At 73.8% G+C, this 230,686-nt stretch carries 185 protein-coding genes, 1 tRNA gene and 3 rRNA genes (2 of these 189 only partly in view); 56 read left to right on the top strand and 133 right to left on the bottom strand.

Features of this window, described 5'->3' with window-relative positions; genetic code table 11:
* From B8281_RS09790 to B8281_RS09780, 3 genes are all read left to right on the top strand, one after another.
* Positions 1-1,027, top strand: the 3' portion of a protein-coding gene (locus B8281_RS09790) for a deoxyribodipyrimidine photo-lyase (protein WP_034652238.1). Its footprint begins 353 nt before the window's first position; 1,027 of the gene's 1,380 nt are visible here — the last part of the coding sequence; its start codon lies beyond the left edge, outside the window; its stop codon occupies positions 1,025-1,027.
* Between the two features lie 112 nt (positions 1,028-1,139).
* Positions 1,140-1,508, top strand: coding sequence for a helix-turn-helix transcriptional regulator (locus B8281_RS09785; RefSeq protein WP_043654229.1), 369 nt, complete (start codon positions 1,140-1,142; stop codon positions 1,506-1,508).
* The gene (locus B8281_RS09780) at positions 1,505-1,993 is read left to right on the top strand and encodes an SRPBCC family protein (RefSeq protein ID WP_085387610.1); all 489 of its coding nucleotides are present in this window, start codon (positions 1,505-1,507) and stop codon (positions 1,991-1,993) included. The genes B8281_RS09785 and B8281_RS09780 overlap by 4 nt, the downstream gene beginning before the upstream one ends.
* Positions 1,994-2,242: 249 nt before the next feature.
* Here B8281_RS09780 and allB read toward each other — a convergent pair whose 3' ends face one another.
* The 9 genes from allB to B8281_RS09735 form a co-directional block, all read right to left on the bottom strand.
* Positions 2,243-3,622 (bottom strand): allantoinase AllB, encoded by a 1,380-nt coding sequence (gene allB / locus B8281_RS09775; protein WP_085387609.1) that lies wholly within the window; start codon positions 3,620-3,622, stop codon positions 2,243-2,245.
* Positions 3,623-3,649: 27 nt separating this feature from the next.
* Positions 3,650-5,425, bottom strand: a complete 1,776-nt coding sequence (gene gcl, locus B8281_RS09770) for a glyoxylate carboligase (protein WP_021481125.1) — start codon at positions 5,423-5,425, stop codon at positions 3,650-3,652.
* Positions 5,426-5,469: 44 nt separating this feature from the next.
* Positions 5,470-6,354, bottom strand: a complete 885-nt coding sequence (locus B8281_RS09765) for a 2-hydroxy-3-oxopropionate reductase (protein ID WP_085387608.1) — start codon at positions 6,352-6,354, stop codon at positions 5,470-5,472.
* An 85-nt stretch (positions 6,355-6,439) separates the two neighbouring features.
* Positions 6,440-7,246: a hydroxypyruvate isomerase family protein gene (locus B8281_RS09760; RefSeq protein ID WP_034652231.1), complete on the bottom strand. Its 807-nt coding sequence runs from the start codon at positions 7,244-7,246 to the stop codon at positions 6,440-6,442.
* A gap of 618 nt (positions 7,247-7,864) precedes the next feature.
* A complete protein-coding gene (locus B8281_RS09755; RefSeq protein WP_232322528.1) occupies positions 7,865-8,440 on the bottom strand; it encodes an Ltp family lipoprotein in 576 nt (191 codons plus the stop codon).
* A 436-nt stretch (positions 8,441-8,876) separates the two neighbouring features.
* On the bottom strand, positions 8,877-9,707 hold the full coding sequence (locus B8281_RS09750; RefSeq protein ID WP_021481128.1) for a bifunctional allantoicase/(S)-ureidoglycine aminohydrolase: 831 nt from the start codon (positions 9,705-9,707) through the stop codon (positions 8,877-8,879).
* Positions 9,708-9,785: 78 nt separating this feature from the next.
* On the bottom strand, positions 9,786-11,135 hold the full coding sequence (locus B8281_RS09745; protein WP_085387607.1) for an aldolase/citrate lyase family protein: 1,350 nt from the start codon (positions 11,133-11,135) through the stop codon (positions 9,786-9,788).
* The gene (gene aceB, locus B8281_RS09740; protein ID WP_085387606.1) at positions 11,135-12,781 is read right to left on the bottom strand and encodes a malate synthase A; all 1,647 of its coding nucleotides are present in this window, start codon (positions 12,779-12,781) and stop codon (positions 11,135-11,137) included. The genes B8281_RS09745 and aceB overlap by 1 nt, the downstream gene beginning before the upstream one ends.
* A 44-nt stretch (positions 12,782-12,825) precedes the next feature.
* A complete protein-coding gene (locus B8281_RS09735) occupies positions 12,826-14,322 on the bottom strand; it encodes an NAD-dependent malic enzyme (RefSeq protein ID WP_085387605.1) in 1,497 nt (498 codons plus the stop codon).
* Positions 14,323-14,451: 129 nt separating this feature from the next.
* Here B8281_RS09735 and B8281_RS09730 point away from each other — a divergent pair, with 129 nt between their 5' ends.
* Positions 14,452-15,264, top strand: coding sequence for an IclR family transcriptional regulator (locus tag B8281_RS09730; protein ID WP_085387604.1), 813 nt, complete (start codon positions 14,452-14,454; stop codon positions 15,262-15,264).
* A 69-nt stretch (positions 15,265-15,333) separates the two neighbouring features.
* Here the strand turns inward: B8281_RS09730 and pucL are convergent, their stop codons facing one another.
* Genes pucL through uraD form a run of 3 tightly spaced genes read right to left on the bottom strand, consistent with a single transcriptional unit; the run spans position 15,334 to position 17,136 of the window.
* Positions 15,334-16,272 carry a factor-independent urate hydroxylase gene (pucL, locus tag B8281_RS09725; protein ID WP_051028101.1) on the bottom strand — a complete coding sequence of 313 codons (939 nt, stop codon included), beginning with the start codon at positions 16,270-16,272 and terminating at the stop codon, positions 15,334-15,336.
* A gap of 1 nt (position 16,273) precedes the next feature.
* Entirely contained in the window at positions 16,274-16,642 is a 369-nt protein-coding gene (uraH, locus tag B8281_RS09720; RefSeq protein WP_021480424.1) for a hydroxyisourate hydrolase, read from the bottom strand.
* Positions 16,639-17,136 (bottom strand): 2-oxo-4-hydroxy-4-carboxy-5-ureidoimidazoline decarboxylase, encoded by a 498-nt coding sequence (uraD, locus tag B8281_RS09715; RefSeq protein WP_085387603.1) that lies wholly within the window; start codon positions 17,134-17,136, stop codon positions 16,639-16,641. The genes uraH and uraD overlap by 4 nt, the downstream gene beginning before the upstream one ends.
* Positions 17,137-17,331: 195 nt before the next feature.
* Between uraD and B8281_RS09710 the strand changes: the two genes are divergently transcribed.
* On the top strand, positions 17,332-18,210 hold the full coding sequence (locus tag B8281_RS09710) for a serine hydrolase (RefSeq protein ID WP_170982161.1): 879 nt from the start codon (positions 17,332-17,334) through the stop codon (positions 18,208-18,210).
* A 101-nt stretch (positions 18,211-18,311) separates the two neighbouring features.
* Here B8281_RS09710 and B8281_RS09705 read toward each other — a convergent pair whose 3' ends face one another.
* From B8281_RS09705 to B8281_RS09665, 9 genes are all read right to left on the bottom strand, one after another.
* Positions 18,312-18,917, bottom strand: coding sequence for a GNAT family N-acetyltransferase (locus tag B8281_RS09705; protein WP_034652222.1), 606 nt, complete (start codon positions 18,915-18,917; stop codon positions 18,312-18,314).
* 5 nt (positions 18,918-18,922) lie between these two features.
* Positions 18,923-20,428: an Asp-tRNA(Asn)/Glu-tRNA(Gln) amidotransferase subunit GatB gene (gatB, locus tag B8281_RS09700; protein WP_021480421.1), complete on the bottom strand. Its 1,506-nt coding sequence runs from the start codon at positions 20,426-20,428 to the stop codon at positions 18,923-18,925.
* Entirely contained in the window at positions 20,425-21,963 is a 1,539-nt protein-coding gene (gene gatA / locus B8281_RS09695) for an Asp-tRNA(Asn)/Glu-tRNA(Gln) amidotransferase subunit GatA (RefSeq protein ID WP_085387601.1), read from the bottom strand. Before gatA ends, gatB begins: the two co-directional genes overlap by 4 nt.
* 1 nt (position 21,964) lies before the next feature.
* A complete protein-coding gene (gene gatC / locus B8281_RS09690) occupies positions 21,965-22,261 on the bottom strand; it encodes an Asp-tRNA(Asn)/Glu-tRNA(Gln) amidotransferase subunit GatC (protein WP_021480419.1) in 297 nt (98 codons plus the stop codon).
* 333 nt (positions 22,262-22,594) lie between these two features.
* Positions 22,595-22,711: ribosomal RNA gene (gene rrf / locus B8281_RS09685) — 5S ribosomal RNA — on the bottom strand.
* 97 nt (positions 22,712-22,808) lie between these two features.
* Positions 22,809-25,915, bottom strand: a 23S ribosomal RNA gene (locus B8281_RS09680).
* Positions 25,916-26,384: 469 nt separating this feature from the next.
* Positions 26,385-27,905: ribosomal RNA gene (locus B8281_RS09675) — 16S ribosomal RNA — on the bottom strand.
* The 16S, 23S and 5S rRNA genes sit together here, the layout of an rRNA operon.
* Positions 27,906-28,515: 610 nt before the next feature.
* Positions 28,516-30,201: a 5-oxoprolinase/urea amidolyase family protein gene (locus tag B8281_RS09670; protein ID WP_232322527.1), complete on the bottom strand. Its 1,686-nt coding sequence runs from the start codon at positions 30,199-30,201 to the stop codon at positions 28,516-28,518.
* Positions 30,198-30,998, bottom strand: coding sequence for a LamB/YcsF family protein (locus B8281_RS09665; RefSeq protein WP_085387600.1), 801 nt, complete (start codon positions 30,996-30,998; stop codon positions 30,198-30,200). Before B8281_RS09665 ends, B8281_RS09670 begins: the two co-directional genes overlap by 4 nt.
* Positions 30,999-31,123: 125 nt before the next feature.
* Here B8281_RS09665 and B8281_RS09660 point away from each other — a divergent pair, with 125 nt between their 5' ends.
* Complete coding sequence (locus B8281_RS09660) at positions 31,124-31,774, top strand: N-acetyltransferase (protein WP_085387599.1); 651 nt, start codon at positions 31,124-31,126, stop codon at positions 31,772-31,774.
* Positions 31,775-31,886: 112 nt separating this feature from the next.
* Here the strand turns inward: B8281_RS09660 and B8281_RS09655 are convergent, their stop codons facing one another.
* The 15 genes from B8281_RS09655 to B8281_RS09585 form a co-directional block, all read right to left on the bottom strand.
* On the bottom strand, positions 31,887-32,774 hold the full coding sequence (locus tag B8281_RS09655) for a hypothetical protein (RefSeq protein WP_157446610.1): 888 nt from the start codon (positions 32,772-32,774) through the stop codon (positions 31,887-31,889).
* A gap of 107 nt (positions 32,775-32,881) precedes the next feature.
* Positions 32,882-38,380 carry a ThuA domain-containing protein gene (locus B8281_RS09650; protein ID WP_198163043.1) on the bottom strand — a complete coding sequence of 1,833 codons (5,499 nt, stop codon included), beginning with the start codon at positions 38,378-38,380 and terminating at the stop codon, positions 32,882-32,884.
* A gap of 189 nt (positions 38,381-38,569) precedes the next feature.
* Positions 38,570-39,514, bottom strand: coding sequence for a sugar phosphate isomerase/epimerase family protein (locus B8281_RS09645; RefSeq protein ID WP_369824885.1), 945 nt, complete (start codon positions 39,512-39,514; stop codon positions 38,570-38,572).
* Between the two features lie 185 nt (positions 39,515-39,699).
* Positions 39,700-40,923 (bottom strand): substrate-binding domain-containing protein, encoded by a 1,224-nt coding sequence (locus tag B8281_RS09640; RefSeq protein ID WP_076406053.1) that lies wholly within the window; start codon positions 40,921-40,923, stop codon positions 39,700-39,702.
* 148 nt (positions 40,924-41,071) lie between these two features.
* Positions 41,072-42,154: an ABC transporter permease gene (locus tag B8281_RS09635; protein ID WP_085387596.1), complete on the bottom strand. Its 1,083-nt coding sequence runs from the start codon at positions 42,152-42,154 to the stop codon at positions 41,072-41,074.
* Positions 42,151-43,197 carry an ABC transporter permease gene (locus B8281_RS09630; RefSeq protein WP_085387595.1) on the bottom strand — a complete coding sequence of 349 codons (1,047 nt, stop codon included), beginning with the start codon at positions 43,195-43,197 and terminating at the stop codon, positions 42,151-42,153. Before B8281_RS09630 ends, B8281_RS09635 begins: the two co-directional genes overlap by 4 nt.
* A complete protein-coding gene (locus B8281_RS09625) occupies positions 43,194-44,852 on the bottom strand; it encodes a sugar ABC transporter ATP-binding protein (protein ID WP_085387594.1) in 1,659 nt (552 codons plus the stop codon). The genes B8281_RS09630 and B8281_RS09625 overlap by 4 nt, the downstream gene beginning before the upstream one ends.
* Positions 44,849-46,096 (bottom strand): Gfo/Idh/MocA family protein, encoded by a 1,248-nt coding sequence (locus tag B8281_RS09620; protein ID WP_085387593.1) that lies wholly within the window; start codon positions 46,094-46,096, stop codon positions 44,849-44,851. Before B8281_RS09620 ends, B8281_RS09625 begins: the two co-directional genes overlap by 4 nt.
* Before the next feature lie 224 nt (positions 46,097-46,320).
* Positions 46,321-47,322: a sugar phosphate isomerase/epimerase gene (locus B8281_RS09615; protein ID WP_021483379.1), complete on the bottom strand. Its 1,002-nt coding sequence runs from the start codon at positions 47,320-47,322 to the stop codon at positions 46,321-46,323.
* 40 nt (positions 47,323-47,362) lie between these two features.
* Positions 47,363-48,160 carry a hypothetical protein gene (locus tag B8281_RS09610; protein ID WP_144722670.1) on the bottom strand — a complete coding sequence of 266 codons (798 nt, stop codon included), beginning with the start codon at positions 48,158-48,160 and terminating at the stop codon, positions 47,363-47,365.
* Between the two features lie 256 nt (positions 48,161-48,416).
* Positions 48,417-53,402 carry a ThuA domain-containing protein gene (locus tag B8281_RS09605; protein ID WP_085387591.1) on the bottom strand — a complete coding sequence of 1,662 codons (4,986 nt, stop codon included), beginning with the start codon at positions 53,400-53,402 and terminating at the stop codon, positions 48,417-48,419.
* Positions 53,403-53,653: 251 nt separating this feature from the next.
* On the bottom strand, positions 53,654-54,826 hold the full coding sequence (locus tag B8281_RS09600) for a Gfo/Idh/MocA family protein (protein WP_021479936.1): 1,173 nt from the start codon (positions 54,824-54,826) through the stop codon (positions 53,654-53,656).
* A gap of 119 nt (positions 54,827-54,945) precedes the next feature.
* Positions 54,946-56,013 carry a substrate-binding domain-containing protein gene (locus tag B8281_RS09595; RefSeq protein WP_021479937.1) on the bottom strand — a complete coding sequence of 356 codons (1,068 nt, stop codon included), beginning with the start codon at positions 56,011-56,013 and terminating at the stop codon, positions 54,946-54,948.
* A 117-nt stretch (positions 56,014-56,130) separates the two neighbouring features.
* The gene (locus tag B8281_RS09590) at positions 56,131-57,171 is read right to left on the bottom strand and encodes an ABC transporter permease (protein ID WP_021479938.1); all 1,041 of its coding nucleotides are present in this window, start codon (positions 57,169-57,171) and stop codon (positions 56,131-56,133) included.
* Positions 57,168-58,688: a sugar ABC transporter ATP-binding protein gene (locus B8281_RS09585; RefSeq protein WP_043655207.1), complete on the bottom strand. Its 1,521-nt coding sequence runs from the start codon at positions 58,686-58,688 to the stop codon at positions 57,168-57,170. The genes B8281_RS09590 and B8281_RS09585 overlap by 4 nt, the downstream gene beginning before the upstream one ends.
* Before the next feature lie 408 nt (positions 58,689-59,096).
* Here B8281_RS09585 and B8281_RS09580 point away from each other — a divergent pair, with 408 nt between their 5' ends.
* The 3 genes from B8281_RS09580 to B8281_RS09565 all read left to right on the top strand — a co-directional run bounded on the left by B8281_RS09580 (position 59,097) and on the right by B8281_RS09565 (position 61,922).
* Entirely contained in the window at positions 59,097-60,278 is a 1,182-nt protein-coding gene (locus B8281_RS09580; protein WP_034655387.1) for an ROK family protein, read from the top strand.
* 69 nt (positions 60,279-60,347) lie between these two features.
* The gene (locus B8281_RS09575) at positions 60,348-61,013 is read left to right on the top strand and encodes a ThuA domain-containing protein (RefSeq protein ID WP_021483712.1); all 666 of its coding nucleotides are present in this window, start codon (positions 60,348-60,350) and stop codon (positions 61,011-61,013) included.
* 192 nt (positions 61,014-61,205) lie between these two features.
* Positions 61,206-61,922: a dihydrodipicolinate synthase family protein gene (locus B8281_RS09565; RefSeq protein ID WP_085387589.1), complete on the top strand. Its 717-nt coding sequence runs from the start codon at positions 61,206-61,208 to the stop codon at positions 61,920-61,922.
* Between the two features lie 4 nt (positions 61,923-61,926).
* Here the strand turns inward: B8281_RS09565 and B8281_RS09560 are convergent, their stop codons facing one another.
* The 3 genes from B8281_RS09560 to B8281_RS09550 all read right to left on the bottom strand — a co-directional run bounded on the left by B8281_RS09560 (position 61,927) and on the right by B8281_RS09550 (position 66,158).
* A complete protein-coding gene (locus B8281_RS09560) occupies positions 61,927-63,033 on the bottom strand; it encodes a hypothetical protein (RefSeq protein WP_085951337.1) in 1,107 nt (368 codons plus the stop codon).
* A gap of 34 nt (positions 63,034-63,067) precedes the next feature.
* On the bottom strand, positions 63,068-65,515 hold the full coding sequence (ligA, locus tag B8281_RS09555) for an NAD-dependent DNA ligase LigA (RefSeq protein ID WP_085387588.1): 2,448 nt from the start codon (positions 65,513-65,515) through the stop codon (positions 63,068-63,070).
* Positions 65,516-65,576: 61 nt separating this feature from the next.
* Positions 65,577-66,158, bottom strand: a complete 582-nt coding sequence (locus B8281_RS09550) for a M15 family metallopeptidase (RefSeq protein ID WP_081896044.1) — start codon at positions 66,156-66,158, stop codon at positions 65,577-65,579.
* A gap of 195 nt (positions 66,159-66,353) precedes the next feature.
* Here B8281_RS09550 and B8281_RS09545 point away from each other — a divergent pair, with 195 nt between their 5' ends.
* Both B8281_RS09545 and B8281_RS09540 read left to right on the top strand, forming a co-directional pair.
* Positions 66,354-67,577, top strand: coding sequence for a sensor histidine kinase (locus B8281_RS09545; RefSeq protein WP_085387587.1), 1,224 nt, complete (start codon positions 66,354-66,356; stop codon positions 67,575-67,577).
* A complete protein-coding gene (locus B8281_RS09540) occupies positions 67,574-68,299 on the top strand; it encodes a response regulator transcription factor (protein WP_031315413.1) in 726 nt (241 codons plus the stop codon). The genes B8281_RS09545 and B8281_RS09540 overlap by 4 nt, the downstream gene beginning before the upstream one ends.
* A 7-nt stretch (positions 68,300-68,306) precedes the next feature.
* Here B8281_RS09540 and B8281_RS09535 read toward each other — a convergent pair whose 3' ends face one another.
* From B8281_RS09535 to adhE, 3 genes are all read right to left on the bottom strand, one after another.
* Positions 68,307-68,696 (bottom strand): hypothetical protein, encoded by a 390-nt coding sequence (locus tag B8281_RS09535; RefSeq protein WP_128957449.1) that lies wholly within the window; start codon positions 68,694-68,696, stop codon positions 68,307-68,309.
* A 64-nt stretch (positions 68,697-68,760) separates the two neighbouring features.
* Entirely contained in the window at positions 68,761-68,982 is a 222-nt protein-coding gene (locus B8281_RS09530; protein WP_031315411.1) for a helix-turn-helix domain-containing protein, read from the bottom strand.
* Positions 68,983-69,198: 216 nt separating this feature from the next.
* The gene (adhE, locus tag B8281_RS09525; RefSeq protein ID WP_085387585.1) at positions 69,199-71,943 is read right to left on the bottom strand and encodes a bifunctional acetaldehyde-CoA/alcohol dehydrogenase; all 2,745 of its coding nucleotides are present in this window, start codon (positions 71,941-71,943) and stop codon (positions 69,199-69,201) included.
* A gap of 206 nt (positions 71,944-72,149) precedes the next feature.
* Here adhE and B8281_RS09520 point away from each other — a divergent pair, with 206 nt between their 5' ends.
* Positions 72,150-74,372, top strand: coding sequence for a prolyl oligopeptidase family protein (locus B8281_RS09520; protein ID WP_043656201.1), 2,223 nt, complete (start codon positions 72,150-72,152; stop codon positions 74,370-74,372).
* Positions 74,373-74,465: 93 nt separating this feature from the next.
* On the opposite strand, the gene B8281_RS09515 is transcribed toward B8281_RS09520, so the two are convergent.
* The 3 genes from B8281_RS09515 to B8281_RS09505 all read right to left on the bottom strand — a co-directional run bounded on the left by B8281_RS09515 (position 74,466) and on the right by B8281_RS09505 (position 78,949).
* Positions 74,466-76,943, bottom strand: coding sequence for a glycoside hydrolase family 65 protein (locus tag B8281_RS09515; protein WP_043656207.1), 2,478 nt, complete (start codon positions 76,941-76,943; stop codon positions 74,466-74,468).
* Entirely contained in the window at positions 76,940-77,728 is a 789-nt protein-coding gene (locus tag B8281_RS09510) for an HAD family phosphatase (RefSeq protein WP_085387584.1), read from the bottom strand. The genes B8281_RS09515 and B8281_RS09510 overlap by 4 nt, the downstream gene beginning before the upstream one ends.
* A gap of 168 nt (positions 77,729-77,896) precedes the next feature.
* On the bottom strand, positions 77,897-78,949 hold the full coding sequence (locus B8281_RS09505; RefSeq protein WP_085387583.1) for a hypothetical protein: 1,053 nt from the start codon (positions 78,947-78,949) through the stop codon (positions 77,897-77,899).
* 158 nt (positions 78,950-79,107) lie between these two features.
* On the opposite strand from B8281_RS09505, the gene B8281_RS09500 reads away from it, so the two are divergent.
* Positions 79,108-79,536 carry an ester cyclase gene (locus tag B8281_RS09500; protein ID WP_085387582.1) on the top strand — a complete coding sequence of 143 codons (429 nt, stop codon included), beginning with the start codon at positions 79,108-79,110 and terminating at the stop codon, positions 79,534-79,536.
* Here B8281_RS09500 and mnmA read toward each other — a convergent pair.
* Complete coding sequence (gene mnmA, locus B8281_RS09495; RefSeq protein ID WP_085387581.1) at positions 79,509-80,696, bottom strand: tRNA 2-thiouridine(34) synthase MnmA; 1,188 nt, start codon at positions 80,694-80,696, stop codon at positions 79,509-79,511. The two genes, B8281_RS09500 and mnmA, sit on opposite strands and share 28 nt — an antisense overlap.
* On the bottom strand, positions 80,693-81,925 hold the full coding sequence (locus B8281_RS09490; protein ID WP_085388703.1) for a cysteine desulfurase family protein: 1,233 nt from the start codon (positions 81,923-81,925) through the stop codon (positions 80,693-80,695). The genes mnmA and B8281_RS09490 overlap by 4 nt, the downstream gene beginning before the upstream one ends.
* Positions 81,926-82,215: 290 nt before the next feature.
* Between B8281_RS09490 and B8281_RS09485 the strand changes: the two genes are divergently transcribed.
* A complete protein-coding gene (locus B8281_RS09485; RefSeq protein ID WP_085387580.1) occupies positions 82,216-83,262 on the top strand; it encodes an aminoglycoside phosphotransferase family protein in 1,047 nt (348 codons plus the stop codon).
* Between the two features lie 60 nt (positions 83,263-83,322).
* On the opposite strand, the gene B8281_RS09480 is transcribed toward B8281_RS09485, so the two are convergent.
* From B8281_RS09480 to B8281_RS09470, 3 genes are all read right to left on the bottom strand, one after another.
* On the bottom strand, positions 83,323-85,455 hold the full coding sequence (locus tag B8281_RS09480) for a PhoX family phosphatase (protein WP_085387579.1): 2,133 nt from the start codon (positions 85,453-85,455) through the stop codon (positions 83,323-83,325).
* A gap of 126 nt (positions 85,456-85,581) precedes the next feature.
* Complete coding sequence (locus tag B8281_RS09475) at positions 85,582-86,589, bottom strand: electron transfer flavoprotein subunit alpha/FixB family protein (RefSeq protein WP_085387578.1); 1,008 nt, start codon at positions 86,587-86,589, stop codon at positions 85,582-85,584.
* Positions 86,590-86,602: 13 nt separating this feature from the next.
* Entirely contained in the window at positions 86,603-87,418 is an 816-nt protein-coding gene (locus B8281_RS09470) for an electron transfer flavoprotein subunit beta/FixA family protein (RefSeq protein WP_034655378.1), read from the bottom strand.
* 112 nt (positions 87,419-87,530) lie between these two features.
* Here B8281_RS09470 and glgX point away from each other — a divergent pair, with 112 nt between their 5' ends.
* The 4 genes from glgX to B8281_RS09450 all read left to right on the top strand — a co-directional run bounded on the left by glgX (position 87,531) and on the right by B8281_RS09450 (position 93,033).
* Positions 87,531-89,798, top strand: a complete 2,268-nt coding sequence (gene glgX / locus B8281_RS09465; RefSeq protein ID WP_369824884.1) for a glycogen debranching protein GlgX — start codon at positions 87,531-87,533, stop codon at positions 89,796-89,798.
* On the top strand, positions 89,720-90,007 hold the full coding sequence (locus B8281_RS09460) for a hypothetical protein (protein ID WP_085387576.1): 288 nt from the start codon (positions 89,720-89,722) through the stop codon (positions 90,005-90,007). The genes glgX and B8281_RS09460 overlap by 79 nt, the downstream gene beginning before the upstream one ends.
* A 75-nt stretch (positions 90,008-90,082) precedes the next feature.
* Positions 90,083-91,837 (top strand): FAD-binding dehydrogenase, encoded by a 1,755-nt coding sequence (locus tag B8281_RS09455; RefSeq protein WP_085387575.1) that lies wholly within the window; start codon positions 90,083-90,085, stop codon positions 91,835-91,837.
* A gap of 20 nt (positions 91,838-91,857) precedes the next feature.
* A complete protein-coding gene (locus B8281_RS09450; protein ID WP_085387574.1) occupies positions 91,858-93,033 on the top strand; it encodes a hypothetical protein in 1,176 nt (391 codons plus the stop codon).
* Between the two features lie 86 nt (positions 93,034-93,119).
* On the opposite strand, the gene B8281_RS09445 is transcribed toward B8281_RS09450, so the two are convergent.
* Positions 93,120-94,031, bottom strand: coding sequence for a DUF559 domain-containing protein (locus B8281_RS09445; protein WP_186381280.1), 912 nt, complete (start codon positions 94,029-94,031; stop codon positions 93,120-93,122).
* Positions 94,032-94,505: 474 nt separating this feature from the next.
* A complete protein-coding gene (gene glgP, locus B8281_RS09440; protein ID WP_085387572.1) occupies positions 94,506-97,109 on the bottom strand; it encodes an alpha-glucan family phosphorylase in 2,604 nt (867 codons plus the stop codon).
* Positions 97,110-97,272: 163 nt separating this feature from the next.
* Between glgP and B8281_RS09435 the strand changes: the two genes are divergently transcribed.
* From B8281_RS09435 to glgB, 4 genes are all read left to right on the top strand, one after another.
* Positions 97,273-99,402: a maltotransferase domain-containing protein gene (locus tag B8281_RS09435; RefSeq protein ID WP_369824958.1), complete on the top strand. Its 2,130-nt coding sequence runs from the start codon at positions 97,273-97,275 to the stop codon at positions 99,400-99,402.
* 59 nt (positions 99,403-99,461) lie between these two features.
* A complete protein-coding gene (treS, locus tag B8281_RS09430; RefSeq protein WP_369824957.1) occupies positions 99,462-101,204 on the top strand; it encodes a maltose alpha-D-glucosyltransferase in 1,743 nt (580 codons plus the stop codon).
* 131 nt (positions 101,205-101,335) lie between these two features.
* The gene (locus tag B8281_RS09425; protein WP_085387570.1) at positions 101,336-102,835 is read left to right on the top strand and encodes a hypothetical protein; all 1,500 of its coding nucleotides are present in this window, start codon (positions 101,336-101,338) and stop codon (positions 102,833-102,835) included.
* 84 nt (positions 102,836-102,919) lie between these two features.
* Positions 102,920-105,151 carry a 1,4-alpha-glucan branching protein GlgB gene (gene glgB / locus B8281_RS09420; protein ID WP_085387569.1) on the top strand — a complete coding sequence of 744 codons (2,232 nt, stop codon included), beginning with the start codon at positions 102,920-102,922 and terminating at the stop codon, positions 105,149-105,151.
* Positions 105,152-105,478: 327 nt separating this feature from the next.
* On the opposite strand, the gene B8281_RS09415 is transcribed toward glgB, so the two are convergent.
* The 3 genes from B8281_RS09415 to B8281_RS09405 are packed head-to-tail and all read right to left on the bottom strand — an operon-like array spanning position 105,479 to position 108,701.
* Positions 105,479-106,429 carry a tetratricopeptide repeat protein gene (locus B8281_RS09415; protein WP_034653561.1) on the bottom strand — a complete coding sequence of 317 codons (951 nt, stop codon included), beginning with the start codon at positions 106,427-106,429 and terminating at the stop codon, positions 105,479-105,481.
* A gap of 20 nt (positions 106,430-106,449) precedes the next feature.
* Positions 106,450-107,487, bottom strand: a complete 1,038-nt coding sequence (locus B8281_RS09410) for a hypothetical protein (RefSeq protein ID WP_085387568.1) — start codon at positions 107,485-107,487, stop codon at positions 106,450-106,452.
* Complete coding sequence (locus B8281_RS09405) at positions 107,484-108,701, bottom strand: hypothetical protein (protein ID WP_043653203.1); 1,218 nt, start codon at positions 108,699-108,701, stop codon at positions 107,484-107,486. The genes B8281_RS09410 and B8281_RS09405 overlap by 4 nt, the downstream gene beginning before the upstream one ends.
* A gap of 364 nt (positions 108,702-109,065) precedes the next feature.
* Here B8281_RS09405 and B8281_RS09400 point away from each other — a divergent pair, with 364 nt between their 5' ends.
* Both B8281_RS09400 and B8281_RS09395 read left to right on the top strand, forming a co-directional pair.
* The gene (locus B8281_RS09400) at positions 109,066-110,559 is read left to right on the top strand and encodes a hypothetical protein (RefSeq protein ID WP_085387567.1); all 1,494 of its coding nucleotides are present in this window, start codon (positions 109,066-109,068) and stop codon (positions 110,557-110,559) included.
* 4 nt (positions 110,560-110,563) lie between these two features.
* Entirely contained in the window at positions 110,564-111,013 is a 450-nt protein-coding gene (locus B8281_RS09395; protein WP_085387566.1) for a hypothetical protein, read from the top strand.
* A 15-nt stretch (positions 111,014-111,028) separates the two neighbouring features.
* On the opposite strand, the gene B8281_RS09390 is transcribed toward B8281_RS09395, so the two are convergent.
* The 3 genes from B8281_RS09390 to B8281_RS09380 are packed head-to-tail and all read right to left on the bottom strand — an operon-like array spanning position 111,029 to position 113,048.
* Positions 111,029-111,817 (bottom strand): alpha/beta fold hydrolase, encoded by a 789-nt coding sequence (locus B8281_RS09390; RefSeq protein WP_085387565.1) that lies wholly within the window; start codon positions 111,815-111,817, stop codon positions 111,029-111,031.
* Between the two features lie 54 nt (positions 111,818-111,871).
* Positions 111,872-112,723, bottom strand: coding sequence for an alpha/beta hydrolase (locus B8281_RS09385; RefSeq protein WP_021483594.1), 852 nt, complete (start codon positions 112,721-112,723; stop codon positions 111,872-111,874).
* Between the two features lie 19 nt (positions 112,724-112,742).
* Complete coding sequence (locus B8281_RS09380; RefSeq protein WP_034653528.1) at positions 112,743-113,048, bottom strand: hypothetical protein; 306 nt, start codon at positions 113,046-113,048, stop codon at positions 112,743-112,745.
* Between the two features lie 196 nt (positions 113,049-113,244).
* On the opposite strand from B8281_RS09380, the gene B8281_RS09375 reads away from it, so the two are divergent.
* Both B8281_RS09375 and B8281_RS09370 read left to right on the top strand, forming a co-directional pair.
* Positions 113,245-114,216, top strand: coding sequence for an FKBP-type peptidyl-prolyl cis-trans isomerase (locus B8281_RS09375; protein ID WP_085387564.1), 972 nt, complete (start codon positions 113,245-113,247; stop codon positions 114,214-114,216).
* A 100-nt stretch (positions 114,217-114,316) separates the two neighbouring features.
* Positions 114,317-114,874 carry a phosphoribosyltransferase gene (locus tag B8281_RS09370; RefSeq protein WP_085387563.1) on the top strand — a complete coding sequence of 186 codons (558 nt, stop codon included), beginning with the start codon at positions 114,317-114,319 and terminating at the stop codon, positions 114,872-114,874.
* On the opposite strand, the gene B8281_RS09365 is transcribed toward B8281_RS09370, so the two are convergent.
* From B8281_RS09365 to argS, 37 genes are all read right to left on the bottom strand, one after another.
* Positions 114,813-115,763 carry a fructosamine kinase family protein gene (locus B8281_RS09365; RefSeq protein WP_232322746.1) on the bottom strand — a complete coding sequence of 317 codons (951 nt, stop codon included), beginning with the start codon at positions 115,761-115,763 and terminating at the stop codon, positions 114,813-114,815. The two genes, B8281_RS09370 and B8281_RS09365, sit on opposite strands and share 62 nt — an antisense overlap.
* Positions 115,764-115,844: 81 nt before the next feature.
* The gene (gene nrdF / locus B8281_RS09360) at positions 115,845-116,825 is read right to left on the bottom strand and encodes a class 1b ribonucleoside-diphosphate reductase subunit beta (protein ID WP_021480852.1); all 981 of its coding nucleotides are present in this window, start codon (positions 116,823-116,825) and stop codon (positions 115,845-115,847) included.
* A 138-nt stretch (positions 116,826-116,963) separates the two neighbouring features.
* The gene (nrdE, locus tag B8281_RS09355; RefSeq protein ID WP_076406009.1) at positions 116,964-119,150 is read right to left on the bottom strand and encodes a class 1b ribonucleoside-diphosphate reductase subunit alpha; all 2,187 of its coding nucleotides are present in this window, start codon (positions 119,148-119,150) and stop codon (positions 116,964-116,966) included.
* Positions 119,120-119,551: a class Ib ribonucleoside-diphosphate reductase assembly flavoprotein NrdI gene (gene nrdI, locus B8281_RS09350; protein WP_043653197.1), complete on the bottom strand. Its 432-nt coding sequence runs from the start codon at positions 119,549-119,551 to the stop codon at positions 119,120-119,122. The genes nrdE and nrdI overlap by 31 nt, the downstream gene beginning before the upstream one ends.
* A gap of 82 nt (positions 119,552-119,633) precedes the next feature.
* Positions 119,634-119,879 carry a glutaredoxin-like protein NrdH gene (nrdH, locus tag B8281_RS09345; protein ID WP_021480849.1) on the bottom strand — a complete coding sequence of 82 codons (246 nt, stop codon included), beginning with the start codon at positions 119,877-119,879 and terminating at the stop codon, positions 119,634-119,636.
* Positions 119,880-120,521: 642 nt separating this feature from the next.
* On the bottom strand, positions 120,522-122,012 hold the full coding sequence (locus tag B8281_RS09340; protein ID WP_051027856.1) for a GH1 family beta-glucosidase: 1,491 nt from the start codon (positions 122,010-122,012) through the stop codon (positions 120,522-120,524).
* A 129-nt stretch (positions 122,013-122,141) separates the two neighbouring features.
* A complete protein-coding gene (yicI, locus tag B8281_RS09335; RefSeq protein WP_085387562.1) occupies positions 122,142-124,439 on the bottom strand; it encodes an alpha-xylosidase in 2,298 nt (765 codons plus the stop codon).
* 57 nt (positions 124,440-124,496) lie between these two features.
* On the bottom strand, positions 124,497-125,420 hold the full coding sequence (locus B8281_RS09330; protein WP_085387561.1) for a carbohydrate ABC transporter permease: 924 nt from the start codon (positions 125,418-125,420) through the stop codon (positions 124,497-124,499).
* Positions 125,420-126,409 (bottom strand): carbohydrate ABC transporter permease, encoded by a 990-nt coding sequence (locus B8281_RS09325; RefSeq protein ID WP_081895893.1) that lies wholly within the window; start codon positions 126,407-126,409, stop codon positions 125,420-125,422. The genes B8281_RS09330 and B8281_RS09325 overlap by 1 nt, the downstream gene beginning before the upstream one ends.
* A gap of 101 nt (positions 126,410-126,510) precedes the next feature.
* Positions 126,511-127,812: an ABC transporter substrate-binding protein gene (locus tag B8281_RS09320; RefSeq protein WP_034653513.1), complete on the bottom strand. Its 1,302-nt coding sequence runs from the start codon at positions 127,810-127,812 to the stop codon at positions 126,511-126,513.
* Between the two features lie 70 nt (positions 127,813-127,882).
* On the bottom strand, positions 127,883-128,926 hold the full coding sequence (locus B8281_RS09315) for a LacI family DNA-binding transcriptional regulator (RefSeq protein ID WP_198163189.1): 1,044 nt from the start codon (positions 128,924-128,926) through the stop codon (positions 127,883-127,885).
* 255 nt (positions 128,927-129,181) lie between these two features.
* The gene (locus B8281_RS09310) at positions 129,182-130,462 is read right to left on the bottom strand and encodes an N-acetylglucosamine-6-phosphate deacetylase (RefSeq protein WP_085387559.1); all 1,281 of its coding nucleotides are present in this window, start codon (positions 130,460-130,462) and stop codon (positions 129,182-129,184) included.
* A gap of 48 nt (positions 130,463-130,510) precedes the next feature.
* The gene (locus B8281_RS09305; protein WP_085387558.1) at positions 130,511-131,032 is read right to left on the bottom strand and encodes a DUF1990 family protein; all 522 of its coding nucleotides are present in this window, start codon (positions 131,030-131,032) and stop codon (positions 130,511-130,513) included.
* Positions 131,029-132,015, bottom strand: coding sequence for a YndJ family transporter (locus B8281_RS09300; RefSeq protein ID WP_085387557.1), 987 nt, complete (start codon positions 132,013-132,015; stop codon positions 131,029-131,031). Before B8281_RS09300 ends, B8281_RS09305 begins: the two co-directional genes overlap by 4 nt.
* Entirely contained in the window at positions 132,012-132,701 is a 690-nt protein-coding gene (locus tag B8281_RS09295) for a TetR/AcrR family transcriptional regulator (protein ID WP_085387556.1), read from the bottom strand. Before B8281_RS09295 ends, B8281_RS09300 begins: the two co-directional genes overlap by 4 nt.
* 220 nt (positions 132,702-132,921) lie before the next feature.
* Positions 132,922-133,617, bottom strand: a complete 696-nt coding sequence (gene nucS / locus B8281_RS09290; RefSeq protein WP_021480889.1) for an endonuclease NucS — start codon at positions 133,615-133,617, stop codon at positions 132,922-132,924.
* 64 nt (positions 133,618-133,681) lie between these two features.
* Complete coding sequence (locus B8281_RS09285) at positions 133,682-134,098, bottom strand: DUF2550 domain-containing protein (RefSeq protein ID WP_034653511.1); 417 nt, start codon at positions 134,096-134,098, stop codon at positions 133,682-133,684.
* 13 nt (positions 134,099-134,111) lie between these two features.
* Complete coding sequence (locus B8281_RS09280) at positions 134,112-134,378, bottom strand: F0F1 ATP synthase subunit epsilon (protein ID WP_021480887.1); 267 nt, start codon at positions 134,376-134,378, stop codon at positions 134,112-134,114.
* A gap of 132 nt (positions 134,379-134,510) precedes the next feature.
* On the bottom strand, positions 134,511-135,992 hold the full coding sequence (gene atpD / locus B8281_RS09275) for a F0F1 ATP synthase subunit beta (RefSeq protein WP_021480886.1): 1,482 nt from the start codon (positions 135,990-135,992) through the stop codon (positions 134,511-134,513).
* A 91-nt stretch (positions 135,993-136,083) separates the two neighbouring features.
* Positions 136,084-136,980 carry a F0F1 ATP synthase subunit gamma gene (locus B8281_RS09270; RefSeq protein WP_043655657.1) on the bottom strand — a complete coding sequence of 299 codons (897 nt, stop codon included), beginning with the start codon at positions 136,978-136,980 and terminating at the stop codon, positions 136,084-136,086.
* 2 nt (positions 136,981-136,982) lie between these two features.
* Positions 136,983-138,614 (bottom strand): F0F1 ATP synthase subunit alpha, encoded by a 1,632-nt coding sequence (gene atpA / locus B8281_RS09265; protein WP_034653508.1) that lies wholly within the window; start codon positions 138,612-138,614, stop codon positions 136,983-136,985.
* 109 nt (positions 138,615-138,723) lie between these two features.
* On the bottom strand, positions 138,724-139,539 hold the full coding sequence (locus B8281_RS09260) for a F0F1 ATP synthase subunit delta (protein ID WP_043655661.1): 816 nt from the start codon (positions 139,537-139,539) through the stop codon (positions 138,724-138,726).
* Positions 139,539-140,147 (bottom strand): F0F1 ATP synthase subunit B, encoded by a 609-nt coding sequence (locus tag B8281_RS09255; protein ID WP_034653505.1) that lies wholly within the window; start codon positions 140,145-140,147, stop codon positions 139,539-139,541. Before B8281_RS09255 ends, B8281_RS09260 begins: the two co-directional genes overlap by 1 nt.
* Positions 140,147-140,377 (bottom strand): ATP synthase F0 subunit C, encoded by a 231-nt coding sequence (locus tag B8281_RS09250; protein ID WP_021482769.1) that lies wholly within the window; start codon positions 140,375-140,377, stop codon positions 140,147-140,149. The genes B8281_RS09255 and B8281_RS09250 overlap by 1 nt, the downstream gene beginning before the upstream one ends.
* Positions 140,378-140,481: 104 nt before the next feature.
* The gene (atpB, locus tag B8281_RS09245; protein WP_021482770.1) at positions 140,482-141,276 is read right to left on the bottom strand and encodes a F0F1 ATP synthase subunit A; all 795 of its coding nucleotides are present in this window, start codon (positions 141,274-141,276) and stop codon (positions 140,482-140,484) included.
* 238 nt (positions 141,277-141,514) lie between these two features.
* Complete coding sequence (locus tag B8281_RS09240; RefSeq protein WP_232322745.1) at positions 141,515-142,066, bottom strand: hypothetical protein; 552 nt, start codon at positions 142,064-142,066, stop codon at positions 141,515-141,517.
* The gene (locus B8281_RS09235; protein ID WP_085387555.1) at positions 142,063-143,319 is read right to left on the bottom strand and encodes a glycosyltransferase family 4 protein; all 1,257 of its coding nucleotides are present in this window, start codon (positions 143,317-143,319) and stop codon (positions 142,063-142,065) included. The genes B8281_RS09240 and B8281_RS09235 overlap by 4 nt, the downstream gene beginning before the upstream one ends.
* The gene (locus B8281_RS09230) at positions 143,316-144,086 is read right to left on the bottom strand and encodes an L-threonylcarbamoyladenylate synthase (protein WP_085387554.1); all 771 of its coding nucleotides are present in this window, start codon (positions 144,084-144,086) and stop codon (positions 143,316-143,318) included. The genes B8281_RS09235 and B8281_RS09230 overlap by 4 nt, the downstream gene beginning before the upstream one ends.
* Positions 144,083-145,102, bottom strand: coding sequence for a peptide chain release factor N(5)-glutamine methyltransferase (gene prmC, locus B8281_RS09225; protein ID WP_085387553.1), 1,020 nt, complete (start codon positions 145,100-145,102; stop codon positions 144,083-144,085). Before prmC ends, B8281_RS09230 begins: the two co-directional genes overlap by 4 nt.
* 1 nt (position 145,103) lies before the next feature.
* Entirely contained in the window at positions 145,104-146,207 is a 1,104-nt protein-coding gene (gene prfA, locus B8281_RS09220) for a peptide chain release factor 1 (RefSeq protein ID WP_076405989.1), read from the bottom strand.
* A 202-nt stretch (positions 146,208-146,409) separates the two neighbouring features.
* Positions 146,410-146,628 (bottom strand): 50S ribosomal protein L31, encoded by a 219-nt coding sequence (gene rpmE, locus B8281_RS09215; protein ID WP_021483241.1) that lies wholly within the window; start codon positions 146,626-146,628, stop codon positions 146,410-146,412.
* A gap of 164 nt (positions 146,629-146,792) precedes the next feature.
* Positions 146,793-148,913: a transcription termination factor Rho gene (rho, locus tag B8281_RS09210; protein ID WP_085387552.1), complete on the bottom strand. Its 2,121-nt coding sequence runs from the start codon at positions 148,911-148,913 to the stop codon at positions 146,793-146,795.
* A gap of 249 nt (positions 148,914-149,162) precedes the next feature.
* Entirely contained in the window at positions 149,163-150,092 is a 930-nt protein-coding gene (gene thrB / locus B8281_RS09205; protein ID WP_043658744.1) for a homoserine kinase, read from the bottom strand.
* On the bottom strand, positions 150,092-151,195 hold the full coding sequence (thrC, locus tag B8281_RS09200) for a threonine synthase (protein ID WP_085388701.1): 1,104 nt from the start codon (positions 151,193-151,195) through the stop codon (positions 150,092-150,094). Before thrC ends, thrB begins: the two co-directional genes overlap by 1 nt.
* An 11-nt stretch (positions 151,196-151,206) precedes the next feature.
* Positions 151,207-152,547 (bottom strand): homoserine dehydrogenase, encoded by a 1,341-nt coding sequence (locus B8281_RS09195; RefSeq protein ID WP_157446609.1) that lies wholly within the window; start codon positions 152,545-152,547, stop codon positions 151,207-151,209.
* A 162-nt stretch (positions 152,548-152,709) separates the two neighbouring features.
* The gene (gene lysA / locus B8281_RS09190) at positions 152,710-154,098 is read right to left on the bottom strand and encodes a diaminopimelate decarboxylase (protein ID WP_085387551.1); all 1,389 of its coding nucleotides are present in this window, start codon (positions 154,096-154,098) and stop codon (positions 152,710-152,712) included.
* Entirely contained in the window at positions 154,095-155,780 is a 1,686-nt protein-coding gene (gene argS / locus B8281_RS09185) for an arginine--tRNA ligase (RefSeq protein WP_085387550.1), read from the bottom strand. The genes lysA and argS overlap by 4 nt, the downstream gene beginning before the upstream one ends.
* A 228-nt stretch (positions 155,781-156,008) precedes the next feature.
* On the opposite strand from argS, the gene B8281_RS09180 reads away from it, so the two are divergent.
* Both B8281_RS09180 and B8281_RS09175 read left to right on the top strand, forming a co-directional pair.
* A tRNA-Arg gene (locus B8281_RS09180) sits at positions 156,009-156,081 on the top strand.
* A 112-nt stretch (positions 156,082-156,193) separates the two neighbouring features.
* Positions 156,194-156,826: a CYTH domain-containing protein gene (locus B8281_RS09175; RefSeq protein ID WP_034655122.1), complete on the top strand. Its 633-nt coding sequence runs from the start codon at positions 156,194-156,196 to the stop codon at positions 156,824-156,826.
* 39 nt (positions 156,827-156,865) lie between these two features.
* Here B8281_RS09175 and B8281_RS09170 read toward each other — a convergent pair whose 3' ends face one another.
* The 4 genes from B8281_RS09170 to B8281_RS09155 form a co-directional block, all read right to left on the bottom strand.
* A complete protein-coding gene (locus B8281_RS09170; RefSeq protein ID WP_085387549.1) occupies positions 156,866-157,429 on the bottom strand; it encodes a hypothetical protein in 564 nt (187 codons plus the stop codon).
* Positions 157,430-157,484: 55 nt separating this feature from the next.
* Positions 157,485-158,291, bottom strand: a complete 807-nt coding sequence (locus B8281_RS09165; RefSeq protein ID WP_085387548.1) for a D-alanyl-D-alanine carboxypeptidase family protein — start codon at positions 158,289-158,291, stop codon at positions 157,485-157,487.
* Positions 158,292-158,446: 155 nt separating this feature from the next.
* Positions 158,447-159,490, bottom strand: coding sequence for a hemolysin family protein (locus B8281_RS09160; protein WP_085387547.1), 1,044 nt, complete (start codon positions 159,488-159,490; stop codon positions 158,447-158,449).
* Entirely contained in the window at positions 159,487-160,863 is a 1,377-nt protein-coding gene (locus B8281_RS09155) for a hemolysin family protein (RefSeq protein ID WP_085388699.1), read from the bottom strand. The genes B8281_RS09160 and B8281_RS09155 overlap by 4 nt, the downstream gene beginning before the upstream one ends.
* A 186-nt stretch (positions 160,864-161,049) precedes the next feature.
* On the opposite strand from B8281_RS09155, the gene B8281_RS09150 reads away from it, so the two are divergent.
* The 3 genes from B8281_RS09150 (at position 161,050) to B8281_RS09140 (ending at position 167,272) form a co-directional block, all read left to right on the top strand.
* Entirely contained in the window at positions 161,050-161,856 is an 807-nt protein-coding gene (locus B8281_RS09150) for a response regulator transcription factor (protein ID WP_228075110.1), read from the top strand.
* Complete coding sequence (locus B8281_RS09145) at positions 161,853-163,049, top strand: cell wall metabolism sensor histidine kinase WalK (protein WP_081600254.1); 1,197 nt, start codon at positions 161,853-161,855, stop codon at positions 163,047-163,049. Before B8281_RS09150 ends, B8281_RS09145 begins: the two co-directional genes overlap by 4 nt.
* Positions 163,050-163,444: 395 nt before the next feature.
* On the top strand, positions 163,445-167,272 hold the full coding sequence (locus tag B8281_RS09140) for a multifunctional oxoglutarate decarboxylase/oxoglutarate dehydrogenase thiamine pyrophosphate-binding subunit/dihydrolipoyllysine-residue succinyltransferase subunit (RefSeq protein WP_232322744.1): 3,828 nt from the start codon (positions 163,445-163,447) through the stop codon (positions 167,270-167,272).
* Between the two features lie 186 nt (positions 167,273-167,458).
* On the opposite strand, the gene B8281_RS09135 is transcribed toward B8281_RS09140, so the two are convergent.
* Positions 167,459-168,454, bottom strand: a complete 996-nt coding sequence (locus B8281_RS09135) for an aldo/keto reductase (protein ID WP_043655897.1) — start codon at positions 168,452-168,454, stop codon at positions 167,459-167,461.
* Positions 168,455-168,562: 108 nt separating this feature from the next.
* Between B8281_RS09135 and B8281_RS09130 the strand changes: the two genes are divergently transcribed.
* Both B8281_RS09130 and B8281_RS09125 read left to right on the top strand, forming a co-directional pair.
* Positions 168,563-169,477, top strand: coding sequence for an aldose 1-epimerase family protein (locus B8281_RS09130; RefSeq protein ID WP_082774797.1), 915 nt, complete (start codon positions 168,563-168,565; stop codon positions 169,475-169,477).
* Between the two features lie 88 nt (positions 169,478-169,565).
* Positions 169,566-170,189, top strand: coding sequence for a GDSL-type esterase/lipase family protein (locus tag B8281_RS09125; RefSeq protein WP_031316757.1), 624 nt, complete (start codon positions 169,566-169,568; stop codon positions 170,187-170,189).
* A gap of 78 nt (positions 170,190-170,267) precedes the next feature.
* On the opposite strand, the gene B8281_RS09120 is transcribed toward B8281_RS09125, so the two are convergent.
* The 3 genes from B8281_RS09120 to B8281_RS09110 form a co-directional block, all read right to left on the bottom strand.
* A complete protein-coding gene (locus B8281_RS09120; RefSeq protein ID WP_061269170.1) occupies positions 170,268-171,071 on the bottom strand; it encodes a hypothetical protein in 804 nt (267 codons plus the stop codon).
* A 62-nt stretch (positions 171,072-171,133) separates the two neighbouring features.
* Positions 171,134-171,733: a PadR family transcriptional regulator gene (locus B8281_RS09115; protein ID WP_085388698.1), complete on the bottom strand. Its 600-nt coding sequence runs from the start codon at positions 171,731-171,733 to the stop codon at positions 171,134-171,136.
* On the bottom strand, positions 171,733-172,662 hold the full coding sequence (locus tag B8281_RS09110; RefSeq protein ID WP_085387545.1) for a DUF4097 family beta strand repeat-containing protein: 930 nt from the start codon (positions 172,660-172,662) through the stop codon (positions 171,733-171,735). The genes B8281_RS09115 and B8281_RS09110 overlap by 1 nt, the downstream gene beginning before the upstream one ends.
* 229 nt (positions 172,663-172,891) lie before the next feature.
* Between B8281_RS09110 and B8281_RS20110 the strand changes: the two genes are divergently transcribed.
* Entirely contained in the window at positions 172,892-172,966 is a 75-nt protein-coding gene (locus B8281_RS20110) for a 50S ribosomal protein bL37 (RefSeq protein ID WP_099052597.1), read from the top strand.
* Between the two features lie 110 nt (positions 172,967-173,076).
* On the opposite strand, the gene rsrA is transcribed toward B8281_RS20110, so the two are convergent.
* Together rsrA and B8281_RS09095 are read right to left on the bottom strand one after the other, a co-directional pair.
* The gene (gene rsrA, locus B8281_RS09100; RefSeq protein WP_021483111.1) at positions 173,077-173,412 is read right to left on the bottom strand and encodes a mycothiol system anti-sigma-R factor; all 336 of its coding nucleotides are present in this window, start codon (positions 173,410-173,412) and stop codon (positions 173,077-173,079) included.
* Positions 173,409-174,137, bottom strand: coding sequence for a sigma-70 family RNA polymerase sigma factor (locus tag B8281_RS09095; RefSeq protein ID WP_051028241.1), 729 nt, complete (start codon positions 174,135-174,137; stop codon positions 173,409-173,411). Before B8281_RS09095 ends, rsrA begins: the two co-directional genes overlap by 4 nt.
* Positions 174,138-174,441: 304 nt before the next feature.
* On the opposite strand from B8281_RS09095, the gene B8281_RS09090 reads away from it, so the two are divergent.
* From B8281_RS09090 to hisN, 4 genes are all read left to right on the top strand, one after another.
* A complete protein-coding gene (locus B8281_RS09090; protein ID WP_085387543.1) occupies positions 174,442-175,068 on the top strand; it encodes a DoxX family membrane protein in 627 nt (208 codons plus the stop codon).
* Positions 175,069-175,167: 99 nt separating this feature from the next.
* Positions 175,168-176,517, top strand: coding sequence for a 3-phosphoshikimate 1-carboxyvinyltransferase (gene aroA / locus B8281_RS09085; RefSeq protein ID WP_085387542.1), 1,350 nt, complete (start codon positions 175,168-175,170; stop codon positions 176,515-176,517).
* Positions 176,517-177,584, top strand: a complete 1,068-nt coding sequence (rsgA, locus tag B8281_RS09080; RefSeq protein ID WP_034655119.1) for a ribosome small subunit-dependent GTPase A — start codon at positions 176,517-176,519, stop codon at positions 177,582-177,584. Before aroA ends, rsgA begins: the two co-directional genes overlap by 1 nt.
* Before the next feature lie 58 nt (positions 177,585-177,642).
* Entirely contained in the window at positions 177,643-178,437 is a 795-nt protein-coding gene (gene hisN, locus B8281_RS09075; RefSeq protein WP_021482063.1) for a histidinol-phosphatase, read from the top strand.
* Positions 178,438-178,495: 58 nt separating this feature from the next.
* Here the strand turns inward: hisN and B8281_RS09070 are convergent, their stop codons facing one another.
* Genes B8281_RS09070 through B8281_RS09060 form a run of 3 tightly spaced genes read right to left on the bottom strand, consistent with a single transcriptional unit; the run spans position 178,496 to position 181,105 of the window.
* Positions 178,496-179,026: a hypothetical protein gene (locus B8281_RS09070; RefSeq protein WP_085387541.1), complete on the bottom strand. Its 531-nt coding sequence runs from the start codon at positions 179,024-179,026 to the stop codon at positions 178,496-178,498.
* 4 nt (positions 179,027-179,030) lie between these two features.
* Positions 179,031-180,407: a hypothetical protein gene (locus tag B8281_RS09065; RefSeq protein ID WP_085387540.1), complete on the bottom strand. Its 1,377-nt coding sequence runs from the start codon at positions 180,405-180,407 to the stop codon at positions 179,031-179,033.
* On the bottom strand, positions 180,404-181,105 hold the full coding sequence (locus tag B8281_RS09060) for a hypothetical protein (protein WP_085387539.1): 702 nt from the start codon (positions 181,103-181,105) through the stop codon (positions 180,404-180,406). The genes B8281_RS09065 and B8281_RS09060 overlap by 4 nt, the downstream gene beginning before the upstream one ends.
* A 125-nt stretch (positions 181,106-181,230) precedes the next feature.
* Here B8281_RS09060 and B8281_RS09055 point away from each other — a divergent pair, with 125 nt between their 5' ends.
* On the top strand, positions 181,231-181,446 hold the full coding sequence (locus B8281_RS09055; protein WP_061269161.1) for a helix-turn-helix domain-containing protein: 216 nt from the start codon (positions 181,231-181,233) through the stop codon (positions 181,444-181,446).
* A gap of 92 nt (positions 181,447-181,538) precedes the next feature.
* Here the strand turns inward: B8281_RS09055 and B8281_RS09050 are convergent, their stop codons facing one another.
* The gene (locus B8281_RS09050; RefSeq protein ID WP_085388697.1) at positions 181,539-182,078 is read right to left on the bottom strand and encodes a hypothetical protein; all 540 of its coding nucleotides are present in this window, start codon (positions 182,076-182,078) and stop codon (positions 181,539-181,541) included.
* Between the two features lie 167 nt (positions 182,079-182,245).
* On the opposite strand from B8281_RS09050, the gene B8281_RS09045 reads away from it, so the two are divergent.
* Together B8281_RS09045 and B8281_RS09040 are read left to right on the top strand one after the other, a co-directional pair.
* Entirely contained in the window at positions 182,246-183,391 is a 1,146-nt protein-coding gene (locus B8281_RS09045; RefSeq protein ID WP_085387538.1) for a LysM peptidoglycan-binding domain-containing protein, read from the top strand.
* A 28-nt stretch (positions 183,392-183,419) separates the two neighbouring features.
* On the top strand, positions 183,420-184,010 hold the full coding sequence (locus B8281_RS09040) for an Rv3235 family protein (RefSeq protein WP_085387537.1): 591 nt from the start codon (positions 183,420-183,422) through the stop codon (positions 184,008-184,010).
* Positions 184,011-184,156: 146 nt separating this feature from the next.
* Here B8281_RS09040 and secA read toward each other — a convergent pair whose 3' ends face one another.
* The 7 genes from secA to mtrA form a co-directional block, all read right to left on the bottom strand.
* Positions 184,157-187,222, bottom strand: coding sequence for a preprotein translocase subunit SecA (gene secA, locus B8281_RS09035; protein ID WP_085387536.1), 3,066 nt, complete (start codon positions 187,220-187,222; stop codon positions 184,157-184,159).
* A 291-nt stretch (positions 187,223-187,513) separates the two neighbouring features.
* Positions 187,514-188,758, bottom strand: coding sequence for a winged helix-turn-helix domain-containing protein (locus tag B8281_RS09030; RefSeq protein ID WP_085388696.1), 1,245 nt, complete (start codon positions 188,756-188,758; stop codon positions 187,514-187,516).
* 321 nt (positions 188,759-189,079) lie between these two features.
* Positions 189,080-189,733: a ribosome hibernation-promoting factor, HPF/YfiA family gene (gene hpf, locus B8281_RS09025; RefSeq protein ID WP_043659309.1), complete on the bottom strand. Its 654-nt coding sequence runs from the start codon at positions 189,731-189,733 to the stop codon at positions 189,080-189,082.
* Between the two features lie 270 nt (positions 189,734-190,003).
* Positions 190,004-190,912: a ComF family protein gene (locus tag B8281_RS09020; protein ID WP_085387535.1), complete on the bottom strand. Its 909-nt coding sequence runs from the start codon at positions 190,910-190,912 to the stop codon at positions 190,004-190,006.
* Between the two features lie 145 nt (positions 190,913-191,057).
* Positions 191,058-192,818 carry an LpqB family beta-propeller domain-containing protein gene (locus B8281_RS09015; protein ID WP_085387534.1) on the bottom strand — a complete coding sequence of 587 codons (1,761 nt, stop codon included), beginning with the start codon at positions 192,816-192,818 and terminating at the stop codon, positions 191,058-191,060.
* On the bottom strand, positions 192,815-194,656 hold the full coding sequence (gene mtrB, locus B8281_RS09010) for an MtrAB system histidine kinase MtrB (RefSeq protein ID WP_319946716.1): 1,842 nt from the start codon (positions 194,654-194,656) through the stop codon (positions 192,815-192,817). The genes B8281_RS09015 and mtrB overlap by 4 nt, the downstream gene beginning before the upstream one ends.
* On the bottom strand, positions 194,653-195,336 hold the full coding sequence (mtrA, locus tag B8281_RS09005; RefSeq protein WP_034655451.1) for an MtrAB system response regulator MtrA: 684 nt from the start codon (positions 195,334-195,336) through the stop codon (positions 194,653-194,655). Before mtrA ends, mtrB begins: the two co-directional genes overlap by 4 nt.
* 204 nt (positions 195,337-195,540) lie before the next feature.
* Here mtrA and B8281_RS09000 point away from each other — a divergent pair, with 204 nt between their 5' ends.
* The 7 genes from B8281_RS09000 (at position 195,541) to B8281_RS08975 (ending at position 203,419) form a co-directional block, all read left to right on the top strand.
* Positions 195,541-196,944, top strand: a complete 1,404-nt coding sequence (locus B8281_RS09000) for a hypothetical protein (protein WP_085387533.1) — start codon at positions 195,541-195,543, stop codon at positions 196,942-196,944.
* Entirely contained in the window at positions 196,941-197,603 is a 663-nt protein-coding gene (locus tag B8281_RS08995) for a DUF4129 domain-containing protein (RefSeq protein ID WP_085387532.1), read from the top strand. Before B8281_RS09000 ends, B8281_RS08995 begins: the two co-directional genes overlap by 4 nt.
* Positions 197,600-198,868 carry a DUF4350 domain-containing protein gene (locus B8281_RS08990; RefSeq protein ID WP_232322743.1) on the top strand — a complete coding sequence of 423 codons (1,269 nt, stop codon included), beginning with the start codon at positions 197,600-197,602 and terminating at the stop codon, positions 198,866-198,868. The genes B8281_RS08995 and B8281_RS08990 overlap by 4 nt, the downstream gene beginning before the upstream one ends.
* Positions 198,865-200,040 (top strand): AAA family ATPase, encoded by a 1,176-nt coding sequence (locus tag B8281_RS08985; RefSeq protein WP_369824954.1) that lies wholly within the window; start codon positions 198,865-198,867, stop codon positions 200,038-200,040. Before B8281_RS08990 ends, B8281_RS08985 begins: the two co-directional genes overlap by 4 nt.
* Positions 200,041-200,050: 10 nt before the next feature.
* Entirely contained in the window at positions 200,051-201,343 is a 1,293-nt protein-coding gene (locus tag B8281_RS08980) for a DUF58 domain-containing protein (protein ID WP_085387531.1), read from the top strand.
* A 611-nt stretch (positions 201,344-201,954) separates the two neighbouring features.
* Entirely contained in the window at positions 201,955-202,077 is a 123-nt protein-coding gene (locus B8281_RS19970; protein WP_255179365.1) for a hypothetical protein, read from the top strand.
* A 7-nt stretch (positions 202,078-202,084) separates the two neighbouring features.
* On the top strand, positions 202,085-203,419 hold the full coding sequence (locus B8281_RS08975) for a winged helix DNA-binding domain-containing protein (RefSeq protein ID WP_085387530.1): 1,335 nt from the start codon (positions 202,085-202,087) through the stop codon (positions 203,417-203,419).
* 16 nt (positions 203,420-203,435) lie between these two features.
* On the opposite strand, the gene B8281_RS08970 is transcribed toward B8281_RS08975, so the two are convergent.
* Positions 203,436-204,425, bottom strand: a complete 990-nt coding sequence (locus tag B8281_RS08970; protein ID WP_085387529.1) for a stage II sporulation protein M — start codon at positions 204,423-204,425, stop codon at positions 203,436-203,438.
* A gap of 86 nt (positions 204,426-204,511) precedes the next feature.
* Here B8281_RS08970 and B8281_RS08965 point away from each other — a divergent pair, with 86 nt between their 5' ends.
* Positions 204,512-205,330 (top strand): RDD family protein, encoded by an 819-nt coding sequence (locus B8281_RS08965; RefSeq protein ID WP_074807620.1) that lies wholly within the window; start codon positions 204,512-204,514, stop codon positions 205,328-205,330.
* Here the strand turns inward: B8281_RS08965 and B8281_RS08960 are convergent.
* The 5 genes from B8281_RS08960 to ahcY form a co-directional block, all read right to left on the bottom strand.
* Complete coding sequence (locus B8281_RS08960; RefSeq protein ID WP_232322742.1) at positions 205,303-206,655, bottom strand: acyltransferase; 1,353 nt, start codon at positions 206,653-206,655, stop codon at positions 205,303-205,305. The two genes, B8281_RS08965 and B8281_RS08960, sit on opposite strands and share 28 nt — an antisense overlap.
* A 172-nt stretch (positions 206,656-206,827) precedes the next feature.
* A complete protein-coding gene (locus B8281_RS08955) occupies positions 206,828-207,487 on the bottom strand; it encodes a response regulator transcription factor (protein ID WP_034651737.1) in 660 nt (219 codons plus the stop codon).
* A gap of 115 nt (positions 207,488-207,602) precedes the next feature.
* On the bottom strand, positions 207,603-209,138 hold the full coding sequence (locus B8281_RS08950; protein WP_085387528.1) for a sensor domain-containing protein: 1,536 nt from the start codon (positions 209,136-209,138) through the stop codon (positions 207,603-207,605).
* An 82-nt stretch (positions 209,139-209,220) separates the two neighbouring features.
* Positions 209,221-209,829 (bottom strand): hypothetical protein, encoded by a 609-nt coding sequence (locus B8281_RS08945; protein ID WP_085387527.1) that lies wholly within the window; start codon positions 209,827-209,829, stop codon positions 209,221-209,223.
* A 40-nt stretch (positions 209,830-209,869) separates the two neighbouring features.
* Complete coding sequence (gene ahcY, locus B8281_RS08940) at positions 209,870-211,423, bottom strand: adenosylhomocysteinase (RefSeq protein ID WP_021483170.1); 1,554 nt, start codon at positions 211,421-211,423, stop codon at positions 209,870-209,872.
* A gap of 585 nt (positions 211,424-212,008) precedes the next feature.
* Here ahcY and B8281_RS08935 point away from each other — a divergent pair.
* The 3 genes from B8281_RS08935 (at position 212,009) to B8281_RS08925 (ending at position 215,270) form a co-directional block, all read left to right on the top strand.
* A complete protein-coding gene (locus B8281_RS08935) occupies positions 212,009-213,370 on the top strand; it encodes a glycine betaine/L-proline ABC transporter ATP-binding protein (protein WP_081895783.1) in 1,362 nt (453 codons plus the stop codon).
* On the top strand, positions 213,367-214,236 hold the full coding sequence (locus B8281_RS08930; protein ID WP_061267508.1) for a proline/glycine betaine ABC transporter permease: 870 nt from the start codon (positions 213,367-213,369) through the stop codon (positions 214,234-214,236). The genes B8281_RS08935 and B8281_RS08930 overlap by 4 nt, the downstream gene beginning before the upstream one ends.
* A gap of 98 nt (positions 214,237-214,334) precedes the next feature.
* Positions 214,335-215,270 (top strand): glycine betaine ABC transporter substrate-binding protein, encoded by a 936-nt coding sequence (locus tag B8281_RS08925; protein WP_034651706.1) that lies wholly within the window; start codon positions 214,335-214,337, stop codon positions 215,268-215,270.
* A gap of 160 nt (positions 215,271-215,430) precedes the next feature.
* On the opposite strand, the gene B8281_RS08920 is transcribed toward B8281_RS08925, so the two are convergent.
* Genes B8281_RS08920 through rfbB form a run of 3 tightly spaced genes read right to left on the bottom strand, consistent with a single transcriptional unit; the run spans position 215,431 to position 218,125 of the window.
* The gene (locus tag B8281_RS08920) at positions 215,431-215,619 is read right to left on the bottom strand and encodes a Trm112 family protein (RefSeq protein ID WP_034651710.1); all 189 of its coding nucleotides are present in this window, start codon (positions 215,617-215,619) and stop codon (positions 215,431-215,433) included.
* The gene (locus B8281_RS08915) at positions 215,616-217,073 is read right to left on the bottom strand and encodes a phosphomannomutase/phosphoglucomutase (protein ID WP_085387526.1); all 1,458 of its coding nucleotides are present in this window, start codon (positions 217,071-217,073) and stop codon (positions 215,616-215,618) included. The genes B8281_RS08920 and B8281_RS08915 overlap by 4 nt, the downstream gene beginning before the upstream one ends.
* Before the next feature lie 56 nt (positions 217,074-217,129).
* On the bottom strand, positions 217,130-218,125 hold the full coding sequence (gene rfbB, locus B8281_RS08910; RefSeq protein WP_034651713.1) for a dTDP-glucose 4,6-dehydratase: 996 nt from the start codon (positions 218,123-218,125) through the stop codon (positions 217,130-217,132).
* Positions 218,126-218,246: 121 nt separating this feature from the next.
* Between rfbB and rfbA the strand changes: the two genes are divergently transcribed.
* Positions 218,247-219,110: a glucose-1-phosphate thymidylyltransferase RfbA gene (gene rfbA / locus B8281_RS08905; protein WP_034651716.1), complete on the top strand. Its 864-nt coding sequence runs from the start codon at positions 218,247-218,249 to the stop codon at positions 219,108-219,110.
* Here the strand turns inward: rfbA and rfbD are convergent.
* Positions 219,083-219,952: a dTDP-4-dehydrorhamnose reductase gene (rfbD, locus tag B8281_RS08900; RefSeq protein WP_232322741.1), complete on the bottom strand. Its 870-nt coding sequence runs from the start codon at positions 219,950-219,952 to the stop codon at positions 219,083-219,085. The two genes, rfbA and rfbD, sit on opposite strands and share 28 nt — an antisense overlap.
* A gap of 68 nt (positions 219,953-220,020) precedes the next feature.
* Between rfbD and B8281_RS08895 the strand changes: the two genes are divergently transcribed.
* The gene (locus tag B8281_RS08895) at positions 220,021-220,638 is read left to right on the top strand and encodes a dTDP-4-dehydrorhamnose 3,5-epimerase family protein (protein WP_085387525.1); all 618 of its coding nucleotides are present in this window, start codon (positions 220,021-220,023) and stop codon (positions 220,636-220,638) included.
* Between the two features lies 1 nt (position 220,639).
* Here B8281_RS08895 and B8281_RS08890 read toward each other — a convergent pair whose 3' ends face one another.
* Positions 220,640-220,993, bottom strand: a complete 354-nt coding sequence (locus tag B8281_RS08890; protein ID WP_009863301.1) for a DUF3499 domain-containing protein — start codon at positions 220,991-220,993, stop codon at positions 220,640-220,642.
* A 146-nt stretch (positions 220,994-221,139) separates the two neighbouring features.
* Here B8281_RS08890 and B8281_RS20105 point away from each other — a divergent pair, with 146 nt between their 5' ends.
* A complete protein-coding gene (locus B8281_RS20105; RefSeq protein WP_085387524.1) occupies positions 221,140-221,718 on the top strand; it encodes a metallopeptidase family protein in 579 nt (192 codons plus the stop codon).
* A gap of 7 nt (positions 221,719-221,725) precedes the next feature.
* On the opposite strand, the gene B8281_RS08880 is transcribed toward B8281_RS20105, so the two are convergent.
* From B8281_RS08880 to B8281_RS08870, 3 genes are all read right to left on the bottom strand, one after another.
* Positions 221,726-223,471, bottom strand: a complete 1,746-nt coding sequence (locus tag B8281_RS08880) for a DUF5719 family protein (RefSeq protein WP_085387523.1) — start codon at positions 223,469-223,471, stop codon at positions 221,726-221,728.
* Positions 223,472-223,476: 5 nt separating this feature from the next.
* Positions 223,477-226,842, bottom strand: a complete 3,366-nt coding sequence (locus B8281_RS08875; protein ID WP_085387522.1) for a glycosyltransferase — start codon at positions 226,840-226,842, stop codon at positions 223,477-223,479.
* 132 nt (positions 226,843-226,974) lie between these two features.
* On the bottom strand, positions 226,975-227,304 hold the full coding sequence (locus tag B8281_RS08870; protein ID WP_021482334.1) for a WhiB family transcriptional regulator: 330 nt from the start codon (positions 227,302-227,304) through the stop codon (positions 226,975-226,977).
* Positions 227,305-227,482: 178 nt separating this feature from the next.
* Here B8281_RS08870 and B8281_RS08865 point away from each other — a divergent pair, with 178 nt between their 5' ends.
* Positions 227,483-228,280, top strand: coding sequence for a TIGR03089 family protein (locus B8281_RS08865; RefSeq protein WP_085387521.1), 798 nt, complete (start codon positions 227,483-227,485; stop codon positions 228,278-228,280).
* Positions 228,281-228,314: 34 nt separating this feature from the next.
* On the opposite strand, the gene B8281_RS08860 is transcribed toward B8281_RS08865, so the two are convergent.
* The 3 genes in view from B8281_RS08860 to B8281_RS08850 are tightly spaced (each overlapping or abutting the next) and all read right to left on the bottom strand, a layout consistent with a single transcriptional unit that may run on beyond the window.
* On the bottom strand, positions 228,315-229,037 hold the full coding sequence (locus B8281_RS08860; protein WP_034650565.1) for an ABC transporter ATP-binding protein: 723 nt from the start codon (positions 229,035-229,037) through the stop codon (positions 228,315-228,317).
* Positions 229,037-229,891 carry an ABC transporter permease gene (locus B8281_RS08855; RefSeq protein WP_034650568.1) on the bottom strand — a complete coding sequence of 285 codons (855 nt, stop codon included), beginning with the start codon at positions 229,889-229,891 and terminating at the stop codon, positions 229,037-229,039. The genes B8281_RS08860 and B8281_RS08855 overlap by 1 nt, the downstream gene beginning before the upstream one ends.
* Positions 229,888-230,686 carry the 3' portion of a glycosyltransferase gene (locus B8281_RS08850; RefSeq protein WP_034650571.1) on the bottom strand. 1,199 nt of this gene lie beyond the right edge of the window, so the window shows 799 of its 1,998 coding nt (coding positions 1,200-1,998); the start codon falls outside the window, past its right edge; its stop codon occupies positions 229,888-229,890. The genes B8281_RS08855 and B8281_RS08850 overlap by 4 nt, the downstream gene beginning before the upstream one ends.

The following is a 230,686-nucleotide window of genomic DNA, read 5'->3' as shown; positions in this document are numbered from 1 at the left end:
CGCGCACCTCGTGCGCACCGGCTCGCCCTACGCCGTCGCGCCGGGGCGCCTGCGCACGCGCACCGGGACCCCGTTCCAGGTCTTCACGCCGTTCCGCGACGCGTGGGTCGAGCACGGCTGGCGCGACCCGGCGCCGAGGCCGCGCGACGTGCCGTGGGCCACGCTCCGGTCGGACGGCGTCCCCGCCGACCCCGGTACCGACGCCCGGCTCCCCGCAGCGGGCGAGGCCGCGGCGCGACGGCGCTGGCGCGACTTCCTCGCGGACCACCTCGCGGGCTACGCGACCGAGCGCGACCGCCCGGACCGGCCCGCGACGTCGGGCATGTCGGTGCCGCTGAAGTGGGGCGAGCTGCACCCGCGCACGCTCCTCGCCGACGTGCGGAGCGCCCTGCACGACGGCTCCGCGCCGTCCGACGACGCGCTCGCCTACCGCTCCGAGCTCGCCTGGCGCGAGTTCCACGCGGACGTCCTGTTCCACCACCCGGGGGCCGCGCAGCGGTCGCTCCGGGACGTCGTGCCCGAGGACGCGTGGGCGGAGGGTGCCGCCGAGGACGCGTACCTCGCGGCGTGGGCCGAGGGCCGCACGGGCTACCCGCTCGTCGACGCCGGGATGCGCCAGCTCCTCGGCGAGGGGTGGATGCACAACCGCGTGCGGATGGTCGTGGCGTCGTTCCTCGTCAAGGACCTGCACGTGCGGTGGCAGCGCGGCGCGGAGCACTTCATGGCGCACCTCGCGGACGGCGACGTCTCGCAGAACCAGCTGAACTGGCAGTGGGTCGCCGGGACGGGCCGCGACGCCGCGCCGTACTTCCGCATTTTCAACCCCGTCACCCAGGCGAAGAAGTTCGACCCCGACGGCTCGTACGTGCGCCGGTGGGTGCCGGAGCTGCGGGAGGTCGAGGGCCGGGCGGTCCACGAGCCGTGGACGCTGCGCGAGCTGCCGGCCGGGTACCCCGAGCGGATCGTCGACCACGCCGTCGAGCGGAAGGTCTCGCTCGACGACTTCGAGCGGGCCCGGCGCGTCTGACGCCTCTTTCTCAACCAAAGGGTTGACGACTCTCCGAGTGCGGCGTAGCGTCGTTGTCAACCGATGAGTTGATGACCGGACGCCGCACCCCGGCGCCCCACGAGGAGGTCCCGTGACGGCCGACCCGCTCTCCCGCGTGTTCTCGGCGCTCGCCGATCCCACGCGCCGCGACATGGTGGCCCGGCTCGCGTCGGGAGACGCCAGCGTCGGCGAGCTCGCCCGGCCGTACGACATGTCCGTCCAGGCGGTGTCCAAGCACCTGCGCGTGCTCGAGGACTCCGGCCTGGTGACCCGCACGACGGACGCCCGGCGCGCCCCCGTGCACCTCGAGGCGGAGGTGCTGGACCTCATGACGAAGTGGATCGAGCGCTACCGGCGCGAGGCCGAGGACCGCTACCGCCGCCTCGACGACGTCCTGCGCGACCTGCCCGACCGACCGGGCACCACCGAGAACGACCCGACGACAGGAGCAGCACCATGACCACCACCGGCACCCACGAGACCGAGATCGTCGTCCCCACGGACCTCCCGATCGTCCGCATCGTGCGCGAGTTCGACGCGCCCGCGGCGAAGGTCTTCCGCGCCCACCTCGACCCGGAGCTCTTCGCGCGCTGGAACGGCCCGCGCTACCTCACCCAGCGCAACGAGCTCTGGGACGTGCGCACGGGCGGCGCGTACCGGTACGTCCAGGTCGACCCGGACGGCAACGAGTACGCGTTCTTCGGCAGCGTCCACGAGGTGCGCCCGGACGAGCTCATCGTCCAGACGTTCACGTTCGAGGGCTTCCCCGACGGCGTCTCGCTCGACCGCCTCGTGTTCGAGGACCTGCCCGACGGCCGCAGCCGGCTCACCGCGACGTCGCTCGTCGACTCGTTCGAGGGCCGCGACGGCTTCGTCGCGAGCGGCATGGAGGTCGGCGTGCGCGAGGGCTATGAGCAGCTCGACGAGCTCCTCGCGCAGTCCTGACCCCACGCCCTCCACCCCGCCGAGGTAGAGCCCTGGTCCGCCGAGGTAGAGCCCTGGTCCGCCGGGGTAGAGCCGTGGTCACGACCACGGCTCTACCCTGGGCGACCACGGCTCTACCTCGGCTGACCCGGGCTCTACCTCGCGCGCGACGAGGGGCGGCACCCACCAGCGGTGCCGCCCCTCGTCGTGCGCGGGTCAGGTGGTTCCCCGTGCCCGGCCCCCGCGGCCGGGCACGGGAGTCTCAGCCCCTCACGCGTCGCCGCGCGAGAGCAGGCGGCCCGTGGGGCGGTCGAGGGTGATCTCCTCGCCCCGCAGGTACGTCGCGACGACGGCGCCCGAGAGCGCGCGGTCGGCGTACGGCGTGATGGGGTTCTTGTGGTGCAGGGCCTTCGGGTCGACGACGAACGCCGTGTCCGGCTCGACCACCGCGAGGTCCGCGTCGAAGCCGAGCGCGATCGAGCCCTTGCGCCGCAGGCCCGCGACGGCCGCCGGGCGAGCCGACATCCACTCGACGACGCGCGCGAACGGCACGCCGCGCGTCCGCGCCTCGGTCCACACGATCGCGAGCCCGAGCTGGAGCGACGACACGCCGCCCCACGCCGTCCCGAAGTCGCCCGTGTCGAGCTCCTTGAGGTCGGGCGTGCTCGGCGAGTGGTCCGAGACGATGCAGTCGATCGTGCCGTCGAGCAGCCCCTCCCAGAGCAGCTCGCGGTTGTCGATCTCCCGGATGGGCGGGCAGCACTTGAACTGCGTCGCGCCGTCGGGGATCTCCTCGGCCGCGAGCGCCAGGTAGTGCGGGCACGTCTCGACCGTGAGGCGCACGCCCTCGCGCTTCGCGCTCCGGATCATCGGCAGCGCGTCCGAGCTCGACAGGTGCAGCACGTGCGCGCGCGCCCCGGTCCAGCGCGCCGCCTCGATCACCGCGGCGATCGCGACGTTCTCCGCGCCGCGCGGGCGCGACGCGAGGAACGTGTCGTAGTGGTCGCCGTGCGGGGTGGGCGCCCGCTCGATCGCGCGCGAGTCCTCGGCGTGCACGAGCATGAGCCCGTCGAAGTCGGCGAGCAGGCGCAGGTCGGCCTCCAGCTCGTCCGGCTCGAGGTACCCGAACTCCTCGACCCCCGAGTGCAGCAGGAAGCACTTGAACCCGAACACGCCCGCGTCCCACAGGGGCCGCAGCTCGTCCGCGTTGCCGGGCACGGCGCCGCCCCAGAACCCGACGTCGACGAACGCCTGGTCGCGCGCGACCTTCTGCTTGGTCTCGAGCGCCTCGACGTCGACCGTCGGGGGGATCGAGTTGAGCGGCATGTCGACGATCGTCGTCACCCCGCCCGCGGCGGCGGCCCGCGTCGCGGACGCGAACCCCTCCCACTCGGTGCGCCCCGGCTCGTTCACGTGCACGTGCGTGTCGACGAGCCCGGGGACCAGCACCTGGTGCGGCCCCAGCTCGACGACGCGCGCGCCGTCGAGCCCCGCGCCGAGCGGCTCGATCGCGCGGACCACTCCCCCGACGACACCTACCTCGCGCGGGTGCTCGCCACCGGCGACGAGCACGCGCTCGCCGCGCACGACGAGGTCGTACTCGTGCCCGCGACCGCTCACCTCACCCGTGCCCATCGCGCCCTCCGTCATGTCTCCTGCTCCCTGGGTGCGGCGTGCTCAGTCGAGCAGCGCGGTGGCGGTGGGGGCGTCCTCGGCCGAGATCGCGAGGTCCTCGAACTCGTTGACGCCCGTGATCTCGACGCCCATGGCGATGTTCGTGACGCGCTCGAGGATGACCTCGACCACGACCGGCACGCGGAACTCCGCCGCCATGGCCTGCGCCTTCGCGAACGCCTCGCCGAGCCCCTCGGGGTCGGTCACGCGGATCGCCTTGCAGCCCAGGCCCTCGGCCACCTTGACGTGGTCGACGCCGTAGCCGCCCAGCTCGGGCGAGTTGACGTTCTCGAACGAGAGCTGGACGTGGTAGTCCATGTCGAAGGCCCGCTGCGCCTGGCGGATCAGGCCCAGGTAGGAGTTGTTCACGACGACGTGCACGTACGGCAGGTTGAACTGCGCGCCGACCGCGAGCTCCTCGATCATGAACTGGAAGTCGTAGTCGCCCGAGAGCGCGACGACCGGCTCGTCCGGCACGGCCTTCGCGACACCGAGCGCCGCCGGCCCCGTCCAGCCGAGGGGCCCGGCCTGGCCCGCGTTGATCCAGTGCCGCGGCTTGTACACGTGGAGGAACTGCGCGCCGGCGATCTGCGAGAGCCCGATGGTCGTGACGTAGCGCGTCTCGGGGCCGAAGGCCTTGTTCATCTCCTCGTACACGCGCTGCGGCTTGATGGGGATCTCGGTGAAGTGCGTCTTGCGCTGCAGCGTCCGCTTGCGCTCGGCGCACTCGGCCGCCCAGCCCGCGTAGTCGCGCGCACGGCCGGCGTCGCGGCGCTCGCGCGCGACCTCGACGAACAGCTCGAGGGCCGCCTTCGCGTCCGACACGATGCCGTAGTCGGGCGCGAACACGCGACCGATCTGCGTCGGCTCGATGTCGACGTGGACGAACGTGCGGCCCGCGCGGTACGTGTCGAGGCCGCCCGTGTGGCGGTTGGCCCAGCGGTTGCCGATGCCGAGCACGAAGTCGGACGCGAGCAGGTTCGCGTTGCCGTAGCGGTGCGACGTCTGGAGACCGGCCATGCCGGCCATGAGCGCGTGGTCGTCCGGGATGACGCCCCAGCCCATGAGCGTCGGGATCACGGGGACGCCGAGCGTCTCGGCGAGCTCGACGAGCAGGTCCTCGCCGCCCGCGTTGACGATGCCGCCGCCCGCGACCAGCAGGGGACGCTCCGCCGCGAGCAGCAGGTCGATCGCCTTCTCGGCCTGGGCGCGCGTCGCCGTCGGGCGGTGCACGGGCAGCGGCTCGTAGGTCGCCGGGTCGAACTCGATCTCCGTGAGCTGCACGTCGATCGGCAGGTCGACGAGCACCGGGCCCGGGCGGCCCGAGCGCATGAGGTGGAACGCCTGCTGGAAGACCTGCGGCACCTGCCCGGCCTCGAGGACGGTCTTGGCCATCTTCGTCACCGGAGCGGCGATGCTCGCGATGTCGACGGCCTGGAAGTCCTCCTTGTCGAGCTTGGCGACCGGCGCCTGGCCCGTGATGCAGAGCATCGGGATCGAGTCGGCCCACGCGGCGTAGAGGCCGGTGATCATGTCGGTGCCCGCGGGGCCCGACGTGCCGATGCAGATGCCGATGTTCCCCGGCTTCGCGCGGGAGTAGCCGTCGGCCATGTGCGACGCGCCCTCGACGTGGCGGGCGAGCACGTGGTCGATGCCGCCGTGCGCGCGCATCGCGGAGTAGAAGGGGTTGATGGCGGCGCCGGGCAGGCCGAAGGCCTGGGTCGCGCCCTCGATCTCGAGGATCGCCACTGCGGCGTCCACCGCACGCATACGAGGCATGGTTTCTCTCCTTGCTGGAGGTGACGTCGTCGTCAGGGGGAAGGTCAGGAGCCGTCGCGGCCGGACAGGCGCTCGACGCCGCGGAACAGGCCGGAGTGGTCGAGGCCGCCGTCGCCGTTCGCGCGGGCGGAGGCCATGAGCTGGGCGACGAGGCCGCCGAGCGGCGCGACGACGCCCGCCTCGCGGGCCGCGGCGGTGACGATGCCGAGGTCCTTGTGGTGGAGCTCGATCCGGAAGCCGGGGCCGAAGTCGCGGTCGAGCATCTTGCGCGCCTTCTGGTTCAGCACCGCCGAGCCCGCGAGGCCGCCGCCCAGGACCTCGATCGCGGCATCGGTGTCGACGCCGTAGGCCTCGAGGAAGACGACCGCCTCGGCGAGAGCCTGGATGTTCGCGGCGACGATGAGCTGGTTCGCGGCCTTGACCGTCTGGCCGGAGCCGTTCGGGCCCACGTGCACGACCGTCTTGCCGACGACGTCGAGGAACGGCTTGGCTGCCTCGAAGTCCTCGGGCGTGCCGCCGACCATGATCGACAGCGCGGCGTTGATCGCGCCCGGCTCGCCGCCCGAGACGGGGGCGTCGACGATCCGCAGGCCCGCGTCCTTCGCCTGCTGCGCGAGCGCGACCGTGACGTCCGGGCGGATCGAGGAGAAGTCGACGACGAGCGCGCCGGGCTTCGCGTTCGCGAGGACGCCGTCGTCGCCGGTGAGCACCGCCTCCACGTCGGGCGAGTCCGGGACCATGATCGCGACGACGTCGGCGCCCGAGACCGCGTCGGCGACCGACCCGGCCGCGCGACCGCCCGCCTCGACGAGCGGCGCGGTCTTCTCGGGGCTCCGGTTGTAGCCCGCGACGTCGTGCCCGGCGTTCTGCAGGTGGACGGCCATGGGGCTGCCCATGATGCCGAGTCCGATGAAGGCGATGGAGGCCATGGTGTGCTCCTCTGGGTGGTTCAGGTCGGGGGTCGGGGCGGCCGACGGACGCCGGCACGCGGCCGGCGGACGGCCGGGGGTCGCGTCAGCGCTCGGCGGCGGGAAGCCACGCGAACGGGTCGGCGGCCGCGGTCTTGTACTCGAGGCCGATCCAGCCGTCGTAGCCGCCGGCGCGCAGGTCCTTGGTCCAGCGCTCGATCGGCAGGTCGCCCGTGCCGGGCTCACCGCGACCGGGCGCGTCCGCGACCTGCACGTGCGCGATGCGACCGCGGTAGGTCGACAGAGCCGCGTCGACGTCGTCGCCGTTCACGGCCAGGTGGTAGACGTCGAACAGGAGACCGAGGTTCGTCTCGCCGTGGTCGGCGGCGACCCGGTCGATGACGCGCACGGCGTCGGCCGCGGTCTTCAGGGGGTAGGCCGGCGCGCCGCTCACGGGCTCGACGAGCACCGTCCCGCCGATGCGCCCGACGGCCCGCGCCGCGAGCGCGAGGTTCTCGGCGCCGAGCTCGTCCTGCGCCTCGGGCGTCTCACCCTCCTGGCGGTTGCCGTAGAGCGCGTTGAACGCGCGGCAGCCGGTGCGCTCCCCGATCGCGGTGACGACGTCGAGGTTCGCGCGCAGGTCGGCCGAGCGCGCGGGCCACGATACGAGCCCGCGGTCGCCGCCGGGCATGTTCCCGGCGTCGAAGTTCAGGCCCGTGAGCTGCACGCCCGCCGTCTCGATCGCGCCGACGAACGCGTCCACCTCGTCGCGGGCGGGCGTGGGCGACGCGAACGGCCACCAGAACTCGACGCCCCGGAACCCCGCCGCCGCGGCGGCGGCCGGCCGCTCGAGCAGCGGCAGGTCCGTGAGCAGGATCGAGCAGTTGACGGTGTACGTCGGTGCGGGGCTCATCGTCGTCTCCCTGGGTCCGTCCGCGTCTCGCTGCGTTGCGATTCCATTCTGCGGAACTTTTCTTCTGCTGTATGGAAGTGTAGACACCGTTCGTGCAGAGCGTCAACCGTCGAAGAGGCCTCGGTGCGACGTCCAGGCAGTCTGCGTTTCCCGTAGCTGGTGCGATGGGAAGCCCGTCAGCGGAGTCTCACGAGGGCGCGCAAGGCTGAACCTCTCCCAGGCCTCGGGTGCAGACCCTGGCGACGACGGTGGCAGGAGAGGGCGACGAACTTGGGCTCGCGCGCTGCTCTCGTCCGCTCTCACACGACCCACGAAGGCGGGTCGTGCGACGGCTCCCGTCTCCGGCGTGCGCGCTCGAGTCGCGCTCGGCGACGTTCAGACGTCATGCATCATCGGGATGGCGAAGGCGAGACGCGCTGCCGCTCGGTCAGGAGGTCAGGGGCCGGTCGCGGTGCTCTTCGAGGAGTGGGCGGGCGTGGCCTTCATGGAGGCGCAGAACGCGAGGCTCGACGGAGGCGCAAACCTCGTCGCTACAGGGACGTCCGTCGCCAGGCGGGATCGACGTGCGGCCTGGTCCTCCACGACGCATGACGGCGACCGGTCGGGACCGGGCCTGACTCACAGTCCCGTGGTACTCACTCCGTACTCGGCTTGCTCCGGCGTGAATCCTTCGAAGAGCAACTGGTCGACGAGACCGGCTCGCGAGAACGACGTCAAGTCGAGGTAGCTCGCCGCGCTCTCGGCCGCCTCCGCGTTCCAGTCAACGCCGCCCTCGGCCTCGAGTCGAGCGATGGCGAACTCGGCGTCGGCCGTGCTGAAACCCTCGAACTCGAGCTGCCCGATGAGGCCCGAACGCGAGAACCCCGTCAGGTCGAGGTAGCTCACGGCCGACCGGTACGCATTCTGCTGCGCGACCGACCCGATCCTCGCCGCTTCGGCAGCGGCCGCCTCAGCAGCAGCCGCCTCGTCAGCGAGTCGCTGCTCCTCCGCCAGCCGCTCCTCCTCGGCTTCCGCCGCCGCCGCTGCTTCCTCCTCGGCGAGGCGCTCGGCCTCTGCCTGCTCGTCCGCAGCGATCTCGTCAGCCGACTTCTCGCCCTGATCGGCACCTTGCGTCGTCGCGACGACAACGGGATCTTCGCCTGCGCCGCCATTCCCGCCGACCAGCGCCGCGATGGCGACGATGAGCAGGACCACACCGCCTGCTCCCGTCAGGAGCTTGTGCCGCGCAATCCAGGACTTCCCCTGTGCCGCTCCCGCGGTCTCGTCACCGGCACCGACCTTGGGAAGCACCCCTCGGGGATCGGGAGAACCGGACTCGGTGTCTTCGACCCAGAACCTCCACCCCTGCGGCGCGGGTCCCCATGCGGGGTCAGGCGACCAGCCTGGCGGCGGTGACCACCCTGCAGGAGGCGGCGGCCAGTTGGGCGGGGAGTTGTAGCGCGGTGCCATGAACACTCCATTGGTTCACGTGATCCGTTGCCTTACACCCCACTGTGGCACCGCCGACAGGCCGAGAGACGTTCGGAGCCGGATGATCTTCGCGCCGCGGCGGGTGAAAACACCCGAAGCACGACGAGGGCCCGGCTCCGCGTGCGGAGCCGGGCCCTGGTCATGCCCTCGTCAGGTCTCGTCAGCGCCGACGGTCGAGCTTGACCTGCCGGTTCACGTCCTTGTAGAGCAGGTAGCGGAACGGCTTGGGGCCGCCCGCGTAGCAGGCCTGCGGGCAGAACGCGCGGAGCCACATGAAGTCGCCCTCCTGGACCTCGACCCAGTCGCCGTTGAGGCGGTAGACCGCCTTGCCCTCGAGCACGTAGAGCCCGTGCTCCATGATGTGCGTCTCCGCGAACGGGATGGACCCGCCGGGCTGGAACGTCACGATGTTGACGTGCATGTCGTGCGCGAGGTCGTCGGGGTCGACGAACCGCGTCGTCACCCACACGCCGTCCGTGTCCGGCATCGCGCGCGGCTCGACGTCCTGCTCGCGCGTGACGAACGACGTCGCGGTGTGGCCCGGGATCGGCTCGTACACCTTGCGGATCCACTGGAACGCGGCCTTCGCGTCCGACCGGTTGTGCAGCGCCCACCGCTCCCCCGCCGCCAGGTACGCGTACCCGCCCGGCTCGAGCACGTGCTCGACCCCGGCGAGCGTGAGCACGAGCGTGCCCTCGGTGACGAAGACGACGGACTGCACGGTCTCCTCGTCCTCGCCCTGGTCCGACCCGCCGCCGGGCGAGACCTCCATGACGTACTGCGCGAACGTCGTCGCGAAGCCCTCGATCGGCCGGGCGAGCACCCACAGCCGGGTCTTGTCCCAGCCGGGTAGGTTGCTCGTGACGATGTCGCGCAGCACGCCGCGCGGGATCACCGTGTACGCCTCGGTGACGATCGCGCGGTCGGTGAGCAGCTCGGTCTGGCCGGGCAGGCCACCCTGCGGGGTGTAGTAGGGGGTGGTCTGGGTCATGGGGTCACTCCTCGAAGGTCGTGGCCGTGCCGGTGGCGGTGCCACGGCGGCCGGCGGGAAGGATGGGAGGGCGGGCGCTCAGCCCGCGACGGGCTGCGGCGCGCGCCCGGAGACGCGGACCGCGTCGAGCCCGGGGCGGTCGAGGCCGGTCGCGGTGCGGACCTCGGTCTCGGTGAGCGCGCCGCAGTCGACGCCGCGTCCGAGGAACCAGGCCATCGCCTTGGCCGTCGCCGGCTCGTCGAGGACGCCCCCGGCGTCGGGCACGAACCCGACGTACGCCGCGAGGCGCGCGAGCGCCGACGCCGCGCCCTCGCGGTAGAACGCGTACGTCGCGGCGAACCGGCTCGGGAGCTGCGCGGGGTGCAGGTCCCAGCCCTGGTAGTACCCGCGCTCGAGCGAGCGGCGCACGAGCCGCCCGTGCAGCCGCCACGCCGCGTCGACGGCCTGGGGGTCGCCGACGGGCAGGACGTTCGTCGACCCGTCCGACAGGCGCACGCCCGTGCCCGCGACGGCGAGCTGCATGACCGACTTCGCGTGGTCGGCCGCGGGGTGCTCCATCGACTGGTACGCAGCGGCGATGCCGAGCGACGCCGAGTAGTCGTACGTGCCGTAGTGCAGCGCCGTGACACGACCCGGCGCGGCGTGCACGAGGCGGGCGACCGTCGCCGTGCCGTCGGCCGCGAGCAGCGCCTGCGGCGTCTCGACCTGGACCTCGAACCGCAGGGTGCCCGGCTCGAGGCCGTTCGCGTCCTCGACGTGCTCGCACGCGCGCGCCATCGCCTCGACCTGCTGCGGCGCGGTGACCTTGGCGAGCGTCACGACGAACCCGTCCGGCAGGGCGCGGGCCTCGCCGGCCGCGGCGCGACCCGCGACGAGCTCCGCGACGAACAGCGCGAGGGTGCGCACGCCGCGTCGGCGCGTCGCCTCCTCGAGGCACTTGATGCGGATGCCCGCGAACGGCGTCGCGGTGCCCTGCGCCTCGGCCCGGACGAGCTCGCGCGCCGCCGCGATCACCGCGGCGTCCTCCGCCGCGTCGCCGCGGTCGCCGAACCCGTCCTCGAAGTCGATCCGGAGGTCCTCGATCGCCTCGACCGCGAGCTTCGCGCTCACGCGCTCCGCGACGGCGTCCGCGAGGTCGCCCCCGGCTCCCTCCCCGACGCCCAGCAGGTCCACGAGGCGACGGACGCCGCCCGCGCCGTCGACCGCCTCGCGCGCCTGGGCCGCCCACTCCGGCGCGAGGCCCGCCGCGTACCGGTCGCCCGGCACGTAGACGGTGTGCACGGGCTGGCGCGAGCCGTCGTCGCCCGGGTAGCGGGCCGCGAGCTCCGCGTCCCAGGGCGCGAGCAGCCCGTCGAGCGACGCGTGCAGCGCCGCGACGCCCTCCTCGCTGAAGCCGCGGACCGAGCCCGCCTCGGGACCGGCCGGCATCAGGACGCGTCCTGCTCGTGCGCGACGACGTCCTCGTACGCGGGCAGCGTGAGGAAGTCGACGTAGTGCTCGTTGAGCGCGATGTCCTCGACGAGCGCCGCCGCCCGGTCGTACGGCCCGGCGTCGTAGGCCTCGTGCCCGACGTCGTCCCGCAGCCGCGCGGTCTCCTCGCGCAGGAGCGTGCGGACCAGGTCCGCGGTGACGGTCGTGCCCGCGCTCTCGCCCGCGGTGAACGACGCGCCCGAGCGCACCCACTGCCACACCTGCGAGCGCGAGATCTCCGCGGTCGCGGCGTCCTCCATGAGGTTGTGGATCGCGACCGCGCCGTTGCCCGCGAGCCACGCCGCGACGTAGGCGACGGACACGTAGAGGTTGTTGCGCAGCCCCGCCTCGGTGACGTCGCCCTGCGCGGACGCCACGTCGAGGAGCTGGTCGGCCGTGACGTGGACGTCGGGGCGCTGCCGGTCGAGCTGGTTGGGTCGCTCGCCGAGCACCCCGTCGAACACCTCGCGGCACACCGGCACGAGGTCCGGGTGCGCGACCCACGACCCGTCGAAGCCGTCGCCGGCCTCGCGCTGCTTGTCGGCACGCACCTTCTCGAACGCCTGGGCGGTGACCTCGGGCTCGCGGCGGTTCGGGATGACGGCCGCCATACCGCCCATCGCGAACGCGCCGCGCCGGTGGCACGTCTGCACCAGCAGCTCGGTGTACGCGCGCATGAACGGCGCGGTCATCGTGATGGACCCGCGGTCGGGCAGCGTGAACGACGGCCCGGAGTCGCGGAAGTACTTGATCACGGAGAACAGGTAGTCCCAGCGGCCCGCGTTGAGCCCGGACGCGTGGTCGCGCAGCTCGTAGAGGATCTCGTCCATCTCGAACGCGGCCGGGATCGTCTCGATGAGGACCGTCGCCCGGATCGTCCCGTGCGGGATGCCGAGCGCCTGCTCCGCGTGCGTGAAGACCTCGTCCCACAGGCGCGCCTCGAGGTGGGACTCCATCTTCGGCAGGTAGTAGTACGGCCCGGAGCCGCGCGCGACGAGCTCCGCGGCGTTGTGGAAGAAGTGCAGCCCGAAGTCCACGAGCGCGCCGACGGCGGGCGTCCCGTCCACGGTGAGGTGCACCTCGTCGAAGTGCCAGCCGCGGGGTCGCACGACCATGACGGCGAGCGGGTCGCCGTCGGTCTCCGGGCGCAGCGCGTACTGCTTGCCCTCGGGCGACGTGAACGCGAGCGTGCGGCGCGTCGCGTCGTGCAGGGCGACCTGGCCGCCGACGACGTTGCTCCAGTGCGGCGTCGACGCGTCCTCGAGGTCGGCGAGCCAGACCTTCGCGCCCGAGTTGAGGGCGTTGATCGCCATCTTGGGCGTCGGGGGGCCGGTGATCTCGACGCGGCGGTCCCGGAGGTCCGCGGGCGCGCCGGCGACCGTCCAGTCCCCCGCGCGCACGTCGGCGGTCTCGGGCAGGAAGTCGAGGCGACCCGTGCGGGCGACCTGCTCGCGCCGCGCGGCCCGGGCGGCGAGCAGCTCGTCGCGGCGGGCGCCGAACCGGCGCTGCAGGTCGGCGACGAAGTCGAGCGCGTCCGGCGTGAGAATCTCGTCGGACCGCTCGACGGCGGGTCCGTGGACGGCGACGGCCGTGGTGGTGGTCATGGTGGTGTCCTTTCTGCGGGGCGGGCCGGGCTGACGAGGGTGCGTCAGGACCGGGCTGCCGACCCGACGTGGTGGCCCGACGTGCTGCTCTCCTGAGCCTGGCCCGCGCGGTCGCGCTCCGCGACCTCGGCGACGGCGCGCGCGACGGCCGTGGAGACGGCCGGCTCGAAGACGCTCGGGACGATGTAGCTCGCGCTGAGCTCCTCGGGCGCGACGGCGTCGGCGATCGCGACGGCCGCGGCGCGCAGCATCTCGTCGGTGATCTCGCTCGCGCCGACGTCCAGCAGGCCGCGGAAGAGGCCCGGGAAGGCGAGCACGTTGTTGATCTGGTTCGGGTAGTCGCTCCGGCCCGTGGCGACGACCGTCGCGTGCTGCGCCGCGGCGATCGGGTCGACCTCCGGCGTGGGGTTCGCCAGCGCGAAGACGATCGCGTCGTCGGCCATGGTGGCCACGTCGTCGCCCGTGAGGATGTTCGGCCCGGAGACGCCGATGAAGACGTCGGCCCCGGCCAGGCCCTCGCGCAGCGAGCCCGTGAAGCCGTCGGGGTTGGTCGTCTCCGCCAGGCGGCGGCGGTACTCGTCGGTGAGGCTCGCGCCGGGGTGGATCGCGCCCTGGCGGTCGAACGCGACGATGTTGCCCGCGCCCTGGCCCTGGAGCAGCGCGATGATCGCGTTGCCCGCCGCGCCGACGCCGGAGACGACGACGCGCACGTCCTCGATGGCCTTGCCGACCACGCGCAGCGCGTTCGTCAGCGCCGCGAGCACGACGATCGCCGTGCCGTGCTGGTCGTCGTGGAACACGGGGATGTCGAGCTCCTCGCGCAGGCGGCGCTCGATCTCGAAGCAGCGGGGCGCCGAGATGTCCTCGAGGTTGATGCCGCCGTACACGGGCGCGATGGCCTTCACCGTGCGGATGATCTCCTCGGTGTCGGTCGTGTCGAGGCACACCGGCCACGCGTCGACGCCCGCGAACTGCTTGAACAGCGCGGCCTTGCCCTCCATGACGGGGAGGGCCGCGGCGGGACCGATGTCGCCCAGGCCGAGGACGGCGGTGCCGTCGGTCACGACCGCGACCGTGTTGCGCTTGACCGTCAGACGGCGCGCGTCCTCGGGCCGCTCCGCGATGGCGAGGCACACGCGCGCCACGCCCGGCGTGTAGGCGCGGGCCAGGTCGGCGCGGTGGCGCAGCGGCACCTTGGGGTTGACCTCGAGCTTGCCGCCGAGGTGCATGAGGAACGTCGCGTCGCTCACGTGCCGCACGGTGAGGCCGTCGAGCGCGCTCAGCGCGTCCCGGATCTGCTCCACGTGCGCGGCGTCGACGGTGTCGGCCGTGATGTCGACGACGAGGCGGTCGGCGCCCGACTCCGAGACGTCGACGCCCGTGATCGCCGCACCCGTCGCGCTCACGGCCGCGACGAGGTCGCTCGCCGTGCGGTGACCGCTGGGGGCCTCGACGCGCAGCGTGATGGAGTAGCTCGGGCTGGTCGCGGCGTTCTTCGCCGTCGCGGCCTGCGTCTCCGGGGCCTTCGTCTCGGACGTCATGTTCGTTCCTTCTTCTCGTATGCTGATGCGTGTCTTCCGTGATGCGGAAGGGAGCGCGGGAGGTTCCCGCACTGCTCAGGCGAGGTGCGCCCGCCGTCGGGCGGCACCTGGTGGACAGGAGATGGTGAGATGGCCGAGACCTCGGCGGCGACGGAGCCGACGGAGAGCGCCCCGGGCACGCGGCCGGCGAAGCCGGCCGGGGGCGTGCAGTCTGTGGACCGCGCGATCGACCTGCTCGAGCTGCTCGCCGACTTCGGCGGCGAGTCCGGCCTGAGCGAGCTCGCGCAGCACGCGGGGCTCCCCCTGCCCACGATCCACCGCCTGCTGCGCACGCTGCTCGCCCAGGGCTACGTGCGCCAGACGCCGTCGCGGCGGTACACCCTCGGCCCGCGCCTCATCCGGCTCGGCGAGTCGGCGGGCCGCCAGCTCGGCGCCGGCGCGCGCCCCTACCTGGAGCGCCTCGCCCACGACCTCGGCGAGTCGGCGAACCTCGCGATGATCGACCGCGACATGGCGGTCTACGTCGCCCAGGCGTCGTCGAGCCACTCGATGCGCATGTTCACCGAGGTCGGACGGCGCGTCTACACGCACTGCACGGGCGTCGGCAAGGCGGTCCTCGCCCAGCTCCCCGACCAGACGGTGCGCGAGATCATGGGCCGCGTCGGCATGCCGCCCGCGACGGACCAGTCGATCACCGACGTCGACGCGCTCCTCGCGGAGCTCGCCGCGACCCGCGAGCGCGGGTACGCGATCGACGACGGCGAGCAGGAGCTCGGCGTGCGCTGCTTCGCCGTCGCGGTGCCCGACGCCCCGACCCCCACCGCGCTGTCCGTCTCCGGGCCCGCGGCCCGCGTGACGTACGAGTTCGGCGAGCACGCGGTCCCGGTGCTGCACCGCGTCGCGAGCGAGCTCACGCGCGAGCTCATCACCGCGGCGCCCTGAGGCGGGCGCGCCCTGCCGGGCCGCGGGGGCTCCGCGGCCGGGCAGGGCGCGTCCGTCCGTCATGACGCCTCAGCAGAACCCGGTGACGGTCGCCCAGGCACGCGGCTCGGCCGGGACGTCCTCACGCAGGACGGTCGCCTCGATGAGGCCGTACGGGCGGTCGGCCGCGTAGAAGACCTCGTTCGGGTTGTCGAGGCCGAACGGCGCCAGGTCCACGAGGAAGTGGTGCTTGTTCGGCATCGAGAACTTGATCTCCGCGATCTCCGGGACGGCCTCCAGGACGGCCTTGCCCATCGCGAAGAGTGTCTGCTGGAGCGCGAGCGAGTGCGTCGTCGCGAACGCCTCGAGCTGGATCGCGCGGACCTTCGCGTACACCGCGTCGAAGTCGACGTCGGTGGTCGTGTAGCGCCAGCGCGAGGTGACCGACGTCGCGAGGATGCGGTCGTCCGTCTCGACGAGCGTCGTGTAGCGGTCGCGCGGGAACCCGTGGAACTCCGAGCCCGTCGACTTGAGGACGACGAGGTCCGTGAGGCCCGAGACGACGAAGACCTCGTCGCCGTCGCGCTGCACGACCGTGGTGCGCGTCTCCTGGTTGTTGCGGACGAACGCGTGGTCGTGCTCGCCGGCCGAGGTCTCGATGCGGTTCCAGGAGTACTGCTCGATCTCCCAGCGCCCGCCCTCGATCCACTCGAAGTCCTCGACGAAGTGCTGCCCGAGGCGGATGGCGAAGTCCTCGATCGCGCCGACGCCGTCACGGGCGAACGCGTAGATCGTGTTCTTCTGCGTGTCCGTCGCGACGCACCGGGAGTTGTCCCCCTCGCGGTGCGTGGCCTCCTGCCCGCCCCTCAGCTGTGAGGAGACGTTGACGTCCGTGATCTCGTGCCGGGGCGTGGAGCGGTCGACGCGCACGAGGCGCACCTCCGCCTTGCCCCACTGGTTGTCGCCCAGGACGATGGCCCCGCTGCTCTGCGTGGCCGCCGACTGCTCGGCAGTCGTGGTGGTGCTCATGTCAGCTCCCTCGATAGGTCGAGTAGGCGAACGGGCTGAGCAGGACGGGGACGTGGTAGTGCTGCTCAGCGCTCGCCACCCGGAAGACGATGACGACCTCCGGGTAGAAGGACACGGTGTCTCGCCGGTCGAAGTACTCGGCCGTGTCGAACACGAGCCGGTACGTACCGGGGACGAGGGTCTCGGGCCCAAGCTGGGGCACGCGACCGTCGTCGTTCGTGCGGGAGGACGCCACCAGGGACCAGCCCTGCCCCGTCGTCCCCTCCGCGATCTCCGGAGCCGCCTCCAGGCGGACGGTGATCCCCTCGGCGGGCCTACCGCTGGCCGCGTCGAGTACGTGCGTGGTGATGTGGCTGGCGTGGGTGCTCATGCCGTCAGCATTCCCTTCAGCCGCAGCGCGGCGATCTCGCGCAGGTTGCGGGCGGCGTTCGCCCGCTCGGTCTCGGCGTCGTTGCCCAGCCGCTCGGTGAGCTGCTCGAGGATCTCCTCGGCGCTGCGCCCGGCGGCCCGGACGAGGAACACGTGGCCGAACCGCTGCTCGTACGCGCGGTTCCCCTCGGCGAGCCGGCGCGTCACGTCGTCGTCGGAGGTGTCGACCCCGGCCTGCTCGGAGCGCGACATGCTCGCGTCCGCGGCCTCCCCCTCGGCACGCTCGCCGATCCGGGGGTGGCGCGCCAGCGCGGAGTCGACCTCGTCGTCCGTCCACGGGTCGGCGGTGGTGAGCGCCGCCTCGACGGCGTCCTCCACGGTCGCGTACGGGCGACCGGCCGCGACCTCCTCGGCCCAGCGGTCCACGTGGGCGCACGCGAGGAGCGCGTCCCGCGCCTCGTCCGGCGACCACCGGTTGAACTCGTCCAGCGTCATCGCTGCGTTCCCTCTCGACGACCGGGCCGGGCGGCTCGACCGCCCAACCTTCGGAGTGGATTCCACATCTCGGAAGTTTGTTTCCGTCTTATGAATGTACGTCGTGGGTCGGGTGATGTCAACCACGGTGCGGTCCGGCCGCGCGTCGGTAGTCCTGTCGTCCGCCGCGAGCCGGAGCCGCTACGTTCCTGCCCCATGATCGACGACCTCTGGACCGGCCGGCGCTGGGAGCGGCGGCTGCGCACCGCCGGCGTGCACGCGCTCGTCGTCGTGCACGCGGGGACCACCGAGCGCACGTGGTTCCGCCGCCACGACGGAGCGGACCGCCTCGCCAAGCTGAACTCGGTGACGAAGAGCGTCACCGGCATCCTCGCGGGCTTCGTCGACGTCGACCTGTCGTCCTCGGCGCTGGCGCACCTGCCGCACGTGCCGGTCGACGACGAGCGCAAGCGCGCCATCACCGTCGAGCACCTGCTGGGGATGACGTCGGGGCTCGAGTGGCCGGAGTTCGGCGTCTGGCGCGGCTCGGCCCCGCCGCTCACCGCGAGCAAGGACCTGCTGCGCGCCGTCGTGGAGCGGCCGCTGGTCGACGAGCCCGGACGCACGATGTGGTACTCCACGGGGTCCTCGCACCTGCTCGGTGCGGTGCTCCACCGGCGCACGGGTCGCAGCGTCGAGCAGCTGGCGGAGGAGCACCTCTTCCGCCCGTCGGGCATCCGCCGCTGGCGCTTCTACGCGGACCGGAACGGCTACAGCCACGCGGGCAACGGGCTGTGCCTCCTCCCGACCGACCTCGCGCGCCTCGGGACCGCCGTGCTGCGCGAGGAGGTCGCGCCGCTCGACTGGCTGCGCGAGTGCTGGCGCCCCCGCACCCGGACCTACCCCTGGATCGGCGCGTACGGCTGGCACTGGTGGGCCGACCCGGACCTCGGCATGGTCTTCGCCCTCGGCCTGGGCGGCCAGCTCCTGGCGCTCTTCCCCGACCAGGAGCTCGTCGTCGTCATGACCGGTGGCACCTCCTTCGAGGGCACGCAGGACGGCGTGGAGCTGCTGCGCCAGGCGTACCGCGCCTGACGGGCGCGTCCGCGCGGCGAGGAGCTGGTGCAGGACGGGACGACGAAGGGCCCGGCAGCGGATGCTGCCGGGCCCTTCGTGCGGTCGTGCCCGCGGACGGCTCAGGACGCGCCGAGGCCCGCCCGGAACTCGTCCTCGAGGATGCTCATGACCGTCGCGTCCGCCCACCCGTCGCCGTCGCGGTAGACGTCGCGCAGCCGACCCTCCTCGCGGAAGCCCAACGACTCGTAGAGCATCCGGGCGCGGGGGTTGATGCTCAGCACGTCGAGGCTCACGCGGTGCAGGCGCGGTCCCTCGTGCCGGACGCCGTCGACGTCCGTCGACCCGTCGAACGCGAACCGCAGCACCTCGAAGATTGCCTCGCGACCGTAGCCGCGCCCGCGGTAGTTCGGGAGCAGCGCGAGCCGCAGGTTCGCCGAGCGCGCGTGCTCGTCGAGGTCGTTGAGCACGATCTCGCCGATCAGCTCGTCGCTCACCGGCTGCCCGTCACGCACCGCGCCCGGCGTGATGGCCCAGTCGTACCGGCCGTCCCGGTCGCTGACGGTCGCCACCCACTCGTCGATCTGCTCGCGCGTGAAGGTCGCCGTCGTCCCCGTGAGCCGGTTGGCCTCCGGGTCCTGCAACGACTCCCACATGCGGTCCGCGTCCCGCGCCTCGATCGGGCGCAGACGCACCATCTCTCCCAGGACGACCGGTCCGCGCGTCACGGCGGTCAGCCGATCCGCTCGAGGACGAGCTCGCGCACGCGGCCCGCGTCCGCCTGGCCGCGGGTCGCCTTCATCACGGCACCGATGATCGCCCCGACGGGCCCGAGGTTCCCGCCCCGGACCTTTTCCACGATGTCCGGCTGCGCGGCGAGCGCCTCGTCGATCGCGGCGAGCAGCGCACCGTCGTCGGAGACGACCTCGAGGCCCCGGGCGGTGACGACCGCCTCCGGGTCCCCCTCGCCGGCGAGCACGCCGTCGAGCACCTGGCGCGCGAGCTTGTCGTTGATCCGGCCCGCGTCGACGAGGCCCTGCAGCGCGGCGATCTGCGCGGGCGTGACGGGCAGCGCCTCGAGCGCCACCTCGTCCTGCTTGGCGCGGCGCGCGAGCTCCCCCATCCACCACTTGCGCGCACCGGCCGGGCTGGTGCCCGCGGCGACGGTGGCCTCGATGAGGTCGAGCGCACCGGCGTTCACGACGTCGCGCATCTCGGCGTCCGCGTAGCCCCACTCGCCCTGGAGCCGACGGCGGCGCGCGACCGGCAGCTCGGGGAGCCCCGCACGGATCTCCTCGATCCACTCGCGCGGCGGCGCGATCGGGACAAGGTCGGGCTCCGGGAAGTACCGGTAGTCCTCGGCGTCCGACTTCACGCGGCCCGACGTCGTGATGCCCGTGTCCTCGTGCCAGTGCCGGGTCTCCTGGATCACCGTGCCGCCCGCGTCGAGCACGGCGGCCTGGCGCGAGACCTCGTAGCGCACGGCCCGCTCGACGGAGCGGAACGAGTTGACGTTCTTCGTCTCGGTGCGCGTGCCGAGCGGCGACTCGGGCGTCGGGCGCAGCGAGAGGTTCACGTCGGCGCGGACGTTGCCGCGCTCCATGCGCGCCTCGGACACGTCGAGCGCCCGGAAGATGTCGCGCAGCGTCTGTACGTACGCGCGCGCGACCTCGGGGGCGCGGTCGCCCGCGCCCGTGATCGGCCGCGTGACGATCTCGACGAGCGGGATGCCGGCGCGGTTGTAGTCGACGAGCGAGTACTCGGCACCGTGGATGCGACCGGTCGCCCCACCCACGTGGGTGTTCTTGCCGGCGTCCTCCTCCATGTGCGCGCGCTCGATCTCGACGCGGAACACGGTCCCGTCCTCGAGCTCGACGTCGATCCACCCGTCGTAGGCGATGGGCTCGTCGTACTGGGACGTCTGGAAGTTCTTCGGGACGTCCGGGTAGAAGTAGTTCTTGCGCGCGAACCGGCACGTCTCGGCGATCTGGCAGTTGAGCGCGAGGCCGATGCGGATCGCATACTCGACGGCCTTGCCGTTGACGACCGGCAGGGCGCCCGGGAGCCCGAGCGAGACCGGGGTCACCTGGGTGTTCGGCTCGGCGCCGAAGCTCACCTCGGCCGGGCAGAACATCTTGGTCAGCGTGCCGAGCTCGACGTGCACCTCGATCCCGATGACGGGGTCGTAGCGGCGCGTGGCGTCGGCGTAGTCGACGAGGTCGACGGTCGTGGCGGTCATCCGACCTGGCCCTCCTGTGCGTTCGTGGCCGTGGGCAGCGCGGGCGCGCGGTCGAGCAGCGGGCCACCCCACGAGCCGACCAGGGCGGCCTCGAGGGCCGCGCCCACCCGGTACATGCGGTCGTCGGCCTTGGCCGGCGCGAGGATCTGGAACCCGACGGGCAGGCCGTCGTCCGACAGGCCCGACGGCACCGACATCCCGGGGACCCCCGCGAGGTTGGCGGGGATCGTCGCGACGTCGTTGAGGTACATGGCGAGCGGGTCGTCGAGCTTCTCGCCGAACCGGAACGCCGTGGTCGGCGCCGTCGGCGAGACGAGGACGTCCGCCTGCTCGAAGGCGGCGGCGAAGTCCCGCTGGATGAGCGTGCGGACCTTCTGCGCGCTGCCGTAGTAGGCGTCGTAGTAGCCGGCCGAGAGCGCGTAGGTGCCGAGGATGATGCGGCGCTTCACCTCGTCGCCGAAGCCCGCGCCGCGCGTGGCGGCCATGACGCGCTCCGCGGTCACGGGGCCCTCCTCGGGCTCCACGCGCAGGCCGAAGCGCATGCCGTCGAACTTCGCGAGGTTGCTCGACGCCTCCGACGGCATGATCAGGTAGTACGCGCCGAGCGCGTACTCGAAGTGCGGGCAGGAGACCTCGACGATCTCGGCGCCGAGCCCGCGCAGGAGGTCGAGCGACTGCGCGAAGCGCGCGCTCACGCCCTCCTGGTAGCCCTCGCCCGTGAGCTCCTTGACGACGCCGACGCGCAGGCCCGAGAGGTCGCCCGTGGCGCCCTGGACCGCGGCGTCGACGAGCGCCGGCCCGCGCCCGGGGATCGACGTGGAGTCGCGCGGGTCGTAGCCGCCGATGAGCTCGTGCAGCAGCGCGGCGTCGAGCACCGTGCGCGTGACGGGGCCCGCCTGGTCGAGCGAGGACGCCATCGCGATGAGCCCGTACCGGGAGACGCCGCCGTACGTCGGCTTGACGCCGACGGTGCCGGTGACGGCCCCGGGCTGACGGATCGAGCCGCCCGTGTCCGTGCCGATCGCGAGGGGTGCCTCGAACGCCGCCACCGCCGCGGCGGAGCCGCCGCCCGACCCGCCGGGGATCCGGTCGAGGTCCCACGGGTTGCGGGTGTTGCCGTACGCGGAGTGCTCGGTCGACGAGCCCATGGCGAACTCGTCCATGTTCGTCTTGCCGAGGATCGGCAGCCCGGCGGCGCGGATCTTCTCGACGAGCGTCGCGTCGTACGGCGGCACCCAGCCCTCGAGGATCTTGGAGCCGGCCGTCGTCGGCATGCCCTTCGTCACGACGACGTCCTTGACCGCGATCGGCACACCGGCGAGCCGGTGCACCGGCTCGCCCGCGACGCGGCGGTCGTCGACCGAGCGCGCCGTCGCCAGCGCCTCGTCGGTGTTGACGTGGAGGAACGCGTTGACCGCGCCCTCGACCGCGCCGATCCGGTCGAGGTGCGCCTGGGTGGCCTCGACGCTCGAGAAGTCGCGCGCCTCGAGCCCTTCGGCGAGCTCGGCCGCGGAGAGCCGTGTCAGGTCCGTCATCTCACTCCTCCCCGAGGATCTGCGGTACGGAGAACCGGCCGTCCTCCGCCGCGGGCGCGCCCGCGAGGACGTCCTCGACGGGCAGCGGCGGCTCGGGGATGTCGTCACGGAAGACGTTCGACATCGGGATCGGGTGGCTCGTCGCGGGGACGTCGGGCGTCGCGACCTCGCTGACCTTGGCGATGGCGTCGACGATCACGTCGAGCTCGCCGGAGAGCCGGTCCAGCTCCTCGGGTCGCAGATCGATGCGGGCCAGCGCGGCGACGCGCGCGACCTCGTCACGGGAGATGGTGGACATGCCCCCATTCTAGTGGGGACACGCGCCGTGGCCCGCCTCCGGCCGGCCCGCAGCCCGATCAGCCTGCGTCTGCCGGCGCTCGGTGGCGCAGCCACACCGCTCTGCCCGGCGTCCGGAGAAGCGTGGTGCGAGGTGCGCGCCCGGGGGCGCTGCCTCTGCTCCGGCTCGACGCCGGCACACCCCCCGCTCCGCGACGGCTCGGGCGGACGCCGGGGCCAGCGCCGACGCCGACGAGAGGGTCAGCCACGACGGGTTCGCCCCGTCGCGTGGTGTGGGGGTATGCGGAAATGCCGAAGGCCCACCCCGTGTGGGGTGGGCCTTCGGTGAAGGGTTGTCCGGCGGCGTCCTACTCTCCCACCCCGTCTCCAGGGCAGTACCATCGGCGCTGAAGGGCTTAGCTTCCGGGTTCGGTATGGGACCGGGCGTTTCCCCTTCGCTGTGACCGCCGTAACTCTGTTGAACCTCCTCGACACCGGGGCACCCCCTGGTGGGGGTGTGGTGTTGGTGGTTCGGGAACCGCACAGTGGACGCGTAGCAAAGTGTGTTGGTGTTGAAGTTGTCGGCTGATTAGTACCGGTCAGCTGCACGGGTCTTTCGTCCCCGCTTCCACGTCCGGCCTATCGACCCAGTGTTCTGCTGGGTGCCTCTCACCCCGTAGGGTATGGAAACCTCATCTTGAAGCAGGCTTCCCGCTTAGATGCTTTCAGCGGTTATCCCTTCCGAACGTAGCCAACCAGCGGTGCTCCTGGCGGAACAACTGGCACACCAGAGGTTCGTCCGTCCCGGTCCTCTCGTACTAGGGACAGCCCTTCTCAAGTTTCCTGCGCGCGCAGCGGATAGGGACCGAACTGTCTCACGACGTTCTAAACCCAGCTCGCGTACCGCTTTAATGGGCGAACAGCCCAACCCTTGGGACCTACTCCAGCCCCAGGATGCGACGAGCCGACATCGAGGTGCCAAACCATGCCGTCGATATGGACTCTTGGGCAAGATCAGCCTGTTATCCCCGGGGTACCTTTTATCCGTTGAGCGACGGCGCTTCCACAAGCCACCGCCGGATCACTAGTTCCGACTTTCGTCCCTGCTCGACCTGTCAGTCTCACAGTCAAGCTCCCTTGTGCACTTGCACTCGACACCTGATTGCCAACCAGGCTGAGGGAACCTTTGAGCGCCTCCGTTACATTTTAGGAGGCAACCGCCCCAGTTAAACTACCCACCAGGCACTGTCCCTGGTCCGGATCACGGACCGAGGTTAGACATCCGAAGCGGCCAGAGTGGTATTTCAACGTTGACTCCACCCGCACTGGCGTACGGGCTTCACAGTCTCCCACCTATCCTACACAAGCCGCACCGAACACCAATACCAAGCTATAGTAAAGGTCCCGGGGTCTTTCCGTCCTGCTGCGCGTAACGAGCATCTTTACTCGTAGTGCAATTTCGCCGAGTTCGCGGTTGAGACAGCGGAGAAGTCGTTACGCCATTCGTGCAGGTCGGAACTTACCCGACAAGGAATTTCGCTACCTTAGGATGGTTATAGTTACCACCGCCGTTTACTGGGGCTTAAATTCTGAGCTTCACCCCGAAGGGTTGACCCGTCCTCTTAACCTTCCAGCACCGGGCAGGCGTCAGTCCGTATACATCGTCTTGCGACTTCGCACGGACCTGTGTTTTTAGTAAACAGTCGCTTCTCCCTGGTCTCTGCGGCCGTCCACGCTCCCACCGCGAGGGTGTTCACGCTTCGGGCCCCCTTCTCCCGAAGTTACGGGGGCATTTTGCCGAGTTCCTTAACCACGATTCTCTCGATCGCCTTAGTATTCTCTACCTGACCACCTGAGTCGGTTTGGGGTACGGGCGGCTAGAACCTCGCGTCGAGGCTTTTCTTGGCAGCATAGGATCACCCAGTTCGCGCTTGTGCGCTCACCGTCAGCTCTCAGCCTTGATGTCGGGCGGATTTGCCTACCCGACGGCCTACAGCCTTGGACGTGGTCTACCATCGCCACGCCGGGCTACCTTCCTGCGTCACCCCTGTTAATACGCTTACCTACTACCGGATTGGGTCCCGCGCGCCCCTGCCCGGTGACCCCGAAGGGTCGATGGGCAGGTTTGGGCGGTCAGCATCACCGGGCTCGGTATGGGCGGTTCTTCGCCGGTAGGAGAATATCAACTCCTTGTCCATCGACTACGCCTGTCGGCCTCGCCTTAGGTCCCGACTTACCCAGGGCGGATTAACCTGGCCCTGGAACCCTTGGTCATTCGGCGGACGGGTTTCTCACCCGTCTTTCGCTACTCATGCCTGCATTCTCACTCGTGTGGGCTCCACCGCTGGGTTCCCCCGCGGCTTCACCGCCCACACGACGCTCCCCTACCCACCTGCGCCTCTGGACCACGAAGGCCTGAGTTGAGCGCAGATGCCACGGCTTCGGCGGTGTACTTGAGCCCCGCTACATTGTCGGCGCGGAATCACTTGACCAGTGAGCTATTACGCACTCTTTCAAGGGTGGCTGCTTCTAAGCCAACCTCCTGGTTGTCTGTGCAACTCCACATCCTTTCCCACTTAGCACACGCTTAGGGGCCTTAGCCGGTGGTCTGGGCTGTTTCCCTCTCGACTACGGAGCTTATCCCCCGCAGTCTCACTGCCACGCTTTCACTTACCGGCATTCGGAGTTTGGCTGACGTCAGTAACCTTGTAGGGCCCATCGGCCATCCAGTAGCTCTACCTCCGGCAAGAAACACGTGACGCTGCACCTAAATGCATTTCGGGGAGAACCAGCTATCACGAAGTTTGATTGGCCTTTCACCCCTAACCACAGGTCATCCCCCAGGTTTTCAACCCTGGTGGGTTCGGTCCTCCACGCGGTCTTACCCGCGCTTCAACCTGCCCATGGCTAGATCACTTCGCTTCGGGTCTAGACCCAGCGACTATGGGCGCCCTGTTCGGACTCGCTTTCGCTACGGCTTCCCCACACGGGTTAACCTCGCCACTGAGCACTAACTCGCAGGCTCATTCTTCAAAAGGCACGCTGTCACCCCAGCCAAGGAGGCTCCAACGGATTGTAGGCACACGGTTTCAGGTACTATTTCACTCCCCTCCCGGGGTACTTTTCACCTTTCCCTCACGGTACTGGTCCGCTATCGGTCACTAGGTAGTATTTAGGCTTAGCAAGTGGTCTTGCCAGATTCACACGAGATTTCTCGGGCCCCGTGCTACTTGGGATCCCCTTCGGGAGGCCGCACCATTTCGTCTACCGGACTCGCACCGTCTATGGTCCGCCTTTCAATGCGGTTCGACTATGACACGGCTTTCTCACTCCCCGGTGGACTGTCAGATCCACCAGAAGGGTCCCACAACCCCGAACACGCAACGCCTGACAGCTTGAACACGCGCCCGGTTTGGCCTCATCCGCTTTCGCTCGCCACTACTCACGGAATATCTCTTCCTGTCGGTACTGAGATGTTTCACTTCCCGACGTTCCCTCCACACACCCTATATATTCAGGTGCGGGTCACACGACATGACTCGTGCGGGGTTCCCCCATTCGGAAACCCTCGGATCACAGCTCGTTTGCCAGCTCCCCGAGGCTTATCGCAGGCTACCACGTCCTTCTTCGGCTCCTAGTGCCAAGGCATCCACCCTGTGCCCTTAAAAACTTCAACAAAAACAACAAAACTGCAGAGAACCAAGAACCACACCCCCGAAAGGGTGCGTCTTGATCTTTACAAAGATGCTCGCGTCCACTGTGCAGTTCTCAAACAACCAACGACCCCGACCCCACCAGACCCGCCTACCCCACCCACACCCTCATACAAGAGCGCAGACGAAGCGGTTCGTGGTCCAAGGACCGGCCCGTACCAGGCACCCCACCAACCGGTGGCCGGTGACCTGAGGACCCAACAGTGTGCTCGACAAGCCCCCCAGTCTCACCCGTGATGTTCCACCACCACCCACACGCACCCCGAAGAGGCACGAGCGAGCCGGCAGGTACTGACACCAGCAAGACCAAGAAGCTCTTTCGTCAATGTTCCACCCATGAGCAACCACCCACCACACGGACGGCGATGGCGTGGCACCTGAACCACCCACCCACCAGCAAACACCAGCGGACGAGGGTTGGTAGCTCCTTAGAAAGGAGGTGATCCAGCCGCACCTTCCGGTACGGCTACCTTGTTACGACTTAGTCCCAATCGCCAGTCCCACCTTCGACCACTCCCCCGCGAACGGTTGGGCCATGGGCTTCGGGTGTTACCGACTTTCGTGACTTGACGGGCGGTGTGTACAAGGCCCGGGAACGTATTCACCGCAGCGTTGCTGATCTGCGATTACTAGCGACTCCGACTTCATGGGGTCGAGTTGCAGACCCCAATCCGAACTGAGACCGGCTTTTTGGGATTCGCTCCACCTTACGGTATCGCAGCCCTTTGTACCGGCCATTGTAGCATGCGTGAAGCCCAAGACATAAGGGGCATGATGATTTGACGTCATCCCCACCTTCCTCCGAGTTGACCCCGGCAGTCTCCCATGAGTCCCCGGCATAACCCGCTGGCAACATGGGACGAGGGTTGCGCTCGTTGCGGGACTTAACCCAACATCTCACGACACGAGCTGACGACAACCATGCACCACCTGTGCACGAGTGTCCAAAGAGACCACCATCTCTGGTGGCTTCTCGTGCATGTCAAGCCTTGGTAAGGTTCTTCGCGTTGCATCGAATTAATCCGCATGCTCCGCCGCTTGTGCGGGCCCCCGTCAATTCCTTTGAGTTTTAGCCTTGCGGCCGTACTCCCCAGGCGGGGCACTTAATGCGTTTGCTGCGGCACGGAACTCGTGGAATGAGCCCCACACCTAGTGCCCAACGTTTACGGCATGGACTACCAGGGTATCTAATCCTGTTCGCTCCCCATGCTTTCGCTCCTCAGCGTCAGTTGCGGCCCAGAGACCTGCCTTCGCCATCGGTGTTCCTCCTGATATCTGCGCATTCCACCGCTACACCAGGAATTCCAGTCTCCCCTACCGCACTCTAGTCTGCCCGTACCCGATGCAAGCTCGAGGTTGAGCCTCGAGTTTTCACACCAGACGCGACAAACCGCCTACGAGCTCTTTACGCCCAATAATTCCGGACAACGCTTGCGCCCTACGTATTACCGCGGCTGCTGGCACGTAGTTAGCCGGCGCTTCTTCTGCAGGTACCGTCACTTGCGCTTCTTCCCTGCTGAAAGAGGTTTACAACCCGAAGGCCTTCATCCCTCACGCGGCGTCGCTGCATCAGGCTTTCGCCCATTGTGCAATATTCCCCACTGCTGCCTCCCGTAGGAGTCTGGGCCGTGTCTCAGTCCCAGTGTGGCCGGTCGCCCTCTCAGGCCGGCTACCCGTCGTCGCCTTGGTAGGCCATCACCCCACCAACAAGCTGATAGGCCGCGAGCCCATCCCTGACCGAAAAACTTTCCAACCACCCCCATGCGAAGGCGGCTCATATCCGGTATTAGCCCCGGTTTCCCGGAGTTATCCCGAAGTCAAGGGCAGGTTACTCACGTGTTACTCACCCGTTCGCCACTAATCCGCCCAGCAAGCTGGGCATCATCGTTCGACTTGCATGTGTTAAGCACGCCGCCAGCGTTCGTCCTGAGCCAGGATCAAACTCTCCGTAAATGAACAACGCCCACCACCAGGACAAACCCAGCAGTGAACAATCCATACGAAGCGAACCCCAACAGGGTTCACAAAACTGGCATCAACACGAAAGATGACATCATCTTCCGAAATCAACCAAAGGAATCCCAGACACAACCAACCCAACCACCCGGACGGGCAACCAGGCCAGCCATGCCACAGGGACAAAAATTTGGCATTGACTAACAAGCACACTGTTGAGTTCTCAAACAACCGACACACACCAACTCAGCACCACCCGACCGGGTGGAACCTCGCTTGAGGCAACCCTTCAACCTTACCAGGTCCTCCCCGGCTCCTCAACCCCGGCTGTTCGCCGTGATCCAGTCGCCGTGGTCTTCCTCGTCGCGGGCAGAGAACACTCTACGCCATGCGGTGGAAGGGTTTCGACCCCGGGACCAGCCACCCTCGATCGTTCGAGGCGGTGTCTGTTCCTCCCTGTCGGGCCGACATCCAGAACATTACGCGGCCCCGCGCGGCATGGTCAAGCCGCTCCCCGGTGACCCGGCCCACAGGGACGCTGCCGCTCGCCGCACGGCACGACGTGCGGCCGTCCGCCCCGCCCTCCCACGCACCCCCGGCGCCGCGCTCAGACCGTCGTCGCGAGCCGCAGGATCACGCGGTCCCCCGGTCGGAGCTGGGCCGCGCGGTCGACGTCCCGCTCGCGGAGCACCCCGATGACGGGGTATCCCCCGGTGACCGGGCGGTCCGCGAGGAAGACGACGGGACGCCCGTCGGGCGGGACCTGGACCGCGCCGCGGACGAGCCCCTCGGACGCCAGCTCCCCCGGCCTGCGGGGCACCGCCTGGCCGTCGAGCCGCAGGGCGACGCGGTCGCTGTCCGGCGACACGGTCCGCAGCGCGCGCAGCGCGTGCCCCGCACCGGGGAGGAACCAGTCGGACCGCGGCCCGGGCAGCACCTCGAGCACCGCGCCCGCCCGCTCGCCCGGACGCGGCTCGCCGGGCGGGAACCGCACCGGTGCGACGTCGGGCCACGGCCACGTGCCCGACGGCGCGGCCCCCACCGCGACGACATCGCCCGGCTGCAGGGGTCCTGGGCCGAGCCCGGCGAGCACGTCCCGCGCGCGCGACCCGAGGACGGCGGGCGGCCGGAGCCCGCCACGCACCCCGAGGTAGGTGCGCAGACCGTGCGCCGCCAGGCCGAGGCGGAGGGTCCCGCCGTCGGGCACCCGGAGGGCCGCGTGCATGCCGACCGGGCTCCCGTCCACGCTCGCGGGGACCGCCGCCCCCGCCAGCGCGACGACCGCCCCGCCGGCGAACCGCACGGCGAGACCACCGAGGGTGACCTCGATCGCCGCGGCACCGTCCGGGTTGCCCACGAGCCGGTTCGCGAGCGCGTACGACGCGCGGTCGGCCGCTCCCGACGGCCCGACCCCGACGGCGGCGAGCCCCGGACGCCCCGCGTCCTCGACGAGCGCGAGGGGACCCGTCGCGAGCACCTCCAGGGCGCGCGGGGCCGGCGGCGAGGGGGTGGTGACCTGCGCAGGCTGCACGCGCGGCGTCCCCGCGCTCCCGTCCTGCCGCTCCGCTCGCGTCGGCACGAGCGCGCCGACGCCCCCGGCCACGGCCGCGCGGACCGGCACGAACCGCACGCGCGCGCCGGGCGCGACGAGCGCGGGCGGGTCCCGGTCGACGTCGAACATCTGCACGTCCGTGCGGCCGAGGAGGCGCCACCCGCCCGGGGACTCCCCCGGGTAGACGGCGGTGAGCCCGCCCGCGAGCGCCACGGAGCCGGCGGGGACGCGGGTGCGCGGGGTGGCCAGGCGCGGGGCGGCGATCGCGGGATCGACCCCGGAGAGGTACGTGAAGCCCGGCGCGAACCCGCCGAACGCGGCCTCGTACTCGCGGCCGTGGTGCCGCGCGACGACCTCCTCGACGCTCAGGCCCGCCCAGCGGGCGACGTCGTCCAGGTCGGGGCCGTCGTAGCGCACGGGGATCTTGACGAGCTCCCCGACGTGGGTGGTGGGGCCGGTCGTCGACGCGCGCCGCACCGCCGCGCGCAGCCACGCCCGGGCGGCGGGGACGTCCGAAGGCGCCGCGCAGCGCACGAGCACCGTGCGGGCGGCCGGGACGACGTCGACCACGCCGGGCGGCGCGTCGCCCAGGGCCCGGTGCAGCGCGCGCACGGCGGCGAGGTCCGGCAGGTCGACGAGCAGCGCGGCCTCGCCGAACGCGTGCACCGTCACCTCGCCGTCGGGGCCGTCGGCCGCGTCGCGGACCGGTGACCCGGGAGCGGGCGACCCTCCGGTCGTCACGGCACGGCGTCCGCGCCCGCCGACCCGCCGTGCGGGGCGTCGACGAAGGGCCGCACGACGACCCCGGCCTCCTGGAGCGCGGTCCGCAGCGCCCCGAGCAGCCCGACTGCCCCGGGGGTGTCCGAGTGGACGCACACCGAGTCCGCCTCGACGCGCAGCGACGTGCCGTCCGCGGCCTCGACCGTGCCGGTCGTCACGAGCCGGACGACGCGCCGGGCGACCTCGTCGCCGTCGTGCACGACGGCGCCCGGCTCCCCGCGCGGGACGAGCTCGCCCGACGGGAGGTAGCCGCGGTCGGCGAAGGCCTCACGGACGGTGGGCTGGCCCGCCGCGTCCGCGAGCCGCAGCACGGCCGAGCCGGGCAGCCCCACGACGGGCAGCGTGGGGTCGTAGGCGTGCACCGCGTCGACGACGGCCCGGGCCTGCGCCTCGTGGTGGACGATCGCGTTGTAGAGCGCGCCGTGCGGCTTGACGTACCGCACGCGGTCCCCCGCGAGCCGGGCGAACCCGTCGAGAGCGGCGAGCTGGTAGAGCACCTCGTCGGCGAGCTCGCCGGGGTCCACGTCCATGAACCGCCGCCCGAAGCCCGCCCGGTCCCGGTAGCTCACGTGCGCGCCCACCCGCACCCCGCGCGCGGCGGCGTCCCGCGTCACGGTCCGCATGGTCGTCGCGTCGCCCGCGTGGAACCCGCACGCGACGTTCGCGCTGGTCACGAGGCCGAGCAGGGCCTGGTCGTCGCCAAGGGTCCAGCGGCCGAAGCCCTCGCCGAGGTCGGCGTTGAGGTCGATGCGCGTCACGCGTCCATCATGCCCGGGACGCGCGCTCGGCGGGCTCCGCCGCGGACCCCACCGGTGCGCCACCGCTGCGCCACCGCGGTGCCCACCGTGCCGTGGGCGGAGACCGCGGGCGTAGATTTCCTGGCATGCCGGACGACACCACCACCGCCACGACGGCCGTGCGCCGCGCGACGACGGCCGACGCCGCCGCGCTCGCGGACCTGGCCGCGCTCACGTTCCCGCTCGCGTGCCCGCCCGGCACGTCGCCCGACGCGATCGCCGAGCACGTCGCGACGCAGCTCTCGCCCGACCGGTTCCGCGCGTGGGCCGCGAGCGCCGCGCACGCGCTGCTGCTCGTCGAGACGGCGGCGACGTCGCCAGGGACCTCGACCGGCACCTCGACCGGCACCTCGACCGCCACGGCGGGCACTGCGAGCGACGCCGGGTCGCCCGAGCCCGCGACCGGCCCGCTCGGGTACGCGCTGCTGGCACGGGGTGTCCCCGACGACCCGGACGTGGCGGCCGCCGTCGGGCCGGGCGAGGCGGTGGAGCTGTCGAAGATCTACGTGCACCCCGCCGCGCAGGGCACGGGCGTCGCGAGCGTGCTCATGACCGCGACGACGGGGGCCGCGGCGCTGCTCGGACCCGGGCTCCCCCTCTGGCTCGGCACGAACGGGCACAACGCGCGCGCCCAGGCCTTCTACCGCAAGCACGGGTTCGCCGTGGTCGGGAGCCGGACGTACGTCGTCGGCGGGGAGACCCATGCGGACGTCGTCATGGCCCTGCCCCGCCGCTGACGGACGGGAGTTCCCGGTCGGGCTCGGCCTGCACCCCGGAGGGCGCCCGACCGGGAGGTCGGTGGGCGGCCCGTGCGGGCCGCGGTCGTCCGATGGACGGTGGTCGGTCGGCTCAGTGGTCGTGCGCGTCCTCGCCGTCGGCGCCCTCGTGGCCGCCCTCGTCACCGCCCGTGTGGCCGAGGCCGAGGCCGCCGTCGAGCGAGTCGTCGGGGTGGACGGGCAGGAAGACGTGGACGTGGCCCTGGCCGCCGGCGGTCGAGCGCAGGTCGAGCTGGACGGCGGCGAGCCCCCACGTCTCGACGGCACGCGTGCGCAGGTCGCCCGCGAGGGCGTACAGGTCGGGGGCCGCGGCGGGGTCGGCGCTCGCGGCGAGCCCGACGGCGTCGAGCGCGTCCCCGACGAGCTCGAGCGACGTGAGCATGCCGTTGCGGACGATGTTGTGCTCGGAGGAGCCGCTCGCGAGCGACTCCGTCTCGGCGACGAGGCCGTCGACGGTCGCGCGCCAGGCGGTGACGTCCGCGGGGTCCGCGGGGACGGCGCTCGACCCGTCGACGGGGAGCACCGCGTGGAGGCCGTGCAGCACGGGGACGAGCTCGGTCTGGAGGTACCGGGCGTGGTCGATCGAGGCGACGAGGTTCTCGGCGTCGCGCACCTCCTCGGCCGCTTCCAGCTCCGCGACGCGCGCCGGGTCGACGGCGAAGCCCTCCTCGTCAGGTGCCGCGCCGCCGCGCGTGAGCGCGACGACCGCCGCGACCACGACGGCCACGAGCGCGAGCGCGCCGACGACGAGCAGGACGCGGCGCCACGGGTCGAGGCCCACGAACCACCGGCGCGCGCGGACGCGCGCCGGTGGCCGGGGTTCGGGGCGGCCGGCACCGCCCCGGTCGGCAGGGCGGGAGCGTGCGGGCGTCGTCGGGCCGCCGGTGCGGCCGGAGCCCGCCCGGGCTCCTCCCGCCGGGGTCCGGGTCGTCGCCGTCCGTGCCGAGGTGCGCTGTGCCACCTGTCGCTCCTGTCCTGTGGTCGTCCCGCCGGATCCGCCGGCCCGGCCCGTGAGCCGGGCCGGCGAGGCGGCCGGTGACGGGGGCGGGTCCCGTCACCGGCCCGCCGTCAGCCGCAGCTCACGGCGTCGTACGGCACCTCGATCTCGGTCGTGACGTCGCCGAGCGTCGCCGTGACCGTCGCCGTGCCCGCCTCGAACGCCGTCGCGCGCGACGCGAACGACTGGTAGGCGTTGGCACCCACCTCGACCGCGCCGAACTCCTTGGAGCCGAACGGCGTGGTGAGGGTGACCGCGACGGGCGCCTCGTCGGCGTTCGTCGCGCGCAGGGCGAGGTACGCCTTGCCCGCGAGGCAACGGGCCGAGGCGGTGACCTCGACGTCGACCGTGGGCTCGGGCTCGGAGTCCGTCGTGAGACGGAACCAGTCGAACGCCACCGTGACCGGCGTCTCCTGCTCCGGGCCGATCGCCATGAGGCCGACCTTCGTCAGCGCCGCGTCGTTGGTGACCGGGTCGCCCAGCGGCGTCCAGGTCACCCCGCCGTCGCTGACCCAGCCCTGGTACGTGCTGCCCACCTTCTCGAGCCGCAGGTACCAGTAGCCCGACTCGGTCGAGTCGGCGAGCTCGAGCTGACGGTTGCCGCCGTTGCCGAACTGGCCGCCCTTCTCCGAGACGAGCTCGCCGCCGAGGTTCAGCGCCGCGCCCGGGGCGTTCTTCGCGAGCACGTCGGCCTTGACGTAGTTGTCGTCGTCGCCGTACGCGATGAGGCCCGCGAGCTGCCACCGGTGCACGAGCGGCGCCTTGAACCGCGTCTCGACGACCCAGTCGCCCTCCGGTGCCGTCTGGAGGACGAAGTTGCGCGGGTCGTCGTTGTTGCCGGCGTTGATGTCGCCCGGCTGGGTCGTGATGCGCAGCTCGCCGTCGGCGACGGCGACCTTCGACCCGTCGTAGCGCACGACCGCGTCCCAGCGGCAGCCGTCGAGGGCGTCGCCCTCGAACTCGTCGCTCGGCTCGCGCTCGCCGTCGTCCGACCCGTCGCCCGTGACGCGCACGTGGTCGACCCTGGCGACCGAGTCGGCGGCCGCCGTGTCGCCGCCGGCCATCACGCCGAACGTCGCGCCCGGCTTCACGGGCGCCGAGCCCGCGAGCGCCGTCCACGTCTGGCCGTCCGCCGAGTACGCGGCCGTGATGGCGGAGCCGTCCGAGACGAGGCGCAGGTGGATCGCCGTCGGGAAGTCCCCGGCGACGTTCGTCTGGCCGTGCCACGTGCGGGCGCCGCCGGTCTCGGTCTGGAACTCGAGGAACCGGTTGCCGTTCTGGTTCTTCGTGAACGCGAGCTTGGTGTACTCGTCGTCGGTCACGTGGACCAGGAGGCCGGCGTGCTGCCAGTGCCGGGCGAGCGGGACGTCGAGCTTCGTCTCGAGCGTCCACGCGCCGGCGGGTGCGGGCTGACCGAGGTAGCTGATCGGCCCGGTCTGCGCCTCGTTGATGTCGCCCTGCACGACCGGCAGGACGGCGTGGCCGTCGGCGACGGTGATCGGCTTGCCGTCGGCCTGGCGGACGACCGTCCACCGCGGGTCGAGGGTGTCGCCGTCGAACTCGTCGGACGAGTCCGCGAGGCACTGCGGCGGGGTCTCCTCACCGGGTCCCCCGGTCTGCGGGTCGTCGTCGAACGCGAAGTCCTGGAACTCGACGGCGCTCGTGGCCGAGGTGCTGTGCGCGGTGACGAAGAGCCCCACGTCCTGCACGGACGCCGCACCCGGGAGGGCCTGGGGCTCCCCGATCTGCGTGAAGTTCTCGCCGTCCTTGCTCCAGGAGGCCGTGTACAGGTCGCCGTCGCGCACGATCCGCACCCACGCGGGGTAGCTCGTCGAGCTCGCGGCGGACGACGTGACGAGCTGACCGGCCGCGTTGCCGCGGAGCCACTCGAAGCCGCCGCTCGGGCGCATGCCCAGGGCGGCGTAGCCCGGCGAGTTCGCCGTCTGCGTCACGTCGTTGCGGACGATGATCCCGGCCTTGGCGGAACCGTTCGAGTTGCCCTGGCTGGTGATCTTCACCGTCGCCGACCAGTTCTCGTCGGCGCCCTGCTCGCGGTAGATGGTCGAGTACTCGTTGGTGCCCTGCCACATGTTCGCGCCGCCCGACGTGATGAGGTACTTGCCCTCGGCGAGCTGCTCGAACGTCCCGTTCGCGTTGGTGAAGGTCTTCATGCCCCCGAAGAGGTCGCCGACCTGCGCCACGACGACGCGGGACCGCGTGTAGAGGCCCTTGTCGTTGGTCGCGACCGCGGTCAGCTCGTAGTTGTTGTCCGCCGTCACCTCCCACGTGGCCTCGTACGGCGCCTCGGTGTCGGTCCCGATCGACTCGCCGTCGACGAAGAACTCGACCTCGGTGACCGTGTTCTCCGTGTCGTCGGCCTCGGCCGTGACCGTGATCTCGCCCTGCTCCAGGCGCACGCCCGCCTCGGGCGCGGTGATGCGCACCTTCGGCCGCGTGGTGGCGGAGACGCCCTTGCCGTCGGCCTCGACGAAGTTCAGGCGACGCTCGCCCGCGCCGGGGAACACGACGTAGAGCGTGAACGGCTCCCGGGGGTCGGTGACGTCCACGGTCACGTCGGTGAACGTGCCGAGACCCGTCTGCGGGATCTGGGCCGTACCGAGGAGCTCGCCGTCCGCGGCGTCGCGCCGCAGCTCGATCGTGCCCTCGGCCGCCGCGGCGACGCGCAGCGTGAGCGCCTGCACGCCGTACAGGCTCACCGGGTCGTACGACGTCCAGGCCCCGTTCGACCCGGTGATGACCGAGCCGCCGCCCTCGACGTCCCGGCTCGGGATCGTCGTGGTGCCGTCGGAGTCGGCGTGGAACTCCGCCTCGCGCTTCTTCGGGAAGATGAGCGTGGTGTCCGAGCCGGTGAGGGCCGGGACGTCGTCTACGCCGCCGCGGTCGGTGTAGCGCGCGTCGATCACGTAGAAGACGTTCATGTCCTCGCCGTGGCCGCCGCCGAGGCTCGTCGCGACCGTGCCCGTCCGGCCGTGCAGCGGCTCGGAGGGGTGCGCGTGCGCGTCGTGGCCGAGCGCGGGCTGGATGATGACCTGCTCGTCGTCGATGGTCTCGCCGTCCGGCGAGTCCTCGGCGTCCGTCACGGCCACGTCCCACGTGATGTCGTCACCGAAGGTGAAGAACGAGCCGGTGGGCGGCAGGCCGAAGTCGACCTCGGGCCGCGTGTTGCCGACCGTGATCGGCACGGTCGCCGTGCCCACCTTCCCGGCCGGGTCGGTCACCGTGAGGCGGGCGTCGTAGACGCCGTTCTCCGTGTAGGTGTGGCTCGGGGCGGCGGACGTCGAGTCCGTCGTGCCGTCACCGTCGAAGTCCCACGCGTACGTGAGCGCCTCGCCCTCGGGGTCGGTGCTCCCGGTCCCGTCGAACGACACCTCGAGCGGCGCGATGCCGGAGTCCGGCGTCGCGACCGGCTTCGACACCGGCGAGCGCGAGCCCGACAGGTAGTCGATGCGGTGCAGGCCCGAGTTGGGGTTGTCGCGGCCGAAGCCGCCGCCCCAGTCGAGCACGTACATCGCGCCGTCGGGCCCGAACTTCGAGTCGATCGGCGCCAGGAACTGCTCCTGCGGGAGGAACGGGTTGACCTTCTCGACGTCGGTCACGCCGGGAGCGGCCTCGGGGTCCTTGAGGTCGATCGTGTACATCTTGTTCCGGGCCCACTCGTAGAAGAAGGCCTTGCCGTCGTAGGACGACGGGAACTTCGTGTCGGAGTCGAGCTCCGGGTCGTACTCGTAGAACGGGCCGCCCATGGGCGCGAGGCCGCCGCCGGCGTTGATGACGCCGGGCACCGACGAGCGCTGGTAGCCGTACCAGAGGTCCGCCGGCTGCGCGGCGGGGAGCTCGGTGAGGCCGGTGTTCTTCACCGAGTCGTTGACCGGGGCGTCGCAGTCGAAGAAGTCACCGACCGTGACCGGGCTCGTGCGGTAGTCGACGTCGCGGAACGGCTCGTTGTTCCCCATGCACAGGGGCCAGCCGAAGAAGCCGGGCTCCTTGATGAGGTTCCACTCGGCGATGCCGGCCGGGCCGCGGTTCGCCGGGTTGTCCGACCCGTTGTCGGGCGAGTAGTCGGCGACGCCGAGGTTGCCCGTCTTCGGGTCGATGGTGAACCGGAACGGGTTGCGGAAGCCCATCGCGTAGATCTCGGGCAGCGTCTTCTCGGTGCCCGGCGCGAAGAGGTTGCCCTCGGGGATCGAGTACGTGCCGTCGTCCTCGGGGTGGACCCGCAGCACCTTGCCGCGCAGGTCGTTCGTGTTCGCCGACGTCGCACGCGCGTCGTGGAACGTGCCGTCGCGCTCGGAGATCGGCGCGTAGCCGCCCGACGGCTCGGAGTGCGGGTTCACGTCGTCGCCCACGCCGATGTACAGGTCACCGGTCTCGTGGTCGACGAGCAGGCCGCCGCCCGTGTGGCCCGGCTCGTCGGGCAGGCGCCCGGCCGGGATCTCCATCAGGACCTTCTCCGACGCGGGGTCGATCACGGTCGCGCCCGGGCCGTCCGACGACACCGTGAACCGCGAGACGCGGTTGAAGAAGTTCGCCGGGTCGGAGTCGTTCGAGCTCGCGGGCGAGTAGTACTGGTACAGGTACCCGTTCTCCGCGAAGTCCTTGTCGAGCGCGATGCCGAGCAGGCCGTCCTCGCCGCCCGAGTACACGGGGAGCGTGAGCGCCGTCGTCGTGTTCTGCGTCCGCGGGTCGTAGACGCGGACCTGGCCGCGCACGAGCTCGGTGTAGAACACGCGGCCGTCGGGCGCGACGTCCATGCCGAAGGGGGCGCTCGTGTTGGAGTCGAGCGCGACCTTCTCGAACGAGCCCCAGTCGGTGCCGCCGCAGTCGCCCTCGACGAGGCCCGCGGCCCACTGCACGCCGCCGACGACGTGCTGCACGAAGTCGGGCTCCTGCGTGTAGTGCGCCCCGAAGTGGCCCATGCCCGTCATCCAGGCACGACCGCCGTCGTACGGCTTGCACCAGGAGATCGGGTGGTCGTAGCCCATCTTGTTGCCGCCGGCGTCGTACGTCGTCTCGTCCATCGTGGCGAGGACGTGCGCGCTGCCGCGGACGTTGGCCGAGAAGTTGTACCACTCGTCCGCGCGCGTCCAGCGCTGGGACAGGTGCTCGGTCGACGGGTGCGTGCGGTCCTCGACGCGGACCGTGCCGGGCAGGCCGGGGCTGCTGCCCGTGGCGGCGTGACCGGGCATCAGCGCGCCGATCATGTCGTCCCACCACTGGTAGCTGCCGCGCATGTCGGTCGCGTTGTGGATGGCGACGATGCCGCCGCCCGCCTGCTGGTAGCGCTCGAGCGCCGCCTTCTCGTCCGCGTTCCACGGGTCGCCCGACGTCTGGAACATGACGAGGGCGTCGTACTGCGCGAGGTTGTCGTCGGTGAACACCGAGGAGTCCTCGGTGTGGTCGGACTCGATGCCGACCTCGGCGAACGCGGCCTCGAGCACGGGCGTGCCCTGCGTGATCGCCTCGGTGTGCCGGAACTGGGTCGTCTTGGTGAAGATGAGCACCTTGTGCTCTTCGTCCGCAGGGACGGGGTCGTCCGCGGCAGCGGCCATCGTGACGGGCGCAAGCGTGAACGCGAGCGCCCCGACGGTCAGTGCGGCGACCGATCTCGCCCTGCGTGGGCGTCGTGCAGTCATCGTGGTGCCTCCAGGGGCATGACGTGCGGGCCCGGACGTCGTCGTCCGGGCAGGGTGGTCGTCATCCCGCGGCGTGCCGGCGCCGGCGGTCGTCTGCGACTACGGCTACGTGCTCTCCGGCTCGGGCATCAGTCCCTTCAGGTAGGCGAGGCCATCGACGGCGATGGCGTCCTGGGTCGGCGCCAGCGGGCGCCAGATCGAGGCGGCCGTGGCGATCGTCGCGTTCTCGGCGGTGAAGGACTCGATGACGAGCGGTCCGTCGTAGCCGGTCGCGTCGAGCGCGGCGAGCAGGCCGCGCCAGTCGAGGTGGTCGGTGCCGGGTGCGCCGCGGTCGTTGCCGCACACCTGGACGTGCGCGATGCGCTCGCCCGCGCGCGCCACCGCGGCGGGCAGGTCCGTCTCCTCGATGTTCATGTGGTAGACGTCGAGCATGAGGCCGATGCCGGCCGCGGGCAGGCGCCGCACGACCTCCAGCCCCTGGTCGACGGTGTTGACGAGGCTCGTCTCGTAGCGGTTGAGCGGCTCGAGCCCGACGACGACGCCCGCCGCCACGGCGTGCTCGACGACCGGGGCGAGGTGCTCGGCGAGCTCCTCGTAGGTGGCCTCGCGCTCGGCCGGGCCGAGCCGCCACGTGCGCCCGACCGACGCGTACGCCGGGCCGCCGATCACCGGGGCGCCGACGGTCCGCGCGACGTCGACGACGTGGCGCAGGTAGTCCTGCGTGGCGCGCACCGTCGCGGCGTCCGTGGCGACGAGCTCGCGTCCCTCGCCCATGACGAGCGAGACGCTCGCGGCGAGGCCGTGGTCGGCGAGCACGGCGGCCGCCGTCGCCGGGTCCCAGTCCCCCGGGTTCTCGACGGGCAGCTCGAGCACGTCGAAGCCCCACCCCGCGACGCGCGGGGCGATGCCGCGCAGCGCGTCGTCGGTCAGGGGCGACGTCCACACCCACGTGTTGACGCCGAGCGCGCGCCGGCGCACCGGGACGGGCGCGCCGTCGGGCGCGAGCAGGTCGGTCGCGCGGTGCGCGGGGGTCGGGCCGGGAAGAGCCACGTCGCTCTCTCTCGTCGGGTCCGAGCACTCGGCCGTCCCGCCCGCGTGCCCGACGCCGCGGCGCGCCCCCGTGCGGGAGGTACGCCGCGCCGTCGGGCGGGCGGGCGGGGCGCCCGGCCGGTCGGACGGCGACCGGGCGGCCCCAGGTGGTCCGGCCGCGCGGCCGGACCGGGGTGGTGCTGGCGTCAGCGGTCGGTCCAGGCCTCCGGGAACCCGGGCAGGTCCTCGCCGCCGAACTTCGCGTAGTGCAGGGACGGCATGTCCTTGTTCGCCTCGAGGTAGGCGTCGAGGTCCTCGGCGACGACCGGCGACTGCGGCAGGACCCACTCGGACGGCACCTGCTCGCCGGCCCAGATCATCTGCGCCGCGAGGATCGGCGTGCGCCACTGGAAGTTGGAGTACACGGCGCCGATGGCGGTCATGTCCGTGTCCTTCCACTTGCGCAGGAAGCTCATCTCGTCCTCGCCCATGAAGACGGGGTACGGCTTGCCCGCGTCCTCGAACGCCTCGACGGCCGCGACGGCGCCGTCGCCGGCGTCCATCCAGATGCCGTCCACGTCCCCGCGCTGGAGGTACTGCGTGACGATGTCCTTGATCTTCGCCCCGTCGCCGCCGGTGAACTCGGCGCCCACGACCTCGAGCTCCGACTCGGAGAAGATCTTGTCGGCCGCGGCCCAGCGGTTCTCGAGCACGTCGACGCCGGGCAGGATGCGCAGCGCGAGGACCTTCGAGCCGGGCTCGAGGTTCTCGACGAGGAACTCGGCGCCGTCGGCGCCGTACGCGTAGCCGCCGATCGGGTGGATGAACGTCACCATGCAGTCGGTGTTGACGCCGCGGTCGAACACGATGACGGGCTTGCCCGACTCGCACGCCGCCTCGACGGCGGGCGTGAGGGTCGCGGTGGTCGACGGCGAGATGATGATCGCGTCGCAGTCGCCCGCCGCGACGAACGCCTGGATGTCGGAGATCTGCTTGTTGTCGTCGTCGGCGGCGTCGGAGACGCGGAACTCGCCGATCACGCCCTCCTCGGTGAGGACGTCGACCTGCTGCTGCATGGTGATGAACCCGGTGACGCGCCACGGGTTGGACACCGACGCGTTCGAGAAGCACAGCGTGTTGCCGCCCTCGGCGCTCGCGAACTCGGCCGTGTCCACGTACTCGGGCTCGATGGCCTGGAGCCACGGCTGGTCGGCCGGGCCCTCGGGCACGACCTCGCGCTGGGCGAGCTGGCGGTCGTAGTCCGCCTGGACGAACCACTCGGAGTCGGCGCCGCCGGACTCCTCGCCCGCGGGGCTCTCCTCGGCCGAGGTCTCCCCGCCCGTGTCGGTGGGGGTGTCGGTCGTGCAGGCGGCCGCGAGGAACAGCGTGGCCACCGCCGTGCCGGCCAGGAGTGCTCGTGTACGTCGCATGTCCTTCTTCTCCTTGGTGAGACGTCGTCGTCCCGCAACGTGCGGGGAAGGGGGTACAGCTCGGGTGCTGCCGCACGGCCGTGCGCGGGGGTCCGGCAGGGGTCGTGCGCGGGGAGGGGCGCGGGCGTCGTCGCCGGGCGCGCGGGGCTCAGGCGTTCGCGGGGGCGGGCTCCTTCGGTGCGGGGGTCGGGCCCGCCGCCGGCGGGGCGTCGGGGGTGGACGCGCGGCGCCGCGACCGGCGCGGCAGCGCGGCGTAGGCGACGGCCGCGATGATGATCACACCCTGCACGGCGGGGCGGATCGTCGACGGCAGGCTCAGCTGGTTGAAGAGGGTGAACAGCGCCTCGAGCGTGAGCGCGCCCGCCATCGCGGCGACCACGGTCCCCCGCCCGCCGCCGAGGACGACGCCCCCGAGCACGACGGCGGTGATCGCCATGAACTCCAGGCCCTGCCCGACCTGGGCGGTGACGCCGGCGTACCCGCCGATGAGGATCGCCGCGACGGTCGCCAGGAAGCCCGAGAGGAGGAACGCGCGCGTGCGCACCCACCACACCGAGCCGCCCGCGTAGCCCGCCGCGACGTCGTTGTCGCCCGTGGCGACGAGCGTGCGGCCGAACGGGCGGCGCATGAGCAGGGCCGCGGCCACGCCGAGCACGACGACGACGAGCAGCGCGTACGGCACCTGGAACTGGCCCGGGGTGTCGGGGATGCCCCCGCGTCCCCACTGCCGGAACCCGTCGGTGAGGGCGCCCGTGGGGGCGCCGCCCGTCCAGAGCCGGATCGCGCCGTAGAGCACGAGCATCATGCCGAGCGTCGTGATGAACGACGGCACCTTGAGCAGCGTGGTCACGAGGCCGTTGACGAGCCCGACCGCGAGGCCGAAGACGATCATGAGGGCCATGACGGGCCAGGTCATGGAGTCCTCGCCGTCCATGAGCTTCGCGGCGATGACGACCTGGGCGCCCACGAGCGACCCGACCGACAGGTCGAACTCGCCCGAGACGATGACGAAGTACTGCCCGATCGCGAGGATGACCAGCGGCGCGGCCTTCTTGACGAACGCCATGAGCGACATGGGCTCGCCGAACGACGGGTTCATCACGAGGATGACCGCGAAGACGAGCACGAGCAGAGCGAACACGGTCCAGCTGCCGCCCGCGGTGAGGCGCTCGAGCCAGCCGGCCCGCGGCGCGCGCGCCGGGATGGTCCGGCGCGTGGTGTCGGTGGTCATGCGGACGCACCTCCGGTGCGGGTCGGGCGGAAGCGGGCCCGGCTGCTCGCCGGGTCGATCTGGCGCCGGGCGTACAGGGCGACGGCGGCGATGATGATGACGCCGCGCAGCACGTCCTTGAAGAACGGGTCGACGTCGAGCACGTTGAACACCGTGTCGAGCACGGCGAGGATGAGCACGCCGCCCACCGTCCCGACGACCGAGCCGCGCCCACCCATGAGGAGCGTCCCGCCGAGCACGACGGCGGCGATCGAGTCGAGGTCGAGACCGTAGGAGTAGACGAGCGCGTTGCCGGTGCCGAAGCGCGCGGCGATGAGCAGACCGGCGACGCCCGCGCAGACCGAGCACAGCACGTGCGCGAGGACCAGCGTCCGGTCCGTCCGGATGCCCGAGAGCCGCGCGACGTCGGTGTTCCCCCCGACGGCGAACATGTGGTACCCGGGGCGGGTGCGCGTCAGGAGCACGACGCCCGCGGCCGCGACGAGCAGCATGACGATCGTCGAGACCGGGACCGGCCCGACACGCGTGTACCCGAACATCTGGAACGAGGCGGGCACCTCCCCCGCCGGGCCCTTGAACTGCGTGTCGAGGTAGCCCTTGATGATGAGCCCGACGCCGAGCGTCGCGATGAACGCGTTGACCCGCAGCTTCGCGATGACGAGCCCGTTGACGAGGCCGACGACCGCCGCGACGCCCACCGCCGCGAGGACGCCGAGCCAGACGCGTGACGGGTCGCCCGCCATGGTCGTCGCGCCGACGATCGAGCTGAGCGCGACCACGTAGCCGACGGACAGGTCGAGCGACTTGCACAGGACGGCGAACGTCTGCCCGATCGCGACGAAGCCGAGGAGGCTCGTCTGCGTGAGCATGTACGCCGTGTTCGCCGTGCTGAACAGGTTGCCGCCGCCCACGGCCACGAGGACGCCGGCGATCACGAGGATCCCGACGAGGGCGAGGTAGACGATCTCCGTCGAGCCCAGCCGGCGGCGGCGCGCGGGGGCGCGGCTCGCGGTGGGGGCGGCGGTCGCGACCGCGGTGCTCATCGGTGCTCCTTCGGGCCGTCGGGGGCGTGCGGGGCGCTGCGGGGCGTGGTGCCGGGGTCGGCGCCCGGGAGGTCGTCGGCGTCGGCGAGGGCGCCGAGGTCGACCTGGACGTGCTCGCCGGAGGTGTCCTCGCCCGCGCCCGTGGCGAGCGCCATGACGGTCTCCTCGTCGCTGCCCGCGGGGAGCTCGCCCGCGAGGCGGCCGTCCCGCATGACGAGCACGCGGTCGGCCATGGCGACCACCTCGGGGAGCTCGGACGAGATGAACAGGACGGCGACGCCGTTCGCGGTGAGCTCGCGCATGAGGTCGTAGACCGCGCGCTTGGCGCCCACGTCGATGCCGCGCGTCGGCTCGTCGAGCACGATGACCTGCGGGTCCGTGACGAGCCACTTCGCGAGGACGACCTTCTGCTGGTTGCCGCCCGACAGGTACTGGACCTCGGCCTCCTGCGAGCTCGCGACGAGCTCGAGCGAGGACAGGATGCCCGGGATGCGCTTCGCGCACCGGTCGGCCTGGCCGGGCACGACGGCGTCGAGCACGAGGCGCGCGTTGGCGAGGATCGACTGGCCCAGCGCGAGCCCTTCGGCCTTGCGGTCCTCGGTGACGAGCGCGAGGCCGGCGCGGACCGCCTGGCGCGGCGAGCGCACGTCGACCGGCTTCCCGCCGACGAGGACGCGGCCGCGCGTGAAGCCCGCGATGCCGAAGACGCCGTGCGCGATCTCCGTGCGCCCCGAGCCCTGGAGCCCGGCGAGCGCGACGATCTCGCCCGCGCGGACCTCGAACGACACGTCGTCGACCTGCGTGTTGCCGACGCCCTCGAGCGCGAGCCGCACCTCGCCCGGGACGATCGCGGGGTCCTTGTCCGGGAAGTACCCCGCGAAGTCGCGACCGACCATCGTGCGCACGAGGCGGTCCGCGTCGATGTCCGCCGTCGGCGTCGTCAGCACGTGGTTGCCGTCCTTGAGCACCGTGATGGTGTCGCAGAGGTCGAAGATCTCCTTGAGGCGGTGCGAGACGTAGAGGATCGCGACGCCGCGCTCCTTGAGCCGGTGCACGAGCTCGTAGAGGAGCTCGACCTCCTGGTCGGCGAGCGCCGCCGTCGGCTCGTCCATGGAGATGATCCGCGCGTCGTAGGAGACGGCCTTGACGATCTCGACGATCTGCTGCTGCGCCACGGACAGCGAGCCGACGCGCGTCCACGACGCGAGCCCCGTCAGGCCGAGCTCGGTGAGCAGGGCGGTCGTGTCCGCGTGCATGCGCCGCCGGTCGACGAGGCCCGCGCGGCGCGGCTCGCGGCCGAGGTAGACGTTCTCGGCGACGGACCGCTCGGGCAGGAGGTTGAACTCCTGGAACACCGTCGACACGCCCGCGTGCTGCGCGGCGAGCGGCGAGGCGAACGTCGTCGTCTCGCCGTCGAGCTCGAGCGTGCCCGCGTCGGGGCGGTGCACGCCGGCGATGATCTTCATGAGCGTGGACTTGCCGGCGCCGTTCTCGCCGACGAGCGCGTGGACCTCGCCGGGCCGCACGTCGAGGTCGATCCCGCGCAGCACGGAGTTCCCGAAGAACTCCTTGCCGATGCCGCGCAGGCGCAGGAGCGGCCGGTCGTCGCCCTCCCCCGCGGCGGGACGCGGCTCGCGCGTCGTCGTCGCGGTCACGACGCGACCTCGACCCAGCCGCCCGTGCGCACCGACGTGGCCACGGCGTCGGCGAGCCGCGCGGCGCGCAGGCCGTCGTCGAACGTGGGCAGGCCGTCCGGGACGGCGCCCCCGATGGCCGCGGCGGTGTCGGCGACGAGCGCGTCGAAGCAGTCCTGGTAGCCCTGCGCGTGCCCGGCGGGGAGGCGCGAGTACCGGGCCGCCGCCGGGGAGAGCGTCTCGGGGTCGCGCACGAGGAGGCGCGACGTCGTGCGCCGGCCCTCCCAGAGCGTCTCGGGCTGCTCCTGGTCGAACGCGAGGGTGGACTCCGAGCCGGAGATCTCCAGGTAGAGCCGGTTCTTGCGGCCGGCCGACACCTGCGAGATCACGGCCGAGCCGAGCGCGCCGCCGTCCGTCGCGTACTGGAGCGTCACGGCGTCCTCGGTCGCGACCTCGTGCACGACGCCGTCGGCGCCCCGGCGGTGCGGGTTCACCGTGGCCGACTGCGCGACGAGGCGCACGATGCGCTGGCCCGTCGTGAACTCCAGCAGGTCGCAGAAGTGGGAGCCGATGTCGCCGAACGCGCGGCTCGCGCCGCCCAGCGCGGGGTCGACGCGCCAGTTGTCGTCGGAGTCGCGCAGCAGCCAGTCCTGCAGGTACGAGCCGTGCACGAGCGAGACGGTGCCCACCTCGCCGCGGCGCACGCGCTCGCGCGCCTCGCGGACCATGGCGTGGAAGCGGTAGGTGAACGGCACGACGGCGACGCGACCGTCCCGCTCGCGCGCCGCGGCCGCGAGGCCGGCGAGCTCGACCGCGCCCGCGACGTCGGTCGCGAGCGGCTTCTCGCACACCACGTGCTTGCCGGCGGCGAGCGCCGCGCGCGCCAGGGGGACGTGCAGGTGGTTGGGCGTGCACACGTGCACCACGTCGACCTCGGGGTCCGTGAGCAGCTCCTCGACCGTCGCGACGGCGCGCTCGGCGCCGAGACCCGGCGCGGCGGCGCGCGCGATGTCGAGGTCGGCGGCGGCGACGCTCACGACGCGGCCTCCGCCCGTGCGCACGGCCCGGGCGTGGACCCCGCCCATGAACCCGGTGCCGAGGATCCCGGCGCGATACCCGGCGGCGGGCAGCCCGAGCTCGTCGGGGCTGCTGGCGGGGAAGGTGCTTCGGGCGGTCGAGGCCCCTGGCGTGGTCGCTCCCGGGAGGGGCGTCTCCGGCTCCAGCACCGGGGTACGCACGTCCTGCGCGACGTCGTCGGCTCGCATGGATGACAACGTAGGGGCACTTATGTCGAGGGTCAAGCAAAAGCCGAACATTGACCGTCACGGTTAGATAACCCTGGCCGCAAAACAAATGTGAAGGCTCACATAGTCGTGCCCGGACGCGCGCACGCCACCGCCCCCGGCCGTCGGGACGACCGGGGGCGGTGGCGCGTCGGACTGCCCCCACCCGCCGGCCGGCGACGCCGGCCGACGGGGAGACTGCGGTGCTACTTGGTCGAGAACGCGGCGTCGAAGGCCGCGTCAGGCGCGTCGAACGCGTACTTCTTGACGAACTCCAGGGCCTCGGGCGCGCCGACGAGACGGTCCATGCCCGCGTCCTCCCACTCGACCGAGATCGGGCCCTCGTAGCCGATCGTGTTGAGCATGCGGAACGCGTCCTCCCACGGCACGTCGCCGTGGCCCGTGGAGATGAAGTCCCAGCCGCGGCGCGGGTCCGCCCAGGCCAGGTGCGAGCCCATGCGGCCGTTGCGGCCGTTGTGCATCCGCTTCTTCGTGTCCTTGCAGTCCACGTGGTAGATGCGGTCCTTGAAGTCCCACAGGAAGCTCACCGGGTCGAGGTCCTGCCACACCATGTGGCTCGGGTCCCAGTTGAGGCCGAACGCCTCGCGGTGCCCGATCGCCTCGAGCGTGCGGACCGTCGTCCAGTAGTCGTACGCGATCTCGCTCGGGTGCACCTCGTGCGCGAACCGCACCCCGACCTCGTCGAACACGTCGAGGATCGGGTTCCAGCGGTCCGCGAAGTCCTGGTACCCGGCGTCGATCGCCTCCTGGGAGACCGGCGGGAACATCGCGACGTACTTCCAGATCGCCGAGCCCGTGAAGCCCACGACGGTCTTCACGCCGAGCTTCGCGGCGAGGCGCGCGGTGTGCTTCATCTCCTCCGCGGCGCGCTGGCGCACGCCCTCGGGGTCGCCGTCGCCCCACACGACGTCCGGCAGGATGTCGCGGTGGCGCTGGTCGATCGGGTCGTCGCACACCGCCTGGCCCTTGAGGTGGTTCGAGATCGCGTAGACCTTGAGGTCGTACTTGGCCAGCAGGTCGAGCTTGCCCTGGACGTACTCGTCGTCGTCCCAGCGCCAGGGGTCGAGGTGGTCGCCCCAGCACGCGATCTCCAGGCCGTCGTAGCCCCAGCCGGACGCGAGGCGTGCCACCTCCTCGAACGGCAGGTCGGCCCACTGCCCGGTGAAGAGGGTGATCGGTCGTGCCATGGTCGTGTCTCCTTCGGTCGTTCTCGGTTCGTGCCCGGGGTCACCGGGCGGACGTCTTGGTCAGGGGGCGGGGCGTGTCCCCCGCGGCCTCGTCGGTGCCCGACGCGCGCGCGCGGCGCCGCACGACGACGTAGCCCGCGGCGAGCAGCAGCGCGGCGACCACGGCGACGGCGACCCACACGAGCGCGCTCGTCGACCCGTCGTCCGTGGCGGTGCCGTCGCCCGCGGCGCCCTCTCCGGCGGCGTCGTCGCCTGCGGCGGCGTCGTCGCCGGCCGCGTCGGCGCCCGCCGCGTCACCCTCCGCGCCGGCGGCCTCGCCGCCCTCCTGCGCCGCCGCGTCGTCGCCCTCGCGCGGGGCGGGCTCCGGCAACGGCACGACGTCGACCTGCGCCGTCGCGGTGGCCTCGGCGGGGTGGGTGATCGTGGCGGTGAGCGTCCAGTTGCCGTCGGCGAGGACGCCGGGGTCGGACGTGTACCAGCCGACGCCCTCGGACGCCGACCGCAGCGTGAGGGGGCCGACGGTCTCGCCGGCCGCGGACTCCCCCGTCACCGAGACGTCGGCCGCCTCCTCCACGGGGTGGCCGTCGACCTTCCAGGTGAGGTTCGCGGACACGCCGCCCTGGCCGTCCGTGCCGAGCGAGATGACGACGTCGCCGCCGTGGGCGCCGGCCGGGGCCGCGCCGACGAGCGCGAGCACGCCGCCGAGCAGGAGGCCCAGCGCCGCGGTGAGGAGCGCGCGGGGGCGGCGCCGCACGGGGGCGGTCGTCCGGCGGAGCGGCAGGAGCCGCGTGCCGCCCGGAGGTCGGGGGCTGGTGCGCTGGCGGGGCGTACGGGACATCGGGTCATCACCTCGTCGTGGGTCCGTGTGCGGTGGGGGGCGGCGGTCGTCGCCGGTCCCCCGGGGTGCCCCGGCGCCGGGCCGGAGCGCCCGTTCCCGGGCGCCGGGGCCGGAGACCCGGAGGTCCCCGTCGTGCTCGTCGTGCGGGCAGCGTACGGTCGGCCCGGCCGATGGGCCGCCCGGACGCCCGAGCGCCCGCGCGCCGAGCGCGGTGCCCGGCGGGCCGGTGCTCAGCGCACCGACCCGCCGGAGCTCGTCAGGAGCAGGACCGGGCCGCGTAGTCCGCCGTCCCGGAGAACGTCCTCCCCTCGGCGTCCGTGGCGGTCACGGTCACGGTGCCCGCGTCGACCGCGACGGCGCGCGACGCGAACGACTGGTACGCGTTCGCACCCGGCGCGACGTCCGCGACCTGCTTCGACCCGTACGGGGTCTCGAGCGTGATCGCGAGCGGGACCGTGTCGTCGTTCGCCGCGCGGACCGCGACGAACACCTTGCCGGCCATGCACCGCGTCTCCGCGGTGATGGTGACGGCGATCGGCTCGGCCTCGTCCTCGACCACCCGGAAGTGGCCGAAGGACGCCGGAGCACCGGTGTCGGCCGACGCCCCGAGGGCGAAGAGACCGACCTTGGCGTCCGCGGCGGGCGCGTTGGTCACGCTCTCGTCGAACGTGGTCCACGTCTCGCCGTCCGCGCTGTACGCGCCGGTGAACGTGTCACCGGAGCGCGTGAGGCGCAGGTGCCACACCGACTCGGCGAGGCTCCCCGTCTGCGGCTGCGGGTTCTGCACCACGCCGCCGACCTCGCTGCGCAGCTCGATCCGGGCGTTGCGCGCCTGGCCGGCCTGGTTGTCGACCACGTAGTCGAGCTTCACGTAGTCGTCGTCGCCGCCGTAGACGATCAGACCGCCCTGCTGGTACTGACGGTCGAACGCGGAGCCGTCGACGACGGTCTCGATCGTCCACTCGTCACCCGGCTGGTCCTGCAGCACGATGTTCGGCACCGGGCGGTTGTCCGTCCCGTAGATGTCCGTGGGCGTCGTGTCGATCTGCAGGGAGCCGTCCGCTACGCGGTAGCCGGTCGGGTCCTCGCGGACGATCGACCAGCGGCACGTGTCGAGGGCGTCGCCGTCGAACTCGTCGTCCGGCCCGGGGGCCGCCGCCGTGTCGTCGGGCGTGATGTGGAACCAGTCGAACTCCGCGTCGACGACCGGGGTGGTCGTGTTGTTGCCCTTGAGGGCCACGAGCCCGATCTTCGCGTTCTCCAGGTCGGCGATCGACTTGGTCTGCGGCATCGTCGTGAAGTCGATGCCGTCGGCCGAGTACGCCGCCTGCAGGCTCGCGCCGTCGCTGACGAACCGCACGTAGACCGTGTCGGGGTAGTCGGCACCGAGCGCGGCCGAGTTGGACTCGTTGACCTCGTTCGGCTGGGCGTTCTCCTCACGGATGAACTGGAAGATCCGCGTCGCCGGGTCCGCCGTGGCCGACCGGCCCTGGAGCACCATCTTCGCGTAGTTGTCCTGGTCCTCCCAGATCAGCAGACCGGCCTGCTGGTACTGCTGGCGGGCCGGCAGGGTCACCTTCGCGGTGGCCGTGAACGGTCCGTCCGGGAGGTCCTGGAGCACCAGGTTCGGCACGACGGTGTTGTCCGTGCCGTAGAAGTCCCGCGTCGCCGTGGGGACCACCAGGCGCCCGTCGCGCACGACGAGGTTCTGGTCGCGGTTCGTCACGGTCCAGCGGTCCTCGTCGAGGTCGGTGCCGAGGAAGTCGTCCGAGCGGCCGGAGAAGCAGAGCCCCGGACCGGTCTCGGGCGCCTTGACGGTCACCGTCGTGTACTCGACCGAGTACGCGCCGCGCTCGTCGGTGGCCCGCACCTGGAGCCGGTAGGTGCCCGGCTGGTCGTACGTGACCGCGAACGAGTCGGTGCCGTCGACGAACCCGTCGCCGAGGCCCGCGTCCCACGCGAACGTGACGGCCTCGTCCTCGGGGTCGGTCGCCGTGACCGACGCCGTGACCTCCAGAGGAGCGGTGCCCTCCGTCGGCGTGACCTCGAACGTGTCGATGGTCGGGCGCACGTTGTCCGTGACGCCGCGGCCGTCGAACTCGAGCCAGTTGACGTTCATCTGGCCGGCCACGTTGACGAAGTAGAGCGTCCCCGTGCCCTCGGGCACGTCGGTGATCTCCGTCGTCGCCATCGTGTACGCCTGCCAGTCACCGGTGTTCGGCACGGTCACCCGGCCGATCTCCGGACCGTCGGGCGCGTCCCAGCGCACGGACACCGTGCCGCCCGAGGGCGACGCGACGCGCATGCCGAGACCCTCGACGTTGTAGAGCGACATGGGCTCGTAGGCCCACCAGTCGTCGACCTCGATGTAGCCGAGGTTCTGGCCGCCGCCCGCGCTGTCGCTGGTCTGCTCCGTCTGGACGCCCGGGTCACCGGTGCTCGCCGAGCCGGGGAGCCGGCCCGTCGAGGTGTAGTACTCGGCCTGGAGCAGCTTCGGCTGCAGGATCTGGAGCGAGTTCGTCGTGAGCGGGACGCCCACCTCGCCGCCGTCGTCGGTGTAGAACGCCTCGAGCACCCAGAAGATGTTGGCCTCGAGCCCGTGGCCCTCGTCGCGGGCCGTCTGCATGACGCCCTCGCAGCCGGTCAGCTCCTCCATCGGGTGCGCGTGGGCGTCGTGCCCGAGCGCGGTCATCATCTGCAGGTTGGAGCAGTCCACCTCGCCGTCGGGGTCCTCGACCTCGACGACGTAGCGCACCTGGTCGCCCCACTCGAACACGCCACCGTTGTCCGGGAACGTGATCGTCACGCTCGGCGCCTGGTTCCCGACGACGATGCTGACGTTCGCGAAGCCCGTCTGGCCGTTCGCGTCGGTCGCCACGAGCTGCGCGGTGTAGCTGCCGTTCTCGGTGTAGGTGTGCACCGGGTTCGCCTCGGTCGACGGGTCGGACCCGTCGCCGAACGTCCACTGCAGCGAGATCGGGTCGCCCGCCGGGTGGCGGGTGCCCTCCGAGGAGAACTGCACCGTGAGGGGCGCGGCGCCGCTGGTCACGTCCGCGCTGGCGCGGGCGATCGGCGTCGGATCACCCTGCACGTAGTTGACCTTGTAGATGCCCGACGTCGTGTTGTTGCCGCCGAAGCCCTGGCCCCAGTCGATGACGTAGAGCGAGCCGTCCGGACCGAAGTCGAAGTCCATCGCGCGGTAGAAGCCCGCCGCGGGGTCGAAGTGCTTCGGCAGGATCCGGTTGATGTCGACGAGCTCGTCGCGGTTCTCCCCGTCGAGCTGGAACGAGTACATCTTGCCCTGGTTCCACTCGCCGAAGATCGCCTTGCCGTCCCAGTACTCGGGCCACTTGACGTCCGAGTCGAGCTCCGGGTCGTAGTCGTAGACGGGGCCGCCCATGGGCGCGCCACCGCCGCCGATCTCCGGGAAGAGCGGGTTGCCGGCGTAGTTGTACCAGACGTCGGCCGCGACGGCCGGCGGGAGCTGGGTCAGGCCGGTGTTGTTCGGCGAGTCGTTCACGGGGCCGTTGGCGCAGTCGAACGCCTGGCCCGACTGGCCGGTCGCGAAGTTGTAGTCGATGTACGCCGCGTTGTCACCGGTGCAGTACGGCCACCCGTAGAAGCCCGGCTCCGCGACGATGTTCCACTCGACCGTGTTCCCCGGGCCGCGGCTCGGGTTGGCGTTCTGCGCGTCGGGGCCGTAGTCGCCGACGAGCACGTTGCCCGTCTTCTGGTCCACGCCGATGCGGAACGGGTTGCGGAAGCCCATCGCGAAGATCTCGGGCTTCGTCTTGTCCGTGCCCGGGGCGAACATGTTCCCCTCGGGGATCGTGTACGTGCCGTCGTCCTCCGGGTGGATGCGCAGCACCTTGCCGCGGAGGTCGTTCGTGTTCGCCGACGTGCGCTGCGCGTCGTACGACGTGCGGCCCGCGCGCTCGTCGAGCGGCGCGTAGCCGGCCGACTCGAACGGGTTGGTGTTGTCGCCCGTCACGATCACGAGGTTGTCGTCGCCGTCGAAGACCATGTCACCACCCGCGTGGCAGCACGTCTCGCGCTGCGTCGGGATGACGAGGACCTTCTCCTCGCTCGCGGCCGAGATCGTCCGGGTCGCCTCGTCATACGTGAAGCGCGAGACGCGGTTGTGCGGCCCGTCCGTCCCGACGTCCTGCGGCGACCAGAAGAGGTAGACCCAGCCGTTCTCCCCGAAGTCCGGGTCCAGGACGACGCCCGTGAGCCCGTCCTCGTTGGCCTGCGTGACCGCGAGGGTCATCGCCGTCGTGGTCTGGTTGCTCTCCGGGTCGATGAGGCGGACGCGCCCGTCGCGCTCGACGTAGAAGACCGTCCCGTCGGGGGCGACGTCGAGCATCATCGGGTTGGACGTCTCCTCGTCGAGCGAGACGACCTCGTAGCTGTCCGACTGCGACGCGGCGCAGTCCGACGGCACGACGCCCGCGGCGGTCTGGATGCCGCCGAGCAGGTGCTGGAGGAACTCCGGCTCCGCGTAGGACTCGTTCGTGTGGCCGCCGCCGGTGTACCACGAGCGGCCGCCGTCGTACGCCTGGCACCAGGCGATCGGGTGGTCGGCGCCCATCGCGCCCGACCCCGCGGTGTAGGACGTCTCGTCCAGGCTCGCGAGCACGTGGACGGTGTCACGCGGGTTGGTGCGGTAGTTGTACCACTCGTCGTAGCGGTCCCAGCGCGACGGCAGGTGCGCCGTCGACTCGTGGGCGTGGTCCTCGACCTTGACGGTCGCGTCCTGGTTCTGCGGGTGGCTGCTGAAGTACGCGCCGACCAGCTCGCCGTACCACGGCCAGTCGTACTCGGTGTCGGACGCCGCGTGGATGCCCGCGTACCCGCCGCCGTTCTGGATGTAGCGCTCGAACGCGGCCTGCTGGTCGTCGTTGAGGACGTCACCCGTCGTGGACAGCCACACGACGGCGTCGTACTGCGCCAGGTTCTCGTCCGTGAACGCTCCCGCGTCCTCGGTCGTGGTCACGTCGAAGTCGTTCTCCGCGCCGAGCTGCTGGATCGCCGCGATGCCCGCGGGGATCGACCCGTGCCGGAACCCGGCGGTCTTGCTGAAGACGAGCACGTCGAACGGTGCGGTGTCGGCGGCGGCTGCGACCGGAGCCGCCGGAGCGACGCTCCCGGCGGCGGGGGCCGCCGTGGCCGACACCGCCGTCGCGATGGTCAGGGGGAGAGCGATCGCCGCCGCGGCTGCTGCCGCGACCGTGCGCCTCATGGCGAGCGATCCTCCAAGCACGTTTCTCACAAGGTCTCCTCGTCGAGATGGGGAACTGTGCTGCGCTCCGCCGGGTCGGCGCCATCGGCCTGCCGTCCGTCCCGGGCTCGTCGGCGGACTGTCTCGGTGCTCCGCCGGGCACCTTCCTCGCCGCCAGCGCGGCGGTCGTACCTCCTCTCGTCGTCCGGTCGTCGGCCGTGCACCTGCGCGCGGCCGACGACCGGTCTGCCGTCCGTGCGGCGGGTCGAGACCTAGGGCTCGACCCAGCCGCCCGACGCCGCGCTGCGCTCGACCGCGTCGAGCACGCGCTGGACCACCAGGCCGTCCGCGAAGGTCGGCGCCGGGTGCGTCCCCGCGGCGATGCCCTCGACCAGGTCGACGACCTGGTGCGTGAAGGCGTGCTCGTAGCCGAGGCCGTGGCCCGCGGGCCACCAGTGCCCGACGTACGCGTGCTGCGGCTCCGTCACGACGATGCGGCGGAAGCCCGCGACGGCCGGGTCGTCGGCGGCGTCGAAGTAGTGCAGGACGTTCATGTCCTCGAAGTCGAACGCGACCGAGCCCTTCGACCCGTTGATCTCCAGCCGGATCGCGTTCTTGCGGCCGTAGGCGAACCGGGTCGCCTCGAACGTGCCGATCGCGCCGCCGGACATCCGGGCGAGGAAGATCGCGGCGTCGTCCACGGTGACGGGGCCGCGCTCGGTGCCGCCCTGTCCTGAGAGACCGGCGAACTCCGTCGCGACGGGACGCTCCTTGACGAACGTCTCGAGCAGGCCGGAGACGCTCGTGATCCGCTCGCCGGTGATGAACTGGGCGAGGTCGATCACGTGCGCGCCGATGTCGCCGAGCGCGCCGCTGCCGGCCTTGGTCTTGTCCAGACGCCACGACAGGGGCGCGTCCTCGTCCGCGATCCAGTCCTGGAGGTACTGCGCGCGCACGTGCCGCACGGTGCCGATGCGGCCGTCGGCCACGAGCTGGCGCGCGAGCTGGATCGCCGGCACGCGGCGGTAGGTGAAGCCCACCATCGCGACCTGCCCGCGCCGCGCGGCGGCCTCGGCGGCCGCGACCATCTTCTCGGCCTCGGCGACCGTGTTCGCGAGCGGCTTCTCGCAGAGCACGTGCTTGCCGGCCTCGAGCGCGGCGATCGCGATCTCGGCGTGGGTGTCGCCGGGCGTGCACACGTCGACGAGGTCGACGTCGTCCCGGCCGACGAGCGCCTGCCAGCTCGTCTCCGTGGACTCCCAGCCGAGCCGCTGCGCGGCGGCGGCGACCGCCTCCGGGTTGCGGCCGCCGAGGACCCGCATCCGCGGGTCGAGGGGGAGGTCGAAGAACCGGGGGGCGGTCCGCCAGGCCTGCGAGTGCGCTGCCCCCATGAACGAGTACCCGACCATGCCGACGCCGAGCTGCGCGCCGTCGTTTCCTGCCATGACGTTCCTTCCGTGCTTCTCACGGCGCACGCCCACGGTCCGGCCGGGCGGTACCCGGGCGGACCGTGGGCGTGGTCCGCGTGCTTCCTGCTGCGTGCTGACGGGTGTCAGCGGGTCCGTCAGGACTGGAACGCGGTGGGCAGGTACTGGTCGACGTTGTCCTTCGTCACGACGGGCGCGAAGAGCTGGACCGTGCGCGGCACGTCGGACGACGCGAGGTCGCTGAGGTTCTTCTCGTGCGCCACGAGGCGGGCGAGCTTGATGCCGTCCGCGGCCTGCGTCGACGGGTAGACGACCGTCGCCTGGAGGACGGAGTCACCGGCCTGGATGTGCTCCATGACCTGCTTCGAGCCGGCGCCGCCGACCATGAAGAACTCGTCACGGCCCGCGTTCTCGATCGCGGAGAGCACGCCGACGCCCTGGTCGTCGTCATGGTTCCAGATGGCGTCGATCTGCGGCGCGGCCTGGAGGAGGTTGGCCGTCGCGGCCTCGCCACCCTGGACCGTGAAGTCCGCGGCGACGCGGTTGTCGACGTCGAGGCCGCAGTCGGACAGCGCGTCCTCGAAGCCCTGGCTGCGGTCCTGCGTGAGCGGCAGCGAGTCGATGCCGGCGATCTCGGCGACCACGGCGTCCGGGTTGTCGCCCAGCTGCTCGCAGATGTACTGGCCGGCGCTCACGCCCATGCCGTAGTTGTCACCGAGGACGGTGGTCCGCGCCGCGAACGGGCTGGAGAACTCACGGTCGACGTTGATGACGGGGATCCCGGCGTCCATCGCCTTGGTCGCGACCTCGGTGAGCGCGGCGCCGTCGAACGGCAGCAGCACGATCGCGTCGACGCCGTCGTTGATGAAGCCCTCGATCTGGCTGATCTGGACGTTCACGTCGTTCGTGCCGTCGGCGACACGGAGCTCGACGTCCTCGTACTCCGCGGCCTCCGCCTCGGCGGCGGTCGTGATGGCGCCCATCCAGCCGTGGTCGGCGGCGGGGGCCGAGAAGCCGATGACGATCGGGTCGCCCGGGGCGTCGTTGTCGGAGACGGCCTGGTTGGCGCTGCCCCCGCCGTCGCCCTCGGCCGTGCCCTCGTCCTGCGGCGTGTTGGAGGTGCACGCCGTCGCGATCAGCGCGATCGAGGCGGCCGAGACCGTCGCGAGCGTGATGCGGCGGCGGAGGGTGGTGCGTGCGGACATGGGATCTCCTTCGATGCTGTCCTGCGGGTGGAACCTCAGGGGAACTGGCGGGGTGGGGGTGGTGCGGGGCTCGTCGGGCTGCGGCGTGGTGCGGGGGCGCCGCGGGGCCCGGGGTCGCTAGGTGGTGCGCCGGGAGAGGCGCTGCTGGAGCAGGACCGCGCCGACGATGATCGCGCCCTTGGCGATCTGCTGCACCGAGCTGTCGATGTTGTTGATGATGAAGACGTTCGTGAGCGTCGTGAAGATCAGGACACCGAGGACGGTGCCGACGATCGTGCCCCGGCCGCCCGCGAGGAGCGTGCCGCCGACGACGACCGCCGCGATGGTGTCGAGCTCCATGAGCAGGCCGTTGGTCGAGGAGCCGGCGCTCGTGCGGGCGAGGATCATGACGCCGGCGATGCCCGCGGTCAGGCCGGACAGCGCGTACACGTACAGCAGGTGGCGCTTGACCTTGATGCCTGCGAGCCGAGCGGCCTCGGCGTTGCCGCCGACGGCGACCGTCCGGCGGCCGAACGTCGTGCGGTTGAAGAGGAACCAGCCGAGCACGGCGACGACCGCGAAGATCCACACGATCTTCGGCACCCCGAGGAGGTTGCCGCGGAAGACGTCGTTGAACGCGTCGACCTGGACGATCTGCGTGCGCTTCTGCGCGATGAGCTCGGCGAGACCGCGGGCGGCGACGAGCATCGCGAGCGTCGCGATGAACGCCACGACCTTCCCGTAGGCGACGATCAGGCCGTTGAGGAGGCCGGCGCCGATGCCCACCGCGAGCGCGCAGATCACCATGACGACCCAGCCGTACGACTGCGTCGCGAGCGTCGTCGCCCAGACGGACGCGAGACCGAGCACCGAGCCGACGGAGAGGTCGATGCCGCCCGTCGTGATGACGAAGGTCATCCCGATGGCCACGACGCCCACGACCGACCCGAGGCTGAGGATGGTCATGAGGTTGCTGACGCTCAGGAACCGCTCGCCGCCCGTCGCGAAGCCCACGACGCACAGGAGGAGCAGAGCGACGACGAGGCCGATGTTCCGCCCCGCGGCGCCGGACATGAACCCGCTCTTGCGGCGTTCGCCCGCGGCCTTCTCGACCCGGGCCGACTCGTCGGCCTCCGGCTTCTTCGTCGGCATCGACGCCGACACCTGCTGCTCGCTCACGCGACACTTCCTTCCATGACCATGTCGAGCACCTGGTGCTCGTCGATGGAGCTCGAGGGCCCCTCGTGGACGACGCGACCCTCGGAGACGACGAGGACGCGGTCGGCGAGGCCGAGGACTTCGGGGATCTCGCTGGACACGACGACGACGGCGGCACCCTCGTCGGCGAGCCTGCGGATGAGGGCGTAGATCTCGGCGCGCGCGCCGACGTCGACGCCGCGCGTGGGCTCGTCGAGGAGCAGCACGCGGCAGCCGTGGACGAGCCAGCGGGCGAGCATCGCCTTCTGCTGGTTGCCGCCCGACAGCGTGCGGATGGCCCGGTCGACGCCGGTGGGGCGCAGCTCGAGCGAGTCGGCCTGCTCCTTCGCCGCCTTGCGCTCGGCGCTCTCGTCGAGGAGACCGAAGCGCGCGAAGCGCGAGAACGTCGAGAGCGTGACGTTGCGGTAGACGGGTTCGTCGAGGAGCAGGCCCTGGCTCTTGCGCTCCTCGGGCGCGAGCCCGATCCCGGCACCGACGGCGGAGGCCACGGACCCGGGCCGCAGCCTCGTGGAGTCGACGGTCACGGTGCCCGCGGTCGCCTTGCGCGCCCCGTAGACCGTCTCGATGATCTCCGAGCGGCCCGCGCCCACGAGCCCGGCGAGACCGACGATCTCCCCGGCGCGCACCTGGAACGACACGTCCGCGAACACGCCGCGCAGGCTCAGCCCCGCGACGTCGAGCACGACGGGAGCGGCGTCCACCGGGCCGTCGGAGTCCGGGAAGACGTACTCGACCGAGCGCCCGGTCATGAGCGTGATGAGCTTCGCCGTCGGGGTCTCGGACACCGGGAGGTTCTGCGCGACGGTCCGGCCGTCCTTGAGGACGGTGATGCGGTCGCCGATCTCGCGGATCTCCTCGAGCCGGTGGGAGATGTAGACGACGGCGACCCCCGCCTTGGTCAGCTCCTTGACGACGCGGAAGAGGTTGCCCACCTCCTCGGAGTCGAGCACCGCCGAGGGCTCGTCCATGATGATGACGCGCGCGTCGTGGGACAGCGCCCGGGCCATGGAGACGATCTGCTTGCCGGCGGCCGACAGCCGTCCGACCTCCGTGCTCGGCGAGACCTCCGAGTGCCCGAGCCGCTGGAGCAGCTCGCGCGTCTTGCGCACCGCCTCGCGGCGCTGGGAGAACCCCATGGTCGCGAGCTCGTGCCCGAGGTAGACGTTCTCCGCGACGGTCAGGCCGTCGACGACGTCGAGCTCCTGGTACATCGTCGCGACGCCGTGCTTCAGCGCTGCCACGGGGTCGGAGATGGTGATGGGCTCGCCGTCGAGGAGGATCCGGCCCTCGGTGGGCTGGTGGGCACCGGCGAGCACCTTGATGAGCGTGGACTTGCCGGCCCCGTTCTGGCCGAGGAGACAGTGGACCTCGCCCGGGAGGATCTCGAGATCGACGCCGTCGAGCGCACGAGCCCCGGGGAAGACCTTGACGATGCCCTGCATCTGCAGGAGCGGCTGGGGAGGGTCTGCGGTGACCATGCGGTGAACCTAGCGAACCTTTTGACGAGCGTCAATCATAAGGTTGTCGTCTTTTGCCACTGTTACCACTCCGTGACCGACAAAAGTGTGCGCGCCCTGATCGCCGGATGGGAACGCTCCCGCCGCTCCCGGGGTGCCCCGGGGTGCTGTGGAGGCGATAGTGTCCGGCAAGCCCTGTACGAGCAGGGATGCCGAAGATGCGACCTGCGATCGGGGACCAGGGGGAGCTCGTGGGGCGGTCGTCGCCCGGACCGGAGGCCCACCGTCGGGCCTCCACACCTTTCGACGACGTCCATGTCGCCTTGGGAGGGGACAGTAGGGTACCTTTTGGCGATCGTCAAGCAAAAGCCGATGACTCGTCCGCCTGGTACGGACGACCGACGAGAGGCTCCGTGATTCACTGTGCCCATGGAGGAACTGCTGAAGTTCGCGCCGCGCCCGACCGGTGCCGGCGACATGTTCCAGCTGCTCCGGGACGGTCAGCCGCGCACCCGTGCGGACCTCGCAGCGATCACGGGGCAGGCGCGGTCGACCATCGCCGCCCGGATCGACCTCCTCATGACGGCCGGCCTCATCGCCCCGGCGGGCGAGGCCAGCTCGACCGGCGGGCGCCCGCCCGTGACCTTCGCCTTCAGCCCTGAGGCGCGCATCGTGCTCGCCGTGGACCTCGGCGCGACCCACGCCCGCCTCGCCGTCACGGACCTCGCGTCCAACGTGCTCGCCGAGACCGACGCGGCCCTCGCGATCGCGGACGGTCCCGACGTCGTCCTGTCGTGGGTCGCGGACACCGGCGAGAAGCTCGTCGCGACCACGGGGCGCAGCATCGACGACCTGGTCAGCGTCGGCGTCGGCCTCCCCGGCCCCGTCGAGCACTCCTCCGGGCGGCCCATCAACCCGCCGATCATGCCCGCGTGGGACGACGTCGACGTCCCCGGGATCCTGCAGAAGCGGTTCGACGCCTCCGTGCTCGTCGACAACGACGTGAACATCATGGCGCTCGGCGAGCACCGCACCGCGTGGCCCGCGGTCACCGACATGCTCTTCGTCAAGGTCGCGACGGGCATCGGCTCGGGCATCATCGCCGACGGCGAGCTCCGGCGCGGCGCGCAGGGCGCCGCGGGCGACATCGGGCACGTCGCCGTCCCGAGCGCCGCCGACGTCCCGTGCCGCTGCGGGAACGTGGGCTGCCTCGAGGCCGTCGCGAGCGGCCAGGCCGTCGCCGCGGCCCTCGCCGCCGCGGGCCTCGACGCGACCACCAGCTCCGACGTCGTCGCGCTCGTGCGCGGCGGCGACCTCGCCGCGAGCCAGGCCGTGCGCCAGGCCGGGCGCGACATCGGCTCCGTCCTCGCGGCGTGCGTCAGCCTGCTCAACCCCTCGCTCATCGTCATCGGCGGCATCGTCGCCGAGGCGGGCGAGCACCTCATCGCGGGCATCCGCGAGATCGTCTACCAGCGCTCGCTGCCCCTCGCGACGCAGCACCTGCGCATCGTCACCTCGCAGGCACGAGGTCAGGCCGGCGTGCTCGGTGCGAGCGCCATGGCCGTCGATCACGTACTCTCGCCCGCAGCGATCGACGCGCTCATCGCCTGAGCGCGGTCGACGGGGGCCGCTGCCCGCGCGCGCGGGCGCGACGAGTGTGACGAAGCACGAGGAGGAGTCATGACCGAGCGGAACCGTCGAGCGCTCGTGGTCCGGGGCGGGTGGCCCGGGCACGCACCCGAGGAGGCCGCCGAGCTGTTCATCCCGTTCCTCGAGGCGTCCGGCTACGACGTGACGCTCGAGGGGTCGCTCGAGGCGTACGCCGACGAGGAGTTCATGACGAGCCTCGACCTCGTCGTGCAGTGCTGGACGATGGGCGAGATCCTCCCGGACGAGATGCGCGGCCTGCGCACGGCCATCGCGAACGGCACCGGGTTCGCGGGCTGGCACGGCGGCATCGTCGACTCGTTCCGGCTCGCCACCGACTACCTGCAGATGGTGGGCGGGCAGTTCGCCGCCCACGCGCACGACCTCGTGGACCACACGATCGAGATCGTGCCCGAGCGCGGGGACCACCCGATCGTCGCGGGGATCGACTCGATCGCGCTGCACTCGGAGCAGTACTGGGTGCTCGCCGACTCGTACAACGACGTCCTCGCGACCACGACGATCCTCCCGCGCGACGGCGACCCGTGGCACGAGCCCGTCGTCTCCCCCGCCGTGTGGACGCGACGCTGGGGCGCCGGACGCATCTTCGTGTGCGCGGCGGGGCACCAGCTCGCCGACCTCGAGGTGCCTCCGATCCGCACGATCGTCGAGCGCGGCATCCTCTGGGCGAGCCGCTGAGCCCGCGCGCATGACCGCCTTCCGCGGCCTGCTCGCCTACCCGATCACGCCCCTCACCGACGACGACGCCCCCGACCTCGACGCTCTCGGCCGCCTGGTCCGGGACGCCGCCGGTGCCGGGGTCGACGGCGTCGTGGTGCTCGCGTCGTCGGGCGCCGGGTCACGTTCGACCCGGACGAGCGCGACGCCGTCGTGCGGGCGGCCGTGTCCGCGGGGTCGACGGGCGCCACGGCCGTGCCCGTCCACGTCGCGGTGAGCGGCGCGTCGACGCGCGAGGTCCTCGCACGAGCCCGTGCTGCGCGCGACGCGGGCGCCGACGGGCTCGTGCTCGCGCCGTTCTCCTACCTCCCGCTCGACGAGGCGGAGGTCGTGGCGCTGTTCGAGGCGATCGCGGCGGACGTCGACCTGCCGGTGTGCTTCTACAACCGCAGCGTCCAGACCGCGTACGACCTCTCGCCGGGCGCCCTGGCGCACCTCGCCCGCACGACGACCGTGGTCGCGGTCAAGGACGCGGCGTCGACGCCCGCGCGACCGGGAGGGCGGGTCGCCGAGCTGCGGGCCGCGACCGACAGCCTCGGCGTGAGCGTCGGGCTGAGCGGCGACGTCCCTCTCGTGCGCGGCGCCGAGCCGGCCGACGCCTGGCACACCGGGCTCGCCGCGCTCGTCCCCGCGGAGTACGTCGCGCTCCGCCGCACCCGCACCGCGGGCACGGTGCCCGATGCGCGGGTCGCCCGCTGGCTGCACGACCTGACCGCCGTGCTCGCCGACCTGCGCCCGGTGAGCGGGTTCCACGCCCTCGCCACCCTGCTCGGCGTACCGACCGCTCCCCCGCGCGGGCCGTCGCTCCCCGTCCCGCCCGACGGCGTCGCGCGGCTGCGCGAGGTCGTCGGGCGGCGGCCCCGGGGCTGAGCCGTCAGACCGCCGCGAGCACCGCGGCGTGCAGGTCGAGCAGGCCGGTGGTGCGCTCGCTCGGGCCGCGGCCGAAGCCGCACTCCGTCGCGACGCCGACCGGGCGGTCGCCGAGCACCGACGCCGCCGCGGCGAGCCGACGGCGTGCGCCCTCGACACCGTCCTCGTGGTGCAGGAGCCCGAGGTAGAGCTCGGTCGCCGGGTCCAGGCGCAGGTCCGCCAGCGGCGCGACGTACGCGACGTCGTCGCGCGCGATAGGGACCGGCAGGTGGACCCACTGGACCGGCCGGTCGAGGTGCTCCACGAGGGCGTTCGCGACGCGGACGAGGTTCGCGGTGTCCGTCGGCTCGACGAAGTGCTTCTCCGCGACGTCGCCGTAGCAGAGGTGGAACCCCAGCTCGGCCCCGGCGGGGACGTGCCGGGCGAACGCCGCCGCCCGGCGCGCGCAGCCGACGACGACGTCCTCGTCTCCCCCGGCCTCGGCGTCGAACCACGCGCGCGCGGCCCCGCCGCCGAGGTTCGCGCCCTCGACGAACGCGAACTCGGTCGCGAGGTCGACCTGGACCGCGAGGTCCTCCGCGGGGATCGCGGCGCTGATCGCCGCGAGCTCGCGGACGAGCGCGGCCTCGTACGCCGGGTGCACCGCCGCGCGGTCCTGGGGCGCGACGAACGCCGTCACCGGCGCGAGCGGCGAGGGCAGGCACACCTGGAAGCGGGCCCCGGCCGGCAGGGCGCCCTCCTCGCGCAGCGCGACGAAGTCGGCGTACGAGGCGAGGGCCGCGTCGGCGTAGCCGAGCGGGCCGAACCGCAGGTCGGCCGCGTCGACGGAGCCGTCGAGGACGTGCGGGCGCACGTCGAACCCTGCGACGACGACCGGGTCCACCGGGACGCGCGCGAGTCCGTCGACGGCGGAGAACCGCTCACCCTGGAAGAGGATCCAGTGGAACCGCTCGCCGACCTCCCCGTCGGGGACGCGGCGCACGTGGTCGCCGAGGTGCTCCCCCACCGCACGGAAGGTCTCGCGCGCGGTCGGCAGGTTCACGGAGCCCACGAGGTGGGCGCCGCGCAGGGTCGGGAGGGTACGGGACGGGGCGGTGGTGGCGTCGAGCACCGGAGCATCGTAGGCGCCCGGCCCGACGCGCGGCTCAGCCGTCCGCGCCGGGCTCTGCCCCGCCGTCCGTGGCCGGGGCATCGCCCGCGTCGTCCGACGCCGGGCCCGCACCGAGGCGGTCGGCCACGGCGTCGGGCCCTCCGGCGAGGAGCGCGACGAAGCCCTCCTCGTCGAGGATCGGCAGCCCGAGGTCGCGCGCCTTGGTCTCCTTGGAGCCGGCGCTCGCCCCGACGACGACGTAGTCCGTCTTCTTCGAGACCGACCCGGACGCCTTGCCGCCCGCCGCGATGACGGCCTCCTTGGCGCCGTCGCGGCTGAACCCCTCGAGCGACCCCGTCACGACGACCGTCAGCCCGGCGAGCGGACCGGTCGGCTCCTGGCGCGCGCCGGGGCCGGGGTGGTCGGGGATCTCGAAGCGCACCCCGGCCGCCCGCCAGCGGTCGACGATCTCGACGTGCCAGCCGACGGTGAACCACTCGACGACCTGGTCGGCGATCACGGGCCCGACGCCCTCGACCGCGGCGAGCTCGTCGCGCGTCGCCGCCCGGATCGCGTCGAGCGAGCCGAACCAGTCCGCGAGGGCACGCGCCGCGACCGGGCCCACGTGCCGGATGTTCAGGCTGACGAGGATGCGCCAGAGGTCCTTCGTCTTCGCGAGCTCGAGCTCTTCCACGAGCTTCGTCGCGTTGGTCGACGCCTCGAAGAGGGGCTCCCCCGCCTCGATCGCCGCGCGCTCCGCGGCCTTCGACAGCTTGCGCTTCTTCCGGAACGGCCACACGGACTTCACGGTCGCGGTCGAGCCGTCGGGCATCGTGATCTCGGCCGGCTCGCCCGTGCCGTCGTACTCGCGCGGCAGCCCGGTCTCGGAGTCGCGCACGACGACCCGGATCGGGACGAGCTGCTCGACGCTCAGCTCGAACAGCCCGGCCTCCGTGCGCAGCGGCGGCTCGGCCGGCTCGAGCGGCTGCGTGAGCGCGGCCGCCGTCACCTCGCCGAGCACCTCGACGTCGAGGCCCCCGCGCGAACCGATGTGCTCGACGCGGCCGCGCACCTGGGCGGGGCACGACTCGGCGTTGGGGCAGCGCAGGTCGACGTCGCCCTCCTTCATGGGGCGCAGCGGCGTGCCGCACTCCGGGCAGTCCGCGGGCATGACGAAGTCCTCGCGCGGGTAGCCGTCGTCCGCGAGCGCCGCGACCGGGCCCAGGATCTCGGGGATGACGTCGCCCGCCTTGCGCAGCACCACCATGTCGCCGATGCGCACGCCCTTCGCGCGGACGACGTCCTGGTTGTGCAGTGTCGCCTGGCGCACCGTGCTGCCCGCGACCTTGACCGGCTCCATGACGGCGTACGGGGTCGCGCGGCCCGTGCGCCCGACGCCGACCTGGATCGCGAGGAGGCGCGTGTTGACCTCCTCGGGCGGGTACTTGTAGGCGATGGCCCACCGGGGCGCGCGGCTCGTGGCGCCGAGCCGCCGCTGGAGCGCGAGCTCGTCGACCTTGACGACGATCCCGTCGAGCTCGTGCTCGATGTCGTGCCGGTGCTCGCCGAAGTAGGCGATGCGGTCCATGACCTCGTCGAGCCCGTGCACGACCCGGTTGTGCGGCGACACCGGCACGCCCCACTGCTCGAACAGGGCGTAGGCGTCGGACTGCCGCGCGAGCTCGGCGTGCTCGCCTGCCTCCCACTGGAGCGCACCGACGCCGTGCGCGTACATGCGCAGGTTGCGGCTCGCGGTGACGGCCGGGTCCTTCTGGCGCAGCGACCCGGCCGCGGTGTTGCGCGGGTTCGCGTACGGCGCCTGGCCCGCGGCGACGAGCTTCTCGTTGAGCGCGGCGAAGTCCGCGACGCCCATGAACACCTCGCCGCGGATCTCGATGACGTCGGGGTGCGTCGCGGGGTCGCCGGCGAGGCGCTGCGGGATGCTCGGGATCGTCCGCACGTTGGCGGACACGTCCTCGCCCGTGCGCCCGTCGCCGCGCGTGGCGGCCCGCACCAGACGGCCCTTCTCGTAGAGCAGCGCGATGGCGAGGCCGTCAATCTTGACCTCGCACAGGTAGTCCACCTCGGCGTCCGCGGCCACGCCCAGGTCGCGGTGCACGCGCGCCGCCCACGCGGCGAGGTCCTCGGCGCTGAAGGCGTTGTCGAGCGAGAGCATGGGCTCGAGGTGCTGGACGGTCGCGAAGCCGGCCGCGGCCCGGCCGCCCACGCGCTGCGTGGGCGACTCGGGCGTCTGGAGGGCGGGGTGCGCGGCCTCGAGCGCCTGCAGCTCGTGCATCCGCGCGTCGTACTCCGCGTCGGACGAGACCGGCTGGTCCTCCTCGTAGTAGGCCCGCTGGTCGGCCTCGACCTGGGCGACGAGCTCGGCCCAGCGCCGCTGCGCCGCGGCCTCGTCCAGCTCGGCGGCGGACGACGCCGCGGGCGCGTCCTCGTCCGTCGGGGTCGGGGGGGTCGGCGCTGACGTCGCGGGGGTGCTCTCGCTCACCCGCACATCATCGCGCGGACCGCCCACATCCGCCGCCCCCGGACCGCACCCCGGCGGGCCCTCACCCCCAGCCGTGCGAGGCGTCCTCGTGCATCGGCGGGCACGTCCCGCCCGGCTCCGTCGCGGCCTCGAAGTGCCACATCTCGTTCGCGTACGTGCGGCACAGGCCGAACCGGGGGCCGTGCTCGCCGAGCCACAGTGCGCCGTCGGTCGGCCCGACGTCGATCGCGAGGCCCGCGACGTGCTCCGAGGTCTCGGGCGGGAGCACCCACCGGTGGGCCTCCTCGGGCGACCCGTAGCGCTCGAGCGCCGCCTCGACGAGCTGCTCCTGCTCCGCCGCGGTGCGCCACCCCGAGGTGAGCGTCAGCTCGACCCCTTCGGCGTCTGCGGCGGCCCGCGCCTCGTCGAAGCGGCGTTCGAGCTCGGGGTCCAGCCCGGTCGCGGTCTGGGGGCGCAGGGTGGGCGACGGGTCGGCGACGGCGTCGCCGTCGTGCGTCGTCACGGTGAGGTACGTGAGCGCGCCCGCCGCGCCGAGCGCGCCGACGGCGAGGACGCCGAGCACGGTGCGGGCGACGCGCCGCGGGCCGCGCGGGCCCGGGACGTGGCGGGCGGGCGGCGTGGGGCGCAGGGGTGTCGTGGTCATGGGACGAGGCTCGCCCGCGGCGACCTCGCGCCACATCGACCCGACGGCGACTCCTCGACCCCGCCGTGCGGTGCAGCCGGACGGGGAGCGTCCGCCCCCGGCCCGACGTCGTTCCGCCCTGGGGCGGAGGCGGCACGGTCCGGGTTCCCTCCCGGGGCGGTGCCGCGCACGACCCGCCCCGGCTACCGTTGACGCGTGCCCCAGCCGACCCGCCTGCCCGTGTGGGCGCAGGACCTCGCGACCGCGCTCGTCGCGGGCGCCGTGTGGTTCACCGTGGTCATGGTCATGGAGCGCGGCGACTACTGGTACCCGCGCTTCCCCGACTCGTACCGGGTCGCCGGGCTGGGGATCGTGCTCGCGCTCGCGCTGCGGCGCGTCGCGCCCGGCCCGCTGTTCTGGGGCACCGTCACGCTCTACCCGCTCGCGATCCCCTGGATCATGCAGACCCCGTTCGAGCTCGTGCCGCTCATGATCGCGGCCTTCGCGGCGACCCGGTCCGGGGCGGTGCCGCCGGTCCTGGCGACGGTCGGCGCCGGCCTCGCGGCGTTCGCGCTGCAGCTCGCGGGGCGCCCGGGCCTCGTCCTGCCTCCCCGGCCCTTCTTCGTCGAGGAGCTCTGGGTCGCGAACTCCCCCTCCGACGTCGTCCTCGCGCTCGCCCTCGTGCTCGTCGCGGTCGCCGCCGGGTACTTCTTCCGCCGCCTCGCCCTCACGTCCGAGAGCCTGCGCGAGCGCAACGCGGAGCTCCAGGAGCTCCAGGCCGAGCTCGCGGAGCGCGCCGTGCTCGCCGAGCGCACGCGGATCGCGCGCGAGCTGCACGACGTCGTCGCGCACCACATGTCGGCGATCGTCGTGCGCGCCCAGGCGGCGGACCGCGTCGCGGCGAACCGCCCGGACGCGCCGGCCGAGGCCGTGCGGTGGATCGCCGACGAGGGCAAGCAGGCGCTCACCGCGATGCGGTCCGTCGTGCAGGTGCTGCGCCGCGGCACCGAGGCCGACGGCGGCACCGCGGCCCTCGCCCCGACGCCCGACGGCGACCGGGCCGCGGACGAGCTACGCGCGGCCGCCCGCCGCCTGCGCGACGCCGGGCGCGCCGTCGACCTCACGCTCCCCGACCCGTGGCCCGCGACGAGCGCCGAGTCCGGCCTCGCCGTCGTCCGCATCGCCCAGGAGGCCCTGACCAACGTGCTGCTGCACTCCCTCGCCCACGACGTGACCGTGACGCTGACCGACCGTGCGGGCGACCTGCGCCTGCGCGTCCACGACCCCGGGCCGCCGCTGCCGAGCACCGACGGGCGGCAGGGGCACGGCCTGACCTCCATGCGCGAGCGCGCGCTCGCAGCCGGGGGCGCGCTGTCCGCCGGGCCGGACGGGCGCGGCGGCTGGACGGTCGAGGCGCGAGTCCCCCGGGCGGCGGCGTGAGCGCCCCCGGCACGGGCACGACGCCGGTCCGCGTCGTCGTCGTGGACGACCAGGCGACCATCCGGCTGGGCCTGCGCATGATCCTCGACAACGAGCCGGACGTCACGGTCGTCGGCGAGGCCGGGGACGGGGAGACGGCGGTCGCCATGGCGCGCGCCCTGCGCCCCGACGTCCTGCTCATGGACGTGCGCATGCCCCGGCTGGACGGCATCGAGGCGACCGCGCGCATCGTGGCCGACCCCGAGCTCGCGGCGGTGCGCACGCTCGTCCTCACGACGTTCGACGACGACGAGTACGTGTACGGCGCGCTGCGGGCGGGCGCCGCGGGGTTCCTCCTCAAGGACGCGGACCCGCAGTCGCTCGTCGACGCCGTGCACCGCGTCCACGCCGGCGACTCCCTGCTCGACCCGGCGGTCACGGGTCGCATCATCTCGACCTACGTCGAGCTCGCCCGGCAGGCGCCGCTCGCGGCCTCCGACGCCGTCGAGACCGGGTCCGCGGTCACCGGCCTCGACGCGGCGACCCCGCGCGAGCGCGAGGTCCTCCTCGCGGTCGCGCGCGGCCTGTCGAACCGCGAGATCGGGGCGGAGCTGCACCTCACCGAGGCGACCGTGAAGAGCCACGTGCGGTCGCTGCTCACCAAGGTCGGGCTGACGAACCGGGTGCAGCTCGTGATCCTCGCGTACGAGGCCGGGTTCGTGCGGCCGGGCGGCACGGCCTGAGCCCTGCTCACGCCTCCGGGGGCAGGCCCTCGACCGCGCGCCCGAACGCCTCGACGATGCGCCACATGTCGCCGAGCAGCACCTCGAGGCGCTGCTCGAACCCGTCGCCCACGTAGACCCACGTGTCGTGCGACCCGTCCCTGCGGTGGAGCGACACCACGAGCTCCGACGCCGACCGCTCGTCCCGGTGCACGCCGTCCGGCGACGCGTGCGCCGCGAGGGTCGTGGCGGGCACCGTGAGCTCCGGGCCGAGGTGCTTGCGGTCGTGCGGGTGGTCGCCCTCCTCGTGGACGGCCACGCACCACGGCGGGCAGTCGTCCACCTGCCAGGACGGCCTCCCGAGCGGCGAAGCCCACACTGCTGATCCCCCTGTCGTGCTGTCGAGCACGTCGGTCATGCCGATCACCTCCCCGGCGACGGGACCATGATGCCGGGGGCGTCCGACACGCCGGACCGCGCCGTTACGAAGGCGGTGGACGGAGGAGCGAGACGGGGTCGACGTCGAGCCGCTCGGCGAGCTTCTCGACCGAGCGAAGGGTCAGGTTGCGCTCCCCGCGCTCGACCCCGCCCATGTAGGTCCGGTGGACGCCGAGGAACTCGGCGAAGTCCTCCTGGCTCATCCCGCGGCCGACCCGGAGGGTCCGCAGGTTCTCACCCAGCGCGCGCTGCAGATCTCCTTGCACGCGTGCAACCGTCACCCAGCGCTACTCCTCGGTCTACAGACTTATCGGTATCACCCCGTTCTCGAACGACCCCCTCCCCCCGCTCCGCGAGGGGCGCCCGCGCGACGCGTGCTACTCATAGATAGCACACTGAGAGCCCTCCCGTCACACGACGGAGCCCGACGGCGGAAGGGGACTCGCGCCGTCGGGCTCCGGGTTTCGTGGGGCCGGGAAGGGTCAGCCGGCCGCCACGCTCCCGGCAGGCGGGGTCGCCGCCTGCCCGTCCTCGGTGCTCGCACCCTCGTGGGCCGCGAGACGCTCTGCCCGCACGACCTCGCGGCTGCTGCCGCGGTAGGCCGCGACGAGGATGTCGCGCATGTCCTCCAGGACCGGCATCCGCGGGTTCGCCGGGGCGCACTGGTCCTCGAACGACCGGAGCGCGAGGTCGTCCAGGCGGCTCATGAACGCCCGCTCGTCGACGCCCTGCGCGGCGAACGTCGCCTCGATGCCCACCTTGGCGCGCAGCTCCTCGACCGCCCTCGCGTACGACTCGACGCCCTCCTCCGGGGTGGAGGCCGGCAGCCCGAGGTGCTTCGCGATCTCCTGGAACCGCTCCGGGGCCACGTAGCGCTCGTACTTGGGCCAGCTCGTGAGCTTCGTGGGCACCTGGCCGTTGTAGCGGATCACGTGCGACAGGAGCACCGCGTTGGTGCGCCCGTGCACGAGGTGGAAGGTCGAGCCCACGGTGTGCGCCATGGCGTGCACGATGCCGAGCATCGCCGAGCCGAACGCCATGCCCGCGATGGTCGCCGCGTTGTGCATCTTCTCGCGGGCCTTCGGGGCCGCCGCGCCCTGCGTGACCGAGTCCTCGATGTGCTCGAAGACCATCTTGATCGCCTGCAGGCACAGCCCGTCGGTGAAGTCGTTCGCGTAGACGGAGACGAACGCCTCGGTCGCGTGCGTGAGGGCGTCGAAGCCCGAGTCGGCCGCGAGCTTCGCGGGCATGGTGTCCGTGAGCACGGGGTCGACGATGGCGACGGTCGGGGTGAGCGCGTAGTCCGCGAGCGGGTACTTGAAGCCCGTCTCCGGGTCGGTGATGACCGCGAACGGCGTCACCTCCGCGCCGGTGCCCGACGACGTCGGGATGCACACGAGCTTCGCCCTGCCCCCGAGCTCGGGGAACTTGTAGGCGCGCTTGCGCACGTCGAAGAACTTCTCCCGCATGTCGGAGAACTCGATCTCCGGGTGCTCGTACCGCAGCCACATGACCTTGGCGGCGTCCATCGGCGACCCGCCGCCGATCGCGATGATCGTGTCGGGCTCGAAGTCGCGCATCGACTCGGCGCCGCGGTTCACGGTGCCGACGCTCGGCTCCGGCTCGACCGCGTCGATGATCTGGATCGCGACCTTCTCCTCGCGGCGGGCGAGGACGTCGAGCACGCGGTCGACGACGCCGATGCGGCTCATGACCTTGTCGGTGACGATCGTGACGCGGTGCACGTCGCGCATCTGCGCGAGGTACTGGATCGAGTTCGGCTCGAAGTACGTCTTGGCCGGCACCTTGAACCACTGCATGTTGTTGTTGCGCCGCCCGATCCGCTTGACGTTGATGAGGTTGACCGCCGACACGTTGTTCGACACCGAGTTCGCGCCGTAGCTGCCGCAGCCGAGCGTGAGCGACGGGAGCAGCGCGTTGTAGATGTCGCCGATGCCGCCGAGCGACGTCGGGCTGTTCCACAGCACGCGCACGGCCTTCACGCGCGACCCGTACCGCTCGACGAGCGCCTCGTCGGACGTGTGGATCGCGGCCGAGTGGCCCAGGCCGTCGAGCTCGACCATGCGCTCCGCGAGGCGGACGCCGTGCTCGGTGTCGCGGGCCCGCAGGACGGCCAGGACGGGCGTGAGCTTCTCGCGGCTCAGGGGCTCGTCGGGGCCGACGTCGTCGATCTCCGCGAGGATGATCGACGTGTCGTCGGGGACCTCGAACCCGGCCTCGCGCGCGATCCACACCGGCGACTTGCCCACGACCTTCGGGTTGAGCTTCGCCCCGGCGCAGTTCGTGCCGTTCGCCTCGACCCCGAAGATGAGGCGCTCGAGCATCGCCTTCTCGGCGGGCGTCACCCGGTAGGCGTGCAGGCGGGCGAGCTCGCGCATCGCGTCGTCGTAGATCACGTCGTCGAGGATGAGCGCCTGCTCCGAGGCGCACACCATGCCGTTGTCGAACGCCTTCGACATGACCACGTCGTTGATCGCGCGGCCGAGGTCGGCGCTCTTCTCGACGTAGGCGGGGACGTTGCCGGCCCCGACGCCGAGCGCCGGCTTGCCGGCCGAGTAGGCCGCGCGGACCATGCCGTTGCCGCCCGTGGCGAGGATGAGCGCGACGCCGGGGTGGTGCATGAGCGTGCTGGTCGCCTCGATCGACGGGTGCTCGACCCACTGGATGCAGTCGTCGGGCGCGCCGGCCGCGACCGCGGCGTCGCGCACGATGCGGGCCGCCTCGACCGACGAGCGCTGCGCGCTCGGGTGGAACGCGAACACCACGGGGTTGCGCGTCTTGAGCGCGATGAGCGACTTGAAGATCGTGGTCGACGTCGGGTTCGTCACCGGCGTCACGGCGCACACGACGCCGACGGGCTCGGCGATCTCGACGACGCCCGTGAGCTCGTCGCGCCCGATGATGCCGACCGTCTTCAGGTTCGCCATCGAGTTGGGCACGTGCTCGCACGCGAAGATGTTCTTGGTCGCCTTGTCCTCGAAGACGCCGCGCCCGGTCTCGGCGACGGCCATCTGCGCGAGGTGGCCGTGCTGGTGCAGGCCGGCGACGGACGCCTTGAGGACGATCCGGTCGACGTCCTCCTGCGTGAGGCTCATGTACTGGTCGAGCGCCTTGCGGGCCCGCTCGACGAGGACGTCGATCTCGTGCGTCGTGCGGGTGTCCTCGGTGCGGTTCTCGACCTTCGTGCTGGCGCTCTTCGCGCTCATGCGTCCCCTCCGGTGCCCGACCTCGCCGGGCGTCGGCCGCGGGTGTGCCGGGGCCGGGATGCCCCGGCTCCTTCGGCGGTCTCTCTACTTGTGAAGGTTTTCACAAGCCGCGCGTCCCCACAAGGGTCCGGCCCCGATGCGGGCCAAAGGTCCCCGCCTCCTCGTGACCTCCGCACCGCGGCCAGCGCGCCGTAGGGTGGGTGACCATGACCGCCGAGCAGACGACGAGCCCCTCGCCCGCGACCGAGAGCCGCGCCGCGACCGACCGACCGGACGGCACCCCCCACGACCCGTACCTCTGGCTCGAGGACGTCGAGGGCGACGAGGCGCTGGCCTGGGTCCGCGCCCGCAACGCCGAGGTCGCCGACACGCTCGAGACCGCCGACGAGTTCGCCGCGACCGAGCGTGCGATCCGCGAGGTGCTCGACTCCGACGCGAAGATCCCCGAGGTCTCGAAGATCGGCGACCGGTACTACAACTTCTGGCGCGACGCGCAGCACGAGCGCGGCGTCTGGCGGCGCACGACGCTCGAGTCCTACCGCACCGACGACCCGGAGTGGGAGACCGTCCTCGACCTCGACGCGCTCGCCGCGGCCGAGGGCGAGTCGTGGGTCTGGCACGGCGCGAGCGTCCTGCGCCCGACGCCGGAGCAGCTCGCCGCGGGCGAGCCCTGGCGGCACGCGCTCGTCGAGCTCTCCCCCGGCGGCTCCGACGCCGACGTCACGCGCGAGTTCGACCTCGTGGAGAAGCTGTTCGTCGCGCCGCAGGACGGCGGCTTCCACCGCGCCGAGGCCAAGGGCTCGCTCGGCTGGATCGACGCCGACACCGTGTACGTCTTCACCGACTTCGGCGAGGGCACGCTCACGCCGTCCGGGTACCCGCGCGTGGTCAAGCGCTGGACGCGCGGCACCCCGCTCGACGCCGCGGTGACCGTCTACGAGGGCACCGACGAGGACATGTACATCTCCGCCTGGCGCTCGCACACGCCCGGGTTCGAGCGCGACTTCGTGCACCGCTCCAAGGCGTTCTACTCCGACGAGCTCTACCTCGCCGAGCGCACCGGCACGCCCGAGCAGCGCCTGACGAAGATCGACGTGCCCGACTCCGCCGAGGTCGGCGTGCGGCGCGAGTGGCTGCTCGTCGAGCTGCGCGACGACTGGACGGTCGGCGGCGCGACGTACCGCGCCGGGTCGCTCCTCGCGGCCCGGTTCGACGACTTCCTCGCGGGCGACCGCGGCTTCACCGTGCTCTTCGAGCCGACGGCGACGACGTCGCTCGCCGGCGCCACGTGGACGCGCCACCACCTCGTCGTCAACGTGCTCGACGACGTGAAGAACCGGCTGCACGTGCTGACGCCGCCGGACGCCGCCGCGCCCGGGGGCGCCGTCGGGCAGGAGGCCGCGGACGCGCCGTGGGTGCGCTCGGAGATCCCGGGCCTGCCCGCGCTGGGCACGGTCGCCGTCGGGGCGGTCGACCCCGTCGACACCGACGACCTCTGGCTCGTCACGACCGACTACCTCACGCCGACGACGCTCTCGCTCCTGTCGCTCGGCGAGCACCCGGGCGACGCGGGCGCGCCCGAGGTCGTCAAGTCCAACCCCGCGTTCTTCGACGCCGACGGCATGACGGTCGCGCAGCACTTCGCCACGTCCGACGACGGCACCCGCGTGCCGTACTTCGTCGTGGGCCGCGCGGACCTCGTCGCGGGGGCGGGCGAGGGCGGCAGCGGAACCGGTACCGCGCCCACGCTCCTGTACGGGTACGGCGGCTTCGAGATCTCGCTCACGCCCGCCTACTCCGGCGCGCTCGGCCGCGCGTGGCTGTCGCAGGGCGGCGTCTACGTCGTCGCGAACATCCGCGGCGGCGGCGAGTACGGGCCCGCGTGGCACCAGGCCGCGCTCAAGGCGAACCGGCACCGCGCCTACGAGGACTTCGCCGCCGTCGCGCGCGACCTCGTCGCCCGCGGGATCACCACGCCCGAGCACCTGGGGATGGAGGGCCGCTCCAACGGCGGCCTGCTCGCCGGCAACATGCTCACGCAGTACCCCGAGCTGTTCGGCGCCGTCATCGTCGGCGTGCCGCTGCTCGACATGCGCCGCTACACGAAGCTCCTCGCGGGGGCGTCGTGGGCCGCGGAGTACGGCGACCCGGACGACCCCGAGCAGTGGGAGTTCATCCGCACGTTCTCGCCGTACCACCTGTTCGACGCCGAGCGCGAGTACCCGCCCGTGCTGTTCACGACGTCGACGAAGGACGACCGCGTCCACCCGGGCCACGCGCGCAAGCTCGCCGCGAAGATGCTCGGCGAGGGCAAGGACGTCACGTACTACGAGAACATCGAGGGCGGCCACGGCGGCGCCGCGAACAACGCCCAGGCCGCGCACATGGCCGCGGTGCACTACCGCTTCCTCGCCGAGCGCCTCGGCTGACCGGGCGCTCCCGCCGGGCCGAGCAGGTGGTCCTGGCGCGTCCGCGAGACCGGACGCGCCAGGACCACCTGGTCGGCGAGGTGCGGGCGGGCCTCAGGAGTGCGGCACCGTCGCGGTGATGAGGGTGCCGTCCTCGCGGCGGTTGCCGGAGAGGGCGCGCAGGCTCGGGCGGCCCGGCCTGACCGGGCCCTGGCCGTCGAGCGCGACGCGCGCGACCTCGCCCGGGACGACCTTCACCTGCTCGCCCCGCACGACGACCTGCGCGCCGTCGCCGGTCTCGGCGTCGAGCTCGATCGCGTCGGGCAGCACGGTGACGCGCAGCCGCGAGCCGCGCCACTGCACGCGGAACGTGAGCGACTCCCACTCCTGGGGCAGGCGCGGGTCGAACGTGAGGTCGCCCTCCGAGTCGCGCATGCCGCCGAACCCGTACGCGAGCGCGGACCACGTGCCGCCCGCGGACGCGACGTGCACGCCGTCGGACGCGTTGGCGTGCAGGTTCGCGAGGTCGACGAAGATCGACGACACGAAGTACTCGAGCGCGAGCTCGTGGTACCCCACCTCGGCCGCGACGATGGACTGCACGACGCCCGAGAGCGTCGAGTCGCCCGTGGTCAACGGGTCGTAGTACTCGAAGTCGGCGAGCTTCTCCTCGGCGCTGAAGTGCTGCCCCTGGAGGAACAGCGCGAGCACGACGTCGGCCTGCTTGAGCACCTGGTAGCGGTAGATGACGAGCGGGTGGTAGTGCAGCAGGAGGGGCCGCTTGTCCTCGGGCGTGTGCGCGAGGTCCCAGATCTCGCGCTCGAGGAAGTGCGAGTCCTGCGGGTGGATGCCGATGCTCTCGGCGTACGGGATCGACATGTGGTCGGCCGCGCGGACCCACTCCGCGGCCTCGTACGCGCCGAGCGAGAGCCGGTCCACGAGACGCGCGTAGTCCTCGGGGTGGTCGGCCTTCATGCGCTCGACGACGTACGCCGCGGCGCGCAGGTTGAAGCGTGCCATGACGTTCGTGAAGAGGTTGTCGTTGACGACGGTCGTGTACTCGTCCGGCCCGGTGACGCCGTGGATGTGGAAGTTGTCGTCGCCGTTGGCACGCCAGAAGCCGAGGTCCTCCCACATGCGCGCCGTCTCGACGAGGATGTCCGCGGCCTCGCGGCGCAGGAAGTCCTCGTCGCCGGTCGCGCGCACGTACTGCACGAGCGCGTAGCTCACGTCGGCGTCGATGTGGTACTGCGCCGTCCCGGCCGCGTAGTAGGCGGACGCCTCCTCGCCGTTGATCGTGCGCCAGGGGAAGAGCGCGCCCTTCTGCGACAGCTCCGCGGCGCGGCGCCGGGCGGCGTCGAGCATCTGGTAGCGGAAGCGCAGCGCGTTGCGCGCGTACCGCGGGCTCGTGTACGTGAGGAACGGCAGGACGTAGATCTCGGTGTCCCAGAAGTAGTGCCCGCTGTACCCGGAGCCGGTGAGGCCCTTCGCGGGGACGCCGTTGCCCTCGGCACGGGCCGTGGCCTGCGCGAGCTGGAACAGGTTCCAGCGCACGGCCTGCTGGACGCCCGGCTGGCCGGGGATCTCGACGTCGGAGCGGGCCCAGAAGTCGTCGAGCCACTCGCGCTGGAGCGCGAGCTGGGCCTCGACGCCGGTCTCGCGCGCCCGGTCGAGCGTGCGCCGGCAGCGGTCGACGAGCTCGCGCGACGGCACGCCGCGCGACGTGTGGTACGCGACGAGCTTGGTGAGCCGGATCGGCCGCCCGGGCTCGGCGTGCACGCGGAACACGTGCTTCGCGAGGTCGTCCTCGGCGAGCGTGCGCACGTCCCACTCGTTCTCGGTCTCGAGCAGGTCGTCGGCCGCGACGGCGAGCGTCATGCCGGAGTTGGTGCAGCGGTAGGACAGCACGAGGCGCTCGTCGTCGCCGAACTGCGTCTGCGGCTGCAGCACGCGCCCGGTGAACTGGTTCGTCTTGCGCGGGTCGAAGCCCTCCCCCAGCGACGCGGACCGCACGTGGTACTCGTCCTGGCCGTCCTGGCGGTTGAGGATCTGGGACGAGATCGCGACGGGCGCGGCCGCGTCGAGGAGCGTGACCTCGAACGTCATGACCGCGAGGTGGCGCTCGACGAACGACACCATGCGCTGCGAGCGGATCTGCACGCGCTTGCCCGACGGCGTGCGCCACAGCAGCTCGCGCCGCAGGACGCCGTCCTGGAGGTCGAGCGAGCGCTCGTAGTCGATGAGGTCCGCGACGGGCAGCAGGAGGGGCTCGTCGTCCACGTAGAGGCGGATGACCTTGGCGTCCGGGACGTTGACGATCGTCTGCCCGACGCGCGCGAAGCCGTACGCCTCCTCCGCGTGCCGGATGGGCCACGTCTCGTGGAAGCCGTTGACGAACGTGCCGTGCGAGTGGGACTCGCGCCCCTCCTCGACGTTGCCGCGCATGCCGAGGTAGCCGTTCGCGACGGCGAACAACGTCTCGGTGACGCCCAGGTCCTCCGCGGAGAACTGCGACTCGACGAGCCGCCACGGGTCGGCCGGGAAACGCAGGCGGTCGACGGTGCCGCGCTCGTCGGCGGTCCGGCGGATCACGCGCCCGCCTCCTCGTCGGCGGGGCCGGTGACGGCGGGACGGGCGGCGTCGGCGGTCGCCGCGCGCGGACGGTCGAGGACCGTCGCGTCGAGCTCGCCGAGGTCGGCCACGACGACGTCGGCCCCGTGCGCGAGCAGCGCGTCCGCGCCCACCCCGCGGTCGACGCCGAGCACGAGCCCGAACCCGCCGGCCGCACCGGCCTGCACGCCCGACAGCGCGTCCTCTACGACGACGGCCTCCGCGGCGGGGACGTCCAGCAGCTGCGCCGCGTACAGGTACGTGTCCGGTGCGGGCTTGCCGGCGACGTGCTCGCGCGCCGCGACGTTCCCGTCCACGACGACCGCGAACCGGTGCGTGAGCCCGGCCGCCGCGAGGACGGCGGGCGTGTTGCGCGACGACGACACGACGGCGACCGCCGCGCCCGCCGCGGTCACGGCGTCGAGGAACCGGACCGAGCTCGGGTACGGCGCGATGCCCTCCTCGGCGAACATGCGGTTGACGATCTCGTCCTTGCGGTTGCCGAGCGCGCACACGGTGGACTCCCCCGGCGCGTCCGTGACCTCGCCGCGCGGCAGCGTGACGCCCCGCGACGCGAGGAACGTCGCGACGCCGTCGTACCGGGGCTTCCCGTCGATCGACGCGAAGTAGTCCGCGGCGGTGTACGGGGCGAGGCCGTGCGCGGCGCAGTAGGGCGCGAACAGCCGTTCCCAGGCGCGCATGTGGAGCTCGGCGGTCGGCGTGAGGACGCCGTCGAGGTCGAACAGCACGGCTCGCAGGACGGGCATGGAGATCCTTCGCGGTGGGGGGACGAGGGTCTGCGCCCGGCCGTTCCCGCGCCGTCCGGAGGCCGCGGGACGGCCGTCCGCACGTCGCCGTCGTGACCGTCGCGCGAGGTCAAGCGTACGCACCCGGAGCCGTGCGCGGAAAGCGCTCAGGGCGTGTCCGGGCGACGCTCAGGCGTGGGCGCGCTCGGCCAGGACGTCGGCGACGCGGCCGAGGTTCGCGAGCAGCGCGCGGTGCTCGTCGGGCGTGCCGGCGACCCCGCGACCGGGCCCGCCGCCGACGCCGGACCGCGGCGCACCGAGGAGCGTCACGTCGTCGAGCGCGGGCAGCCCGAGCCCGATGCGGCGCCACGGCACGCTGACGAGGTCGGCGAGCTCGCCCAGCGCCGGCCCGGCGCACTGCGAGACCTTCGCGGGCGGCAGCGCGGCCCAGAGGCGTACGCCCCGCTCGACCGCGCGCGCGACCGTCTCCCAGGACCGCTCGTCCCAGGCGCCGAGCGTCAGGCCGACCGCGTCGGCGCCCGCGAGGACGACAGGCGCGACGCCCACCCAGGCGGGGCCCACGTGGACGACCGTCGACGCGGACGCGGCGCGCGCGGCGTCGAGCACCGGGCGCAGCCCGTCCACGAGGTCCGGGCCGGGGACGGCGCGCAGGCGCGAGTAGCCCGAGAACGTGGGCAGCACGCCCGCGCCCACCTGCGCGAGCAGCGGCTCGTCCACCTGCACGACGACGTCCGCCCCCGGGACCTGACGGCGCACCTGCGCGACGTGCTCGGTCACGCCCGCGGCGAGCGCCTCGACGACCTCGCGCACCGCGCCGCGGTCGGACAACACGCGGTCGCCGCGCGCGAGGTACACCTCGGCGGCGAGCGTCCACGGCCCGGTGACCGTGACGGCGAGCGGCCCCGCGTACCCGGCGCCCGCGATGGTGAGCGCCTCCACGTCCTCGCGCAGGTACGCCTCCGCGCGGCGCAGGTCCGCGCCGCCGTGGTCCGCGAGCTTCCAGCCGTGGGGGCCGAGCTCGACGGGCAGCCCGGGCAGCAGCGCCGCCGTCCGCCCCGTCGCGTCGGCGCCGGGCCCGCGGCCCGGGAGCTGGACGAGGAACGGCACTCCCCGCACGCCCGTCGGCACGGCGGCGAGGTCGCCGAGCACCGTGAGCTGCGCCTCGAGGACGTCCGCGCCCTCTCCGCCGGGCCACGGCCCGAGCCCGCTCACCGCGGTCATGCCGCACCCCCGGGGGCCGCCTCGCGCGGGAGACCGCGCACCTCGTCACGAACCACGTGCCGTCCACCTCTCTCCAGGAGCACACCGGAACACCGAGCCGTGCCGCGACCCCGCCGGGGTCCGGGGGCCGCACGGCCGTCCCGCGGAAGGACCCCGCCATGGGCACGCACGAGAACAAGGCCGCCGCCGTCGCCGTGCACACGCACGCGATCCCGGGCAACCACGCCGACGCCGTCGCGGCGCTGCTCGCGCCGGGCTTCCGCAACCACGACGCGGCACCGGGCGGCGACGGCGGCGACGAGGGCCTCGTCGCGACCATGCACTGGTACGCGGACGCGTTCGAGGACCAGCACGTCGAGGTGCTGCACGCGGTCGCGGAGGGCGACCTCGTGGCGCTGCACGTCGAGCTCAGCGCGCGGCACACCGGCTACTTCCGCGGCGTCGCGCCGACGGGCCGCCGGTTCCGCGTCCGCGAGATGCACGTGCTCCGCTTCGCCGAGGGACGCGCGGCCGAGCACTGGTGCGTGCGCGACGAGTCGGCGCTCGTGCGGGCGCTCGCTCACCCGGCGGCCGTCGGCGTCGGCTGAGCCTCCGGCTCGCGCGGGGCGCCGGAGCCTCGCCCGGCCCGGTACGCCCGGTCGACCGTGCCCTGCCCCAGCACGCGCGTGCCGGCGTAGACGACGAGCGACTGACCGGCCGCGACGCCCCGGAGCGGCGTGCCCGTGAGCTCGACCTCGATCGACCCGTCGGGGACGGCGCGCACGCGCGCGGGGACGGGCGCACCGTGCGCACGCACCTGCACCTCGACGTCGGCCGCCTCGCCCACGGGCGGGCGCGCGTCGTCGAACCAGACGGCGGACCCCGCCTCGATCCGGTCGACGCTCAGCAGCTCGGCCGGGCCGACGACCACCCGGTTGCTCGCGGGCTGGACGTCGAGCACGTAGCGCGGGCGGCCGTCGGGCGCGGGGCGGTCGATCCCGAGCCCCTTGCGCTGCCCGACCGTGTACGCGTAGGCGCCCTCGTGCTCGCCGAGCACCGTGCCCTCCGCGTCGACGATCTCGCCCGGCCGCGCGCCGAGGCGCGCGCGCAGGAAGCCCTGGGTGTCGCCGTCGGCGACGAAGCAGATGTCGTAGGAGTCGGGCTTCGCGGAGACCGACAGGCCGCGCCGCGCGGCCTCGGCGCGGACCTCGTCCTTGGACGCGAAGCCGCCGAGCGGGAAGACCGCCCGCGCGAGCCGCTCGGGACCCATGACCGCGAGGACGTACGACTGGTCCTTCGCCGCGTTCGGGGAGCGGTGCAGCTCGCGCACCGTGCGCACCCCGTCCGGCGCGGACGCGTCGGGGACCTCGCGCGTCTCGACGCGCGCGTAGTGGCCCGTCGCGACGGCGTCGAACCCGAGCGCCGTCGCCTTGTCGAGCAGCGCCTCGAACTTGATGTGCTCGTTGCAGCGCACGCACGGGTTGGGCGTGCGCCCGGCCTCGTACTCCGCGAGGAAGTCGGCGACCACCGTGTCCTCGAACCGCTCGGAGAGGTCCCACACGTAGTACGGGATGCCGAGCACGTCGGCCGCGCGGCGCGCGTCCCCCGCGTCCTCGATCGAGCAGCACCCGCGCGAGCCGGTGCGGAACTGGTCGCGGTCGCGCGAGAGCGCCATGTGCACGCCGACCACCTCGTGCCCGGCCTCGACCGCGAGCGCCGCGGCGACGGCCGAGTCGACGCCGCCCGACATGGCGGCCAGGACCCTCACGCGGCGCCTCCCGTGCGGCTCGTGACGCGCGTGCGCGCCGGGCTCGACGCGAGGCCCGCGGCCCGGGCGCGCTCGACGGCTCGGGGCAGGGCGTCGAGGAGGCGCGCGACGTCGTCGCGCGTCGACGTCACGCCGAGCGAGAAGCGGAGGGCACCCCGCGCGTCCGCCTCGGGGACGCCCATGGCGAGCAGGACGTGCGACGGCTGCGGCACGCCGGCCTGGCACGCCGAGCCGGTCGAGGCCTGCACGCCCGCGGAGTCGAGCAGGTAGAGCAGGGAGTCGCCCTCGGCCCCGGGGAAGGTGAAGTGCGCGTTGCCGGGAAGCCGGACGACGTCGTCGTGCGCGCCGGGCTCGGGCCCGCTGAGGTCGGCGTCCGGGACGCGCTCGCGCACGCCCGCGACGAGCTCGTCGCGCAGCGCGGCGAGGTGCGCGGCCCGCTCGGCCCGGTGCGCGACCGCCTCGGTGACCGCGACGCCGAACGCGCGGATCGCGGGGGCGTCGAGCGTCCCCGAGCGCACGCCGCGCTCCTGGCCGCCGCCGTGCAGCACGGGCGTGAGCGGGGCGTCGCGCCGGGCGACGAGCGCGCCGACGCCGACCGGGCCGCCGAGCTTGTGCCCGGAGACGGTCATCGCGTCGAGGCCGCTCGCGGCGAAGTCGACCGGCACCTGCCCGACGGCCTGCACGGCGTCGGAGTGCACCGGGATGCCGTGCGGCCGCGCGAGCTGCACGACCTCCGGCACGGGCTGCAGCGTCCCCACCTCGTTGTTGGCCCACATGACGGAGATCAGGGCGATCTCGTCCGCGTGCTCGGCGATCTCGGCGCGCAGGGCGGCGAGGTCCACGCGCCCCTCGGCGTCCACGGGCAGCAGGACGATCTCGGCGCCCGCGTGCTCCGCCATCCAGAACGCGGGGTCGAGCACCGCGTGGTGCTCGACGGCGGACACGACGATGCGCCGCCGGCGCGGGTCGGTGGTGCGCCGGCCCCAGAACAGGCCCTTGACCGCGAGGTTGTCGGCCTCCGTGCCGCCCGCCGTGAAGACGACCTCGCTCGGTCGCGCGCCGAGCGCGGCGGCGACCGACTCGCGCGCCTCCTCGACCGTGCGCCGCGCGGCGCGCCCCGCGGCGTGCAGCGACGACGGGTTGCCCGTGCGGGTCAGCTCGTCGACGAACGCGTCGCGCGCCGCCGGGGACAGCGGCGTCGTGGCGGCGTGGTCGAGGTACGCCGTCACGGGGACGGGGGTCGGCCCGCCGTGCGCGCCGGGGCGGGCGCCGGTCGCGGGGCCGGGAGCAAGGGTCACGGTCACCCAGTCTACGAACCGCAGGGCCGCGCTCGTGGTCCGAGGGGTGGGCGGCGCTGGACATCCCGGCGGAAAGCGCTAGGTTGTGGGACATCTACGCCCGGCCGTCGCCGGGCGCTCGCCCGGTCGCAGGACCGCCGTCGCGCGCCACACGTCGCCGCGGGACGGGAACGTGCCGCGGGCGGGACCGTCCAGCCACCGACAGGGGAAGTGGCCTCTCGATGCCCGACGACGTCGCGCCGCCCGCCGTCGAGGCCGCCGGGGACGTCCCGGTCGCCTCGGGCGGCCGGCGCCTGCTCTGGGCCGACCTGCCGCTCGCGCTGCGCGACGAGCTGGAGGCGGTCGCCGGGGGCAGGGTCGTGCACGAGCGGTCGGTCCCGGCGGGGTTCAGCCCGGGGCTCGCGTCCGTCCTCACGCTCGACGACGGCAGCCGCCTCTTCGTCAAGGCCGCACGGACCGCCGACGAGCCCGTGGCCGCCGACCTGCACCGCGCCGAGGCGAAGGTCGCGACGCGGCTGCCCCGCGCGGTCCCGGCGCCGCGCTTCGCCTGGGGCCACGGCGACGGCGACTGGGTCGCGCTCGCGTACGAGGCGGTCGACGGGCGCTCGCCCGGCACGCCGTGGGACCCGCACGAGCTCGACCGCGTGCTCGCGGCGCTCGTCCGCGTCGCGTCCGTGCCCGGCGCCCGGGCGATGCGCCTGCCGCCGACCGGCCCCGACTTCGCCGACATGGCGACCGGCTGGCGGGCCCTGCGCGCGCACCCCGACCCCGGCCTGGCCACGCTCGTGCCCTGGGCCGCGGCGCACCTCGACGCGCTCGCGGAGGCCGAGCGCGGGGCGCTCGTCGCGTGCGAGGGCGAGTCCTTCGTGCACGGCGACCTGCGCGCCGACAACGTGCTGCTGACCCCGGAGAAGGTGTACCTCGTCGACTGGCCGTACGCGTCGCGCGGCGCCGCGTGGCTCGACCTCGCGATGCTCCTGCCGAGCGTCGTCATGCAGGGCGTCCGGGAGGTGTGCGAGCCCGTCACCGTGAGCGCCGACCCGGCGCGACGCGCGCGGGGGGGCGCCTGGGCGGCTGCGACGTTCGCCGCGCACCCGCTCGGCCAGGACGTGCACCCCACGGACCTGCGCGCCGTCGTCGCGGGGATCGCCGGGTACTTCCTGCACTCCGCGCGGCAGCCCGCGATCCCGACCATCCCTCGCCTGCGACCGTTCCAGCGTGCCCAGGGCGTCGCGGCCGTCGCGTGGCTGGAGCAGCTCGGGCTCTGAGCGCGTGACGGCCCCGGCGCCGTCGTGGCGCCGGGGCCGTCGTGGCGTGGGGCCCGGGCGTCAGTCCTGCCAGACCTGCACGACCGCGGGCCGCGGCCCGGCGAAGGCTCCCGGCGGCACCGGGGCGCCCGGCGTGAGGTAGTCCGGGAAGTGCGACACCTGCGCGTCGAACGTCCCGTCCTCGCCGGGGTGCTGCACCGCGACGTAGACCATGCGGTCCGCCGAGTCCACGACGGGCCCGCACGTCTCGGCGCCGCGCGGCACCGAGAGGAACTGCTCGACCCGCCCGCGCTCGCGGCCGTCGAGCGTGACCTTGAACAGGCCGTCGCACTTCTGGATCGTGCTCGGCTGGCCGTCGGTCGAGATCCACAGGTTGCCCTCGGCGTCGAACGCGAGGTTGTCCGGGCACGAGATCGGGGAGACCTTCTCCTTCGGGTAGCCCGAGAAGTAGGTGGAGGTGTTCGTCGCGGGGTCGCCCGCGACGAGCAGCAGGTTCCAGCGGAAGGTCAGCGACGCGGCGTCGTCGCGGTCCTCGACGATCTCCACGACGTGCCCGTCGCGGTTGGTGTTGCGCGGGTTCGGCTCGGTCGCGGCCTCGGCCGCCGCCGGCCCGCGCGCGGTGTTGTTGGTGCACGCGACGTAGACGCGACCCGTGACCGGGTTGGGCTCGACGTCCTCGGGGCGGTCCATCTTCGTCGCCCCGACCTTGTCGGCCGCGACGCGCGTGTAGACGAGCACCTCCTCGACGCTCATGCCCTCGACCTCGCTGCGCCCGTCGACGACGAGCGGGACCCACTCGCCCCGGCCGTCGAACGCGCCGTCGGACGGCACCGCGCCCGAGCCGTCGATCTCGGACGCCGGCGAGTCGCCGCGGAACCGCGCGACGTACAGCGAGCCCTCGGTGAGCAGCGTCTTGTTGTGGCGGCGCGCGCCCTCGCTGTTCCCCGGGCGCATCGTGCGCGACGAGACGAACTTGTACACGTAGTCGAAGCGCTCGTCGTCGCCCATGTACGCGACCGCGTTCCCCCGGCGCGAGAGGATCACGTTGGCGCCCTCGTGCTTGAACCGGCCGAGCGCGGTGTGCTTCACCGGCGGCTCGTCGGGCGCGTACGGGTCGATCTCGACGATCCAGCCGAACCGGTTCGGCTCGTTCTCGTACCCGGGGTTGCGGGCGTCGAACCGCGGGTCGTCGAGCTCCCACCCGTACCCGGTCGCGGCGTCGCGCAGGCCGTAGCGCGCGTCGTGACCCGTGCCCGACGTGCGGAAGTAGCCGTTGTAGTTCTCCTCGCCCGAGAGCACGGTGCCCCACGGGGTCGTGCCGCCCGCGCAGTTGTTGAGCGTGCCGAGCACGCGCGTGCCCGACGGGTCGGCGACCGTCCTGACGAGGTCCGACCCCGCGACGGGCCCGGTGAAGCGGAACTCGGTCGTCAGGTGCACGCGGCGGTTGTACCGGCTGTCGGCCACGTAGTCCCATGGCGTCCCGGTCCGACGACGGCGCACCTCGACGACGGACATGCCGTGCGCCGCGCGCTCGATCGCGCGGCGGGTCGGGGCGTCGTACGAGGCGTCGAACATGATCGCCGGGTTCGTGTACTCGTGGTTCGCGACGAGCAGCCCGCGCGTCCCCCGGCCCGGCCCCTTGCCCGCGCCACGGCCGCCGGCGAGGGCGTGCTGGCGCTCGAACGGCAGGATGTCGAGGTAGTCGTTGTTGTAGCCGAACTGCCGCGCCTGCTGCTCCGGGGTCTGGCGCGAGACGTCGAACGGCGCACCGCCGCGCAGGATCGGGTCGCCCCAGCGGATCACCGGGCGCCACCGGTAACCCTCGGGGACGACGAGCGCGTCGCGCGTCGCGGGCTGGGGCGAGATCGCGCCGAACGCGAGGCCCTTCTGCGGGCGGCCCCCGCCGTGGCCGCCGTGCGCCACGACGCCCTGGGCGGCGGCGGACGGCGCGGCGACGGTCTGCGCGCCGAGCACGACGGCCGCGGCTCCCACCGCGAGCCCGCCGAGCAGCGCGCGGCGCGACAGCGCGCCCGCGACCACGTCGCGGAACGTCTCGTTCGCGCTCTCGTTGGGGACCGGGTGCGAGCACGCGTCCGCGCACTTCAGCCGGCAGGTGACGGGGCTGCGCTTGCCGCGCGCGTGCGGCGCGACGGAGAGCAGGGGGCGATGCTCAGGGGCAGGCGTGATCGTCATCGGTCGTCTCCACGGGTCGGGGGGCCTCCCCGTCACCGGGGAGTCGGCCCGACGCTAGGAACGATCGATGACCGGCCGGCCACCGCCCGGAGGACACCGGGTGAACTCTCGGCGCCGGCCGGGTGCTCAGCCCTGCGACGCCCGGTGCTCGCGCAGCACCTCGGCCGCCTGCGGCAGCACGTCCGCGAGGTCGCCGACGACCGCGAAGTCCGAGATCTCGAACAGCGGGCACTCCGGGTCGTTGTTCACCGCGACGATCACCTGCGAGGCCTGCATGCCGCCGCGGTGGTGCGGAGCGCCCGAGATGCCCGCGCCGATGTACAGGCGCGGCGCCACGGTGACGCCCGTCTGCCCGACGAACTGGTCGTGCCAGCCCTCGTAGACGGCGTCGCGCGTCGCGCCCACGGCGGCGCCGAGCGCGTCGGCGAGCTCGACCACCGGGCCGAAGTCGCCGTTCGTGCCGCGGCCCCCGGCCACGACGATCGCGGCCTCCCCGAGCGCGGGGCGCCCCGCGCCCGCGGACGCGTCTACCGTGCGGGACACGACGCGCGCCGCGGTCGCCGCCGGGGTCAGCTCGACGCGCAGCGCCTCGACCTCGGTCGCGACGGCGGCGTCCGCCGGCTGCGGCACGACCGAGTTCGCGCGGAGCGTCAGCACCGCCGGGTCGGTGAGGATCTCGCTGCGCACGTCCCACGAGCCCGCGAAGACGCGCTTGTCGGCCACGAGGTGGGTGCCGTCGTCGTGCAGCGCGGAGGCGTCGACGACGAGGCCGGCGCCCGTGAGGAACGCGAGGCGCGCCGCGGCCTCCTTGTTCGGGAACGACGACGTCAGCAGGACGGCGTCGGCGTGCGACGCGCGCGCGGCGGCTGCGAGGACCTCGGCGACGACGGGCGTCAGGTGCAGCGCGTCGCCGGTGACGACCTCCCCGCCCGACGACGGCTCGGCCTGGCGCACGAGCGCGACGCCGTGCGCGCCGAGCTGGGCGAGGACGCCGACGCTCGGCGCCTCGAGCGCGACGGCCTCCACGCGCCCGAGCGCGCGGCCGAGGGTGATCAGCTCCAGCACGGGCGTCCGCAGCTCGGTGGCCGCGGAGTCGAGGAGGACGAGGACGGTACGGGCCCCGGGGGTGCTCATGTGCGGACGCCTCTCAGACCAGGTCGTTGCGGATGAGGAACTCGGCGAGGGCGCGGCCGCCCTCGCCCTTGTCGACGACGATCTCGGCGTCGGGGCGCGGCGGCCGCGGCGACGCGTCGAGCACGCGCGTGCGGGCTCCGGCGTCGCCGACGAGCGCGGCGTCGACGCCGAGGTCGGCGAGGCTCCACGCCTCCACGGGGCGCGTGCGCGCCGCCATGATGAGCTTGAAGTTGGGCATGCGCGGGTCGTTCGCGTGGTCGGTGACCGACACGACGGCGGGCAGCGGCGCCTCGAGGACCTCCTCGACGCCGTCGAGCTCGCGCGTGACGCGCGCGGTGCGCGCGCCCGGCTCGCCCTCGACCTCGAGCTTCCCGGCCAGCGTGAGCTGCGGCAGGCCGAGCTCGGCCGACAGGAGCGCCGGGACGACGGAGCCCAGGCCGTCGAGCGCGGCCATGCCCGTGACGACGACGTCCACCGGGGCCTCGTCCGCGAGGCGGCGCACCGCGGCGGCGAGCACGCGCGCGGTGCCGAAGTAGTCGGAGCCCGCGATCGCGTCGTCGCTCACGCGCACGCCGCGGTCCGCGCCGAGCTGGAACGAGCGGCGCACGGCGCCGTCGGCGTCCGGCCCCGCGACGGTGAGCACGACCACCTCGCTGGTCTCGCGCTCCGCCTCCGGCAGCGCCTCCTTGAGGCGCAGCGCGGCCTCGACCGCGTTCTCGTCGAGCTCGTTGAGCGTGCCCTCGTCGGCCCGGCGCACCACGCGGCCGTCCTCGAAGCCCCGGTCGGCGTGGATGTCCGGGACGTACTTCACGGCGACGACGATCCGCATCGGCTGCTCTCCCTGTGCGCTGGGCGGTCGGCCGGAGAGGTACCCGGCCCGCTCCGCCGAAGCCTACCGGCGGGCGACCGGAGGAGCCGGTGACACCCGCCACAATGGACGGGTGCACGAGCCGTCGCCCGACCCGAGACCCGCCCCGCCGACCGCGCCCGGGAGCGTCGACCGGCACGCCCTCGTCCCGCCGCTCGGGGTGCGCCCCGCCGGGGACGGCGTCGACGTCGCCTTGCTCGCGTCGCACGCGACCGCCGTCGAGCTGTGCCTCGTGGACGTCCTCGACCCGGCGCTGCCCGCGCACGACCCGGCGCGCTACCGCGAGCGCCGGGTCCCGCTCGCCGGGCCGGCCTACGGCGTCTGGCACGCGCACGTTCCGGGCGTCCTGCCCGGCCAGCGCTACGGCTTCCGCGTCCACGGCCCGTGGGAGCCCGCGGCCGGGCTGCGCCACAACCCCGCGAAGCTGCTCGTCGACCCGTACGCGCGGGGCCTCGTCGGCGAGCTCGTCGACGACCCGGCGATCCGCGGCCAGGTCGGCGACGACCCGTACGGCCCGCCCGACCCCCGCGACTCGCTGCCGTTCGTCCCGCACGCCGTCGTGGTCGCCGAGCCGGCCGGGACGCTCGCTCCCCGCCCCCGCGTCCCGTGGCGCGACACGGTGGTCTACGAGGCGCACGTGCGCGGCCTCACGCAGCGCCTGGAGGCGCTGCCCGAGCGCCTGCGCGGCACGTACGCGGGCGTCGCGCACCCGGTGACGATCGAGCACCTGCGGAGCCTCGGCGTGACCACCGTCGAGCTGCTCCCCGTGCACGCCAACGTGCCGGAGCCGCACCTGCTCGCGAGCGGCCGCACGAACTACTGGGGCTACTCGACGCTCGGGTTCTTCGCGCCCCACGCCGCGTACGCGACGCGCGACGCGCAGGACGCCGGACCGGCCGCGGTCCTCGACGAGGTGCGCGGCATGGTGCACCTGCTGCACGAGGCGGGGATCGAGGTCCTGCTCGACGTCGTGCACAACCACACGTGCGAGGGCGGTGCCGACGGGTACCACCTGTCGTGGCGCGGCCTCGACAACGCCGGGTACTACCTGCACGACGGCGGCACGCCCGCGCGCCTCGCGGACGTCACCGGGACGGGCAACTCGCTCGACTTCCGCCGCCCCGCGGTCGTGCGGGCCGCGCTCGACTCGCTGCGGTACTGGGCCGAGGTCGTCGGGGTCGACGGCTTCCGGTTCGACCTCGCCGTGACGCTGGGCCGCGGCGCGACCGGGTTCGACCCGGACCACCCGTTCCTCGTCGCGCTCCAGACCGACCCGGTGCTGTGCGGGCTCAAGCTCGTCGCCGAGCCGTGGGACGTGGGCCCCGGGGGCTGGCGCACCGGCCAGTTCCCGCCGCCGCTCGCGGAGTGGAACGACCGGTTCCGCGACGCGGCCCGCCAGTTCTGGCTCGCGGACGCGCGCGAGGCGTCGCACGGGCGCCCGGGGCACGGCGTGCGCGACCTCGCGACGCGCCTCGCGGGGTCGGCCGACCTGTTCGGCCACTCGGACCCGCCGCTCGTGCGCGGGCCGGTCGCGTCGGTGAGCTACGTGACCGCGCACGACGGCTTCACGCTCGCCGACCTGGTCGCCTACGACCACAAGCACAACCTCGCGAACGGCGAGAACAACCGGGACGGCACGGACGACAACCGGTCCTGGAACCACGGGCTCGAAGGCCCGGTCACCCCGGACGCCACCGCGGGCGGCGTGCTCGACGGGCTCGGCGTCGAGATCGCCCCGCTGCGGCGCCGTTCGATCCGCAACCTCCTTGCGACGCTCGTGCTCGCCGCGGGCACCCCGATGATCACCGCGGGCGACGAGATGGGCCGCACCCAGCGCGGCAACAACAACGCCTACGTGCAGGACGACGAGACGTCGTGGGTGTCGTGGGACCTGTCCCCGTGGCGCAAGGACCTGCTCGCCACCGCGCGCCACCTCCTCGCGCTGCGGCGCGAGCACCCCGCGCTGCGCCCCGACGCGTTCTTCACCGGCCGCCCGCGCCCCACGGCGCCGGACGGCCCCGGCGGTGCGGTGTCCGGTGCGGCAGCCGGCACCGGGGCCGGGGCCGGTGCGGAAGGCGGCACGGGGTCCGGTGCGGAAGGCGGCACGGGGTCCGGTGGGGACGGCGGCACGGGGGCCGGCGCGGCGGTCGGCGGGGACCAGGCCCCCGCCCGACGGCGGTGCCCGACCTGGCGTGGTTCGACGCCGACGGCGGACCGCTGGACCACGGGGCGTGGCACGACCCGGGCGTCCGGACGCTCCAGATGCTGCGCACCGCCCCGGAGCCGGGCGACGCCGACGTGCTCGTCGTGCTCACCGGGGCGCTCGACCCGGTCGACGTGACGCTCCCGGGTCTGCGGGCGGCCGCGGGCGGCGAGCCCGAGCGCTGGGAGCTCGTATGGGACTCCGACTGGGAGCACCCGGACGACCCGGACCGCGCCCCCGGCGAGCGCACCGCCGGCCCGGGCGACGTCGTCGGGCTCGAGGCGCTGAGCCTGCGCGTGTACGTGTCCCCCACCCCGCAGAGGGAGAGCCCAGGTCTCCCGAGGTAGAGCCGTGGTCTCGCGAGGTAGAGCCGTGGTCGCCCCTGCCCGCCGAGGTCTGGACACGTGCTCTACTCTTCCCGCATGAGTGACAGCGCGGTCGACTCCTCCCCCACCTCTCCCACGATCGAGGACCCCGAGGTCGTCGTCGTGGGGGCCGGGCTCTCCGGTCTCGTCGCGGCGACCGAGCTCACGGCCGCGGGTCGCCGGGTGGTCCTGCTCGACCAGGAACCGGCGGCGAGCCTGGGCGGCCAGGCGTGGTGGTCGTTCGGCGGGCTCTTCCTCGTCGGCTCTCCCGAGCAGCGGCGCATGGGCGTCACGGACTCCGCCGAGCTCGCGTTCGACGACTGGCTCGGGTCCGCGCAGTTCGCGCCCGGCGCGGACCGCGGCGAGGGGCCCGACCGCCACGGCTACGCGTGGGCGCAGGGCTTCGTCGACTTCGCCGCCGGGGAGATGCGCGGCTGGCTGCACGACAAGGGCGTGCGGTGGTTCCCGCTCGTGCAGTGGGCGGAGCGCGGCGGGTACCCGGTGCGCTCGGGCGCCGACGGGTCCGCCGCCGGCGCGCACGGCAACTCCGTGCCCCGCTTCCACGTCACGTGGGGCACCGGCCCCGGCATCCTCGAGCCGTTCGTCCGCGCCGCCCTGGACGCGCGCACCGCGGGCCTGCTCGACGTCCGGTTCCGGCACCGGGTCACGTCGCTCGTCGTGACCGACGGCGCGGTGACGGGCGTGCGCGCGCAGGTGCTCGCGCCGTCGGACGCCGGGCGCGGGGTGCCGTCCTCGCGCGACGTCGTCGGGGAGGTCGAGATCGCGGCGAGCGCCGTCGTCGTGACCTCGGGCGGCATCGGCGCGAACCACGAGCTCGTGCGCTCGCGCTGGCCGCAGACGGCGGGCCGGCTCCCCGCACGCATGCTCTCCGGAGTGCCCGACTCGACCGACGGGCTCATGATCGGCGTCGCCGCCGACGCGGGCGCGGCCCTCGTGCACGAGGACCGCATGTGGCACTACCCGGAGGGGATCGCGAACCACTCGCCGGTCTGGACCGACCACGGGATTCGCATCCTCCCCGGGCCGAGCTCGCTGTGGCTCGACGCCGACGGCAACCGGCTGCCCGCCCCGCTGTTCCCCGGCTTCGACGCCCTCGGCGCGCTCCAGCACGTCACCGAGCGCGGCGACGACCACTCCTGGTTCGTGCTCAACAAGGCGATCATGGAGTCGGAGTTCGCGCTGTCCGGCTCGGAGCAGAACCCCGACCTCACGGGCAAGGACGTGCGGCTCCTCGCCCAGCGGGTGCTGCCCGGCGCCGTCGGACCGGTCGCACGGTTCGCCGAGCAGTCGCCGGAGTTCGTGTGGGCCGACACCCCCGAGGAGCTCGCCGCCCGGATGAACGCGCTCGTCGAGGCGACGCCGGGCTCGCGGGGGCACGTCGACCCGGCGGCCCTGGCCCGCGTCGTCCGCCTGCGCGACGAGCAGGTCCGCTCGGGGCTGGGCAAGGACCCCCAGGTCGTCGCGACGGCGATGGCGCGCCGCTACCGCGTCGACCGGCTCATCCGCGTGTCGCCGCCACGGCCCCTGACGACGCCGAAGGACGGGCCGCTGCTCGCCGTCCGCCTCTCCGTGCTGACGCGCAAGACGCTCGGCGGGCTGTGGACGGACACCTCCGCGCGGGTGCTGCGCGCGGACGGGTCCGTGCTGCCCGGGCTCTGGGCCGCGGGCGAGGCGGCCGGGTTCGGCGGGGGCGGCGTGCACGGCCACCGCGCGCTCGAGGGGACGTTCCTCGGCGGGTGCCTCTACTCCGGCCGTGTCGCGGGCCGCGCGGTCGCCGCCGACCTGGGCTGACCCGGGTAGGGTCGGCGACCATGACCGTGCCCGACGACGCGTCCCCGGCCCCCGCGCCCGGCGCCCCCGCGGCGGTCGACCACCTCGACGTCCCCGCGTGCGAGCGCCTGTTCCGCCGCAACGGTCTCCCGCTGCTCGTCGAGGGGCACTCGCTCGACCGCGACGTGTTCGGGCGGTCGGCGCCGTTCCTGCTCGTCGTGCTGCTTGCCGAGCTCTCCGGCGCGGTGCGCTCGGGCTGGCCCGCGTGGGCGAACGCGCTCGCGCTCCTCGGCGCCGCGGCCCTCGTCGCGGCCGCGTACGCGGGGCTCAACGTGGTGCGCGGTCGGCCGTGGTTCACGCTCCCCCAGTCCGTCGGCGTCCCTGAGCTCGCGTTCTTCGTGCTCGTGCCCGCCCTCCTGCGGGTCATGTTCGGCGGGCAGTGGGGCGACGCCCTGCTCACCGTCGTCGGCAACCTCGTGCTGCTCGGGGTCGTGCGGGTCGTCGTCGGGTACGGCGTGCTGTCGTCGCTGTGGTGGGGGCTCGCGCGCGTCACCGACGAGCTCGGCGCCGCCCTGCTGCGGCTCGTGCGCCTGCTGCCGCTGCTGCTCGTGTTCTCCCTCGTGCTCTTCTACAACGCCGAGGTGTGGCAGGTGTTCGACCGCACGCACGGCGTCGCCGACCTCGTGCTCGGCGCGTTCTTCGCGCTGCTCGTCGTGCTGTTCGTCGGGCTGCGCTCGCCCACGGAGGCGCGCGAGGCGCTCGCGGAGACCGCCGCGCGCCACCCCGGGCACGAGCGTGCGGCGCGCTTCAGCCGCGGCCAGACGGCGAACCTCGCGACGATGATCGCGACGAGTCAGCTCCTCCAGGTCCTCGTCGTGAGCCTCGGCATGGGCGTGTTCTTCATGGCGCTCGGGACGCTCACGGTGACCCCCGAGGTCATGGCGCTGTGGGACGTCGACGGCGGCACCTGGCAGCGCACGCTCTCGCTCGTCGGCGGGGGCGGCGTCGGCGGCGCGGACCTCGTCGTGACGCAGACGCTGCTGCGCGTCTCCGTCGCGATCGCGACCTTCACCGGCCTCTACTACGCGATCTCCGTGCAGGTCGACGCCGTGTACCGCGAGGAGTTCGTGGACGGCATCGAGACCCAGCTCGCCGACGTGCTGCGCGCGCGCTCGCGCTACCTCGACCTCCTCGCCCCACCCCCGTCCGCGAGATAGAGGCCAGGTGGGCCGAGGTAGAGGCCAGGTACGCCGGAGTGGAGGCCAGGTTCACGACCACGCCTCTACCTCGACGGACCAGGGCTCTACCTCGGCGAGGAAGGTCGCGAGCTGTCTGCGCGGCGTCGGAGCGCGAGGCGGAGTGACTCCGCGAGACGACAGCCGACCGCCACCGGGTCGCCCAGGTCCTCCCAGGTGAAGCGCACGACCGTCCAGCCCGCTGCCACGAGCGCCGCCTCGCGGACGTCCTGTGCGCGCCGGACCTCTGCCGGGTCCCCGTACTCCCCGCCGGAGTACTTCACCGCCCCGTCGAACTCGATCACCAGCCGGGCGTCGAGCCAGGCCAGGTCGACGACGTACGTCCCGCGCGACGTCAGGACCGGTACCTGCGGGCGAGGCGCGGGCAGACCGCCGAGCACGGCCGCGAGCCGCACGAGCGTCTCCCCCGGGGACTCCGACCTCGGGTCCGCGAGCTCGAGAGCACGCCGCGCCCGCACGACGCCCCGCTTGCCGCGCGACTCCTCGACGATCGAGTCGACCACGTCCCGGTCCGCACCCAGGCGCAACGCAGAGTCCACCACCACGAGGCTGCGCTCGAGCGGCAGCGACCGCGCACAGTCGACCAAGGTGCGCTCGAGGCTGGTGACAGGGACGCCGTCGAGGACCGCGCGGTCACGGACCGGTAGATCGGTCCAGTGCCGACGCACGGCTGCGTCCCGTTCTCTCGTCACGTTCGGGTGGCCGAGCTGGGTCAGGTGCGCGAACGGCGGGAGCCGCCAGGTCCAACAGCCCCAGAGCAGAGCCGCGGTGTCGTGGCTCACCCAGAACGGCGTCACGAGCCGGTCGACCAGTCCGCGCACCTCGCCGAGCAGCCACTCCTCGCGCTCCGACGGCGCGGAGTGCGCCGAGGGAAGGTAGACACCACGCCGTACCCGCACGAGCTCACCGGTGCGCGCACGCGCCGCCAGCTCCGCGCGGCGTCGACGTACGTAGGGCACAGCAGACGGAACCCTCCGAGGGCCGTTGCTGTCCGCGGTGTAGCGACCGGAGGGGCGGGTCGGGACCGGATTAGCCCCGAGCCTGCGCCGTGCTGTCGGGTCGTGGCCGGCCCGGGAGCTGCCCGTCGTCTCGTCCATCAACCCAGCGTGCCGGTCGCCACCCCGTCGCGGGGCGAGTACGGCAGATCTGTGGATGACGAAGTCGCCGCCCCTGCACGACGGTCCGCCGCCGTCGACCTCCGTCCATGGACGGACGAGCCGAGAGGGCCTGGCCGACGACGGCCAGGCCCTCTCGCACTCGCATGACGCATCCGCCTCACGCGACCACGCCTCGACCTCGCGTGACCGCACCTCTACCTCGCGCGACCGCACCTCTACCTCGCGCGACCAGGGCTCTACCTCGCGCGACCGCACCTCTGCCTCGCGCGACCAGGGTTCTACCTCGCGACCGGAGGCTCTACCTCGGCGGGGGTGTCAGGCGTTGGTGACGAGGCCCAGCTCGGCGACGCTCGGGAGGCCGTCGTGGGTCGGGACGACGCGGACGGTGTAGCCGAACGGTCCGGACGCGTCGAGCACGACCTCGCCCGCGAACGCGTAGCGGCCGGCCTCGTACGTCTCGGCGAGCGCGAGCGGCTCGGCCGTGAACTCCTCGATGACGTCGGCCTCGCTGACGCGACCGTGCACGACCTGCACCTGGACGTCCTCGGGGCGCAGGTCGCCGAGCGACACGTACGCGCGGACCGTGAGGCGGTCGCCGACCTGCGGCACCTCGCCGATGCCGGCCGAATCGACGTGGTCGACGCGCACGCGCGACCAGCCGTCGCGCACGGCGTGCTTCCACTGCGCGAGCTCCCGGGCGGGCGCGAGCCCGTCGGCGGCCAGCGCGCGCCCGGCCGCGGCGGCCGGGGCGTACAGGCGCGTGACGTACTCGCCGACCATGCGCGTCGCCTGGACCTTGGGGCCGAGCGTCGCGAGCGTGTGCCGCACCATCTCGAGCCACCGGCCGGGCACGCCGTCGGCGTCGCGGTCGTAGAACCGGGGCGCGACCTGCTGCTCGACGAGGTCGTAGAGCGCGGCGGCCTCGAGGTCGTCGCGACGGTCCGCGTCCTCGACGCCGTCGGCGGTCGGGATGGCCCAGCCGTTCTCGCCGTCGTACCACTCGTCCCACCACCCGTCGAGGATCGACAGGTTGAGGCCACCGTTGAGGGCCGACTTCATGCCCGACGTCCCGGACGCCTCGAGCGGGCGCAGCGGGTTGTTAAGCCAGACGTCGCAGCCCGGGTAGAGCGACTGCGCCATGGCGATGTCGTAGTTCGGCAGGAAGACGATGCGGTGCCGCACCTCGGGGTCGTCCGTGAAGCGCACGAGCTGCTGGATGAGCCGCTTGCCCTGGTCGTCGGCGGGGTGCGACTTGCCCGCCACGACGAGCTGGACCGGGCGCTCGGGGTGCAGCAGCAGCGCCTTGAGCCGCTCCGGGTCGCGGAGCATGAGCGTGAGCCGCTTGTACGTGGGGACGCGGCGCGCGAACCCGATGGTGAGAACGTCGGGCGAGAGCACGTCGTCGACCCAGCCGAGCTCCGCCGGGGTCGCACCGCGCTCGCGCCAGGACTTGCGCACGCGGCGGCGCGCCTCGTCGACGAGCCGGCCGCGCATCTCGCGGCGGATCGCCCAGAGCTCGCCGTCGCCGACGGCGCCCTCCCCGTCGCCGCGCAGCCAGCGCGACGACGCGTGCTCGGCCGTGAGCTCGTCGAGCCCGAGCCGCTCGGCCTCGAGGGCCGCGAGCGCCGGGTCGACCCACGTGGGCGAGTGGACGCCGTTCGTCACCGAGGTGATCGGGACCTCGCGGGCGTCGAAGCCCGGCCACAGGCCCTCGAACATGCCGCGCGACACCTCGCCGTGCAGGAGGGAGACGCCGTTCGCCCGTCCGCCGAGGCGCAGGCCCATGACGGCCATGTTGAACACGGTCGGGTCGCCGCCGTCGTAGTCCTCGGCCCCGAGGGCGAGGACGCGCTCGACGGGCAGGCCGTCGACCGCCATGTCGCCGCCGAAGTACTGCGTGACGAGGTCGCGGCCGAACCGGTCGATGCCGGCGGGCACGGGCGTGTGCGTCGTGAAGACCGTCGCGGCGCGGACGGCCTCGAGCGCCGCGTCGAACGTGAGGCCCTGCTCGACGAGCTCGCGGATGCGCTCGACGCCGAGGAACCCCGCGTGGCCCTCGTTGGTGTGGTAGACCTCGGGCTCCGGCGCGCCGGTGAGGCGCGACCACAGGCGCAGCGCGCGCACGCCGCCCACGCCGAGCAGCAGCTCCTGCTGGAGGCGGTGCTCGCCGCCGCCGCCGTAGAGGCGGTCGGTCACCTTGCGCGCGGCCTCGTCGTTGCCGGGCACGTTCGAGTCGAGCAGGAGCAGCGGCACGCGGCCGACGGCCGCGACCCACACGTGCGCGTGGAGCGCGCGACCCCCGGGCAGGGCGAGCGAGACGCGCGCGGGCGTGCCGTCGTCGTCGCGCAGGAGGGTGAGCGGCAGGCCGTCCGGGTCGAGGAGCGGGTACGTCTCGACCTGCCAGCCGTCGCGCGTGAGCGACTGCTTGAAGTAGCCGGCGCCGTAGAGGAGCCCGACGCCGACGATCGGCACGCCGAGGTCGCTCGCGCTCTTCAGGTGGTCGCCGGCGAGGATGCCGAGGCCGCCCGAGTACTGGGGCAGCACGGACGTGATGCCGAACTCGGGCGAGAAGTACGCGATCGCGGCCGGCAGGGAGCCACCGCCCTCCGACGCCTCCGCGGCACGCTGCTGGTACCACAGCGCGTCGTCGAGGTAGTGGCGCAGGTCGGCCGCCGCCGCCCGCACGCGCTCGACGAAGGCGCCGTCGGCGGCGAGCTCCGCGAGGCGCTCGGGACCGAGCGCACCGAGCAGCGCGACGGGGTCGCCGTGGACCGCCGCCCACGTCTCGGGGTCGATACCGGCGAACAGGTCGCGCGTGGGCGCGTGCCAGGACCAGCGCAGGTTGTGCGCGAGCTCGTCCAGGTCGCGCAGCTCGGCGGGCAGCAGGGTGCGGACGGTGAACCGTCGGATGGCTCTCACGGGGACGAGACTACGCAGCCTGACGCCGGTGCACACCCCCGCGCCGCAACCTGTGTGTAACGCTTGCATGAAATTTCACCCAGGTATCGTGCGCGACCCGTCCGCGACGCGCCGACCCCTCCCCCAGGTGCCTGGCCCCCGTGCCCCTCGATACGTTGTGCGTGTGACGTCGACCCCTCCGGCCCTCGCGCCGCACCGCCCCCGCGCCACCGGTGCCCCTCGCCCCCGAGGCGGCGCCCCCGCCCCCGCCCCCGCCGCACCCGTCGGCCGCATCCCCGTGCTCGAGGTGTCGCCCGTCGTCGAGGGCGGCCGGTGGCCTGCCAAGGCCGTCGTCGGCGAGATGGTGCCGATCGAGGCGACCGTCTTCAGGGAGGGCCACGACGCCGTCGCCGCGACCGCCGTCCTCGTCGCGCCCGACGGCACCGAGCGCACGGCACCCATGGTCGACGTCGCCCCCGGGCTCGACCGGTTCCGCGCCACGCTCCACCCGGACGCGGTCGGCGACTGGTCGCTGCGCGTCGAGGCGTGGAGCGACCCCTACGGCACGTGGGCGCACGACGCGACGGTCAAGGTCGCGGCGGGCGTCGACGTCGAGCTCATGCTCGCCGAGGGCGTGCGGCTCTTCGAACGCGTCCTCGCCGACGCCGTCCCCCTCCCCGGGCGCGACGGCACGCCCGGCCGCCGGACCCCCGCGGACGAGCGCACGCTCGCCGACGCGCTCGCCGCGCTCGCCGACGCGACCCGCCCCGCCGAGGCCCGGCTCGTCGCCGCGACGTCGCCCGAGGTGCGCGACGTCCTGGAGCGCGCCCCGCTGCGCGACCACGTCACGGCGTCGGCCACGTACCCGCTGCGCGTCGAGCGCCCGCTCGCGCTCGCGGGCGCGTGGTACGAGATGTTCCCGCGCTCCGAGGGCGCCCGGCGGCTCAAGGACGGGCGCTGGCGCTCGGGCACGTTCACCGCGGCCGCGCGCCGTCTGCCCGCGATCGCGGAGATGGGCTTCGACGTCGTCTACCTGACCCCCGTCCACCCCATCGGCACGACGCACCGCAAGGGCCGCAACAACTCCCTCACCGCGCTCCCCGGCGACCCGGGCAGCCCGTACGCCATCGGCTCGAAGGACGGCGGCCACGACGCGATCCACCCCGAGCTCGGCAGCGAGCGCACGTTCCGCGCGTTCGTCAAGGAGGCCCGGCGGCACGGGCTGGAGGTCGCGATCGACCTCGCGCTGCAGTGCTCGCCCGACCACCCGTGGGTCACCGAGCACCCCGAGTGGTTCACGACGCGCGCCGACGGCTCCATCGCCTACGCGGAGAACCCGCCGAAGAAGTACCAGGACATCTACCCGCTCAACTTCGACAACGACCCCGAGGGCATCTACGCCGAGGTTCTGCGCGTCGTGCGCGTGTGGATCGACCGCGGCGTCACCGCGTTCCGCGTCGACAACCCGCACACCAAGCCGCTCGACTTCTGGGAGTGGCTGCTCGCCGAGGTGCGCGCGACGAACCCCGAGGTCGTGTTCCTCTCCGAGGCGTTCACCAAGCCCGCGATGATGCACACCCTCGCGCGCATCGGGTTCCACCAGTCGTACACGTACTTCACGTGGCGCAACACGCGCGACGAGCTCGCGGAGTACCTCACCGAGGTCTCGGGCGAGGCCGGCGCCTACATGCGCCCGAGCTTCTGGCCCACGACCCACGACATCCTCCCGCCGTACCTCCAGCACGGCGGCGTGGCGGGCTTCGCCGTGCGCGCGGTGCTCGCCGCCCTCGGTGCCCCCACCTGGGGGATCTACTCCGGGTACGAGCTCGTCGAGAACGTGCCGCGCCCGGGCGTCGAGGAGCAGATCGACAACGAGAAGTACGAGTACAAGCCGCGCGACTGGGCGCTCGCCGACGAGATCGGGATCTCGACGCTGCTCGCGCGGCTCAACGAGATCCGTCGGGACCACCCCGCGCTGCGCCAGCTCCGGAACCTCACGGTGCACCCGACGACGAACGACCAGGTGCTCGCGTTCTCGCGCCACCTGCCGGCCGAGCACTCGCCGACCGGCGAGGCGGACACGGTCGTCGTCGTGGTGAACCTCGACCCCCACTCCCCGCAGGAGTCGAACGTGCACCTGGACCTCGCGGCCCTCGGCCTCCCCCCGCTCGCGGACGGCCAGGACCCCTGGGCGCCGTCGTTCGTCGCGCACGACGAGCTGACCGGCGAGAGCTACGGCTGGGGGCAGGACGTGTACGTGCGGCTCGAGCCGCTGCGCCAGGTCGCGCACGTCATCCACGTGAGGGCCTCGTGACGCTCCCCCGGGACGCGGCCCCGGTCCCCGTGCGGGGGCCCGCCGCCGGTCCCGTTCCCGTGCCCCCGCTCACCGCGCCCGTGCCCGTCGCGGCCCTCCCGCCGCGCCGTCAGCCGGCGCCGCCCGTCGAGACGCGCCCCGGGCTGTCCGACGACCCGGACTGGTACCGCACGGCGGTGTTCTACGAGGTGATCGTCCGCGCGTTCTCCGACTCCGACGGCAGCGGGACGGGCGACCTGCGCGGGCTCATCGACCGCCTCGACTACCTCCACTGGCTCGGCATCGACGCGCTGTGGCTGCCGCCGTTCTACCCGTCGCCCTTGCGCGACGGCGGCTACGACGTGTCCGACTACACCGCGATCGCGCCGCAGTACGGCTCGACGTCGGACTTCGCCGAGCTCGTGAGCGAGGCGCACGCGCGCGGGATGCGCGTCGTCATCGACCTCGTCATGAACCACACGAGCGACCAGCACCCGTGGTTCCAGGCGTCGCGCGCCGACCCGGAGGGCCCGTACGGCGACTTCTACGTGTGGAGCGACGACGACACGCGCTACCAGGACGCGCGCATCATCTTCGTCGACACGGAGACGTCCAACTGGACGTTCGACCCGGTGCGGCGCCAGTTCTTCTGGCACCGCTTCTTCTCCCACCAGCCCGACCTCAACTTCGAGAACCCGCGCGTCGCCGACGCGATGCTCGACGTCGCGCGGTTCTGGCTGCAGATGGGGGTCGACGGGTTCCGCCTCGACGCGGTGCCGTACCTCTACGAGGCCGAGGGCACCAACTGCGAGAACCTCCCGCAGACGCACGAGTTCCTGCGCCGCGTGCGGCGCATGGTGGACACCGAGTTCCCGGGCCGCATCCTCCTCGCCGAGGCGAACCAGTGGCCGCGCGACGTCGTGGACTACTTCGGCACCGAGGAGGAGCCGGAGTGCCACATGTGCTTCCACTTCCCCGTCATGCCGCGCATCTTCTACGCGATCCGCGACCAGCGCGCGAACCAGGTGCTGGAGATCCTTGCCGACACGCCCGACATCCCCGCGGGCGCGCAGTGGAGCACGTTCCTGCGCAACCACGACGAGCTCACGCTCGAGATGGTCTCGACGGAGGAGCGCGCGTCCATGTACGGGTGGTACGCGCCCGACCCGCGCATGCGCGCCAACGTCGGGATCCGCCGTCGGCTGGCGCCCTTGCTCGACAACTCGCGCAAGGAGGTCGAGCTCGCGCACGCGCTCCTGCTCTCGCTCCCGGGCAGCCCGTGCCTGTACTACGGCGACGAGATCGGCATGGGCGACAACATCTGGCTGCCCGACCGCGACGCCGTGCGCACGCCCATGCAGTGGACGCCCGACCGCAACGCCGGGTTCTCCACCGCGGACCCGGGCAAGGTGTACCTGCCGCTCGTGCAGTCGCTCGTGCACCACTACGGCTACGTCAACGTCGAGGCGCAGCTCGAGCAGTCGACGTCGCTGCTGCACTGGGTGCACGGCATGCTCAAGGTCCGGCGCCGCCACAAGGCGTTCGGCACCGGCGACTTCGTGGCGCTCGAGTGCGACAACGAGTCGATCCTCGCGTTCCTGCGGCGCACGCCCACGGAGACGATCCTGTGCGTCGCGAACCTCTCGGCGACCGCCCGGTCCGCGGCGGTGCACCTGCCGGGGCACGCGGGCGCGCCGCTCACCGACGTGTTCGGCGGCGCGCACTTCCCGGCGGTCGGGGACGACGGGCGCGTCGTCATGACGTGGGGGTCGCGCGACTTCTACTGGCTCGTCGTCGGGGGTCCCGAGGGCACGACCCCCTGACGCCCGGCGAGATCGGGCGCGTCGTGGTCGGATGGAGGCTGCCGCCGTCGTGACCCGACGGCGGGGCCCCCGGGGCACCCCCGGGGCACGACCTGCCGACGATCCGACGACCCAGCCACAGGGAGGCGCGCATGACGCTCCGACGGACGGACCTTCCCTCCTCGGAGCTCATGACGCTCCTCGACGCGTGGCTGCCGGAGCGCCGGTGGTACCCCGTCAAGGGCGTCGCGGTGCGGCACGTGCCGTGGCTGTCGTTCGCGCTCGACGTCCCGGCGACGGCCGGTCAGGACCCGGCGCGGGCCCCGCGCGTCGTCCTCCACCTGCTGCGGCTGCTCGGGGACGGCGTCGACCTCGTCGTGCAGGTGCCGCTCGTCCTCGAGCCGGTCGACGCGGCGCCCGCGGCCCCGGGCGACGTGCGCACCCCGGGCGGCGCGACCCCGTCCGCCGGTCCGGGGCGCGCGCCCGCCACGCCGCTCGGGACGGTGCACGACGCCGGGGGCGGCGCGACCGCCGGGACGGCCTGGCTCGTGCACGACGGCGCCGCGCACCCCGCGTGCTGGGCGGCGCTCCTGGCCGTCGCCGACTGGGAGACGACCCCCGCGGCCGGGGGCGCGGGCACCGATCCGCTCGACCTCGCGGGCGGACGCGCTCTGAGCGTCGAGCAGTCGAACAGCTCGGTGCTGCTGCCCGGCGTCGCCGGCGGCACGATGCTCAAGGTCCTGCGGGCCATCGCGATCGGCCCGAACCCGGACGTGACGATCCCGCGCGCGCTCGCCGCCCAGGGGTGGGCGGGCGTGCCGCGACCGCTCGCCTGGCTCGAGGTGGGCTGGGACGCGACCGACGACCCGGCCGCTCCCGGGCACGCGCCCGACCCGGCGTCGCCCCGGTCGGCGCACCTCGCGATCCTCAGCGAGTTCGTCGACGGCGCGCGCGACGGCTTCGACCTGGCGTGCGCCTACGCCGGGCAGGGTTCCTCGTTCGCCGACCTCGCCGCCGACCTCGGCCGGGTCCTCGCCGACCTCCACGCCGCGCTCCGGCGCGCGTTCGACGTGGGCTCCCCCGTCGACGCGCGCTGGCTCGTCGCCGACCTGCGGCGCCGTTCGGACGAGGCCGTCGCGTCGTCGAGCGCGCTCGGCCGGCGCGCGACCGAGATCGCCGCGTTCTGGGACCGCACGGCAGCACGGCTCGCGTCCGTCACGCGCGTCCCCGACGCCCTCCCGCGGCTCCAGACCGTCCACGGCGACCTGCACCTCGGGCAGGTGCTGCACGCCCGCCGGTTCGGCTGGAAGGTGCTCGACTTCGAGGGCGAGCCGCTGCGGCCGGTCGCGGAGCGCACCCGCCCCGACCTCGCCCTGCGCGACGTCGCCGGGATCGTGCGCTCGTTCGACTACGCGGCCGCCGTCGGGCGTGCTCCCGACGCCGCGTGGGCCGTCCAGGCGCGCGCCGCGTTCCTCGACGCGTACGAGCGCGCGGACACCGCGGGCGTCGACCACGCGACCTCGGAGGCGCTCGTCCGCGCGCTCACGCTCGACAAGGCGCTCTACGAGGTCGTCTACGAGTCGCGCAACCGTCCCGACTGGGAGCCCATCCCCCTCGCCGCCGTGGACCGCCTCCTCGCGGGCAACGCCTGACGTGCGCGGTCGCCCGGCCGCACGTACCGGACCGTCCGGCGAGCCCGTCCTGTGAGGGTGCGCGGGACGTGGAAAGGTTGCCCCATGACCGGGCCCGCCGCTTCCGCCACCCCGCCCCCCGTCGTCGTGCCGCAGGACGCGCTCGCCGCGGCCGCGGGCGGGCGCACGTTCGACCCGCACGCCGTGCTCGGCCCGCACCTCGCGGACGACGCCGCGGACGCGCGGGCCGTCGTCCGCGTCCTGCGCCCGCTCGCGGACGAGGTCGTCGTCGTCGCCGCCGACGGCGAGCACCCGGCGGTGCACGAGCAGGACGGGGTGTGGGCCGCCGTCGTGCCGGTGCACCAGGACGCCGACGGCACCCGGCACGCCCCCGACTACCGCGTCCGCGCCCGCTACGGGCACGAGTCCACGACCGTGGACGACCCCTACCGGTTCCTGCCCACGCTCGGCGACGTCGACCTGCACCTGATCCGCGAGGGCCGGCACGAGGAGCTGTGGCGCGCGCTCGGCGCGAACGTCCGCACCTACCCGAGCGCGCTCGGCGACACGACCGGCACGGCGTTCGCCGTCTGGGCGCCCAACGCGCGCGCGGTCCGCGTCATCGGCGACTTCAACGGCTGGGGCCCCACGCACCCGATGCGCTCGCTCGGGTCCACCGGGGTGTGGGAGCTCTTCGTCCCCGGCGTCGTCGCGGGCGCGCGCTACAAGTACGAGATCCTCGGGCCCGACGGCTCGTGGCGCCAGAAGGCCGACCCGCTCGCCAAGGCGGCCGAGGTGCCCCCGGCAACGGCGAGCGTCGTCGTCGAGTCCCGGTACGAGTGGTCCGACGACGCGTGGCTCGCCGAGCGCGCGGCGCACGACCCCCACACGCAGCCGCTCAGCATCTACGAGGTGCACCTCGGCTCGTGGCGCCAGGGCCTGTCCTACCGCGACCTCGCGGAGCAGCTCACGGCGTACGTCGTCGAGCAGGGGTTCACGCACGTCGAGCTCCTGCCCGTCGCCGAGCACCCGTTCGGCGGGTCGTGGGGCTACCAGGTCACGGGCTACTACGCCCCGACGTCCCGGTTCGGCCACCCCGACGACTTCCGCTACCTCGTCGACCGCCTGCACGCCGCGGGGATCGGCGTCGTCGTCGACTGGGTCCCCGCGCACTTCCCGCGCGACGAGTGGGCCCTCGCCCGCTTCGACGGCACGCCCTGCTACGAGCACGCCGACCCGCTGCGCGGCGAGCAGCCCGACTGGGGCACGTACGTCTTCGACTTCGGCCGCAACGAGGTCCGCAACTTCCTCGTCGCCAACGCGACGTACTGGCTCGAGGAGTTCCACGTCGACGCGCTGCGCGTCGACGCCGTCGCGTCCATGCTCTACCTCGACTACTCGCGCGGCCCCGGCCAGTGGCACCCCAACGTGCACGGGGGCCGCGAGAACCTCGAGGCCATCGCGTTCCTCCAGGAGGCCAACGCCACCGCGTACCGGCGCACGCCCGGCGTCATGATGATCGCCGAGGAGTCGACCGCGTGGCCGGGCGTCACCCGGCCCACCTCCGCGGGGGGCCTCGGGTTCGGGCTCAAGTGGAACATGGGCTGGATGAACGACTCCCTGCGCTACGTCGCCGAGGAGCCGATCAACCGCCGGTACCACCACCACGAGATCACGTTCTCCATGGTCTACGCGTACTCCGAGCAGTTCGTGCTCCCCATCAGCCACGACGAGGTCGTGCACGGCAAGGGCTCGCTCTACGGGAAGATGCCGGGCGACGACTGGCAGAAGCGCGCCGGCGTGCGCGCGTTCCTCGCCTACCAGTGGTCGCACCCCGGCAAGCAGCTCCTCTTCATGGGCAGCGAGATCGGCCAGCACTCCGAGTGGAACGAGGGCCGGTCGCTCGACTGGGACGGCCTCGCCGCCGACCCGGGCCGGCAGGGCGTGCAGCGTGTCGTGCGTGACCTCAACGCCCTGTACCGCGCGACCCCTGCTCTGTGGGAGCTCGACCACGACCCCGCGGGGTTCGAGTGGCTCGACGCCGACGACGCCGACCACAACGTCCTCGCCTACGTACGCCGCGGGCGCGACGGCAGCGAGGTCGCCGTCGTCGTGAACTTCGCCGGGACGCCGCACGAGGGCTACCGCGTCGCCCTGCCGTCGGGCGGCGCGTGGCGCGAGGTCCTCAACACCGACGCCGAGGTCTACGGCGGCTCCGGTGTCGGCAACCTCGGTGAGGTCGGGGCGGAGCCCGTCCCGTGGAAGGGGCGCGCGTACTCCGCGGTCCTGCGCGTGCCGCCGCTCGGCGCGCTGTACCTCGTCCCGTCGCCGAGGTAGAGGCCCGGTCCGCCGAGGCAGAGGCCTGGTCGCCGAGGTAGAGGCCTGGTCCCGCCGACGGCGAGTTGTCGTCACCCTGGGTGGTGGGTGGGGTGGTGGCGCCGGGTCTACCATCCGCCGCTCGTTCCTCGCGGCTCCCGCCAGGCCCGCCACGACCCGGCGCCACCACCCCACCCACCGAGTTCGTCGCACCCCCGGCGCTGCCTCCTCAGCGCGACGGCAGCCGGTCTCCTCGCGGTGACCTCCACGCACGACGGCGGCCGGTCACCTCGCGGTGACCGGCCGCCGTCGTGCGTGACGCGGGTGCGTCGGTAGAGCGCGGGTGTGTCAGTACAGGCTGATCGCGAGGCGCTGGCGGGCCTTGCCGACGCGGGGGTCGGTGGGGCCCACGACCTCGAAGTAGTCGAGGAGGCGCACTCGGAGCTTCTCCTTGCCGTCCGCGTCGGCGCCGGGCAGCAGGTCGAGGAGCCGGTCGAGGGCGTCGTCCACGTGCCCGCCGAGCAGGTCGAGGTCGGCGATGGCGAGCTGGGCGTCGACGTCCTGCGGTGCGGCGGCGGCCGCGGCGCGGACCGTCGCGAGGTCGGCGTCGCGGGTGCGCTGGAGGAGGCGGACCTGCGCGAGCCCCGCGACGGCGAGCGCGTCGCGCGGGTCCTGCTTGATCGCCTTCTCGTAGGCCGCGACCGCGGCGTCGAGGTCGTCGCGCTCGATCGCGTCGTACGCCTCCTGGTGCAGCGGCGGGAGCTCGGGCTCCGGCTCGGCGGCGGGCTCCGCGGGGCGCTCGGGCTCGCCGTCGGCGCCCTGGGCGGGCGCACGACCGGTCACGCCGTTCGCCTCGGCCGCCTGGAGCACCTGGTCGAGCACGGCGCGCACCTGCTCGACGGGCGCGGCGCCCTGGAACAGCGGCACGGGCTGACCCTGCAGGATCGCGACGACGGTCGGCACGCCCTGGACCTGGAACGCGGCCGTGATCTGCGGGTACGCCTGGGCGTCGACGCGGGCCAGGAGGAAGCGGCCGGCGTACTCGTCGGCCAGCGCGCCGAGGTCGGTGCCGAGCTGCGCGTTCGCCTGGTCCGTCGGGATCCACAGGAGCACGACGACGGGGTACTGCGCCGAGTCCTGGACGAGCTGGCCGAACGTCTCGTCCGTGACGTCGACGACGTACCCGCCCGCGGCGGGCGCGCCGCCCTCCTCGCCGGGCGGGGGTGACTGCGGCCTGGTCAGCGCGGACAGGTCGACCGCGCCGCGCACGTCGAACGTGGGCTGGGTGGGTTCGCTCATGGTCGCAATCCTACGGAGCGTCAGGCGTTCGCGACCGACGTCGCGACGTGCTCGTTGCCCACCACGCGGATCTTCTCCTCCGAGCCCGCGGGCGGCACGTAGAGCGCGACGACGTCGACGTAGCCGACCTTGAGCACGTTCGTCGGAGTCTTGTCCCCGTACAGCGCCTTGATCGACTCCGTGTCGGGCGGCACCTGCGCGCCCTCCTCGGCCGTCATCGACTCCTGCGAGGTCATCGCACCGACCACGAGCGCGCCGCCGTCCGCGGTGCGGACCGCGCGCACGGGCTCGTCCGGGTTGGGCGTGAACGTCAGGGCGTAGGCGCCCGCGGCGGGCTGGAGCGCCGTCGTCCAGTCCTGCGCGCGCTTGGCGAGCAGGGTGCGGAACGAGTCCTCCTCGAAGGACCCCGCGAACCCGGAGCCCGTGCCGAGGTTGAGCACGTCGGCGTACTGCGCGACGGCGTCCGTCGGCGTGACGAGCAGGCTCGAGTCGTCGGGAGCGACGTCCTCGCTGCCGATGCTCGGGTCCGCGAAGCTCGGCATGGTGACGCCCGGCAGGAGGCGGACCCAGGCCCAGAGCTGGTAGTCGCCGCGCGCGGTGTCCTGCTCCAGGACGGACAGGCGCGGCGTCTGCAGGTTCTCGGGCTGCACGCTCACGGCGAACGACGTGCGCGGCCAGGTCTGCGTCGTCGGGATGACGACCTGCTGCGCCTCCGTCGGGAGCTCGGTCACGAGGTCGGCGTTGCCGCGCGCGGCGGCGACGGCGAGCTGGCTCGTGCGAATCGCGAGGGCCGGGCCCGTGACGCGGCCCTCGAGCTGGGCCGCGTCGTTGGTCTCGCTCGCCGCCGCGAGCGCGGCGGCGACCGCGTCGAGGACGGCGGTCTCCTGCGCCTCGGTGAGGACGGGCGCGGGCGGGTCCTGCGTGGGGTCGGGCTCGGGCGTCGGGAGGGGTGCGGAGCAGGCGGCGAGCAGGAGCGCGCCGACCAGTCCCCCGGCCACCCCGCCGAGGTGACGACGGGCGCGGCGGGCGCGGGCCGTGTCGCGGGCGGTGCTGGTCATCGGGTGCTGTCCTTCGTCTCGTCCGGGTCGCTCTCGGGTGCAGGCGCCGGGGCGCTCTCGTCGCTGCCGGGCGTGAAGCCCCACGCCCGGCGCCAGGCGTCTGCGCGCGTGCTCGCGCTGTCCTCCGTGGTCGGGTGCGCGCTCGCGTCGACGGTCGGCTGGGCCGCGGTGCGCGGGCGGCGCTCGCCGCGCGCGACGATCGGGATCTGGCCGGTGAGCCACGCGCGGCGCGGCTTCTGGGCGCGGGCCTGCTGCTGCGCGAGGCGGTCGGCCTCCTCGCGCTCGCGCAGCTCACGCCGCGTGAGCATGCGCACCTGGGCCGTGTCGGTCGGCACCTCGCCGTCGGGCGCGTCGGCGTCGTCCGACGACGTCCCCGCCGTCGTGCCGGCCGGCGCGACCGCCGGGGTCGCGGAGGTCGTGGTGCCGCCCGAGGGCCCGCGGCGGCGCGGGCGCAGGCTCGCCGCCCCGATGCCGAGACCGAGGAGGATGAGCACGGCACCGCCGATGACGCCGGGCCACAGGAACGGCGTCTCGACCTGGCGCGGCCACGAGAGCTCGACGGTCGGGGCGACGGCGTCCTCGCCCACGCCGGCGGCGAGGAGCTGCCAGCGGCCGGGCTGGTCGGACCAGCGCAGGCTCGCCGAGCCGGCGCCCGTCGCCTCCTCCAGCCACATGTCGGAGCCGGCGGGGTCGACGCCGACGACGGGGGCCTCCGCGGCCGCGTCGCCCTCCGCGGGCGTCTCGCCCTCGGCGGGCGTCTCGCCCTCGGCCGGGCTCTCGGCGTCGGCGGGTGCCTCGGCGTCGGCCGGACTCTCGCCCTCCGCGGGCGACTCCCCGTCCGCGGGCGTCTCGCCCTCCGCGGGCTCGTCCTCCGCGGCCGGCGCGTCGACGGCGCGCGTCGCGAGCGCGTCCCAGTCGGACAGGCCGGTGACCAGACCGTGCGGGTCCTCGCCGACCCACCCGGTCACGTCGGCCTCGCGGCCGATCGCGAGGGTGACCTGCTGCTCACCGGGTGCTGTCGCGCGGATCGTCACGTCCTCGGCGACGAGGTCGAGGACCCCGGGCGCGGTGACGAGCACCGTGCCGTCGCCGGTGTACGCCGTGGTCGCCACGACCGTGTCGCTGTCCCGCCAGACGGTGGCGGACGCGACACCGAGGCCGACGGCGACCAGCCCTCCCACGAGCAGGAGGGCGGCGATGATTCGTTGCAGCACCGAGGTTCCCTTCGTCGATCGACGTTCAAGGATAGGTGCGAAACCCCTCGTGGATCGACCGAGACGCCTCGCCTGTGGATCCTCACGAACCGTTCACGCGCCCCTCCCGGGACGGTCTCACCGCTCCCAGGGAACGTCGTGCCCGGCGGCCGAGAGGGCCGCCGTTCCCGCGAGGGAAGACCGCGCGCGCAGCACTGCGACCATCGTCTCACCCCCACCAATCCGGGTATTCAGGACAGCGTGATCCCCGTATCCTGGTCGGAGCACGGCGGGGCCGTGGCACGACCGCCGCGCCCTCCCTCCCCGGGAGGGGACGCCGACCGGCGGCGGAAGCCGCGACGACTCAGCACCGGAGGTCATCGACGTGTCCGACGAGCGCACGCTCTTCCCCATCACGATGCGCGGGTACGACCGCGTCCAGGTCGAGGCCCAGCTCGCGAGGCTGGAGAAGGCCGTGGAGGACGCGCGGGCGCGCGTCGAGGCGGCGGACGCCCGCGCCATGCAGCTCACGAGCGAGCTCAACGACGCCCAGCGCCAGCTCCGCGAGGCGGACCGGCCGTCGTACGCGGGGCTCGGGTCCCGCATCGAGCAGCTCCTGCGCTCGGCGGAGGAGCAGTCGGCGGACATCCTGTCGCAGGCCAACGCCCAGGCGGCCGACATCATGGCCCGCGCGAAGCTCTCGGCGGGCCAGGTCCGGTCCCGCGCCGAGAACGAGGTCGCCGAGCTGCTCAACAGCGCACGCCTGGAGTCGGAGGAGATCCGCTCCACGAGCGCGTCCGAGGCCGAGGGCACGCTGCTCAGCGCCCAGCGCCGCGCGGAGGAGCTGGTCGGCTCCGCGGAGCGCGAGGCCGCGCGCATCCACAGCGCGCTCGCCACGGAGGAGAGCGAGCGCCGCGCGTCGCTCGAGCGCGAGCTCGGCACGCTGCGTGCGACGGCGGAGCGCGAGACCACGGAGCTGCGCGTCACGACCGAGCGCGAGGCCGCGGAGCTCCGCGCGCGCGTCGCGGCGGAGACGGCGGCGCAGCGCGAGGCCGCGGAGCGCGAGTCGGCCGAGCTGCTGGAGAACGCGCGTCGCGAGGCGCAGCGCCAGGTGGACGAGGCGCAGCGCAAGGCGACCGAGGCGGCGAACGCCGTCACGTCCGAGATGGAGACGCTGCGCGACCAGGCCCGCACCGCCCTCGCGGACGCCGAGCTCGAGGTCGTGCGTCGCCGCGAGGAGGCGGAGCGCGAGAACGCCGAGCGCCACGCCGCCGCCAAGGCGGAGACGGAGAAGCTCGTCGCGACGGCCGAGGAGCACGCCGCGGAGGCGGAGAAGCGTGTCGCCCACGCGCTCCAGCAGGCGGAGAAGGTCCGCAGCGAGTCCGACGCGTACGTGAAGGACCTCTTGTCGACGGCGCGCCGGAACGCCGACCAGGTCGTCGCCGAGGCCCGGGCGTTCGCCGACCAGACGGTGAGCGACGCGAAGGCCGAGGCCGAGCAGCAGCGCAACGTCGCCCAGCGCCAGCTCGAGGACCTCACGCGCCAGCACGACTCGATCAACACCTACCTCGACGAGCTCCGTGGTCTCCTCGGTAGCGAGAGCGAGGCCACCAAGGCCCCCGCGAAGAAGGCGGTGCCTGCGGGGACGCCCGCCCAGCAGGCGCGCGCCGCGACGCTCATGACGGCCGAGTTCCCGGTCGTCCCGGAGGAGTCCGGGCAGCGGGTCGGGACGGTCGAGGCACCGGCGGAGCGTGGCTCCGCGGCGTCCGCCGACGCCCGGCCGAGCGAGACGAAGCCGACCGGCGCGAAGCCGGCCGGCACGAAGACGGCCGACGCGAAGACGGCCGACGCGAAGCCCGACGCCCCCGCCTCGGCCTGACGCCGTGCCGGCCACCGCGGGCCCGTCGGGTCCCTCGGGGTCCGCTGCCGACGACTGGCGTCGGCAGCGGACCGAGGCCGCCGCGCACCAGCAGCGCGAGCTCGACCGGCAGCGCGCCCGCGAGAGCGACGCGGCCCGGGCCCTGCTCGCCGACTTCGTCGCGCGGGCGCGCGACCGGGGCCTGGCTCCCGAGCCGCTCCGCGCCCGCGCGTTCGACGGCACCGCGACGTACCGCACCCCCCTCCGCGGGTGGTACCTGCGCCGCAACCACAGCGTCGCCGTCGGCGAGGACGGCGAGTTCTACGTGCTCTCGGTGCCCGGCGGCGTGCGCGCGCGCCTGCGGGGGGTCGCGGTCGAGCCGTCCGACCCGCCGCTCGTGCTGGGCAAGGGCGGCCGGGACGGCGAGTCCATCGACCTCGCCGACGCGCTCGCGCTCGTGCTCGACGGGCGCTGACGCGCGGTCAGCGGCTCAGACGGTCGCCCGCGCCAGGAGGTCCGCGAGCGCGTCGGCCACCGCGGCAGGGTCCTCGACCGCGCTCATGTGGCCCGCGCCCGTCACCTGCACGAGCTGCGCGGTCGGCGCCGCGGCGACCATGTGCTCCGCCTCCGCCACCGGCGTGACCTGGTCCTCCTCGCCCACGACCACCGCGATCGGCCCCGCGAAGCCCGCGAGGACGGACGTGCGGTCGGGGCGGGCCGCCATCGCCCGCTGCGACCACGCGACGCCGTCGGGCCGCTGCGCACGGATCCACTCCTCGAGCCGCGCGGTCAGGTGCGGGCGCGCGGCCTTGCTCGTCTCGCCGAGGAGCACCCCCGGCATGCCGAGGACGGGCTCGACGGTCTGCGAGCTCGCCGCCTCGTCGGCGATGCGCAGCCGGTTCGCGCGCGCGTCGTCGGAGTCCGCGGTGGACTTGGTGTCCACCAGCCCGAGCCCCGCAACCAGCTCCGGCCGGCGCTCCGCGAGCGCGAGGGCCACGTAGCCGCCCATCGACAGGCCCGCGACGACCGCGCGCGTGATCCCCGCCGCGGCGAGCGCGTCCGCGGTCGCGTCGGCCGCCGCCTCGATCGACGGCGGCTCGCCCCCCAGCGGGCTCGCGCCCAGGCCGGGGAGGTCGACCGCGACGACGGTGGGCTCGCCCGGCAGCGCCTCCGCGACGTCCGCCCACATCCGGTGGTCGAGCGGGAAGCCGTGCAGCAGCACGAGCGGTGTCCCGTACCCCTCGCGCAGCGTGAAGGTCTCGAGCGGTGCCGTCGTCACGTGGTCCTCCTCGGGTCGGTCGGGTGCGCGCGGCGCCGCGCGCCGCGGCGGGGGTCAGTCGACGACGCCGTCGGACCGGCTCGCGTCGTAGCTCGCCTGGTCCGAGTCGGCCGTGTCGCGGTCGGCCGTGCCGCTCGCGTCGCCGTCCCACGTGGTCGGCAGCGGGAGCGGGAAACCGGGACGCACGTGCCCCACGATCTCGTCGAGCACGCGCCGCACCGACGACTCCCCCACCCACAGGTGCTTGGCGCCCTCGACGCCGATCACCTCGGCGTTCCGCACGCGCGCGAAGCGTCGTCGCGCCTCGTCAGGGCGCAGGTAGTCGTCGAGCTCGGGCACGAGGACCACGAGCGGCTTGCCGAACGCGTCCCAGCGGTCGAGGTCGTCGTCCGTCGCGCGGTGCAGCGGGGGCGAGAGGAGGATCGCGCCCTCCACCGCCGGGTCCGCGCCGTGCTTGAGCGCGAGCTCCGTGCCGAACGACCACCCGACGAGCCACCGGTTCGGGAGGTCGTGGAACTCGGCGAACTCGATCGCCGCCGCGACGTCGAAGCGCTCGGCCTCGCCGCCGTCGAACGCGCCCTCGCTCGTTCCCCGCGGGGACGACGTGCCGCGCGTGTTGAACCGCAGCACGGCGAGGTCCGCGAGCGCCGGCAGACGCCACGCCGCCTTCCGGTAGACGTGCGAGTCCATGTACCCGCCGTGCGTCGGCAGGGGGTGCAGCGTGACGAGGGTCGCGACCGGGTCGCGGTCCGCGGGGAGCGCCAGCTCGCCGACGAGCGTGAGGCCGTCCGCGGTGTGCAGCTCGACGTCCTCGCGCCGCGCGGGCAGGACGCTGAGCGACCGGATGGGGGTCGGCTCCGTCGAGGCTCGGGCGGGATCGGGCGCGGTCTCGGGTGCGGTGCTCATCGTCCCGAGCCTAGTGCGTCTACCGCGGCCGACGGCGGTCGCGCGCCTCCCAGCACGACCTGTGCCAGTGACGACGGTGGTCGAGCGCGGTCTCGGCCCCGAAGAAGGAGTCGTCCTGCCACGCCACGACGTGCCCGGTGCCGGGCGGGATCTCCTGCTGGCAGCCCGGGCAGAGGTAGGTCTTCGCACCGCCGCGCACCGTGCGGACCTGCCACTCGCCGTCGGCTCCCGACTCCCGACGCGCACCGCCGAGGGCGCGGTCCAGGTCGAGGGGCGCGGGCTCCGCGCCCCAGGGTCGCTTGCGGGACGGTCGACGGGACGGCATGGGCCCATTCTCCCCCGCGGCACCGCCGGGGACCTCCCAGCGGGCGTCCAGCCGCGACCGCTAGAGTGTCCGGGCCGGTGCTGCACCCGGCGTCCGACCGCGAGGTGGCCCGTCCCCGGGCGCCGACGACCGCCGTCGTGCGGGTGCGGCCCAGACCCGACGGCCCCGCCGTCCCCCCGACCGAAGGACCCTCCTCGTGAAGCACCGCACCCTGCGCGGCGTCGCCGCGCTCACCCTGGGCGCCGCCCTCGTCCTCTCCGGCTGCTCGTCGGAGGGCGGCGGCGACGAGACGTCGTCGAGCCCGTCCGCCTCCGACGGCGCGACGTCGTCACCCGAGGACGTCGCGGCGCTCGAGGCCGTGACGGTCACGGGTGACCCCGGCAGCGAGCCGACCGTCGAGTTCGAGGCCCCGCTCGAGGTCTCGGGCCCGGTCGCGCTCTCGCTCGGGGACGGCGACGGCGACGAGATCGCGAAGGGCCAGGAGGTGACGCTGCACCAGGCCGCGTACTCCGGCACGGACGCGTCCAAGCTCGGCTCGACGTGGGAGGACGACTCGGCGCAGCAGATCGTCCTCGACGACCAGGTGTACCCCCAGCTGCTCGAGGCGCTGGTCGGCAAGAAGGTCGGCACGCGCTTCCTGTTCGCCGCCCCGGGGCAGGACGGCAGCGCCGTCCTCACCGTCGCCGAGGTCACCGAGGTCCGGGACGCCCCGGTCGCGCCGGACCCCGCCGACGTGCCGGACCGCGCCGAGGGCGAGGCCGTGAACCCGGCCGAGGGGCTGCCCGTCGTCACGCTCGACGACACGGGCAAGCCGTCCGTCGAGATCCCCGAGGGCTACACCGCGCCGACCGAGCTCGTCGTGCAGCCGCTCATCAAGGGCAGCGGCCCCGAGGTCACCGAGGACCAGACGGTCATCGCGCACTACACGGGCTGGAAGCTCGACGGCGAGCAGTTCGACTCGTCGTGGGACCGTGGTGAGCCCTCCACCTTCCCGCTGAGCGGCGTCGTCGCCGGCTGGACCCAGGGCCTCTCCGGCCAGACCGTCGGGAGCCAGGTGCTCCTCGTCATCCCGCCGTCGCTCGGCTACGGCGAGAAGAGCGACACGAACACGAACGAGCTCGCGGGCGAGACGCTCGTCTTCGTCGTGGACATCCTCGCGGCCTACTGACCTGCCGCCGCCTCACGGAGGGCCGCACCCCGCTCGGGGTGCGGCCCTCCGTGCGTCCGGGCGTGTCGGGCGGGGCGTGGGCGGGTCGTAGGCTCGACGCATGACGGACGCCTCCACGACCTCGGTCCCACCCGTGCCCGACGACGCCGCGACCCCCTTGACAGCCCCGCCCGAGCGCGAGGTGCTCACGTGGGAGACCTTCGGCGTCGCCGCGCGCGAGCTCGCCGAGCAGGTCGTCGCGAGCGGGTTCCGCCCGGAGGTCGTCGTCGCGGTCGCCCGCGGCGGACTCCTGCCCGGCGGCGCGGTCGCGTACGCACTCGGGACCAAGGGCGTGGGCACGCTCAACGTCGAGTTCTACACCGACATCGGCCAGACCCTCACCGACCCGCGGGTGCTGCCGCCCCTCATGGACACGTCCGACCTGCCGGGCGCGCACGTGCTCGTGGTCGACGACGTCGCCGACTCGGGCCGGACGCTCGCCCTGGTCATGGACATGCTCAGCACCCATGGGGCCGAGGCCCGCTCCGCGGTGCTCTACACGAAGCCGCGCACGATCATCCAGCCGGACTACTCGTGGAAGGACACCGACCTCTGGATCACGTTCCCGTGGTCGGCCGACCCTCCCGTCGAGGGTGCGCAGTCCCGGCCGAACGACTGACCGGACGGCCGTCGTCGGTCAGCAGGTCCGGAAGGGCGCGAGCGTCGCGCGGACGGCGTCCGCCGCAGCCCCGGTCGGGGTCGAACTGCGCGACGACGGCTAGGTGCTGCCGGAGCTGGACGACGGGCAGGCGCTCCCGCCAGTCGTCGTCGAGGCCGGTGAGCTCCGCGTAGAGCCCGAAGAAGGCACCTGCCTCGGGCGGGGGCGCGGTCGTCCACACGTGGGCCAGGTCGACCTCCGGCCACGTGTAGGAGACGGCCGGGTCGATCAAGGCCGGGCGTCCGTCGGCGGTCGCCATGACGTTCGACGCCCACAGGTCGCCGTGCGTCAGGCAGGCTGGACCTCCCGGCAGCACCTCCGGGAGCCGCGCGCACAGACGCTCGAGCGCGGCGCGGTCCGCGGCGTCGAGGGCGGCGTCGACCCGCGGCTCGTCGAGCCAGCGCAGCAGGCGGTGCTGCGCGAAGAAGTCGAACCCGTCCTCCGTCCAGGTGTTCACCTGTCGACGGCGGCCGAGCCAGCCGTCCCGGTGCCAGCCGAAGCGCTCGCTGCGGGTCGTGGTGTGCACGTGCGCCAGCGAACGGGCGAGGTCTTCCCAGAAGGCCGGCGTCGAGGGCCGCGGGGCGAGCGCGGACAGCACGAGCAGGTCCGGGCCCGCGTGGACGACGTCCGGGGTCTCCAGCCCGGCGGCGCGGAGCGCAGCCAGGCCCTCGGCCTCGACCGTGAAGACGTCGTCGCCCGGTGCGTCCGTGTCGAACGCCTTGACGAACAGCGGCGCGCCGTCGACGCGCCGGGCCAGCCCGGCTGTCGCGGCGAGCCCGCCGCTCACCGGCTCGACCGAGGTCACGTCGTCGAGCCCTGCGGCGCGCAGCCGCTCCCTGAGCATGCCCATGGCGGGACTATGCCAGTCGCCGAGGGCCCGGACCCGCGGCTCTGCGCGGACCCGGGCCCTCGGCGCGAAGGCGGACGAGGGTCAGAAGTCCCAGTCGTCGTCCTCGGTGTTCACGGCCTTGCCGATGACGTACGACGAGCCGGACCCGGAGAAGAAGTCGTGGTTCTCGTCGGCGTTCGGCGACAGCGCCGAGAGGATCGCCGGGTTGACGTCCGTCTCGTCCTTGGGGAAGAGCGCCTCGTAACCGAGGTTCATGAGCGCCTTGTTGGCGTTGTACCGCAGGAACTTCTTGACGTCCTCGGTCAGCCCGACGCCGTCGTAGAGGTCCTCCGTGTACTGCACCTCGTTCTCGTACAGCTCGAAGAGCAGCTCGAACGTGTACGCCTTGAGCTCGTCGCGCTCCTCCGGGGAGAGCTTCTCGAGACCCTTCTGGAACTTGTAGCCGATGTAGTACCCGTGCACGGCCTCGTCGCGGATGATGAGGCGGATGAGGTCGGCCGTGTTCGTCAGTTTGGCGCGCGACGACCAGTACATCGGCAGGTAGAAGCCGGAGTAGAAGAGGAACGACTCGAGCAGCGTGCTCGCGACCTTGCGCTTGAGCGGCGAGTCGCCCTTGTAGTACTCCATGACGATCTCGGCCTTGCGCTGGAGGTTCGGGTTCTCCTCCGACCAGCGGAACGCGTCGTCGATCTCACGAGTGGAGCACAGCGTCGAGAAGATCGACGAGTAGCTCTTGGCGTGCACCGACTCCATGAACGCGATGTTGGTGTACACCGCTTCCTCGTGCGGCGTGATCGCGTCGGGGATGAGCGACACCGCACCGACCGTGCCCTGGATCGTGTCCAGCAGCGTCAGGCCGGTGAACACGCGCATCGTGAGCTCCTGCTCCTGCGCGGTGAGCGTGTTCCACGACTGGATGTCGTTCGACACCGGCACCTTCTCGGGCAGCCAGAAGTTCCCGACGAGGCGGTCCCACACCTCGAGGTCCTTCTCGTCCTCGAGACGGTTCCAGTTGATCGCGCTCACGCGATCGATGAGCTTGAGCTTCCCCGTGGGCGACATCTGCCTTCTTCTCTCCTGCTGACCCCGGACCGACCGGGATGACTTCGTGGGACCGGACCCTGCGCCGTCGGCCACGCCTCTCCGAGAGGGTGGCCGACGGCACCGGGCATCGAGGCAACCGGTGGCTGCCTCAGGCGACTACAGCATGCAGCTGACGCAACCCTCGACCTCCGTGCCCTCCAGGGCCATCTGACGGAGGCGGATGTAGTAGAGCGTCTTGATGCCCTTGCGCCACGCGTAGATCTGCGCGCGGTTGACGTCGCGCGTCGTGACCGTGTCCTTGAAGAACAGCGTGAGGCTCAGACCCTGGTCGACGTGCTGCGTCGCGGCGGCGTACGTGTCGATGATCTTCTCGTAGCCGATCTCGTACGCGTCCTCGTAGTACTCGAGGTTGTCGTTCGTCAGGTAGGGCGCCGGGTAGTAGACGCGCCCGATCTTGCCCTCCTTGCGGATCTCGATCTTCGACGGCACCGGGTGGATCGAGGACGTCGAGTTGTTGATGTAGGAGATCGAGCCCGTCGGCGGGACGGCCTGGAGGTTCTGGTTGTAGATCCCGTGCTCCATGACCGAGGCCTTGAGAGCCGCCCAGTCGTCCTGGGTCGGGATGTGCACGCCGGCGTCGGCGAAGAGCCGGCGAACGCGCTCGGTCGCGGGCTCCCACACGCGGTCGGTGTACTTGTCGAAGTACTCCCCCGTCGCGTACTTCGAGTCCTCGAAGCCGCCGAACGCACGCCCGCGCTCGATCGCGAGGCGGTTCGACGCCGCGATCGCGTGGTAGGCGACCGTGTAGAAGTAGATGTTCGTGAAGTCGATGCCCTCCTCGGACCCGTAGTGGATCCGCTCGCGCGCGAGGTAGCCGTGGAGGTTCATCTGGCCGAGACCGATCGCGTGGCCGGACTCGTTGGCCCGCTTGACCGACGGCACCGACTCGATGCTCGTCTGGTCGGAGACGGCGGTGAGCGCGCGGATCGCGGTGTCGATCGTCTTCGCGAAGTCGGGCGAGTCCATCGTCTTGGCGATGTTCAGCGAGCCGAGGTTGCAGGAGATGTCGCGGCCGACGTGGTCGTACGAGAGGTCCTCGTTGAACGTCGACGGCGTCGAGACCTGGAGGATCTCCGAGCACAGGTTCGAGTGGGTGATGCGGCCCTTGATCGGGTTCGCCTTGTTCACCGTGTCCTCGAACATGATGTACGGGTAGCCGGACTCGAACTGGAGCTCGGCGATCGTCTGGAAGAAGTCGCGCGCCTTGATCTTCGTCTTGCGGATGCGCGAGTCGTCGACCATCTCGTCGTACTTCTCGGTGATCGAGATGTCGGCGAACGGCTTGCCGTAGACGCGCTCGACGTCGTACGGCGAGAAGAGGTACATGTCCTCGTTCTTCTTCGCGAGCTCGAACGTGATGTCCGGGATCACGACGCCGAGCGACAGCGTCTTGATGCGGATCTTCTCGTCCGCGTTCTCGCGCTTGGTGTCGAGGAACCGCATGATGTCGGGGTGGTGCGCGTGCAGGTACACGGCACCGGCGCCCTGGCGCGCGCCGAGCTGGTTCGCGTAGGAGAACGAGTCCTCGAGCAGCTTCATCACGGGGATGACGCCGGACGACTGGTTCTCGATGTGCTTGATGGGCGCGCCGTGCTCGCGGATGTTCGACAGGAGCAGGGCGACGCCGCCGCCACGCTTGGAGAGCTGCAGCGCGGAGTTGATGCCGCGCGCGATGGACTCCATGTTGTCCTCGATGCGCAGCAGGAAGCAGGACACGGGCTCGCCGCGCTGCGCCTTGCCGACGTTGAGGAACGTGGGGGTCGCGGGCTGGAAGCGGCCCGAGATGACCTCTTCGACGATGTCCAGCGCCGCCTGCTCGTTGCCGTCGGCGAGGCCGAGCGCGACCATGCAGACGCGGTCCTCGAAGCGCTCGAGGTAGCGCTTCCCGTCGAACGTCTTGAGCGTGTACGACGTGTAGTACTTGAAGGCGCCGAGGAACGTCTCGAAGCGGAACTTCTTCGCGTAGGCGAACTCGAACAACGACTTCACGAACTCGCGGTCGTACTTCGCGAGGACGGCCGGGTCGTAGTACTTGTTCTCGACGAGGTAGTCCAGCTTCTCCGCGAGGTCGTGGAAGAAGACGGTGTTCTGGTTGACGTGCTGCAGGAAGTACTGCCGCGCGGCCTCACGGTCCTTGTCGAACTGGATCTCGCCGTTCGGGCCGTAGAGGTTGAGCATCGCGTTGAGCGCGTGGAAGTCGAGCTGGGTGCTCGCGAGCGGCACCTCGGTGACGGTGCCACCACCTGCCACGCTCACGCCGGAATCCGTGACTGTCGTTGCCAAAATCGTCCCAATCCGTCGCGGACGCGCGCGGCGTCCTCGGTTGTTCCCAGGAGTTCGAAGGCGTACAGGTAGGGCACCTGGCACTTCGCGGAGATGATGTCGCCGGCGATGCAGTAGGCCTCGCCGAAGTTGGTGTTGCCGGCGGCGATGACGCCGCGGATCAACGACCGGTTGTGCACGTCGTTGAGGAACTTCACGACCTGGCGCGGGACGGCACCGCCCTCGTTGCCGCCCCCGTAGGTCGGGACCATGAGCACGTACGGTTCCTCGACGCGCAGGAAGCCCTCGGTCGGACGCAGCGGGATGCGCTGGACGTCCATGCCGAGGGCCGGCAGGTCGAGCCGCTGGACGAACCGGTGCGTGTTCTCGCTGACGCTGGAGAAGTACACGAGCGACCCCACGGGGACGCACCTCCGTCCTGCCCTGCTCCGCCTGCTTCCTTACGGGTTTCCGGGCGCTCTCGCGGCGCTCCGGGGAGGCCGGTCAGGCGACGACCGGCGAGACCTTCTGCGCGAGGGCGGTGATCTGGTCGGGGCGGAACCCGGACCAGTGCTCGTCCCCGGCGACGACCACGGGAGCCTGCAGGTAGCCGAGCCCGCGCACGAGCTCGAGCGCCTCGGCGTCCTGGGTGATGTCCACGACGGAGTACTCGATGCCCTTCTTGTCGAGAGCGCGGTACGTCGCGTCGCACTGGACGCAGGCCGGCTTGCTGTAGACCGTGACGCTCATGGGGGTGGCTCCTCGTCTCGCGCTCTCGTCCGGGACGGTCCTCGGGGAGGGAGAAACATCCCTGACCTCGAAGGACACCGGTGGAACTACGTCTGTGTGATTCGCCAGGAGGCCTCCGGCCCCCTGGGTGTGCAACCACTATACCTAGTGGTCGAGACCGTGCCACTGCACTAGATGTCGTGGTGGAACTTCACCCCGGCGGGTGTGCTAGCCGTCATGGATCCATGGTCCCAGGCCCCTCCGACACTCCCCCGGAGTGCTCGTCCACAGCCCGTCGTCCACCGATCTGACCGGCCCGGAACGGCGTCTTCCCGCGGACGGCACGACGCCGTCCACAGGGTGGGGACGACGTCGGTCCACACCCTGTGCGGAGCCGTCGAGGCCTTTCCACCAGCCTGCACCCGCCTTCCTGAGGATGCGCCACCGCCCGCGCGAATCAGCCCAATCCGGACACGACGGCCGGTGAACTCGTCGGCGTGTCGTGCTTCTTCGGCGTGTCGCACCGCGCGCCGCGCCCGTGCGACAAAGGTCACCCCTCGGTGACGGCCCCCCGACGACCGCGCTCGACCGGGGCCGTGGTCGCGGACGAGCGCACGAAGGCCCGCCCGGCGGACCGGGCGGGCCTGTGAGGGGCGAGACGGCTCAGGCGGTCTCGTCGACCGTGGGGAGCGCGTTCGACGTCGCGAGCCGGCGGTACCAGTGCGCGGAGTCCTTCCACGTGCGCTCGAGAGTGTCGTAGTCGACGCGGATGATCCCGAAGCGGCGCTCGTACCCGTAGCCCCACTCGAAGTTGTCGAGCAGGGACCACGCGAAGTACCCGCGCACGTCGGCGCCCGCGTCGATCGCGGCGCCCACGGCGTCGACGTGGTCGTGCAGGTAGGCGACGCGGCGGTCGTCGTGCACGCGGGGGGTGCCGTCGGCGTCGACCGTGACCTCGTCGGCGAACGCGGCGCCGTTCTCGGTGACCATCATCGGCTGGTGCGGGTACGTCGTCGCCACGGACACGAGCAGCTCGGTCATGCCGGCGGGCTCGATGTTCCAGCCCATGGCGGTGTACGGGCCGGGCTGCTGGACGAACTCCACGTCGTCGACGCCGATCCACGGGCTGTGGCTCGACGCGCCGTGACCGTCGTTCTCGGACCGCTCGCCCTCGCCGGAGAAGTGGCGCACGCGCACGGTCGAGTAGTAGTTGACGCCGAGGATCGACAGCGGCTGGCGCACCGTCTCGAGGTCGCCCTCCCGCACGAACGACCAGTCGCTCACGTGCGCGGTGTCGGCGAGCAGGTCGGCGGGGTACTGGCCGTCGAGCATGGGCGCGAGGAACGCGCGGTTGGCGAGCGCGTCGATCTTCCGCACCGCGTCGAGGTCCGCGGCCGACGACGGGTCGTCGGGCCGGATGACGTGCAGGTTGAGCGTGACGGACGTCTTCGCGTCCTCGCCGAGCTCGTCGCGGATCGCCTGGACGGCGAGGCCGTGCGCGAGGTTGAGGTGGTGCACGGCCGCGAGCGCCGCGGCGGGCTCGGTGCGGCCGGGCGCGTGCACGCCGGAACCGTAGCCGAGGTAGGCGGAGCACCACGGCTCGTTGAGGGTCGTCCAGGTGTCGATCCGGTCCCCGAGCTCGCGCGCCATGTGGCGGGCGTACTCGGCGAACGCGTACGCGGTGTCGCGGTTCGCCCAGCCCCCGGCGTCCTCCAGCTCCTGCGGGAGGTCCCAGTGGTAGAGCGTGACGACGGGCTTGACGCCCTTCTCGAGCAGCGCGTCGACGAGGCGCGAGTAGAACGCGACGCCCTCGGGGTTGAGCGGGCCGGTACCGCCCGGCTGCACGCGCGACCACGAGATGGAGAACCGGTACGCGCCGAGGCCGAGGTCGGCGATGTGCTGCACGTCCTCCTGCCAGCGGTGGTAGTGGTCGTCCGCGACGTCGCCCGTGTCGCCGTTGAGCGTGCGGCCCGGGGTGTGGGAGTACGTGTCCCAGATGGACGGCGTGCGGCCGCCCTCGGCGGCGGCGCCCTCGATCTGGTAGGCGGCGGTCGCGGAGCCCCAGAGGAAGTCGGTCGGGAACGTGCGGCGGCCCGACGACGCGGGCGCGGCCTGCGCGTCGACGGCGACGGGGGCGGTGGTGTCGGTGGTCACGAGGGTCCTCGCTGGTCGGTCGTCGGACGACGTGGTCCGCGACGGTGGTCGGGTCGGTGGCCGGCGCAACGACGCCGGGCGGACGCGTCATGGGAGCGCTTCCATGGTGCGTCCGCCCAGGATACGTCCTCAGCCGAGGTCGAGAGTCACGCGCGTCGCGCCGTGCGCCTCGGCCGTCGCCGCGCCGGCCCGCACGGACCAGGCCGCGGGGGCGTCGTCGGACGAGACGGTGAGGGTCGCGCCCGACCGGCGCACGCGGAACGTGGCCCCGGCCGCGCCGTCCGACGGCGGGACGACCACGAGCTCGTCGTACCCGTCGGGCAGCTCGAACGCGTGCAGCGTGACGCCGTCGGCCCAGTCGTAGTCCGGCCGGTCGGCGCGGGCGCCGACCGGCAGGACGGTGCCCGGGCGCACGAGCACCGGGAGCGAGTCGAACCCGTGCGTCTCGGTGACCCAGCGCGGGCCGGTCACGGTCTCGCTCAGGGCGGGGCCGTCGTCGGGCTGGACGAGACGGGTCCACGTGCCCTCCGGCACGTAGTACTCCGCGCGGCCGTCCGCGCGGAACACCGGCGCGACGAGGAGCGCGTCGCCCAGCAGGTACTGCGTGTCCGCGGTGTACCCGGCGCGGTCGTGCGGGAGCTCGAGCACGAGCGGCCGCATCATCGGCACGCCGTCGGTGTGCGCCTCCTCGGCCACCCGCCCGAGGTACGGCATGAGCGAGAGCTTGAGGTGCGTGAACTTGCGCGTCACGTCGACGGCCTCGTCGTCGAACGCCCACGGGACCCGGACCGAACCCGAGCCGTGCAGGCGCGAGTGCGACGACAGCAGGCCGAACGCCGTCCAGCGCTTGAACACACCCGGGTCCGGCGTGCCCTCGAAGCCGCCCATGTCGTGGCTCCAGTAGCCGAAGCCCGACATCGACATCGACAGGCCGCCGCGCAGCGACTCGGCCATCGACGCGTACGTCGAGTCGCAGTCGCCGCCCCAGTGCACGGGGAACTGCTGGCCGCCCGCCGTCGCGGACCGCGCGAACAGCACCGCCTCGCCCTCGCCGCGCTTGCGCTCGAGCAGCCGGAAGACCGCCTCGTTGTAGAGCTGGGCGTAGTAGTTGTGCATCTTGCGCGGGTCGGAGCCGTCGTGCCACGCGATGCCGTCGACGGGGATCCGCTCGCCGAAGTCGGTCTTGAAGCAGTCGACGCCCTGGTCGAGCAGGCCCTCGAGCTTGCCCACGTACCACGCGGTCGCGTCGGGGTTGGTGAAGTCCACCAGGCCCATGCCCGCCTGCCACAGGTCCCACTGCCACACGGACCCGTCCTCGCGCTGCACGAGGAAGCCCTGCTCCGCGGCCTCCGCGAAGAGGGGCGAGCGCTGCGCGACGTACGGGTTGATCCACACGCACACCTTGAGCCCGCGGTCGTGCAGGCGCCGGAGCATGCCCTCGGGGTCGGGGAACGTGCGCGGGTCCCACTCGAAGTCGACCCACTGGTACTCGCGCATCCAGAAGCAGTCGAAGTGGAACACCGACAGCGGCAGGTCGCGCTCGGCCATGCCGTCGATGAAGCCGTTCACGGTCTGCTCGTCGTAGCTCGTCGTGAACGAGGTCGTGAGCCACAGGCCGAACGACCACGCCGGCACGCGCGCGGGGCGGCCCGTCAGCGCCGTGTACCGGCGCAGCACGTCCTTGGGCGTCGGGCCCTGGATGACCAGGTACTCCAGCGACTGCCCCTCGACGGAGAACTGGACGCGCGTGTTCACCTCGGAGGCGACCTCGAACGAGACCTTCTCCGGGTGCTCGACGAACACCCCGTAGCCCTTGGTCGTGAGGTAGAGCGGCACGGACTTGTACGCCTGCTCGCTCGACGTGCCGCCGTCCTCGTTCCAGATGTCCACGACCTGGCCGTTCTTGACGAACGGGCCGAACCGCTCCCCCAGGCCGTACACGAGCTCGCCCGGCTCGAGCGCGAGCTGCTCGTGCGTCCACGCGCCGCCGTCGTCCGACGTGACGTGCCCGACCGACTTCGGCAGCGAGGAGGTCAGCACCTCGCCGTCCGCCTCGAAGTCCACGCGCCAGCGGTCGCCCCGGTGCACGCGCACGGCGAGGTCCTTCGACCGCAGGACGGCGACGTCGTCGTGCACCTCGACCTCGGGCCGGAACCCGGGCTCAGCCGCCACCTGGAAGGCCGGGCCACGACGCACCGCGCCCTGGTGGTGCTCGACCCGCACGCGGATCACACCGGGCGCGGGCGAGGAGTACGTCGTCGTGAGCATCGGGCGGTTGAGCGTGTCGCCCCGGCCGCGGATCTTCGCCGTCGGCGCGTACACGGTGAGCGTGCCGGCCGCCTCGTCCGCGCGGACGTCGTCGACCTCGACCGCGTAGAGCGGGTGCATGCCGGGCCGGACCTGCCAGTACCCGTCGGTGAACTTCATGGGTGGTGCTTCCTTCGTCGGTGCGTATCGGTGTCTCGGGGCGTCAGGCCGGGGGCCTCACTTGACGGCGCCGGCCGTCACGCCGCGGGTGAGGGTGCGCTGGAAGATGAGGAAGAAGATCAGCGCGGGGATCAGCGAGACGAGCGCGCCCGCGTTGGTCGTCGGGGCGTCCATCATCCGGTCGCCCTGGAGCGACGCGAGCGCGATGGGGATCGTCTGGGTGTCGTTGGTCGTCAGCATGACCAGCGGGATGAAGAACTCGTTCCACGTCCAGATGAAGAAGAAGATCATGAGGACGCCGAGCGTCGGCCGCACGATCGGGTACACGACCTGCCACAGGATGCGCCAGCGGCCGGCGCCGTCGAGCTGCGCCGCCTCGAGGAGCGCGGGCGGGAACGTCCCGAGCACGGACGAGAGCAGGTACGTGCCGAACGCCGCCTGGATGACCGTGAAGATGATGATGATCGACCACTGCGAGTTCGACAGGCCGACCTTCTGCGCCATGTCGAACAGCGGGTAGATGAGCGCCTCCTGCGGCAGCATGTTCGCCACGAGGAACAGCGTGACGATCCACAGCCGGCCCTTGATGCGGCCGACGCCGATCGCGTACGCGCTGAGGAGCGACAGGAGCGTGCCGAACACGGCGACGAGCGCCGAGATGAAGACGGAGTTCCAGAGCTTCTGCGGGAAGTTCGTGCGCGTCCAGAAGTTCTGCACGCCGTCGAGGTAGAGCTCGCTCGGGAGGCTCAGCGGCCCGTCCTGGGAGTACTCGGCCGGGGACTTGAACGCGTTGAGCACCATGATGACGAACGGCGACAGCATGAGGAGCGCGACGAGCACCGCCGCGGCGAGCACGAACCAGCGGCCGATCCCGCGGCGGTAGCGCTCGTCCTGCCGCGTGGCGCGCAGGGCGCGGCGGGGGCGGGACGCGCGGGCGCCCGGCGCCACGGCGTCCGCGGGGGTGGTGGTGACGGTGGACATCAGCGGCCCTCCTGCTCACGACGCTCGGCGCGGCTCTGCAGCGCGAGGATCACGACGGCGACGACGATGATGACGAGGGTGAGCACGGTCGCCACCGCGGCGCCGTAGCCGACCTTCGACTTGTCGAAGAAGTTCAGGTACGAGTAGTAGCTCGGGACGAGCGTGGAGCTCTCGGGGCCGCCGCGCGTGAGCACGTAGATGGGCCCGAAGACCTTGAGCGCCGCGACGGTGCAGGTGAGCGTGACGACGAACGTCTCGGGACGGATCTGCGGGATCGTGATGGCCCCGAAGCGCCGCCACCAGCCGGCGCCGTCGAGCTCGGCGGCCTCGTAGAGCTCGGGGTCCACGCGCTGGAGCGCGGACATGAAGATGACGACCGGGTAGCCGATCTGCACCCAGATGAGCACGAGCATGACGCTCGGCAGCGCGGTCGAGGTGTCGCCTAGCCAGTTCGGCGGGTTCTCGACCCCGATCCCCCGCAGCATGACGTTGAGCGCGCCGGTCTGGGCGTTGAGGATCCAGTTCCACAGCACGCCGGCCACGGCGACCGGGAGGATCTGGGGCAGGTAGTACGTCGCGCGCAGGAACGCCGCGACACGGGGCCCGAACCGGCGGCCGAGGTAGTCGAACAGCACGGCGGCGAGCACGAGGCCGACGAGGGTCGGCACGACGACCATCGCGAGGATCATCGCGATGGAGTTCTGGAACGAGGTCCAGAACGCCGAGTCGTGCATCAGGTCGGCGTAGTTCCCCAGCCCGTACCAGCGCATCGGCGCCATGCCGCCGCGCCACTTGAACAGGCTGTAGTAGACGTTCATCGCGAACGGGTAGCCGATCACGACGACGAACGCCACCGCGCCGGGCAGGAGGTAGGGCAGGTACGGGAGCCAGGCGGGCCGGCGACGACGGCGGCGTGCCGTGCTCGCGCGCGACGCCTCGGGCGCGGGTCCGGGCCCGGCCTCGGGCACGGTGTCGGTGCGGGTGGTCATGACGGTCTCTTTCGCGGGAGGTCCTCGGGTGGTGCTCGGGTGGTGCCCGGGCGGCCGGCCGACGCAGGTGCCGGCCGGCCGCCCGGGACGGGCGGTTCCGCTCAGCTGTCGAGCAGGTCCGCCTTGCCGTCCACGTAGGCGGACTCGAGGCCGTCGAGCACCTCGGTCGGCGACTTCGACTGGTTGATGAGCGACTGGAGCTCGCTGACGATCACGTCGTAGTAGCCGGGCACGGGCCAGTCGGGGTAGAACGCGAGGCCGTCGTCGTCGAGGATCGCCTGGAAGTTCTCGGTGAGCTGCTGCGTGCGCTCGTCCGTGATGACGGACGCGTCACCGGCGACGGGCAGGCCGCCCTTCTCCGCGAGGATGTTCTGCACCTCGGGGCGCAGCGTGACGTCGATGAACTCCTCGGCGAGGTCGGGCGAGTCCGCGTTCGCGGGGACGACCCACAGGTTGCCGGACGAGCCGACCTGGAGCGTGTTGCCGGGGAAGTTGAACTGGCCCCAGTCGGCGTCCATCTCCTCGACGATGCGGCCGAACCACCACGAGCCGGAGACCATCATCGGGTAGGTGCCGTTGATGAACGAGACGCCCATGTCCTCGGCGGTGAGCGCCGCGGAGTCGGACGCGACGTAGCCGTCCTTGATCCAGGAGTCGAGCTTCTCGGTCGCCTGCGTCATCTCGGGACCGTGGAAGTCGGGGTCGCCGTCGAAGAGCTGGTACTGGTCGATGAAGTCCCGGTCCGAGTTCGCGAGCACGAGCTCGTACCAGAGCTGGCCCATCGGGTACTCGGCACCGGCCTCGGCGAGCGGCGTCACGCCCTGGGCCTTGAAGGCCTGCATGACGGCCTCGAGCTCCTCGAGCGTCGTCGGCACCTCGAGCCCGTACTGGGCGAACATGTCCTTGTTGTAGTAGACCTGCACGAACTCGCCGTAGTTCGGGACGCCGTACCACTCGCCCGAGCCCATGAGGCCCTGGTCGTCGTAGGTCGCGGTCGTCTGGAGCGAGCCGCTGAGCTTCTCGTCCCAGCCGCGCTCGGTCGCCGCGTCGGTGAGCGGGGTCAGCAGGCCCTGCGCGGCGAGCTGGCCGGCGGTCGCGTTGCCCTTGTTGTACTCCATGACGTCCGGCACGTCGTCGCCGGTGAGGACGATCTTGGCGTTCTTCTGGATCTGCTCGAACGTCTGCTTCTCGACGACGACGTCGACGTCCGGGTTCTCCTCCTCGAAGATCTCGATCGCCTTGGCCCAGGCCTGGCCCATGGCCGAGTCCTCGTTCTCGTAGTGCCAGATCGTCAGGGTCTGGTCGTCGGACCCGCCGCTGCCGCCGGAGCTCCCGCACGCCCCGAGGGCGAGTGGGAGCGCTGCCACGGCAGCGACGAGCGAGATCTTCCGGGATCGCAGCATGTGCGTGTCCTCCTCATCGAGTTCCGGCGGGGGCCGGAGGGCGGCCGGGCGTCGCCCGGCCGGTCGGTGTTCAGCGAGCCGCGGGCTCGGGGTCGTCGTCCGGTGCCCGGCCGGCCGCGGGGGCGACGCTGCTGCCGGGCTCGAGGACGCACGGGATGAGCACGTTCGGTGTGCTCGGACGGGAGCCGTCCACGAGGGACAGCAGCTTGTGCACGCCCAGGCGGCCGAGCTCGGCCCCGGGGGCGTGCATGGTGGTGAGCGGCGGGTTGCTCATCTCCCCGACGCCGGGCGACGTGACGATCGACAGGATCGACATGTCGCCGGGGATCGCGACGCCGCGCTGCTGGAGCTCGGCTACGGCGCCGAACGTCGCGATCTCGTTCATGGTGACGAACGCCGTGAGGCGGGGCTCACGCGCAAGCAGCGTCGCGACGGCGTCGCGGCCGGCGCTCGGCGACTCGTCGACGCGCAGCGCGACCGGCTCGAGCCCGCGACGGCGCATCGCCGCCTCGAAGCCCTCCTCGGCACGGAACGTCGGCGCGTAGCCGTCGTCCGCCGTCGCCTGCGAGTGGTTGACGAGCGCCACGTGCCGATGCCCCAGGTCGACGAGGTGCTGGACCGCGTCGTCCGTCGTGCGCTCGAAGTCGATGTCGACCGACGGCCGGTCGGAGACGTCCCGCGTCCGGCCGATCATCGTGTACGGGACCCCGGCCTCGTGCAGCACGTCGACCCGCGCGTCGTCGAGCGCGACCTCCATGAGCAGGACGCCGTCCGCCATCCCCTGGCGCACGAGGTCGCGGACCTCGGGCGCCTGGGTCGTGCGGAAGGGCCACAGGACCAGGTGGTAGCCGTTCTCGCGCGCGGTCTCCGCCGCCGACGAGACGAACTCCGCGACCGTGCCGCCGAGGCCCTTCTCCATCGCGGGGTAGATGAGGGCGAGCACGTGGCTGCGGCGGGACGCGAGGCCGCGGGCCATCGCGTTGGGCTGGTAGCCGAGCTCGGCCATGGCGTCCTCGATGCGCCGACGCGTGGCGTCGGAGACCGGACGCGTGCCGGACAGCGCGTACGAGACCGTGCTCAGCGAGACCTGCGCGCGTCGCGCCACGTCCTGCATCGTCGCCATCCTCACCACTCCCCTGTGGTCCGGTCCCGCACCTCGGCCGTCGAAGCGTTTCGTCGAAACGCATCGTCGAAGCGCTTCGATGTTACGAGTATTGGTTGAACAAATGGACGGAGTCAAGTCCGTCGGACGAGAGCACGCTCTCTCGTTTCCGCGGGGCGCCCCGACCTGCGACGACGTCCGGACGCGCACGAGCCGCCGGGCGGCAGGACCGCCCAGCGGCTCGATCGGTCCCCGGCGGGCCCGGGGTCAGGCGGAGAGGTCGACGCCCTCCCCGCCGCGCAGCACCTCGCGCACGCGCAGGTCGCCGTCCGTCACGACGACGTCGGCACGCAGCCCCGCGACCAGCCCGCCGCGGTCGTCGAGACCGAGCACCCCGGCCGGCGTCCACGACGCCGCACGTACCGCGTCGACGAGCGGCACCCCCGCCTCGACCGTCTCGCGCACGACGTCGAGCAGGTGGTACGTGCCGCCGGCGATGGCCCCGCCGTCGGTGAGACGCGCGACGCCGTGCGCGACCGTGACGCGCATCGGACCGAGCTCGTACGCGCCGTCCGCCATGCCCGCCGCGGCCATCGCGTCCGTGACGAGCGCGACGGCGTCCGGCCCGGCCACCGCGCCGTCCGCCCCCACGTGCGGCCCGACGAGCTCGACGACGCTCCGGATCGTGCCGTGCGCGAGGTGGGTGCCGTCGGCGACGAGCTCGACGACCATCTCGCCGCGCGCGGCCGCCGCGAGGCACGCGGCCACAGGCCCCGGCTCGCGGTGGTGCAGCGGGCGCATCCCGTTGAACAGGTGCGTCGCGGTCAGCCGCGCGCCCGGCCGGCCCGCCGCGGCGAACGCCGCGACGCCCGCGGCGATCGCCGCCTCGGTCTGCTCGGTCGTCGCGTCCGTGTGCCCGATCGAGGGCACGGCGCCGACCTCGACGAGCGTCTCGATCACTCCCCCGGGCCCGACGACGCCCGGCACCTCGGGCGCGACCGTCATGGTGCGCAGGTGCCCGCGCGCCGCGGCAGCGATCGCCCGGACGAGCTCCGGGTCGCCGTCGAGCATGTCGTGCGGGTTCTGGGCTCCGCACCGCACCTCCGAGAGGAACGGGCCCTCGAGGTGGATGCCGACGATCTCGCCCGCCTCCGCGAGGTCGGCGAGCGTCGCCGCGCGGGCGAGCAGGACGTCGCGCGGCGCGGTCACGAGCGACGCGACGAGGCTCGTGGTGCCGTGCCGCAGGTGCTCGCGCGCCCCGCCGAGCGCCTCGGCCGCGCTCGTCGCGTCGGGGAAGCTCGACCCGCCGCCGCCGTGGTCGTGCACGTCCACCAGGCCCGGGAGCAGGGTCACCCCGTCCCCGGCGGGCACGTCGGGGAACCCGGCGGCCGCCGCCTCCGAGCGCGGGCCGACCCACGCGACGAGTCCGTCACGGACGGCCACGACGCCGTCGTCGAGCACCCTGTCCGGGGTGACGACGCGACCCGCGAGGACGCGCGCGGTGCCGGGCTGTTGGTCGGGACGAGGGCTGCGGACGGCGTCGGTCATGGGGCCATTCTGGCGCACTTCGTACACCCGGCGTGCAAACCTCTCGGGTCAGCCGTCGGCCGCCTCGAGGAGCCGTCGCGCACCCCGTCCGAGGTGCAGCGCGAACAGCCGCTGGAACGTCGGCACGGCGAACGAGAACGGCCGCACCCACCACAGCACGGGGCGGCTGAAGACGTCGATGCGCCACCACAGGTCACCGGCGTCGTCGCGCTCGACGGCGAACCGCTCCTCCCCCACGAACGCGTGGCCCGGGAGCGTCCCGTAGGCGAAGCCCACGCGTCGCTCGGTGCGCTCGACCCACACGACCTCGCACGGCTCGTACAGCCGCAGGCGCCCGACACCGAGCAGGGTCGTGACCCGCACCCCCGGGGCTGCCTCGGCGGCGTCCGTCTCGAGCCGCACGCGTGCCGCGGCGTGCACCTGCCACGTGAGGAGCTGCTCGCCCAGCCGGGCGAGGTCCTCGGGCGGGCGGGCGCGGTCGGTGAGGCGGCGCCGCACGTGCAGGTGCCGGTACCCCGCGGGCCAGCGGTCCGTGCGCGTCGCCCCGACCTCGGGGTAGGTGAACGTCATGCCGTGCTCCTCTCGGCCCCCGGGCGGGGGCTCGTCGGGTCCGGGCCCCCTGCCGGGGACGGGGTCGTGCCGTCGCGGGCGAGCAGCCGGACGCCGAGCAGCGCGCACAGCACGAAGCCGAGCGCGTTCCCGACCCCGTGCGTCGCGGCCATGACGTCGAGGCTCGGGTGCGCGAACCCGAGGGCCTCGCCCCCCGCCCACCACAGCGCGAGCACCATCGACGCGCTCACGACGACGGCCGCCGTGCCGAGCAGCGCCCGGGCCGCGGCCGGCCGTCCGCCGGGGCGCGCGAGCGACCGCACGACGGCGGCCGCCGTCGCCCACAGCGCGAGCGTGAGGACGACCGCCCCGACGAGCTCGGCGACGTCGCCCACGAAGTACCCGACGAGGACGAGCGCCGTCCCGGCCGGGACGCCCCAGGCGCCCGCGGTCGCGAGCCGGTCGCCCGGGGCGAGCCGCGCGACCGCGCCGGCGACGAGGGCCGCCCCGAAGCCCGCGTAGAGCATGTGCGGCACCGTGAGGGCGAGGTACGTGCCCGAGAACCCGAGCAGACCCCACTCCGCGCGCTCGGCGACGAGCGCGCTCGCCCCGACCGCGGGCAGCACGAGCGCGGTCACGGTCGCGGTCCGGCTCGCGAGGTCGACGCGCGGCGGCACGTCGCCCAGGTCGGCACCGGGCCCGACGGCGTGCGCGCGCCCCGGGCGGGCGGGAGGCGTCACGTCGCGCAGCGTGCGCACGGCGAGGCGGACGCCCGCCCCGAGCAGGACGGCGGCCGCGAGGACGAAGGGCAGTGTCAGCACGACGGCCAGCCGGCTGTGCGGCAGCAGGAGGCTCACGACGGCGGCGGCGCCGGCGAGCGGCCACGCGGCGCTGCGCGGCGCCGGGACGACCTGCGGCCCGAGGAGCCGGAGGCCGAGCGGGAGCACGACCACCGCGCCGAGCGCCACGAGCAGCCCGACGACCGCCTCCCCCGTCGGGCTCACGACGACACCCCCCGGGTCGGGGCCGGCGCCGAGACGTCCTGGACGAGGCGCAGGGCGTCGTCGACCACCCCGCGGGCGACCGGGAGGCGTGCCAGCCGGACGAGGCTGCCGACGAGCGCCGCACCGCCGTCGACGAGGCGGCGCGTGCGCGCGAACCCCGGCGAGGAGTCGTAGACCCAGAAGAGCGTGATGCCGAGCTGCGCCAGCCAGAGCAGCTCCGGCAGGCGCGCCCGGAGGTGCGCCGGGACACGCGACGACGTCCCCGCCACGACCTCCTCGAAGAGGTCGCGCGAGAGGTCGCGCGCGTCGGTCGACGCGGCCGAGAACGGGCTCGCGTCGGAGCCCGGACGGATCGCGACCGAGACGAACTCCGCGCCGAACGCGTGGAAGGGGGCGAACGCGTCGATCGCCGCGCCCCACACGCCGCGCAGCCGGTCGGCGAGCGACCCGCCCGCCGCGAGGACTGGGGCGGCGAGCGCGGCGTGCTCGCGCTGCACGTCGAGGTAGAGCTCCTGGACGAGCGCGTCCTTGGACGGGAAGTGGTAGTACGCGTTTCCCGTGCTCACGCCCGCCTCCGCCGCGACGGCGCGCATCGTCGTGCGCTCGTAGCCGACGTCGCGCAGCATCCGGATCGCGACGTCGCGCAGGTGCGCGCGGGTCCGCTCGGACTTCGGCGTCGCGCTCATTCGTCAGGGCCTTTTTTGAACATGTTCAAAAACTACCACGGCACGAACCCGTCTCGTGCGGTGCGGTGATCGGGGGCGCGGTGCGATGACGGCGCGCGCTGAGAGGCCAGCTGCTGCTGTCAGCCGCCGAGCAGGCGGTCCCGGCCGGACGAGCAGGCGGTGGTGGCTCGTCCGGGGGTCGGGACGGACCACGACCGCCTGCTCGGCGCTGGGTCGGGCGTCAGAAGAGGCGCGAGTCGACGTCGTCGACGCCGCGCATCGCGTCGTAGTCGAGCACGAGGCAGCCGATGCCGCGGTCGGTCGCGAGCACGCGCGCCTGCGGCTTGATCTCCTGCGCGGCGAACACGCCGCGCACGGGCGCGAGCAGCGGGTCGCGGTTGAGCAGCTCGAGGTAGCGCGTGAGCTGCTCGACGCCGTCGATGTCGCCCCGGCGCTTGATCTCGACCGCGACCGTCGCGCCGAGCGGGTCCTTGGCGAGGATGTCGACGGGACCGATCGCCGTCGGGTACTCGCGGCGCACGAGGGTGTGGCCCGAGCCGAGCAGCTCGATCTGCGCGGCCAGCATCTCCTGGAGGTGCGCCTCGACGCCGTCCTTGACGAGCCCCGGGTCGACGCCGAGCTCGTGCGAGCTGTCGTGCTGCACCTCGTGCAGCTCGATCTCCAGCCGGTCGTCGCTCTTCGCGTGCTGCACGGCCCAGACCTCCGTGACGCCGCGCTCGCGCGCCTCGTCGGAGGGCGCGCGCACCGCGAGCGAGCACGGCGGGCTCATCCAGTTCAGCGGCTTGTACGACCCGCCGTCCGAGTGCAGCAGCACGCTCCCGTCGGCCTTGACGATGAGCACGCGCGTCGCGAGCGGCAGGTGGGCGGACAGGCGGCCCGTGTAGCGGGCGGAGCAGCGGGCGACGACGAGGCGCATGAGGCGGGTCCTCCGGGTCGGTGGTGGGCGGTCCGGTCACGGCGTCTGCCCCCGGGGCGACGCCTCAGACGACGACGTCGCGCCGCCCCGGAGGCGCGGCCTCCAGCCAGGAGGCGAGGCCCTCGTAGGCGGCCCGCGACATCGTGAGCTCGAAGTCCTGGCCGCGGTAGCGGCAGCGGACGAGGTAGGTGTCGGACGCCTCGCCGGCGAGCGGCTCACGGCCCGCGATGACGAGGTCGTAGCGGGACCAGGTGCGGGCGGGCCGCAGCGACACGGACCACAGCCGCCACCAGTCGATGCGGCCGACGCCGTAGTGCGCGATGCCCGCGACCCACGGGGCCCCGGGGGCGCCCGCGCGCCGCGCGCCGCACTCGAACGAGCCGACGCGGTGCGACAGGGCGCGCAGACGCCACACCCCCAGCCCGATCGCGACAAGGACGAGGACGAGCAGTCCGAGCGCGATCCAGGCCAGGGGCGTCATGGTCGGGCGGAGGTCAGCGGGCCGGTACGGACTCGACGGAGTCCGCCACGATCGTGACCTGGTTCGAGTCGACGGAGAGGAACCCGCCGGAGACGCGGACCTCGAGGGACTCCCCCTCGCCCGCGATGCGTACCGAGCCCTCCTGCAGCACGGAGAGCAGCGGCGAGTGGTCCGCGAGGATGCCGATCTCGCCGTCCGCCGCGGGGGCCGTGACCCGCTGCGCGCGGCCCGACCAGATCTTGCGGTCCGCCGCCACGAGGTCGACGTTCAGCTGTGCCACGGGAACTCCTTCATGGGCGGTTCATGCCCGGTGTGCTGTCCGGGACGACGCCCGGTCCGCGTGCGGCGGACCGGGTCGGGAGCGACGCCCACGGGGCCGGACCGTACGGCCCGGCCCCGTGCGAGCGTCGGGTCAGGCGCCGTACTCCTTCTGGATGCGGGCCCAGTTGCGCTCGAGGTCCTCGAGGCCACCGATGTTGTAGAAGGCCTGCTCGGAGATGTGGTCGAACTCGCCGTCGGCGATCTTCTTGAACGCCTCGATGGTCTCGCTCAGCGGGACCGTCGAGCCCACGACGCCGGTGAACTTCTCCGCCATGTAGGTGTTCTGGGAGAGGAACTGCTGGATGCGGCGCGCGCGCGCGACGACCGTCTTGTCCTCCTCCGAGAGCTCGTCCACACCGAGGATCGCGATGATGTCCTGGAGCTCCTTGTTGCGCTGCAGGATCGACTTCACGCGCGTGGCGACGTCGTAGTGCTCCTGGCCCACGTAGCGCGGGTCGAGGATGCGGCTCGTCGAGGCGAGCGGGTCCACCGCGGGGTACAGACCGCGCGAGGCGATCTCACGGGAGAGCTCGGTCGTCGCGTCGAGGTGCGCGAACGTCGTCGCCGGCGCCGGGTCGGTGTAGTCGTCCGCCGGGACGTAGATCGCCTGGAGCGACGTGATCGAGTGACCACGCGTCGAGGTGATGCGCTCCTGGAGCAGACCCATCTCGTCGGCGAGGTTCGGCTGGTAGCCGACCGCGGACGGCATGCGCCCGAGCAGCGTCGACACCTCGGAACCCGCCTGCGTGAAGCGGAAGATGTTGTCGATGAACAGGAGGACGTCCTGCTTCTTCACGTCACGGAAGTACTCCGCCATGGTCAGCGCGGAGAGCGCGACGCGAAGACGCGTGCCCGGGGGCTCGTCCATCTGGCCGAAGACGAGGGCGGTCTTGTCGAAGACGCCCGCGTCCTCCATCTCGTGGATGAGGTCGTTGCCCTCACGCGTGCGCTCGCCGACGCCGGCGAACACCGAGACACCGCCGTGGTCCTGCGCGACGCGCTGGATCATCTCCTGGATGAGGACCGTCTTGCCGACGCCCGCACCACCGAAGAGGCCGATCTTCCCACCCTGCACGTACGGGGTGAGGAGGTCGATGACCTTGATGCCCGTCTCGAACATCGTGGTCTTCGACTCGAGCTGGTCGAACGCCGGGGGCTTGCGGTGGATCGGCCAGCGCTCGGTGATCTCGATCGTCTCGCCGGGCTCGGCGTTGAGGACGTCGCCCGTGACGTTGAAGACCTTGCCCTTGGTGACGTCGCCGACGGGGACGCTGATCGGGGCGCCCGTGTCGGTGACCTGCGCGCCGCGGACGAGGCCGTCCGTCGGCTTGAGGGCGATCGCACGGATGAGCGAGTCGCCCAGGTGCTGGGCGACCTCGAGCGTGAGCGTGAACGACTTCTCGCCCTCGCCCTGCGACGACAGGTCGATGTCGACGGTCAGCGCGTTGTAGATGTCGGGGATGGCGTCCGCCGGGAACTCGATGTCCACGACGGGGCCGATCACACGAGCGACTCGGCCCACGCCGGGACCGCTGGAGTGCTCGACCTGTGCTTCCACGGTGGTGGCGGTCATTGCTGGCCTCGCTTCGCAGTGCCGGAGTGGTCCCCGGCGGGTTCGGTCAGGATGTCGGTGATGGTGCTGGCCGCGCGGGCCTCGCGGCCCGTCATGACGCCGCCAGGGCGTCGGCACCCGAGACGATCTCGCTGATCTCCTGGGTGATGTCCGCCTGGCGCGCCTGGTTCGCGAGCCGCGTGTAGTTGCGGATGAGGTCCTCCGCGTTGTCCGTCGCGGTGTGCATCGCCCGCTGCCGCGCCGCGAGCTCGGACGCCGCCGCCTCGAGGAGGCAGCTGAAGATCCGGCTGCGCACGTAGCGCGGGAGCAGCGCGTCGAGCACCGCCTCCGGCGAGGGCTCGAAGTCGTACAGCGGGAGCACGTCGTGCTTGCCGGCGGGGGCGACGCCCTCGACGACCTCGAGCGGGAGCATCCGCACGACGCGGGGGCGCTGCGTGACCATGTTGACGAACTGCGTGTAGACGATGTGCAGCTCGCTCACGCCACCCTCGGCGGCCGGCGCGAGGAACGCACCGAGCAGGGTCTCGGCGATCTCGCCCGCTACCTCCGCGTTGGGGGCGTCCGACCCGTACGACCACGTGCCCGCGAGCTCGCGCCCGCGGAACGTGTAGTACTGGATCGCCCGACGGCCAGCCGCGTAGAGCGCGACCTCCTTGCCCTCGGCGGTGAGCCGCTCCACGAGGCGCTCCGTCTCGCGGATGATCGACGCCGAGTAGGCGCCGGCCATGCCGCGGTCGGACGCGACGACGAGCACCGCGACACGGTTGGTGTCCGTGCGCTCGCTCGTCAGCGGGTGCTGCGTCGTCGTGTGCGTCGCGACGGCCGACACCGCCCGGGTGATCGCCCGGGCGTACGGCGCCGCGGCCGCGGTGCGGTCGCGGGCCTTGCCGATGCGCGACGCGGCGATGAGCTCCTGCGCGCGGAACATCTTCTTGAGCGACTGCGTCGACTTGATCCGCTGCTTGTAGACGCGCTGGGATCCGGCCATGCTCAGGCCCTCTTCTGCCGGACGATCTGCTCCTGCTCGATCTCCGTCTCGGTCTCGTCCTCGGTGTCGCCGCCGACGAGCGGCGTGCCGTCACCCTTGAGGAAGCCCGCACGGAAGGCGTCGACCGCCTCCGAGAGCTGCGCCTCGGTCGCGTCCTCGAGCTTGCCCGTCTCGACGATCGTCGAGAAGACGTCCGTGTTGCGGCGCAGGTGGTCGAGCATCTCGGACTCGAAGCGGCGCACGTCCTCGACGGGGACGTCGTCGAGCTTGCCCTTGGTGCCGGCCCAGATCGACGCGACCTGCTCCTCGACCGGGAACGGCGAGTACTGGCCCTGCTTGAGCAGCTCCATGAGGACCGCACCACGCTGGAGCTGGCCGCGCGACGCCGCGTCGAGGTCGGACGCGAACATCGCGAACGCCTCGAGCGAGCGGTACTGCGCGAGCTCGAGCTTCAGCGTGCCCGAGACCTTCTTCATCGCCTTGACCTGGGCGTCACCACCGACGCGCGACACCGAGATGCCGACGTCGACGGCCGGACGCTGGTCCGCGTTGAAGAGGTCGGACTGGAGGAAGATCTGCCCGTCCGTGATGGAGATGACGTTCGTGGGGATGTACGCCGAGACGTCGTTCGCCTTCGTCTCGATGACCGGCAGACCCGTCATCGAGCCCGCGCCCAGCTCGTCCGAGAGCTTCGCGCAACGCTCGAGGAGGCGGGAGTGCAGGTAGAAGACGTCACCGGGGTACGCCTCGCGGCCCGGCGGGCGGCGCAGCAGCAGCGACACGGCGCGGTACGCCTCGGCCTGCTTCGACAGGTCGTCGAACACGATGAGGACGTGCTTGCCGCCGTACATCCAGTGCTGGCCGATGGCCGAGCCGGTGTAGGGAGCGAGGTACTTGAAGCCCGCCGGGTCGGACGCCGGGGCCGCGACGATCGTCGTGTACTCGAGCGCGCCGGCCTCCTCGAGCGCGCCGCGGACCGACGCGATCGTCGAGCCCTTCTGGCCGATGGCGACGTAGATGCAGCGGACCTGCTTGGTCGGGTCGCCCGACTCCCAGTTCGCCTTCTGGTTGATGATCGTGTCGATCGCGATCGCCGTCTTGCCCGTCTGGCGGTCGCCGATGATCAGCTGACGCTGACCGCGGCCGATCGGGATCATCGAGTCGATCGCCTTGAGGCCCGTCTGGAGGGGCTCGTGGACCGACTTGCGCGCCATGACGCCGGGCGCCTGGAGCTCGAGGGCGCGGCGGCCCTCCGTCGCGACCTCGCCGAGGCCGTCGATCGGGTTGCCCAGCGGGTCGACGACGCGACCGAGGTAGCCGTCACCGACCGGGACGGAGAGGACCTCGCCCGTGCGACGGACCTCCTGCCCCTCCTCGATGCCGGTGAACTCGCCGAGCACGACGACACCGATCTCGCGGACGTCGAGGTTGAGGGCGAGACCGAGGGTCCCGTCCTCGAAGCGCAGCAGCTCGTTGGCCATCGCGCCCGGGAGACCCTCGACCTGGGCGATGCCGTCGGCGGCCAGGGTGACCCGGCCCACCTCCTCGGACACGGCGCCCTCGGGCTCGTAGGACTTCACGAAGCTGTCCAGAGCGGCCCGGATCTCCTCCGGCCGGATCGTCAGCTCAGCCATTGCTCTTCTCCTGTCGTGGCCGCACCTCGTGGTTCGGGTGCGGTCGAACGTTTGTCGGTTGTGCGGCCGGTGGCCGGCAGGACGGTCGTCGGTCGGAAGGGTGGGCCGGTCAGCTCACGAGACGTCGGCGCGCGTCGGCCAGCCGGGCCAGCACCGTGGAGTCCACGACGTCGGCACCGACCTGGACGCGCATCCCGCCGAGGACGGCGGGGTCGACTGTGACGTTGAGCTGCACGGCACGCCCGTAGGCCCGCTCGAGCAGCGCCGAGAGGCGGTCGAGCTGTGCCTGCGTGAGCACCGTCGCCGACGTCACGGAGGCGACGAGCCGCTGCCGACGCTCGGCCGCGACCTCACCGATCCAACCCAGCGTCGGGACGAACCGGCGCCCGCGCAGCGCGCGCGTCGCGTGGACCGCGAGCACCTCGGTCGCACGGTCGGCCTTCCCGCCGAGCAGCGCGTGCACGAAGGCGGCGCGACGCTCGGGGTCGATCGTGTCGTCGGAGAGGATCTGCCGTGCCTCGCGCTGCCCGACGAGCGCGCGCGACGTCCGGAAGAGCTCGTCCTCGACCTGCTCGAGCGCACCACGGGACTGGGCGGACGCGAGGACCGCCTCCAGACCGAGGCGCTCGGTCGCGTCCGCGAGGTCGCTCTCGCGCGACCACCGCGACCGGACGAGGCCGGCCATGAGGTCGACGACGCGCTCGTCGAAGCCCGACGCGAGGACGGCCGTGACCAGCGCCGCCTTGTCCGCACCGGAGCGGGACGGGTCCGCGAGCGAGCGCCGCAGCGGCGCCGACTCGTCGAGCGCCGCCGTGACCGCGAAGAGCTGCTCGCCGAGCGCGAGCGCGCTCTCGCCCGCCGAGCGCAGGACCGGCTCGAACCGGTCCCGCGCCTGCGTCAGGGACTCGCCGCTCGTTCCGCGCATCAGCGCTCCTCGGTGCCGGGACCGGTGCCCGCCGCGCTCGCCGCCGCGGGACCCGCGGCCTCGAGCTCGTCGAGGAAGCGGTCGACGACGCGGCTCTGGCGTGCCGAGTCGGCGAGCGACTCGCCCACGATCTTGGAGGCGAGCTCCGTCGCGAGCAGACCGACGTCGTTGCGCAGCGAGACCGCGGCCTGCTGGCGCTCGGCCTCGATCTGGCGGTGCGCCGTCTCGACGATGCGCGCGGCGTCGTCGGACGCCTTGGCCCGCAGGTCGGAGACGATCGCCGAGCCCTCGGCGCGCGCCTCCTCACGGATCTTCGCCGCCTCGGTGCGTGCCTCCTGGAGCTGCTGGTGGTACTCCGCCAGCGCCGCCGCGGCCTCGGCCTGGGCGGACTCCGCCTTGGCCAGACCGCCCTCGATCTTCGCGGTGCGCTCGTCCAGGACCGCCTGGAACTTCGGCAGGACCGCCTTGTAGAAGACGACCGCGATGATGACGAGGACGACGGCCGACCACAGGATGTCGTAGCCGGCGGGGAGGAACAGGTCGATGCCTGCCGGCTCCTCGCCGGTCTCCGCCGCGAGGGTCAGCGCGGCGTCAGCCAGCGCCGTCATCACTGGAAGAGGAAGCCGGCGACGAGCCCGAGCAGCGCGAGCAGCTCGACGAACGCGACACCGAGGAACATGGTGGCGCGGAGCTGGCCGGCGACCTCAGGCTGGCGGGCCATGCCCTCGACGGTCTTGCCGATGAGGATGCCGAGGCCGATGCCCGGGCCGATCGCGGCGATGCCGTAACCGATCGTGTTGATGCTGCCGGAGACCTCGGCGAGGGTGGTGACGTCCACGTGTGCTCGTTCCTTCCGTTGGGCGCCCGACCGGTCGGCCGGGCGTCACATTGAGTGGTGCGTGGTGGGAGAGGGTCGGTCGGGGCGCGCGGTGCGGCCTCGGGTCAGTGCTCCTCTTCGAGCGCGATGTTCAGGTACACCGACGCAAGGAGCGCGAAGATGTAGGCCTGCAGGGCCGCGACGAGGAGCTCGAAGAGCGTGAAGATCAGCCCGCCGGCGAGCGTCAGGACGCCGAAGGCCTTCATCGCGGGGACCGCCTCGAAGACGAAGTACTGCGTCGCGGCGAAGCACAGGACCAGCATGATGTGGCCGGCGACCATGTTGGCGACGAGACGGATCGCGAGCGAGGCCGGCCGGATGATGAGGATCTGGAGCAGCTCGATCGGGGTGACGATCAGGTAGATCGGCGCCGGGATCCCCGGGGGGAAGAGGCTGTTCTTGAGGTAGCCGCCGAGGCCGTGCGCCTTGATGCCCACGGCCCAGTAGGTGACGAGCACCCACAGCGCGAGCAGGAAGGGCAGGCCCATGCGGGCGGTACCGGCCATGTTGAGGCCGGGGATGATGCCCGTGAGGTTGAAGGCGAGGACCGCGAAGAAGATCGTCGTGATCATGGGGACGAAGCGCTTGGCGTGCTCCTTGCCCATGATCTCCTCGACGATCTGGACCCGGACGAAGTCCAGCATCATCTCGATCGCGTTCTGGAAGCGCCCGGGGACCAGGCGCGCCCGACGCGCGGCGACGACGAAGATCGCGAGGAGGACGATCGTGGCCACGATCCGGACGATCCAGATCCGGTCGATCTGGAAGATGGTGCCCTCGAAGAGGATCGCCGGCGGGAAGAAGTCGGCGATGGACGGCGCGTGGAAGCCACCTTCGCTCTCGGATGCAGCGAGGAGCACGGGGGTCGCAAGCGTGGACAGGGTGGACTCCCAATGGTCGTGTGGTCCGGGCAGCCGTCACCCGTGGGTGGGCACGCCGTCGGACCTGGCCGTCATGGATTCGCCAGTAGCCTAACGTATGGATCCGCGTGCTCTCGCCGTTCCCGGCCGCTTGTGACATTTTGCTCATGCTGCGGGACGAGGGTCCCTCCCCCCGCGCGGCGGCCCCGTGGTACGTCGGCGGCGCGCCGGTGGTACGTCAGCGCGCCGCGGGGTCGACGTACGGGATCCGTCCCCTGCTCACGGCCCGGTAGTCGAGCGCGGCGGAGCCGATCACGCCGACGAGCAGCACCCCGGCGAACACCCACCGGTCGTAGAAGTCCATGCCGCGCAGCACGACGAGGACGGCGATCAGCACCATCATCTTGCCGAGCCAGCTCGCCATGACGATCGCGGCCGTCGTCGTCGGGCTGGAGTCGACGGTGCGCAGCATCGTCCAGACCGTGGTCGCGGAGAAGATCAGGGCGACGCCCACGCCCAGGAGCGCGCCCCAGACGCCCGGCAGCCCCGCGACGAGCGCACCGACGGCGACGCCGAGCACGGTCAGCGCGCCGAGCAGCACCAGCACGTCGCGCAGGGCGGTGCGGAACACCGCACGCACGGCGCGGCCGTGCGCGCCGATCGTCTGCTCGACGGGGCCCTCGGTCGCCGTGCTGCCCGACCTGCCGTCCACCGTGCCGTCCGGCCTGCCCTCCGGCCTGGCGTCCGGTCGGTCGTCCGGGCGGGCGGGCTCGGGCTGGCTCGTCGTCATCTCAGGGCTTCCTTCGGCGGGGTGGGGACGGCGGACGACGCGGCCGGGTCGCTGGACCCGGGCGCGGAGGAGGTGGGGGGCGCGAGGGCCGGCGGGACGTCGACCGCCGCGGCGGCGTCGTCGTCGAGGAACCGCCCGCGCGTGCGCAGCGGTCCGAGCGTGAGGAGCGCCGCGGCCACGACGGCCCCGGCGAGCCCTGCGGCGACGCCGTGCCAGTGCCACTGGACCAGCGCGACGGCGGCGAACGCGAACACGGCCGTCCACACGTAGAGGATGAGCACGGCGCGCCGGTGCGAGTGCCCGATCGCGAGCATCCGGTGGTGCAGGTGCATGCGGTCCGGGTGGAACGGGGACTTGCCGCGCGCGACGCGGCGCACGACCGCCATGGCCATGTCGAGCAGCGGCAGGAGGATCACCGCGAGCGGCAGGAGGAGCGGGATGAACGCCGGGATCTGCTGCGCCCCGGAGAGCGTGGTCGTGTCGACCCGGCCCGTCACGACGATCGCCGCGGCGGAGAACACGAGGCCGAGGACCATCGAGCCCGAGTCCCCCATGAAGATCCGGGCGGGATGGAAGTTGTGCGGCAGGAACCCGACGCAGATGCCGACGAGGGCCGCGATGACGAGGGTCGCGAGGCTCGAGTAGTCGTCGGCGCTCGCCTTCTGCGTGAGCACGTACGAGTAGAGGAAGAACGCGGCGCCCCCGATCGCGACGAGGCCGGCCGCGAGGCCGTCGAGGCCGTCCACGAAGTTCACGGCGTTCATGGCCACCACGACCACGAGGATCGTGGCGACGAGCTGGAGGCGCGAGGACCAGATGAGCTGCTGCTCCCCGATGGGGATGGGCAGCGTGAACAGCACGACGCCCTGGCTCGCCATGAGCCCGGCCGCGAGCACCTGGCCCGCGAGCTTGGTCATCCAGTCGAGGTCCCAGATGTCGTCGGCGATGCCGAGCAGGCAGACGATCGCCGCGGCGCCGACGATCCCCCAGATCCGGGCGTCGGCGACCATCTGCCCCGCGACCTCGCCGACGAAGACGCTCTCGAGGAAGGGCATCTGCGACGCGAAGACGACCGCCACCACCAGCCCCAACAACATCGCGAGACCGCCGAGCCGGGGGGTCGGGATCGTGTGGACGTCGCGGTCGCGCACCGCCGTGATGGCGCCCGTGCGCAGCGCGACCCAGCGCGCGAAGGGTGTCGCGAGGAACGTCACCGCGGCGGCGACGAGCATCACGAGCAGGTAGACCCTCACCCGCCGTTCGCCTCCGGCTCCCCGGCGTCGCCGGAGCCTCGGGTCTCGGCGGGCGCGTCGGAGACGGCAGCCTCGGCGGGCACCGTCTCCGGCGGCTCCGGGGCGGCGTCCGCGGCCGGCTCGTCGTCGGGGCCGAGGACGGGCGCGACCTCGCGCAGCTGCTCGAGCGTCACGGCGCCCTGCCGCACGACGCGCAGCGCGCCGGACGTCGCGTCGACGATCGTGGACGCCACTCCCCCGGGCGCCGTCCCGCCGTCGAGGTAGACGCCGACGGCGCTGCCGAGCTGCTCGCGCGCGTCGTCGACGTGCAGCGCGGCGGGGCGGCCCGTCGCGTTCGCGGACGACACGGCGAGGGGCCCGGTGCGGCGCAGGAGCGCGAGCGCGGCCGGGTGGTCGGGCATGCGCAGCGCGACCGTGCCGTGCGTCTCGCCGAGGTCCCACGCGAGCGACGGCTGGGCCCGCAGGATGATCGTGAACCCGCCGGGCCAGAACGCCTCGACGAGGCGGCGGGCGTCGTCGGGCACGTCGGTGGCGAGGCCGTCGAGCGTGCGCGCGTCCGGGACGAGGACCGGCGGCGGCATGTGCCGGCCGCGGCCCTTCGCGGCGAGCAGCGCGGACACCGCCTCGGCGTCGAAGGCGTCGGCGCCGATGCCGTAGACGGTGTCGGTGGGCAGCACGACGAGGCCACCGCGGGAGATCGCGTTGACCGCCTCGTCGATGCCGGCGCCCCAGGTGTTCGGGTCGGTCACGGGGTGGACGGAGCTCACGGGTCCATCCTTCCACGCCCGTGCGGGGACCCTGGGTCATCGGCGGCACCGACGGCACCGGCTCGGCGCGCCACGACCATGCGGTCGCGGCCCGTGAGGTCCGTCAGGGTGCGCACCTCGACGAACGCGCCTGCGGCGCGGGCGGCGGCCCGCACGTCGGCCGCCTGCACCTCCGCGTGCTCCATGACGAACAGGCCGCCGGGCCGCAGCAGGCGCGCGGCGGCGCGCACGACGGCGCGCGGCACCTCCAGGCCGTCGGCGCCGCGCCCGTAGAGCGCCAGGTCGGGGTCGTGGTCGCGGACCTCCGGGTCGACCGGCACCGCGTCCGGCGGGATGTACGGCGGGTTCGACACGACGACGTCGACCGTCCCGTCGAGCTCGGCGAGCAGCGCCGGGTCGCCCACGTCACCGACGAGCGTGCGCTGGGTGCCCGACCCCACGCGCCCGGCGTTCGCCGTCGTGGCCCGCACAGCGTCGGGCGAGAGGTCGACCGCGACGACCCGCGAGCCCGGCACCTCGACGTCGACGCTGATCCCGATGACGCCCGACCCGCAGCACAGGTCCACGACGAGCGGCGGCCGGTCCGTGCGCTCCGGGTCGCCGCGGAGCCGTGCCGCCTCGTCGATCGCGACCTGCGCGACCGTCTCCGTCTCCGGACGGGGCACGAACACGTCGTCGAGCACCTCGACCGTGACGTGCCGGAAGACCGTGTGCCCGACGATGCGCTGGAGCGGCTCGCGCCCCCGTCGGCGCTCCACCGCGTCCGCGTAGTCGGCGAGGAAGCGGTCGGTCGCGCCCGTCGGGAGCGCGGGGGCGAGCGGGGCGTCGCCCGCGGGGAGCCGGTACCACTCGAGGCGCGGCAGGCCGAGGCTCCAGGCCGCGAGGGCCTCCGCGTCGTGGCGCGCCGACGGGACGCCGGCCTCCACGAGGAGCCCCTCGGCGGCCCGCACCGCGCGCCGCAGGTCGTCCGCGGTGAGCGCGGCGGGCACGGACCGCTCGGTGCGCGCGTCGCCCATCTCAGGCCTCGCCCGCGGCGGCGAGCCGGGCCGCCTCGTCCGCCTCCACGGCCGAGCGCACGACGGGGTCGAGGTCGCCGTCGAGCACCTGGTCGAGGTTGTACGCCTTGTACCCGGTGCGGTGGTCCGCGATGCGGTTCTCCGGGAAGTTGTAGGTGCGGATGCGCTCGGAGCGGTCGACCGTCCGCACCTGGGAGCGCCGCAGGTCCGCCGCCTCCGCGGCGGCCGCCTCCTGCTGCGCGGCGAGCAGGCGCGCGCGCAGCACGCGCATCGCCTGCTCCCGGTTCTGGAGCTGCGACTTCTCGTTCTGCATCGACACGACGATCCCCGTCGGCAGGTGCGTGATCCGCACCGCGGAGTCGGTCGTGTTGACCGACTGCCCGCCCGGGCCCGACGAGCGGTAGACGTCGATGCGCAGGTCGTTCGGGTCGATCTCGACCTCGCCCGCGTCCTCGACCTCGGGGAACACGAGCACGCCGGCGGCAGACGTGTGGATGCGGCCCTGCGACTCCGTCACGGGCACGCGCTGGACCCGGTGCACGCCGCCCTCGTACTTGAGGTTGGCCCAGACGCCCTCGGCCGGGTCGGACGGCGTGCTGCGCGCCTTCACCGCGACCTGGACGTCCTTGTAGCCGCCGAGGTCGGAGTCGGTCGACTCCAGGACCTCCGTCTTCCAGCCGCGGCGCTCGGCGTACCGCAGGTACATGCGCAGCAGGTCGCCCGCGAACAGTGCCGACTCCTCGCCGCCCTCGCCCGCCTTGATCTCGAGGATGACGTCGCGGCCGTCGTCGGGGTCGCGCGGGACGAGCACGCGGCGCAGGCGCTCGCGCGCCTCCTCCTCGGTGGCGCGCAGGCCCGGGAGCTCCGCGGCGAACGCGTCGCCGTCGTCGCCGCCCAGCGCGGCGAGCTCGGCCGCGGCCTCGGCGTCGTCGCTCGCCTCGCGCCACGCGCGGTACGCGCCCACGACCTGGTTCAGCTCGGCGTAGCGGCGCCCGAGCGTGCGGGCGCGGCCCGCGTCGGCGTGGACGGCCGGGTCGGCGAGCTGCGCCTCGATCTCGGCGTGCTCGGCCAGCAACGGCACGACGGCGGCGAACGACTCGGTCACGGACGGCTCCTCGGGCGGTACGGCGGTGCGGGACGGCGGTCGCGGCGCGGCGCGCGGGCGCCGGGCGTGCGGTCGCACGCGGGCGCGTCACCGGGTCCGGCGCTCCGACCGGCCCCCGACAACGCGACAGCGCCGGTGGTCCGAGCGCACCGACTGCCCCTGGAGAGGTTGTCGGGCTCGGACCACCGGCGCTGCGGTGCTGCTACTTGTCGGCGTCCTTCTTGCCGTAGCGCGCCTGGAAGCGGGCCACGCGGCCACCGGTGTCGAGGATCTTCTGCTTGCCCGTGTAGAACGGGTGGCAGGCGCTGCACACGTCGGAGCTGATCTTGCCCGACGCCTCGGTGCTGCGCGTCACGAACGTGTTCCCGCAGGTGCACGTCACCTCGGTGACGACGTACTCGGGGTGGATACCAGACTTCACGGTTTTCTCCTTGGGGTGACGTCTCCGGGTCAGGTGCGGCTACCGCACCTGTGAACCGGCGACAGGCGGCCTGACGAGCGCAGGCCGACGAACCATTGTGCCAGAACGCGCGGGGGCCCCGAGAACTTCCCGGGGCCACCCGCCGTCGGTGACCGGGCGACGCGTCAGATCGTGCGGCCGACGTTGTCGTCGTCGGCCAGCCCGCCGGGCGTCGTCTTCTGGACGTGCAGCAGGAACTCGACGTTCGTCTGCGTCTTCTTGAGCTGGCCGAGCAGCAGCTCGATCGCCTGCTGCTGGTCGAGGGCGCCCATGACGCGGCGGAGCTTGTAGATGATCTTCAGCTCGTCCTGCGACATGAGGATCTCCTCGCGGCGCGTGCCGGACGCGTTGACGTCCACGGCCGGGAAGATGCGCTTGTCCGCGAGGTTGCGGGACAGGCGGAGCTCCATGTTCCCCGTGCCCTTGAACTCCTCGAAGATGACCTCGTCCATCTTCGAGCCCGTCTCCACGAGCGCCGAGGCGAGGATCGTCAGGGAGCCGCCGTTCTCGATGTTGCGCGCCGCGCCGAAGAACCGCTTCGGCGGGTAGAGCGCGGACGCGTCCACACCACCGGACAGGATGCGGCCCGAGGCCGGCGCCGCGAGGTTGTACGCGCGCGACAGGCGGGTGAGCGAGTCGAGGAGCACCACGACGTCCTGACCGAGCTCGACCAGGCGCTTCGCGCGCTCGATCGCGAGCTCGGCGACGATCGTGTGGTCCGACGCGGGGCGGTCGAACGTCGAGGCGATGACCTCGCCGCGGACCGTCCGCTCCATGTCGGTGACCTCTTCGGGCCGCTCGTCCACGAGCACCACCATGAGGTGGACCTCGGGGTTGTTCGCGGCGATCGCGTTGGCGATCTGCTGCATGATGATCGTCTTGCCGGCCTTGGGCGGCGCGACGATGAGACCGCGCTGGCCCTTGCCGATCGGCGCGACGATGTCGATGACGCGCGGCGTGAGGCGCGTGGCCTCGGAGTTCTCGAGGCGCAGGCGCTCCTGCGGGTACAGCGGCGTGAGCCGGTTGAACTCCGGACGCTCGCGCGCCTCCTCGGGCGACATGCCGTTGACCGTGTCGAGGCGGACGAGCGCGTTGAACTTCTGGCGCGCGGTGTTGCCCTGGTTCTCGCCCTCGCGCGGCTGGCGCACGGCGCCCGTCACGGCGTCGCCGCGGCGCAGCCCGGCCTTCTTCACCTGGCCGAGCGACACGTAGACGTCGTTGTTGCCCGGCAGGTAGCCGCTGGTGCGGACGAACGCGTAGTTGTCGAGGATGTCGAGGATGCCCGCGACGGGGAGCAGGACGTCGTCCTCGTTGACCTCGATGTCGTCGAGGCCCGAGAGGTCCGGTCCCTGGCGGTTGCGGCCGCGCTTGCGGTCGCGGTCGCGACCGCGGTCGCGGCCCCGACGGCGGCGCCCGCCGCGCTCGTCGTCCAGGAGCTGGCGGTCGTCACGACGGTCGCCCTGACGCTCGCCCCGGCCCTGCTGGCCGGACTGCTGGCCGGACTGCTTCTCCGGCTGCTGCTCGCGCTGGCGCTCGCCGCCCTGCCCGTCACGCTGGCGGTCGGCGCGCGGTGCGTCGCCGTCGCCCTCGCCCGTGCGCGGGGCACCGGCACCGCGGCCCGCACGGCGCGAGCCGCGCTCGCCCGTGACCAGGCCGACGGCGGCCGCGGCGCGCGCCGCACGCTCGTCGGGCGACTCGTTCGCGGTGTCGCGCGTGCGCACGCCCTCGCCGAGGGCCTCGGCGACCGCGGCCGCGGCCTCCGACCGCGCGTCGCGGCGGCCGTCGCGGCGCTCGCCGCGCTGCTCCGTGCGCTGCTCGTCGGCGCGCACCGGGAGGTCGAGCACGGGAGCGGCGGTGCGCTCCTCGCGGCTCGCGGCCGACGGCGCGTCCTGACGCGTCGCCGGGGAGTCGGTGCCGGCCGCGGGGCTCGCCGCGGGCCGCTCGGCGCGGCGGCTGCGGCCGCGCCCCGAGGCGACGGGCGCCTCGTTCGTCTCACGCGACGCGGCGGTCGCCGCGTCCGTGTCGCGCCGGGACGCGGCGGGGCGCTCGGAGGCACCCTGCTCGCCCGTGCGGGCGCGGATGACGTCCACGAGATCGCCCTTCCGCATCTTGGACGTGCCCTTGACCCCGAGCTGCGACGCGAGCGCCTGCAGCTCCGGGAGGCGCAGCGTGGAGAGCGCGCCGTTCCGGGCGGTACCGCCGGCAGCGGTCGCGCTGCTCGTGGCGGTGTCGATGGTGTCTGTCACGAAGGACCCTTCCCCCTCGTTTGCGTCCGTCTCTCAGAGGGCGGACCGCGGGTGGTCGACGCCCGGCCGTGACGGCCGGTGCGCAGGTGTCACCACGCGTCAGTGGTACGACGACGTCATCTGACGCGGGCTGGATTGCCTTCTCTCGGACGGGCTCTGTCGCGGCACTTCCGCGCTGGAGAACGCTCGACTGCTGATGCGAGAGCGTGACCGAAGGCTGGGACCATCCTAGCACCGGCAGGACAGCGGTCAGAGCCGTTCGGCGACGACCCCGCGCGTGTCGACGTCGAGGCGGCGGACCGACCAGTCCGCGCTCCCCCCGACGAGCTCGTCCGCGACGCCCGCGACCTCGTCGAGGCGCTCCGCGGCGGACAGGACGAGGACCGTGGGGCCGGCACCCGACACCGTCGCCGCGAGCCCCCGCGCACGCAGCGCGCGGACGAGCTCGGACGTGGTCGGCATGACGCCGGCGCGGTACCCCTGGTGGAGCCGGTCGTCGGTCGCGTCGAGGAGCAGGTCGGGACGCCGCGTGAGCGCCTCGACGAGCAGCGCCGACCGCCCCGCGTTGAACGCCGCGTCGGCGTGCGGCACCTGCGCCGGGAGCACCCCGCGCGCGCGGCTCGTCGCGAGCCGGGCCGAGGGGACCAGCACCGTCGCCCGCAGGTCGGGGTGCACGTCGAGCCGGACGGCACGCGCCCCGGCCCCGGGCGTACCGCTCTCCCACGCGACGGTCGCGCCGCCGAGCAGCGCGGGCGCCGCGTTGTCCGGGTGGCCCTCGATCGCGGTCGCGAGGCCGAGCGCGACGTCGTCGTCGAGGACCGACGGGTCGGCGACGAGCGCGCGCGCCGCCACGATGCCCGCGACGACGGCCGCGGCAGACGAGCCGAGGCCCCGCCCGTGGGGGACGCGGTTGACGCACGTCAGGTGCAGGCCCGTCTGCGGCGCACCCGCCACGTCGAGCGCGGCCCGCAGGGCCCGCACCACGAGGTGGGACTCGTCGCCGGGCACCTCTCCGGCGCCCTCGCCCTCGACGTCGACCACGACGTCGTCGCTCGCGAGCGCGCGCACGTCGAGCACGTCGTGGAGCGCGAGCGCGAGGCCCAGCGCGTCGAAGCCGGGGCCGAGGTTCGCGCTCGTCGCGGGGACGCGCACCCGCACGTGGTCCGCGCCGAGCTGCATCAGTCGAGCCCGAGGGCGTCGGCGATGGACACCACGTCGGCGGTCACGCGCGTCGGCTCGACCTCGGTGCCGTCGAGCGTGCGCAGCGCCCACTGCGGGTCCTTGAGCCCGTGACCGGTGACCGTGACGACGATGCGCGCGCCCGCGGGCACGAGCCCGCGCTCGGCGCGCGCGAGGATCCCGGCGACGCCGGCGGCCGACGCGGGCTCGACGAAAACGCCGACCTCGCTCGACAGCACGCGGTGCGCCGCGAGGATCTGCTCGTCGGACACGGCCTCGATGACGCCGCCCGACTCGTCGCGCGCTGCCTCGGCGAGCTCCCACGACGCGGGGTTGCCGATGCGGATGGCGGTCGCGACGGTCTCGGGCTCCGTGATCGGGTGGCCCGCGACGATCGGCGCGGCGCCCGCCGCCTGGAAGCCCCACATCTGCGGCGTGCGCGTCGCGACGGCCGGCAGGCCCTCCCCCGCGTGCCCCGCGACGCCCTGGCCGGCGTACTCGCGGAAGCCCTTCCAGTACGCGGTGATGTTCCCCGCGTTGCCGACGGGCAGCGCGTGGATGTCCGGGGCGTCTCCGAGCGCGTCGACGATCTCGAAGGCGCCCGTCTTCTGGCCCTCGATGCGGTCGGGGTTGACCGAGTTCACGAGCTCGACCGGGTACGCCTCGGCGAGCTTGCGCGCCGCGACGAGGCAGTCGTCGAAGTTGCCGTCGACCTGGAGCAGGCGCGCGCCGTGGGCGATCGCCTGGCTCAGCTTGCCCATCGCGATCTTGCCGTCCGGGACGAGCACCGCGCACGTCATGCCCGCGCGCACGGCGTAGGCGGCCGCCGACGCCGACGTGTTGCCCGTGGACGCGCACACGACCGCCTGCGCGCCGCGCCCGGCGGCCGCGGAGATCGCCGTCGTCATGCCGCGGTCCTTGAACGACCCCGTCGGGTTCATGCCCTCGACCTTGACGAAGACCTGGGCACCCGTGCGCGCCGACAGGGCCGGCGCCTCGACGAGCGGCGTGCCTCCCTCACCGAGCGTGACGATGCGCTCGGACACGTGCGCGGGCAGCCGGTCACGGTACTCGGCGATGATGCCTTGCCACTGGTGGGCCATCTCGTGGGCCATCAGGCTCCCTCGACTCTCAGGACGGACGTGATCGTGCGGACGGGCTCGAGCTCGGCGACCGCCGCGACGGTGGCCGACAGCGCCGACTCCGGCGCCGCGTGCGTGGTGATGAGGAGCTCCGCGACGCCCGGCTCGGCGACGTCGGCCCCGCCGCGCGCCGTCGGCTGGCGGACCGCCTCGATGGACACGCCGTGCTCGGCGAGCGCGTGCGCGACCTGCGCGAGCACGCCCGGGCGGTCCTCGACGTCGAGGCGCACCTGGTAGCGCGTGACCGCGGCGCTCGCCGGGAGGATCGGGAGCTCGGCGTACGTGGACTCCTGCGGCCCCTTGCCCCCGAGCACGCGGTGGCGGGCGGCGGAGACGACGTCGCCCAGGACGGCGGACGCCGTCGGGGCGCCGCCCGCGCCGCGCCCGTAGAACATGAGCTCGCCCGCGGACTCCGCCTCGACGAACACCGCGTTGAACGAGCCGCGCACGTTCGCGAGCGGGTGCGAGGTCGGCACGAGCGCGGGGTGCACGCGCACGGACACGCCCGCCTCCGCGCCGGTGGCGTCGCCGTCGCGCCGCTCGGCGATGGCGAGGAGCTTGATGACGTGGCCCGTCTGCGCGGCCCACGCGACGTCGTCGGCCGTGACGGCCAGGATGCCCTCGCGCGCGACGTCGTCGAGGGACACGCGCGTGTGGAACGCGAGGCTCGCGAGGATCGCCGCCTTGGCCGCGGCGTCGTACCCCTCGACGTCCGCCGTCGGGTCCGCCTCCGCGTAGCCGAGGTCCTGCGCCTCGCGGACGGCCTCGTCGAGGCCCCTGCCCGTCGAGGCCATCTGGTCGAGCACGTAGTTGGTCGTCCCGTTGACGATGCCGAGCACGCGCCGCACGCGGTCGCCCGCGAGCGACTCGCGCACCGGGCGGACGATGGGGATCGCGCCCGCGACGGCGGCCTCGAAGTAGATGTCCACCCCGGCGGCGTCGGCCGCCTTGTAGAGCGTGGGGCCGTCCTCGGCGAGCAGCGCCTTGTTCGCCGTCACGACGGCGGCGCCGGCCTCGATCGCGCGCAGCAGCAGCGACCGCGCGGGCTCGGTGCCGCCCATCACCTCGACGACGATGTCGGCACGCTCGACGAGGCCCGCCGCGTCCTCCGTGAGCAGCGACCGGTCCACCGCGGCGTCGCGCGGCGCGGACGCGTCCCGGACCGCGATCCCGACGAGCTCCAGGGGTGCCCCGACCCGGGACGCGAGGTCGTCGGCCTGCTCCGTGAGCAGCCGCGCGACCTGGGTGCCGACGACGCCGCACCCCAGCAGGGCGACGCGCAGGGGCGGGTGGGACTCGGCGGCAGACGGCACGACGGACCTTCCTCGGGTGGTCAGGACGGGTGCGGCACCGCGCACGGTCCGGGTCGTGCCCGGGTGGCGCGGGAGCCGCAGGCACAGGATACGGCGACGGGTCCGCCCGCCCGGGGCGTGCCCACAGGTCGGATGCCGACCGGCGGGCACGACCCGGTGAGGTCAGCCCTCGTCGAGCGCGAGCAGGTCCTCGACGGTCTCGCGCCGCACGAGCACGCGGCTCGCGCCGTCGTGCACGGCGACCACGGGCGGACGCGTCAGCAGGTTGTAGTTCGACGCCATCGAGCGGCCGTACGCCCCCGTGGCGGGCACCGCGAGCAGGTCGCCCGCCCGCACGTCGCCGGGGAGCAGCACCTCGTGCACGACGATGTCGCCGCTCTCGCAGTGCTTGCCCACGACGCGCGCGAGCACGGGCCCGGCCTCGGACGCCCGCCCGACGACCTCCGCGTGGTACTGCGCCGCGTAGAGCGCGGGGCGGATGTTGTCGCTCATGCCGCCGTCCACCGACACGTACGTGCGCACGCGCCCGTCGTCGAGGGTCACGGGCTTCACGGTGCCGACCGTGTAGAGCGTGAGACCGGCCGGCCCGACGATCGCGCGCCCCGGCTCGATCGAGAACCGCGGCAGCGGAGTGCCGAGCTCCGCGGCCACCGCCTCGACCGCGCGCGCGACGTCCTTCGCGACGCGCTCCGGGTCGAGCGCGACGTCGCCCGGGAGGTACGCGATGCCGTAGCCGCCGCCGATGTCGACCTCGTCGACGAGCACGCCCGAGCGGTCCGCGAGCCGCGCCCGCAGCTCCAGCACGGCGCGCGCCGCGACCTCGAAGCCCGAGGGGTCGAGGATCTGGGAGCCGATGTGCGAGTGGATCCCGAGCAGGTGCAGCTCGGGGCGCGCGACGACGTCGAGCAGCGCGGTCATCGCCGGGGAGTCGCCGGCCGGTCTGCCGTCCGCGGGGCGCGACGACGCGACCGACAGCCCGAACTTCTGGTCCTCGTGCGCGGTCGAGATGTACTCGTGCCCGCCCGCGTGGACGCCCGTCGTCACGCGGACCATGACGGGCGCGACGACGCCGCGCTCCCCCGCGAGGCGTGCGACCCTCTCGACCTCGACGAGCGAGTCGACGATGATCCGACCCACGCCCTCGTCGAGCGCGCGCCCGATCTCGGCGTCGGACTTGTTGTTGCCGTGCAGGCCGATCTCGGGACCGGGGACGCCGGCGCGCAGCGCGACGGCGAGCTCTCCCCCGCTCGCGGTGTCGACGCGCAGGCCCTCCTCGCGCGCCCAGCGCGCGACGGCGACCGTGAGCAGCGCCTTGCCCGCGTAGTACACGTCGACGTCCGACCCGACGGCGCGGAACGCCGTCTCGAACGCCGTGCGGTACGCGCGCGCCCGGGCGCGGAAGTCCGCCTCGTCGAGCACGTACGCGGGCGTCCCGTGCTCGGCCGCGAGCGTGCGGACGTCGACGCCCGCGACCTCGACGACGCCGTCGTCCCGGCGCCGCACGCCGCGCGACCACGGCTCGCCGGGGTGACCCGGCAGGCTCGTGCTCACATGCGCTCCGGCGCGGTCACGCCGAGCAGCCCCAGGCCGTTGGCGAGGACCTGGCGCACCGCGTCGTTGAGCCACAGGCGCGTGCGGTGCGTGTCCGTGACCTCCTCGTCCGGGTAGGGCAGGACGCGCTGCGACTTCTGCTGGTACCACGTGTGGTAGTCGCCGGCCAGGGCCTCGAGGTAGCGCGCGACGCGGTGCGGCTCGCGCAGCTCGGCCGCCTGGGCGACGATGCGCGGGAACTCGGTGAGGCGGCCGACGAGCGCCGCCTCGCTCGGGTGGTCGAGCAGCGCGGGCTCGAACCCGTCGGCGCGCGCGACGCCGCGGTCGGCCGCGTTGCGGTCCACCGCCGCGGTGCGCGAGTGCGCGTACTGCACGTAGTAGACCGGGTTCTCGTTCGTCGCCCGCGCGAGCAGGTCGAGGTCGAGGTCGATGTTCTGGTCCGCGGACGAGCGCGCGAGGGAGTAGCGCGCGGCGTCGACGCCGACGGCGTCCACGAGGTCCTCGAGGGTCACCACGTTCCCGGCGCGCTTGGCCATGCGCACCGGCTTGCCGTCCTTGACGAGGTTGACCATCTGCCCGATGAGGAGCTGGAGGTTCTTCCCCGGAGTGTCGCCGAACGCGGCGCACACGGCCATCATGCGGCCCACGTACCCGTGGTGGTCGGCGCCGAGCATGATGATGACCTCGTCGAAGCCGCGCTCGCGCTTGTCGAGGTAGTAGGCGATGTCGCCCGCGATGTAGGCCGCCTCGCCGTCGGACTTGATGACGACGCGGTCCTTGTCGTCACCGAAGTCGGTCGTGCGCAGCCAGGTCGCGCCGTCCTTCTCGAACATGTGACCGGACGCGCGCAGGCGCTCGACGGCGCGCTCGACGGCGCCCGACTCGTGCAGCGAGTCCTCGTGGAAGTAGACGTCGAAGTCGACGCCGAAGTCGTGGAGCGACGACTTGATCTCGCCGAACATGCGCTCGACGCCGCGCGCGCGGAAGACCTCCTGCGCCTCGGCGTCCGGGAGCGTGCGCGGGTCGGGGTCGCCCGCGGCGACGGCGTCGGCGACGACCGCGTCCGCGATCTCGGTGATGTACTCGCCGCCGTACCCGTCCTCCGGTGCCTCCTGGCCGCGCGAGCGCGCGAGGAGCGAGCGCGCGAAGCGGTCGATCTGGGCGCCGTGGTCGTTGAAGTAGTACTCCCGCGTCACGTCCGCGCCGCTCGCCTCGAGCACGCGCGCGAGCGAGTCGCCGACGGCGGCCCAGCGGACGCCACCGATGTGGATGGGCCCGGTCGGGTTCGCGGAGACGAACTCGAGGTTGACCTTCTTGCCCGACTCGGAGTCGCCGCGCCCGTACGCCGGGCCGGCCTCGACGATCGTGCGCGCGAGCTCGCCCGCGGCGGCCGCGTCGAGCGAGATGTTGAGGAAGCCGGGACCGGCGACGTCCACGGCCCGGATGCCCGGGTGCGCGGCGAGGCGGCGCGCGAGGTCCTCGGCGAGCGCCCGCGGCGTCGTGCCCGCCTTCTTCGCGAGCTGCAGCGCGACGTTCGTGGCCCAGTCGCCGTGCTCGCGCTGGCGGGGTCGCTCCACGTGGACGCGCTCGGGGACCGCGGTCGGGTCCAGGGCGAGGGTGCCGTCGGCGACGGCGGCGGCCAGGGCAGCGCTCAGCGCTTCGGAGAGCTCGTCGGGGGTCACCGGGCGATTCTACCGAGGCACGGGGGCCGTCCGTCGCGCCATTTCACCGCCGCCCGTCCACCGCGCCGACGGCCGGGCCCGCTCCCCCGCGTCTCCGCGCCGGGCCGGAGCACCAGGGTGGCGCACCCGGTCGGCGCGCCCCGGTCGGCAGCCGACCGCGGCCGGGTCCGCGCACCCCCTGCGGGCTGGTAGTCTCGTGCATCGCGTCGGCGGTCACCGTCGGCGCTCGCCCTCGTAGCTCAGTGGATAGAGCGTCTGCCTCCGGAGCAGAAGGTCGTAGGTTCGAATCCTATCGAGGGCACCCGCACCGCTCCCACGAGCCCGGCCCGCCTCGCGCGGCCGGGCTCGCGCCGTCTCCGGGCCCGCTGCGCGAGGTCCCGCCACGACCCGCGCGCTCCCGCTACGGTGGGCCCATGACCGACGGCGGCTACGGGGACTTCGAGTTCGAGCGCCGGTTCCTCGTGCGCGAGCTGCCCGAGGACCTGCGCGACGCGCCCGCGCTCATCGTGCAGAGCTACTACCTGGCCGACGAGGGGTACGCGCTGCGGCTGCGCGCGAAGGTGCCCACGGTCGACGCGACGATGGACGCGACGACCGACCCGGTCCGGCTCCTCGACCGCTACGCCCCCGCCGTCGACCTGTGCACGCTCACCGTCAAGGGCCCGATGGCCGGCGGCACGCGCTACGAGGCGGAGCGCGAGGTCGACGTGGCGGTGGGCGTCCAGATGATCCGCCGCGGCGGTGCGCGCGTCGTCAAGACCCGCTACTCCGTGTGGGTCGGGGCCGACGGCTGGGTCGTCGACGTGTTCGGCGGGGCGAACCACCCGCTCGTCGTCGCGGAGTGCGAGCGCACCGGTCCCGTCACGGACCTGCAGATCCCCGCCTTCTGCGTCACCGAGCTCACGGACGATCCCCGGTTCTCCAACGACGCGCTCGCGGGCCGCCCCTACGGCGCGTGGCGCGAGGAGTTCGAGGCCGAGCTCGCCGCGTCCGGCCCGCGGTTCCTCCAGGACTTCGGCCGCAACGAGCGGCTCTCCGGCCCGTAGGCACCGCGCGGGCACGCGCCCGGACGCCCGGTCCTCGGGTCAGCGCAGCGCGTCCGCAGCCGCGCACACCGCGGCGACGTCGAACCGGACCGTGCGCCCGTCGACCGGCACCCACCCGGGCTCGTGCCCGAACAGGACCGCCCACGGCAGCGCGCCGGGCGACACGTGCTCGCGCGCCCGGTCGTGCGCGCGCGCCTCCGCGACCTCGCGCTCGACGGCGTCCTCCAGCGCGACGAGGTCGGCCCGCACCGCGTCGCCCTTCTCCGTGAGCCGGCGTGACCGTCCCGACTCCAGGTAGCCGTCGTGGCGGGCGCTGCGCACGACCCGGCGGGCGGCGTCGTGCACGCGGAGGCGCAGGGCGTCGTCGGAGGGGTCGAGCGCGACGCGCGCGCCCTCGCCCGCCGTCCCGCCGAAGAGGGTCGACAGCGCGAGGTGCTCGCGCTCGGAGGCACGCGACGCGTCGAGGAGGACGAGGACCGGAGGCTCGCCGGGCGCCGTCGGCTCCACGCGGACGAGGCCGCCCACGGCGAGGCTCAGCACCTGCGCGGCGAGCGCGTGCTCGGGACGGCGCAGGACGACCGCGGCGAGGAGCAGGTCGGCCACGGTCCGACGATACGGCGCGGGGCGGCCGGGCGCGGGGCGGCCGGCCGGGGGCGCGTCAGGAGTTCTGGATCTCCTCGACGCCCTGGACGAACTCGAAGTGCCAGGGCTCGTAGGCGCCGCTGCCGCCGCGCTTGGCCCACGCCGGGTTGGCCCAGCCGTACGTGGCGCCGTTCTGGTTGATCCACGCGTAGACCTCGCGCGAGCCGGTCTCCACGGAGCAGAGGTCGATCGCGAGCCCCCACCCGTGCATGGACCAGCCGGGGGGCGCCGCGAAGGCGCCGCGGGAGGACTTGAGCGAGACCTGCGTCGAGAGCGTGCGGTACGACGACACGAGGCAGAGGTCCCGGCCGAAGGTGGCCCGGAACGCCTCGTTCATCGCGGAGAGCGCGACGGCCGCGTCGGGTCGCAGGTGCTCGTCCGCCTGCCACAGCTCGCACAGGGCGTGCTCGTCGAGCTTGCCGTTCGTGCCCTCGGGCCGGACGGTCGGGTCGCAGCCCGGCAGCGGGTCGCGCGCGGCGGAGCGGGAGGCCGCCTCGCGGCGCACCTCGACGCGGGGCGCGGCGGCGACGCTCGGGGAGACGGCGGGTGCGGTCGCGGCGGCGGTCGCGAGGTCGAGCGCGCTCGGGCCGACGGGGCGGGTCTCCGGCTCGAAGGGCGACCCGCTGCCGAGCGCGTCGTCGGCGCCCGCGGAGAGCGGCATCGCGATGGTCGCGGCGGCGAGCGTCCCGAGGACGGCGACGCGCGGCACCCAGCGGTGCTGGCTGGAGACCTGTGCCTGGGGGCGGCGACGCCGGGAGCCCTGCTCCGCCTCGCGCCGGGCCCGTCGTGAGTCGAGGGCGGGTGCGCCGTGCTGCGACTCCACCCGCCACCTGCCTCTCACGTCGTCGGGGTGGCTCCGAGCCACCGATGACCGATCAATCACGGAACAGTAACGAAGGGCTCCGGCGATGCCAAGTCCCCTGCTCAGAGCCTCGGCGGAGCGCCCTCGGGCACCCTCGCGCCGGCCGGGACGCCGGCCTAGTGCCGGCGCTGCATCGCGTCGCGCACCTCGCCGACGAGCTCCTCGAGGATGTCCTCGAGGAAGACCACCCCGAGCGCGCCCCCGCCCTCGGGACCGTCGACGCGCGCCAGGTGCGCCCCCGAGCGCTGCATGGCGCGCAGCGCGTCCTCCACCTCGTCGTCGGGCGCGGCGGCCGCGAGCGCCCGCACGCGCCACGACGGGACCGGGGCCTCGCGCGTCGTCTCGTCCGCGTAGAGCACGTCCTTGACGTGCAGGTAGCCCACGAGGTCGCCCGTGACGTCCGCGACGGCGAACCGGGAGAAGCCGGTCTTGGCGACCAGGCGTTCGACCTCATCGGGCGTGCACCCCTCGGTGACGGTGACGAGGTCCGCGACGGGGACCATGACGTCCTGCGCGGTGCGCTCGGAGAACTCGATGGCCCCGGACAGCAGCCCCTGCTCGTCGCGCAGCACGCCCTCGGCCTGGGAGTGCTCGACGATGGACTGCACCTCCTCGGCGGTGAACGCCGACGCCACCTCGTCCTTCGGCTCGACGCCCGTGGCGCGCACCGCGTGGTTCGCGAGCCAGTTGAGCGCGACGATGACGGGGCGCAGCACGCGCCCGATCCACACGAGCGGCGGGCCGAACCACATCACGGCCGTCTCCGGCCCGGAGACCGCGAGGTTCTTCGGGACCATCTCGCCGAGCACCACGTGCAGGTAGACGACGATCGCGAGCGCCACGACGAACGCGATCGGGTGCGCGAGCGCGGTGCTCACGCCGAGCGCGTGCAGCGGGTCCTCGATGAGGTGCGCGATGGCCGGCTCCGCGACGACGCCCAGTCCCGTGGAGCAGACGGTCACGCCGAGCTGGGCGCACGCGAGCATGAGCGACACGTGCTCCATCGCCCACAGGACCGTCTGGGCGCGGCGGTTGCCCTGCGCGGCGAGCGGCTCGATCGCCGAGCGGCGCGCGGAGATCACCGCGAACTCGGCGCCGACGAAGAACGCGTTGCCGGCGAGCAGGAGGAGCGCGACGAGGAGCGCGGTGGTCGAGCTCATGCGTCCCCCTCCGTCGGTGTCGCGCGGACCGAGAGCCGCTCGACGCGCCGCCCCTCCATCGCCTCCACGCGCAGCACCACGCGGTGCCGGCCCTCGCCCGCGGCGATCTCGTCGCCGGGCTCGGGGACGCGGCCGAGGCGGGCCATGACGAGGCCGCCGAGCGTCTCGTAGGCGCCGTCCTCGGGGACGCGCAGCCCGGTGACCTCGGTGAGTTCGTCGGGCCGCATGACGCCGGGCACGAGCCACGAGCCGTCCGCGCGGCGGGCCGCGCCGGAGCGCCGGGGGTCGTGCTCGTCCGCGACGTCGCCCACGAGCTCCTCGACGACGTCCTCGAGCGTGACGACGCCCGAGGTGCCGCCGTACTCGTCGACCACGACCGCCATCTGGAGGCCGAAGCCGCGGAGCTCGACGAGGAGCGGGCCGAGCCGCACCGTCTCGGGCACCCGCGGGGCGTCGGCCATGAGGGCCGCCGCGGGGACCTCGTGGCGCCGCTCGTAGGGGACGGCGACGGCGCGGCGCAGGTGGACGAGGCCGACGACGTCGTCGCGGTCCTCGCCGATGACGGGGAACCGCGAGTGCCCGGTGCGCCGGGCGGCGTCGACGACGTCCGCGGCGGTCGCGTCCCGGTCCACGACGACCATGCGCATGCGGTCGGTCATGACGTCGACGGCGCTCAGCTCGTCGAGCTCGATCGAGTTGGTGAGGAGGGTCGCGACGGAGACGTCGAGCGTGCCCTCCTGGGCGGAGCGGCGCACGAGGGCGGCGAGCTCGGACGCCGAGCGGGCGCCCGACAGCTCCTCGCGCGGCTCGACGCCGACGCGGCGCAGGATCGCGTTCGCCGAGCCGTTGAGCACGGCGATGACCGGCCGGAACAGCTTGGTGAACTGCCGCTGCACGGGCACGACCTGCCGCGCGGTGGCGTAGGGCGCGCTGAGCGCGAAGTTCTTGGGGATGAGCTCGCCGAAGAGCATCGAGACGAAGTTCACGACGAGCAGCGCGAGCACGCCCGCGAGGACCGCGGAGGCCGCGTGGCCGAGCGGCGTCGAGCTCAGGGCGTCCCCGAAGAGCGCGAGGAGCGCGGGCTGCGCGGTGTACCCGAGGAGGATCGTGGTGAGGGTGATGCCGACCTGCGCCGAGGAGAGCTCGGTCGACAGGTGCTTGAGCCCGGCCCGGACGCTGCGGTCGCGGCGGTCGGGGCCGCCCGGCCCGCCCGACGGCGGGGAGCCGCGTCTGTCGCCCTCCTGGTCGGCGTCGTCCCCGGCGGGGAGGACGGCGGGGTCGAGGGTGACCAGGGAGAACTCGCTGGCCACGAAGACGGCGGTACCTGCGGTGAGGAGCACCCCGAGCGCGACCATGACCCAGTCGCCTACCACGAGGTGCTCCACCGATATCGGGAGGTGCTCTTCATCGTGCCGACGATGTTAGCGCTCGCCCGTCGCGCGGCGCCCGGGAGGGACGGCCCGGCGGCCCCCGGGCGGCACCGCACGAGCGCGCGACCTGGTCCCCCGACGACGACGAAATCCGGCCGACCTGGGCCGACGTGTGCCACGCTGTATCCCATGGCAGATCCGAGGGCAGCGAGCGCAGCACCGACCGGCGCGGGGGCCGGTCCCGTCCCCGGCCGCGGGCCCGTGCCCACGACCGCCCCGGTGGCCGGCGGCGGCACCCCGCAGCAGGCGGCCACGGTCCTCGTCGTCGAGGACGAGCCCGCGATCGCGACCGCCATCGCGCAGCGGCTGAGCGCGGAGGGCTGGCGCGTCGAGGTCGCGCGCGACGGCCTGTCCGCCGTCGACGCCGCGGCGCGCCTGCGCCCGGACGCGATCGTCCTCGACGTCATGCTCCCCGGCATCGACGGCCTCGAGGTCACGCGCCGCATCCAGGCGGAGCAGCCCGTCCCGATCCTCATGCTCACCGCGCGCGACGACGAGACCGACATGCTCATCGGGCTCGGCGTCGGCGCGGACGACTACATGACGAAGCCGTTCTCCATGCGCGAGCTCGTCGCGCGCATCAAGGCGCTGCTGCGCCGCGTCGACCGCGCCACGCAGGCCGCGAGCTCCGCCCCGAGCGACCCGCCCATGACGGTGGGCGACGTGACGATCGACAAGGCCCAGCGCCGCGTCTACCGCGCGGGGGAGGAGGTCCACCTCACGCCCACCGAGTTCGAGCTGCTCGTCATGCTCGCGAGCTCGCCGAAGACGGTCCTCACGCGCGAGCGCCTGCTCGCCGAGGTGTGGGACTGGGCCGACGCCAGCGGGACGCGCACCGTCGACTCCCACATCAAGGCGCTGCGCCGCAAGCTCGGTGCGGACCTCATCCGCACGGTCCACGGCGTCGGCTACGCGTTCGAGCCGCCCGCCGGATGACCTCCTCCCCCGCCGACCCCGCCGGCGGCACGGACCCGGGCCAGGCGCAGGCTCCCGGCCCGGCGCGGCCGGGACCGCACCGGGCCCACACGATCCGCCCGCACCTCCCCGACGTCCGGCCGCTCGACTCGTTCCGCTCGCTGAAGATCAAGCTCGGCGTGCTGGTCGCCGCGACGGTGACGCTCGCCGTCCTCATCACGTGGATCGGGCTGCAGAACCAGCTCGGGCCGTCACGCACGTTCCCGCTCGCGATCGTGCTGTCGCTGCTGCTCACGCAGCTCCTCGCGCGCGGTATGACGTCCCCCCTGCGGGAGATGACCGCCGCCGCCCGGGCGATGGCCGACGGCGACTACACGCGGCGCGTGCGCGCCACGAGCCGCGACGAGGTGGGCCAGCTCGCGGTCGCGTTCAACGTCATGGCGGAGGACCTCGCGACGAGCGACCAGGTGCGCCGCGAGCTCATCGCGAACGTCTCGCACGAGCTGCGCACCCCGATCGCGGCGCTCCAGGCCCAGCTCGAGAACGTCGTGGACGGGGTGACGCCCCCGACGCCCGCGACGATGGAGATGTCGCTCGCGCAGACCGAGCGCCTCACGCGGCTCGTCGCGTACCTCCTGGACCTGTCGCGCATCGAGGCGGGCGCGGCGGCGCTCAACATCACCCAGATCGACGTCGGCGACTTCCTCGAGGAGAACGCCGAGGCCGTGTCGATGGTCGAGGCGGGCAAGCAGCTGCGCTACGTCGTCGACGTCACGCCCCCGGACCTCGTGCTCGAGGCGGACCGCGAGCGGCTGCACCAGGTCGTGACCAACCTCCTGCAGAACGCGATCCGGCACTCGCCGCAGGGCGGGGAGATCCGGCTCGAGGCGTACCCGGTGGACGACGACGTCGTGCTGGAGGTCGTCGACGAGGGCCCCGGGATCGCCAAGGAGGACCGCGAGCGGATCTTCGAGCGGTTCGCCCGGGCCAGCGCGACGGGCGCGCACACGACGACGGGCGGCTCGACGGGCGGCACGGGGATCGGGCTCGCGATCGTGCGCTGGGCGGTGGACCTGCACGGCGGCCGGATCGAGGTCGCGGACTCGCGCCGGGGGGCGACGATGCGCGTCACGCTGCCCGCGCACGCGGGCTCCGCGCCGTTCCCGCCCGAGGACGGCGACGCGTCGTACCCGGCGCACCCCGACGTGCGGTGACTCCGTCCTGACAGCGCGCGCACCCGCCCGCGCTCGTGCGTGAGATGCGTCACACCGCCGCGCGGAGATACCTCGGGATGGCGTGGAATTCCGCGATCTTGCCCTCCGACGAGGTGCGCGTGGGGTCACGTTTGCCTGGCCCAGACACGGCGTGAAGAACCCGCGAACAGGCCGCGCCGGAACGCTCGGCCCAACGCCCGAGGCCGACGACGAGGGCCTAGGCTGGAGTGGTCCGGAACCCGGACGAGCCCGTGCCGACGTCGGGGGCGCCGCAGCAGCGGTGCGCCGTCGTGCCACGGTCGCGGGCTGTGACCGACAGCGACCTGTGTGTGAAAGTGGGCGATCCTCGCGTGTCCCCGAAGGCTGAGTCAGAGGCGATCAGCGACGCAAGCTCCGTGTTCGGAGCGAACGAGTGGCTCGTCGACGAGCTGTACGAGCAGTACCTCCAGGACAAGAACGCGGTAGACCCCGCGTGGTGGGACTTCTTCGAGGACTACCGCCCTGCGGAGCGCTCGGACGCCGACACCACGAGCGACGCCCCGGCGGCGCCCGCGAACGGGTCCGTCCCGGCCGCGGCACCCGCGAACGGGTCCCGCCCGGCCGCGGCGAACGGCTCGCCCGCTCCGGCGGCGCCCGCAGCGCCGGCACCCGCAGCGCCGACCGCCGTGACGGACGGCTCGGCCGCCGCCGAGGCCGCGCAGCGCGTCAAGCCGCCGAAGCTCCCGGCCGACCCGGCGGTCAACGCCGCGGTCGAGGCCGTGCACGCGTCGCGCCCCGTCGCGACCGCCCAGCCCGCGACGGCGCCGTACGCCCAGGTGCCCGCGCGCAAGGTCGCCGGCGCTCCCGCGCCCGAGGACCAGGCCACGGACGACGTGCAGAAGCTCCGCGGCCCGGCCGCGCGCGTCGTGACGAACATGGAGGCCAGCATCCAGGTGCCGACGGCGACGTCGGTGCGCGCGGTGCCGGCCAAGCTCATGGTCGACAACCGCATCGTCATCAACAACCACCTCGCGCGCGGTCGCGGCGGCAAGATCTCGTTCACGCACCTCATCGGGTTCGCGCTCGTCGAGGCGCTGGCCGACATGCCGGTGATGAACGCGAGCTACACGCAGATCGAGGGCAAGCCCGCGATCAACCAGCCCGCGCACGTGAACTTCGGGCTCGCGATCGACCTGGCGAAGCCCGACGGCTCGCGCCAGCTCCTCGTGCCGAGCATCAAGAAGGCCGAGACGATGGACTTCGCCCAGTTCTGGGCGGCCTACGAGGACCTCGTGCGCCGTGCGCGCGGCGGCAAGCTCGGCGTCGACGACTTCGCGGGCACCACGATCTCGCTCACCAACCCGGGCGGCATCGGCACCGTGCACTCGGTGCCGCGCCTCATGCAGGGTCAGGGCACGATCATCGGCGTCGGCGCGATGGACTACCCCGCGGAGTTCGCGGGCGCCTCGACCGAGCGGCTCGCCCGCCTGGGCATCTCGAAGGTCCTGACGATCACGTCGACCTACGACCACCGCATCATCCAGGGCGCGCAGTCCGGCGAGTTCCTGCGCATCCTGTCGCAGAAGCTCCTCGGCGAGGACGGCTTCTACGACCGCGTGTTCGCCGCGCTGCGCATCCCCTACGAGCCGGTGCGCTGGGTCCGCGACAACACGACGGACGCCGAGATCGAGGCGGCCAAGCCCGCCAAGATCGCCGAGCTGGTGCACTCCTACCGCTCGCGCGGCCACCTCATGGCCGACACCGACCCGCTCGCGTACCGCCAGCGCAAGCACGGCGACCTCGACATCCAGAACCACGGCATGACGCTGTGGGACCTCGACCGCACGTTCCCCACGGGCGGGTTCGGCGGCCGCACCAAGTCGACGCTGCGCGACATCCTCGGCCTGCTGCGCGACTCCTACTGCCGCACCGTCGGCGTGGAGTACATGCACCTCGCCGACCGCACGCAGCGCAAGTGGCTCCAGGAGCGCCTCGAGTCCGGGTACGCGCGCACGCCGCGCGAGGACCAGCTCCGCATCCTGCGCCGCCTCAACTCCGCCGAGGCGTTCGAGACGTTCCTGCAGACGAAGTTCGTCGGGCAGAAGCGCTTCTCGCTCGAGGGCGGCGAGGCGCTCATCCCGCTGCTCGACGCGATCCTGTCGAAGGCCGCGGAGAACGGCCTCGACGAGGTCGGCATCGGCATGGCGCACCGCGGGCGGCTCAACGTGCTCGCCAACATCGCGGGCAAGAGCTACGCGCAGATTTTCGCCGAGTTCGAGGGCAACCTCGACCCGAAGAGCGTCCAGGGCTCGGGCGACGTGAAGTACCACCTCGGCACCGAGGGCGTCTTCACGGCCGAGACCGGCGCGACGACGAAGGTCTACCTCGCGGCGAACCCCTCCCACCTGGAGGCGGTCGACCCGGTGCTCGAGGGCATCGTGCGCGCCAAGCAGGACCGCATCGACCTGGGCGGCGACGGCTTCTCCGTGCTGCCGATCCTCATCCACGGCGACGCGGCCTTCGCGGGCCAGGGCGTCGTGCCCGAGGTGCTCAACCTCGCGCAGCTGCGCGGGTACCGCACCGGCGGCACCGTGCACGTCATCATCAACAACCAGGTCGGCTTCACCACGGGTCCGTCGTCGTCGCGCTCGACGACGTACGCGACCGACGTCGCCAAGGGCTACCAGGTCCCGATCTTCCACGTGAACGGTGACGACCCCGAGGCGTGCGTGCGCGTCGCCGAGCTCGCCTTCGCGTTCCGCGAGCAGTTCGACCGCGACGTGATCATCGACATGATCTGCTACCGCCGCCGCGGTCACAACGAGGGCGACGACCCCTCGATGACGCAGCCGCTCATGTACAACCTCATCGAGGCGAAGCGCTCGGTGCGCAAGCTGTACACCGAGAACCTCGTCGCGCGCGGGGACATCACGCTCGAGGAGGCCGAGCACGTCCTCCAGGACTACCAGGCCCAGCTCGAGCGCGTCTTCACGGAGACCAAGGAGGGCGGTTTCACGCCCGCCGCGGACCGCGAGCCGGTCGCCGGTCTCGAGCGCCCGGAGTCCCAGCTCGAGGACGCCGGCACGATGGTCGGCTGGAAGACGGCGATCGACCGCTCGGTCCTCGAGCGCGTCGGCCAGGTGCACGTCGCGCCGCCGGAGGGCTTCACCGTCCACCCCAAGCTCGCGCAGCTCCTCGAGAAGCGTCGGCAGATGTCCGTCGAGGGCAACATCGACTGGGGCTTCGGCGAGCTCGCCGCGTTCGGCTCGCTCCTCGTCGAGGGCACCCCGGTGCGCCTCGCCGGCCAGGACTCGCGCCGCGGCACGTTCGTGCAGCGCCACGCCGTCCTGCACGACCGCGAGACGGGCGCCGAGTGGACGCCGCTGCTCTACCTGTCGGCGGACCAGGCGAAGTTCTGGGTCTACGACTCCTCGCTCTCGGAGTACGCCGCGCTCGGGTTCGAGTACGGCTACTCGGTCGAGCGCCCCGACGCGCTCGTGCTCTGGGAGGCGCAGTTCGGCGACTTCGTCAACGGCGCCCAGACGGTGATCGACGAGTTCATCTCGTCCGCCGAGCAGAAGTGGGGCCAGTACTCGTCGGTCGTCATGCTCCTCCCCCACGGCTACGAGGGCCAGGGGCCGGACCACTCGTCCGCGCGCATCGAGCGCTTCCTCCAGCTCGCTGCCGAGGACAACATGACGGTCGCGCAGCCGTCCACGCCGGCGTCGTACTTCCACCTGCTCCGCCGGCAGGCGTACGCGCGCCCGCGCCGTCCGCTCATCGTCTTCACGCCGAAGCAGCTGCTGCGCCTCAAGGCCGCCGCGTCGAGCGTCGAGGACTTCACGACCGGCACGTTCCGCCCGGTGATCCCGGACGCGTCGGCCGACCCGGCGAAGGTCGACCGCGTGCTCCTGTGCACGGGCCGCGTCTACTACGACCTGCTCGCCGAGCGCACCAAGCGCGGCGACGAGGGCGTGGCGCTGGTCCGCCTCGAGCAGCTGTACCCGCTCGACGTCGACGGCATCCGGGCCGAGCTCGCGAAGTACCCCGGCGCCGAGGTCGTCTGGGTCCAGGACGAGCCCGAGAACCAGGGCGCCTGGTCGTTCGTGCACATCAACCTGCCCGAGGACCTGCCGCGCGTGAGCGTCGTCTCCCGCCCGGCGTCGGCCTCCACGGCCGCCGGCACGGCGAAGAAGCACCAGGCGCAGCAGGCCGTGCTGCTGGAGCAGGCGTTCGCCCGCTGACCGGCTCGCACGACCCGCGCACGACGAAGGCCCCCTCCGCACGGAGGGGGCCTTCGTCGTCGGTGCGTCCGTCGCCTGCCGGCGCGGCTCGCGTGGGCCACGACGGGGAGCGGCGAGATCGACCCGAGCGCCCGAGATCGGCCCTCAGGAGGCCGACGTGGCGACGCGCGGGTCGATCTCGCGGGACTACCAGCGGTCGTGGATCTTCTCGCGCAGGTAGCGGTCGTAGATCTCGCGCACGCCCGACGTGAAGAGCGGGCCGAGGACGTCCGCGTCGCCCGCGGCGGCGTTCGACCGCGCCTGCTCGACGTTGCGCGCGCCGGGGATGACGGTCGACACGCCCGGCTGCTGCCAGACCCACGCGATGGCCACCTGGGCCGGGGTGAGGTCCTGCCCGACGACGTCGTGCACGAGCGTGGTGAACTCGGCCGCCGCCTGGACGCCGGTCTCGAAGTCGACGCCCGAGAACGTCTCGCCGACGTCGAACGCGCTGCCGTCGCGGTTGTACGTGCGGTGGTCGTCCGCGGCGAACGTCGTGTCCTTCGTGTACTTCCCGGACAGCAGCCCGGACGCGAGCGGGACGCGCGCGATGACGCCGACGCCGGCGTCGGACGCCGCGGGCAGCACCGCGTCGAGCGGCTTGAGCCGGAACGCGTTGAGGATGATCTGCACCGTGGCGACGTGGGGGCGCGCGATGGCCGTGAGGGCCTCGTCCACGGTCTCGACGCTCACGCCGTAGCTCGCGATCGCACCCTCGGCGACGAGCGTGTCGAGGCCGTCGTAGACCTCGTCGCGCGAGTAGACGGCGGTCGGCGGGCAGTGCAGCTGCACGAGGTCCAGCCGGTCGGTCCGCAGGTTGCGGCGCGAGCGGTCGACCCACTCGCGGAACTTGGCGAGCGTGTAGTTGTCGGCGTCCTGCGGCTCCCGGCGGCCCATCTTCGTGGCGACCGTGATCCCGTGGCCGGGGTTGTCGGCGAGGTAGGAGCCGATGATCTGCTCGCTGCGCCCGTCGCCGTAGACGTCCGCGGTGTCGAAGAACGTCACGCCGGCCTGCGCGGAGGCGTCGAGGACGGCGCGCGCGTCGTCCTCGCTCACGTCGCCCCAGTCGGCGCCGAGCTGCCAGGTTCCCAGTCCGACGACCGAGACGAGCCGTCCCGTCCGCCCGAGCACCTGTCGTTCCATCGTTCCTCCTCGTGCTGCGTCGGGTGCGCCGGAAGACACACCCGGGCACCGAGTCTGACGGGCGTGGGCGCATCGCGCACCCGCGCACGCCGAGTACCGTATGTGAGCGTGAACACCCATGCCCCCTCAGGAGCCCAGGTCCGCATCGCCCACGGCGACCACGCAGCGACGATCACCGAGGTCGGAGCGGCCGTCCGCGAGTACGCGGTGGGGGGCCGGCCGGTCTTCACGCCCTTCGGCGAGGACGAGGTGTCGCCCGCGTTCAACGGCGCCGTCCTGCTCCCCTGGCCCAACCGGCTGCGCGACGGGCAGTACACGGTCGACGGCACGACGTACCAGGTCCCGATCTCGGAGCCGGACCGCGGGACCGCGCTGCACGGCCTCGCGTGCTGGCAGCGCTGGACGGTCGTCGAGCACGAGGCCGCGCGCGCGACGCTCGAGCTGCACCTGCCGCCGTCGCCGGGCTACCCGTTCGACCTCGTCGCCCGCGTGACGTACTCGCTCGACGACGCGGGGCTGCGCGTCCACGTCCGCACGACGAACGTCGGCACGGCGACCGCCCCGTACGGCGTCGGCTTCCACCCGTGGCTCTCGGCGGACGGCGCGGACCTCGACGCGTGCACGCTGCGCCTGGACGCCGCGACGCGTGTCACGACCGACGAGCGGCTCCTGCCGACCGGCACCGAGCCCGCCACCGGCACGTTCGACCTGCGCGAGCCGCGCCTGCTCGCGGGCGTCGACCTCGACGACGCGTACGTCGACGTGCTGCGCGACGAGGACGGGCTGTCCTGGATCCGCCTCACCGCGCCCGACGGCCGCACGGCCGCCGTGTGGATGGACGGCTCGATGGACACGTGGCAGGTCTGCACGGGCGACCACGTCGGCGACGTCGCGTTCCGCCGCACCGGCGTCGCCGCCGAGCCGATGAGCTGCGTCGCGGACGCGTTCCGCACGGGCGAGCGCCTCGTCCGGCTCGAGCCCGGGGCGTCCCACGAGGTGACCTGGGGAGCGACGCTGGCCTGAGGCGTCCGGGCGCCGCGGCGACCCCCGCGCGGGTCGACACGCCGTCCGCACCGGCTCGGATCGACCCGCGCGGCCCGCGTCGGGGAGAATGGCGCTCGTGGAAGACGCGGTGAGTCGTGAGGTACGGATCTGCGTCGTCGGCGACGAGCTGAGCGCCGGCGTCGGCGACGCGAAGGCCCTGGGGTGGGCGGGGCGCGTCGTCGCGCGCACGCGCTTCCCCCAGCCGGCGTACGTGTTCCCGCTCGCCATCCCCGGCGAGACGACGACGGCGCTCAGCCAGCGCTGGGAGGCGGAGACCGCGCGCCGGTTCTCCCCCGAGCCGGACGTCGACAACCGCCTCGTCATCGGCCTCGGCCGCCACGACCTCGACGCGGGGCTGTCGGTCGCGCGCTCACGCCTCAACCTCGCGAACGTGCTCGACGTCGCGGAGTCCCACCGCCTGCCCACGTTCGTCGTCGGGCCGCCGCCGGGCCACGCGCAGGACGCGGAGCGCCTCGCGGAGCTGTCCCACGCGTTCTCGGACGTCGCGAACCGGCGCCGCGTCCCCTACGTCGACACGTTCAGTCCGCTCGTCACGCACGAGCAGTGGCTCGCCGACCTCGCGCAGAGCGGGAACGGCTTCCCCGGCCAGGCGGGCTACGGGCTCATGGCGTGGCTCGTGCTGCACACCGGCTGGCACGCGTGGCTCGGGCTGCCCGACGACACCGTCTGAGCCCGCGCAGGGACGCACGAGCGAGGGGGAGGCGTGGTCGCGGACCACGCCTCCCCCTCGCCGTCGGGGCGGTACCGCTCAGCCGCGCGAGACCGTGAGGTCGCCCGAGACGGTGCTCGCCGACACGTAGGCGCCGCCCGCGCCGTGCTGGTCGACGTGGTCGACGGACGTGGTGCGCTGCGCGCTGGAGTCGAGCCGCACGCCGTCGAGCACGGCCTTGCCGGTGACGCTGCGGGCCTTGAGGTTCACGGCCGAGCCGGCGCCGAGGCGCACGGCCACGTCGCCGGAGACCGTGCGCGCGTCGACGAGCGGGGTGCTCTCGCGCGCCACGACCTCGACGCCGCTCGTGACGGTGCTGACCGACACGCGCCCGAGCGTGCCGCCGAGCGTGACGGTGCCGGACGCGGTGGTCACGTGGACGTCGCCGACGTGCTCGCCGACGTCGACGGAGCCGGTGGCCGTGCGGACCGACGCCGTGCCCGAGACGCCCTGGACGCGGACGGCGCCGGTCCCGGTCGTGACGGACACGTCCGCCCGCGTCCCGACGACGGTCGCCGCGGCGCGCGCGGTCGTCACCTTGAGCGGGACGCTCGCGGGCACGGTGACCCGCACGACGGCGCGGTCCTTGTCGCGCAGGCCCTTCGCGCGGTCGACGAGGCCCTCGATGCCGGCGAAGTCGTACCCGACGCGCAGCTCGCCGTCGTGCACGCTCACCTGCAGCGGGCGCTCGGACACCTCGCTCACGTCGAGGTGCGCCCCGCTCTCGCGGCCGGGGTCGGCGACGACGTCGACCGACCCGTCCGTGAGCTGGACGACGACGCGCCGGACGTCCGCGACGTCGACGCTCCGGGGGGCGTTGATGACCCAGGACTCGGTGCTCATGCGCTTCTCCTCGTTCGGTTCTCTGGTGCGTGGTCGGTCGTTGCGGGTTCTGGGATCGTCCGTCAGGGCAGGGTCGCCCGCACGGCCCGGCGGGCGCTGTCGAGCACGGTGCGCAGCGTGTCGACCGTCAGCTCGGGCACGCCGCCGGCCGCGTCGGCCCGGCGCAGGTCCGCGCGGAGCTCGTCGCGGAACCGCTGGAGCACGGCCTCGGCCTCGGCGCGCCGCGCGGTCGACTCGCGGCGACGGGTGTCGGGCTCGCCGTCGCGCGGACGGGCGCGGGCGCTCTGGGCGGCGGCCGCGAGCTCGGCGCGTAGCCCCCGCAGCGACCCCTGCACGTCGGCGCGCAGCGCCTCGGCGCGCTGGCGCACCGTCTCGGCGATGCCGTGCTCGAGCGCGGCGACGTCCGCGCGCCGCGCCTCGATCTCGGCGCGCCCCGCGGGGGTCAGCTCGTACGTCGTCTTGCGCCCGTCGGCGCTGCGGTGGACCAGGCCCTCGTCCTCGAGTCGCGCGAGGCGCGGGTAGATCGTCCCGGCGCTCGGGCGGTACGTGCCCCCGAACCGCTCGGAGAGCTCGGTGATGAGCTCGTACCCATGCTTGGGGCCGGACGCGAGGAGCGCCAGCAGGTAGAGCCGGAGCTGGCCGTGGGCGAAGACGGTGGCCATCAGCGGTCCACCGGGCCGCTCGTGGAGGCCGGTCGCCCGGCGGGCGCACCGGGGCTGCCCCACGCCGGGGCGTCCGGGGCCGCGTCCTGCACCGGGGGCGCATCGACCGGGGCGGACGACGTCCCGGCCGTCCCCCGCAGGACCGTGACGTCGCCCGAGACGGCCGAGACGCGGACGGGCGCGCCCGCGCCGAGCCGCGCCGCACGGTGGAAGGAGCGCGCGGACCCGCGCTGCTCCTCGCCGTCGACGTCGAGCCGGCCGCTGAGGCAGCGCACGGCGTAGTCCATCGCGTCCGGGTCGGGCAGGCGCACGAGCACGTCGGCGGAGACGGCGCTCACCGTGATCTCGCCCGGGGTCGTGCGCGTGTCGACGGTCACGGAGCCGGAGACCGAGTCGAGCCGCAGCGAGCGCAGCGCGCCCGTGGCGGTGAGGCCGCCAGAGACGGACTCCATCCGGACCGGGCCGTCGTGCTCGCTCGCGGCGACCTCGCCGGAGACGGTGTCGACGCGCAGCGGGCCGCGCGTCCGGCTCGTCATGACGGCGCCGGACACGGTCGCGAGCCGCACGCCCTCGCGGGCGCCCGCGACGAGCGCCTCGCCCTGCACGGTCGCGACCTCGACCTGCGCGCCCGCCGGGACGGCGACGTGGACCTCCGCGGCGTCCTTGCCGGTGTACGTGCGGAAGCGCTCGAGGAAGCCCTTCCAGCCCGCCTCGAACGGGCCGTAGCCCACCCGGAGCGTCGTCCCGTCGAGCCGCACCTCGAGCGCGCGCCCGCTCACGGAGTGCACCTCGACGCGCGCGTCGGTCCGTGCCGGGTCCTCGTGCGCGACGACGTCGATGCGCCCGCCGATCATCGTCGCGTCGAGCCGGCGCACGAGCGCGAGGTCGATGGCCTGCGGACCGGTGAGGGCCCAGAGCTCCTGCGTCATCCCGCGCTCCGTCCTGGTCGCCGCGCGCCATCTCGACCAGGACGGCCGGAAGGCACTCGCGATATATCTCGTTCTGCCAGACACGATATATCGCGTGCTCGACCGTGACAAGGGGTCGCGTGTGGGACCATGGGAGACGGACTGGACACGCCGAGACCGGTCGTTCCACGTCGACACCCGTCGAGAACCGCCGAGACCGGCAGCACTCCCCGACCGTCAGGAGAACACCATGAGCAAGCGCGGACGCAAGCGTCGCAGCCGCAAGGGCAACGCCGCGAACCACGGCAAGCGCCCCAACGCCTGAGACGGCGCAGCCCCCGCGAGGGGGAGCACGGGAGAGGGCCCGGACCGACGTCGTCGGTCCGGGCCCTCTCTCGTGCGCGCGGGACCCAGGGGCTGGCCCCCGGGCTCGGGTCAGCGCGTCTCGACGACCGTCGTCGTCGTGACCATCACGGTGAGCTGCGTGTGGATGCGCTCCCGCAGCCCTGCCGGCGCCTTCTCGTGGCACGAGCGGCGCACGAGCTGCTTGACGAGCTCCTCGACGCTCAGCTCGGCCAGGCACGGCGAGCAGTGCGCGACGTGCTGGCGCATGCGCAGCTCGTCGTCGGGCGTCATCTCGGAGTCCAGGTACTCGTACAGGTGCGTGAGCGCGTGCTCGCACTCGGACTCGCCCGCGGTCGAGTGCGGGATCGGGGTCACCGGCTCCTCGACCGGACCCCGTCCGGGCTCACGGGTCTCTGACGTGCTCACGACTCACCTCCGGGGCTCTTCGCGCCCACCAGTCCTCGCCTCGCGGCGTAGTCGGCCAGCAGCTCGCGCAGCTGGCGCCTGCCTCGGTGCAGGCGGGACATGACCGTGCCGATCGGTGTCCCCATGATCTCCGCGATCTCCTTGTACGGGAAGCCCTCGACGTCGGCGTAGTACACGACCATGCGCCGGTCCTCGGGGAGCTCCTGGAGCGCGCGCTTGACGTCCGAGTCCGGCAGGCGGTCGAGCGCCTCCGCCTCGGCCGAGCGCAGGCCCTGCGACGTGTGCGACGCCGCGCGCGCGATCTGCCAGTCCTCGACGTCGTCCGTCTGCGCCTGCTGCGGCTCGCGCTGCTTCTTGCGGTACGTGTTGATGAACGTGTTCGTGAGGATCCGGTACAGCCACGCCTTGAGGTTCGTGCCCGGGCGGTACTGGTGGAACGCCGCGAAAGCCTTCGCGAACGTCTCCTGCACCAGGTCCTCGGCGTCCGAGGGGTTGCGCGTCATCCGCAGCGCCGCGGAGTACAGCTGGTCGAGGTACTGCAGGGCGTCCCGCTCGAACCGGGCGGCGCGCGCGGCGTCGCTCTCGGCCTCCGGGGCGCGGTTCGTGTCCTCGGCGTCCGTCGCGTCGGCGGGCGGCGTGCCGGCGGGCGCACCGTCGTCCGGCGTCGTTCCCGACGTCGTCGCAGGGCTGCCGGAGACGTCGCTGCCGGAGATTCGCTCTGTCATCAACAACGAGCCTAGTCCCCCGTTCGTCTGGGTGTTCGATGAGGCGTCCCGCGCACGGCTCGGCACCGACCACGCGGCGGCGAACGCGGCGTCCGGCGCCGGGGTCGTCGACGCGACCCGGGCGGCGGGTGCGGGAGTCTGGAGCAGGGCGGTCACGAGGGGTGCAACCCGCGAGCGCCTCTGGGCATTCCCGGCCCGGGCACCGCCGCGGGTGGCGCCGTCCCGGGGGGCGCGGCAGGCTGGGACCCACCGGAGGACGCCCGCCCAGGGCACCGGCGAGTCACCAGCGATGAGGAGAGAACCGATGCTGCTGCGTCACCTCGCGAGGCCCATGCTGGCCTCGTGGTTCGTCTACGACGGGGTCCAGGCCGCGCTCAAGCCGGCGGAGCACGTGCGGGCCGCGCGCGCGGGCGTCGAGCTCGTCGAGAAGCGCGTCGGCATCGAGGCCCCGCTCAGCGAGCGGCAGGTGACGACGCTCGTCCGCGCCCACGGCGCGGCGACGGCGGTCGCGGGCCTGTGCCTCGCCGTCGGCAAGGCGCCCCGGACCGCCGCGCTCGCGCTCGCCGCGCTCACGGTCCCGCTCGCCGTCGTCAACCAGCCGTTCACGGGCGGCGAGGCCACGCGCACCGAGCGGACGCGGAAGTTCGTCGCGAACGTCGGGGCGATCGGGGCCGCGCTCATCGCGGGCGCCGACTACGAGGGCCGCCCGGGCGTCCAGTGGCGTCTCGAGCGGGCGCGGCACGACCTCGCGCTCGCCAAGCAGGCGAAGCAGGAGGCCGTCGTCGCGGGGGCGAAGAGCACCGCGAAGGACGTGTCGCGCTCGGCTCGCCGCGCCGCGAAGGCCGCCCAGGACGCCGCGCAGCACGCCGCGAGCACCACCGCGGGCGCCGTGCACGACGCCGGGGCCGCCGTCCGCGCCAAGGTCGCCTGACGCGTCGCACCGCGCGGCCGCGCCCGTCCGCCGGCCGCGCCCGTCCGCCGGGCGGGACCGGCCGCCGTCGGGCGGCGACGCTCCACTAGCCTGGACGCCATGACGACGCAGCCCCCCGCGCCCACCGACGCACCGTCCCCCGCCCCGGCCGACGCCTGGGTCGCGCCCACGGCGCGCGGGCCGCTCGACGCGACGGTCGAGGTCCCGGGGTCGAAGTCGCTGACGAACCGGCTGCTGGTGCTCGCCGCGCTCGCCGACGGCCCGGGGACGCTGCGGGGCGCGCTGCGCAGCCGCGACGCCGACCTCATGATCGCGGCGCTGCGCGCGCTGGGCGTAGGGATCGAGGAGGGCGCGTCGCCGACCGAGCTGCACGTGACGCCCGGCGCCCTGCGCGGACCCGTCGACGTCGACTGCGGGCTCGCCGGGACGGTCATGCGCTTCCTCCCGCCGGTCGCGGCGCTGGCGGACGGCGCGGTGCGGTTCGACGGCGACGAGGGCGCGCGGGTGCGGCCCATGGGCCCGGTGGTGGCGGCGCTCAGCGCCCTGGACGTCCCGGTCGCGGGCGACGACGGCGGCAGCCTGCCCACGACCCTCCCGTTCACCGTGCGCGGGCGCGGCCGGGTCCGGGGCGGGTCCGTCGACATCGACGCGTCGGCGTCGAGCCAGTTCGTCTCCGGGCTGCTCCTCGCGGCGGCGCGCTACGACCAGGGCCTCACGGTCCGGCACGTCGGGCACACGCTGCCGAGCATGCCGCACATCGAGATGACGGTGGAGGTCCTGCGGGAGGTCGGGGTCGTCGTCGACGACTCGCGCCCGGCGATCTGGCGCGTCGAGCCGGGGGCGATCGCGGCGCGTGACGTGCAGGTCGAGCCCGACCTGTCGAACGCCGCGCCGTTCCTCGCGGCCGCGCTCGTCGCCGGGGGCACCGTGCGCGTCACGGGCTGGCCGACGGCGACCACGCAGCCCGGCGCGATGGTCCCCGAGCTGCTCGAGACCATGGGCGCCACGTCGTCCCTCGACGGCGACGTGCTCACCGTGACGGGCACGGGCGAGGTGCGCGGCGTCGACGTGGACCTGCACGCCGCGGGCGAGCTCGCCCCCACGATCGCCGCGCTCGCGGCCCTCGCCGACGGGCCCAGCCGCCTGCGCGGCATCGCGCACCTGCGCGGGCACGAGACCGACCGCCTGGCCGCGCTCGCAGCCGAGATCACGCGCCTCGGCGGGCAGGCCGAGGAGACGCGCGACGGGCTCGTCATCACGCCGCGCCCCCTGCACGGCGCCGTCTTCCGCACCTACCACGACCACCGCATGGCGACCTCGGCGGCCGTGATCGGGCTGCGCGTGCCGGGCGTCGGCGTCGAGAACGTCGCGACGACGGCCAAGACGCTCCCCGGCTTCGCGGGCATGTGGGAGCGGATGCTCGGCGGCTCGGGAGCGGCGGCCCGCTGATGGCCCGCGTCCCGGACGAGTCCGACTTCCGCTCGCGCCCCGGCAAGCGCGGCAGCCGCCCGCGCACCAAGCAGCGCCCCGAGCACGCGGACGCGGTGACCGGGTTCGTCACGGGCGTGGACCGGGGGCGGTACACGCTGCTCGTGGGCGGGACCGACGACGGGACGGTCGTCGGCGCCGAGGACGAGCGCACCGTCCTCGCCATGAAGGCGCGCGAGCTCGGGCGCACGCGGATCGTGTGCGGGGACCGCGTCGACCTCGTCGGCGACGTCACCGGGGACGACGGCTCGCTCGCGCGCATCGTCCGCATCCAGGAGCGGTCGTCGGTGCTGCGCCGCACCGCCGACGACACCGACCCGTACGAGCGCGTCATCGTCGCGAACGCGGACCAGCTCGTGGTCGTCACCGCCCTCGCCGAGCCCGAGCCGCGCACGCGCATGATCGACCGGTGCGTCGTCGCCGCGTACGACGCCGGCATGGACGTCCTGCTGTGCCTCACCAAGGCGGACCTCGCCGACCCGGCGCCGCTGCGCGCGCTGTACGAGCCGCTCGGCGTCTCCGTCGTCGTCACGCGGCGCGCGCCCGACGGCCTCGCGCCGGACGGCTGGGCCATCGAGCCGCTCGACGCCGTCCGCGAGGCGCTGGCCGGGCGCACGTCGGTGTTCGTCGGGCACTCGGGCGTGGGGAAGTCGACGCTCGTCAACGCGCTCGTGCCCGACGCCCGGCGCGCGACGGGGCACGTCAACGACGTCACGGGGCGCGGCCGGCACACGTCGACGTCGGCGGTCGCGCTGCGCCTGCCGGGCGGCGGGTGGGTCATCGACACCCCGGGCGTGCGGTCGTTCGGGCTCGCGCACGTGCAGGTCGACCACCTGCTGCGCGCGTTCGAGGACCTCGACGCCGTCGCCGCCGCATGCCCGCGCGGGTGCACCCACCTCGACGACGCCCCGGACTGCGCGCTCGACGACTGGGTGGCGGACTCCCCGGACGACGCCACCCGCGACGCCCGCGCGGCGCGGCTCGAGTCGTTCCGGCGCGTGCTCGCCTCGCGCACCGGCGCCGCCTGAGCCCGCACCCCGCGCGGCGCCTCCCCCGGCCCGTGCGCGCACCGCTACGGTGTGAGCCATGACGCCCCCCTCGACGCGCGGCTACGACGACGACCTGCGCCTCGCCCACGTGATCGCCGACCAGGTCGACGCCCACACCCTGTCGCGCTTTAAGGCGCTCGACCTGCACGTCGAGTCCAAGCCCGACTCGACGCCCGTGAGCGACGCCGACCGGACCGCCGAGGAGATCATCCGCGGCCAGCTCGGCCGGGCCCGCGGCCGCGACGCGATCGTGGGCGAGGAGTACGGCGAGACGGGCCACGGCGCCCGGCGCTGGATCGTCGACCCGATCGACGGGACGAAGAACTTCGTGCGCGGCGTCCCCGTGTGGGCCACGCTCATCGCGCTCGCCGACGGCGACGAGGTCGTCGTCGGGCTGGTGTCCGCGCCCGCGCTCGGCCGGCGCTGGTGGGCCTCGAAGGGCACCGGCGCGTGGACGGGCAAGTCGCTCGCCGCCGCGTCGCGCCTGCACGTCTCGGGCGTCTCGTCGTGGTCCGACGCGTCGCTCGCCTACGCGTCGCTCGACGGCTGGGAGGAGCGTGGGAAGCTCGAGCCGTTCCTCGACCTCATGCGCGGCGCGTGGCGCACGCGCGGCTACGGCGACTTCTGGTCGTACATGCTCGTCGCCGAGGGCGCGGTCGACGCGGCCGCCGAGCCCGAGCTCGAGCTCTACGACATGGCCGCGCTCGTGCCGATCGTCACCGAGGCGGGCGGGCGGTTCACGTCGCTCGACGGCGCCGACGGCCCGTGGGGCGGGAACGCCGTCGCGACGAACGGCCTGCTGCACGACGAGGTGCTGGGCCGCCTGGGCTGACGGGGCCCGTCACCCCAGCGGCGTCCCAGGTTCGGTCCGCCCCGGGTTCGTCCCGGTCTCAGCCGCGCGGCACGTCCTTGAGCTCGGACCAGTCGTACCAGAGCAGGTCGCGCTCGCCCACGCGCTCGATGGCCGCGTCGAGCGCCGCGTCCGCGTCGGGACCGTCGTCGTCCGCCGCGGTGAGCACGGCCTCGACGTCCGCGACCGCCTCCGGCTCGTCGACGTGCACGCACACGATCGCGACGTCGGGCACCGTGCGCAGCACCTCGACGGCGCTCGGGGCGGGCGCGTCCTCGTCGTCGGAGTCCTCGGCCCCCACGACCTGGACCGCGCCGTCGGGCACCTCGAGCGTGACGACGAGCCGCTGCCGCGGCGCGTCCGGGCGCGACGCGACGAGCGCGAGCGAGTCGTCCGCCGCCTCGAGCGCCGCCGCGTACTCGAGACCCTCCTCGTCCTCGTCGGGCAGCGCACGCGTCAGCGCGGCGGTCACGGCGTGGGCGCCGCGCGGGGCGACGGTCCAGCGGGCGGCGTCGGCGGTCACGGTGACGGCGTCGAGCTCGTCGAGCGTCGCGGGGAGATAGATGCGCATGGGTTCAGTGTGCCGCCTCGAGCACCGGTCCGGGCGCCGCACCACGCCCGGACGGGGCGGCCTCCCGCACTGCCTCCGCGAGCCGGGCCAGCGCGCGCCGGGCAGGGCTCGCCGGGGCGGTCTCGCCGAGCGTCCTCCCCTCCCGGAGCGCCACGTCGACGGCGGTGTCCTCCGGGACGACGTGCAGGTCCTCGACGCCGGCGTACCGCGCCATCGCGTCGCGCACCGCGCGCTCGGGCCGTGGCCCGACGACGCTCGCCCGCACCCGGTTCACGACGACGACGCGGGCCGCGGCGGCCGCCGCCCCGGACTCTCCCAGCTCGTCGAGCGCGCGGACGAGGCGCTGGAGCCCGACCGGGTCCCCGCCGCCCACGACCACGACCACGTCCGCGGCGCCCAGCGCGCTGAGCGTCGCGTCGTGGCGCTGCGGGGCGCGGGTGTCGTAGCTGAGCAGCTCGTCCTGCTCGATGCCGAAGCCGCAGTCGACGACGGTCCAGTCCCCGACCGACCGCGCCACCTGCCACACCGCGTCGAGCGACGGGCCCGGCAGCTCGGGCCAGCGCGCCGCCCGGGCGAGGCCCGTGAGGACGCGGACGCGGGGCACGAGCACCGGGGCCAGCGCGCGGAGGCCCGCGGCGTCGAGCACACCCTGACCGGCGCTGCGGGCCGCGGCGGCGAGCCCCGGGGACTCGTCGAGCAGCCCGAGGCGCTGCGCGACCGTCCCGCCGTACGTGTCCGCGTCGACGAGCAGCACCTCGGCCGGAGGCCCGACGGCGGCCGTGGCAGCCGCGTCGACCTCGTGCGCCCGGCGTGCGGCGCGGTGCCGCCGGGGCCGCCCCGCGGGTGCCGGGCCCGCGAGCTCGACCGCGAGGTTCGTCGCGACGGTCGTGCGGCCCGGCGCCCCGGTCGGGCCCCAGACGGCGACGGTCCGGCCGTCGCGCCGGTCGCCCTCGCCGTCGGCCGGCACGGGCGCCAGGACGCGGGCGGGCGCGCCGGGCGGGCCCGCGTGCGCGGTGCGGGCCGGCACGACCGCCCGGACGGCGTCGCACAGGGTGCCCGGGGACCGGTCCACGTCCACCACGGTGTCCACCCCGTGGGCCCGCAGCCGGTCCTCCTCCCACGTGCCCCCGGGGGCGAGCGCGACGACCCGGACGTCGTGCGCGTGCAGGTCGGCCACGGCCTGCCGGTCCAGCGCCGGGAGGTCGTGCGAGACGACGGCGACCCGCCCGGCCCCCGCGGCCGCCGCGGCGAGCAGCTCGACGACGTCCGCGCAGCGCCGCGTCACCCGCAGCCCCGACGCGTCGAGCGTCGTGACGACCTCCGCCTCGCGCGCCCCGCGGACCGCGCACAGGACCGTCGTGACCGTGGTCGCGCCGCTCACCCCGCACCGCCGACCGGGACCAGCGCGAGGGTGCCCTCCCCCGCGACGGCGGCGAGCACGGCGGGGAGGTCGTCGACCTCGACGAGCAGGTGCACCGTCGTCGGCCCGCCGACCACGAGCGTGCCCTCGCCCTCGTCGACCTGGGCGACCGTGACGCCGCCGACGAGCATCTCCGGCACGGCGCCCGATCCGTCCGGGGCGTCCTGCGCAGCGTCCGGGGACGGTGCGGCGGCGGCCTCCGGGACGTGCCAGAGGTCGACGTCGGCGCCGGGCACGATCCGCTCCGAGAGGCCCGAGGTGACCGGCACCGCGACCGCCCGCACCGCGAGGTCGGTGGCGGCGCCGAGCGCCGTCGCGGGGACGAGCTCGCCCGCGGCCACCGTCCGCAGGACGACCGCCTCGTCCGGGAGCCCGTCCTCGACGAGCAGGTAGCGGTCGGTCTGCGCGCCCAGCCGCACCTCGACCGTGCGCAGCTCGGCCGCACCGACGGTGGTGCCGGGCGTCAGCGGCGTCCCGGCCGCGTACACCGCGACCGTCCGGCTCGCGCTGCTCACGGCCCAGGACCCCAGCGCGACCGACAGCGCCACCACGACGACCCCCACGAGCAGCCGCGGGTCCTTCCAGCCCGGCCGCCGCAGCCGCGCGGCGGGCGGGGGCGTCGCGGCCCCCGGGACGGGTCGTTCCACGGTCGTCGTCATCCATCTCCCCCTCGGTGGTCGGCACGTCGCACGTGCCGCGGCTTCATGATTCCCGGTCGGCGGGGCGCGTGGCAGGGCCTGTGGACGAGCACCTCGACGGGGCGTGCGCGTGCCAGACTGACGCCATGCCCCAGCGGTTCCTCACCCTCGCCGACGTCACGGACGAGCTCAACATCTCGGCGGCGCAGGCGTACGCGCTCGTCCGGTCGGGAGAGCTGCCCGCGATCCAGGTGGGCGGACGCGGCCAGTGGCGGGTCGAGGTGAGCGAGCTCGAGGCGTACATCCAGCGCATGTACGCGCAGACGCGCCAGCGCATCGAGGCGGGCGACTTCGACGGCTGACGGCACGCCGTCGCGCCTCCGCCGCCCCGTGCCGCGTCCCCACGCCGTCGTGCGACGGCGTCCCCGCTCCCCCGGCTCCCCCTGCCGCGCGCTCACCTCGGTACGTACCCCGTCTCCGCCTCGCTGACGCACACGACGGCCGACCAGCGGACCACCCGCGCGCCGTGAGTGCTGCCGGGCGACGGCTCGAGGTCGAGATGGTCCTTCCCCACCCGGGCGACCCACCCGGAGTAGGACCCGGCGGCCGTCCGCACCTGGACCGGTCTCCGGTCACGCTGGAGCGCGCGCAGCGCGTGCCCGAGGCCGAGCGTCGCCGACCGGGACGAGCGCGGCGGGTCGGCGTGCCGCCCGAGACCTCGCACCGCGACCACGGCGTCCAGCGGGACGAGGTGCTGCCGGCGCCCGTCGACGACCAGCGCCCACTCCTGCGCGACCTCCCGCACCTCGCCGGTCACCGCCGACGCGTCGCGGAGCTCGAGCGTCACGGGCCCCGGCGCGGCGCGCAGCCGCTCGGTGAGGAGCACCGTCGCGTGCTCCGCCCGGGTCAGGTCGGCGACCGCGGCGACGCGGTCCTGCGACTCCGCCGCGGCGAGCTGCGCCGCAAGGTCGTCGAACAGGGCGTCCCATCGCATCGGCACACCGTAGCGGGGTGCCACCGCACCCGACGCTCCGTCGTCCACATCACGGGACGCCCCTGGACAGGTGTCGATCCTGCACGCTTAGATCGACGTGTCGTCATCAAACGACACCAAACAACATCAAATGCTGTCGAGTGCGCGACGGCAGGCAGGGGGCAACGATGGACCGGGGTACTGCTGGATCCCGACGAGCCGGGGGCCTGCTCGCCCTCCTTGCGCTCGTCCTCGTCCTGGGCGGCGCGACGACCGTCCTGTCGCTCCGGGCGCTGCACCTCGTCGCCGCGCTCCCGACGCACCGCGTCGAGCCCTGGGTGGAGCTCGGCACGGTGTCGGTGGGCGCGCTGGCCGCCCTCTGGGTCGCGCTCAGTGCGCTCGTCGCGCTGGCCTGCGTGGCTGCCGAGTCCGCCGGGCGGTCCTGGACGACGGGAGAACGCCTCCTGCGCCGCGCGGCGCCGGCCGTCGTCCGGCACGCGGCGCGCGCCGCCGTCGGCGCCACCGTCGGCGCGGGCCTGCTCGTCGCCGGCGGGACGGCGCACGCGGCCGCCCCGGCGGACGACCCGGGCGTCGTCGCCGTCGATCTCGGGTGGCGACCCAGCGGTGCTGTCGCCGGGGACGAGGGCACGGTGTCAGGGAACGGCGCCTCGGAGAGCGCCGCTTCGACGTCCGGGACGACCCCCGGCGCCTCGTCCGCCACGGCGGACGGCTCCACGGCGGGTTCCGACGGTTCGTCGAGCACCCGGGCGGACGCCGCGCCGGGCCAGCCCGCGCCGGTCACCTCGGTGCCGCCGTCTTCGGTGCCGCCGTCGTCCGTGTCGGCGCCCTCGGTGCCGCCCTCCGGGGTGCCGGCGGACGCCGGCACGTCGCAGGACCCCCACCGCTCGCACGGTGCCACCTCCGCAGCGACCGGCGCGACGCCGTCGACGAGCGCGGAGAGCGCTGGTACGGGCGACACCACCGACTCCGGAGGGGCGCGCGCCGGGGCGGGCGTCGTCGGCCAGGAGACGGAGGATTCCGGCGCCGCGGGACAGACGGTCGCTGCGGAGGGGGCCTCGTCGGACGCCGTCCGCCAGCGCGACGCGGCGCTGGCCGTGACTCGCGACGTGCCCGGTCCGGAGGCCGCGCCGGAGGTGGTCGTCGTGCGCGGCGACTCGCTGTGGTCGATCGCCTCCCGGCACCTGCCCGCGGGGTCCACCGACCGGCAGGTCGCGGAGGCGGTGGAGCGCTGGCACGTGACGAACGCCCATGTCGTGGGCGCGGACCCCGACCTCGTCCGGCCGGGCCAGGTCCTCGTCGCGCCGTCCGCCTGACCACCGCCGACCCCGAAGGAGCCCCACCATGACCGCTCCCCTGCTGGCCGGCGCGCACGCCCCGGTCACCACCGCGACACCCGCGGCCGCACCGACGGCCCCTCCCACGAACGGGACCACGGTCCGCCCGCTCCGCTCGACGAGCGTCCCGTCCGCCCCGCCTGCGCGGCTGCTCCGCTGCCTCGGCGACCCGACCGTCGCCACGGTCGACGTGACCGACCCGACGACGGCCCGCGCGCCGCAGCACGTCGTCCGGGGCCGTCCCCTCGGGCGCCCGACGACACCCGTGCCGCTGCCGGACCCGACCACGCTGTGCTGCGCCGTGGTCCGGGCGGCGGTCGAGGTCGTCCGGGGCGAGCGCACGGTCGGACAGCTCGCGCGGTGGGTGTCGCCGGAGATCTACGAGGCGCTCGCCCGGCGCGCCCGGCTCGTGGCCGACGGCCCGGGCGAGACCCCGGCCCGCCCGGTCGCCGTCCGCCGCGCGCGGGTCCTGCGCATCGGCGACGGCGTCGCCGAGGGGACGGTCGTCGTCCAGGACGGGGACCGGGTCCGCGCCGCCGCGGCGCGGCTGGAGGCGCGCCGCGGAGCCTGGCGCGTGGTCGCGCTCGAGATCGGCTGAGCCCTTCCCGGACCGGGCACGACCACGCCCCTTCCCGGACCCGACACCCCCACGGCCTTCCTGGCCGGGTACGACGACGGCGAGGCGCCCACCCGCAGGTGGACGCCTCGCCGTCGTCGTCAGGGTGCCCGGCGGACGGGCACCGGTCAGGCCTCGTTCTGGCCGTGGCAGACCTTGTACTTCTTGCCGGAGCCGCACGGGCACTGCGCGTTGCGGGGCGTGCCCGGGAAGGTCCGGCCGTCGCTCTCGACCGCCGTCGCCTCGCCGTGCAGCGCGCGGCGCGAGCGTCGGCCCGCGTCGCCGGATACCACGGCCTGGCCCGTGCCGTCCTCGCTCGGGGCGGTGTACGACAGCGGGACCTGGCGGTCGGGGCCGTCGAGGCCCTTCGCGATGAGCGTGCCGGGGCGGTCGCCGCCCGGGCCCTCGGCCGCGGCACGTGCCGCCACCGGCTCCGGCGCGACCGGCGCGTCCTCGACGGGCGCGTCCTCCACGGAGGCGTCCTCGACCGGCTCGTCCGCGACGGGGGCGCCGTCGACGGGCGCGTCCTGCGTCGGAGCCGCGTCGCGCTGCGCCGCCGCCGCGAGACCGGCCGCCGCACCCGCCGACGCGGCACCCGCCGCGCCGCCGAGCGCCTGGCCCGCGGCCGACTGCGCGGCCTGCGCCGCACCCGCGACGGAGATCGCCGGCGCCTGGCCCGTGGCCGCGCCCGGCTCGGCGACCTTGACCTCGAGGTTGAAGAGGTACCCGACCGTCTCCTCCTTGATGGCCTCGGTCATCGCCTGGAAGAGCTGGAAGCCCTCGCGCTGGTACTCGACCAGCGGGTCGCGCTGCGCCATCGCGCGCAGCCCGATGCCCTCCTTGAGGTAGTCCATCTCGTAGAGGTGCTCGCGCCACTTGCGGTCGAGGACCGAGAGCGTCACGCGGCGCTCGAGCTGGCGCATGTTCGCCGCGCCGAGCTGCTCCTCGCGGTTCTGGTAGGCGATGCGGGCGTCCGAGAGGATCTCCTCGAGCAGCATCTCGCTCGTGAGGCGCGTCTCGCCGCCGGCCTGCTCCACGACCTCGTCCACCGTGATGGAGATGGGGAACACCGCCTTGAGCGCGGTCCACAGCCCCTCGAGGTCCCAGCTCTCCGGGTTGCCCTCGGCCGTGGCGCCCTCGACGTACGCGGTGACCACGTCGGTGAGGAAGTGCTGCACCTGCTCCTGCAGGTCCTCGCCCTCGAGCACGCGGCGGCGCTCGTCGTAGATGACGGTGCGCTGGCGCGACAGGACGTCGTCGTACTTGAGGACGTTCTTGCGGATCTCGAAGTTGCGGGACTCGACCTGACCCTGCGCGCTCGCGATGCCGCGCGTCACCATCTTCGACTCGAGCGGCACGTCGTCGGGGAACCCGGCGCGGTTCATCATCGACTCGGCGAGGGTCGAGTTGAACAGGCGCATGAGGTCGTCCTGCATGGACAGGTAGAACCGGGACTCGCCCGGGTCGCCCTGACGGCCGGAACGACCACGGAGCTGGTTGTCGATACGGCGCGACTCGTGCCGCTCCGTGCCGAGGACGTAGAGACCTCCGAGCTCGCGGACCTCGTCGTGCTCCGCGGCGACCGCGGCCTTCGCCTTCTCCAGGGCGTCGGGCCAGGCGGCCTCGTACTCCTCCGGGTTCTCCGCCGCGTCCAGGCCGCGCGCCGCGAGGTCCGCGACCGCCATGAACTCGGCGTTGCCGCCGAGCATGATGTCCGTACCGCGGCCGGCCATGTTCGTCGCGACCGTCACGGCGCCCTTGCGGCCCGCGAGCGCGACGATCGCCGCCTCGCGCTCGTGCTGCTTCGCGTTGAGGACCTCGTGCGGGACGCCCTGCTTCTTCAGCTTGGACGACAGGAGCTCCGACTTCTCGACGCTCGTCGTGCCGACGAGCACCGGCTGGCCCTGCGCGTGGCGCTCGACGATGTCCGCGACGACGGCGTCGAACTTGCCCTCCTCGTTCTTGTAGACGAGGTCGGGCTGGTCGACGCGCTGCATCGGGCGGTTCGTCGGGATCGGCACGACGCCGAGCTTGTAGGTGCCCTGGAACTCGGCCGCCTCGGTGTCGGCGGTACCGGTCATGCCCGCGAGCTTGGAGTACAGGCGGAAGTAGTTCTGGAGCGTGATCGTGGCGAGCGTCTGGTTCTCCGCCTTGATCTGCACGCCCTCCTTGGCCTCGATGGCCTGGTGCATGCCCTCGTTGTACCGGCGGCCGGGCAGGATGCGGCCCGTGTGCTCGTCGACGATCATGACCTCGCCGTTGAGCACGACGTAGTCCTTGTCGCGCTTGAAGAGCTCCTTCGCCTTGATGGCGTTGTTGAGGAACCCGATGAGCGGCGTGTTGAGCGACTCGTACAGGTTGTCGATGCCGAGGTAGTCCTCGACCTTCTCGATGCCGGGCTCGAGCACGCCGACCGTGCGCTTCTTCTCGTCGACCTCGTAGTCCGTCCCGGGGTTGAGACGGCGCACGACCTTGGCGAACTCGCCGAACCAGCGGTTCGTGTCGCCCGAGGCCGGGCCCGAGATGATGAGCGGGGTGCGCGCCTCGTCGATGAGGATCGAGTCGACCTCGTCGACGATCGCGAAGTTGTGGCCGCGCTGCACGAGGTCGTCCGTGGACCACGCCATGTTGTCGCGCAGGTAGTCGAAGCCGAACTCGTTGTTCGTCCCGTACGTGATGTCGGCGGCGTACTGCTCGCGCCGCTGCGCCGGCGTCTGGCCGGACAGGATGACGCCGGTCGACAGGCCCAGGAAGCGGTACACGCGGCCCATGAGCTCGGACTGGTACTTCGCCAGGTAGTCGTTCACCGTGACGACGTGGACGCCCTTGCCCTCGAGCGCGTTGAGGTACGCGGCCGTCGTCGCGACGAGGGTCTTGCCCTCACCGGTCTTCATCTCGGCGATGTTGCCGAGGTGCAGCGCCGCGCCGCCCATGAGCTGGACGTCGAAGTGCCGCTGGCCGAGCGTGCGCCGCGACGCCTCGCGCACCGCGGCGAACGCCTCGGGGAGCAGGTCGTCGAGGGTCTCGCCCGCCTCGAGGCGCGCCTTGAAGCGGTCGGTCTCCTCTCGCAGCTCCTCGTCGGTGAGATCCTCGAAGCCGGGCTCGAGCTTGTTCACCTGGTCGGCGATGCCGGACAGCTTCTTGAGGATCCGGCCCTCGCCGATGCGAAGGACCTTGTCGAGGATCGAAGGCACGCAGGACTCCCGTATCGATCGGTGCCCGGGCCGGCTGGTCCGGGAGCAGAGCCGACGCTCTGCCGCGCGGGCGCGCACGGCAGCGGACGTCGGCAACGTCACACAACATCGTAGGGGAGTCGGGGCCGCGCCGGTCCCGTCCGGGTTTCGCCGACGACGAACCTCTCCCCCGCGACGTCGTCCGCCAGCCTACGGCGAGGGCCACCCGGGCCGGGCGCCTCGTCCACCGCCGATGCGACGGTCGGGACGACCGCGATGGCGACGGCAGCGACCGGAACGGCAGCGACGACGTCAGTGCGCCGCGACCTCGGCGGCGAGCGCGGGCGCCAGGTCCCCCGCCGGGGCGACGTCGACCTCCGGCACCCCGAGCCACCGGCCCAGCACGTGCAGCTCGGCGGCGAGGCGCGCCGCCGTCTGCGGCCCGGCCGCCTGCTCGCGGTGCGCCGACTGCACCCGCAGCACCCCGGCCCGACGGTCGGCCTTGAGGTCGACGCGCGCGGTGAGCGCCTCGCCCTCGAGGAAGGGCAGGACGTAGTAGCCGTGGACCCGCTTCGCCGCGGGCACGTAGATCTCGATCCGGTAGTGCACGTCGAACAGCCGCTCGAGGCGGGTCCGCTCGAACACGAGCGGGTCGAACGGGTTGAGCAGCGTCGTCCCCGTCGCGCGCCGCGGGAGCGCCGCGTCCGCGTGCAGGTAGGTCGGCTCGTCCCAGCCCCGCACGGTCACCGGGCGCAGGGTGCCCGCCTCGACGAGCTCGTCGAGCGCCGTCCGCACCGCGGGCCCCTTGAGCCGGAAGTAGTCGCGGAAGCAGCGCAGCGTCCCGACCCCGTGCGCGCGGGCGCCGATCTCCAGCAGCGCCCGGACGGCGTCGGCGTCCGCGACCGGCGGTGCCGCGACGACCTCCGGCGGGAGCACGCGCTCCGTGAGGTCGTAGCACCGCTCGAACGCGCCGTTGCGCCGCGCGGACGTGATCTCGCCCGTGAAGAAGAGGAACTCGAGCGCGCGCTTCGCGACCGTCCAGTTCCAGCCCCACTGCGAGCGGTCGCGCGGGTGCGCCCGCCCCTCGGCCTCGAGGATCTCGTGCACCTCGCTCGCGGTGATCGGGCCGCGCTCCGTGACGAGGCGCCGCACGTCCTGGACCGCCTCGGAGTGGCTCATCTCGACCGCGCTGATGGTGCCCCACGCCTCCGTGCGGTACCGGCGGCGGCGCCACTCGAGCAGCGGCCACGTGCTGGGCGGCACGTAGGACGCGACGTGCGCCCACGTCTCCACGAGCCGACGCGGCGCACGGCCCGCCGCGCGGTCGAGCAGCGCCGTGTCGTACGGGCCGAGCCGCGCGTACAGCGGCATGAGGTGCGCCCGCGCGAGCACGTTGACCGAGTCGATCTGGAGGAGCCCCAGGCGGTCGATGACCCCCTGGACCTGCCGCATCGTCGGGGCGCGCCCGCCGGACCCGGCACGCGCGCCGACGTCCGGGCGCTCCCGGTGCAGCCCTTGCGCGGCGAGCGCGACACGGCGCGCCTGGGACAGGGACATCGACTCGGACCTCGACGGCGTGGCGACCACCCCCCGATCCTGCCCGCCCCCACCCACACGCCCACCCGCCGCCCACCCGGCGTCCACCCGCCCCCGCCGACCAGGCGGTCCTGGCGCGTCCCGGCGGCCGGACCCGCCACGACCACCTGCTCGGCCGACCGGGATCGCCTGGTCGGCGGCGGTCGGCGGGCGGCGGTCGGCGGGCGGCGGACGGTGGGCAGCGGGCAGCGGGCAGCGGGCAGCGGGGGCGGGTCAGCGGGCGACGGGTCCGGACAGCACGACGCGCCCGGACCCTCGAGGGTCCGGGCGCGTCGGGTGCGGTCAGGCGCTCTTCTCGACCGTGGAGTCGGCGCAGTCGCAGGACGTGTCGAGCGCGACGACGCCGTACGTCCAGCCGCGGCGGCGGTAGGCGACGGACGGGCGCGACGTCTCGATGTCGACGAAGAGGAAGAAGTCGTGGCCGACCATCTCCATCTCGTACAGCGCGTCGTCCACCGTCATGGGCTCCGCGGTGTGCAGCTTCTGCCGGATGACGACGGGCGAGTCGCCGAGCGTCGTCTCGACGGCCTCCCCGGGCGCGGTCGGCGCGGTCGGCGCCGGCGGCGGGGGTGCCTCGTGCGTGGCCGGGTCGTAGGGACGCACGTCGACGGGCGGCACGACGGTGTGGTTGCGGTGGTCCTTGCGACGGTCGCGGGCGCGGCGCAGCCGTTCCGCGAGCTTGTCCATCGCGAGGTCGAGGGCGCCGAACCGGTCGTCGGCCGCGGCCTCGGCGCGGACGACGGGTCCCTTGGCCCGCACGGTGAGCTCGACGCGTTCGCGGACCCCCGAGAGCCTCGGGTTGTTCTCGTGGGTGACCTCGACGTCCACGCGCTGCGCCGTGGGCGCGAGCTGCTGGACCTTGGCGAGCTTGTCCTCCACGTGCCGGCGGAAGCGGTCTGCCACTTCCGTGTGCCTGCCGACGACGACGATCTCCATGTGAGCCTCCGCGAGGATCTAGTGCGACGCCCGGCCCGGTGCGTCCGGGCGCCTCGTTCGGATTCGGTAGGAGCACCCGCTGCCGGGTGCGGTGGGCTACCACCTCCTTGCGGCGCAGGGCCGCGCGCTCGGTACGCTCGCGCGGCGGCGCACGTGTCCTGCACGTCCGTCGTCCGCGGCGACTGGCCCTCAGCCTAACCCCGGGCCCGGGGTGTCGGCAGCACCAACGGAAGGTGAACGAGGGGACCTTCGACCCGCGCGGCGCGGACCTCACGGAGGCTGCCCGGCGGACCGCCGTCGTTCGCCCGGCGACGGGGTCGCGGCGAGCGCGACGGCGCCCAGCACGAGAGCGCCCGCGCTGGTCAGAGCCCTCTCGCACGCGGCGAGGGTGGCTCCCGTGGTGACGACGTCGTCGACGAGGAGGCACGCCACGACCGGTGCCGGTGCACCGGTCGACGGGCGCCGCCCGGGCCGTCCTCGACGCGCTCCGGCGGACGGTCCGACGAGCGGTCGGACGAGCCCTCCGGCACCGGCCCCGAGGAGCTTCCCGGGGGCGACGGCGACCGTGCCGAGACGGGCCCCGCGCGCCCGCGAGCCGAGCCCGACCTGGTCCCGGGCGCGCCCGCGGTGCACGAGGAGCGCGGCGCTCCGGGCGGGGGTTCCCGAGGTGTCGAGTCCGGCGGCGACCGCACGCGCGAGCAGAGCGACGGGGTCGCGCCCGCGGGCGCGACGCGCGGCCCGCGTCGTCGGTGCCGGGACGACGAGGACTGGGCACCCCCGGGACCCCTCCCCCGGGACCGCCCCGACCCCAGACCCGAGCGCGGGACCGAGCGCGGTGCCGCGCCCCTGCCCGAGCACGGCTCCGAGCACCGGCCCCAGCGCGGTGCCCGCGCGCCACGCGGCGTCCGCGAGCGGCCGGTCGAGGTCCGCCCTGCCGCGGTCCTTCCAGGCGACGACGACGCCGCGCACGGGCCCCGTGTACGCCGCCGGCGCCCACACCGGCAGGGGCGCGACGCCGTCGAGCCGGTCGAGGCGGGGCGCCCCACGCTCGCGCCGCCGGAGCGGGGCGCGCAGCGGCGCGAGGCAGGGCTCGCACCACCGGACGTCGGGCGCGTCGCAGCCGGGGCACGCGACGGGCAGGACGAGGCGGGCGACGTCGTCGAGGGCGGCGAGGAGCACCGGGCCAGCGTGCCCGGTGGCGCGAGCGTCCGGCACCGGCGGACCGGCCACCTGTGGACGACGCGCGCACCGCGGGCTCCCGACCCGCGCCGTCCGGGAGCCTGTGGTCGCCCGGCGCGCCTCGCGCCACCGGGCGCGCGGCGTCTCAGCCGGGGTACGTGGGCAGCCGGACCTCGGTGGCGATCTTGGTCCAGAGGCTCGACGTGCCCGCGGCGTACAGGCTGCTGTCGCTCGTCCCGACGAGCGTCGTGCCGACGCCCGTGGCCGACGCGAGCGAGACGGCGCCCTCGACGGGCGAGGCGGCGACCGTCGGCCCCCCGACGGGCACCCGCTGGACGACGACCTCGGACTCGCCGGACGCCCGGCCGAGCACCCCGAGGAGCGCGCGGTCGACCCACGTCACCTGTGTCGCGGCGGCGATCGGCTGCCCGACCCGGACCGGTGCGGAGAGCTGGGTCGGCCGGCCGGTCTCGTCGCGGACGATGCCCGCGACGTGGACCTGCGCCCCGGACCCCGAGTCGCTGACGACGGCCACCCGGGCGCCGTCGGGCGCGACCCGCAGCGACATCACGGTGCGCCCGTCGAGCCACGGCGCGGCCACCTCGGAGACCGCCGCGTCGCTGCCGGCCTCCCGCAGGTCCACGACCTGCAGCGACCCTGCCTGCACCTGCGGGCCGCTCCAGACGTACTGGAACCGGTCGATCGACGGCGCGACGAGGCTCGTCCCGGTGAGGAGCGTGACGGGCCCGGCCTCCGCCGTCGGCGCCGTGACGAGCCGCGCGGCGCCGTCCCGCACGACGTACGTGGCGTCGTCGGCCCGGCCGCGGAACGCGAGCGCGGTGGGCTGGAGCCCGGCGAGCGGGGCGGCCGACGTCACCGCGCGCGTCGTGCGCCCCTCCAGGCTCATGACCTGGTCGCCCGAGAGCACGACCGGCTCGTCGGGCGTGTTGGCGACGCCGATGGTCGGGACGTCGTCGGCCGAGAGCTCCGAGCCGCCGACGCCCACCGTGATGTCGACGGGCACGCCGAGCGAGGCCTGGAGCTGCGCGATGAGCATCGCGCGGTCGGCCGGCGACGCCGCGGTCACCGGGTCGGTGAGGGGCACCGCGACCCTGCCCTCCCCCGGGGGCACGGAGTCGATGCTCAGCGAGGTGCCCTCGGGCGCGACCGTCGCGACGGACCCCGCGAGCCAGTCCGCCGGGCCGCGCAGCGTCTCGCGGACCGCGAGCGCCTGCCAGTTCCGGCTCGGGAACCAGCGGGCGTCGGGCACGAGGTAGGCCCGGTCGAGGGTCGGGAAGTAGAGGTTGGCCTGCTTGAAGGTGCGGGCGAAGTTCGTGGCCGTGATCGTCAGCCCGTCGTCGACCACGTCGATGCGCCACTGGTCGTCGGCGTCGCGGACGAGGCCGTAGGAGACCTCGGTGGTCCGGCCGGGCGCCTGCTCCGTGTAGACGCCGCGCTCGTCGACGGTGCCCACGACGTCGGCGGTGGCGCGGACCGTCGTCGTGCCGCCCTCGATCGCGGCCTCGTCCACGTCGAGCTGCGGCACGTCCTCGAGGATCGCGACCTGGGAGACGGGCGACCAGTCGTCCTGCGCGTCGCGCGTGAGGAACTCGGACGCGACGTCGAACGAGCCGCGCGCGCCCTGGGCCTGGGCGGCCAGGAAGCCGCGGACGATCTGGTCCGGCGAGGCGTCGCGGCGGGGCGAGGCGGCGCTGACGAACGGCTGGCCCGGGTCCTCCGGCGTCGCCTCGCCCTCGACGACGGGCCCGGACGTGGGGATCGAGGCGCACGCCGCGAGGGCGGCGACCCCCACGGCCGCGAGCCCGGCCGCGAGCGCGCGCCCGACCCGGCGCCGCAGGTCCGCCTGCCCGGCGGTCGGACGCCGCACGGTCCCCGTCGTGGTCATCGCCCCTCCTGGACGTCGTCGGGGCCGGCGGCCGGACCGCCGCCGGAGCCGGGCACCGTCGCCCGGCCGGGCTGGGGCGCGTGGTCGCGCGGGATGACGACGGGGATGCCGCCCGTGACCGACGGCAGGTCGGCGGGGCCCGCCGTGCCCTCGACGTCCTCGACGACCGGCGTCCGCACGCTCCACTCCGCGGGCAGCCCGCGGCCGGTGGCCGCCTCGGAGACGAGCGGCAGGGGGGACGACTGGAGCCGGATCCCGGCGCGCCGCGGGAGCGTGAGCCGGAAGCTCGCGCCCCGGCCCGGGCGGCCCCACGCCTCGAGCCACCCGCCGTGCAGGTGCGCGTCCTCCAGGGAGATCGCGAGCCCGAGGCCCGTGCCGCCGGTCGTGCGGGCGCGAGCGGGGTCCGCACGCCAGAAGCGGTCGAACACGTGCTGGACCTCGTCGGTCGTCATCCCGACCCCGTGGTCGCGGACCGTCACCGCGACGGCGTGCCCGTCGCCGTCGACCGTGATCTCGACCGGCCGCTCCTCGGCGTGCTCGATCGCGTTGACGACGAGGTTGCGCACGATGCGCTCGACGCGCCGCGGATCGATGTCGGCCGTGACGGGCTCGTCGCCGAGGTGGACCGACAGCCACACGCCCTTGCGCTCGGCGAGCGGGGCGGCGTGGTCGACGGCGGCGTTCACCACGTCGCGCAGGTCGCGCCGCTCGGCGTCGAGGACCGCGGCGCCGGCGTCGAACCGGCTGATCTCGAGCAGGTCGGCGAGCAGGTCCTCGAACCGGTCGAGCTGGGCCTGCAGGAGCTCGGTCGAGCGTCGCGAGACCGGGTCGAAGTCCTCGCGCGACGCGTGCAGCACCTCGGAGGCCATGCGGATCGTGGTGAGCGGCGTGCGCAGCTCGTGGGACACGTCCGAGACGAACCGGCGCTGGAGCATCGACAGCTCCTCCATGCGCCCGATCTGCTCCTGGAGGCTCTGCGCCATCTCGTTGAACGAGTGCGCGAGGGACGCCATCTCGTCGTGGCCCTTGACCGGGAGCCGCTCGTCGAGGCGGCCGTCCGCGAGCCGTTCCGCGACGCTCGCGGCCTGGCGCACCGGGAGCACCGCCTGGCGCGTGACGAGCGCCGTGATCCCGACGAGCAGGGCGAGCAGCACGAGCGCCCCGACGAGCAGGACCGACTGGAGGAAGCGCAGCGTCTCCTGGTCGGCCTCGAGGTCGTAGAGGTAGTAGAGCTCGTACGTGCCCGCGACCGGCACCTCGACGGTCGAGCCCACGACGATGCCGGGCACCACCCCCGACGACTCCGGGTGGGCCGGGTCGACCGGGATCGCCACGGACTGGAGGTACTGCTCGCCGTCCGCCGCGACGGTCGCCGCGCGCATCTCGGGCGACACGAGGCCGTCGAGCTGCTGGTCGGTCGACTGGTCGAGGAAGCCGACCGTGCCCGACCCGCCGGACTGCCAGAGGAAGACGTCGCGCGACGACCCGGTGGTCTGGAGCATGGAGAAGAGGTCGAAGAGGAGCGACTGGGCCTCGGTCGGCGTCGACGCGGGCGACGCGTCGAGCGTGCGGCGCGCCTGCTGCGTGGACTGGGCGCTCTCCTGGTCGAGCTCGGCGGCACGCCGCTCGTAGAGGCCGTCGCGCATGGCGTCGGTGAGGTAGGCGCCGAGCGCCCCGACGGTCAGCACGCCGACGACGAGCGCCGACGTGACGACACGGAGCTGCATCGACGAGCGCCAGCGCCACACCACGCGGCGGACGGTCGCGCGCGCCCGGCGCCGGACGCGGCGCCAGAGCCCTCGCCCGCGCCCGTCGGCGGAGCCGGCCGTCGTGCTCACGTGCGGGTCGCGCCCGCCTTGTAGCCGACGCCGCGCACCGTGAGGACGATCTCCGGGTTCTCCGGGTCGTGCTCGATCTTCGAGCGCAGGCGCTGCACGTGGACGTTGACGAGCCGCGTGTCCGCCGCGTGCCGGTAGCCCCAGACCTTCTCGAGGAGCACCTCGCGCGTGAAGACCTGCCACGGCTTGCGCGCGAGCGCGACGAGGAGGTCGAACTCGAGCGGGGTCAGCGACACCTGCTCGCCGCCGCGCGACACGCGGTGCCCCGTGACGTCGATCTCGACGTCGCCGATGGACAGGTGCTCGGGGGCGGGCTCCTCGGTGCGGCGCAGGCGCGCCCGGATGCGGGCGACGAGCTCCTTGGGCTTGAACGGCTTGGAGATGTAGTCGTCGGCACCCGACTCGAGGCCGAGCACGACGTCGACCGTGTCGCTCTTCGCGGTGAGCATGATGATCGGGACGCCCGACTCCGCCCGGATGAGGCGGCACACCTCCGTGCCGTCCTTGCCCGGGAGCATGAGGTCGAGCAGGACCAGGTCCGGCTGCGTGGTGCGGAACGTCTCGAGCGCGAGGTCGCCGTCCGCGCAGAACACCGGTTCGAAGCCCTCGGAGCGCAGGACGATGCCGATCATCTCGGCCAGGGCGGTGTCGTCGTCCACCACGAGCACACGAACCTTCATGCGGACATCTTGCCATCGACGGGCCCGACGTCGGGGCGGCCGGGCCCCGCGGCGAGGGTGAACCCGCGGGCGGGGCGCACCCGGCGGCGCGAGCCGGTCGGCCGCCGCGCAGGGCCGCGTACTAGGGTGGCCTCGCCGCCGTTGCCGATCCTCGCCCGGCGGCCTGGACCGACGCCCGAGCCGATCGCGGGGGACCACGAGCACATGAGCACACCCGACACCTCCGGCACGCCGGACGGTGCCACGCCCGACCCGACGGCGGCCCCCGGCCCCACGCCGCCCGCCGCGCCCGGTCCGGGCGGCGACGCGAGCGGCTGGGGCGCGCCCTCGTACGGCGCCCCCGGCTACGGTGCGCCCGGCTCGTCGGCGCCCCAGCCGCGGTACGGCCAGTACGCGCCCGGCCAGGAGCCCGGTCAGCACCCGCCGACGGACCAGCCGCCCGCACCCGGCGCGTGGGGTGCGCCCGGCGCCGCTCCGGGACAGCCGGGGTACGGCCAGCAGCAGCCGGGGTACGGCCAGCCCGGCTACGGCCAGCAGCCGGGGTACGGCCAGCCCGGATACGGCCAGCAGCCCGGTTACGGCCAGCAGCAGTTCGGGCAGGGCCAGTACGGGCAGCAGCAGTACGGCGCGCCGGGCTACGGCCCGCCGCCCGGCCTCGCGGGCGCGCCCTACGCGCCGGCCGCGGCGAAGCCCGGCATCATCCCGCTGCGCCCGCTGTCGCTCGGCGAGATCTTCGACGGCGCGTTCGGCGCGATCCGCCACAACCCCCGGGTCGTGCTCGGCATGAGCGCGCTCGTCGTCGTGGTGGCGACGCTGCTCGGCACCTTCCTCGGCTGGGCGTTCTCCGGCTACGTCGCCCAGTACTTCGACGTCGTGCTGGACGAGGCCACCTTCCCCGGCTTCGACGAGAGCTTCGCCACGACGCTCGCGAGCTCCCTCGGCATCCAGGTGACCACGTTCTTCGCCGCGCCGATCATCGCGGGTCTCCTCACGGTCTCCGTCGGCCAGTCCGCGATCGGGCGCAAGGCCGGCGTCGGCGAGGTCTGGTCCCAGGTCGGACGGCGCACGTGGTTCCTCATCGCGTTCCCCCTGCTGACCGGCCTGGCCGCGTCCGTGGCGCTCGGCCTGGCCACGCTCCTCGTCGTCGCGGGCTTCGCGGTCTCCGAGGGGCTCGGCGCGTTCCTCATCGTCGTCGCCCTGCTCGCCTGGCCCGTGCTCCTCGTCTGGGTCGGGACGCGGACCGGCCTCGTGCCTCCCGCCCTGGCGCTGGAGGGGCAGCCGTTCTGGCAAACCGTCAAGCGGGCGTGGCTCCTCACCCGCGGCAGCTTCTGGCGGCTGTTCGGCATCTACCTGCTCGCCCTCGTGGCGATGAGCTTCGTCTCCGGCATCGTCGCGTACCCCGCGAGCCTCGCCGCGTCGTTCCTGCTCATGGCGGGCCAGACCTTCCTGTACCACCTCGTGCAGGCGATCGGCGTCGCGCTCTCGATGATCCTCACCTCGGTCTTCCTGGGCTGCATCGTCGCCCTGCTCTACATCGACGTGCGCATGCGCCGCGAGGGCCTGGACGTCGAGCTCGCCGCGGCGGCGAGCGAGCAGCCGCCCGCATGACCGTGCGGTCGCTCGCGGCCGACGTGCCCGTGCAGCCCGGCGCCGACGAGGCCCGGCGGTGGCTCGTCGGCGAGCTCGCCGGGCCGGAGTACCGCACGGACCCGTCGCTCCTGCAGCGGTTCCTCGAGTGGCTCCAGGGACTGTTCGACGGCGCGCCCACGCTCGACCTCGGCGGCCCGCTGACGGCGGTGGTCGTCGTCGTGGCGGTCGCCCTCGTCGCGGCGGTGGCCTACTGGGTCGCCGGCCCGGTGCGCCTGTCGCGCCGGGCGAAGGCCTCGGTGGTCGTGCTCGACGACGACGCGCGCACCGCGGCCGAGATGCGGGCCGCGGCCGACGCCGCCGCGGCCCGCGCCGACTGGGCGACCGCCGCGCTCGAACGCTTCCGCGGCGTCGTGCGCTCGCTGGAGGAGCGCGCGGTCCTCGACCCGCGTCCCGGACGGACCGCGTGGGAGGCCGCGCGGACGGCGGGCGAGCGCCTGCCCGACGTCGCCGACGGGCTCGAGCGCGGCGCGCACCTGTTCGACGACGTCGCGTACGGCGCCGTGACCGTGGGCCCGGAGGCGGACGCCTTCCTGCGCGCGCTCGACGAGCGGACGCTCGCGACGCGCCCCGCGCTCCGTGCGGAGCTCGCCGCGTCCGCGCCCGGTGACGGCGCATGAGCGCCCCGACGACGTCCTCCGTACCGCCCGGCGCGGCGCCCTCCGCGGGCGCGGCGGGCGACCCGCGGGCCGTGACGACCGCCTACGTGCCCGTCGTCGGCGACGGCACGACCGCCCGCTCGCGGGCCCGCAGCCGCTGGCGCCGGGCGCGCTGGCCCGTCGCCGTCGTCGGCGCGCTGCTGCTGCTCGCCGGGCTGACGGCGCTCGCGCGGCCCGCGACGTCGGCCACACCGCTCGCACCGGACAACCCGGGCCCCGCCGGGGCGCGCGCGGTCGCGCAGGTGCTGGGCGACCAGGGCGTCGAGGTCACCTACGTGCGCACGGTCGCCGACGCGGTGCGCGCCGCCGAGGAGGGCGGCACGCTCCTCGTCGCGCAGGGCGACTACCTGCTCGACGAGCAGGTGGACGCGCTCGTCGGGACCCCCGCCGACCTCGTGCTCGTCGCGCCGCCCGACCACCTGCTCGCCGCCGCGACCGACGGCGGCGCGGAGCTCGCGTACGACTGGGGCTCCGGCGGGTCGGCACGACCGGCGCGCTGCGCGGACCCGGCCGCGCAGGCCGCGGGCTCGATCCGCTCCGACGGTGTCGGCTTCGTCGCGCTCGACGACGCGACCGTCCTCTGCTTCCCCTCCCCCGACGACCCGTCCCTGGGCGCCTACCTCGTGCACGAGGCCGACGGGCGCACGGTGCGCGCGGTGGACACGCCCGCCGTCCTGCGCAACGACTCGGTCACCGAGGACGGCAACGCCGCGCTCGCGCTCTGGACGCTCGGCGCGCACGACCGACTCGTGTGGCTCGTGCCCGACCCGTTCGACACGTCGCTCGCCGACGACGGGAGCACGACCCCCGGCCTGTCCCTGCCGCCGTGGTTCGGCGTCGTCGCCCTCCAGGCGCTCGTCGTGCTGCTCGTGGTCGTGCTGTGGCGCGGCCGCCGGCTGGGCCCCCTCGTCACGGAGGACCTGCCGGTGATCGTGCGCGCCGCCGAGACGACGCGCGGTCGCGGCCGCCTCTACCGGCGCGCCGGGGCGCGCGGCCACGCCGCCGCGGGGCTGCGCGCGAGCGCCGCCGACCGCCTCGCGCACCGCCTCGGCCTGCCCCGCTCGGCCGACGCCCCCACCGTCGTCGACGCCGTCGCCCGCGCGACGGGTCGGCCGGGCGACCAGGTCGCCCAGCTCCTGTACGGACCACCACCCGCCGACGACGCGGCGCTGCTCGAGCTCGCGCGTCACCTTGACCGGATCGAGAGCGAGGTCTACCACTCGTGACGCACCACCCCGACGGCTCCGTGCCGCAGCCCGACCGCTACGCGCCGCCCGCCCAGGACCCGGGCGCCGCCGACCGCGTGAGCGCGGCCGCCGGCCAGCCCGCGCACCGGCCCGGACCGCAGGCACCCGCCCCGCAGGCGCCGTACGCCCAGGGCCATGCGCCCGCCACGCCGGCCCCGACCCCGACCCCCGCACCGGTGCACGACGCCCCGCCCGCGCCGTCGCCCGAGCTGCGGCAGGCGCTCGCCGCCGTCCGCAGCGAGGTCGGCAAGGCCGTCGTCGGGCAGGACGGCGCCGTGACGAGCCTGCTCATCGCGCTGCTCTGCAAGGGCCACGTGCTGCTCGAGGGCGTGCCCGGCGTCGCCAAGACGCTGCTCGTGCGCACGCTCGCCGCGTCGCTCGACCTCGGCACGAAGCGCGTGCAGTTCACGCCCGACCTCATGCCCGGCGACGTCACGGGCTCGCTCGTGTACGACGCGCGGACCGCCGAGTTCTCGTTCCGCGAGGGCCCGGTCTTCACGAACCTCCTGCTCGCCGACGAGATCAACCGCACGCCCCCCAAGACCCAGGCGTCGCTCCTGGAGGCCATGGAGGAGCGGCAGGTCTCGGTCGACGGGACGCCGCGCCCGCTGCCCGACCCCTTCCTCGTCATCGCGACGCAGAACCCCGTCGAGTACGAGGGCACGTACCCGCTGCCCGAGGCGCAGCTCGACCGCTTCCTGCTCAAGGTCGTGCTGCCGCTGCCGGAGCGCGAGCAGGAGGTCGAGGTGCTCGCGCGGCACGCCGCCGGCTTCAACCCGCGCGACCTCGCGGGCGCCGGGGTGCGCGCCGTCGCCGGGCGCGACGTGCTCGACCGCGCCCGCGCGGAGGTCGCGCGCGTCCAGGTCGCGCGCGAGGTGCTCGGCTACGCCGTCGACGTGTGCCGCGCGACGCGCCACTCCCCCTCGCTGTCCCTCGGCGTGTCCCCGCGTGGCGCGACGGCGCTGCTCGCCACGTCGCGCGCGTGGGCGTGGCTCTCGGGCCGCTCCTACGTGACGCCGGACGACGTCAAGGCCCTCGCGCACCCCACGCTGCGCCACCGCGTGCAGCTGCGGCCCGAGGCCGAGCTGGAGGGCGTGACGGCCGAGAGCGTGCTCGACACCGTGCTCGCGTCCGTCCCCGTCCCCCGCTGAGGCGTCGCTCGTGGCCCTGACGTGGCGCGCCGTCGTGCTGGCGGCGCTCGGGATCGTCCCCGTGCTGCTCGTCCCCGTGCCGGGGACGGTGCTCGTGTGGACGCTGCTCGTCGTCGCGCTGTGCGCGCTCGACGCGGCCCTCGCGGCGTCCCCGCGGCGTGTCGCGATCGAGCGGCGCGTCGCGGGCTCCGTGCGGCTCACCGACGCGACGGCGTCCCGGCTCACGCTGACGAACCTCGCCCCGCGGCGGCTGCGCGCGCTCGTGCGCGACGCGTGGCCGCCGTCCGCGGGGACCCAGGTCAACCGGCACGACGTCGATCTGCCGCCCGGCGAGGCGACGCGCGTGACGACCGTGCTCGTCCCGACGCGCCGCGGCGAGCGCGTCGCGGACCGCGTGACGATCCGCTCGTTCGGCCCGCTGCGGCTCGCCGCGCGCCAGGCGTCGATCCCCGTGCCCGGGCGGCTGCGCGTGCTCCCCGAGTTCGCGTCGCGACGCCACCTCCCGAGCCGCCTCGCGCGCCTGCGCGAGATGGACGGGCGCGCCGCGGTGCAGGTGCGCGGCGAGGGCACCGAGTTCGACTCGCTGCGCGAGTACGTGCTCGGCGACGACGTCCGCTCGATCGACTGGCGCGCGTCGGCGCGCGGCCGGGACATGGTCGTGCGCACGTGGCGGCCCGAGCGCGACCGCCGCGTGCTCATCGTCGTCGACACGTCCCGCACGTCCGCGGCGCGCGTCGGGGACGCGCCGCGCCTCGACGCGAGCATCGAGGCGGCGCTCCTGCTCGCCGCGCTCGCGGGGCGCGCCGGGGACCGCGTCGAGCTCGTCGCCTACGACCGCACCGTGCGCTCGCGCGTCGCGGGGGCCGCCGGGCCGCGCCTCATGCCCGCCATGGCGGACGCCCTCGCGCCGCTCGAGCCCGCGCTCCTCGAGACCGACTGGCCCGGCCTCGTCGGCACCGTCCACGAGCGCCTGTCGCAGCGCGCGCTCGTCGTGCTCCTGTCGACGCTCGACGCCGCTGCCGTCGAGTCCGGCCTGCTGCCCGTCGTCGGGCAGCTCACGGCCAAGCACCAGGTCGTGCTCGCCGCGGCGGGCGACCCCGAGGTCGCCGCCCTGCGCGACGACCGCACCGGGACCGCCGAGGTGTACGACGCCGCGGCCGCCGCGCGCGGCGAGATCGAGCGCGCCGCCGTGACGACGGTCCTGCGCCAGCGCGGCGTCGAGGTCGTCGACGCCCTCCCCGACGACCTCGCCCCCCGCCTCGCCGACACCTACCTCGCGCTCAAGGCGGCCGGCCGCCTCTGAGCCCCCGCCGGGGGCCACCGAGCCGGAGCCGGTGGTCGCGCGAGGTAGAGCCACGGTCGCACGAGGTAGAGCCACGGTCGCACGAGGTAGAGGCCCGGTCTCACGAGGTAGAGGCGTCGTCCCACGAGGTAGAGCCGAGGCCGCGCGAGGTAGAGGCCAGGTCTCACGGGACGAGGGTGCCCGGGTTCGCCGAGCAGGGATCCCGGCTCCGTCTGCGGCGCCGGGCCACCAGAAGCGCCCTGTCGGGCGCCACGACCGTCCGGTCGGCGCGCAACCCGTCTGAGGTGGCCCGACGTCGTCGTCCCTCCGAGCGTGGGCAGGCCCACCCTGGGCGACCACGCCTCTACCTGGCGGAACCAACGCTCTACCTCGCGGAACCACGGCTCCACCTCGCGCAACCACGGCTCCACCTCGCGCAACCCACGCCTCTACCTCGCGGAACCACGGCTCCACCTCGCGCAACCCACGCCTCTACCTCGCGGAACCACGGCTCTACCTCGGGAGGCCAGGCCTCTACCTCGCGGGAGGTGGTGCAGGGGCCCTCTCCCCCGACCGTCAGGGGCGGGAGGTAGGGTCGTCCAGCACGTCCATCCCGACCTCAGGAGACTCCCGTGGCCTGGCAGCCGACCGATCCCCGGCAGCGCGTCCGGCGCAACCGTCGCGTCGCGATCATCGTCGTGGTGGCGCTGCTTGCGACGTTCCTCGTCCCGGCGCTCGCGATCGTCCTGTCCTGACGGGCCGATGGCCGACGAGCGGTTCGGGCCGCGGCTGAGCCACGACGACCTCAACCGGGCGCTGCTCGCGCGCCAGCACCTCGCGGCCCCGCGCGACGCGACCGTGCTGGACGAGGTGCGGCACCTCGTCGGCCTGCAGTCGCAGGTCCCGTCGTCGCCGTACCCGGCGCTCTGGTCGCGCCTGGCGGGCTTCGCGCCGGACGACCTGGGCGACCGCCTGCTCGACCGCCAGGTGGTGCGCGTCGCGACGCTGCGCGGCACGGTGCACCTCGTCGCGGCCGACGACGCGCTCGAGCTGACGGCGCTCGCCCGACCCGGCCTGGCGACCTACCTGCGGTCGCGGAACCAGCACGGGACCGCGCTCGCGCACGTCGACCTCGACGACCTCGAGCGCGCGGCGCGCGACCTGCTCGCGGAGCCGCTGACGTCGGTCGAGCTGGGGCGGCGCCTCGCGGAGCGCTGGCCCGACGTCGACCCGAAGCACCTCGCGTACGCGGCGCGCTGCCTGCTCCCGCTCGTGCAGGTCCCGCCCCGCGGCCTGTGGGGCGCGAGCGGCGCGGGCACGACGACCACCTGGACGACGGCGCAGGCCTGGCTCGGTCGGGCCGACGACGCCCTCGACGCCGTCGCGCACGGCACGGACCCGGACGCGACGCTCGCGGCGCGCGTGCGGCTCGTGCGCCAGTACCTCGCGGCGTTCGGCCCGGCGTCGGTGGCCGACGCGCAGCGCTGGGCGGGCCTGACCCGGCTGCGCGCCGCGGTCGACGTGCTGCGGCCCGAGCTCGTGACGTTCACCGGCCCGGCCGGCACCGAGCTCCTCGACCTGCCCGACGCGCCGCGCCCGCCGGGCGACGAGCCCGTGCCCGTGGTCCTCGCGGGCGACTTCGACAACCTGCTCCTGTCCCACGACGACCGCACGCGCGTCCTCGGGGACCTGCCGGTCACGAGCGTCGTGAGCGTCAACGGTCAGGTCGCGGCAGCGGTCCTCGTCGACGGCCGCGTCGCCGGCGCCTGGACGGCCCGCCCGGCGGCACCGGCGGCGCGCAGCGCCCGAGCAGCGGCCCCGGGCACCCCCATCGCCCGAACAGCGGCCGCGCGCGGCGCCCGAGCGGCGGCCCCGGCCGACGGGACGCGCCCGGCCGACGGGACGGACGTCGTCGTGCACGTCGAGGTGCGGCCCCTGCGCGCACGGAGCGGCCCCGGCGCGTCCGGCGGCGAGGCGCCGAGCCTCGCCGACCGCCTGCGCGACCCCGCGGTGCGCGACGAGGTCGTCGCGCGCGCCGAGGACTGGGTGCGGTGCGGGTGGCCGCACGCGCGGGCGCGCGTCGTGCTCGACGACTGACGCCCGGCGTCGTGGGTCAGGCCGCGACGGGGGCCGCGTCGCCCGCGTGGTCGGCCGTGAGGTCGCCCGTCTCTCCGGCCCGGACCGCGCGGCGCCCGAGCACGATCGTGTAGACCCAGAACGCCGCGAGCGCGACGGCCCCGATCGCGATCTTGAGCCACCACGGCAGGTCCGACCCGGTGACGAACCCCTCGATGACGCCGGAGACCGCGAGCGCGATCGCGAGGCCGATCGCGACGGTGACGAGCGCCCGGCCCTCCTGCGCGAGGGCGCGCGAGCGCGGCAGCGGGCCGGGGTCGATCCACGCCCAGAAGATCCGCAGCCCGGCGGCGCCGGCGACGAAGATCGACATGAGCTCGAGCAGCCCGTGGGGCGCGATGAGCTGGAGGAAGAGCGGGAGCTCGCCGTGCGCGGCCATCATGCCGCCGATCGAGCCGACGCCGACCGCGTTCTGGAACAGCACCCACACGGGGAAGACGCCCGTGATCCCCAGGCCCACGCAGAAGGCCGCGATCCGCGCGTTGTTGGTCCACACGACGGCGGCGAAGTCGACGCCCGGGTCGTAGTAGGACGCGAACGCGTCGTTCACGTAGTCCTCCTGGACGCTGGGCGGCCCCATGGACGCGAGGCCCTCGGGCGTCGTCGCGACCCAGACGCCCGCGACGACCGCGACGAGGAGGAAGGCGGCGGTCACGCCGACCGACCACCACCGGATCCGGTAGAGCGCGGCCGGGAGGGACACGGTGAGGAACCGCACGACGTCCCGCCACGCGGGCTCGTGCGCCCCCGCGATGCGCGTGCGGGCGCGCCCGAGGAGCACGGACAGGCGCGAGATGAGCACCGGGTCCGGCGCGACGGAGCGCACGGTCGACAGGTGCGTGGCGACGGACTGGTAGAGCCGGACGAGCTCGTCGGCCTCCGCGCCGTCGAGCGTGCGGCGGCGGACGAGCGCGTCGAGGCGGTCCCACTCCGCGCCGTGCACGTCGGTGAAGGCGTCGAGGTCCACGACCGATACCCTGCCACACGGGGCGTGCCACCGGTGCGCCGACCGACGGGCGGGCAGGACCCGCGACGGCGAGGACGGGAGCGGGCGTGCGCGAAGGCATCGTGATCGGCGAGGGCGTGGTCCTGGACGCGCGACCGGCGTCGTTCGCGACGCGCGGGCTGGCGCTCGCGCTCGACCTGCTCGTCGTGCTCGTGTTCTTCGTCGCCACGCTCTTCGTGCTCGGCGCCTCGTTGGGGTCGCTCGAGCTGGACATGGTCACCGCGATCCTCATCGCCTTCTCGGTCCTCGTCATGGTCGTCATCCCGACCACGGTCGAGACGCTCTCGCGCGGGCGCTCGCTCGGCAAGCTCGCGCTCGGCATCCGGGTCGTGCGCGACGACGGCGGCCCGGTCCGGTTCCGGCACGCGTTCCTGCGGGCGCTCGTCGGGGTCGGGGAGATCTGGCTGACGTTCGGCTCGGTCGCGCTGGTCGCGTCGCTGACGAACGACAAGGGCAAGCGGCTCGGCGACATGGCCGCGGGCACGTACGCGATCCGCGTGCGGGGCGGGCGACCGACGCTCGCCCCCCTCGCGATGCCGCCCTACCTCGCCGCGTGGGCCGCGCACGCGGACATGCGGCGCCTGCCGGACGGCCTCGCGCTCGCCGCCCGGCAGTTCCTCGGGCGCGCCGCCCGCCTGCACCCGGCGTCGCGCGCGCGGCTCGGCCAGGAGCTCGCGGGGCAGGTCGAGCGGTACGTCGCGCCGGGCCCGCCGCCCGGCACCCACCCCGAGACGTTCCTGCTCGCCGTGCTCACCGAGCGCCGGGACCGGGACCGCGCGACGGCCCAGCGCGCGCAGGCCGCCGCGCGCGAGCAGGCCGAGCTGCTCCACCGGCTCCCCTACTCGGTGCCCGACCCGACGCGCTGACGCGTGCGGCGCCTCCCCGGGGCGTCCTCGAACCGCCCGACGACGCGCGCGATCCCGACGAGCACGAGGGCGAACGCACCGAACCAGACGGGTCGGCTCGCCCACCAGTCGGCGCCGCCCACGGCAGGGAGCTCCTGGCCGAGCACCACGAGGACGACCCCGACCACGACCACCATCGCGGTGAGGTGCCACAGGTACACGGTCATCGAGCGCCGTGCGAGACCGCGGACGACGGACCGTCCCCGGCCGTCGGCCCAGCGCACGAGCGGTCCCCGCGCAGCGAGCGCGAGCGCGACGAGCGCGACGGCGTGCAGCACGACGGGCGCGGTCGGCGGCCCCAGGTTGGACATCGTGTCGCCCGGCATGCCGATGAGCGAGACCGGGTAGGGCCCGACGGCCACGAGCAGGGCGGCGAGGGCCGCCGCGGCGAGCCCGACGGCCACGAGCACCCCGGGACGCGGCACGGCGGCGACGGGGACGAGGCGGCCCCGGCGCACGACCCGCAGACCGGAGCGGGCGTCGGCGTAGAGGAGCCCGACGGCGTACGGCACGGCCCACACGAGCACCACGTTCACGAGCGCGAGCCGCTCGAAGCCTGCGCCGAACCGCAGCGCCTCGACCGCGAGCGGGGCGGCGGCGAGACCGGCGACGGCCCACCAGCCGGCGGCGTGCAGCGCGCGGCGCAGGAGCGGCGTGAGCACGACGAGGCCGAGGTAGACCGCGAGGAACCACAGGAGCTGCGGCGCGAGCGTCGCGAGCGAGCGGACGGCGTCGGCCGGGAGCCCGACGGCCAGCAGGACGCCGACGGCCACCACCCACGCCCCGACGAAGACGGCCACCGGACGCAGCAGGCGGGGCAGCCGGGCGCCGGCGAGGCGGACGCCGTCGGCCAGGTCGGCGACGGCGCTCGGACGGGTCACGACCCGGCCCCGGGCCGCGGTCCCCGTGCGATCGTCGGCCCGCCGCAGCCCGTACGCCGCCGACGCGCCCGCCGCGAAGAACAGCAGGGCGAGCACCTGGAGCACCCACGTCACGGCCCACCCTCCGCCGTGCGCGAGCGCGTTCCCGATCCGGAGCTGCTCGCCGTCCCACGTCGCGTCCGCCATGAGCCAGTGCACCGTGAGGACGCTGAGGGTCGCGACGGCGCGCACCGCGTCGACGAAGACGTCGCGCGACGGGCGGCGAGGGCCCTCGCCCGCTGCGGCCGCCGTGCCGGGCCGGTCCCGGCGCGGAGCCGGCGGGGCGGTGTCCCGGAGCCGGGGCTGAGCCGGGCGGACGGGCGACGACGCGCGGGGTCGGGCGGGGGGTGGCGACAGGACGGCCACGGGATGCTCCTCGGTCGGCGGGCCCGGGAGGTCTCCCGGTGCTCACCAGTCTCGAAAAATCCCGTTCGTCCCGGTACGGGACGGTCCCCCGACCGCGTCGCGGTCGTCCACCGAGGTTCCGGGGGGTTGTCCCCCGCCGCTCGGACCGTGCGCCGCTGAGACCTGGAGCTGCTCAGACCTTGAGGTAGCGCAGCACCGCGAGGACGCGGCGATGGTCGCCGGCGTCCTGCGGCAGCCCGAGCTTGCCGAAGATCGAGGTGACGTTCTTCTCGACCGCGCCGTAGGAGAGGAACAGGGCCTCCGCGATGGCGGAGTTCGAGCGGCCCTGCGCCATGAGCTCGAGCACCTCGGTCTCGCGCGGCGTGAGGCGCGCGAGACCGTCGTCGGACCGCGACGCCCCCATGAGCTGGCTCACGACCTCCGGGTCGAGGACGGTCTGGCCCGCGGCGATGCGCGTGAGCGCGTCGACGAACTCCCCGACGTCCGCGACGCGGTCCTTGAGGAGGTAGCCGACGCCGCGCGCCCCGCCCGTGAGCAGCTCGCTCGCGAACCGCGTCTCGACGTACTGGGAGAACAGCAGCACCCCGAGGTCGGGGTGCGCCGCGCGCAGCGCGAGCGCGGCGCGCAGCCCCTCGTCGGTGAACGTCGGCGGCATGCGGATGTCGACGACGGCGACGTCCGGCAGCGCGTCCTGCGCCGCGAGCCGCGCGACCTGTGCGACGAGCTCGTCGCCGTCCGCGACCGCCGCCGCGACCTCGTGGCCGCGGCGGGTGACGAGCGCGACGAGACCGTCGCGCAGGATGGCGGAGTCCTCGGCGATGACGAGCCGCATGGTGTCCTTCCGGTCGGACGGGCCGGGCGGCCCGGGCGGGCGTGGTGCCCCGAGGACATCCTGCCCGACGCCGCCCCGCCGCCCGGGCAGGACCGTCCCGTCCGTGCGCAGCACGTCAGACCCGCACGGGCAGGAGGACCGTGACGACCGTCGGGCCGCCCACGGGGCTCGTGAGCTCGAGCGAGCCGTCCACGGAGCGCACGCGCTCCGCGAGACCCGCGAGCCCGGAGCGGTGCCCGTCCGAGCCCGGCTGCACGACGCGTGCGCCGCCCTGGCCGTCGTCGCGCACCCGCAGGCGCAGGCGCGCCCCGCGGCCGCTGCCCTGGCGCTCCACGAGCACGTACACCCCGGTCGCGCGCGCGTGCTTGACGGCGTTGGTCACGAGCTCGGCGACGCAGAAGTACGCGATGGACTCGACCGCGGGGGCGAGCCGGCCGGACGCCTCGACGGCCGGGTCGACGTCGACCGTCACCGGCAGGGGCGAGCGCGCCGCGAGGGTCTCGAGCGCGACGGCGAGGCCGTTGTCGAGCGCGGGCGGGTGGATGCCCCGAGCGAGCTCGCGCAGCTCGACGAGCGCCTCCTTGGTCGACGAGTGCGCGAGGTCGACGAGCTCGAGCGCGTCGCCCGCGTCGCCGCCCGCCGCGAGCTGCTCCTTGGCCTCGCCGAGCTGCATCGCGACCGCGACGAGGCGCGCCTGGGTGCCGTCGTGCAGGTCGCGCTCGATGCGGCGCAGCTTCGCGTCGGCGTCCTCGACCGTGCGCCCGCGCGACTCCTCGAGGTCGGCGACGCGCAGGCTGGACAGCGTGGGGCCGAGCAGCGCGACGGTGAGCACGCGGAAGAGGTGCGCGAACGCGCGGGTCACGTGCGGCCAGACCCACAGGAAGAGCGCCCCGAGGAGCACGAGGCCGAGCTGCCGCGCCGGCGTGTCGACGTACCAGTCGACGCCGATCTGCGCGCCACGGTGCCACGACCCGTCCGCGGCCTGCTGCGGGGGCAGCCACCGCGACCAGAGCCAGTGCGTCATGCCGCCCAGCCCGACGGCGAGGAGCACCGTGCTCACGACGAAGGACAGGATGGCGAGCGGGAACGTCACGAGGAGGAACAGCACGGCCCGCCACCCCGTGCCGTCGCCGATCCCGCTCCACAGCGTGCTCCAGAAGCCGCGGCGGCGCGTGTACGGGGCGGGGGCGGCGACGTCGACCCCGAGCAGGGACCGCGCGAGCGACCGGTACATCGAGCCCCAGCCGCGCCCGCCGACCACGACCCACCCCGCGACGACGAGGCCCAGGACGGGCACGATCATCGCGACGAGGAAGACCACGGAGAACAGCCCGTAGGAGAACGCGAAGGGCGCCAGCAGGAGCGCGAGCGAGAGGTACCCGTACTCGCGCCACGTGCGCCCCGCGAACGGTGCGCGCGCGAAGCCGACCCGCTCGCGGTGGTCCACGTACCGCGGGTCGGGCTGCGAGCCCGCGAACGCGCCCGGGACCCCGGGCGCGGCGGCCACGGCGGACGCCGAGGGGTCCGACGGCGCGGCGGGCGTCGACGGCACCGCGGAGGGGTGCGGCGTCGGCACGGCCGCCTCGGGCGCGCCGGGCGAGGGCTCGCCCGCGGGCACGACGCTCGGCTGGTCAGGGGTCACGGCAGTCATGGTGCCAGTCTGGGCGCGCGCGTGCGGCGACGACAGGGTGGCGTCCGCCGCACCCGGGTGGGGACAACCCCCGTGCCTGCCGTCAGTGCAGCAGGTACTTGACCGCGATGACCACGCCGCCGAACGCCGCGGCGAGCAGCGTCTCTCCCACCAGCAGGCCTCCGCGCGCCCCCGCGCGGTACGCGGCGAGGAACCCCACCACACCGAGCAGGACGACGGTGAACCACACCGCGACGAGGGCGGCGCCCTCGGCGTCGAGCCCGGCCGCGAGCGCCACGAGGTACACGACGATCCCGGGGAGCGCGCCGAGGAGCACCCCGACGTTGGACCGCAGCGCGACGACCGTGCGGCCCCACAGCGAGTGCCCGGTGTCGTGGAAGCGTCCGCTCACCGCGTCCACGTAGCAGTGCGCGAGCCAGTAGCCCACCGCCACGAGGGTCGTCGCGAGCACGACGCGGTCGCCCGTCGGCGCGTGCACGCTGGAGACCGCCATGACGAACCCCGCGACGATCGCGCCGTACAGGAGGTCGTGCGGGGGCTCGCGCTCCCAGCGGTCGCCCACGCGGTGCCACAGCGGCCGCACCCGGCCGGGCGGCGGCTCGTCGCGCACCTCGTCGGCCGGCCCCGCCGTGCCCTCGCCCGCGGGGGGCGAGGGCACGACCGGCGTGCGCTCGTCGGACGACGGGTCCATGCGACCTCCTCGGCGCGTGCCGGACGACTCGGGGCAGTGCTCAGTAGCGGTAGTGCTCCGGCTTGTACGGCCCCTCGACGGGGACGCCCAGGTAGTCCGCCTGAGACGGCGAGAGCTCGGTGAGCCGGACGCCGAGCGCGTCGAGGTGCAGGCGCGCGACCTTCTCGTCGAGCACCTTGGGCAGCCGGTAGACCTGGCGCGCGTAGGCGCGCTCGCGCCCCTCGCGCGCGGCGGCCGTCGCGTCCTGGTAGAGCTCGATCTGGCCGATCACCTGGTTCGAGAACGAGTTGCTCATGACGAACGACGGGTGGCCCGTCGCGTTCCCCAGGTTGAGCAGGCGGCCCTCGGAGAGCACGACGACCGAGCGGCCCGCGGGCTGGCCGTCGGGGCCCGGCTCCGCGAACGTCCACTCGTGGACCTGGGGCTTGATCTCGGTGCGCGACACCCCGGGCACCTCGGCGAGGCCGGCCATGTCGATCTCGTTGTCGAAGTGGCCGATGTTGCCGACGACGGCCTTGTCCTTCATCGCGACGAGGTGCTCGGCGCGGATGACGTCCTTGTTGCCCGTGGTCGTGATGAAGAAGTCGGCCTCGCCGAGCACGTCCTCGATCCGGGCGACCTGGTAGCCGTCCATCGCGGCCTGGAGCGCGCAGATCGGGTCGACCTCGGACACGATGACGCGCGCGCCCTGGCCGCGGAACGCCTCGGCCGCGCCCTTGCCGACGTCGCCGTAGCCCGCGACGAACGCGACCTTGCCGCCCATGAGGACGTCGGTCGCGCGGTTGATGCCGTCGGGCAGCGAGTGGCGGATGCCGTACTTGTTGTCGAACTTCGACTTGGTGACCGAGTCGTTGACGTTGATCGCCGGGAAGAGCAGCTCGCCCGACTCGGCGAGCTGGTAGAGGCGGTGCACGCCCGTCGTCGTCTCCTCGGTGACGCCCTGGATCTCCTGCGCGATCGTCGTCCAGCGCAGCGGGTCGGCCTCGAGCGCGCGGCGCAGCACCCCGCGCACGACGTTCATCTCGTGGGTGTGGTCCGGCTCGCCCGGGAGCGTGTCCGGCGGGACGACGCCCGCGCGCTCGTACTGCAGGCCCAGGTGGACGAGCATCGTGGCGTCGCCGCCGTCGTCGAGGATGAGGTTGGGCGACTCGTCCCCCGGCCACACGAGGATCTGCTCGGTGCAGTCCCAGTACTCCTCGAGGCTCTCGCCCTTCCACGCGAACACCGGGACGCCCTGCGGGTCCTCGGGCGTCCCGTGCGGTCCGACGACGACGGCGGCCGCCGCCTCGTCCTGCGTCGAGAAGATGTTGCAGCTCGCCCAGCGCACCTGCGCGCCGAGCGCGACGAGCGTCTCGATGAGGACGGCCGTCTGCACGGTCATGTGCAGGGAGCCGGCGATGCGGGCGCCCGCGAGCGGCTGCGACTCCCCGTACTCGGCGCGCAGCGCCATGAGGCCGGGCATCTCGTGCTCGGCGAGGCGGAGCTGGTGGCGGCCCGCCTCGGCCAGGGACAGGTCGCGGACCTTGTACCGGCCGGGGATCTCGTCGAAGCCGGGGGTGGCGCCGGAGGTCGGGGCCTGCGCTGTGGTGGACATGGTTCTCCTGTGCGTTCTCGGTGCCGGCGGGGCCGGTGGTGCCGGCTCCGCGGTGGCTGCCGATGACTGGTCGGTTGCTGCGCTGGGGGCTCCCGTCCGCGCGGGACGGGACCGCGGCCCGCCCGGCACCAGCCTACCGAGGACGACGCCGTCCGGCCGGGGCGCGGACCGCCCGGTCCCGGAGCACCACCGTTCGTCCGGCGCGCGCGCCCGGGCGCGCGCGTAACACGAACGCTTGACCATCTCAAGATCACGAAGGGATAACGATCCCGGTTCCGCCGTCATCCGCACCATTCCAACGATGCTCGGTCAAGAATCGTCCTGGAATCGCCCCCGGTGCGGGGGTCCTGGGTAGAAGTTGAACCTCGAATCAGGCAGGGTGGGCGCGAACCGATTGACATCGGATCAGCGTGAGGCCCTGTGTGCGCCGGCCCCTGCGGGGGCAACCGGCCGGACGCGCCACCCCAGGGAGGACGTCCTCGCACCCGGGGCCTCCTGCCGTGCCCTCTCGTCGAGCGCCCGCACCCGGGTGCTCCGGAGGGGCGTGACGCTGGTCCACGACCGGAAGGTGGCGACACCCACCGCATGACAGCTCTCAGCACACCCGTGCCGACCGACCCGGCCGCGCACGCCGGCGCCGCGACCGTCGGCACCGACGACCGCGCGACCGCGCTCTCGGTCCGCGACGTCTACAAGGTCTTCGGGCGCCGCCCCGTCGAGGCGATCCGCCGCCTCGAGCAGGGCGCGAGCCGCGACGACGTCAAGCCGCTCGGCACCGCCGCGGTCATCGACGCGTCGTTCGACGTGAAGCAGGGCGAGATCTTCGTCGTCATGGGCCTCTCGGGCTCCGGCAAGTCGACGCTCATCCGCATGCTCAACGGGCTGTGGAAGCCGACGTCCGGGCACGTGCTGCTCGGCGGCACCGACCTCGCCCAGGCCGACGCCAAGCAGATGCGCGCGCTGCGCCGCAAGCACGTGTCGATGGTCTTCCAGCACTTCGCGCTCCTGCCCCACCGCACGGTGCTCGACAACGCCGCCTACCCCCTGGAGATCCAGGGCGTCGGCAAGGCGGAGCGCCGCGAGAAGGCCCGCACCGCGCTCGGCCTCGTCGGGCTCGGCGGCTGGGAGGACTCCCTGCCCTCGCAGCTCTCCGGCGGCATGCGCCAGCGCGTCGGGCTCGCCCGCGCGCTCGCCGCCGACACCGACGTCCTGCTCATGGACGAGGCGTTCTCCGCGCTCGACCCGCTCATCCGGCGCGAGATGCAGGAGCAGCTCCTCGAGCTCCAGCAGACGCTCGGCAAGACGATCGTCTTCATCACGCACGACCTCAACGAGGCGATGCACCTCGGCGACCGGATCGCCGTCATGCGCGACGGCCGGATCGTGCAGATCGGCACCGCCGAGCAGATCCTGTCCGACCCCGCGAACGACTATGTCGCCCAGTTCGTCGCCGACGTGGACCGCACGCGCGTCCTCACGGCGTCGTCCGTCATGGTGCGCCCCGCCGTCGTCGTCCCGCTCTCCGGCGGTCCCCGCCAGGCGAGCCGCACGATGCGCGAGGCGCAGGTCTCGGCCGCGTACGTCGTCGACCGCCAGCGCCGCCTCCAGGGCGTCGTGCGCGACGAGGACGCGGTCGCCGCCCTGAAGAAGGGCCAGGACAGCCTCGACGGCCTCGTGCGCCAGGGCGTCGCGCCCGTCTCCCCCGACACCCCGCTCGCGGAGGTCTTCGCCCCCGCCGCGGAGTCGCCGCTGCCCGTCGCGGTCACGGACGAGCAGGGCCGCCTCGTCGGCGTCGTCCCCCGCGTCACGCTCCTCGAGGCCATGGTCCCCGGCGACCAGCCGAAGACCGGCGAGATCGACCTCGGGCAGACGCCCGTCGTCCAGGACGCGCCGGCGGAGGGCTCCGCCCCGCTCGCGGCCGCCCCGACGGAAGGCGGTGCCGCGTGAACGACACCCTCGTCCCCCGCATCCCGCTCGGCGAGTGGGTCGACGCCTTCGTCGGCTGGGTCACCACCACGTTCCGCCCGCTCTTCCGGTTCATCAAGGACGTCCTCGTGGGCGTCTACGACGGGCTCGACGCCGTGCTCTCCGGCCCGCCGTTCTGGGTCGTCGCGATCGCCCTCGCCGCGCTGGCGTTCTTCGTCAAGGGCTGGCGGCTCGCGGTCGGCACGCTCGTCGGCTTCGTCCTCATCGCGGGCGTGAACCAGTGGGACAACGCGATGGACACCCTCGCGCTCGTCCTGCTGTCCGCCGTCCTCGCGATCGCCATCGCGATCCCGCTCGGCATCTGGGCCGCGCGCAACGACCGCGTCTCCGCCGTCGTGCGGCCCGTGCTCGACTTCATGCAGACCATGCCGGCGTTCGTCTACCTCATCCCGACCGTCGTCATCTTCCTCACCGGGCCCGTGCCCGGGATCATCGCGACGATCGTCTTCGCCATGGCCCCCGGCGTCCGGTTCACCGAGCTGGGCATCCGGCAGGTCGACAAGGAGGTGGTCGAGGCCGGCCAGGCGTTCGGCTCGACCCCCGGCCGCATCCTGCGCCAGATCCAGCTCCCGCTCGCCCTGCCCACGATCATGGCGGGCGTCAACCAGGTCATCATGCTCTCGCTCTCCATGGTCGTCATCGCCGGCATGGTCGGCGCCGGCGGCCTGGGCGAGGACGTCGTCGCCGCACTCCAGCGCGTCGACGTGGCGCTCGGGTTCGAGGCAGGCCTCGCCGTCGTCATCCTCGCGATGTTCCTCGACCGCGTGACCTCCGCGCTCGGCGACCGCGCCCCCGTGGCGCGCGCCCTCGCCGCGGCGCGCGTCTGACCGCGCCACCCACCGTCCCCGGCCGCACGCCGGGACCCCGCCCCACGCACCCGCCGTCGGGCACCCCGACCGGGCCCCCCGGCCCACGGAAGGAACGCATGACCCCCGCACGCAAGCGCACCACCCGCACCGCCGCCGTCGCCGCGACCGCCGTCCTCGGCCTCGCGCTCACCGGCTGCGCGTCCGACTCCGGCTCGGGCGGCTCCGGCGACGGCGCCTCCTCCACCGGCGAGGACGAGACGTCCGTCTCCATCGGCATCCCGTCCGGCTGGGACGAGGGCATCGCCGTCTCCCACCTGTGGACCACCATCCTCGAGGACGAGGGCTACGACGTGTCGACGCAGACCGCCGACGTCGGCGTCGTCTACACCGGCCTCGTCGGCGGGGACTTCGACCTCACGCTCGACGTCTGGCTGCCCTACACGCACGCGTCGTACGAGAAGAAGTACGGCGGCGAGATCACCGACCTCGGCTACTGGTACGACGACGCCAAGCTCACCATCGCGGTGAACGAGGACTCCCCCGCGCAGTCCCTCGAGGACCTCGCGGCCATGTCCGACGAGTACGGCAACAAGCTCGTCGGCATCGAGGCGGGCGCCGGCCTGACCGAGATCACCCAGGACCAGGTCATCCCCACCTACGGCCTCGAGGACATGGACTACTCCATCTCCTCCACCCCCGCGATGCTCGCCGAGCTCAAGGGCGCGACCGACAGCGGCGAGAACATCGCGGTCACGCTGTGGCGCCCGCACTGGGCCTACGACGAGTTCCCCGTCCGCGACCTCGAGGACCCCGAGGGCGCGCTCGGCGAGGCGGAGAAGATCCACATGTGGGGCTCGTCCGACTTCGAGGAGCGCTACCCGACGCTGACGAAGATGCTCGGCGCGTTCTCCCTCGACGACGAGCAGCTGTTCTCGCTCGAGAACATGATGTTCAACTCCGACGAGTACGCCGACGAGCAGGCCGCCGTCGAGGCGTGGCTCGAGGAGAACCCGACGTTCGTCGACGACCTCAAGGAGGCCGCGGGCGTCTGACGCCCCGACCACCCGCGCTCCGACGGGCCCGGCAGGGCCCGTCCCGGACGGGCTGCGGTCCCGGTTCGCCGCAGCCGTGCGGGCACCCTCGGTGCCCGACGCCGAAGGCCGGCTCCCTGGCGGGGGCCGGCCTTCGGTCGTGCTGCGGGACGCGGTGCCCTCAGAGCTCGCGCGCGTCGTCCTCCAGCAGCACCGGGATGCCGTCGCGCACGGGGTACGCGAGCGGACGCCCCAGGTCGGTCGAGTGCAGCTCCGGCTCGCCGGAGGGGCTCGTCCCGTCCACGAGGCGGGCGCCCGTCACCGGGCACCGCAGCGCCTCGCGCACCCAGGGGTCGATCTGCAGGCTCATGCTCGCTCCTCGTCGTCGTCCGTGCGCACGAGCGACAGGACGTCGTCGCGCACCTTCTCCATGATGTCCTCGTCAGCGGCCTCGACGTTGAGCCGCAGGAGCGGCTCCGTGTTGGACGCCCGCAGGTTGAACCACCACTGCGGGTGAGAGCCCCAGTGGGAGACCGTCAGGCCGTCGAGCTCGTCGACCTCGACCGGGCCGGCCCCCTGCTGGGTTACGTACGCCTCGACGACGCGCGCACGCGCCGCCGGGACGTCCGCCACGGTCGAGTTGATCTCCCCCGAGGCGACGTAGGGCTCGTACATCTCCGCGAGGTCGGACAGCGCGTGCGGCTGCGACCCGAGCGCGGCCAGGACGTGCATCGCCGCCAGCATCCCGGTGTCCGCGAAGAAGAAGTCGCGGAAGTAGTAGTGGGCGCTGTGCTCGCCCCCGAACACGGCGTCGTGCTCCGCCATCTGCGCCTTGATGAACGAGTGGCCCACGCGCGTGCGGACCGTGCGCGCGCCGGCCGCCCCGAGGAAGTCGGGGACGGCGCGCGAGGTGATGAGGTTGTGGATCACCGTGGGGGTGCGCCCGGCCTCGAGCTCCTTCGCGACCTCCCGCAGGCCGACCAGCGCCGTGACGGCGGACGGGGAGACCGGCTCGCCGCGCTCGTCCACGACGAAGCAGCGGTCGGCGTCGCCGTCGAACGCGAGCCCGAGGTCGGCCCCGTGCTCGACCACGGCCGCCTGCAGGTCCACGAGGTTCTTCGGGTCCAGCGGGTTCGCCTCGTGGTTCGGGAACGTGCCGTCGAGCTCGAAGTAGAGCGGCACGACGTCGAGCGGCAGGGCGGGCAGTCCCGCGCCCGTGCCCAGCACGGCCGGCACGGTGTGCCCACCCATCCCGTTGCCGGCGTCGACGACGACCTTGAGCGGACGGATGCCCGACAGGTCGACGAGGCCGCGCAGGAACGCCGCGTACTCCGCGAGCATGTCGCGGTCCGTGACGGTGCCGGGCTCCTCGGCAGCGGGCGGGAGACCGCCGTCCAGGTACCCCTCCGCGAGGGTCCGTACGTCGATCAGGCCCGTGTCCTGGCCGACCGGGCGCGCGCCCGCGCGGCACAGCTTGATGCCGTTGTAGACGGCGGGGTTGTGGCTCGCGGTGAACATGGCCCCGGGGACGCCCAGCACCCCGGACGCGTGGTAGAGACCGTCCGTCGAGCACAGCCCGATGCGCGTCACGTCCACCCCCGCGGCCGTGAGCCCCGCGGCGAACGCGTCGACGAGCTCCGGGCCCGAGTCGCGCATGTCGTGCCCCAGCACGGCGCTGGCCCGCGTGCCGGCCGGGGCCTCCGGCAGCACCACGGCCCGCGCGAACGCCGCGCCGACGGCCCGGGCCACCTCCGGGTTCAGCTGGTCCGGGACGGTGCCGCGGACGTCGTACGCCTTGATGAGGTGGGAGAGGTCGGTGCTCACGCGACCCACCCTATCCGCGGGTGCACCGCGTGCGACGGCGACGGCTGCTGCGCGTGCTACTGCCCGGCCGCCGCGTACCGCTCCTCGGTCCGCGCCTTCGCCGGGCGCCACCACTCCTCGTGCTCGCGGTACCAGTCCACCGTCCGGGCGAGACCGTCGCCGAACGAGGTGAAGGCGGGCTCCCACCCCAGCTCGGTCCGCAGCCGCGTGGCGTCGATCGCGTAGCGCAGGTCGTGCCCCGCACGGTCCGCGACGAGCTCGTAGTCGTCACGGTCGCGGCCGAAGATCTCGAGCAGGTCCTGGACGACCTGCAGGTTGGACCGCTCGCCGTCCGCCCCGACGAGGTAGGTCTCGCCCACGGCGCCCCGCTCGACGATCGCCCACACCGCGTCGTTGTGGTCGTCGACGTGGATCCAGTCCCGCACGTTCGCGCCCGCCCCGTAGACCTTGGGACGCCCGCCGTCGAGCAGGTTGGTGATCTGCCGCGGGATGAACTTCTCGACGTGCTGGTACGGCCCGTAGTTGTTCGAGCAGTTCGAGATCGTCGCGCGCACGCCGAACGAGCGCACCCACGCCCGCACCAGCAGGTCGCTCGACGCCTTCGTCGAGGAGTAGGGCGACGAGGGATTGTACGGGGTCGTCTCCGTGAAGCGCGCGACGTCGTCGAGCTCGAGGTCGCCGTACACCTCGTCCGTCGAGACGTGGTGCAGCCGCACGTCGTGGCGGCGCACCGCCTCGAGCAGGGTGAACGTGCCGAGCACGTTGGTCCGGACGAACGGGGACGGGTCTCGCAGGGAGTTGTCGTTGTGCGACTCCGCGGCGAAGTGGACCACGAGGTCGGCCTCGCCCACGAGCCGGTCCACCAGGTCGGCGTCCGCGACGTCGCCCTCGACGAGCTCGACGCGGTCGCGCACCGGGTCGAGGGACCGCGCGTCCCCCGCGTACGTGAGGGCGTCGAGCACGACCACCGCGGCGTCGGGCCGCGTCTCGACCGTGCGATGCACGAAGTTCGCCCCGATGAAGCCGGCGCCGCCGGTCACGAGCACCCGCACAGCCGACCTCCTCGATACGTCCTCCTGGCGCGGCGAGTCTATCGACGGCGGGCCCCGGCCCCGGGGTCCGCGGCGGCATTTCACCCGCCGCGGCACGGGGCTGTCGTGAGAGCCTGCCGGGATGAAGGGGATCGTCCTGGCAGGAGGCGCGGGCACGCGCCTGCACCCGATCACGCTCGGGGTGAGCAAGCAGCTCCTGCCCGTCTACGACAAGCCGATGGTGTACTACCCGCTCTCCACGCTGCTGCTGGCCGGGGTGCGGGACGTGCTCGTCATCACGACACCGCACGACGCCGCCGCGTTCACGCGCCTGCTGGGCGACGGCTCGCAGTTCGGCATCTCCATCTCCTACGCGGTGCAGGCGGAGCCGAACGGGCTCGCCCAGGCGTTCGTGCTCGGCGCGGACTTCCTCGACGGGGACTCCGCCGCGCTCGTCCTCGGCGACAACATCTTCTACGGGCCCGGCCTCGGCGACCGGCTCCAGCGGTTCGCCGAGATCGACGGCGGCGCCGTCTTCGCCTACCGCGTCTCGGACCCGACGGCGTACGGCGTGGTCGAGTTCGACGGGTCGGGACGCGCCCTGAGCATCGAGGAGAAGCCCGTGCACCCGCGGAGCAGCTACGCGGTGCCGGGCCTGTACTTCTACTCGGCGGACGTCGTCGACGTCGCCCGCTCGCTGCGGCCCTCGGCGCGCGGCGAGTACGAGATCACGGACGTGAACCTGCACTACCTGCGCGAGGGCCGGCTCCAGGTCGAGGTCCTGCCGCGCGGGACCGCCTGGCTCGACACCGGGACGGTCGACTCGCTCCTCGACGCGAGCGACTTCGTCCGCACGATCGAGAACCGGCAGGGCCTGAAGATCGGGGCCCCCGAGGAGGTCGCCTGGCGCCGCGGGTTCCTCGACGACGACGGCCTGCGCGAGCGTGCGGCCGCGCTGGGCCGGTCGCGCTACGGCACCTACCTGCTGTCGCTGCTCGACGCGTGAGCGCCCGGGGCCGAGGCTCCGGCGAGCACGTCGGCCGCCGCGACGACCCAGCGCTCGCGCCAGTCGCCGACGGGCTCGACGCCGGCCCGGCGCAGCGCCTCGTGGCCGAGCACGGACCACGCCGGCCGCGGCGCGGGGCGGGCGGACGCGGCGCTGGGGACGGGGCGGACGATCGCCGGGTCGAGCCCGGCCGCGGCGACGACCTCGCGAGCGAGGTCCCACCAGGACGCCCGGCCCTGCGCCGTGCCGTGGTAGACGCCGCCCGGCGCCGGGGACCGCACCAGCCGCACGACGAGGTCGGCGAGGTCCCGCGCCCACGTCGGCTGCCCCACCTGGTCGTCGACGACCTCGAGCGCTCCGCGCTCGCGCGCCACCCGGGCGATCGTCCGCGGGAAGCACGCGCCGTGCGCGCCGTAGAGCCACGCCGTGCGGACCACGAGGGCGTCCGGGTGCTCGGTCCGCACGGCCCACTCCCCGGCGGCCTTCGTCCGGCCGTACGCGGACCGGGGCGCCAGCGGCGCGTCCTCGGCGTACGGGACCCCGACGGCGGCGGGCCCGCCGTCGAAGACGTAGTCCGTCGACACGTGCACGAGCCGGGCCCCGTGGCGAACCGCCGCGCGGGCGACGTGCTGGGCCCCGACGGCGTTGACGGCGAAGGCCGTCGCCTCGTCCGCCTCGGCGGCGTCGACGGCCGTGTACGCCGCACAGCTCACCACGACGTCCGCGCCGGCGAGCGCGCGCGCGACGGCGTCCCCGTCCGTGACGTCGAGCGCCGCGCGGTCGAGCGCGCGCACGGGCTCCCCGCCGGCGCGCAGCAGCGCCACCACCTCGGCCCCGAGCATCCCGCCGGCCCCTGTCACCGCCCACCGCACCACGACCACCTCCGCACGGCACCCTACCGAGGAGCACCATGAACGTCCGTGAGCTCACCGTCCCCGGCGCGTGGGAGCTGCTGCCGCGCCAGCACGCCGACGACCGAGGGGTCTTCCTCGAGTGGTTCACGGCCGCGGCCCTGCGCGAGGCGACGGGGCGCGACCTCGACCTCGCCCAGGCGAACGCCTCGGTGTCGAGGGCGGGCGTCGTGCGCGGGATCCACTACGCCGACGTACCGCCCGGGCAGGCGAAGTACGTGACCTGCGTCACGGGGTCCGTGCTCGACGTCGTGGTCGACCTCCGCGTCGGGTCGCCCACCTTCGGGCGCTGGGACGCGGTCCTGCTGGACGCCCGCGAGCGCCGCGCCGTGTTCCTCCCCGAGGGCGTGGGGCACGCGTTCATGGCGCTCGAGGACGGCGCGACCGTCGTCTACCTGTGCTCGAGCGGGTACGCCCCCGAGCGGGAGCACGGCGTCGACCCGACCGACCCCGAGCTCGCCATCGAGTGGCCGACCACCGGTCCGGACGGGCGCGCCCTCGTGCCGTCGTTCTCCGCGAAGGACGCGGCGGCGCCGTCCCTGCGGGAGGCGCTCGCGGCGGGATCCCTCCCCCGCGCGGACGAGGTCGCCGCGTTCGTCCGGACGCTGCAGGGGTAGGTCAGTCGGCCTCGGCGCGCAGGACCCGCAGGTGCCCTCGGCGTCCGACCTCGGTGACGTCCGGCGGCTCCGGCTCGGTGCGGACCTTGCCCGCCTCGCGGACGGCGTCGGCGAGCGCGGAGAGGTCGTCGTCGCTGGGACCGGTCTCGACGAACTGCGGCGACAGGCGCACGACCTCCCAGCCGCGCGGTGCGGTGAGCCGCTCCGCGTGCTCGGCGCACAGGTCGTAGCTGTGCGGCTCGGCGAGGTGCGCGAGCGGGCCCAGGACCGCCGTGGAGTCGGCGTAGACGTAGGTGAGGGTCGCGACGGCGGCACGGACGCACGCCGTGCGCGAGCACTGCCTGACGGATCTCACGGCCTGACCTTACGCCTTCCCGAGCGGTCCTGGAGACGCCACACGCCGTCCGCGCCCCGCGCCGGGCCGTGGCTGGTCCCGGCCGGGTTCGTGGGAGGGCCCGGCGAGCCCCGGTGCGCAGGGCGACGGCCGACTAGAGTCGTGGTGTGCGTGGCAACTCTCCGTCCCCCGGCTCGCGCCCCGACCCGGCCGGCGCAGGGCGCCGGGCCCGTGACCGCTGGTCGCGACGCAGCGCCGTCACCCCTCCCCCGGTCTCGTTCGACGAGCTCGTCATCCCGCCGCGCGCCCCGGGGCCGGGCGGCCACGGCCCGGTGCCGCGACGCCGCGACCGCCGGGGACGCGGCATCCGGGGTCCTCTCCTGCCGCCGACCGCGCCCGCGAGCCGCACGCGCGCGGAGAAGTTCGACGACGTCGTGCTCGACGTCGTGGAGCGCGTGCAGCGCTCGTGGGCGAAGCAGCTGCGCGGGACGGAGTTCGCGGTGGAGGACGTCCCGCCGTCGGACCCGGCGCCCTGGGAGGACGGCGGCGTGCCGCTCGGCCGGTGCTTCCCGGCCGAGTCGGGCCAGCCCGCCCGCATCGTGGTCTACCGGCGGCCCGTCGAGGCGCGCGCGTTCGACGCCGAGGACCTCGAGGACCTCGTCCGCGACGTGCTCGTCGAGCAGGTCGCGCACCTGCTGGCCCGCACCCCCGAGGAGATCGACCCGCGCTACACGGGCGACCGCTGACCGTCGCCTAGCGTCCGAGCCCGGCGGTGTCCGACGCGCGGACCGCGACCTCGTGCGCGGCGGGCGCCTCCGTGACCGGCAGGAGCACCGACACGAGGCTCGGCGCGCCGTCGCCCTCGTCGCCGCTCGGCGGGCCTGCGCTCGCCGTGAGCGACCAGACGGGGAGCAGGCCGTCGTCCTCCCCGACGACGTCGACCGTCACCGCCGCGGGGACGGCCTCCGACCCTTCTGCCCGCACCGTCGCCGGGTCGAGCGTCTGCGTCGTGCCCGCGCGGAGCGTCAGGGTCGTCGTGCCCGCCTCCGCGCCGCTCTCGTCGTAGACGCGCACGAGGAGCTCGAGCGAGCCCGTCGGCTCGTCCTCGTCGGCACGCGCCGCGGGGACGGCGGCGAGCGTCAGCGCGGAGGACGTGCCCGGGACGAGCGCCACCTGACCGGCGGGCGACGCGTCGTCGGCGGACCCGGCGCTCTCGTCGGCGCTCGCCGCGTCCTTCACGGGCGGCAGCGGTCGCGCCGCGACCCAGGCGCGGTCGTACTGCCGCTCCTCGTGGAGCAGGTCGGGGTCCGGCTCGCCGCGGCGGTCGACGGACGCGCCGCCGACGACGGGGACGTCGGCGTGCACGGAGACGGCGTACGCGCCCGCGGGCAGGCCGCCGAGCGACACGTCCGTGACGACGCCGGGCGTGAGCGTGATCTCCTCGGCCCCGCGCAGGGGCACGGCGCCGTCCTCGCCGTAGACCGTGACGCGCGCGTTCCCGGCCTCCTCGCCCGGGGCGAGCAGGCGCAGCTGCGGGGCGTGCGGGTCGTCGACCGCCTCCCCGACGCTCGTGACGCCCGCCAGCGCGAGGTCCGTCGTCGGTTCCGCGCCCGGGACCACGTGGTCGACGCCGAGCGGGACGAGGCCGTCGAGCGTCGAGTGCTGCAGGTACGCCGACACGAGGCCGCCCGACGCGGCCACGTGGACGACGAGGCGGCGCTGCTCGGGGGCCGCCGCCTCGACCAGGGTCACGACCTCCTGCCCCGGACCGACGAGCTGCTGCCCGCCGCCGGAGAGCACGACCTCGCCCCCCTGCCCCCAGACCTGCACCTGGACGACCGCGGGCGTGAGGCCGGGGTTCTGGAGCACGAGCTGGGAGCTGCTGCCGATCTCGGTGCTCCCGCCGACGAGCCACTGGCTGATGCCCGGCCGGGAGCAGCTCGCCGCGGCGAGCCCGCGCAGGTCGCCGTCAGTCGTCACGGAGCCGACGGACGCGGCCACGCGCGGGGACGCGTCCTGGGCGGGGCGCACCGTCAGGACGGCGCCGTGCGCGGGGTCCTCGACGTCGCCCACGGTGACGTCGGCGCCCGGCCCGGGCGCGAGCTCCTGCTCCTCGAGGTCGCCGCCGTCGAGCACGCCGAGCCCGGCGGTCCCCTCGCCCTCGACCACTGCCCGCAGGCGGCTGGTCGTGCCGACCGGCGCGGGACCGAACTGCGCGTCTCCGACCGTCTCGGGGTCGGTGAGCCGCGCCGGGCCCGGGCAGACCGAGACCTCCTGGGCGGGCTCGACCGTGACCTCCTCGACGGGGTCCGCCGGGGCCGGTGCCGCGGGCAGGAGCGCCGCGCCCGTGCTCCCGAGCAGGACGACCGCGCCCACCGCCAGGATGCCGACCAGCCCGGCGCCCGTCGTCGTGACGCGGCGCACCACCGCCCGGGCGCGCCCGGGACGCGCGTCCTTCTCCGGAGCCTCGTCGGGGCTCGTCCCGTTCGTCGTCGTCACCGTTCCTACCTCGTTCCCGCGCGACGGCGCCGGACCGGCACCGCGAGCAGCACGTACACGACCAGGGTCACGCCCGCCGCCGCCATCCAGCCGGACCGGTGGTCCGCGGCGTGGTACACCTCGAGCCGCCCGGCGTCGGTCCCGAGGGCGAAGGCCTGCAACCCGCCGGTCGTCGCCGGGTCGACCGCCTCCAGCGGGCGGCCGTCGAGCGTCGCGCGCCACCCGGACGACGCGTCCTCCGCGAGGACGACCTGCCGGTCCTCAGCCCCCTCGGGCACGGTCGTGACGACCGGGCGCAGCGCGTCGCGGTCCGCGGCCAGCGGCTCGACGCCCGCGCCGGACTCGACGCGCGCCCACGACGGCTCGCCTCCCTCGGGCACGACGCGCCAGAGCAGCGCCGAGCGGCCCTCCGTCATGCGCTCGAGCCCCGGCACCATGTCGAGCCGGGCGACGAGCTCGGCCCGCGCCTGGTCCTCCGGCGCGGACGCGGGCAGGAGCACGGCCCCGACGCCCAGACGGCCCAGGCCGTCGGCGACGTCCGCCGACGTCCCGGAGACGAGCTCCGCGACGAGCCGGGGCAGCTCGCCCTCGGTCACCGCGGGGTCGGCCGCCTGCCACGCGTGCACGACGACCGACGAGTCGACCGCCTGCGGACCGTCCGAGCGCAGCGCTGCGTACTCGACGACGCCATCCGGACCGTGCTCCAGGGTGAGCACGCGCGCCTGGCGCGGCGAGGACTGCATCTGGCGGCCGACCGGCGGCACCACCGGCTCGGTCGTGGCCACGACCGAGCCGACCCGGGCGTCGTCGCGGTCGAGCACGCCCACGGTCCAGGACGCGGCGGCCCCGAGGGGGAGCAGGGTGACGACGAGCGCGAGCGCGACGACGGCGCCCGAGCGCCAGGCCGGGGCCCCGGCGCCGGGCCACCGCGGGGCGCCCGCGAGCGCGGCGCCGAGGAGGGCGAGCAGCGCGAGCGACAGCCCGGCGCCGGGCCACCCCGTGACCGGGGCGTCGGGCGACGCCCCCGCGGCCACGACGGTCGACCCGGCGAGGACGGCGGCGGCCAGCCCGAGCGCCGCGACGAACCACGCCCCCACGGCCAGACGGCGGCCGCGCAGCACGGCGAGCACGGCGAGCGCCACGACGACCGCGCCGGCGGCGAACGGGGCCCAGCGCGCCAGGAGGTCACCGGCGCCGCTCCCGTCGAGCCCGAACCACGCCTCGGGCGCGGTCGGCAGCCCCAGGAGCTGCTGCCACGGCGCGGCGGGCGTCGCCGCGACCGGCGCGCCCGGGTCGGCGAGCAGCAGCCGCCACCCGCCGTCGCCCGCGGTGCGGGCGACGTGCACGAGGAACGGAGCGAAGAGCACGAGGGCCGGCACGGGGACGAGGGCGAGGTAGCGGCGGTGCGCCCGGACCCCGAGCGCCACGACGACGAGCACGACCACGCCGACGGGCAGGAGCACGGGCGCCCCGGCGACGGCGACCGCGAACAGCAGGCCCGCGGTGGCGGCGGCCGCGAGCGATCCCGGCTCGCGGCGCGCGCCCCGGCGGACGACGTCCTGCGTCGGGTGCGCGACGACGTCGAGCCGCTGGAGCCCGAGCGCGCGGACGACCGCGAGCGCGAGCCACGGGAGCGTCGCGTGCACGAGGACCGCGCCGACCCGGCCGGCTCCCACGGCGGTGAGGAGCGCGGGAGCGGCGACCCAGACGAGCGTCGCCCAGGCCCGGAGCGGCACGGAGCGCGTGACCGCGCCCGCGGCGAACCACGCCCCCAGGCCGGCCGCGAGGAAGCACGCGGGGACGAGCAGGTTCACGGCGGTCTGCGTGGCGCCGCCGGCGAGCAGGGACGCCGGGACCAGCGCGGACACGAACGGGTCCGCCGGCGCGGGCGCGCCGAGCCCCGTGGTGACCCAGCCGGTCGTCGCCGCGCGCCACACGTCCCCGAGCGTCCCCGTGGCCGGGAGGAGCGACCCGCCGACGAGCCGTCCGCCCGCGAGGAGAGCCCCCGCCAGCGGCCCGAACACGACGGCGGTGAACCCCGCCAGCACGACGGCGGCCCCGGCGAGCCCGGCCCGACGCCGCACCGCGAGGGCGCGCAGCTCGCGCCGCTCGATGTCGGTCGGCGCCCACGCGGTGCGCCGCTGCTCGGCGCGCGCGAGGCGGCGGTCGCGCCGCTCGACGAGCACCTCGCGCCACGTGCCGCGCAGCGGGCGCAGCGCTCGGCGCGGGAGCGTCCGGGTCCGGCGCGCCACGCGGCGCGCCCGCACGACGGGCCCGACCCGCACGAGCGCCCACAGCGGCGCGAGCAGCTCGTCCCGGGCCTGCCCCGGCTGCTTGACGAGCAGCCGGAACGCAGCGTGGAAGGGTGCGCCGACGACCATCGCGAGCGCGACGAACGGGAGCCACGGTGCCGCGACGCCGACGAGCCGCGCGTGGAGCTGGGAGTGACGGCGCGCCGCCGACGACGCGTCGGGGTCCGGGGCGGGGAGCGCCGTCGTCCCGCGCCGGCGCTCGCGCAGGCCGAGCAGGGAGGCCTGCGCGTGCCGCACCACGGCCGACGGCACGACGACGACCCGGTGCCCCGCGAGGCGCGCCCGCCGGCACAGGTCCAGGCCGTCGCCGAACGGGCCGAGCTCGGGGTCGGTCCCGCCGAGCTCCTGCCACACGGCCCGCCGCACGAGCGCCCCGGCGAGCCCGACGGCGAGCACGTCCTCGCGCGCGTCGTGCTGCCCCTGGTCGACCTCGTCCTCGTCGATGCCGGTCAGGCGGCGGCCGAGCGGCGTCGTGGTCACGCCCACCTCGACGAGGCGGCTGACCGTGCCCGGCTCGAACGGCGCCGCGAGCTGCGCGTCGGTGCCGGGCACCCAGCGCTCCTGCTTGGGGCCGGCCACCGCGACCGCGCTCGAGTGCTCGACGGCGCGCAGCAGCTCGGCGAGCGCGTCGGGCGCAGGGGCCGAGTCGTCGTGCAGGAGCCAGAGCCACGTGCCCGGCTCGACGTTCGCGAGGGCCGTGTCGACCGCGTCGCCGAACGAGCGGGCGCGCGGCGCCGCGACGAAGCGCGCGTCCCCGAGCTGCAGGCCCTGGTGCTCGCTGCTCGCGTCGCCGGTCGCGGCGTCGACGACGACGACCTCGTGCGGGCTCGTCGTCTGGGCGCGCAGCGCCGCCAGCGTGTGGGCGAGGAACGGGGTGCGGCCGCGCGTCACGACGACCGCCGTGACCGTGGTCACGACGGGCAGCGCGCCCGTCACGGCGGCGACGATCCCGGGTGCCGCGACGACGCCCGGCACGGCGGCGGCGCGCGCGGCGGCCCCCGGCGTGACGTCGCCGGGACGGGCGCTGCGCGCGGACGTGGTGAGGTCGGAGGAAGTCATGTCCCGTCGATCATGCGACGGACACGGCTCCAGGCGCGGCATTTGCGCGCCCCGGTGTGGCGGGTGTCGGCCACCCGTCACGACGGCACCCGTCGGCGACGCCGACGAGCCCTCCGGGCCGAGGCCCGGTCGTCAGACGACGCGGCGCTTGAGCTTGCGGCGCTCCCGCTCGGAGAGCCCGCCCCAGATGCCGAAGCGCTCGTCGTGCTCGAGCGCGTACTCCAGGCACTCGGCCCGGACCTCGCAGCCCGTGCAGACCTTCTTCGCCTCGCGCGTGGACCCGCCCTTCTCCGGGAAGAAGGCCTCCGGGTCCGTCTGGGCGCACAGCGCGCGCTCCTGCCACCCCATGAGCGAGTCGTCGACCGGCTCACCGAAGAGCGGCAGCACCGGTGCCACGCGCTCCACCTCTCGCTCAGCGTCGGAGGGGAAGACCCCGCCCGTCCCGTCCAGCATGTTCCACATTGCTCGCCCCTTCATGCCGTTCGCCGGGCCTCGAGCGAGAACCAGGCAGGAAACTGCATTGAAGAAATTACACGCGTGTCATCCGCGGGCGTCAAGCCGAAATGTGATAGCCCCGCGGAGGGCCCGGGTGAAACCACCACATCTCGGGTGTCGATATCAGCACCCTAGGGTGGTGTCCATGGTGACCGCTCCCCACTCCCGCACCCCTCGCGACGGCCGTCCTGCCCACGTCTCTGACCTGCTCCGACTCGTCACGCGCGACCCCGGTCGCCCCCGTCTCACGTGGTACGGGGACGACGGCGAGCGCGTCGAGCTCTCCGGCGCGGTGCTCGAGAACTGGGTCAACAAGACGACGAACCTGCTCGTCGAGGAATTCGACGCCGGTCCCGGAACGCGGGTCGTTCTCGATCTTCCCGTGCATTGGCGCACCGTCGTCTGGGCGTTGGCTGCATGGCGCGTGGGAGCCACCGTGGTCCTGGTCGACGAGAATGCCACCGCCCCGGGCACCACGCACGCCGACCTGGTCGTCACCCACCGTCCTGACGTGTGGACGAGTTCCGGCGCGGAGCTCGTCGCCGTGGCTCTCCCCGCCCTGGCACGCCGGTTCGACGGCGCGCTGCCCCCCGGGGCGATCGACGCCGCGTCGGCGGTGATGAGCTACGGGGACCAGCTCGGCTGGGCACCCGAGCCGGACCCGACGCTGGACGCGCTCGTGGACCCGCGCGCGGGCGGACCCCTCGTCGTCCGCCACGAGAGCCTCGTGCAGCCCTCCGCGGGCGTCGGGGACGCCGGGCCGGGGCCGCGCGCCCTCGTCGGGCTGGAGGTCGGCTCGGTCGCCTCCACGCTGCGCGAGGTTCTCGCCCTCCTGGCCGCCGACGGGTCCGCGGTCGTGCTCTCCCCTGCCACGGCCGGTCTGCTGTCGGCCGACGAGCAGCGGCTCCAGCGCCTCGTGTCGACCGAGCGCGTCACCCGCTGACGCGCTCGGCCGAGGCCGTGGACCGCGCAGGCCGTCAGTCGCCGCGCATCTTCTCCACGACGGCGTGCGACTCGCCGTCCGCGACGACCACACCCTTCTCGAGGAGGACGCCGCGGTCGCACAGGTCGGCGACCATGTCGAGGTCGTGGCTGACGATCACCAGCGTGCGGCCCTCGTCGCGCAGCTGGCGCACACGCTCGAGACACTTGCGCTGGAACGGCTCGTCCCCCACCGCGAGGATCTCGTCGATGAGGAAGACCTCCGGGTCGGAGTGCACCGCGACGGCGAACGCGAGCCGCAGGAACATGCCGGAGGAGTAGAACTTCACCTCGGTGTCGATGAACTTCTCGATCTCGCTGAACGCGACGATCTCGTCGAACCGCTGCTCCACCTGCTTCTCGGACATCCCGAGGATCGCACCGTTCAGCAGGACGTTCTCGCGACCGGTCAGGTCGGGGTGGAAGCCCGCACCGACCTCGATGAGACCCGCGACCCGCCCCCGCGTTCCGATCGAGCCCGCGTCGGGCTGCAGCACGCCGGAGATGAGCTTGAGCAGGGTCGACTTGCCGGAGCCGTTGAACCCCAGCAGCGCGACCGTCTCGCCCTCCTCGACGGTGAGCGAGACGTCGTCGAGCGCGAGGAAGGTGTCGGACAGGTCCTTGCCCCGGACCATCGCGACGGCCAGCTCCTTGAGAGAGCGGTTGTGCCGCAGCGTGAACCGCTTCTGGACGTGAGAGATCTCGATGGACGACGTCATCACAGCTCCTGCGCGAAGCGCCCCTCGAGGCGCCGGAAGACGGACTGCCCGAGGAACACGACCACGACCGAGATGGCGAGGCCGACGAAGCCCCACATCCACAGGTTCGGCGGCATCGCGGCGGTGCGCGACGTGGCGGGGAACCAGAAGCAGTAGTGGAAGAGCTCCACGGCGGCCGTGATGGGGTTGAGCTGGTAGACGGTGAAGAGCCAGCCGGGCAGCGTGTCCCGGACCATCTCCCAGCTGTACAGGATCGGCGACGCCCAGGTGGCGACCATCACGATGAGGTCGACGAAGTTCTCGGCGTCGCGATAGAAGACGTTGATCGCACCGGCCAGGAGCCCCAGCCCGAGCGCGAGCGTCGCGATGATCACCAGCCCCAGCAGACCCGCCGCGACCTCCGCCGGGTTCGGCCTCCACCCCGCGATCACCGTACCGACCAGCAGGACGACGAGCTGCGGGAAGAAGTGCACCGCCGAGACGTAGATCGACGCCACGGGGAACAGCTCACGCGGCAGGTAGATCTTCCGCACGAGCGGCGCGTTCCAGACGATGGAGCGCGTCGCGTTGCCGAAGCCCTCGCCGAAGAAGTTGATGACGACGATGCCCGAGAAGAGGTAGACCGCGTAGTCCTCGATCTGGTCGCCCAGCCGGAGGAACAGACCCATCGCCACGAAGAACACGGCGAACTGGGTCGCCGGCTTGACGTACGACCAGGCCATCCCCAGCACCGACCCGCGGTAGCGGACCCGGAGCTCCTTGCGGACGATCAGGCGGAGCAGGAACCGTCGGTCGAGGACGTCGAGGAGACCTCTGCCCTGCCCGGGGGCGACGAGCGGAGCCGGTGCGTTCACGACGACGGCGGGTTGTCGGAGAAGGTCCGCTCCCACGCCTCGACGGACGTGATGCGCGGGAGCGCGTCACGGTAGGTGGTCCGCAGGTCGCCCCACCGCGCGAAGAGCTCCGCGTGGAGCTTCACGGCCTCGGTGAGCATCGTGCGCACGACCCGCGGGTCCCTCCGGTGCCAGGAGACACCGGTGCCCTCGGCGTTGGAGACGATCGCGGAGTCGTACTGCGACAGGCGCCACCACCGGGCGTCCTGGTGCGGGACGACGGCCTCGGGACGCTCCCGCTTGTTCTCCGGGACCGGCTTGGCGATCTGCCGGACGACGGTCTTCGCCGCCCACGGCCCCAGCATCAGGCGGCTGGGCATCTGGACGCCACGCCCCTTGTTCCGGGGCTTCGCCGCCGCGGGCGCGGGGAACTCGTCGAGGTCGGGCTTGAGCTGGGCGTCCGTGAAGTCCTGCGTGAGCCGACGGATCTCCGGGAGCTTCGTCCCGATCATCCCGTGCAGGCCGTCCGGTCCGGCGAGGACGTCCCGCATCGCGAGGATGCGCCCCTGCTCGGTGTAGTACTGCATCGAGATCAGGTGCTTGACGTCCATGTACGTGGACTCGCGGAGCACCCGCCCGCCCCGCTCGTACAGGGAGTAGAGCAGCGCCGTGATGAGCCGGTTGCGCTCGTGGAAGTACGACTGCCATCCCACGAGGTCGTCCTTGTCCCCCCACGACACGTGCCAGACGGCCGCCCCGGGGAGCGAGACCGTCGGGAAGCCGTGCGCCCGCGCACGCAGGCCGTACTCGGCGTCG

Source organism: Cellulosimicrobium sp. TH-20, from assembly GCF_002105775.1.
Classification (GTDB): domain Bacteria; phylum Actinomycetota; class Actinomycetes; order Actinomycetales; family Cellulomonadaceae; genus Cellulosimicrobium; species Cellulosimicrobium funkei.
The sequence above is the reverse complement of the archived record's forward strand: the minus strand, read 5'-3'. Positions and strand labels throughout refer to the sequence as shown.

Coding starts and splice junctions, on each gene's coding strand:
- B8281_RS09760 (WP_034652231.1), bottom strand. CDS start 7,246: ATGAGCCCCGCACCGACGTACACCGTCAACTGCTCGATCCTGCTCACG.
- B8281_RS09125 (WP_031316757.1), top strand. CDS start 169,566: ATGGCGCTCGTGGAAGACGCGGTGAGTCGTGAGGTACGGATCTGCGTC.
- gatA (WP_085387601.1), bottom strand. CDS start 21,963: ATGACGGACCTGACACGGCTCTCCGCGGCCGAGCTCGCCGAAGGGCTC.
- B8281_RS09090 (WP_085387543.1), top strand. CDS start 174,442: ATGCTGCTGCGTCACCTCGCGAGGCCCATGCTGGCCTCGTGGTTCGTC.
- B8281_RS09305 (WP_085387558.1), bottom strand. CDS start 131,032: ATGACGTTCACCTACCCCGAGGTCGGGGCGACGCGCACGGACCGCTGG.
- B8281_RS09000 (WP_085387533.1), top strand. CDS start 195,541: ATGAGCACACCCGACACCTCCGGCACGCCGGACGGTGCCACGCCCGAC.
- B8281_RS09160 (WP_085387547.1), bottom strand. CDS start 159,490: ATGAGCTCGACCACCGCGCTCCTCGTCGCGCTCCTCCTGCTCGCCGGC.
- B8281_RS09710 (WP_170982161.1), top strand. CDS start 17,332: ATGATCGACGACCTCTGGACCGGCCGGCGCTGGGAGCGGCGGCTGCGC.
- B8281_RS09455 (WP_085387575.1), top strand. CDS start 90,083: ATGAGTGACAGCGCGGTCGACTCCTCCCCCACCTCTCCCACGATCGAG.
- B8281_RS09365 (WP_232322746.1), bottom strand. CDS start 115,763: ATGGGCATGCTCAGGGAGCGGCTGCGCGCCGCAGGGCTCGACGACGTG.
- allB (WP_085387609.1), bottom strand. CDS start 3,622: ATGACGGAGGGCGCGATGGGCACGGGTGAGGTGAGCGGTCGCGGGCAC.
- B8281_RS09505 (WP_085387583.1), bottom strand. CDS start 78,949: ATGACCGCGGTGAGCGGGCTCGGGCCGTGGCCCGGCGGAGAGGGCGCG.
- B8281_RS09450 (WP_085387574.1), top strand. CDS start 91,858: ATGACCGTGCCCGACGACGCGTCCCCGGCCCCCGCGCCCGGCGCCCCC.
- atpA (WP_034653508.1), bottom strand. CDS start 138,614: ATGGCTGAGCTGACGATCCGGCCGGAGGAGATCCGGGCCGCTCTGGAC.
- rfbD (WP_232322741.1), bottom strand. CDS start 219,952: ATGCTCGGGGCCGAGGTGGTGGCGCTGCTGCGCGCCGGCGGGGAGCCC.
- B8281_RS09330 (WP_085387561.1), bottom strand. CDS start 125,420: ATGTCCACCGTCACCACCACCCCCGCGGACGCCGTGGCGCCGGGCGCC.
- B8281_RS09320 (WP_034653513.1), bottom strand. CDS start 127,812: ATGCTGCGATCCCGGAAGATCTCGCTCGTCGCTGCCGTGGCAGCGCTC.
- gatC (WP_021480419.1), bottom strand. CDS start 22,261: ATGTCCACCATCTCCCGTGACGAGGTCGCGCGCGTCGCCGCGCTGGCC.
- B8281_RS09370 (WP_085387563.1), top strand. CDS start 114,317: ATGACGGACGCCTCCACGACCTCGGTCCCACCCGTGCCCGACGACGCC.
- B8281_RS09015 (WP_085387534.1), bottom strand. CDS start 192,818: ATGACCACGACGGGGACCGTGCGGCGTCCGACCGCCGGGCAGGCGGAC.
- B8281_RS08975 (WP_085387530.1), top strand. CDS start 202,085: ATGGCCGACGAGCGGTTCGGGCCGCGGCTGAGCCACGACGACCTCAAC.
- B8281_RS09620 (WP_085387593.1), bottom strand. CDS start 46,096: ATGCGAGCCGACGACGTCGCGCAGGACGTGCGTACCCCGGTGCTGGAG.
- prmC (WP_085387553.1), bottom strand. CDS start 145,102: ATGGGCGACGCGCGCACCGAGCGGTCCGTGCCCGCCGCGCTCACCGCG.
- rfbA (WP_034651716.1), top strand. CDS start 218,247: ATGAAGGGGATCGTCCTGGCAGGAGGCGCGGGCACGCGCCTGCACCCG.
- B8281_RS09615 (WP_021483379.1), bottom strand. CDS start 47,322: ATGGCACGACCGATCACCCTCTTCACCGGGCAGTGGGCCGACCTGCCG.
- B8281_RS09040 (WP_085387537.1), top strand. CDS start 183,420: ATGACCGCTCCCCTGCTGGCCGGCGCGCACGCCCCGGTCACCACCGCG.
- B8281_RS09145 (WP_081600254.1), top strand. CDS start 161,853: ATGACCTCCTCCCCCGCCGACCCCGCCGGCGGCACGGACCCGGGCCAG.
- uraD (WP_085387603.1), bottom strand. CDS start 17,136: ATGACGCTGGACGAGTTCAACCGGTGGTCGCCGGACGAGGCGCGGGAC.
- B8281_RS08920 (WP_034651710.1), bottom strand. CDS start 215,619: ATGAGCCTGCAGATCGACCCCTGGGTGCGCGAGGCGCTGCGGTGCCCG.
- B8281_RS09485 (WP_085387580.1), top strand. CDS start 82,216: ATGCCCGACGACGTCGCGCCGCCCGCCGTCGAGGCCGCCGGGGACGTC.
- B8281_RS09600 (WP_021479936.1), bottom strand. CDS start 54,826: ATGGCAGGAAACGACGGCGCGCAGCTCGGCGTCGGCATGGTCGGGTAC.
- gatB (WP_021480421.1), bottom strand. CDS start 20,428: ATGACCGCCACGACCGTCGACCTCGTCGACTACGCCGACGCCACGCGC.
- B8281_RS09325 (WP_081895893.1), bottom strand. CDS start 126,409: ATGACCACCCGCACCGACACCGTGCCCGAGGCCGGGCCCGGACCCGCG.
- B8281_RS09750 (WP_021481128.1), bottom strand. CDS start 9,707: ATGACCCAGACCACCCCCTACTACACCCCGCAGGGTGGCCTGCCCGGC.
- B8281_RS09030 (WP_085388696.1), bottom strand. CDS start 188,758: ATGTCCCTGTCCCAGGCGCGCCGTGTCGCGCTCGCCGCGCAAGGGCTG.
- B8281_RS09175 (WP_034655122.1), top strand. CDS start 156,194: ATGACCGACGGCGGCTACGGGGACTTCGAGTTCGAGCGCCGGTTCCTC.
- nrdF (WP_021480852.1), bottom strand. CDS start 116,825: ATGTCGCCCACGGGGAAGCTCAAGCTCATCGATCGCGTGAGCGCGATC.
- B8281_RS08990 (WP_232322743.1), top strand. CDS start 197,600: ATGAGCGCCCCGACGACGTCCTCCGTACCGCCCGGCGCGGCGCCCTCC.
- B8281_RS09120 (WP_061269170.1), bottom strand. CDS start 171,071: ATGAGCACCGAGTCCTGGGTCATCAACGCCCCCCGGAGCGTCGACGTC.
- B8281_RS09045 (WP_085387538.1), top strand. CDS start 182,246: ATGGACCGGGGTACTGCTGGATCCCGACGAGCCGGGGGCCTGCTCGCC.
- B8281_RS09595 (WP_021479937.1), bottom strand. CDS start 56,013: ATGTCCGCACGCACCACCCTCCGCCGCCGCATCACGCTCGCGACGGTC.
- B8281_RS09310 (WP_085387559.1), bottom strand. CDS start 130,462: ATGACCGACGCCGTCCGCAGCCCTCGTCCCGACCAACAGCCCGGCACC.
- B8281_RS09270 (WP_043655657.1), bottom strand. CDS start 136,980: ATGGCCGGATCCCAGCGCGTCTACAAGCAGCGGATCAAGTCGACGCAG.
- B8281_RS09095 (WP_051028241.1), bottom strand. CDS start 174,137: ATGACAGAGCGAATCTCCGGCAGCGACGTCTCCGGCAGCCCTGCGACG.
- nucS (WP_021480889.1), bottom strand. CDS start 133,617: ATGCGCCTCGTCGTCGCCCGCTGCTCCGCCCGCTACACGGGCCGCCTG.
- B8281_RS08875 (WP_085387522.1), bottom strand. CDS start 226,842: ATGACTTCCTCCGACCTCACCACGTCCGCGCGCAGCGCCCGTCCCGGC.
- hpf (WP_043659309.1), bottom strand. CDS start 189,733: ATGGAGATCGTCGTCGTCGGCAGGCACACGGAAGTGGCAGACCGCTTC.
- B8281_RS09415 (WP_034653561.1), bottom strand. CDS start 106,429: ATGAGCGAACCCACCCAGCCCACGTTCGACGTGCGCGGCGCGGTCGAC.
- B8281_RS09115 (WP_085388698.1), bottom strand. CDS start 171,733: ATGGCCACCGTCTTCGCCCACGGCCAGCTCCGGCTCTACCTGCTGGCG.
- B8281_RS09470 (WP_034655378.1), bottom strand. CDS start 87,418: ATGCGGATCGTCGTCGCCGTGAAGTACGTCCCGGACATCCACGCCGAC.
- B8281_RS09735 (WP_085387605.1), bottom strand. CDS start 14,322: ATGACGTCCGAGACGAAGGCCCCGGAGACGCAGGCCGCGACGGCGAAG.
- B8281_RS09550 (WP_081896044.1), bottom strand. CDS start 66,158: ATGACCACGACACCCCTGCGCCCCACGCCGCCCGCCCGCCACGTCCCG.
- B8281_RS08925 (WP_034651706.1), top strand. CDS start 214,335: ATGACCCCCGCACGCAAGCGCACCACCCGCACCGCCGCCGTCGCCGCG.
- B8281_RS09315 (WP_198163189.1), bottom strand. CDS start 128,926: ATGCAGGACGTGGCGCGACGCGCGCAGGTCTCGCTGAGCACGGTCTCG.
- B8281_RS09510 (WP_085387584.1), bottom strand. CDS start 77,728: ATGCCCGTCCTGCGAGCCGTGCTGTTCGACCTCGACGGCGTCCTCACG.
- atpD (WP_021480886.1), bottom strand. CDS start 135,992: ATGACCGCCACCACCGTGGAAGCACAGGTCGAGCACTCCAGCGGTCCC.
- aceB (WP_085387606.1), bottom strand. CDS start 12,781: ATGACCACCACCACGGCCGTCGCCGTCCACGGACCCGCCGTCGAGCGG.
- B8281_RS09240 (WP_232322745.1), bottom strand. CDS start 142,066: ATGACGACGAGCCAGCCCGAGCCCGCCCGCCCGGACGACCGACCGGAC.
- B8281_RS08955 (WP_034651737.1), bottom strand. CDS start 207,487: ATGCGGCTCGTCATCGCCGAGGACTCCGCCATCCTGCGCGACGGTCTC.
- B8281_RS09575 (WP_021483712.1), top strand. CDS start 60,348: ATGACCGAGCGGAACCGTCGAGCGCTCGTGGTCCGGGGCGGGTGGCCC.
- B8281_RS09050 (WP_085388697.1), bottom strand. CDS start 182,078: ATGCGATGGGACGCCCTGTTCGACGACCTTGCGGCGCAGCTCGCCGCG.
- B8281_RS08935 (WP_081895783.1), top strand. CDS start 212,009: ATGACAGCTCTCAGCACACCCGTGCCGACCGACCCGGCCGCGCACGCC.
- B8281_RS09480 (WP_085387579.1), bottom strand. CDS start 85,455: ATGACGATCACGCCTGCCCCTGAGCATCGCCCCCTGCTCTCCGTCGCG.
- B8281_RS09520 (WP_043656201.1), top strand. CDS start 72,150: ATGACCGCCGAGCAGACGACGAGCCCCTCGCCCGCGACCGAGAGCCGC.
- B8281_RS09135 (WP_043655897.1), bottom strand. CDS start 168,454: ATGGAACGACAGGTGCTCGGGCGGACGGGACGGCTCGTCTCGGTCGTC.
- B8281_RS09535 (WP_128957449.1), bottom strand. CDS start 68,696: ATGACCGACGTGCTCGACAGCACGACAGGGGGATCAGCAGTGTGGGCT.
- B8281_RS08870 (WP_021482334.1), bottom strand. CDS start 227,304: ATGTGGAACATGCTGGACGGGACGGGCGGGGTCTTCCCCTCCGACGCT.
- B8281_RS09640 (WP_076406053.1), bottom strand. CDS start 40,923: ATGCGACGTACACGAGCACTCCTGGCCGGCACGGCGGTGGCCACGCTG.
- B8281_RS09630 (WP_085387595.1), bottom strand. CDS start 43,197: ATGAGCACCGCGGTCGCGACCGCCGCCCCCACCGCGAGCCGCGCCCCC.
- B8281_RS08945 (WP_085387527.1), bottom strand. CDS start 209,829: ATGGACCCGTCGTCCGACGAGCGCACGCCGGTCGTGCCCTCGCCCCCC.
- B8281_RS09610 (WP_144722670.1), bottom strand. CDS start 48,160: ATGTCCCGTACGCCCCGCCAGCGCACCAGCCCCCGACCTCCGGGCGGC.
- rsgA (WP_034655119.1), top strand. CDS start 176,517: ATGGCCCGCGTCCCGGACGAGTCCGACTTCCGCTCGCGCCCCGGCAAG.
- B8281_RS09295 (WP_085387556.1), bottom strand. CDS start 132,701: ATGAGCGCGACGCCGAAGTCCGAGCGGACCCGCGCGCACCTGCGCGAC.
- B8281_RS09060 (WP_085387539.1), bottom strand. CDS start 181,105: ATGACGACGACCGTGGAACGACCCGTCCCGGGGGCCGCGACGCCCCCG.
- B8281_RS09635 (WP_085387596.1), bottom strand. CDS start 42,154: ATGACCACCGACACCACGCGCCGGACCATCCCGGCGCGCGCGCCGCGG.
- B8281_RS08995 (WP_085387532.1), top strand. CDS start 196,941: ATGACCGTGCGGTCGCTCGCGGCCGACGTGCCCGTGCAGCCCGGCGCC.
- thrB (WP_043658744.1), bottom strand. CDS start 150,092: ATGCAGCTCGGCGCGGACCACGTGCGGGTGCGCGTCCCCGCGACGAGC.
- nrdH (WP_021480849.1), bottom strand. CDS start 119,879: ATGAGCGTCACGGTCTACAGCAAGCCGGCCTGCGTCCAGTGCGACGCG.
- B8281_RS08895 (WP_085387525.1), top strand. CDS start 220,021: ATGAACGTCCGTGAGCTCACCGTCCCCGGCGCGTGGGAGCTGCTGCCG.
- B8281_RS09780 (WP_085387610.1), top strand. CDS start 1,505: ATGACCACCACCGGCACCCACGAGACCGAGATCGTCGTCCCCACGGAC.
- B8281_RS09410 (WP_085387568.1), bottom strand. CDS start 107,487: ATGACCAGCACCGCCCGCGACACGGCCCGCGCCCGCCGCGCCCGTCGT.
- mtrA (WP_034655451.1), bottom strand. CDS start 195,336: ATGAAGGTTCGTGTGCTCGTGGTGGACGACGACACCGCCCTGGCCGAG.
- B8281_RS09150 (WP_228075110.1), top strand. CDS start 161,050: ATGGCAGATCCGAGGGCAGCGAGCGCAGCACCGACCGGCGCGGGGGCC.
- pucL (WP_051028101.1), bottom strand. CDS start 16,272: ATGAGCACCACCACGACTGCCGAGCAGTCGGCGGCCACGCAGAGCAGC.
- B8281_RS09500 (WP_085387582.1), top strand. CDS start 79,108: ATGGGCACGCACGAGAACAAGGCCGCCGCCGTCGCCGTGCACACGCAC.
- gcl (WP_021481125.1), bottom strand. CDS start 5,425: ATGCCTCGTATGCGTGCGGTGGACGCCGCAGTGGCGATCCTCGAGATC.
- B8281_RS09070 (WP_085387541.1), bottom strand. CDS start 179,026: ATGCGCATCTATCTCCCCGCGACGCTCGACGAGCTCGACGCCGTCACC.
- aroA (WP_085387542.1), top strand. CDS start 175,168: ATGACGACGCAGCCCCCCGCGCCCACCGACGCACCGTCCCCCGCCCCG.
- B8281_RS09460 (WP_085387576.1), top strand. CDS start 89,720: ATGCTGCGCACCGCCCCGGAGCCGGGCGACGCCGACGTGCTCGTCGTG.
- B8281_RS08950 (WP_085387528.1), bottom strand. CDS start 209,138: ATGACTGCCGTGACCCCTGACCAGCCGAGCGTCGTGCCCGCGGGCGAG.
- uraH (WP_021480424.1), bottom strand. CDS start 16,642: ATGAGCACCCACGCCAGCCACATCACCACGCACGTACTCGACGCGGCC.
- glgB (WP_085387569.1), top strand. CDS start 102,920: ATGACCGGGCCCGCCGCTTCCGCCACCCCGCCCCCCGTCGTCGTGCCG.
- B8281_RS09580 (WP_034655387.1), top strand. CDS start 59,097: ATGGAGGAACTGCTGAAGTTCGCGCCGCGCCCGACCGGTGCCGGCGAC.
- thrC (WP_085388701.1), bottom strand. CDS start 151,195: ATGGCCCACCAGTGGCAAGGCATCATCGCCGAGTACCGTGACCGGCTG.
- B8281_RS09745 (WP_085387607.1), bottom strand. CDS start 11,135: ATGCCGGCCGGTCCCGAGGCGGGCTCGGTCCGCGGCTTCAGCGAGGAG.
- B8281_RS09110 (WP_085387545.1), bottom strand. CDS start 172,662: ATGACGCAGGAGCTCTGGGCCCTCACCGGTCCGCAGGCCATCGACCTC.
- ahcY (WP_021483170.1), bottom strand. CDS start 211,423: ATGTCCACCACAGCGCAGGCCCCGACCTCCGGCGCCACCCCCGGCTTC.
- B8281_RS09660 (WP_085387599.1), top strand. CDS start 31,124: ATGCCGGACGACACCACCACCGCCACGACGGCCGTGCGCCGCGCGACG.
- B8281_RS09255 (WP_034653505.1), bottom strand. CDS start 140,147: ATGACGGCGCTGGCTGACGCCGCGCTGACCCTCGCGGCGGAGACCGGC.
- yicI (WP_085387562.1), bottom strand. CDS start 124,439: ATGAAGTTCACCGACGGGTACTGGCAGGTCCGGCCCGGCATGCACCCG.
- B8281_RS09765 (WP_085387608.1), bottom strand. CDS start 6,354: ATGGCCTCCATCGCCTTCATCGGACTCGGCATCATGGGCAGCCCCATG.
- hisN (WP_021482063.1), top strand. CDS start 177,643: ATGACGCCCCCCTCGACGCGCGGCTACGACGACGACCTGCGCCTCGCC.
- B8281_RS09285 (WP_034653511.1), bottom strand. CDS start 134,098: ATGACGCCCCTGGCCTGGATCGCGCTCGGACTGCTCGTCCTCGTCCTT.
- B8281_RS09650 (WP_198163043.1), bottom strand. CDS start 38,380: ATGGCCGCTGCCGCGGACGACCCCGTCCCTGCGGACGAAGAGCACAAG.
- B8281_RS08860 (WP_034650565.1), bottom strand. CDS start 229,037: ATGACGTCGTCCATCGAGATCTCTCACGTCCAGAAGCGGTTCACGCTG.
- B8281_RS09475 (WP_085387578.1), bottom strand. CDS start 86,589: ATGAGCACCCCCGGGGCCCGTACCGTCCTCGTCCTCCTCGACTCCGCG.
- B8281_RS08865 (WP_085387521.1), top strand. CDS start 227,483: ATGGTGACCGCTCCCCACTCCCGCACCCCTCGCGACGGCCGTCCTGCC.
- B8281_RS09260 (WP_043655661.1), bottom strand. CDS start 139,539: ATGCGCGGAACGAGCGGCGAGTCCCTGACGCAGGCGCGGGACCGGTTC.
- B8281_RS09425 (WP_085387570.1), top strand. CDS start 101,336: ATGACGCTCCGACGGACGGACCTTCCCTCCTCGGAGCTCATGACGCTC.
- B8281_RS09730 (WP_085387604.1), top strand. CDS start 14,452: ATGGCCGAGACCTCGGCGGCGACGGAGCCGACGGAGAGCGCCCCGGGC.
- adhE (WP_085387585.1), bottom strand. CDS start 71,943: ATGAGCGCGAAGAGCGCCAGCACGAAGGTCGAGAACCGCACCGAGGAC.
- B8281_RS09055 (WP_061269161.1), top strand. CDS start 181,231: ATGCCCCAGCGGTTCCTCACCCTCGCCGACGTCACGGACGAGCTCAAC.
- B8281_RS09585 (WP_043655207.1), bottom strand. CDS start 58,688: ATGGTCACCGCAGACCCTCCCCAGCCGCTCCTGCAGATGCAGGGCATC.
- B8281_RS09380 (WP_034653528.1), bottom strand. CDS start 113,048: ATGCCGTCCCGTCGACCGTCCCGCAAGCGACCCTGGGGCGCGGAGCCC.
- B8281_RS09605 (WP_085387591.1), bottom strand. CDS start 53,402: ATGAGGCGCACGGTCGCGGCAGCAGCCGCGGCGGCGATCGCTCTCCCC.
- B8281_RS09385 (WP_021483594.1), bottom strand. CDS start 112,723: ATGAGCACCGCACCCGAGACCGCGCCCGATCCCGCCCGAGCCTCGACG.